Source organism: Vibrio sp. TRT 17S01 (assembly GCF_050113695.1).
Lineage (GTDB): Bacteria > Pseudomonadota > Gammaproteobacteria > Enterobacterales > Vibrionaceae > Vibrio.
In genome coordinates, this window is sequence record NZ_JBNJOG010000001.1 from 519042 (window position 1) to 719217 (window position 200176).

Sequence of the window (200176 nt, forward strand, 5' to 3'; positions counted from 1 at the left end):
GTCATCAGTAAAAGTCGCGTTTGCTCAATAAATCAACACAGGCTCATTAAAACAACTTACTTCTGACCAAGGCTTTCAATTTAATGGTATAACTATAAAGAGGAACTTCGAGGGCTTAAGCTATTATTTGTGCTTAAGTTTATGGAGAAAGACAAAGGAGTGGGTATGACCAGGTTAATCGCCATTGCTGTATTAATTGCGCTTGCTTTTGTGCTTATACGGTATCGCACCAGTGAAAAGCTACAAAAATGGGTGGTGATTACTCTATTATCTGGTTTTCTTGTGTACACCGTATCCCTAATGGTAACGGAATTAGTACGCTGATTGAAAATGTTGGGAGTGTTAGGTGAATAAGCAAACCGATATGGAAGATGATGTTGTCGTTATCGAGCAGCGTGATAAAAAAACATACCTTTATATTGCGATAGCGGGTGCTTTAGGGTTAGCACTTGGTGGTTTGATTGGTTCTTCTATCACGGCCTCTCAATGGCAAGGTACTTATCAAGGTTTAGAGTCACAGTATCAGGAGCTGCTGGAAAACAAACAAATCTTGGTGCAACAAGTAGAAGAAAAAGCGGCGAAAGTCGATAGTGAAATTGAACGAAAGTTTCAAGAAGCGATTGAAACGGCTAACGAGAAGCACCAAAACGAACTGTCTAAGCTCCAGCAACAGGTTGAAGAGCTAGAAAAAGTAAATTTATCTTTAGAAGCAAGCTTTGAAGAACAGAAAAAGCAATTAGCGAGCGCCACAACGACTAATAGTAAGCTTAACAGGCAAGCAGATATGCAAGCGACAATGTTTGAGCGTTCCCGAGAGTTGTTTCAAAAAGAGCTTAAGGTTAAACAAGAACTGGAATCATTGCAGAAAGAGCAAGAATCACTTCTACCTAAAATTAAAGCGTTGAAAAAAGAGTGTGATGTTTACCTAGAGGGAACCTCTTGGGATGCAAAATCAGATTCATGTGACAAACTTGATGAAACAAACTCTAGATTGAGCCAAGTTGAGCAGATGATTCGAGTTCATCAAATGGACTTAGAACAGATAAAGGTTCTTTCTGAACAGATTGGGTTATAGCGTTAAATATTATTCAGTATAAAAAGCCTCACGATAGTGAGGCTTTTTTAATGTGCATTGACTCTCATAAATAGGCCTATACTTATTAATTTATAAAAATATTTTATCTATAACTTATACTTGTTCTGTATGATAAATTTGTTATTATCCATTTAACGGTACGACGTGTTGTTGGGGTGTGCATGGGAAAAAAATCGAGCGGAGATAATGTTTTATCAAGTGTACGCTCTTTGCTTTATTTGGGTTTTCTAATTGCAGTCATACTGATTACCCATACTTTGATTACAGAACACGTACTTGTTCGCTGGATCTATATTTTATTCCCCATCAGTATGCTTATGGCTCTTTTTGCCAAACAGCATAAACTGAAATCTCTTTCGGCGTGCTTTTCAATGGCTATTCTCTTAGTTGGAGGCTACATAGAGCCGCTAGAGCTGGATGCAATCGAAGAGAGTTTTATCTTCCTTCCTCTGTGCTACATCATCATCTTTCCCGGATCGTTTTGGCCAATTATGTCTTGCCTTTTACTCGTGGCTAGCTATTTGTATGAACTACCTAGCGAAGATTTTGATGAATTTATTGAAGACGCTATTGAGATTGTCGCAATTACGGTGTTCGCGACCATAATGAGTTTTTTTCAGCAAAAATACTATCGTCAAGCAAAGCTTTATAGAAAATCAGCGTTTACAGATCACCTAACCCAAATCCCCAATAGAAAAGCCTTCTATTCTGATTTAGAAGAGATAGATACTGACGGCGATAATGACTATTCGGTCATCCAAATTGGTTTAAATGAGTTCAAGAATGTGAATGATAGCCTAGGGTATAGCAATGGAGATTCATTACTTATATCGTTCACCAGAAAACTGCAGAGCCTGCTTGATGGACGAGGAAAACTATACCGACTTGCGGGAGATGAATTTATCATTCTCCTAGAATCTTCTCATGACATCAGGGGTAAAACTGATCGTATCTTAGCTTCTATACGAGAGCAGTATGATGGCATGTTTGATGTTGAAAATACCTCTCATACCTTAACATTTAGTAGTGGCATTGCTGTGTTGAGTGACGCTTCAGGAAATAAAGGGCTATGGGGGAAAAATGCTGATATTGCCCTCTACAAGGCAAAAACGTTTGGATCAAATACGGTGCAATGGTATGACGATGAACTGCTCAACGAAACTATACGTCAGCATCAGATAGAAATAGAGCTGAAAGACGCGATAAATAGTAATCAGTTTGTTTTAGCGTACCAGCCCAAGGTCTGTGTGATTCAGAACAAGATCTTAGGTGCGGAAGCTTTGATTCGCTGGACTCATCCATTTTTGGGAGTGATCAGTCCGATGGAGTTTATTGCGATTGCAGAAAAAACAGCGCAGATTATTCCTATTGGTCGTTGGGTGATTAAGACGGCGTGCCAGCAGGCTCATCAGTGGCATAAAGAAGGTCACGATGTATGTATTTCTGTGAATGTTTCAACCGTTCAGTTTCTTCATGATGATATATATCAATATGTCAAAACGGTTATTTCTGAAATTCAACTACCTCCTCACTTGTTGCAGATTGAGATTACAGAGTCCACTTTAATGCAGAGGAAGACCCTAGTTGCCGAGACATGTCAGAAGTTGCGAGAACTTGGTGTTACTATAGCCATTGATGATTTTGGTGTTGCCTATTCATCACTAAACTATTTAAAGCGATTACCCATTGATGTACTAAAAATTGATAAGTCTTTTATTGATGATTGCGTTACAAAGAAAACCGATCGAATGTTAGTGAGAACGATCATTCAAATGGGGCGAAATTTAGAGAAACAAGTTGTCGCTGAAGGGGTGGAAACTCACGAGCAACTGGAAATTCTAAGGTTAGAAGGATGTAATGAATTCCAAGGATATCTGTTTTCCAAACCAGTTTCTGCCAAGGAGTTTGCTGGTTTTCTTAAGTAAGCTCAAGCAGTAACTATTAAGCTTCAGAGACTTGATTCATTTTACTTTTACTCAGTCTATAGATGGTACTGAGGTTAACAGCAATCATCGTTACTTCAAGTAGCACGCCTCCGATAGAACCTAAAACGAGGTTGTTTGCCAACCAAAAGCAAGCGCCAATAAGAAATGCAATGCGCATTTTTATTCCATCAAGCCGAAACAGAGCGTAAGTACCGATGCTTGTCCCAATAATCGCTAACATATCTGTCCATCTTGTTGCCATATAGAGCCCCATCGTTACGCCAAATACTATGAATAATCCCGCGATATACAGTGAGTTAGTTTTTATAGAACTGAACGTTCTTAGACCAGACAGAAAAGAGCTCAATGCTGCAACTGGAGCGTCTAGCAGCATATAATGCACCATATGGTTGAAGTTGAGTGTTAGCATCATAACCTTTAGTGTACGATCCGTTTTTTGATAAAACGTACAAACGCCCAAAATGAAGCTTAACAGGCCAACCAACTGTGCAAGATCTAGTGAAATCATAATAATTACTGATTTTTAAGAAGAGCAAGCATCATATATCATTTGATTTTGAAATTGAAATATCGTTTTAATTATAGGGTGAATGAACGTTTCCAAAGAGAGCTTCCTTTGAGTGATAAACAGAGTAGATTTTCAACAGCGTCCTTGACTATATCGTTACCTTCGCTCGTTCATCGAATTGGAGGGGCGTATGTGAAAGTGGCAAAAGTATTGGCCTCAGAAAGTGGTTGTGAGCTGAAACGCATCCGCCGCTCAAGAAACTGGCAAGTGACAGGAAACATTGAATCAATTCAGAAATGGATTAGTAAGATGAAAACTGAGCACTTTGATACATGCCAATTTCTAATTACTAAGGTGGATGATGGATTACGTCAAGTAAAAGTGAGTGACGAACCCACAGAAGCGCAGTTGATTACCCTGATACAAACAACACCGAATATGACACTCTTCGAATTAATGGAGCAGACAAGTTGTACGCTTGCCCAAGCGAGAAAAGCCCGATTTATTGCAGAGTGTTAGCAAAATAAAAATGGGATGAGATCTCTTAAATTGCTCAAAATAATGGATTAGCTTTGATATTGGACTTCAATATTGGGAATGAAGATTTGAGGTGTACTTTAAAGTGTTTTTCACGTTGTACTATGGTTGCAATTTGCTAAAGTGCAGTACTTAAATATTATACGAACTCAACTATAAAAATGCCTTCCTTATTTCGCACGCTAACCAAAGCCATTTTGCTGCTTCCTATTGTTACGACAATATCTTCATGCTTTCAGTTTGAAGATGAACTGACGAAGTATCCCTTTATTTCTGTCAATTATATTACTCAAGAAAATATGGGAGAGTTAAGCGGTATCGCGCTATCGAAGCGGAATCCGGGTGTAATTTGGGTAAACAATGACAACGGTAATTATCCTCAATTGTTTGCAATTAATGCACAAGGTGAACGTATTGCAACGCTGGAAATGATTAAGGTGGTTCACGACGATTGGGAAGACCTTGCAACATTCGAGCGCAACGGAAAGTCGTATATTGTGATTGCGGATGTGGGCGATAACGGTAGTCAACGTCCCTTAAGCTTTTTAAATGTGATTGAAGAACCTGACTTATCCAAGGTTGAGTTAGGAGGACGCATTGCTGTTGAACCTGCTTGGACTTCTTCTTTTACGTTTGAAGATAGACCTCGTGATTGTGAAGCGGTTGCTATCGATAGTGTAAATAACAAAATCTTATTATTAAGCAAGCGAACAGAATCTCAAGTGCTCTACGAACTGCCGTTAACGTTTGAACGTAGTTGGAGGATGGTGGCTAAACGTCTTGGTGAAATCACTCCGCTTCCCAAGCCAGAAAAGCAATCTTATCGTTTGATTGATTTGGCGAACTATACCAATAAACCGACCAGTATGGATATTTCTGAAGATGGGCTTTCTGCTGTGGTTTTAACCTATGGTGATGCGTTTATCTTTAAAAAAGATACGCTAGAACAAGACTGGTTAAGTACGCTGAATTCACAGCCTGAACGTATTCCATTACCTGTACTTAAACAAGGAGAGGCGATAGCCTTTGATGAAAAAGCTGAGCATGTATTCGTAACAAGTGAAAAGCTGCCGGCTCCCTTACTTAATGTTAATTTAAGGCAGATGAGAGAGGAATAACCCATCAACTCTTAGCCAAAATTACCAAGCCACCTTATAGAGGTGGCTTTTGCTTAACTAATGACTTGATTGAGTGCGGTTACCAAGCGTATTACTGCTTGTTTTAGCTGTTGTGGTGAGGCATTGGTGAAGTTAAGCCTAAGCGCTGATGAGGCATCGTTTTCTTGAGGATAAAAAACAGGGCTTGGTACGACTGCGACGCCATTCTCAAGCATGGTTTGAGCGAGGAAAAATGTGTCACACGGTGGTAATGACAGCCAAACAAACATCCCGCCATTGATGGGTTGCAGATAACAACCGTCTGGTAATTTTTCGCGGAGTTCTGAATACAATATCTGATAACGCGTTTTATAGAGCGTACAGATATCTTGCATATGTTGAGGGAAGCTTTCGTGAGTTAAGAGCCCTAAAAGTAACGCCTGCATTGGAATACTTGAGTGTAAATCTGCCCCTTGTTTTATTTTAATTAAAGGAGCTAAGTAGTCTTTCTTACCTGATACCGTACCAATGCGGAGCCCGGGTGAGGCAATCTTGGAAAATGAACGTAGCACAATGGAGTGTTGAGGGCAAAAATCTGAGACTAATGGCAGTGCGTCGCCCGCAAAGCGCAACTCACGGTAGGGGGCATCTTCAATCAGTGCAACATTATATTGTTGACAGAGCGAGGCAACTTGCTGACGAGTCTCAAGAGACCAGCAAACACCGGTTGGATTGTGAAAATCTGGTACCGCATAGAACACCTTTGGCGTATGTTGCTCGAAACATGCCTGTAATTGTTCGATATTTGGGCCTGCTTCTGTTTGTTCTACAGTGAGAATATCAGCCTGAACTAAACCAAACACCTGCATTGCACCAAGATAACTCGGTGCTTCCATCACAACCTTATCGCCTGGGTTTATGTAAGCTCGGGCAATAAGATCGAGTCCTTGCTGTGAGCCAGTAGTGACCATGACGTCATGATCTTGGGTTAACTGAAAGCGCAGGCGTAAGTGCTGTAGTAACGGTGCGTAACCTTGTGTTCCCCCATATTGGAAAACTTCAGGTAACTCAGAAAGCGATGCTAAAGTTGGCTTCATTAACTCAATAGGAAATGTTTGTGCATCAGGTAACCCACCAGCAAGAGAGATAACGCTTGGATCACTTGCAGCAGCAAGAATTTCTCGAATGTATGAGGATTGAATTTGTTGTAATGATTTGGCTATTTCCATGTTGTGCTCAGTTTAATTAATTGGGTAGGCGATTTTTCTGAAACTGCCTTTTTATCGCTTTATAGTACAAAGAGTTGTCAAAAATTATTTGTCCATTTATGCTTTTGAATATGTCCGTTTATGTGATTTATGTGGATGAGTCAACAACATATATCTAGAATTAATGATGTTCTTTATCGTATTCACCAAGACATCAGCCAAGAGTTGCCTGCCAGTGAGCTGGCAAGCGTTGCAGCATACTCTGAGCAACATTTCCATCGAGTGTTTAAGAAAGTAGTTGGCGAGTCTATTCACCAGTATATTCGAAGAACTCGAATGGAATATGCGGCCAATCAGCTGATGTTTGATGCACAATCACCCGTATTGGAAATAGCAAACAAATGTGGCTTTAGCTCTCTCTCGTCATTTAGTCGAGCCTTCAAAGCAACGTTTAGCATGTCGCCGGGTGAGTGGCGAAAGCATGATCTACAAGTTTCCCACAAACCGTATTTAAATGATCCTGAAGTGGCACAAGGGTACCTTCGGGTTGCGGAGCGGGAATTGCCTTCCCCAAAAATCATTGAAGTTCCGCCGCGTTTTGCCGCGTATGTCCGACATACGGGATACAATCGCTCAATTCGAAACGCGTGGCAAATCCTTAAAGCGTGGGCAAATGCAGAGGGAAGAGATTGGTCGATACAATATGGCTTGCACCACTCTAATCCCGCTTGGGTTGAGTTAGAACGCTGTCGTTATGTCGCTTGTATTGAAATTGATCACCCACTTAAAGTTAGGAGCATGGTTAACCAGCTGACTATTCCCGGTGGGCTCCATGCCGTTTTCCGCCTAACAGGAGTATATGGTGAGCTGCTGCCTCAGATCAGCCAGATATTAGAACGTTGGCTTCCTAATTCTGGCTTTAAGCAACAGCCTACACCTGCGTACGTGCGTTATATCGACAATCACTTTCTCAACGAATCTGAGCAATTTGAGCTCGACTTCTATTTGCCGATAAGCTTCTTCTAAGGTGACCTTTTTAAAAGGTTCGCCAATACTGGCGAAGCGACCAACAGCCAAATAATGCAGAGCCATATGGTAAAAGCATGTGAGAGCAGAATGAATGCAGCTGAATCCGTTGGACTGGTAATTACTGGAGGGATTGCGATTAGTGCGGCAAGCCCTAGGAACGATATCAACACACGAGGCCAGTGGATATGCAATTCTTCCTCGGTAATACTCGGTGCAAATTGGCTAAGAATCAGTGAACTGAGTATGCCAAGAACCGCAAACCATAAGTAAGTATAAAAAGGTTGAATCATTTCATAGACGCCGTACAAGCACACGAACAACATAAAAAGCCACAGTCTGCGAGATTCAATAATAGGCTCGTTGTGATGATTGTTCATATTAAATAGCAGCGTAGAAATGACTGTAGCTAAACCGCCTAATATTGAACCAGCGACGACATCTGCGGGGTAGTGTATACCAAGCCATACCATCGCAAGGCTTGCAAATATGACCACAACAAGCCAACTCATGAGTGCGGCAATTTTACTGCAACGCCCATTGTGATTTAACCAGCTTAGCAACATACCAACCATTGCCGAGGAAATCGCCAGCTTAATACTTGGGAAGCCATAGCCAACAGCGACGGCATTTTGTAATGAAGGCACCACATAAAAAGGTCTTGGCACTTCAAATAAAAGGGTGAGTAGATTGGCAGAATAGGAGCTAAGGACCAGCGCAAATGTCATGGTTGCACTGTATTTTAATGGCAGAGTGACAAAAACGATGGCGAGCGTGATAAAGACAATAACAGTGTCACTAAGCCAAACAGATATGTGCAATACAGACTTAATTAAGGCAAAGTTTTGCGCGAGAGATTGTAGCTCTGAGATCCAAGAGAGCTGAGTTTGAATGAGAGAGTTTGGCTCAACCGTTTGGTTTTGTTGTTGAGTGAAGTTTGACGTTGGCGTTTGTTTTAACCACTGAATGAGCAAATCGACGTCATCAGGGTATTGGTATGCAGAAAGTACTTTTATTGTTAGTGGGAGCAGAAAAACCTGCCGTATCTCTTTGGCGTAATGTGGTGCGTTAAATACAGGAACGACATTTCCATAATAATATTGACTGAGGTTGGGGTAGAAATATGAGTGTTGAGTCTCGGTCTGGCAGGCATAGATAACTCGGTAGTCGTTAATCGCAAGCTGGTTGCCAACATTTACCTTCAGCCCTGTTTCTTCGAACGTTTCGCGCTCAGCTGCTCTACGATAGTCTTCACCGTTTTGAATGAAGCCGCCGGGTAGGGACAGTGTATCGGAAAGATAATTTTGGACAAATAACACTTGTCCAGAATCATCTCTGATCACACACGCAGCTCCTTTTGGTTGATAGGAAGAGGCATCGGAAGTCTCTGCATGTACCGTAGAGGTTTGGATTAACGCGATGACACTGAGTAATAAAATTAGGTATTTCACAACATAATGCCCTCAGTTTGGTATTGGAAATCAATACATAAGCAAGTGTTCTCTACCAATAAAGCTTAGCAATAGACAAAAATCACACCAACTTTTTGTTCAGCTAAAACAAGTGAGCACAATAGAACACGTGATTTGTAATGATGATGGGACTTATTGAATATCAGGTGTGAATAAAAGTAATGAGTAGCTGATGGAGCGAAAAGCCCACTCATTCGTGGGCTTAGTAATAGGATATTAGTAGGTGTTAAACGCCAATCTCTCCACCGTCATCACGACGGATCACAACGGTAGCGGCTCTTGGTCGAACTGTCGTGCCGGTTGGTGTGGCTTCTGCCGCATTATCACTGTACGGCCAGTTTCCCGGATGCTGAATGTTGATAAAGAGTGATTTGTAATCGGGGCTGATGGCAAAGCCTGTTACCTCACAGCCATTTGGTCCAACGAAGAAACGGCGAAGATCAGTTTGGTTTTCAGCATTAATGACATCGGCGTTACCTTCGGTATCCACCATCGTCGAAGGAACAACAGCAAGCATTTGATCATTGGTGTAATTGGTCACTTCTGAAGCGCCGTTGTCAGTCTGAATCCACAAAATCCCCCGTTTATCAAAAGCTAGGCCATCTGGGCTGGCAAACTGATTGAGTTCTGTAAGCCCAGAACGGTTTGTTTCCTCATCCCCATTTGCGGGCGAACCAAAGACAAAAATATCCCAATCAAATTCGGTGTCGGTTTCCCCTTCATCCCAACGAATCACGTGGCCAAATTTATTTTTAAGTCGAGGGTTGGCTGGATTTTCCTCAGTACGTTTTGTGTTGTTAGTGAGTGTAAGGTATACCGTGCCGGTAAATGGATCTACCGTACACCACTCAGGGCGATCCATTGGTGTAGCACCAACAAGGTCCGCCGCACCTGCTGTGTTTAAAATGATGTCGGCGATCGAGCCAAATGAATCTGCAAGCGTGCCACCTGAGGTTGTTGCACTTTCTAGAGTAAGTGGTAGCCAGTTTCCTGAACCATCGTCATTAAATCTGGCAACATAGAGTGTGCCATTGTCCATGTATTTGTCACCAGTACTTAATCGGTTTGTTGGATTTTCATCCGTTTCGTCCCAAGTTTGTTCCGAGACAAATTTATAGAGATATTCAAAACGAGAGTCGTGACCCGAATAGAACACGACGGGTTTACCTGCTGTTAGTTTGCCGAAGGCACATCCTTCGTGTCGGAATCGACCAAGTGCAGTTCGCTTCTTAGCTCTTGAGTTAGCCGTATATGGGTCGATTTCCACAATATAGCCGTGACCATTGGCTTCGTTTCGGTAGTCATCAATGGCTGTTGCACCATTTGGTGTGACGTTAAAGCGGCTAAATTCGTCTAAACGTTCTTCACTGTGCCCTGCTAATGTTTCCCACAAGTAACGGGTTTTTTCATCATCCACCCCAATTCGTTGCTGATCTTCAGTTTGGGTTCCTGTGTTAACAAAGTAGCCCGGCCAGTTCTCTTCGCAAGTTAGATACGTACCCCATGGCGTGTAGCCGTTGCCGCAGTTGTTTAACGTACCACGAGCTTGGCTGCCATCTGGTGAAAAGCGTGTTTTAAGTGCTTCGGTATGGGCGAGTGGCCCTACAATATCCATGACTGTTGAACCAGTATATCTACGATTAAGTGGATCGGTATCGACTAGCTGCCACATCCCATCTTCTAAACGAATACGAACTACACTCACGCCGTGTGCGTTAATCTCTTTACGTACTTCGTCAACAACCGTTCTTGAACCCGCAGAGACGGTTGGGCCAGATGGGTGAAGCGCATTAATATCAATATACTCATGGTTGATGCAAAGTAGACCATCATTTGGATTGTTATCCAGTGGGAAAAAATGCATGCCATCATGATGCATACCTAGCGCCTGAGCTTGCTCTTCTGCGGTATTCGTACCATCGGCTTTCCACTCCACACCCTGAGAGGACAGCGGTGTTCCCCAAGGGACCAGTACTTGCGCAGTGTAACCAGGGGGAACGCTGACAGCATCCGTTAATGAACCTGAAATAGATTCAAAGTTTAAAACCGCACTGGATTTGTTGGTGCCAGAATCGGTACCACCATTCCCTGGTACTTCAACTTGGCAACCAGAGAGGCCAAAAGTACCAAATGCCGTCATGGCACTCATACCAAGACTGCCTTTAAGCACATTTCGTCTAGATAAGCTCGCTTCTAAAACTTCTTCAAAAGGCTTGTTATTGCTTCGGTTGTAACGTGTAGCGTCAAAGGTTTCCTTACTCATTTTTTTATCCTGCAATTGAGTTTGTTGTTGATGGCAACGTATGTTGATGGCAAAAAATGACAGAAAAACGAGAGAAAGATGACGATTGTGTTTCCGTTTATAAAATTTCGCTCGTGAAGGAGTGGAGTGTTGCTCTTTGAAAAATGTCGAGACAATGGAATACTGAGTACGCAGCAATGATTGAAATTTCAGTTTAGATACAGTCACTTTAAGGAAGAAAATGAATCATAAACAGCAAGCCTATCTTGATAAATACCTCTCATTATTACCAGAACAAGAGCGAAGTGCGGTGCCTCAAGTAATTGCGGAATATTTTTGTGCGGATGAATATAACGCGAATGAATGTGCTCGCTTGGTCAATGAGGGCATCAAACGTGCATCATGCAGTTTAAAGCAGGGCTACACCATTGAGAATGAACCCTTTCCAGAGGTTGGTCGTTTAACTGTGGTCTTGAACTGGCAGCAAGAACCAATATGCATCGTAAAGCTGGTTGAGGTCAGCATTTGTCCGTTTAACCAAGTGAGTCGAGAATTTGCTGAGGCAGAAGGGGAAGGAGATGGAACTTATGAGTGGTGGCGCGAGGCCCATATTAATTTCTTTACCCAATACGCCGCTGAAATTGGTGGGCAGTTTGATGAAACCTCAGATCTAGTGTTAGAACGTTTTGAGAAAGTTTATCCAATCGATTAAGCAATCACTAAAATCGCATTCAAGGTTCAGGAGTTAGCACTCATCCTTTAATTCACCAATTGTTACCACTCATGGAGGAGTCATGCACAAGCTTGCCGTCGTTTCAGACATTCACAGTAATATCTTTGCTTTAGAAGCGGTTATTCAACATGCATTTCAACTGGGAGTTACCGACTTCGTTAACCTTGGCGATATCCTATATGGGCCAATCGCTCCGCGTAAAACGTATGAGCGTCTGCTTGAGCTGAATGCGCTCACCATTTCTGGCAATCAAGATCGGCAGATCTATCAGTCTACACAGGAAGATATTGCGGCGAATCCGACTCTGCAATTCATTCTTGAAGACTTAGGACAAGCCCCACTTGAATGGATGAAGGATCTTCCATTTGATTGCAATATTACTGATGAGATATACGCGTGCCATGGCACACCAACAGACGATCTTGAATACTTACTGGAAGAGACACAAAAGGGCTTTCCGGTACTGAGAAGTGATGACGAAATTTTACGCCGCTTGGCGGGAAACAAAGCACCAATTATTCTTTGTGGCCACACGCATATTCCTCGCTGCGTTGAACTGTCTAGTGGGCAGCTGGTGATTAACCCGGGCAGTGTTGGGCTGCAGGCTTATACTGACGATGAACCATACTTACACTCAATGGAAAACTACTCTTCAATGGCCAGCTACGCCATATTGGAACAAACCAAACAAGGAACGTGGCATGTGGCGTTTCATCGCGTTGGTTACGATGTTTCTAGCGCTGTTGCGTGTGCGATAAATAACAATCGGAAAGATTGGGCGCACTTTTTAAAAACCGGGAGAAAGTAACTGGTATCCATAAGAACAGTTGTTATGGTAGATGTGACGGTTTGACTCGCTATATCGCCTTGTATTACGGCAAACTAATTTTGATGTGGCCGCGTTCGTGGTTGAAGTTTTATGGCTCTTTATGGGGTTGTTTGATGCCTTAAATTAAGGATTTTAGGTGGTTTTAACTTGTTGATTTTTCTTGCATTATATTTCTTGTTTGTTTGATGGCTGGAAGGTAGTCTGTGCTTGTTCATTTAAGGAGGACGATGTGAAGACCGACAAGCAGACCTATGAGAGAGAAGATTTTTCCCACCAAGATTTAGAAGGCGTATGTTTTATTCAATGTCGTTTTTATTGCTGTGATTTTAGCCGAGCAAACTTACGAGATGCCCAATTTATCAACTGTTCTTTTGTCAACTCAGGAAGCATCGAGGGATGTCATTTTCAATATACCGATTTACGTGACGCGAGTTTCAAGGGATGTCAGTTGTCGATGGCGAACTTTTCCGGAGCGAATTGCTTCGGTATCGAGTTTAGAGAGTGTGACTTAAAAGGCGCAAGCTTTCTTAAAGCCCAGTTTGTGAATCAAATCAGCCATCACGCATATTTTTGTTCTGCTTATATTACGTGTTGCAATCTGTCTTACACCAACTTTGAACGGCAGTGTATAGAAGGGTGTGAGCTATTTGAAAACCGTTGGATTGGGGCAAACCTACAAGGTGCCTCGTTTAAAAACTCAGATCTTAGCCGCAGTGTGTTTTCTTCAGATAGTTGGGGTGACTTTCACCTGCAAGGGTGCGACTTGAGTCATTCAGAGCTTGAAGGGTTGGACCCAAGGAAAATTGATTTAACCGGCGTAAAAATCTGTTCCTGGCAACAAGAGCAACTACTGGAACCTTTAGGGTTGATTGTATTGCCAGGATAAAAAGTAACCATCGAGGCGTATTAGACTATCTGATGTTGGATTTGCCTAATTATTGCTGTTAAACCAAGAGCTCGTGTCGGGGTAAGATGTTGCATCAATGCCAATTGTTCAAACCAGACATTGATGTCAAATTGTCTCGCTTCTTCAATTGTCTGATCGTTATACGCAATAACCACTAGCGCGAGTAGCCCTCTGACTATGGCTGCATCACTATTTGCTGCTAGGCTGATGGTGTTTTTGTTGACTTGAATGGATACCCACACCTCACTTTGGCATCCTTTAACCTTGTTGTCATTGATACAAAGTACTTCAGGTAATTGGCAATATCGTTCCCCTAACTCTATTAAATACAAGTAACGCTCTTCCCAGTTTTTACAGCGTTGAAAGTTTTTGACCAGTTTATCGGGCGTCATGGTTTATCCTAATAATTGCTTAATGTGTTTGAGCTTATCGACCAGTAAGTCAACGTCTTGTTGAGTGGTGTAAAGTCCGAAAGAAGCACGACACACCGCCGATGTTCCAAGAGCTCTCATTAATGGTTGAGCACAAAGATGGCCTGTTCGTATTGCAATGCCATAGCGATCAAGGAAACTGCCAACATCAAATGGATGATGGTGACCAAGGTTAAAAGAAACCATTCCGGTCCGGTGCCTTGGGTTACCATAAATGACTAATGATTCCACCTTTGAAAGGGCGTCGACGGCATAGTCAGTGATGGATTGATCATGAAATGAGATGGATTCAAACCCTATGCCGTTGAGATAATGAATGGCCGCTTCTAGGCCGAGGATGCCCGCAATATTGGGCGTTCCTGCCTCGAATCGCCAAGGCGCTTTTAGAAACGTGGTACCACCGGGCAATTGAACATCATCGATCATCGCACCGCCACCTTCCCATGGAGGCAGTGTATTTAGCCATTTGCCTCCGATATACAGAGCGCCAACCCCAGTAGGGCCGTATAGCTTATGGCCAGAAAATGCGTAGAAATCACAGCCGATCTCCTGAACATCCACTTGCTGATGGACAACGGCTTGCGCACCATCAATGAAGACAGCGATATCATGCTGGTGGGCTAACTCTGTTACGCTTTTTACGTCATTGATGCTTCCAAGAACGTTCGACACATGGGCCATAGTTAACAGTTTTGTTCGCGAGGTGAATAACGTTCGAAGCTGATCTAAGTCGAGTTCGCCATTGGTCGTCACAGGCCAAATTTTTATCTGGATGCTCAATTGGTTGGCGATGATCTGCCAAGGCACAATATTTGAGTGATGCTCCACCTCAGTGATGATGATTTCATCACCGGGTTGGCATTGGCTAAATAGAAAGCTGTGGGCAATTAAATTTATGGCCTCTGTAGTGCCCTTCGTAAAAACCAAATTCTCAGTGGCTGGGGCATTAAGAAATGCAGCAATGACAGCTCGGCTGTGTTCCATCATTGTGGTGGCATTGGCACTAAGAGCATGTACTCCGCGATGAACATTGGCATATTCATATTGGTAGAAACGTTGCATCCGCTCTATTACTTGGTTTGGTGTCTGTGCGGTTGCGGCACTATCTAAATACACCAAGGGCAAGCCGTACACTTCTTGACTTAGAGTTGGAAAATCACGTCGCCAGTTGTTTGGGCTCATCACGCCTCCAATTTTTTATTTACAAGGTTGGAGAGATATTGCCTAACACCGACGTGAGAAATTTTTTCACACACGTCGATAGCAAATGCATGCGTGATGATTTTTTCAGCCTGCGCTTTATGAATTCCTCTGGCCTGTAAGTAGAAGATTTGCTGTGGATCGATTTGTCCTGTTGTCGCACCGTGGCTGCATTTAACGTCATCAGCATAGATTTCTAACTTTGGTCGACTGTTTATCCGAGCGTGATCATTTAGCAATAAATTATGGTTGTCCATTTGCCCATCGGTTTTAAGTGCATCGGGGCTGACGTAGATCATGCCGTCAAAAACACCGCTTGCCTCATCTCTGGCAATGACTTTATGTAATTGTTGGCTACTGCAATGTGCAGCATGGTGGTGAAGGTAAGTACGGCTGTCGAACTGGTCACCATTTGAGGGTAGGGCGAGGCTGTTCATTTGTATGTGGCTACCGGGTGCTGAAAGCAATGAGCTTGTATGATGACGAATGAGTTTGCCACTCAACATAAAGACATGGCTAGACGCCGTTGCATCACGGCCTACTCGAATATCATTATGTCCAAAGTGATGTTGTTCTTCGCCTTCTTCTATGAGTTTTACATGCTCAAAGTGTGCATTAGTGCCGATGTCGTTAGTGAGACGTGACAATGTCACCCCACATGCGTTCGGATCAGAGATATGATGTTCAATTATTTGACAGGAAGAGAGCTGGCCTAACGTGAGGTGATGACGAACTGAACTTACTTCCCCGATACTGCCACTGTGGTAGTGCAGAATATGAATGGGTTTATCAAGTTGGACATTGTCAGGGATTGTGATAATTAACCCACCTTGCGCTGTCGCATTGGTTAAAGTCTGGAATATTTCAGCGCGAATGGCTTGTTCGTGAGCGAAAGCCAAATCATCAAAATGTTTCTCGACAGAATGAACATCGACTTTGGGGATCCAGTCAGACAAACGGATACTAAGCTTACCGTTCACAATGACGAGTCGATAACCATCTTGCTGCCAATGTTTGGCGCACAATGCAGCAACATGTTCATCATGGAAGTATGTTTCTTCTGGTAACGTAAGCTTAAGCGCTTTAAAAGCATCAAGAGAGGTATATTTCCAATCTTCCTCTTTATTTGTTGGAAAGCCAAAAGCCAGCGCGGCGTTCCAATGCGCTTTATGCCAGAGTGAATTTGGCACACAGGGAAGAAATTTATGCAGTTCGTTATTCACCGATAATCCAGCCATAACCTTTTTCCTCCAGTTTTTTCGCCAGCGTGTGATCACCGGATTTGACGATTTTTCCATCAGCCATGACATGGACATAATCGGGTTTGATGTAATCAAGAATCCGTTGGTAGTGAGTGACAACAATAAAAGATCGCTCTTGATTGCGTAAGGCATTAACCCCATCTGACACGGCTTTTAGTGCGTCGATATCAAGTCCGGAGTCAGTTTCATCGAGTATGCAAAGGCTGGGTTCCAATAAAGCCATCTGTAAAATGTCGTTCCGTTTCTTCTCTCCACCCGAAAACCCTTCATTGACAGAACGTTCAAGTAGATCCTTAGGCATTTTTAGCAGGCTGACTTTTTCTTCCACCAAATCTTCAAATTCAAAACGATCAAGCTCAGGTAGCTGGCGGTATTCACGGATTGCGTTGACCGCCGTTTGCAAAAAAAGCTTGTTACTGACACCGGGAATTTCAACAGGGTATTGAAATGCGAGGAAAACCCCTTCGCCAGCTCGCTCTGCGGGGTCAAGTTCAAGCAAATTTTTATGATTAAAAGTGATTTCCCCCGACGTCGTTTCGTAATCTTCTTTGCCCGCAAGAGTGGATGAAAGTGTACTCTTACCGGAGCCGTTTGGTCCCATGATGGCGTGTACTTCACCGGGACGTATGGCAAGGTCGATGCCTTTTAAAATAGCGTTGTCTTCTACTTGAACGTGTAAATTCTTAATTTCTAACATAACTGATTAACCGACACTGTGTTCGAGGCTGATAGAGAGAAGTTTTTGAGCGTCAACGGCAAATTCGAGTGGAAGTTCTGAGAAAACATCTTTACAAAATCCATTGACAATCATTGAGATAGCATCGTCTTCAGCGATCCCTCGTTGGACGCAATAAAAGAGCTGGTCTTCACCAATACGAGAGGTTGTCGCTTCATGCTCAACTTGAGCACTCGGATGACCGACTTCAACTGATGGGAAAGTGTGAGCACCACATTGAGCACCAATTAACATGGAATCGCATTGAGTGAAATTCCTCGCCCCGATGGCGGTAGGAAGTATTTTCACCAACCCACGATAACTATTTTCACTTTGCCCAGCAGAGATACCCTTAGAAATGATCGTAGATCGGGTGTTTTTACCAATATGGATCATTTTCGTCCCAGTATCGGCGCGCTGCTGTCCGTTTGTTAACGCAACGGAGAAAAACTCACCGATAGCATTGTCGCCTTTTAAAATAACGCTAGGGTATTTCCATGTGATGGCTGAACCAGTCTCCGACTGCGTCCAAGACATCTTGCTGTTGTCACCTTGGCAAAGTGCACGCTTGGTCACGAAGTTTAAAATGCCACCCTGACTGCCATTTTTCCCGGAAAACCAATTCTGAACCGTTGAATACTTTACTTCTGCATCTTTGTGTATGATGACTTCCACAACGGCGGCGTGAAGTTGGTAACTGTCACGAACAGGAGCGGAACATCCTTCGATATAACTGACATAAGACCCTTCATCTGCAATCAAAATTGTTCGTTCGAACTGGCCTGTTTTGGCCTGATTGATACGAAAATAAGTTGATAATTCTCTCGGGCAGCGTACGCCTGGTGGGATATAGACGAAGGTGCCATCAGAGGCAACCGCCGCATTAAGCGCTGCAAAAAAATTATCTTCAGGTGGGACGACTGTACCTAAATATTGCCGTACCAGATCAGGATGTTCATGGATAGCATCACTGAAGGAGCAAAAAATAATTCCATGTTGGCTTAGCTCATCACGATACGTTGTGGTGACGGAGACGGAATCAAAAATAGCATCAACGGCAACATTTTTTCCTTCACGCACGGGAACTCCTAGTTGATCAAAGGCATGTTCTACTTCTTCGGTCAGATAGTTGTTTGTCCCATCATCACTTGGCTTGTCATTACACGCCTCACAACTTGGTGCTGAATAATAGCTGTAATCTTGGTAATCGAGTTCGGGGTAGTCGGCTTTTAACCAGCGTGGCTCGGTCATCGTCAACCATTGTTGGTAAGCTTGCAGCCTAAATTCCAACATCCAATCTGGCTCGTTTCGTTTGGCTGAAATCGCTCGGATGACTGTTTCGTTAATGCCTTTTTCTAAGGTGTCAGACGCAACATCCGTATAGAAGCCTTCTTTGTATTTCTGAGAGAAAGTTTGCTCAAGTTCTGCGTACTGATTGGTATCACTCATTCATTAAACTCCGAAACTTTCGCCACACCCACACTCGTTTTTCACGTTTGGGTTGTGATAAACAAAGATTTGGTTTAAGCCATTGCGGACGTAATCGACATTGGTTCCATCGAGGAGTGGCATTGAAGACACCGGGACAAATAAGGTGCCACCACAGGACTCGAACGCAAGGTCTCCTTCTTCAGGACCTTCTCGCTGCTCTAAGACATATGTGTAACCAGTACAGCCTGAAATTTTGGTTGAGAGACGCAAGATCTGTCCATTTGATGAAAGGAATTGGATACGTTTTGCGGCAGAAATTGTCAGTGTAATACCACGCCACTTTTCACTGTTTGGGGAGTACTCACCTATAGCATTGTGTTGATTTTCCATGAGCCGAAAATCCTCATAACCATCAAGTCACGCTAATGATAATGATTATCATCTGGTATTCAACCCTATTATAATTATGGCTAATCTGAGTTTGTGACACTACATGTTGTGAAAATAGATCTTGTAAATACTAAATATGCCATGTAAGAATGATAATGATTCGCAAATGAGAATTGCGGTAATGTTTTAATAGGAGCGAAAAATGGACGTTATCATTTACTCAAAACCGGCTTGTGTTCAGTGTGTCGCCACGCAAAAAGCGATGACCGCAAAGAATATTCGCTACAAAAGCATCGATTTGACTCAAGACTCGCATGCACTAGAAAAGGTACAAGCTCTGGGTTATCGGGAAGTACCTGTAGTGGTAGTGGGTGAGCGTCATTGGTCTGGTTTTCGCCCGGATATGATCAACACGTTATGAGCCAGTTGGTTTACTTTTCCAGCCAGTCGGGTAACACGCAACGTTTTATTGAAAAACTTGAGTTACCCGCTATGCGTTTGCCGATTGAACCCAATGATCCAACCCCTGACATTACTGTGCCATTTGTGCTTATTTGCCCGACGTACGCCGATGGTTATGGGCGAGGGGCTGTGCCTAAATCGGTGATCAAACTACTGAATCTGGAAAAAAATCGAAAGTTGTTACGAGGCGTTATTGCCTCTGGCAATCGTAATTTCGGAAAATTTTACGCGTACTCAGGCGATATTATCGCCAAAAAATGTCAGGTGCCGATCTTGTATCGTTTTGAACTGGCAGGATGTGATAGTGATGTAACCCGAGTGCGCCATGGCTTAAGAAAACTTTGGTCAACCCTATGACAGAGACACACAATCAACTCGATTATCACGCACTGAATGCAATGCTAAATTTGCTCGATGCACAAGGTAACGTCCAGTTTGATGCAGACCGCCAATCGGTTCGTCAATACTTCTTACAACACATCAATCAAAATACGGTTTTCTTTCACCATTTGCGAGAAAAGCTGACTTACTTAGTAGAGGAAAACTATTACGAAGCTGACGTGTTGGAACAATACCGTTGGGAATTCAAGCAAGCTATTTGGCAAAAAGCGTATGACTTTAAATTCCGCTTCCCAACCTTTATGGGGGCTTATAAATTTTTTGCTTCGTATGCGTTAAAAACTCGGGATGGAAAACGTTATTTGGAGCGATTTGAAGATCGCGTCGTAATGACGGCTTTGCTTTTAGCAAGAGGTGACGAAGATAAAGCAATGCTGTTGATGGAGGAAATGATCTCCGGACGTTTTCAACCAGCAACGCCAACGTTTACGAATGCGGGAAAGAAAAGCCGTGGTGAACTTATTTCGTGTTTTCTATTACGTGTAGAAGACAATATGGAAAGTATTGGCCGTGCGTTGAACTCGTCACTTCAACTTTCACGACGCGGCGGTGGCGTGGCATTAATGCTGACTAACTTGCGAGAGCACGGAGCGCCAATTAAAGGAGTTGAAAACCAGTCCTCAGGAGTTATTCCTGTGATGAAGCTGTTAGAAGACAGCTTTTCTTATGCAAACCAGCTTGGGGCGAGGCAAGGGGCTGGGGCGGTATACTTGCATGCTCATCACCCCGATATACTTCGTTTTCTCGATACCAAGCGTGAAAATGCGGATGAAAAAATTCGCATTAAGACACTAAGCCTTGGCATTGTTGTCCCTGATATTACGTTTGAACTGGCTAAGCAAAATAAGGACATGTACCTATTCTCACCGTATGACGTGGAAAGAGTTTATGGTGTCCCGTTTTCAGAAATTTCTGTTACGGATCGATATGCGGAGCTGGTGGATGATGCTCGGATCCACAAAACAAAAATAAACGCTCGTCAGTTTTTTCAAACCATTGCTGAAATCCAATTTGAGTCTGGTTATCCCTACCTCATGTTTGAAGATACGGTCAATCGAATGAATCCGATAAAAGGCCGAATTTCTATGTCGAACTTGTGCTCGGAGATCTTGCAAATTAACGAGGCATCTGAGTTTAACGATGACTTAAGCTTTAAGCATCTTGGTGCCGATATTTCATGCAATCTCGGTTCATTGAATATTGCTAAAGTGATGGATGGGAAAAATGTCGCTAAGTCGGTTACGAGTGCCATCTATGCGTTAAATGCGGTATCTGAAATGAGTGCCATTGATAGTGTTCCTTCGGTGCGGCGAGGGAATGATGAAAGCCATGCGGTTGGACTTGGTCAGATGAACTTGCATGGTTTTCTTGCCCGTGAACAGATCCATTATGGCAGTGATGAGGCGCTTGATTTTACCAATGTGTATTTTGCAACCGTGCTTTATCACTGTTTGAGCGCTTCAAATCAGCTGGCCATAGAGCGAGCGCAAACCTTTATCGGATTTGAAGCATCGAAATATGCGACAGGGGAGTTTTTCCAACGCTATATCGATAATGTGATTGTTGCGAAAACGCCAAAGGTAGAAATGCTGTTAGAGCAATTTCAGTTTGATATCCCAAGCCAAACCCAATGGGCAGAATTGCAAGCGTCCGTCATGCAGTACGGATTATATAACCGAAACTTACAAGCCATTCCGCCGACGGGGTCGATCAGTTACATCAACAATGCGACGTCTTCCATTCATCCGATTACTTCAAAAATAGAGATCCGAAAAGAAGGCCAAATTGGACGCGTGTACTATCCCGCACCTTACATGACGAATGAAAACATGGCGTATTACCGTGATGCTTATGAAATTGGTCCTGAAGCGATTATCGACACCTATGCGGTGGCGACGCAACACGTGGATCAAGGGTTATCCCTGACATTGTTTTTCTCAGATACCGCCACCACTCGTGATATCAACAAGGCGCAGATTTATGCATGGAAGAAGGGTATTAAAACCATTTATTACATTCGATTACGCCAAAAAGCCTTAGAAGGTACACAAGTTGAAGGCTGTGTTTCCTGCAGCTTATAAGGAACGCATATGTTAAATACACAAGCACCTAAATTAGTACAGGCGGTCAATTGGAATCGTTTGCAAGATGACAAAGACCTTGAAATCTGGAACCGTTTGACCGTGAACTTCTGGCTGCCGGAAAAAGTACCGCTCTCCAACGACATAACCAGCTGGCAGCAATTAACCGAGCAAGAACAAGAATTAACTATCCGTGTTTTTACTGGCTTAACACTGTTAGATACGATTCAAAATACTGTTGGAGCGCCATCGTTGATGCCTGATGCGGTAACGCCACATGAAGAAGCTGTATTAACCAATATCGCCTTCATGGAAGCCGTTCATGCACGCAGTTACTCTTCGGTGTTTTCTACATTGTGTACGACGCCGCAGATCAATGATGCCTTTCGCTGGTCAGAAGAAAACGTTCATCTGCAAAAGAAAGCACAACTTATCCTGCGGGAATACCGCGTAGATGATTCGCCACTAAAGAAAAAAATCGCCAGTGTCTTTCTTGAAAGTTTTCTTTTCTATTCTGGGTTCTATTTACCTATGCACTGGTCGAGTCGCGCAAAACTGACGAATACAGCAGATTTAATTCGGCTTATTATTCGTGATGAAGCGGTGCATGGTTATTACATTGGTTATAAATTCCAACAAGGCTATAAACAGCTAAGTGAATCGGAACAAATTGAATTGAAAAATTACGCCTTTTCACTGTTGTTTGATTTGTATGCTGTTGAAAGTGAATACACGGAAACATTGTATGATCCGGTTGGATTAACGGAGGAAGTAAAGCAATTTCTGCATTACAACGCCAATAAAGCATTGATGAATCTTGGCTTTGAAGCACTGTTTCCTGATGAGGTTTGTCAAGTAAACCCTGCGATTATGTCTGCTTTATCACCCAATGCGGATGAAAATCATGACTTTTTCTCTGGCTCTGGTTCTTCTTATGTGATTGGTCAGGCGGTTGCTACCGAAGATGAAGATTGGGATTTTTAAAGTCGCGACGGAAAAAACTGCCACAATGAGAGAAAGCATATAGATTTTCTGTTCTATCACAGGGTAGTCTACAGTGTATTCAGCTTGGGTATAAATAAGGAATAATAATGACAAACGAATATATCCCACCGAAAGTGTGGACGATGGACAGTGAGAACGGCGGAGAATGGGCCAGCATTAACCGTCCGGATTCTGGTGCGCGACACGAGAAAGTATTACCTGTTGGCGAGCACCCATTACAGCTTTATTCGATGGGGACGCCAAACGGCCAGAAGATCACCATCATGCTAGAAGAACTTTTGGCGCTTGGTGTGAAAGAAGCTGAATATGATGCGCATTTAATCCGAATTGGTGAAGGGGATCAGTTTGGTTCTGGTTTCGTTGATGTAAACCCAAACTCAAAAATCCCGGCATTAGTGGATGGTTCTGGTGAAACACCGGTACGCGTATTTGAGTCTGGCTCGATTCTGGTTTATTTGGCAGAGAAGTTTGGCCATTTATTACCTCAAGAAACCCTTGCTCGGACTCAAGTTTTGAATTGGTTATTCTGGCTCCAAGGCTCTGCACCATATTTAGGGGGTGGTTTTGGCCATTTTTATGCGTACGCGCCAGAAAAATTCGAGTACCCGATTAATCGTTTTTCGATGGAAACTAAGCGTCAGCTTGATGTTTTAGATAAACAATTAGCGAAAACGAAATATATTGCTGGCGATGAGTACAGTATCGCAGATATCGCTATTTGGCCTTGGTATGGCAATTTAGTGTTAGGTCGACTCTACAATGCAGCGGAATTCCTCGATGTTGAAAGTTACGTACATTTGCAACGTTGGGCGAATGAAGTCGCAGCAAGAGAAGGGGTACAACGTGGTAGAATCGTTAACCGCAGTTGGGGTGAAGAGTGGGAACAGGTTCCTGAACGCCACAGTGCTGATGACATCACTAAAGTGATGGCACTTAAACCATAGTTATCACAGACAATGAAGCCGCCAGAAAGGCGGCTTCATTGGTTTACATCTACTGGACAGTAAGCTAATCAACTCCACCGTCATGGAAGCTCTGGGCGTATGCCTTATCTTCTTTCATAATATGTTGGCTGAGCCAATTCTTGAGAAACTGCATCAGCTCATCACCGATATCTTCTCCACGTTCAACACGTTTTTGAAACTCTAAAACTTGTGCGACCAGTTCATTGTGTTTATCAATATGCTGTTGTGTACGTGCATACTCCACTTGCTCAAACAATGTTTCTTCATATTTGAAGTGATTCGCAGTGTAATCAATCAAGCCTTGGACAACACGCTTAATGGAAGGGAGGCCGTAATTGTTACGTAATAGGTGGTAGAGTTCGTTAATGAGGTGAACGAGCGTTTGATGTTGTCGGTTTATTTCATCCAGTCCGATATCGAGCTGGTCACTCCACTCAATCAGCTTGTCTCTACGTTGTTCTTCTTGTTGTATCTGGTAGTCGTTAATGGCGAAGCGATGTAACAGGGAATCGATTTCTCCAGATAAATTACGCACTGTGATACTGGCGATTAAGGTTTCCTGCGTGGACTTTACGTTGTTCTCTGATTCTAGGGCGATCTCATGCAAGCAGTTGACCAGCGCTTTGGTTTGAACTGATTGTTGCTCAGAAGATTGAGCGATCTGTTGGCTGTAATGGTGAACCTCACTGATTTGTTGGTTTAAAGATTTAAACGTATCTTCTGCTTCTGAGGCGATACCTAAAGAGTGTTCCATGCTGGTTTTGTTTTCTTGCATGGTTTGCTGCACATCTTGAGTTTTTGTTTGTAGGTTGCTGATTTTGCTTCTTATTTCCTCAGTGGCTTCTTGTGTCCTCATGGCAAGGTTACGAACTTCATCGGCAACGACTGCAAAGCCGCGACCTTGTTCTCCGGCTCGGGCACTTTCTATTGCGGCGTTGAGTGCCAATAAATTTGTTTGTTCGGCAATACCACTGATGGTTTCCATCACTTGGCTGATCTGGTCCGTTTCTTCAACCAAGGCTTGAAAGTGTTGGTTTGACGTATCAATTTGTTGGTTAGCGTTGTCTAATGCACGTTCTAGCGATAGCATGTCTTTGGTGCCTTTATCCGCCACTTGCTTCACTTCTTTTGTTAAAGACGCTGAAGAGTCACAGAAGTTTGTCACTTGCTGCGTAATCTCTGACAGCTCATCAATAATCGTACTGGCGCGGTCAACGTCTTTTTTCTGCCCGAGGGCTCCCACCTTGGATTGTTCTGAGTCAGTTTGAACGGTATCGGCAACTTCTTGCAGTTTTTTTGTTGATTTACCCAGTGCATTAATGGTTCGGGAAATGTCTTCTCCGATACGATTAAATGTTTGGAACAAAGGCATTCCAAGCGCATTCTCTACGGGAATACGAACTGTTAAGTCACCCTCTGAGAGATCTCGGGCAGAAGCGCGTATTTGGTGGAATGTCGTACCAAGATTTGTGAGAAGCATAACCATAAAAATATGGTAGAGAACAAGGTACACGAGCCATCCCCAAGCTTGACTCAAAAAAGTGAAAACCATCAATGGTAGGGCGATAATCGTCAGCAAAGCAACAATTGATAGGCTATTGAGATTGCTTATTTTTTCGATGACTTGGCTAAACATAGCGCAACTCCTTAAGCAAATTGCTGGTTGAGTACAAAGGAACTCCGTCAGCAGCAGATGACAGATATCGATGCCGTTATATCAGAGCATCTTCGGAAACTGAAATATGAAAGCACTCTTCAATGTTGTCTTTAAGGCACTGATATACATCTGGATCTAGCATTTTTTGATCAATCATTGGTTGCATAATGGCGTTGATTTCCGAGGTGTTGAGTCTCTCTCGGTACGGACGTTGTTGTGATAACGCTTGGAAAATATCGGCAATGGCAATGATGCGAGAGGGTAGGTCGAGTTCGGCCTCCGTTTTATTGTATGGATAGCCGCTCCCATCAAGGCGTTCATGGTGACTGACGGCCCAATCACCAATTTTTGAGTCTGGAAAAACCATATTGAGTGCGATTTCGGTGTCAATAGTATGCTTTTTAATGTGAGCGTATTCTGCCATGGTCAATTTTCCAGGCTTATGAAGAATTTCGTCTGGCGTTCTGAGTTTCCCAATATCATGAACCAAGCCTGAAACGTAGAGCATCTGGGCTGTGCTTGTGGGTAGATGCATCTTGTTTGCAAGGTATTCTGACAGCTCCGCCACTTTAAGTGAGTGTTGATAAGTAAAAGGGCTTTTAGCATCTACAATTCCTGCGATAAAACGGCCAAGAGCGACCAGCTTGGTAAGAGAAAGATCGGTTTGTAACCAGTCTAAGTGCTTGAAAAGAATGGGAATATTTTCTATGTGTTCAGGTACCATTGAGTACCAAAACCCATCTTTCTTCATTAATATGGCAAGTGTTTCGACTAGATCTGGTCTGAATAATTTCCCTTTTTGTTCATTTAACATTCCTGTGATTTCATTTTTTTTCAGGATGATCAGGTCGCTATCTTGGTCGGCTAGAAAACGCGCTCTCAAGAAATCTAATCGGTCTGCAAGAAAGATAAGCGCAGCTATATCTTTTTCAAAAGGTGGGACTTCGATGGACTCTAGTTCAGCCCAAGGCGTGTGATGATAAAGAACGATGTTAGCAAAGGGAATTAATAACTCACATTCGCTAAGGGACTGATACCCAATGCGACAATGGCGTTGAACATCATTGGGGGTCATAGCGCTAACTAAGTTTTTATGCTCGGCGGATTGAGAAACACCGCAGTCATGGAGTAATCCTGCCATAAAGCAGAACTCTTGCTTCTTCTTTTCCCACCCTAATTGTTTTGCACACTCATAAGCAATGTAGGCAACTCGATGGCCATGATTGGCATCGTCTATACCCACGTAATCAAGCGCGCGAGCAACCCAAATTAATGCGTGCTTTAAATCAACTGAGAAAGACTCTTGTGTATGAATATGTGTGGCTTCCATTGCAGATACTCCCTAATCCCTAGCCTTAGTGCTTATATTTATCCCAATATAGTTTGAGGTTAGTTCAAAAGTAGTAGTGTAAGTGTGATTAAGGACAAGTTGTGGAATCTCATACGGAATAACCATAATTAAAGTAGGGTTATATGCGTAGCTCGATACAGAGCCTAGTAGCAAGGCTATGTAGGCCGGATATGCGACATGGTGAAAAGTTTTTTAATGGGTGGCTTAACCTCATAAATTGCGTGTCGTAGTATTTTGTTGGTGAATTTATTTTTGTATTTATATAACGTTAATCTGCTAGGTGAGGTGTTGAATGAAATGTCCAAAATGTAGCTCTGACTTTGAGCAATTGCAGACTCCTTTGGGTGATGTTGAGCGATGCACCGAGTGTAAGGGGCTTTGGATTGATATTTATGAAGTTGAAGCAATGAAACCTCTCGCTGACACGGTTGATATTGGCGATGAAGCTATTGGGCAGGCATTTAATGTTATCGATCGTATCGATTGCCCGGTATGCCCGAATAACCAAATGCTACGTTTGGTTGATCCGAAGCAACCTCATATCTGGTTTGAGAGCTGCCCAACATGCAAAGGGCGTTTCTATGATGCTGGTGAATATAAAGATTTGGCCACGGTTGATATGTCTGACTTCTTTAAGAAATTAGGTGCAACTGAACGCCTTTAACTTTTGTTTGTTTCCAAATCGAGGAGGGGACATGAATTTTTTGAAAAAGACTCTGATAGTCGCGTTAATGGTTTTTTCCAGTCAATCATTAGCAAATCCACACAAAGAAGCCGCCTACCAACTTATTGAGGCGATGGAACTGAATCAGTTAATGAGTGAGACTATCGACTCTATGCTGCAAGTTCAGTTGCAAAGCCAGCCTCAGTTGAAGCCATTTGAAAGTACGATGCGTGAATTTTTTAATACATACATGAGCGGCGATAGCTTAAAAGACAGCTTTGCCGAGCTGTATATGAGTGTTTATACCGAGCAAGAATTGAAAGAACTGATCGCATTTTTGAATACACCGACAGGCAAAAAATCAATCAAGATGACACCGATCTTAACCGCTAAGGGAGCCGCGATTGGGCAGCAAAGGGTGATGGAGAATGCACATATCCTTGAGCGAATGATCAAAGAAGAGGCAGAACGTCTAGAAGCGTTGAAAAACAACCAATGATGATGAGGCAAGCTTGTTTTCGGCTTAGTGTCTCTATCTCTAAAACTATTTATAAATACAAAAAGCGCCAATGAGGCGCTTTTTTCATGGTGATTATTCAGAGTGTTGCTTGTGCTTGACGCTCTCTGAATTGGATCTCTGCAATATTAAATTGCCTTACGTCTAAAGTAGCTAAATCATTACACTCTTTGCAGGAGTGATGGCTTTTTCCATCAACATAGTCATGCTTTTTTAACAGGCTTGGTTTATTACACCAATCGCAAATGCCTTCAATGGTAAACATATGTTCTCACCTTTGTTCGTTCAGGCGTTATTTTCGACACAAAGTATGACATAACTAACGTGCTTAAGTTAACTGTTTGTTACCTGTAGTGGGAGGGGGATCGATTGCGCTAACTTAATAAAAATTAAAGTCTGTGACTGATGTTATTGCTAAAGGTGTAATCTTGTAACTATTTGTTAACGTGATGCAGGATGATTTTCAGTGCGTTGTTGAGCCGTTTCATTTCTTCTTCACTTCCTTTTAAATCGGGGTGATAAATTTTTGATAACTGCTTAAAGCGTGTTTTGATCGCTTTTTCATCAGGAAGCCGATTAGCTTTAAAACCAAACATGGCACAAGCAAGGGAAAGCTTGTTGTGCTCAGGTGAGGGCTGATTAGTTGCCGGCTTGGATGACTGAAGCTTTTTAAATTGATGAAAAAGTGTTTCCAGCTGTCTTTTTTGTTGGCGAATGGTCGCTGTTTGCTCTTTTATCTTCGTTTCTAGTTGTTCTGAGTGAGAGTCAGATTGGTTAGACGCAAAGTGTAAGCGCTGTTGCAATTTGTTGTTTTTGCGCCAAAGCAGCAACGATAGAGCGAGCGTCAATAATAACGAGCATGCTAGACCAATAAGAGCCGAGCTATTTGTGAGCATAGGTGATGCAGATGAAGAAGCTTTAACATCTAGCTCAGCATACGCTTCGTCTAATTGGTCTATCTCTGCAATTTGCTTTGCCCGTCTTTGGTTGAACTTCCGCTCTAAAATTCGTGCATAAGCCGCTTCTGCTTGCTCATCATACGGTGCTGCAACTTGGTACCATAATTCTGCCATCTCAAGAGCATGAGGTGTAGTTTTACTATTTTCGTAAATGGTGGCAATTGCCACTTGGGCCTTTCGGTTCCCTTGGCCTGCTAATGTTGTTAACCAATAAAGGCCAGCGGTCTGATCGACTTCTGTTCCAAGCCCTTTAAAGTATAGATTTGCAAGTTCGAAGGTTGCGAGCTCATGACCTTGCTCAGCAGCTTGTTGGTACCAGTAAAATGCTTCTTGGTAAGAGCGCGCTGTACTTTCGCCTAAACGGTATAATTCCGCCAATTCGTATTGAGCAACTGCGTCGTTTTTTTCAGCAAGAGGGAGTAACTCATCTACAGATGAGGCAAAGGCGAAGTTAGAAAGAATGGTGAGTAAAAGAGTCAATCTTCTCAAAAGAATACCAATCCCTAGTATATGAATGACACGTCAGCAGGAAGATAGAGTTAGCCCGAAGGCTAACTCTGAATAGTATTATTTTAGCGGAAGAATTTGAATTTCTACACGACGGTTACATGCACGGCCAGATGTTGTGTCGTTTGAACAGCGTGGGTAGCGCTCGCCGTTACCACGAGCGATGGCACGACCAGCTGCAACACCTTGCTGCACTAAGTATGTGCGTACAGACTCGGCTCTGCGTTCTGATAGAACTTGGTTTGTAGTGTCGCTACCAGTGCTATCGGTATGACCTTCAATCACAAGGCTAGTGTCAGGGTATTCAACCAGAATGCGTGCGACACCGCGAAGCGTGTTGTGAATGCTTGAATCAAGTTGGTATGACGCTGTTTGGAAACCAATGCCATTTTCCATACGAAGGATAAGTTGGTTTTCACCAACACGCTCTACTTGTACGCCAGAGTTGAGTAGCTCTTGACGTAAAGCCGCTTCTTGTTGGTCGAAGTAGTAACCAACACCACCACCAACGGCAGCACCACCTGCGGCACCGATTAGAGCATGCTTACGACGCTCTTTGGCATCATCACCCGTCGCAAGGCCAACGGCCACACCAGTCAGCGCTCCAATGATCGCGCCTTTAGTCGCTGAGTTTGTTTCCGTTTCACCTGTCGTTGCGTTTTGACGTTGTGTTGCTTGACAACCCGAAAGAGCAATAGCGACAGCAAGAGCTAAAGTAATCTTTTTCACAGAATGTTCTCCATGTGTTCTCGAAATTGCGCCAAATAAACCTTTTTGAGGCATCCATGTCAAACTTAAGACCTATTTTTTGACTGAATATTTACCTAGTAGAACTAAAGTGGCTTGTTTAGCGTAGCATTTTTGGTGCTTGAGCACCGTTTATAGGACGGCTTACGGACACAGTACGGCCCTTTTTTAATCCTACTTCATAATCTTCCGTGATGTTTTTCATCGCTTCTTTTAACTGTTGTTTAAAGGTTTCACGGTCGATGTTTTGGAACTCTTTGTCGATATAGCTATCGATCTTTTTTGCGGATTCTTCATCTGGTGTGATGATGGGGAGCTTTTCTAATGCACCTTCTACCCAGCCTGATACGAATGAGTTTACTCTACGAGACACTTCGGTGCTTGATGTACCAGTTCCGGCAAAGCTGTTGCGAAATTTACCTGTTTGTTCATTCATTTCACGATAAATGATGTCAAAAGCGAATGCCGCAAAGATGGCTCTGTCAGCTTCACCAATAAATTCAACACGCTTAAGGCCTTTGTGATTGAGCAATACCGCCTCAACACCAAACTTAGTATTAATGCCACGGATAATGCGTAGCAGCAATGAACTAATACTGGTAGGTAGGAGATGAGAAGACTGCGTTTTGCCCATTTTGATGAATTCGATGTCGTCTTTATCGAGGCCATATTTCAACATCAAACGGTGGGCCATCTTAATAGCGTTAGCGGCTTCGTTTACATTTGCTGAGTTACCAAGTTCAAGACATTTAGCGATTTTCTTGAGGGCTTTTTGTTTATCCATCGACGACAGCAAGGCTCTTTAATTTTGCAAAGTCGACTATTTTAACGTGTTCTGAAATAAAGTTGAAATAAATAAGCGGGAAAAACGGCACTGAATGAACAGTACCGTCCGTTTCAAAAGGTTAGATGCCTAGCTCATCTAGGAGGTCATTGGATGCACCTTCATTGGCTGCTGCCTTTGTTTCCTTCTTAGACTGCATCTGCTGCTGGGTTTGTTCAAAGATGCTATCAGGACATTCATCCTGAGCTTCATCGAATTCTTCCAACTGAATAAATTCCGTTTTATCCATCGCAAGTTCAAGATAGAAAATGTTATTACCTTCAGTCGAGAAGGTCACTCTTCGCGCTTGTGGTCTATCAAGATTAGTATCAACCGACAAGTTCACCTGTTTGTTTAGAGACAACATCTTAGGTTGATTTTGAGTGATGTGTGTTTGCAGTTGCTTACGCACTTTATTGGTAAAATCACCGACGATTTGATTCATCAACTCACCAAGTACATCACCAACTTCATCTGAGGTATGTAAGACTGCGAGCTCTTCTTCTGGCATACCCATGTTGCGCATATAGTTGGTGTAAACCTCAAGAGCGGCTTTGGAAGTGAAGTTAATTACGACGAGACCAGAGAAGCCACCATCAAACAGAACAAAGCAACCAAAGTCAGGTTTCAAGCTGGTTTTGGTGATCTTCTGCACCATGGCAGAATAGGTAATATTTGAATCAGTGGCAGAATTCAATACGGTTGAGACAGATTGGCAAAGCTTAAGCAGTATATCTTCAGTAGTTACGACTTTATTTTTCTTCATTTTGTTATCACTCATAAAAACACACTTATTTCTCTAATTGATGATATTTAAGTGTGGGAAAGAAATGCGAGAAGTTCCATTCTGTCACTGAGATTCTGTTTTGATCACCCTTTTAAATGTTGTAAAGTGACGAAATTCAAAAAGATTATTAAATAATAGGAACCCTGAGCTGATCGGATCAGCGCAGTAGAGGGCAGGAAGCAAATGTTACCAAGACTTCATATCCATTCTGATGTCGACCCAGTAGTACAAAATTTTTTGGAAGAGCTGCGCAATGCAGGTTTTACTGGCGACATTGAAACTCAATATTCTAGCCGTTTAGCTGTTGCAACAGACAACAGTGTATACCAACAACTTCCTCAAGCGGTTGTTCATCCTAAATCGACGCAAGATGTGGCTTTAATTGGCAAATTGAGCACGGCCACGGCTTATGAGCGAGTCACGTTTTCACCGCGAGGTGGTGGTACTGGAACAAACGGACAGTCTTTGACCAAAGGTGTGGTGGTTGATCTTTCTCGTCATATGAACAAGGTACTGGAAGTTAACCCAGACGAAGGTTGGGTCCGAGTCCAAACTGGTGTGGTGAAAGATCAGCTCAATGATGCCGTAAGGCCCTATGGTTTTTTCTTCTCTCCGGATTTATCAACCAGCAACCGAGCAACGCTCGGCGGCATGATCAATACTGATGCTTCGGGGCAGGGTTCTTTGAAATATGGCAAAACGTCAGATCATGTTTTATCGCTACAAGCGGTTTTTGCGGATGGTTCGATATTAGAATCCGATATGAGTCATGGCTTACCCGAAGAAGGTGAGTACGCATTTCATGCCCTTAAAGTGACGGAACAAGTGTGCCGCGATAAGCGCGCGCAAATTACGGCTAAGTTTCCACCATTAAATCGGTTTTTAACAGGTTATGACTTAAAAAATGCCATCACCGAAGACGATGCATTTGATATCACAAGAGTGTTGTGTGGCGCCGAAGGCTCACTTGCCTTTATCACCGAAGCGAAGCTAAATCTCACCCCCATTCCTAAACTGCGTACGCTAGTCAATGTGAAATACAACAGCTTTGATGCTGCTTTACGGAATGCGCCGTTTATGGTGGCGGCCGATGCCTTATCAGTTGAAACCATCGATTCAAAAGTACTCAATCTCGCTAAGCAAGATATTGTTTGGCATACGGTGAGCGACTTATTGACGGATGTCGAAGGCAAAGAAATGCTCGGCATCAATATGGTTGAATATGCTGGGCAAGATGAAGCAGAAGTCAATCGCCAAGTGCAGGCGCTTTGCGACAAATTAGATGCGATGATGCAGGCGGGAGAGGCCGGGATTATTGGTTATCAAGTTTGTAGTGACTTAGCCTCAATTGGACGTATTTACAACATGCGTAAGAAGGCGGTTGGTCTACTTGGTGCTGCTAAAGGCCGTGCTAAGCCTGTTGCTTTTGCGGAAGATACGTGTGTACCTCCCGAAAATCTGGCGGACTTTATCGCTGAATTTCGTCAGCTGCTTGATTCGAAAGCACTTAATTATGGCATGTTTGGGCATGTGGATGCGGGTGTGCTTCACGTTAGGCCAGCGCTGGATCTGTGTGATCCCAAGCAAGAACGTTTGATGCATGACGTTTCTGATGAAGTGGTCAAGCTTGTTGCCAAATATGGTGGCCTGATGTGGGGCGAACATGGTAAAGGGTTCCGTTCTGAGTATGGACCTGAGTTCTTTGGGCAAGAGCTATTTACTGAGCTTCGACGAGTAAAAGCTGCCTTTGACCCTCACAATAAAATGAATCCGGGTAAAATTTGTACGCCGTTAAACAGTGATGCTGAACTCGTCAAAGTGTCAGATACAAAACGTGGTTACTTTGATCGACAAATAGACGTTCAGGTTAGAGACAGTTTTAAGCAGGCGATGGAATGTAATGGCAATGGTCTGTGCTTTAACTACGACACCTCATCGCCGATGTGTCCTTCTATGAAGGTAACGGCCGATCGTCGCCATTCACCAAAAGGAAGGGCTGGTATTGTTCGTGAATGGTTGCGCCAACTGACCGAACAAGGCGTCGATATTCTCGATTTAGAAAAACAGGCTCTAGATTCAACCGCTTCCATCAAAACGTTGATAGAACGAGTGAGAAATTCGCTCAACAAACGGCATGAATATGATTTTTCTCATGAAGTGTATGAAGCCATGAATGGTTGTTTAGCGTGCAAAGCGTGTGCGAGTCAATGTCCGATTAAAGTGGATGTTCCGAGCTTTCGCTCTCGATTCCTAAATATTTACTACTCAAGATACCAGCGACCAATGAAGGATTATTTGGTGGCTAACATTGAAACCATGTTGCCATTGATGGCTAAAGCACCCCAAGTGGTCAATGGCGTGCTTAAGCAGAAATGGGTTCAGCAATTGACAGCATCAACGGTTGGTTACATTGATGCGCCATTGATGTCAGTCCCTACGTTAAAGCAAAGGCTCACGGATCTTGAAGAGTTTGATTTGCAGACGTTGGCCGCGATGTCGAAAGAAGACAAGGCACAACGGGTATTGATTGTTCAGGACCCTTTTACTAGTTTCTATGATGCGAGTGTGGTCGAGGATTTTGCTAAACTGGCTATTAAGCTTGGAAAAATACCAGTTCTATTGCCATTTAAGCCAAATGGTAAGGCACAACATATTAAAGGCTTTTTGCAACGTTTCGCTAAAAATGCGCAGACCACAGCCATGTTTCTTGGGCAGGTTGCCGACCTAAGCATTCCACTTGTTGGTGTCGACCCCGCATTGGTTCTGTGTTATCGCGATGAATACCAAGAGATCCTTGGTGATAAACGCGGCGATTTTGAGGTTTTAACCGTTCATGAATGGCTAGAGCCGAAATTGGGTGAATTTGAACAAAGTACAGAACCTAAATCTGATGAATGGTATCTACTGGCTCACTGTACTGAGAAGACGAAGCTCCCCAACGCTGAGAAAGAATGGGGTGCGATTTTCTCTCACTTTGGTGCCAAATTGGTTACTGTCCCTGTTGGCTGCTGTGGTATGGCAGGAACGTTTGGCCACGAGGTAGATAAGCTAGAGATGTCAAAAGACATCTATGGCTTGAGTTGGCAACCAAGCTTGGCCAAATTGCCCAAAGAGCGCTGTTTGATCACCGGATATTCATGTCGAAGCCAAGTCAAACGTTTTGAAAACTTAATCACCAAACATCCGTTGCAAGCTTTGCTTCAGTTAGTTTAAAAATATAGCCCGGCGAATTGCCGGGCTTTTTGCAGGAGGAGGAATATGAAGGTACTAGAATTAAAAGTGCCACCAGTGGCACTTTTTGTCGTTATGTTGGTGTTGATGTATCGGCTTGCTCGGGAGTTTTATAGCATGCATGTAACAGTTCAGTATGCAGGGTGGGTTTTATTTATTGCAGTAATTTTAGCTGGGTTTGTTGGCTTGTCTGGTGTGTATGAGTTTCGAAAAGCTAGGACGACGGTTAATCCGGTGAAAATTGAAACAGCGTCTGCTGTTGTTGATTCAGGTATCTTCGCTTATACGCGAAACCCAATGTATTTAGCCTTAGTGATTTTGCTTATTGGTTTTGCCATTTGGTTGCAAAATGTCCTCTGTTTATTGGGCCCAGTATTCTTTGTTCTGTACATGAATCGCTTTCAGATTCAACCGGAGGAGCGGATGCTTGAGCGGTTATTTGGACATGATTATTTACAATATAAACATAAGGTTAGGCGGTGGGTCTGACCAGTTAATGATAAGTGTCACATAATTGAATTTCATATCATTCGGATGAATGAAATTACGTCCTATAACATTGTGTTTTATAAATTGAGTCAATATTATTTTCGGGAATAATTATTATTAACAAGGAATCCATGTATGGAAAACAAAATTCCCGTTTTGTTGGCAGCAGGCTGTTTGGGCCTGTCTTTTTCTTCTAGTGCGTCAGATGTAACCCCAAGAATTATTGGTGGTACGGAATCTCCGGCAGGCCAATGGCCGTTTGTAACAGCGTTAGTTAAAGCGAGTAAAAGTGGTGGAGAAGGCCAGTTTTGTGGTGCGAGTTATATCGGAGAGCGTTATGTAATGACAGCCACTCACTGTCTTACCAATACTTTGGCACAAGACATTGAAGTGATCATCGGTAAACAAGATTTAGCGTCTGCGACAGATGCGGATCGATATGCAATTAAACGTATTTATTTGCATGAAGATTACGATGAAAGCAGCGCATTGCAAAATGATATTGCTATTCTTGAATTAGAAAGAGATGTTGCAGGTGGAACTGCGGTTACTCTCGCGGAGTCGACGTTGAGAGACGCTCTTGCTCCAGGTCAAGCCCTGACTGTTATGGGGTGGGGAGATATGGATCCATCGCCGGCTTTCGATGGGCCTTCAAAACTACACCAAGTTGATGTTGAGTTGATCAATCAAGACGCATGTACAGGGGCGGGTGATGATTATGCCTCGATTGAAGTGAATGCATTTTGCGCCGGCCTTGAGCAAGGTGGGAAAGACTCTTGTCAAGGTGACAGTGGTGGCCCGATCATTGTGAATGATGGTGGCGTGGCCAAACAGTTGGGTATCGTTAGCTGGGGTGAAGGATGTGCTGTAGCAGGTCAGTATGGTGTGTACGCTAACGTGAGCCATTTTGCCGATTGGATTGCAGAAAAAACCAGTGGTTTCAGCTATGACCAAATAAACTGGGCAGATGTTCAGGCTCTGGGTAGTTATGAATATAGTTTTGTTTATGAAAATAACACAGGGAATAGTATTACCCTCAGTTCACCAACGGTGACAGGAGGAAGCATCGTTTCTTCTACCTGCGATCAACCAATTGCATCAGGCTCTAGCTGCTCCGTAACAATTAACTACACCATCAGTGATTATGGACAATCTCATGCTGAATTGGTGATGAATAATGACCAAGGTTGGGCTCCAATCAAATCAAGAGTTTACTTTGAAGGCCGTCAAGTCGCTTCTTCAGGACTCGCGAATGCGGTTTCCATACCTAAGGCAAATGTCTTTAGTAACGGTTTTGAGTGGCGAGTAGAAGGGAGCGAGTTGAGTTCTGCTGCGATCGGTGATCGCCAAGAATCAGCCCTAATTATTACGGGAATTCCTCAAGGTAGCTTAACTGTCGACATTTCAGTTTCAAGTGAGCCTGGGTATGATGATGCGTTCATTTTTGTAAATGGTGGTTTCATCAAGCGCATGACGGGAGTTGATAGACAAACACTTGAATTGCCTTTAAGCAATATCAGCGGCAATAAGCTTGAAGTCTTTTATGTAAAAGATGGCTCAAATGCAATGAATAGCGACAAAGTTACCATTCACTCAATGCGACACAGTAGCCAAGCAACGCCATCTGATAGCGGTGGTGGTTCGTTTGGCTTATTGACACTTTTCGGTCTAGGGCTTTTATTCCGACGTCGTCAAGCCTAATACAAACAAAATGGAAAACACCCGCTTTATGCGGGTGTTTTTATTTCTATTAACGGCGTTATTGCAAATTAACTTGGAATACATGTCACTCTCGATATGAACTGCGTCGCATTTAAAACCTTGCCCCGACCTGTATATCACTAAACTTTTGTTGTTCGATTGTTTCTCTCCATTTAGATGAATAACATTTACCAATCAGAATGTTACAAACAAAGGAATGGTTGTCATGAGAAATAATCTAGCCACGCTGATGGCGATGAGCTGTTTAACAATACCGAGTCTGGCTTTGGCGACGGATGTTGCTCCAAGAATTATTGATGGAACGCCAGCTTCATCCTATGACTGGCCGTATATGGTGGCATTAGTTGAAGCTGGCAAGAATAACTTTGATGGGCAATTTTGTGGCGGTAGCTTTATTGGTAAACGCTACATTTTGACTGCGGCACATTGTGTTGATGGCGTTGATGCACAGCAAATTGAAGTGTTGGTAAATACCGATGATCTAAATTCAGGTGGGGCTCGCGTTAGTGTAAACAGTATTTATGTTCATGGGAGCTATTCATCATATTGGTTAGATAATGATATTGCTATCGTCGAGCTATCCCGCGAGCTTGAGTCTCATGAAGCAACGCCAGTAACTTTAGCAGCTTCAAGTACTCGAAATAATACACCAGCTGATACATGGTTGACGGTTGCAGGTTGGGGAACCACAGAGCCGGAAGGGATTCATGTAAGACCAAACCAATTACAACAAGTGGATATTCAGTTAGTCGATCAACAAAAATGCTTTGAGGTTCATGGTGTTTCGAGCAGTAAAGATAGCGTTAGCTTTTGTGCCGGACTACCTCAAGAAGGGTATGATTCCTGCCGCGGTGACAGTGGTGGTCCACTTATTGTGAAAAACTCAGGGGTTCAACTGGGGATCGTGAGTTGGGGGAGTGCACGTTGCGGAGAAGCAAATAAGTATGGTGTATACACAAACTTAAGTTACTACACTGATTGGATTGAGAGAAATACTTCCAGTTTAAGTTACAAACCGAGTCAAGATCTCGGGATACTACCGCATAGTGCATTCTCACATACTTACACGTTGGCAAACTACTCTGATAACCCGATTACATTTAATCAATACAATTTTAGTGTTAGTCAAGTTAGTTCAATAACCAACAACACTTGCAGTGTCAAAGGTACGCTAAACTCTGGCGAAACTTGTAATGTGACCGTTCTGATTACTCCGGGCAACTATGGTTCGTATGAAGAAAGCTTATATGTTTCTTATGAACAAAATGGGTATAAGGACGTATACCTGACACTTGCTTTTGAAGTGGCCAATCAAGCTTCATCAACCCTAGTCAACGCAGTAAACGTACCAAACGACGGGGTTTACAGTAACGATCATGAATGGCTTCCGTACTCAAGTGGTATCCGTTCTGGCTATATTGGTGCAAACGAGACATCTATGATTCTTATTGATGGTATTCCAAGTGGTGAAATGACGTTTGATTTGAAAGTATCAACTGAGTACGTTGATTATTTCAAAGCCTATATCAACGGTAATTTAGTGGAGTCCACAAGTGGTGAGTACGAAACCCCTATTGTTGTTACTTTCCATTCTGATTCCAACCGATTGAAATTGGAATACGTAAAAGATGGCTCGATTGATCAAGGTGAAGATGGTGTCTTTCTCACAAATATAGCGTTTAATTCTTCAACGAGTTCTGAAGATTCTTCTTCACAGAGTGGTGGTGATAGTAGTGGCGGTGGTTCTCTTGGCCTAATCTACTTAATGAGTTTATTACTCTTGGCGCGACGTCGATTAAACTAACCTTGAACAAAAACCCGCTTATGCGGGTTTTTAATACTTAGAATTTTTGAATAATCTGATCGCCCAGCAATAATTATTGTTAATTAAGCTTAATGCTTTCATATAGTACTTCTTTCATTTTTCCCTAAAGAAACAATAAGCACAGTCGATAATTCAATTGAACATTTAATTTTTACTTATTAATTCATATTGAAACAAACAAATTTGAACGCAATGGAATAATGTTTGTTAATAAGAAATAATAATAAAAAATAATTAATAATAGTCAGTTGTGCATATATCATATTTAATATGGTTAAGAGGGTACCATTATGCGTAAACTTAATTGGTTAGTCTTGTATTGTTTATTCATTCCGTTTTATTCATGGTCATTGACAGTCGTGGAGCCCAGAATTATTAATGGTAAACTTTCAAAAGTTGATGATTGGCCATATATGGTGGCGATCGTGGCAAAAAACAGCAGTGCTTTATTCGGGCAGTTTTGTGCTGGAACATTATATAAACAAAAATATGTTATTACAGCGGCCCACTGTTTAACAAAAGTGACAAAAGATGACATCGAGCTCGTGGTTGGCATTCACACGCTCAGTAAGGAAGCAGATGAAGGTATCAGACTTGCGGCTAAAAAATTCCGAATCCATGAGGCTTATGAAGCCCGTTCATTACGTAATGATATCGCAATCATAGAGCTAGAACGGCAAGTGCTTTCCATTGAAGCTCCGAGCGTTGTGTTAGCTCCGGCGAATAAGTCTCAAGAAATGGTTGAGGATTCATTATTAACCGTAATCGGTTGGGGGACTCAAAGCCCAACAGGAAGTAACACTCGTAGTGATGGCTTAATGCAGGTTAACGTGAACTATAAAAGTGATTCAACATGTGCAGCAAACCCTGTTTTTGCGAATGTTGGCGCAGACAATTTCTGTGCTGGGAGGCCTGAAATTAATGGATACGACTCATGCAGAGGAGATAGTGGTGGGCCTATCGTGTATGCAGAAAAAGGGGTATACAAGCAACTCGGTATTGTCAGTTGGGGAAGCTATCAATGTGGGGATATCAATACGTATGGTGTGTACACAGACATTTCGTATTTTTCTAAATGGATTGAAGAGCACACCTCAGGAGTTATCTACCCGCAAGATATTGAGCTTGGCTATAAAAGCTTAGGAGCAGTTTCTTATACACTCGACTATCAGAATAATACCCAAGAAACGATTTACTTTGACTCGTTTAATGTTGTCGTTGAAGGGAGTGGAGACGCGAACATTCTAGAAAATGGATGTTATCAAGCATTGGTTCTTCCGCAAGAATGGTGTTCTGTGACGGTAAATAGTACGTCGTGGAGTGTTGGGGATTTAAGCTATCAAGTAAACGCGCGAGTTAATACTGGAAAAAATATCGTTACATTACCTTCAGTTGTAAGTATTAATTATAGAAATAAAGCAGACGATGAATTACTTAATTTATTACCGAATAATAGAAATATATCAATATATCTGAATGACAACCCTTGGGAAAAGATTTCAAATGGGCTACAGTCAGGTGACGTGTCAAATAATGAATTATCAGAACTGGTGATCACTGGTTTATCTAAAGGAACTTTAAGTCTAGATATTCAAATCTCATCGGAAAGGTATTTTGATAAGCTCAATGTTTCATTAAATGGGAAATTATTGGACTCCTTATCTGGTGAGATAGAAGAAAGCCGAACAATTCAGTTTCATAATGAAAATAACACCTTGAAATTTGAGTATTATAAAAATGATTCAATCAGCGACGGTCAAGACACGGTATACCTAAGGAATTTTCGTTTAAATGAATCAAGCGAAGTTCCGAGTTCTGAATCCTCTAGTGTCAACAATAGTGCCGATAGCGGGGGTGGTGCCTTTAATATTTGGTTAGTATGGCTGCTTATGTTTAGATTTTTAGTTTGCCAGCGTGTACCGGTAAAGATCGCTTAGAGCAAAAACGATAAAGCCACCAAATAAATTGGTGGCTTTATTAAAGAGAGTTTGTACTTTGACTCAAATAGTATGGTGTTTACGCAGCAGCTTCAAATTGCGCTAGAAAACCGTCTTTACGTTCATTAAAGCGGTTTACTAAATCATCGATATTCTCTTGGTTATATGGTTTCAGGCCACTTGCAACCATGCGTTTCATGCCTTTGCCAACAACTTCACCGTTTTCCTTAAACTCAAAGTTAAGGGTAACAACACCACGTTTTCCGTCCACGTTAAAAGTTGCACCGCTAAACTCGACTTCTGGATGAGTCAGATCTAGGCGTTCAAATTCAACTTCCATGCTTTCATAAATCACTAACGGACGCTGACAATTGATCATCATTTGTTGCTCTTCCATCAGTGGAACCATGATGTGTGGGAAGTTCATGCCAGAAAACTGCACATACTTTGTAACAACATGTTCGATAAAGTCAGCGTTGTGGCTTACTGCGCCCTCACGTTTCATGTGTAGGTATTCTTTACCATTGGTATCAACAACAGCGGCTTCTTTTTCACACTTATTTTCGATGTTCAATGCAATGCCATCGCCAACCATGCCAGAAAAATCGAAGCGCATTTTTTGGCTGATGCCTTCTTTGCTTAGCAATACTGCAAACAATAAATCACCAGGAACACAAAAGCGTTTGTTGTCTTCGTCGTGGATAGGGTTGAAGTCACCCGCTACTTTTTTTGCAAAATGACTTGCTTGTTGGCGAGTGAATTGAAATTGGTGCTCTTGATTCGAAAAGTAAGGTGTTAAAAACATAATGTACGCTATATAGCCAAAACTGCGATGAATTATATATGAGTTCCACCGTTTAATGGTCCATCCAGTGGAGCAATTGCAAAATTCTGACATAGGTAAGAAAAAGGGTTCCGTTGGGAACCCTTTAAACTAAAAGCTTGGCAAAATATTGGTAGGTATTAAGTGGTTGTGTACCGCTAATTTTAACAGTGTATTGGCTTGCTCAATGTCAGGAGCAAAGTAGCGATCTTTATCATAAAAAGGTACTTTTTCACGCAAGATTTGCTTTGCTTCTTCTACACGAGTAGAGGACTTATTTGGCGTTCGGAAGTCTAACCCTTGCGCCGCCGCTAAATATTCAACGGCCAATATGCCACGTGTATTTTCACCCATATCACGTAACCTTCTACCCGCAAAGGTTGCCATGGATACATGATCTTCTTGGTTTGCAGAAGTCGGGAGGCTATCGACAGACGCTGGATGAGCAAGTGTTTTATTCTCACTGGCAAGAGCTGCCGATGTCACCTGAGCAATCATAAAGCCCGAGTTAACACCGCCGTTATCAACCAAGAATGGGGGGAGTTTCGATAGAGCACTATCAATAAGTAACGCCATGCGGCGCTCAGATAAGCTACCAATTTCTGCAATCGCTAATGCCAAGTTATCCGCGGCCATTGCGACAGGTTCAGCGTGGAAATTACCTCCAGAAATGATGTCGCCATCATCTGCAAAAACTAAGGGATTGTCTGATACAGAGTTTGCTTCCACTTCAAGAATGTCCGCTGCATTTCGAATTTGTTGTAAGCAAGCGCCCATTACTTGAGGTTGGCAGCGCAGCGAGTAAGGGTCTTGTACTTTCTCGCAGCTTGTATGCGATTCTCCAATCTCACTAGTGTTGTCCAATAGATGACGGTAGGCCGCAGCAGAATCCATTTGTCCACGGTGACCACGTACACGATGAATACGAGGGTCAAAAGGTCGTCTGCTGCCTAGCGCTGCTTCAACCGTCATCGCACCACACACGGTAGCAGAAGCAAACAGATCTTCTGCAGCGAAGAGTCCTTCTAACGCAAAGGCGGTGGAGGCTTGAGTCCCGTTTAATAGCGCTAAGCCTTCTTTAGGTGCGAGTGTGATCGGTTCTAGACCGGCAATTTTGAGTGCTTCAAGACCAGGAATCACCTTACCATTGTGGCGAGCTTGACCTTCACCAAGTAAAACCGTACTCATATGGGCTAGAGGGGCTAAGTCACCAGAAGCGCCAACGGAGCCTTTTTGAGGGACGCATGGGTAAACCTGTGAATTGACGAGATCAATCAGCGCTTGAATCACTTGTAGACGAATGCCTGAAAAGCCGCGAGCTAAGCTGTTGATTTTTAGAATCATCATTAAGCGAACGGTTTCATCTGACATCAATTTACCAATACCCGCCGCGTGCGAGAGTACGATGCTTTTTTGCAGAACCTCTAAATCTTCCGGTGCGATCTTAGTATTCGCTAATAAGCCAAAGCCTGTGTTGATGCCGTAAACCGTACGTTCTTCAGCGATGACTTGTTCAACAACACGCGTGCTTTCTTCGATGGCGGGAATAGCACTTGCATCAAGTGACAAGTTCACAGGAGAACGACTAATTTGACGTAGGTGCTTTAAACCCAGTGAGCCTGGGGTTAAGGTTAAGTTCAACATTGCCATCTCCTTCATTTAAGCTTTTGCAGTTCTTGATTGAGCATCGGTAAATCAAGTTGTTGTTCAGCAGCACATTGTTTGGCAATGTCGTAACCTGCATCAGCGTGGCGCATCACACCAGTCGCTGGGTCATTGTGTAGCACGCGAGCAATACGTTGAGATGCATCATCGCTACCATCGCAGCAAATCACCATACCTGAATGTTGTGAGAATCCCATACCTACACCACCGCCATGGTGCAGAGAAACCCAAGTAGCACCGCCAGCTGTATTGAGCAGAGCATTCAATAATGGCCAATCAGACACAGCATCAGAGCCATCCAGCATGCCTTCAGTTTCTCGGTTAGGGCTAGCAACGGAGCCTGAATCAAGGTGATCACGACCGATCACAACGGGCGCTTTCAGTTCACCATTTTTGACCATCTCATTAAATGCTTGACCAAGACGTTCACGATCTTTTAAGCCAACCCAACAAATACGTGCAGGCAAACCTTGGAATTGGATACGTTCACGAGCCATGTCTAGCCAGTTGTGTAGGTGGGGGTTGTCAGGGATGAGTTCTTTTACTTTTTGGTCGGTTTTGTAAATGTCTTCAGGGTCACCAGAGAGTGCTGCCCAGCGGAATGGCCCAATACCCTCGCAAAAAAGAGGTCGAATGTAAGCTGGCACAAATCCCGGGAAATTAAATGCGTTTTCCACGCCTTCTTCTAGCGCCATTTGACGGATGTTGTTGCCGTAGTCTAGCGTTGCTGCACCGCGTTCTTGTAAGTCAAGCATGGCTTGTACTTGGATCGCCATTGAGGCTTTTGCTGCTTTGATTACCTTAGCTTCATCTTGCAATCGTACTTGGGCAGCATGTTCCATTGACCAACCAATGGGTAGATAGCCGTTTAAAGGGTCATGCGCAGAGGTTTGATCGGTCACGACATCGGGTATGATGTTACGTTCTACTAACTCAGGGAAAACATCAGCTGCATTACCTAACAAGCCAACCGAAACGGGTGTCTCTGAGGCTTTGATGATAGCAAGTGCGTCATCAAGTGTTGTGGCTTTTTTATCTACATAACCTGTACGTAGACGGTAATCGATACGGCTTTCATCACATTCCACAGCGATCATTGAAAAGCCAGCCATGGTTGCAGCAAGAGGTTGTGCTCCTCCCATACCGCCAAGTCCGCCAGTCAGGATCCATTTGCCATTTGCAACACCGTCGAAATGCTGTTTAGCCACAGCTACAAAGGTTTCATAGGTGCCTTGTACGATGCCTTGTGAGCCAATGTAAATCCAGCTTCCTGCGGTCATTTGACCATACATCATCAAACCTTGCTTATCGAGCTCATTAAAGTGCTCCCAATTTGCCCAATGAGGGACAAGGTTTGAGTTTGCAATCAAAACACGAGGAGCGTTTGCATGCGTTGGGAAGACACCAACGGGTTTTCCTGACTGAACAAGTAGCGTTTGGTCGTCTTCAAGTCTTTCTAGCACTTCGACGATCTTGTCATAGCACTCCCAGTTGCGGGCAGCACGGCCAATGCCACCGTACACCACAAGTGAATGTGGGTGTTCAGCAACATCAGGATCGAGGTTGTTCATCAGCATGCGAAGAGGTGCTTCTGTTAGCCAAGATTTCGCTCTCAATTTACTGCCATGAGGGGCACGAATCACGCGTTCGGTATCGAGACGTTTATCTTCTACTTGGCGTTCCGTCATTTTAGACTCCTTGTGTTTCACGTATCTGTTTTATTGGATTGTTATAAGGTTTTCTTTTCTGCAAAGGCGTTTGCGATGTCCCAACACAAACGAGCGGCGAGTCGTGCAGTTTGGCTGTCAACATCATAAGTTGGGTTGTATTCGGCAATATCAGCAATGACCAGCTTGTCTTTGTAGTGCAAAATGCGATCAAGAAAGGGGGCAAGTGTATCCATACTTACACCACGAGCGGCTGGAGCGCTGACTCCAGGGGCCGTGGCCGCAGGGAAGACATCAAGATCGATGGTGAGATAGAGAAAATCGCAGTTGTCGATAAAGTGTTGCAGCTGCGTGAGGTGATAAATATGGTTTAAATGCGCTAGATCCTTATCTTCCACATACCAAACATTTAGCTCATCAGCTCGGTTAAATAGCGCTTGTGTATTGCTCGCTCGGCTTACACCGAGACAGGCATAATGAAACGGCCATTCATTCTTCTGGCAGAAATCGTAAATCTGATTAAAAGGGGTTCCCGAGCTGGGTTTCACTTCTGCGTGTGTGCTTTCAAAAGCACGCAAGTCGAAGTGGGCATCAAAATTAATGATGCCAATTTTTGGAGGCTTAGCAGGGTTTAAGAATTTGAAATATCGGGCTAGCCCTTGAAAAGAAGCCCAAGCCACCTCATGACCACCACCCAATGTAATCACTGGAGTTGAGTGCAATGCCTGAGCAATCACATCGGCACAACTTGATTGGCTACTCTCAAGTAAATCATCTTCACAGACGATGTTACCCAAATCAATCAGAGTGGAATCGTTGTGCCATGCCATATTTGCCAATGCGCGCCGAATCAAATCTGGCGCTTTTTTTGCGCCAATACGGCCTTTGTTTCGGGCAACACCTGCGTCACAGGCAAAGCCAAGTATACTGACGCCATTGCGGTAAGGTTGTAGTTCTTGATAGCGAAGCTGTTTAATTACATGGTGGACGCGTTTTCCGTCATTGCCATCTTCGGGGTCGTGACGGCCTTGCCAATGAAAATCTTGATTGATATTGATGGAATTAGACATGACGTAATTCTCCCTTCACCAGCCGAGCAGAAAGCTGAGGGATACCCACCTGATAGCTAAGTTCTGCTGGGTGAGAAACGTTCCAAATGGCTAGGTCTGCATCATAACCGGGTTGGATTCTTCCTCGGGATGTTTCCAAACCGAGGGCTTGCGCTGCGTGGCATGTTACCCCCCTTAATGTTTCTTCAGGGGTAAGGCCAAATAATGTGCAGCCCATATTCATCATCATAGTCAAATCTGCAAAAGGTGAGGTGCCTGGATTGAGATCGGTCGCCAGTGCAATAGGAATGTTATGTTCCCTTAGCGCATCAATAGGAGGTAGCTGAGTTTCTTTGAGGAAGTAGAACGCACCGGGAAGTAGGGTGGCAACGGTGTTGGAATTGCTCAGTGCTTGGACACCCTTGTTATCTAAATATTCAATATGATCAACCGACAATCCGCCATATTTTGCGGTGAGTTCACTGCCGCCGAGATTAGATAGCTGCTCAGTATGACCTTTGATATTTAGGCCATAGGCTATCGCTGTTTGAAAAACTCGTTCGGTTTGGGGTAAATCGAAGCCAATCGATTCGCAAAATACATCTACGCTACAGGCGAGCTTTTCTTCTGCAACCTGCGGGATGATTTCATGACACACCAGATCAATATAGCGATCGGCTTTGCCTTGATATTCTGGTGGCAGGGCATGTGCTGCTAAGAGCGTGGTTGAAATATGAATGGCACGATGATCTTGCAATGCCTTTGCTGCTCTGAGCATCTTAATTTCATCTTTTACACTTAATCCATACCCAGATTTGACTTCAATGGTGGTGACGCCACTTCGGATAAGGCCATCTAATCTGGGCAGTGCAAGCTCAACCAATTCATCTTGCGTTGCTAATCGCGTGGCTTTAACAGTAGAAAGAATTCCACCTCCTTGACGAGCGATTTCTTGATAAGGAATGCCCTGCAGGCGCATTTCAAACTCATTTGCACGGCTTCCTGCATAAATGAGGTGTGTATGACAGTCAATGAAACCGGGAGTCACAATGCGTTGTTCACAGTCATACGAAGCCAGTGCATTTTCAGCATTACCCGTTGTGATATCAGCAATCTTTCCATCACGGACAAGAATGGTTTGAGGCGCACTTACGGCATATCCTTGCTGTCCGTCTGCCATTGTGACTAGGCGTGCGTTGGTTAATGCGAAATCGTCGGGCTTACTCATGATGGTCTCGGCTCTTAAATGTATATACAAATAATGGTATGGAGCCGTTAATTGATCAAGGTGAATGTTGCGGAAATGTGATCAATAAATAGAAGAATATGCTTTACTGTAGGAGGACTTTAGAACTTAATTTGTATCGAGTACCGGGATGATAAAGCAATGCAGAGCTCACAAGCTTATCTTCACTCCATGTACGGCGGTTAAGCAATAGACATGGTTCGTTGGCTGACAGTTTAAGCGAGGTGCGGACGTGCTCATCAGCCACAATTGCTTCCACAGTATGTTCTATGGCGCTGAGCGGACAATTTTGCGAAAGATATTGGTTTGGTGTGGTAGTTGAAAAGTCTTGCTTCATGTAGTCAGGTGCGTAAGCGGCGTTTACCCAACGTAGTTCAAGCTGAATAGGGGTCTTATCTTCGAAGTGAATAATCTCACTATAGAACACTTGGCTGCCTAACATCACACCTAGCTTTATTGCTGTTGTTTCATTCGCTTTGATCGCCATATGTTTAACAACTTGGCTGTGATATGACTTACCTCGTTGAGCTACTTCTTCTGCAATATTACGTATATCAAGCAAAGGCGATTCGGCTTTATCGTCTGGAGCACAAACAAAAGTGCCAGCGCGTGGTCTGCGCTGCAATTTTCCTTCGGCAACAAGATCTCGGATAGCTTTGTTCACCGTCATACGACTTACTTGGAACTGCTTAGTGAGTTCTAATTCGGTAGTAATACGATGACCGATAGGCCACTGACCAGATTCAATTTTGTTTGAAATATACTGCTTAATTTGCAAATAAAGCGGTGAGTTACTCATTCTATCTCTCGATTTAATTGACTATACAAATGTTTGTTAAGTTGCCGACAATTTGCAAGTTTAAATAGAGCTTTTGTGCGGTAGGGCCAAATTGAGTAGCGAAAATTGGCGTAAATGAAGCGATGGTAGTAAATCTCTTGCATTCATTATGATAGACGTGTAAATCGATATTGAACTAAAAAGGAAGTATAAGGATTCACAATGTTTGGTAAATTGAAAGCGTCTTTAGGGATAGGAGCAGCAAAGGTTGATACCATTTTGGAAAGCATGTCCGTTTATCAAGGTGACACGTTGAAGGGCCATGTGCACATTCAAGGTGGAGATGTTGAACAACAAGTCGATGCAATCAAACTTAAGTTGTGTACGGAAATGAAAGTGGAATCTGATAGTGGCAGTAGCTACCAAGACTTTTTACTCGGCCAATTGCAAGCAACTCAACCATTTGTGATTCAACCCGGTGAGAATAAGCAAGTTGCTTTTGAGTTAAAGTTAGACGATGAAACACCGATTACGGCGTTAAATGCACTTAAAAACCAATGTCATGTTTGGTTGGAAACAACCTTAGATATTGATTTCGCCATCGACCCTAAAGATCGTGATTTTGTTGAAGTGAAACCACTTCCTGTTGCTGGAAAAGTCATTGCGGCAATTGAACAGGCAGGGCTTGCTATGGTGAAAGCTGATGTCGAAAAAGGATACCTTCGTGGTGGCTCGTTTTCATCTAAATCTGGCTGCTATCAAGAAATTGAATTCCGCAATAGTGGTTTCATCAATAAAAAAGAAATCGAACTGTCATTTATTTTGGATGGCTACCAAATGCATTGCTTAGCAGAAGTCGATCGCTCATTTGGTCGTGGTGATCAATATGTGTCATTTACCCTGCCTTGTGACGCAAGTGATGCTCAGATCCAAGCTGCTGTCGCTCGTGTGCTAGCGGTGTAGACCATTAAAAACGGTACCGATATCCAAGAGAAAACGCGATATCGGTGCTGTTGTCTGCATTAAACATGTTTTCCGTTGCTGTAAGTTCTACTGCTGAGTGTTCAAACTGATAGCGGTAACCTAATGTAAATTCCGTTGCGGGTTTTGAAAACTCGTCTCGTCCTTCCGATATACCTTCATACACCATCAACTGACCAATGAGTTGGTGATCTTGCCAAAATCGATATCGATAACTTAAGCCTGTTGACAGTGTGGTTTCTTTTGTCGGAAAGCTGCCTAGAACATCCGAAGAATGACGGCAGGTAAAGCTAACAATGGCATCCAAACGATGTTGATTTCTTATATAGCCATAGTTTATTTGTAAGGCTTGTTGAAACTTGCTAGTGCTCAGAATACTTTGATCGGCATTGTTGAAATACCAAGATAAGCCAAGTGATGCGCCATGATGAGCCTTTTCAATGAGTTGGTATTGAGCGTAGAGCGTGAGCGCATTACTTAATGTTTTGCCTCGAAAATTAGCTTCGTCAATGTCGTATTCAGGAATGCTGATCACAAAGCGATTTTCATCCACATCTTTGCGGCCATTTTGATCTAAGCCAAAGGCGCCATGGAATGCGGTGGTTAATCCATCCAGATGGTTATTGCCTGCGTAGTTCCAGCGATAATTAAGTGCCAATTGCCACTTTGCGTTCAATTGCCATGTCCCTCCCAGTGCGATTTGGTTTTGGTAGTAATCCAGCTCGTACGTTTCTGTGACGGCCCAGATGCTGGCGATTGTTCCGGTAATAAACAGTTCTTTTTCATCAATAGGTAATGAGAACCCAGAGCGCAGCTGGGGGGATAAAGCATTGGTTTGAAAAGGGGATTGTGAATAAGTTTGTAACGGACCGTATTCAACTTGAGCATGGCTACTTAGAGCAAACCCAAATGTTAACGTGACAACAACTAACAGGCGTTTGTTGACCATTTTCGCCTCACTACTTTACGACGATAACTTAACTATAGTGGGCGAATGAAGATCATGGGCAATAAAAAACCAGCGTGGCTTACGCTGGTTTTATTATCATGGTTTGGTTTTCTAAGCGGCGGATAAATGCGTTGTTATGTAGGGTTGCCATGCATTTTGATACAGCTCGCGTGACTCTCGGCGCATGTTTTTAATCTGTGCCAGTTCAATCTCAGATAACGCACGTTCTTGCAGTGAAGCAGAGCGTTCAAGCTTTTGGATCCTTTCATATAGGTCATGTTCAGGGCCACTTTTTACATCAGCAATGGCCTTCAAATGAATTTGAACCTCTGCAATCAGCTGAGTTTTTGGTAGCTGAACCAATACGTTTAAATCGCGATAACCAGATGCGGCAGGCTTCTTAAAACGGTTTTTGACTTTCACAATGGTCGTTTCTCGATTGAGAACTTCGTACGCTTCCATTACTCCTGCTACATCATCAGCAACAATCGTTGCGCGCGCTAAGTCAGTAATTCTTTCTGGTTTATTATCTAACTCCAAGGCGATTTTTTCTTTAGCGCGATGAGAAGATTTTACGCCAGCAAAGTATGCATCGGTGTTGGTCAGTAGAGCCGTACTTTTACAGATGGTTTCTAACTCAAACTGAGCCTGATGTGCTTTGCTGTAGAGAACATCAAAGTCCGAGTAAGGCTGTAGAGGTGTTGAATTGATCGATTGAATGCCATAAAGGCCGCTGAGGTTGTGTTTAAATGCCTTAGAACACACTTCATTTTGATTGGTTGCCCGGTTGCCGTCACTACTTGGCGCCATGGGAATAGCGGCGAATGCAGGTGCTCGGCTCAATACTAAAAGCATTAATGCCGTAGTACGCAAGAATAAGCTCATTCACTCTCCTTAGATTTGTAGTGGCTTAAAAAAGGAAACTTAAAGGAAATCGTTGCCAACAAATCTGAGTCTCTGTTTTCTTTATGGGGTTGAAAATCGGACTTCCAATCCCTCAAAATCGAACAATTCGTAAACTATGAACCGCGTCTCAAATACATAGGATTAGAGTGGTTTTCTTTTTTAAGGTTCATCGTTAAGTCGTAACAGAGTATAAATAACGATTCTGAACCCAAGATGAATTATTTTGACAGCTTCATCTCGGCGTTGAATTGGTTTAGGCTAGACCGGGTAAAGTCATTCAAAAAATACGAGAATAAAACGATGAGAGACCCCGAATTTTGGCATAACAAGTGGGCCGCCAACCAAATTGGATTTCACCTCGACGATGTGAACCCACTGCTCATCAACTATTGGCATCATACTAAGCCACAGCGAGAAGACGCCGTCTTTGTTCCTTTATGTGGTAAATCAGAAGATCTCGTGTGGCTCGCGACAAAGCATTATGAGGTTCAAGGTGTAGAGTTAAGCCAAATCGCAGTGCGCGCGTTTTTTGCCGAGCATTTTTATACCCCGACGGTAACACCTGTAGCGAACCAACATGAGCTGTATCAGTTTGATGAATTGTCGATTTATACCGGTGATTATTTTACTGCACCAGTGCAGCCGGTCGATATCATCTATGACAGAGCTGCTTTAATTGCTTTACCGCTAGAAATGCGCCTTGAGTATGTTGAGCGACTGAAAAGGCTACTTAAACCAGGTGGACGGATTTTGCTGATAACATTAGATTATCCGCAAGAGGAGATGGCGGGACCTCCGTTTTCAGTCACGAAAACTGAGGTAGAGAATTTGTTTAGTGGTTATAAAATTACACAGCTGTTTCGTGATGATGCGGATGAAACACATCCTAAAATTGCTAAAAAAGGGTTGAGCCGATTTGCGGAAGAAGTCTTTTTAATCGAAAGTGCTTAAGCACGAAAAAACGCTTGCCATTGGCAAGCGTTTTTCATTTAGTCGCGATTTTAGTAGAGGACTTTCACTTTCCCTGCGCTATCAATAGCGTCTTCAATCGCCTGCTCCATGCTATCTCTACGAGTGATTGCGACCCCTAAGCGTCGACGTCCATCAATGTCTGGTTTGCCAAATAGACGGAGCTGAGTGTTTGGTGAGGTTAGGGCTTGTTCAAGGCCTTCGAAACGAATGTTGGAAGAGGTTCCTTGCCCAAGGATAACCGCAGAAGCTGCTGGACCAAACTGAGTGATACCCGCAATCGGCATACCCGTGAAAGCACGAACGTGAAGGGCGAATTCAGACATGTCTTGTGACATCAAAGTGACTAAGCCTGTGTCATGTGGGCGAGGTGATACTTCATTAAAAATAACTTTGTCACCTTTAACAAACAGCTCTACACCAAAAATACCGTAGCCACCTAATGCGTTTACGATTTTCTCTGCCGTGTATTCTGCGGCTTTCAATGCAACATCAGACATCACTTGAGGCTGCCAAGATTCACGATAATCCCCATCTTCTTGACGGTGGCCGATAGGTGCACAGAAATGAACGCCATCAACTGCACGGACGGTGAGCAGTGTAATTTCGTAATCAAAGTCGATAAAACCTTCAACGATCACACGACCTGCACCCGTTCGGCCGCCTTCTTGTGCGTATTCCCATGCTTTTTCAATATCTTCTGGGGCTTTAATGACGCTTTGCCCTTTGCCAGAAGAGCTCATCACGGGCTTACAAACACATGGTGTACCAACGGCTGCTACAGCGGCGACAAATTCTTCATAGCTATCTGCAAATTGATAAGGAGAGGTAGTCAATTCGAGTTCTTCGGCAGCTAAACGGCGGATACCTTCACGGTTCATTGTCAGCTTAGTGGCTTTTGCCGTTGGGACTACGTTTAAGCCAGTTTTTTCTAGCTCTACCAGCTTGTCTGTGGCGATCGCTTCAATTTCAGGAACGACATAATCAGGCTTTTCCAACTCAATAATACGTTGCAGTGCATCGCCGTCGAGCATATCCAACACGTGGCTGCGGTGCGCGACTTGCATTGCAGGTGCATCAGCGTAGCGGTCACATGCGATAACTTCTAAGCCAAGACGCTGACATTCAATGGCTACTTCTTTACCCAGCTCACCAGAGCCAAGTAACAAAACGCGAGTAGCACTTTCACGGGTAGCAGAACCAAACATGGGATACCTCAAAAAAGTAATGGAAATAAGAGAGTTGCCGGGATCATACTGATAATTTTTTGAAAAGCAAACGTTTGCGCAATTGGTGAATGCATTTTTTATTGCCAAGAAAACTTAGAGGCAAAGCACATTTTTTATACCTATTTGATAGTGAAACCTAATTCATTGATCTAACGCCATATCCCTCTTTTGAGGTAGCGAGAAGATGCCGGGTAGGTGACAGAACTGCGAATCAGTTCAATCGCCTTATGTCTGTCTCAGGAAGAGTTGTCGTATCATGCGTTTGTCTAGTAAGTATATTGTCCCAATCATCATTCCTCTCATTGTTCTGTTGATGCCATTGTCTGCATTTCCATTTGAGGGCATCACCATTATTCAACAACGAGTTATCGCCATATTCTTATTGGCAGCTTTATGTTGGGTGTTTGAACCGATCCCAATCTATGCCACGTCGGTTGTCATCATCGTTCTTGAGTTATTAATGCTCTCGAATAAGGGAATCGTACTTTTTCGTCTTGAGGAAGGGCAGCCGCATTTTGGTGAGTTGCTGAAATACAACGAAATCATGGCAACCTTTGCCAGCCCCATTATTATGCTTTTTCTAGGGGGCTTCTTTTTGGCGATGGCGGCAACAAAGTATCGTTTAGATGTCAACTTAGCACGTGTGTTACTCAAACCATTTGGTCAAGACCCCAAATTTGTCATGCTTGGCTTAATGTTGATCACCGCTATTTTCTCAATGTTCATGTCAAATACCGCAACCACAGCAATGATGTTGTCAATTCTAACTCCAGTCATCGCCGTGTTTGGGCCAAAGGACCCTGGTCGTATCGCGTTTGCGTTATGTATTCCTGTCGCGGCAAATATTGGGGGTATCGGAACTCCAATCGGCACACCACCAAATGCGATTGCTCTTAAGTATTTAGTGGGAGATGCGTATATCTCTTTTGGCGAATGGATGGCATTTGGTGTGCCTTTTGTCGTTGTGATGATGGCGTTAGCGTGGTTTTTGATCAATAGCTTGTACAAAGCTGAGCAGCAAAGGATTGAGCTGTCAATTAAAGGCAAGTTTCTCAAAACGCCAAAGGCGATAGTTGTCTATATCACATTTGGTCTAACCATATTACTGTGGCTGATGGGCTCATCGCACGGTATGAATTCATATACAGTAGCTTTGATCCCTGTTGCGGTGTTCTCTATTACAGGGATCATCAATAAAGAAGACCTCAAAAAAATCTCTTGGGATGTCCTGTGGCTAGTTTCTGGTGGTATTGCCTTAGGTCTAGCATTAGACAAAACAGGCCTAGCGAAATTGGTTGTACACAGCATTCCATTTGGTGATTTCTCTCCTTACTTGGTGTTATTTGGTGCAGCTTTCCTATGTTTGTTAATGGCTAACTTCATGTCCCATACGGCGACAGCAAACTTACTGATGCCGATCATGGCAGCATTAGGTGCATCAATGACGTCACTAACGCCATTAGGCGGCGAAGTGACGCTTATTCTAGTGGTGACCTTTGCGGCCTCACTCGGCATGTCATTACCTATCAGTACACCGCCAAATGCACTGGCCCATGCGACGGGGCATGTGCAGAGTAATCAGATGGCTCGCGTTGGTGTGGTATTGGGTGCGGTCGGTGTGTTACTGAGTTTCGTATTGGTTTGGGTATTACACTCCGTTGGACATATCGGGTAAACGATGAATGCAGAAGATTTCCAAGCACTAAAACTGCGTTATTTTAGCGATCCTAGTCGCCAGCTCACGGTGCAAGCGGGCACCACGCTGATTGAGCAAGACGGTTACAATGATAAGTTGTTTTATGTGATCTCTGGTGAACTAGAAGGATACTTTAAAGAGCTGTCGGAACCACCAACTAAAGTCTTCTCAGCAAGTAGTGGTGCTTTTATTGGCGTTCATAGCTTTTTCTCCGGAACATGGACCGCGTCTTCTACTGTGATTGCCAAAACTGACTTAGAACTAGCGTGGGTTGACCGACATACACAAGCCTACAAGCCGAAAAATTTTGGTCCTTTAACCGCACAATTTACTCCGGTAATCGTCAATGAACTTTCTCGTCGCCAGCGCCGCGCTACTCAAGAAGCTTTAGCAAAAGAGCGAGCACTTCAGAAACTTAGTATTGCTGAACAAATGACGACATTAGGGCAGCTAGCAGCGGGAATTGCTCATGAATTGAATAACGCCATTGGGGTGGTCAACAGTAAAGCTGAACGACTGGAAAGCGTTATCATGCAACTGCTTGAGGAAGTGCATCCTGAAGCGAGTGAATTTTTTGATGTGGGCTTGATGCAAGGCCAAAAAATGTCTTCATCAGAGGCTAGAAAGAGAGCCCGAATGTTAGAAAAGGAATACGGTTTTTCTCGTTCAGTTGCTAAATCATTAGCGAAAGCCTTGCCCGAAGGAGAGGTCTCTTCTCGCTGGTTGAATCAGCCGGAAGATACCATTCGATACTGGCAGATGGGACGTGATTTACATGACTTACGTTTGGCATCAAAGCACACCGTAGGCATCGTAAAATCAGTGAAACAACTGGGGCGAACGGACGTAAATCAAGATGAATCGCTTAGTATTAACGACACGCTACAAAAGGCGTTAGCTTTGCTTCAAAGTGATCTCAGGCGAGTCGCTGTTCGCTTTCGTCCTGCAGATCTTCCTGCATTTGTTGGCTCCCAAACTGAATTGGTCCAAATATGGGTCAATATTATTAAAAACGCATGTGATGCGATGTGTGAAACCCCGAATCCTGAGATAGATATTCGAACTCGGGTCAGCAAGTCAAGATTGTTGATTACCATTGCAAATAATGGGCCCGAAATCGACGAAGCCACTCGAAGAAAGATCTTCCAGCCCAACTTTACAACCAAAAAAGGAGGGTTATCGTTTGGCTTGGGTTTGGGTCTATCGATCGTGAGGCGGATTGTGTCAGGGTATGGTGGAAGCATTGTGGTGAAGAGTGATGATACACACACTATTTTCAGAATTAAGTTACCAATAGAGGAACGATATGGAGAAGCTTAATGTAATTTGTGTCGACGACCAGCGTGAAGTGCTCAGTGCAGTGCTACAAGATCTTGAGCCGTTGCTTAGTTGGTTAAATATCGAAGATTGTGAATCAGCTGATGAAGTACTGGAACTTATGGATGATCTCGATGCAGACGGTGAGCACATCGCAGTGGTTGTTTCTGATCATGTCATGCCGGGTAAAACTGGAGTCGAACTGCTGACGGAAATTAGCCAAGACACGCGTTTTCCTGCAACAAGGAAAATATTACTCACAGGGCAGGCGACGCACACTGATACGATTAATGCAATTAACCGTGCTGGTATTAATCACTATTTCGAAAAACCATGGAATGCTGACGCACTAATAGAAGCGATTAGAAACCTAGTGACAGAATATATACTGGAACAAGGGTTAGATTACGAAAACTGGCATGGAGAACTTGATCAAGAGGTATTGTTGAAGCATTTAAGATTAGGTTAAGTGTTTCATTTTCTTACCGTACCCTAAATGGCGTGCATATTTTGTGGTTATTGAAAATGTGCACGAATACCCACTGTTGTATCACAAATGAATTAATTTAGTTATTACTTAATGATACTTTTGTGAATTGTTGTACATTGTGGCGGTACCAAATGATGATATTGTTGACTTATGCATCAAGCAGCAGATTAAATTAGTAAATCTATTAATAGTAGAGTGATATTATTTGTTACACTTTACTAAACCTTAGTATTAATCGGCTATATTCATGCAATACGATCCAGAACAATCAATAAAAATCGCAATTGCCGACCTGAATGTCGGTATGTTTGTGACTGCATTAGAAGATAGTAAACGTGTCAACTTGGCCAACGCTGGTAGGGTGTCGTCAGACAAAGCAATCCAGCAACTGAAGAAAAACGGAATCAAATATGCGTGGGTTGATCAGCAATTGTCTGCGAAAGGCTTAACATTTAAGCCAATCAATGATGTTGAACCAGAAGCGGAAGTCGCTTTACCAGAAGATACGCCGACAAAAAGGGTAAAACGAAGCCGCTTTGGCCAGCAAAAAAAAGCCAAGAAAATAATTAAAGAAGCAAAGGATCTTGCTCAGAAACTTCTGAATCATACCTTTGAAGGCAAGATTGTCGAAGTTGCAGAAATAGAAGATTGGGCAGACGATTTAATTGAAGCGGCGCTGGTTGATTCAGATGCGCTGCAATGCGTTTCTGCATTAAGACAAAAAGACAGTTACCTACTCGAACATTCAGTGAATGTTTCATGCTTATTGGTGACCTTCGGTAAGCACCTTGGTATGCCCAAAGAAACCCTGAAGCAAATGGCAATTGGGGGCATCATTCATGATGTCGGCAAGGTGAAAGTGAAAGACGAGGTGCTACACAAGCCCGCAAAACTCACGCCAGATGAATTTGAGCACATGAAACTTCACCAAGTGTTTGCTAAAGATCTCATTTCTCCTATTCAAGGCTTAAGCGATGTGAGTCGGGATGTGTGTTTAATGCATCACGAGAAACTCGATGGGACTGGCTATCCGAATGGTTTAAAAGAGGAACAAATCCCTCAACACGGCAGAATGAGCTGTATTGTTGATATCTATGACGCGCTGACTGCTGATCGTTGCTATAAACTGGGAATGAGCTCTGCTGCAGCATTTAAAATCCTGTTAAGCCTAACGCCTTTCCATCTGGATCGAGAGCTTGTGTATAAATTCATAAACTGCATAGGCATGTACCCGGTTGGCTCTATCGTTGAGTTAAGCGATGGACGAGTGGGTATTGTATGGACATCGAATGAGTCTGAGCCGCTCAAGCCTGAAGTAAAGTGTTTTTACACTCGAAAATACCAGCGTTTTTGCGAAGTGGCGTATGTGGACTTAAAACACTCGAAACTGAAGATTGAGAGTGCGATTTCTCCAAGCTATCTTGAAGTGGATGCGACGCCGTTTTACGACGATTAATCCGTGATAGAAACACTTCAAATAAAAGAAAGGCGCAGTATTCAGCGCCTTTCTTCTTACTTATATAGCGAGATAGCTTACGGGAATGTCTGGATTAATCGCTTCCAGCGTAGCTTGCGTGTCTGCTAGGTGGCTGATGCTACCGTCTGCCATTTCTGCTAACGCTGCTGATTCAATATCAGTTAGCTGCTTGCCATCCAGTAACAATTGGATCATCGCGACTTGTAGTGGAGGTAAGCTTGGGTTAAAGGCGGCATTCTCAGCGTAAGCACCGGAATACACCTTCCCGTAACGTGATTTCAGTGCGACGCCACTCAAGTTATGTGTATACGGAGCATGGCTCTTATTTAATGAAGCGAGGGCAAGTGACACTAACTCATCTTGTTCTTCCGATTCTTTGCCATGATTAACGGAAGACATAAGTCCCGACTCAATACCAAGGTCGGCTGGACCAAATGATTCAGGTAAATATTCTTGTAATGTCATTTCATCACGCTGTGGTAATTGAACGACTAGCTCTTTTGCCGTGGTCAATTCGTTCATAAACTGACGGCAATGACCACATGGGCTGAAGTTGATGGTGATGTCTGAAATACCAGTTTCACCTTTCATCCATGCATGGCTGATGGCAGATTGTTCAGCATGAACGGTCTGGCCTAATTGTGCGCCAGATATTTCAACATTTGCACCAAAATAAAGGCGACCAGAGAGGCCACGCACGATTGCACCAACATAGAAATTAGAAATTGGCGCATAGGAGTAGGCGGCAGCAAAGGGGAGAAGAGCAACACGCATTTCAGCGTCGTCTAAACCAGTAAGCTCACGTAACTTAGAAAACTGTTCGGTAGACAAAGTCGCGTCAAAGTCGTCGGCTAAAACAATCGGGCCAAGGTAGTCGGCAATCGCTTTTGGTGTTTCCGCTAATGCTTGTTCGATGCGGCTATTCATAGTGAGTCCTTGTGATTACATTGGATCTCATTCTATGACATCAAGAGAACATTGCTGAGATTTTTGTCACATTAATTGCTGTAACGATATATATGATTTCATAGTTAGAGTGATGTCACACATGTTATCGATTACATGCCATTCAATCGTGATATGCATCGAACCTAAAAACGAGCTAAGCCATTTTGGTGGTGAATGACTTAGCTTGCCATCCACAGTGCTAGTGTGAAGAACGTCGGTGCCAGAATTGAAGTGATGACGCCACACACAACTAACGCGAGTGAGCTAAAAGCAGCATCTTGGCCATCTTTTTCGGCACATGTTGCAGTGCCAAGAGCGTGTGAAACCGTGCCCATGGTTAAACCTTTCGCGATAGGGTGGGTAATCCCTAGCATGTTGTATATTGGGTAGGCAAGAATAGCTCCGAACAGGCCGACAATTAACACTAAAATGGCTGCTATGGCAGGCTCTCCGCCAAGGTGGCTGGAGACTTCCATCGCGATTGGAGTCGTGACAGATTTTCCGAGTAAGCTGGCGATCAGTGACATATCTGCCTGCATATAAACGGCAATCATACTTGCAGTTAACATTGACATGATGCTGCCAACGCCACACGCTAACATGATGATTCGCCAGTTAGACTTAATCTGCGGGAGTTGTTCGTACAGCGGGTAAGCCAATGCAACAACAGCAGGTTGGAGTAGAAAGCTAATCCACTCATTATCCGCGTAGTAGCTTTCAAACGGTACTTTTAGGTACATCAAGACGGGGATAAGTATTGCAATACTGATGAGCAATGGATTCATTAACGGAGAGTTACATTTCCTACTTACCCAACGTGCAAAAAAGAACACAATGATCGTGACTGGTAACCACATTATTTGTTCCCCTTCTTCAGTAATCTATCGAGCATCAACCCTAAAACAACAAGAACAATTAAGGTGCCACCGACAGCACTGGCTAAAATCGGCAAGGCATTGGCGATAAGCATGTCAAAGTGTTCCATTAATCCAACACTGATAGGAACAAACAGCAAAATCATGTAACGGATGAACAGGGTGGCAGAAGGGCGGACCCAGTCAACAGAAACCAAACCACTAGCCATGAGCCCAAATAGGATCAGCATGCCAATAATACTGCCGGGAATCGAAATATCGAGTAAGTGCTGAATGTTAATTCCAGCCAGTAAGCAGAGTAGGATAAGACCCATTGACACTGCATACTGTAAAATTGTTTTAGCCATATCTTCTGTTGAACAAGGTATAAACGATTGAGAGTAAGTATCAGAACATTACGAAATAAGCTTCTCAACGTATTGATAAACGGATTTTAAAATAGCGATCTTCTTTTGAGCACTTTCATATTCGTGAACTAAGTTTTCCAGATTCAACATGTAATCTTCAATACGACTTTCGAAATAATCTCGGCTATGAGATGCCCAGCGTTGTTGTTCTGATTCACTGAGCGTCCATGGATAATGTCGAGCGCGGTAGCGGAATAATAGAGGTTCAATACGCTTATCATTAAACGAGATGTCTAATGCCGCTAGGTTGTTTACTTCCGTTTCGCGAATAATATCCATGGCGGCTTTATCGGCTGGAGAGAAAAAGCCATCGTAGAGCATTGTGTCTACGTCGTTACTCTTTTTATATTCGCGTTCGATGTTATACAAACCGATCAGCTTTTCTCTGATCTCTGGGTGCTGGCGAAGTAAGGCGAGGTTCTGCAGACACTTCTCACGATCAATCCCAATGATTTCTGCATTTTCAGCAGTAAGTGTTTTTGCAGGTGCAAGGATTGGGCATTTATTCAGGTGCACGAGCTTAATGGGAACGGGTAGCTCATCTGCGGCTAAATCAGCATGTTTCGTGTATAGGCGTTGTTGCAGCTGCTCAGAGTCAAGCTCAAGTAATGGGGTTGGATCTTTTGCCAAATCGACCACAATGACGGCATTTTGGTTAGTTGGGTGCCAAGCAACGGGAACCACCCAACTGGTGTAATTGCATTCACGCCCAAGCATCCCGGAGACATGCATCAGTGGTGTCATGTTTACGATATCCACTAACTCATTCAGCTTGCGTTTATGGCGCATGTTGAGGAAGTAATCGAATAGCTTTGGCTGGGCGGCTTTCAGCTTCTTCGCCATTTCTATGGTCGCGATGACATCAGCCATTGCATCGTGCGCATTCTCGTGTTCGATACCATTGGCAACAGATAAGTGTTCCAACTTAAAACTGGTATAACCTTCATCATTTTCAGGCCATTCGATGCCTTCCGGACGAAGTGCATGACACGCGCGCATTACGTCTAATAAGTCCCAACGCGAGTTTCCGTTTTGCCAGCTCCATGCATACGGATCAAGAAAATTGCGGTAGCAGGTATAACGTGTCACTTCATCATCAAAGCGAATACTGTTGTAACCAAGGCTAATGGTATTAGGTGTGGCAAGTTCAGCGTGTATCTTGGCAATAAACTCAGGCTCTGGCAGTCCGTTTTGCATCGCGGTTTGAGGTGTGATCCCGGTAATTAGTGCCGCTTCAGGGGATGGGAGGTAATCAGAAGGAAGCTGGCAATAAATAACCAAGGGTTCGCCTATGATATTAAAATCCATATCGGTGCGTACGCCAGCAAACTGACTTGGACGATCTTTCGCTGGGCTGGTTCCCCATGTCTCATAGTCGAAGAAGAAGAATGTAGGTTGTTCGTTGTTGTTCATTGTTTTGTTAGTCTTTTCGAAATTCTTCAAATCAAGCCTTGTGTATCAGTCGATTAGCCCTGTCAGTTGTGCTATCTTTTGAGTTGAATTTTATTGTTTTTGCATGTTTTACATTTGCACTTGCGTCTAAATATGTGTCTAAATTCTGTAAGTGCTGCGTCCTAATTTCTAAGGTATACAAATTGAGCATCACAGATAAGCAGCTAAAGGCTATTGCTAAGCAAGCAGAGTATAGCGGCCCAGCAGAACTGAATGACGGTGAAGGGCTAATTGCGAAGATATCGCCTAAAGCAAACATCACCTTCCAATATCGTTGCAGGTTCAATGGTAAAAACAAACGCATCCGTATCGGGAAGTATCCGATAATCAGCCTTAAGAATGCAAGGCAAATCCACAAAAGGATGCTAGAGCTAAAAGAAGAAGGCAGAAACCCAGAGATTGCGATCACCGGAGAAACCGACTTTGTAACCTTGAAAGACTGTTTGGATTATTGGTTTGAACACAAAGTCTCAACCCAAAAAGAAGGTACTCAGGTTCTTTATAGATCAGTAGCAAACAACTATTTTTACGATGCTTTTCCTGATACCGATGTAGAAAAAATCCCCGCCCGTGATTGGATGCGTTGGTTCGATGAAATAGCCAAAAAGAACCCAAAGACCGCAAACTCAGCATTTTCAAAAATGCGCGCCTGTCTTAACTTCTGCAAGTCAAAGTTTATAATAGACGGAACCCACTTTGAGAAAATTCGCCAGAAAGACGTTGGAGAGACACCGAAAGATGGAGATCGCGTTCTAACGTTGCCAGAGCTTGCTAAAATCTGGATCACAATTGAGCGCAGCAAGGCAGGTACATCTACCAAAAACCTGCACCTAATTACCTTGCTTTGGGGTAACCGGCTATCTGAGCTGCGCTTAGCTAGGCGTGAACATTTCGATATGGTTAACGACATTTGGACGGTGCCGCCAGAGCTAAGCAAAATGAGAAACACCATCCGTAGGCCCATTCCTAAACACATCAAACCCATGTTAGAAAGGCTGATGAATATTTATGAGGATTACCTGTTTCCCGGCGCATCGCTTCATAGTCCCATCACGATTTCAGCGGCAAACAGATACATTAGAAGACAAAGAGCTCTATTAACCCTGCCGCATTGGAGAACGCACGACTTTCGACGAAGCATATCAACAACATGCTCAGCTCTTGGTGTTATGCCACACGTAACAGAAAAAATGCTAGGGCATGAACTAGTTGGCGTGATGGCAATCTACAACAAGCACGATTGGCTACCAGAGCAAAAAGCCGCTTACGAAATGTTTGCTGATGCCCTGTTTGAGCAAGTTAAAAAAGAACTCGAGCACGATAAAGAAAAAGCGAGCTAACTGCTCGCCTTAAAACCACCCTCATGTTCTACCCATTCCATCACCGCTGTTCTTAACCAGCGCAGGGGAGATTTACTTATTGGCTCTGGGAAGTTTCGATTTTTGCGCCAAGCGATGATCGTAGTACGGTTCTTATTAAAAAACTCCAGCACCTCTTTGTGACACATCACCTTGTCGGATGACTCTGGATAACGTTTCTCATCATAAACAGCCTCATCAGTTGTGGGGGCGCTCTCAACTGAAAAAGAAGGTGGAGTGTAACTAAAGTTCATTGGAGACGTATTGAAATTTGAATAAGTCATTGCACAATTCTCTATTTAAAGCTCTGAAGAAAGCCGCTGGTCAGGCGGCTAGAATTAGAATTTACTAGTTAAAAGCTTGCCAGATTTCACTGACATAGCGCGCTTGAAACTTCGCATCAGCAAGTGCAGAGTGATGAACCCCATCACGTTCTAGCGTTGATTTTGGGTCGATATTAAGGATCTCTTTCCCCATCTTCACGATGGTGCGAACGTCGAGATCATTCCAGTGGATGAAGTTAGGTTTAATTCGGCATGCCTTAAACGCATTTTGAACAATAACGTTATCAAACTCCTTCCCATTGCCCCATACGCAGATATCATTTGGATCCCCAATATCAGCGAGCCATTGATTGAACTCTGTCAGAGCATCTTTCAGTGATGATTTTGGCGTGTCTTTTTGGTAAATGTAGCGAGCTTCTTCACTTTGCTGTAACCACCAAATCACCGTTGAAGCATCGATGTCGCCATAGTAAGCAGAGCTATTCAGATTGATAACTTCCTCAAAATCTGCCCCAAGCTCACCGTTGCTTGGGTTAAATGCTACGGCACCAAGTGAAGTAAGCGCAGCCTTGCTACCTTTCCCCATGCATTCAACATCAAGCATGATGTGTTTTGTATTGGGAACAGCCCACCAAACATAAGGGCCATCTTCTGTATCGTGGATTGATAGGATAAAAGAGCTACGTGATGGCGGTGTCGGTTCCCACTTGATGCAGCTTTCACCATCCTCAATCCATTCATTGATGATCTGTTCATCTGCTTCATTTTCCATTGCCACGATTTCTACGGCAATGTCGTTCTCTGCTTCGAAAGCTTCAAGCGTGGCTTTAGATACGACTTCGCCAAAATTAGGTAGGTTAGGATGAGTCCAAAAACCCATTTCATCGCGTTCTACTACTAGTTTTTCAATCTTCATTGCACAGTTTCTCGTTTAGTTTGTAATAAATAGGCCGCTGGTCAAACGGCCAAGGTGATTAAATTGTGTTTCTGCGGTTGTCTAGTTCAAGCCACGCATTTCTTCGTGTTGATTCTCGGTAGTTGGTAGAGTTAGCAATCTTGACCAAATCTACAGTCAACATAGTGCGTAGTCGAAATACGCTAATGAACCAATTGCCTTGTAGGTGATTGCTCATGCGTTACCTCGTATTAACTGATCGCGAAGGTTCGGCGGTGTTCCCTTAATGGTTAGCGTGTCTGTTTCTGGGTCATAGAAAACTCGCTCACTAAATAGCTGGCGGTCGAAAGATATCTTCAAACCGCCGCCGGCACCTTTGAACTCTACCAAACCTTTAGCAATCGCTTTATTAGCAGGGAAACTATCAGAAAGCTCATAACCGTTTTCTTCAACATAAGAAGCGAAGTCAGTACCGTTAACCGCAGGCATGTCACAAGACAAATCCACTACGGTAATCTCTTCGCCGGAATTCGCAGCGTTAAAAGCAAATTCTTTAACCGATTTACGAATGTTGTAGGCTTCGTCTGGTTCATTGCTACTACTAGAAATAAAGTCTTCAACAGCCTGCTTAAGGACCAGATTCTCAGACTTAGGGTCAAGCCCGCTTTCGATTTCAAGGAAATCAAAGAAGAAGTCACTCACGCCACGGCCAGAGCGGCCACGTAAGAAAGAGATATAACGATCAGATGAGAGACAATTGCTGTGAGCAGTAAAGTCGATACGAGCCGCGATAGTGATCTTCGAAACATCAATATAGTTAGTCGGTTGAATGTGAAGCCCTTGGTCCACCGTCATACCGTCGATAAATGGGATAATAGATACCGTCAAGTACTCAGTCGCCAGAGAGCGGTAGTAAGCGAACACGAGTAAACCAGTATCAGAAAAAGGATATTTGCATAATTCGGATAGGAGCCGGTTCGCTTGACCTTGAGCAAAGTCAGCAAACGAAGCTGATTTGGAGGAAAGAGTAAGTTCAGAGCATGTGCGAAAATCACTCTCTTCCTTAAAATAACCAAAGCCCTTATTGGTTTTTTCGCTGATGGTGCGGTGAATATCTGACACCAAATGCTCAGACTTAGCGTTAATACCACACTCAGTGGTTGGCATTTCGATGATCAGCTCATCGTTTTCGTTCTTCACAAGGTTGAACAGATTTATTGCGAATAATTCTATGCTCATTGCACGTATTTCCTTTTAAGTTAGTAAAATGAAGCCAGTGGTCAGTTGGCTACGGTTTGTTTTGATTCTTCCGTAGGAAGATCGTATTTATAGCTAAGCTCTAAAGCCTGAAAGAACTCGTCCATTGCCATAGGGCGCTTTGAATCTTTCACTTTGGCTAACAACTCAAGCTCAGCTGGGGAAGGGTGGTTAATCCGTTCCACGGTAAATCTCCAACAGTGTTAAAAGAAAAGGCCATGCGCTTGCTATTTAACGACACCTAACGCCTCTATTGGCTATTAAAAGATAGGATTTGTTAACGCACAGCCTTTTAGGTTAGTTATATGACGTGGTTACTTGTGCAACCGTTTCCGAGTCACCATAAACACCACAGATCAAAGGTAAAGCTTCGTAATGTTCGATTAGCTCGCCTTTTTTATTTCGAACAGGAACGCCACGAGTTATGTACTTGCCATTTCCCCATTCTTTTTCACAGATACAGGGCGTCCACCAATAGCGCCAGTTGCGGCTAATGACAAAATCTTTACTCTCGCCCTTCTTTAAACCTTCCCGCATTTCCTCTAGAGAGTCGGTGCCAAAGTACTTCTCTATTTGTTCAGCACTCTGTGCTGCGTAAACTTCAGATTCTTCGCCATACCAAATAGCCTTGCGCCCTTGCAAAACCACATCACAAATCATTTGCTTTGCTTTTTTATTGCTTACACGTTTAGCCATTATGTTTACCTTCAACAACTACGCACTCACTACGCGCAAACGCACCGCATTTTTCACCAGTGTCACCGATGAAGTAGTAGAGTTTCTGGCGTCCTTCACCTTCGCCAATAACCTCAAATACACGACCTTTCTTGGCTCCGTGTTTATCCGCGATCGGCAGATCCGTTGTTAGTTTTATTTTCATGCTCACACCTTGCTGTTTAGTTTTGAAAGTAGCTCGATGTAGTTACTTCTGACGCCCAATAAAAACTCTCCAACCAGCTCCTTGTCTTGGATGTCTTGTGTAGCAATCAACATTTCCCTTAACGCCATAGCTAAATCATCACGCTCTTTGCGTAGCCGCTTCAGCTCTGGTGATTTTGCGTGCTTGTTCCAAGCAGTAATCGCATCTTCGTTAGTCGCATGCTCGCCACTTTGAAGCTTGCAACAGTAGCAATAAGCCTTTCCTTGTGATGCACCTACATCGTTACTTTCGCAACGTGGACACGATTCTATTTCTTCCGACTGCTCAAGCGACTGATAGGCCAACTTACATAGCTCAAGAGCGTCACTAGCATCGATTTTTATTTGTTTAAACCCAGCATCTAATGCGCAGTTGGCAAGGTGCATCATTTCGCCGATGTCAGATTTTTCAAAACCTGTTTTTCCTTTAGCATTTCCCATCACCTGACCTCCATATCCATAATTGGGTTGCGGTTTAGCTTGTGATTAAACAAACGGCGCAGTGCGTAGCTACGAATAATTGATACAACCGTAAAGAACGCACCAATCAACAGGTTGTCTTGCAGCGAAACATAAACACCGAAATACGGAAAAATGATCAGCTGACTAAGTAAGGCAAGAACATAACCAACCACAACGTTGCAGATGCTCTCTAACAAGCTTTGTTTTTTACTTTGCATCGCGGTTTCTCCAGCAATATAGGCCGTAGAACACAAGGCAAGTGAGGGCGTATATTAAAAGTCCCATGTGTTAACTCCCGGGTGAATAAATTCTGACTCGGTTTGTTGTGTGCCAGCACTGCGCATCACCTTTAAACAAACCGCCTTCACGCAACTTCGCACAACCTTCGGGTAGAGCCTCCCCACATTTACTGCATGTACCAAGTTCGGTTTTGATTTGCTCCATTTGCTTATGAGCACGAAGAATGCAAGCCTCTATCGCTTCAACTTCGGTATAAGGTTCCGTTGGAAATGCATAGAACTTGCGTACCTCATCCAGCTTTGCCTTTACCGTTGGATGAAGGGATAACCCTCTCACCTCATGGTTTCCACTTTGCTTTTTAGCTTTGCGGCACTTCTTAGCGCGTTTAGCTGCAAGCTTTCTTTTGTGCTCTAAGTCGTCGCTCATGCCGCTTTACCCTTGGCACGCTTGTTTTTGGCCGCTTTCTTTTTGGCAGGGGAGAGAAGCTGCTTTGCTTTTGCAAGACAAAACTCGAAGCATTTGCCCCCCCCTTGCGCCACCGAATGACGCGGTGTTGCGGTAGGTTTCAACAGCGAAATCAGCCCCGCGGTTTACTTCGATTGGCTCGTAGCCGTCAGAACTCAGGATTTGAGAAACATGTTTATGAATAAACTCTTCCTGAGAGTTACGAAAAATAACAGTACTCATTGCACATTCCTTATTTAGGGGTGAGTGCTCGTAATCAGGCATACGCTTGTCAGAGAGGTCAGCTCTGTATATACTTGATTCCGAGGCGTAAAAGTCTCATTGCACAAAGAATGCCCCTGTTGGTTTGGTCACCGATGGGGGCTTTCTCTTTCTAACTAATGGGTATTTACTCGGGCGTCTATCGTGGCTTGCAGTTGTACTAACTCCCCAAATAAGCCTTGAGCCTTTTCAAAAGCGCTTGGGTCGATCTGCAGTTGTAAATCTTTGAACTCTTCAGCCCCTTCAACAATGGCGTTTGCAGCGATACGTACAGGGTCGTCTTTTTGTAGGCTACAAGTTAGGTTGTCAAACTGCCGGCTTACCGTGTTTAGCAGTTGAAGGTTATTCAACAACTGATGCGTTTCATTTACGTTTAATGTCTTCATAGATAAGTTCTCATTACACAAAGTTCTCGAAATACCGATTGGTCAGGTCGGTTGGTTGTAAGTCGTTAATTGAAACTTACAGTTACTATAACCAGTGGTTTCTAATTGTCAATAACCTGTGGTTGTAAAAATAGTAAAAAATGACGTGAGCTGAGGTTTTGAAATTAATGGCTATGTACACTGATGCCTATCTTTAATGAAGGAGAATAAGGAAGTACATGAAGATTGTCGGTTGGATCCTTGCAGCATTTGTTGCTGTAAATGCTTTTGGTTTTTTTGTTGGAGGTGAGTATAAGAATGGTTTAGTTCTATTAATTGCCACAATAATTGCCATACCGCCATTTTGGGCGTACACAGATCGTTCAAGAGAAAAACATGGAATAGGAGGCCCGTTAAATAGAAAGTATTTCATTGGGATAGTTTTTGTTATTTACGCATTAGCAATTGCATTCCAGCCTAATGAAAAAGAAATGATTCAAGAGCTTGATCAACAAGTCGTGAATAACCAAGAAGAAAAAGATTTGGGAATTGAACCGGGTGAATTTTCAACGTATGTCGATATGTTTAGGCAAGAAAATCAGTTGCCTAGGTGGATGGAGCCACCTTATGAATTTGAAATTCAAGAGGGTGATGTTAGAGATACGTTTCAATACTCACCGAGACCAGCAATTTCTGTAACTGGTGCTTTGAATAAAGGTACAGGAAAAATTCACACTATATTTTTGAGTATCCAACCAAACGGATCTGAAAAGAACATTGCGGACGGAATCTTGGTGTTTTCTGCCATTTTAAATTCCATTGATATCAAGAGTGGGAAAGAAGCGCATGGAGATCTGATTATGCGTTCATTTCAATCATTAATGGAAGGAGGAAGCTTTGAGGAGAGAATGCAGAATTACGTTGTTGGCGGTACGATTGATGATCAAGTTGGAATTTTAATTGTATTCAATCCAGCTTGATTACTCCCCCATATAACTACCAACAACAACACCGCAAATTTCAATTCCCTCACCAAAGATCGGTTGGTGATGGGGATTGAGGGCTTTTAAGTATTGCTCACCAAATTCATTAATTGCCAGCTCTTTAAACGTATGTCCTTGATCAGTTCGAGCGATCACGCGTTTGCCTGGTAATGGTTCTTTCTCTGGGTCAACATAGATAATAGTTCCTTCTGGGTAACTCTTGCCATAAGGTGCAGTCATTGAGTCACCAACTACACGCAATGCAAATGTTCTGGCTGAAGCTGAACGATTAGGACAAAGGATAGTGTCACAATCTTGGGGCATGATTTGAGATTCAGAGCTACAGAAAGCGCCTGCTTGGACCCAAGATAAAATAGGCACTTCAAATCGCAATAGTGAAGGGACTACTTGCCCATATTCCGCCGCATTCACTCTTACTTCAAGAGATTCATTTACCTCATCACCTAGCAGCTCTTCAACACTAGCATTAACGATAACAGCAAGTTCGCCTATACGTTTGGTTTCTGGTAGAGCATCGCCTACCAACCATTTTCTGATAGCGGTAATTGAGATCTTACTACTCAATCGGTCTTGTATGTACTTAGCCCTACCTCTGAAAGGTATGCCATTACGAGTGCAAGCTTCATTAAGCTTGTCTGCGAATGTTTTTTTAGCTTGCATATCGTTGTAGTTCATTTTTAAACCTTTGAAATAACCATAGGTTATTTTAAATTGCTTTCATTGTCTTATCAGTTGTGTTTTAATTAAGAAACCAATAGTTGCAATTGGAGGCAATATGAAAAACATCGTAAGAATGGTTCTTACAAAATATTTCAATGGCAGTTACACCCAAATGGCTGAACTATTTGGTGTTTCTGCTCAAGCTGTTCGGAAGTGGGAGAATCAAGCATTCTTCCCCGCAGATACAGGACGGATGGAACAAGCTCATGCTCTCACTGGAATTGAGCGAAAAAAGTTAAATCCTCGGGCCCATCAAACATCAACAGACTTTAAATATAGGTTACAAAAATACCGCAAGGCAGCGTGATTGTGAGTGTTCTGTACAAACAACCAGTAAGGAAAAACCATGATACTTAGTTTAAAAAGCGTTACGCGTAACGCTGTAGAAGGATGGCGAACTGAAGTGAGCAAAGAATACATTGCTCGTAAAGTTGCTAGCCTTTACCACCGTTTTAACCTCAAGTTTGAAGTAGACGCACAACGCAAAGAACTACTGAAAGTTCCGGGCATTGACGACAAAAACAATGCTCAAAACTTCTTTCGTTATAACGAGCGTTCCAGCATGGAAGCGAAAGCAACCATTTTAGATTTATTACCCTCAATCATTGCTGCAATGCCAGTACAACGCGCCTTAGCGATGTTAAACCAATTCCTTAACCCGCTAGGATTTTCTGTTTCTAAGATTGGCGCAAATTCCGAAACGGCGAACCGTGACCAGCTTTTGCATGACCACAGCAAAGAAACTTCTGAAGCATTTCGATCTGTTATTTCGTTAGGTGAAAACGCCAGTATTGACCAACTGCGTGATGCCTACCGCGAGGTGCAAGAAGCAGAGGCTTCTCATAAACCAATCCTTAGATACCTTGAATCGTTAATGAACCAAAAAGAAGCTGCGTAGTGACTGACCATCACATGACACGCAACAACATGGAGAACTTTGTGCAATGAGTCTTACTTTAATTATTTACCACGGCTGTAAGGTGTGGGTGGCGTGCAATGGCCACTCACGTTTTGTTGTGTCTCGCCAGCAAGCGGCAGACATTTTCGCGTCGATCAAAGCGGGGGTGGCAGTATGAAAGTCGTCCCAATGATTTTTAATACCGAAATGGTTAAAGCGTTGCTTGATGGGCGCAAAACCGTTACTCGTCGTCCTGCGAAAAATCTATCTTTCTCTGAGCGTGTGGGGTTCACAGTTGGTGATTGGGCGTACGGCATTGGTTGTAACTTGCGTGAAACAATGAACAACTGTATCAGGTCCAAATCGTCAAAATGCCCTGCGCAGATTGGTGACTTAATTTATGTGCGTGAGACATTTGCCGCACTAGGTTATGACGACTACAAAGAAGTTTCAGCAAGTAGCTTTGAAGTATCAGAATACCGATATATGGCTAGTGAGCTAGAAGCGATAGCAAATGAAAAAGACCATGAGGTGCGGGGTTATCGTTGGCGTCCGTCAATTCACATGCCGCGCCGTGCAAGTCGCTTAACTCTCAAGGTAACAGACGTTCGTATTGAGCGAGTGCAGGACATTACTGAAGAGCAAGCGAAGTGCGAGGGTGTAAAAAATACAGTTTGGTTCAGCCCTTTTGGCTCGGAAGAGTCGGGATGGGTTAGCCTTGGTGGAAAGCTAAATGCTGAGTATAGAAATGGATTTGCGACAGTGTGGGATTCAATCTACCGAAACTGGCATGAAAACCCTTATGTATGGGTTATTGAATTCGAGGTTATCCATAAAAACGTTGATGCAGTTTTGCTTGATGCTGAGAAGGAGGTTGCGGCATGAACCTCGTAGAATTGCTCGATCGCCCCATTGCGTTCCACCGTCCTTTTGTTGAATTGGGGCTTGGTATCACTGGTGCGCTTTTCCTTAGCCAAGCGCTTTATTGGAGCCGTAGAACGAATAGTTCAGGCTACTTCTATAAGACTCAGGAAGAGTGGGAAGCTGAAACAGGTATGACGCGTCGTGAGCAAGAAACCGCGCGTAAAAAACTTAAGTCTTTTGGTATTTTGGAAGAGAAAAAACAGGGTGTTCCGTGCCGTGTTTTTTACCGAATTAACGATCAAAAATTGCTTTCAATACTCAGCCAAAAAGAGAGCGAAAACCAAGAAACGCCAGTTTGCACAGAAGCGCCAAACCAGTTTGGCGGAATGCGCCAAACTAGTATGGCGGAAACCGACACGCTAGATTGCACGAATCCGCCAAGCAGTGATGGCGGAAACAGCCAAACTAAAACAGAGATTACACAGAGACTACCAGAGACTACTTCAAAAGAAGGGGGGCAAAGTCGTAAAAAATTTCTGAGTTTTGTCGGAGAGGAAAACTTTGAAAAGAATCTCAATGCGAGTGCTTGGCTCGAATGGCTGGGTTATCGAAAAACGATCCTCAAGAAACCGTACAAGTCAGAACGCAGTGAACGCGCTGCAATGACAAAGCTGATTTCCCTTTCCGGAAATAATCATGCGATGCAAGAAAAAATTGTCAGCCAATCAATCGACAACGATTGGACAGGGTTGTTTGAGTTGAAAAGTGCAACCTACGGACAGTCTCGGTCTAGTGCTGGAACGACGGCACAAGTGGGGGAGAGTTATCGTGATGGAATGGATGTCTCAGCGTATCAGTTGCCGCAAAGCAAGGGGGACTCATGAATACTTTATCAAGACTTCAAGCCCGTATTCCTGCGCACATTAAGCCTTACACGGCTGAGCAGATGGAGCAGATTCGTAAGCAGTCGGCAGATGAAATCAGTCGAGATGTGTACAACCAACATCAACGCACCAAAGTTCAACAAGCTCTTGGGCGAAGTGGAATCGGCAAAAAACACACTCGTTGCAAGTTGGATAATTACATCACGGAATGCTCCGGCCAGCGCGTCGCCTACAATCATGCACATCGCTGGTTGAGTGACTACCTTGAGAAGCCCCATTGTCGCAGTTTTGTTTATTGTGGCACTACGGGTACAGGGAAGAACCACCTTGCTTGCGCTATCGGGAATAATTTACTGGCAAGAGGGCGATCGGTCATTGTTACAACGGTTGCGGATCTGATGATGAAGATCCGCGATAAATACAACCCCGGCAGCGTTATGACCGAGGCAAAATTCATCGAAGTACTGAGCGAGATTGATTTATTGGTTCTCGATGAGGTCGGCGTTCAGCGCATGAATGACCATGAAAACATCATGCTGAGCACGATTATTGATAATCGCTGGGCCAATGATTTGCCTACAGGCGTATTAACAAATCTCGAACATGATGATCTTGTTAAGTTGTTAGGGGTAAGAGTCGTTGAGCGCCTTCTAGAAGATGGAGAGTGGGTCACTTTTGTCTGGGAAAGTTTCCGTGAGAAGAACAGAAAGGCTAGGGAGAACGTGTAATGGCAATTCTTGTACATTCAACCTCAAAAGCTGAAGAGAAAAACCGTTGGGGAGCAACGTGGGATTGCTTCGAAGATGGGACAGCACTTTACGGTAAGCCGTTTATGCTTGATGTGGCCGCAGAGCCAGCTACCGCAAAAGTGAATCGCTTTTACACTTCTATCGAGTGGCTAGAGCAACGCGCAGGTAACTATGATAGCCGCGGTGTAGGTTTCACAAATAATGATTTTAACCCGCTAGCAAAGATCGTCGGGTTCGATGCGTTAAACCTTGAATGGGAAAATGATTGGTGGTGTAACCCGCCGTTTGATCTCAAGCAGTTATTTATTCAACAAGCGTACAAACAAGCACAGCAAGGCCGAAGTGGGATGATGCTGTTGCCATACGAGCCAGCAACTGGTTGGTGGCGTGAACTGGTTGACGGAAAAGCCACAGCCGTTTATGAGCCGGATGGAAGATATAACTTTCTTGATATAGATGGAGTAACTCAAAAGCGGGGCGTTAACTTTCCATCTGCGTTTGTATTGTGGACTCCTCACCATATGCATTACACACCGAAAATTCCTTTTAAAAGAGGCGTGTCGGATGAGTTAGGTGTCAACTTTAGAAAAAGACTATTGGAGGCAGCATAAATGCGACCAGAAACGTTATTGGCAAAGTTTAACTTAAAAGGGCTTAACTACGAGCAAATGCATAATGGCGGCGGTAAGGGGCTATTTAGTGTTGAAGAGCAGCTTGCAATGGTCGGTGTTACTTGGAGTGAATCGCCTGTTGGTTTTTTGGTGTTGTTCGTGGAGATGCACAATCATCAACACTCTCGCAAAATGTTAGAGCAAGCCATTGTGGCTGAATTAAATACGTTAACCATTACTTGGCGTGGGCAAAAAAGTGAACACGCGTTGAATGCGTTAGTTCATGCTGCGATTGAAGAGGCTATTTCTCCTTTGGGTCGCGTATGTCCAACATGTAATGGGTCGGGCTTGTATACAACGGCACGTCGGCAAAAGCGCAACTGTACTCACTGCAAGGAAGGCCGTATTCCGTGGAATATGGAAACGCGCTTTGCGGTGGTTTGTTCGGGGCGCTTTGCTTGCACCTATTCAATGTTTAAGCGATATCACTCAGTGCTTGAAAAGGTCACGTATTGGCTTTCCGGTAAGCGTAATGCAGCAATGCTTGCGTTAATGGAACGGATAGAGCAAGAGGAGGAAGCGGCAGCTTAAGTGATATATGATAACGCCCATTGAAGGGCGTTTTTCTTATAAGGTTTAAGCTTAGTCAATACGTTCTTTGAGTGACTCATTTATAGCGTTGTAATATTCTTTGAAGTTCTTTTTCTGGAAATGAAATACTTTATCTGGAGAGCTTTTATATGGGATTACAAACGTAACTTTATTGCCCTTGTATCTATAAAACTGATTCAAGATATATTCGCTGCCTTCTTTGCTAACCGGGTAGGCGTTTAAATATCGATTTTTATAGCAGATACTTCTAAAAAGGATATCTCGGTTATTTACTTGAAACGTTTTGTCTAGGTAAAAATTTTCCGATTTGTCTTTGCAGTATTCACTAGATGTAACAAGTCTAAACTCTATGAAAGGGTCCGCGCTTTCGCCTGTCTGGATTTTTTGCATTCTCCCTTGAAAGCTACTGTTTTCACTTAGCACCCAATATTTTTGGTAATTTTTGGCGTCGCGATACCAGCTATTATCCTCAATTTGCGCTCCAGTAACATTGTACGAGAGTGTTATGGCTAACATGCTAACAAGTGTCAGTTTATTCATAAAAAGAAGCTCCGATCTAGTTCTTTGGTTTATATATTACTGATTTTTTATACAGGTGTAGTTAGTTGCAATCAATTTTATATTAGTGAATTAGATTACATATAGGGCATATCTAGTGGGTGAGTGTTGACAATCACCCCTAAATGGAGCAATATTTCCACGATGCAAAACCTCGCCCACTCGGCGGGGTTTTCTTTTATCTGTGATTTTATTTGTGAAGGCACCCCTTTCTTAGTTGAAAGCTGGGTGCTTTTTTGTGGGCGCTATCTATGTCAAATCCATGCGGTGAAAAACATATTCCAGTACAACAGGACTCAAACCAAACAAAGATTTTGGTCACTGTTGCTTCGGCAGTTATCGCTGCACTCTTACTTTGGATTGGTGGCACTGTGAGCAGTAATCAAGTCTCTCTTGCTATGCTTCAAGCCGATATGCTCAACCTTAGGGTAGATATCCAAGAGGCCGCAGAAAGAAGTGATGCATTCCGAAAGGAATATAACGCTGACAAGCGAGAAATAGATCAGCGCCTAAGAGCTTTGGAGAGAAAGTAATGCCTCAATTCTATTTAGGCAAACGAAGCCTTACTCGTTTACATAAGTTAAAACCCGAAATGGCAGCATGCGTCGCTCTTGCTATTACGTTTCTTGAAGAGGTTGATATCTCTGTGAGTGAAACGGTGCGCACGACTGAGCGTCAGCGTCAGCTTTACTATGGCAAGCCGAAGAAAACTTGGACTCTTAATAGTAAGCATCTAATTCAAAGTGATGGTTTTTGCCATGCAGTCGATCTGGTCCCTTTGCTTAATGGTGAATTGGCATGGGATAAGTGCCAGTTAGTTGCAGATGCCATGTTTAAAGCGGCAAAAATCATCGGTATTCGTATCCGTTGGGGTGGTGACTGGAATCAAAACGGCTCCAGCAAAGATGAACATCAAAGGGGCAGTTATGACGGGCCTCATTTTGAATACTTAGGAATCTTGTAACGGCAGCCAATTGGCTGCTTTTTTAATGGAGAATGCCAATGAAGCTAATGATTGCTTTGGTATTGGCGCTGTTCTCTGGCTTAGCCATTGCGAGTATCGGCAGTCCTGATGCATCAGCATTTGATGCGTTGATTGCTTTGCTTGGTGATGATGGAAAAGTCATTGCAGCGTATATCTGCGTAGTTGGATACGGTTGGGCGATACTTCGCCAGTTCATTAAGCCAGAACGACTGAGTTGGTTGCCCGAATGGGTTATTGATTTACTCGAACTGGCCGCAACGAACAAAGGCTATGCTCAAAACATTGATTTCAACGACCCGAAATTTCACAAACGGTTGAAACCAAAATGAGCGGTTTAATAGCAGTGTTGAAGTCTCTTCCGTTAGTAAGTCGTTTGGTTCTTAAAGCCAGCGATATGTGGGAAAGACATCAACGAGCAAAGCAACTGCAACAACAGGAGCAAAAGTACAATGCGATTAAGCAAGATGCTAAAGCTAAGCATACTGAGCGCTTCGGTGCTAGTTCTGGGCGGGTGCGCATTGACGTCGAATCCAATTCCGACGGTGATGTGTAAACCTGTACCGCCTGAGCTTGAATGGTATGAGGCTGAAGGGGGTGTTTATTATCCCGATCGCTCTGTGACTAATCTGATGCTTTATATCGAGCAGTTGAATGACTGTATTGACTATCACCAGATTAATCCCGGCTAGCCACTTCCTATACTGACTTTCTTATTTTTCTACCACCGCCAAGAGCAAAAAAGTGCGTTTATATATGGTGTCGTCGAGCACCATGAGACTTCGGTCATTGGTATTTGTGCTTACGGCGGTGACCCTTTCCGAGTTGCTTATGCTTATTCAGCCTGTTCTCTCTCGTGTTATTACTGGCGTTCTTGATGGTGTGCTGTCGCCATCTACTGAAAAAACATGGTATGCCCGATTAGACGGCATAGCACAGTATTGGCAGCTAAGTGAAACTATTGAGTTAAGCGGTGATTTTGAAGTTGAGATTAATGTCATCGGGTTTAGTACAGGGTACTTGTTTGGTGATTCCAACCCTAATTACGATCCTTTGACGACGCGTGTTGCTTCTTTCAATGGACTTCAGTATGGATGGCTTGGAAATCCAGTAAGTTCTTCTGATCCATTTAAACTACCGTCTGCTCCGGTTTGGTATAAGCGTGTCAACGGGGTTATTTCCTCAAATACTGCAACCAGTACACGAGATGGCACCGAAGTGCTTAGTTTTGACCGTGTAGCTGGCCCTTATGGTGGCACTACTTCTATCCCGATGGGCGATGGTTTGATGTGGGGGTTGAAAGTTTGGACTGGTGGTGACAGAGAAGCGGGTAACTTGATCGTTGATTTACCGCTAACCAATAAGGCGGAAGGTGCTGTTCAAAGTGCTATTCAACCAATTGGTATGACGGCCACACTTCTTAATTACACAGAAGCCGTGTGGGAGGAGCAGTAATGTTGCATCAGGTTTATGCGTATATAGAAAGTAGTCAATGGCAAGCGTATGCGTCTGAGCGGTATCCAGATGCCCTGCATGTTGGCAATTATAAGTTGGTTGTTTTTACCAATGAAGAAGAACCCTCATTTGTCGAATTGGCGAAAAAGCATGGGCTAGAAGTAAAGCGCTTGACCGTAAACAAGACGATTGAGGCGATGCTTGCGAATAAAGCAGGGGCTTACATTTGCACCAAGCTAAAGGCAAAGAGCGTGAAGAAGCACTTTGACCAATTGTTAGGTGAAGACGTTTAAAAGGTGTTGGCATGAAGCAACATGATCATGAAAAGCCATTTGTACATAAAGGTGGCAATGTTCAAATAGAAATTTCTGGTACTGGTAGTGCGCAACTTCAAGTCGCTACGGGTGCTGACAGTCAAACTTGGTTAAATTGTGGTGCGGCACTTTCTTCTGGTGTTTACGCCGATTTATTTAAACCCGGTGAATATCGTTTTCAAATTAACAACGCTACCGTTGTTACACGATAACCCCTATTTCCTATCGCGTTGGTGCCTCGCTGTCTGAGCGTGTTAGCTACGACCATGAACAGTTTAATGCTGTTACTCCTTACGTGTGAGCGCGGGCTCAGAATCAAAAAGGCACAAGCTAAGGGCGAAATCCCCTCATTAATGGCAACGTCAGCCTAAGGCGAGCAAGGGCGTGACCACTCGGAGAGTCGGGAATAACGATTTACGTTTATCAGGGGTCATTATGAATAATGAGAAGCGCCTCTGGAACCTAACGGAGCTAGAGGCTTTTGGCTATCACCGTTCAACAATCCGAAAAAAACTAAAAGCGGCGGGTATAGAGCCCGTTGCCTATAAAGGGCAAACGCCCCTTTATGACATTGTTCAAGTTATTCCTTATTTAGTTCAAGCGCCACGAAAAGAGTCTGATGCCCCCGATCTGATGGGGTTTAAAACGGCAGCTGAATTTAGAGCTTATATCCAAGCTCAAGCTGAGAAACTCAAGTTTATGAAAGACACCGAAGAAGTGGTGGATGTTGCTGATTATGAAGGTGAACTAGGCCGTTGTATCGCAGCGATTAAGAGTTTTAAGAATACTGCAATCGTTCGTGTTGAAACGGCTATCGCTAACATTACGCCTCAGCAATTAGAAGATTTGGAAAGGCTGTTTAATTTTGATTTAGAGGCAGTAGCAAATGAGTTTGAACAAGTTTGATGACTGCTTAGGCGTGAAGTTTGCTGATGCTGCGGCGATTCGCAGAAAATTGGCGCACTTGTGTCGCCCAGAAACCAAAACGCCTGTTGAAGCGGCTGATGATGGTTTGTGGATCTCTGACGGAACGGACGTTACCAAGTTTCTCTCTAGCCAAGTTCCTTATATGCGAGAGCCACTCAATACACTTGCTCGCAGAATTTATGAAGCGCTTGGGTTAATGGGGCCTGCGCGAAGCGGAAAAACAAAAGGTTTAGTGGAAGGCTGGATAAACTACACAGTGACACAAGCCCCCGGTGACATGTTGCTGATTTATTCCACTAAAAAGAAAGCAGAGAGCATGTCGAAGAAAGATTTGGCTCGATGTTTTTCTGCAACAGAAGGGATCGCTAAGTTAAGAACAGGACGAAAGTCAGACGACACCCTTACTTATAAACATTTTTTAAATGGAATGAATCTAAATTTGGATTCAGCCACTGAAACCAGCTTATCCGCTGAAACTTATCGTTACGCGGCTTGCTCGGACTATGATCGTGATGATGATGGCGTGGGGCAGGAGGGGGACAAGTTCTCTCTGATGCTAAAGCGTGTGCAAAATGCTAAGTCGTCAGGAATGGCAATGGCTGAAAGTTCTCCGGGGCGTTTGGTTCGCAATCCTGTACCTGAGGAACAACTTGGCCCACATGAGGCACAACCTTGTGGAGGCATTGCGGAAATCTACAATCAAGGGGATCGTCGTTGTTTTTATTGGTGGTGTGATGATTGTGAACACTGGTTTATGCCAGTGTTTGAAACCCTGCATTGGGATGATTCGCTCGGTAACGACATTGAAATTGCCAAAACGGCGCACGTGAAGTGTCCACGCTGTACACATGTTGTTAGCGAAGAGCAGAAACAAGAGAAAAATTTACAAGGGCAATGGTTCCGGGAAGGGGCAATTGACCAGTATGGTGAAGAAGTCACCGACGAAAGCAAGATCAGACAATCCAAGTGGGCAACGTTTTGGTTTGAGGGCGTTGTCGCTACGTATCAAAGCTGGGAGAGCCTTGTTATTCGTTATCTTGCTGCGCAGCGGCAGTTTGAAACAACGGGTGATGAAAACAAGTTGATGTCTTTTTACAACGTTGATGTGGGCCGTCCGTATATTCTTCAAACTGAAAGCAATGATATTGGCGCTCATGAACTGATGGAAAAGGCTGTAGATTACCCGCGCGCTTTTATTCCAGAGGGTGGTCGATTCTTGATTATGAGTATCGATGTACAAGGCGGCAAAAAGAACGCGCGTTTCGTTGTGCAAGCTAAGGTTTATGGCGAAGGGTTACAACGTTGGGTTATCGACCGTTTTGAAATTGTCACCAACCCAAACCGCAATAATGAGCGACTTAATCCCGCAGTATATGCGGAAGATTGGGAGTTGTTGACCGAACAAGTTATTAAAAAAACTTACCCACTTTCTGATGGTTCGGGTCGGGTTATGAAACCTGTTCTTACTGTTTGTGACTCAGGGGGAAGCTCTGGTGAAAAAGACGGAAAGAAAACCTCTGTTACCGATCAGGCATATCAGTTTTACAACAGCTTAAAACCAAAGAACCTTGCTCACTTATTTAGGGTGGTGAAAGGAGCGAGTAAAGACATTGATAAGCTGGTTAAAGAAACCTACCCAGATAAGCGCAGCAAACTGGCTCACGGTGAAGTGCCACTTTTACTGCTGCATACCAACCGGCTAAAAAATCGTGTTGCGGCCAGTTATTCCCGTTTAGAGTTTGGCTCTCGCTATTTTCATTTACCCAAGTGGGCGGATCGTGATTGGTACGAAGAGCTTACTGCCGAGTTTATTAATGATAAAGGCAATTGGGAATGTCCCGCCAACACTTCTAATGAAACGTTAGATCTCTGCTCGTATGCTGAAGCGGGGATGCACTACTTAGGTGGTGACAACATTGATTGGTCTAAACCTCCTCATTGGGCTGCAGAGTGGCAACTAAATAGTAATGTCGTTGATGCTGATGTTAAGCCCGAGTTTGAGCGTAAACCTAAGCGTCGTTACAACCATTCAAAAGGCATTTTCGGATGACAATAATACCTACAAACCGAGAGCGTTTAGCTTGGTACATCGAAGCTGAACGCAAAATTTTAATGCAGCAAGAAGTAACAACGGCTGAAGGTGAAAAGCTAACTCTCGCGAGCTTAGCTACAGTCCGGAAAGAGATTGAGCGTTTGCAAAATCTGATCGCAAACGAAAAACGCAGTGTAGTGCGGAGGGTTTACCTTGAATAGCTCTTTTAATTTTGTAGATCGCGTAGTGGCGGTGTTTAGTCCAGAAAATGGATTAAAACGGCTTTATGATCGCAGTTTACTAAACCGTTATCGAGCAGCTCTTCCTGCTGACCCTAAAACGAAGCAACGACGTAGTTTCTCCAAAGGCAATGCCAACCAAATTAATAAAGGCGCGAAAGCCATTGCAGAACGAGCGAGAGATGGAGACGAAAACAATCCGTTTGTTACTGCGATTCTCGATGAGTTATGTGCCAATGTTGTTGGACCCAACGGCATTATGGTTGAGCCTCAGCCGCTCGATCGTGATGGCAATGTGCATATTGATTTTGCACAAGAGATTTCTCGTTGGCATGAGCAGCATTCGCTCAACCAGAACATTGATGCAGAAACGTCTAGAAGTGAGACTGAATGGTTGGCGTGTCGAACATGGTTGCGAGATGGTGAGGTGTTTGGGCGTATGTATTTGGGCAAGCATGCTCAGATTGAATATCCAAGCAGCACTCCCTTTGCTATCCAACCGTTCGAACCTGACTATATTCCCCGCCATATTACGGAGGAAGAAGGTGGAATAATTGAAGGGATTAAGCGTAATCAACTAGGGCAGGCGGTTAGCTACTTAATTCAGCGCAACTCAAAGGGTTTTGAATTTGTAGAGGTGAGTGCAGGGTTTATGTGCCACCTTAAGTTTACACGCAGATTGCATCAGAACCGTGGTATTTCACTTTTACATTCGGCACTGGATCTTATTGGTCGGTTAGAAAGCTATGACCATTCAGAAATGGTTAGTGCTGAGATTGCTTCTCGCTTTGCTTACTTTGTTAAACGTGATGTAAGCACTCCTGAATCGGATTTTGAAAGGAGCGACGATATCTTTCTTGGTATGGGTAACTCATTCGAACTTGGACGAGGCGAAGATGCTGGGATTGTTGAATCAAACCGCAAGGAAGCAATGAGCTCCCCTTTTCGTAGTAGCCAACAAAGGCTCATTAGCGGAGCAGCTGGAGTAAATAACTCTTCTGCAACTCGTGATTACGATGGTGGTAGCTATGCCTCAAAGCGCCAAGAGCTGGTCGATTCATTTGGGCGTTATCGTGTTCTGCAACGTAAGTTTGTACTCAATTGGACCCGTCCTCAGTATCGACAAGCATTAACGATGGCGATTCTGAATGGTGAGTTGCGCATTCCGACCGATGTTGATCCAATTAGTGTTCTCAATGCGATTTACCAAGCACCAGTTATGCCATGGATTGACCCCGCGAAGGAAATGGTCGGTATTGAAAAAGGAACCCGTCTAGGTCTTGTTTCACTCAGCCACTCTCAGCGAGAGCGCAATATCAACCCACTAACTACACGCAAGGAAATTAAGGCAGAACGCGAACAGATGAATGCTGACGGTATTGTTAGTACCTCTGATCCTGCACACAACCTTGTAGAAAAAATTCAAACCAACGCCAAAGGTGAGGGAACCTTCAATGCCTAAACAAGCGGCTGCGCCAACTAAGAGTTGGTATACATTAAAAAATGATGCTTCTGACAAACCTGCTCAGCTTTATATTCACGGTGAAATTGGCGGGTGGGACATCTATGCCATTGATGTGGTGAAAGCGCTCCAGCAAATTGGTGACAAAGATTTGGTAATGCGAGTCCAAAGCTATGGTGGAAGTGTTTATGAAGGCTTGGCAATGTACAACGCAATTAAGGCTCACAAGGGTAAAACAATAGGCGTTGTTGATGGTCTAGCTGCATCAATTGCAACGTACATGCTTATGGCATGTGACGAAATTCATATGCCGGAAAACTCAACGTTCATGATTCACAACCCTAGCATTGGCGCATGGGGTGAAGAAGATGAGATTGAGAGCGCATTAACTCAGGTTAAAAATGCGAAAGTTACCGTTTCCAATGCCTATGTCGAGAGAAGCGGAAAGCCTATAGAGGATGTTCTCTCTGCGATGGCTCAAGAAACTTGGTTCACCGCGCAGGAAGCATTTGAATGGGGTTTGATTGACAAGGTGATTGACCCTGTCGATCTGACTAACTGTTTCAACGAAAAAGACGCTTCTGAAATAGCCAAATTTAAAAATGCGCCTGAATCTCTTTTAAATTGCATCACGCTTGGTAAGCCAGAGAGTAGCACCGAGCCTGATCTTTCAAACCAAACGGCACCTGCCGATAACTCTCAACCAGAATCGAATCCATCTGAACAGGTAAGCGACATGCCGAAACCAAATGAACTTATGAATGCCGTAAAGGCAGAGAACCAACGTCAACAAGCTATTCGTAAATTGTGCAATAAGCATGGTGTCAACGATAAGCTCATGAATGCCATGCTAGAAGACATGGAATGCACGGTTGAAATGGCTTCCTCTCGTATTCTTAACAATATGAATAACGACCGGGAGAACCTACAGAATCTCTGCAATACGCTCAACCTTAGTGAAGAGCAAACAAATCAAGTACTCAGTGACCCGAATTTCACTATGGAAAATGCATCGCAAAGCTTGATGAATATTCTTGGTCAGCAAAGTGCTGATGGTGGGACAAACGGTATTACTCCAACTCATGTCCGAGTTGGTAATGGCGACCACGTAAAAGACGAACTGCAGAACGCATTGAATGCACGTGCAGGCGTGGCAAAGCTGGAAAAAGATAACAGCTTTGGTCATGAGTCGCTGCTCAATATGGCGCGTGCATCACTGGGTGTTAACGTTGGTTCTGCAATGACTAAGAACGAACTGGTTAACCGTGCGTTTAATTCCGGTGATTTTGGCGACATTATCACGGAAGGCATCCGCACCGTAATGCGTGATGAAACCAAGGTACGAGCACCGTTATGGAAAGAGCTGGCAAACACTGAAAACCTGAGCGATTTTCGCGAAACTGAATTGGTGATGGTGAATGACTCGCCTGATCTAATGGCGATTGGTGAAGATGGTGAATACAAAGCTGCCATGCTCAAAGGTAGTGGTGAGCGTATTCAGCTCGCAACTTTTGGTCGTGCAATTCAGTTTACACGTCAGGCGATCATCAATGATGAAATTGGCCTGATTGCTAAAGTGCCGCGTAAGTTCATGCAAGCAGGTTATCGCCTATCTGATAAGTTGATGTTTAACGCAATTCTCAGCGGGAAAATGGGCGACGGTAAAGATGTTTTCTTACCACCTCCAAGTGCAGGTAAATGGGGCAACTTAAAAGAAGGTATCGCCAAAGGTGATTATCAGGCATTAATTATGGCCCTACATAAAGTCTTTGCTACAGCAACCTCTGTTCCTTTTGACGGTTCAAAAGATGGTGGTGGTGATGCACTAGACTTGCGTGGTGAATTCCTGATCGCAAACCCAGATCATGCATCCATGTTAGAAGCCGTGTTGAATACAGCCAGCAAACCAGACAGCTTTAACCCAGCATATAAGAAGTTTAACAAAGTGATTGAGACCGCTCGTGTTGCTGGTATTAACGGTGCGATTGGTTTGACTACGAAAGACTTCGATACTGTGGTGATGGGTTTCCTTGACGGTCAACAAGACCCGTGGTTGGAAACGGGTGACGGCTGGACAAGTGATGGTGCGAAGTTCCGCATTACTTATGACATTACGTCTAAGGTGCTGGATCGCCGCGGTATTGCGGCGGCGACATTCGCTTAAACTTAAATTCACTTTACTTATGACATAAAGGAGGGCTTCGGCTCTCCTTTGTTGTATCCATTCGTTTCAGAGAGACATTCTTATGCAGACTGCACCAGGTAAAAAAATTGCAGTAGTCGCACCTGCGGCTGGTTTTAAAAAAGACGTGCCGATTTTGGTCGGTGCTTTAGTGGTTATTCCAAGCTTTAATGCTACCGCTGGTCACATGGTCACTTGTACGCATGCAGGCTTTTATGATGGCCCAATTAAAGAAGGGGATGCCCCGTCGTTTGCTTGTGAGCCCGCGTACTTAGAAGGCGAAGTGTTTACCAAAACTAAACCAACGACAGCGGGAGAGGTTGCTCAACCCGTAGGTGTTTTTGTCGATGGTGGCGTTCTTTTAACGGGTGAGGTTATCACTGAACTTGTTGCTGGCGCTTAATATGAGCAGCCTTTTTGATTCTGCCCGGAGTTTGCTCCGGGCGTCTATCGCGGATTGCTTTGGTAGTACCCATATCGTGACTACGCCGGAAGGCGATCGGCGAGAGATTATTGGTTATATTCGCACAAGTGCGCAAGGCAATCATATTGTTCATCGTCTCATTTCAAGTGACGTTTTACCTGAAAGTTGTTTATTGGATTACCAAGGGAAACGATATCTGCTTGTGTATGAAGAGCCATTGAGAGATGCAGGCTCCGACAGTCAAATCGCACTTGAGTACACCATGGCGCAACAAACGTCAGGGGGTAATGATGGTTGGTCAGAATATCCTAAGTAATAAGGCCATTATTGATGGTGATTTCCTTGAGAAATACAGTGCGTTAGGTAAAGACTTTCCGAAGTTGGTTAATCGGGCGGTATCGCGAACCAGTCAATGGCTAAGGGGCATCTCGATGGCTGAGCTCGGTTATGAACTAAAAATCGATGGTAAGGCTTTAAGAAGTCGCTTTCGGTCATACAAGAACGGCAGGATGTCGAAGTTGTGGATTGGTGTTAATGAGATCGGTGTGCATCGATTAGGTAAGCCTATTCAACGAAAAGAGGGTGTCGAAGTAGGCGATAACTTTTACGAAGGTGCCTTTATTTCTCCTATGGAAAGCGATGAGTTGCTGGTTTTTCGGCGAACGGGGAAAGGTCGTTCGGTGGAGCTGGTTACGGAGAATATTTCTGAAGATACTGAGGCGATCATAAACAACTATTTGCCTGATATTAATCGTAAATTTGAGGAGTTTTTTGTCCGTGAATTCCGAGCTTTATATACGCAACCCTAGCGAGTGGGTGCTTTATGTATGTGGCAGATTGCAGGACCGGCTAAATCTTACTATTGACTCGGTTTACAAACGATCTGCTACTGAACTTACTCAAACAATCATCAGCTATCAAGCTGGAGAGCTTGAAGAGCTTACCGCATATGCGAACGACGGACGCAATCAACATGAAGTGGAACTGCGTTTTTTAGTCGAGGTGCCAACGTCAGTCGAGAATTTTGATTTGGAAGCGTTGGATGCGGCGTCACGCATTGAGCGCGAGATTAACCGAATGAACCTTGAAGGGGACCATCGAAGTGAACCCGCGGTTGTTGTTGCCAATATGCCAAGTAAGTTTTCTCATGAGCTTGGCGTGTTTGCTCGGACTGTTACGGTGAAGCAAAAGTTTTATATGGGCTCCGTTGAAGAGGAGCTGTTAGAGCTAGGTGGTACGGAGCTAACTTATGGAGATTCTACGCAGAGTTCGTGAGCTTGAGCTGGCAGTTGTTGGGTTAAAAGAAGAGTTAGCGGAAGCAAACCGCCGACTCGCAAACATTATTCGTTTAGGGACGGTGACTGCGGCAGGCGATACTACTGTGGATATCCGCACAGGGAAAAACAACCCAAAACAGATTCCATTTTTTGTTCATGCAGCCGGAAAGGTTCGTCATTATCGCCGTCCTACTGTGGGGGAACAGTGCGTTCTAATTAACCTTGGCAGTGGTGACAACCTTAGTAATGGTGTTGCTTTGATGGGATTGTGCTCTAACTCATTTGCTCCTCCTACCATTGAGGCTAATCAGGTGATGACTGATTACGGGAATGGAATGACTGAGCTTTACGACCTTGAAGCAGGATCTCTTGTTTGCACTTATCCCGGTGGGATGGAGTTAAATGCCGACCTTACCCATAACGGGAATCAGGAACATACGGGCAATACTAATCGCACTGGAGATACTGTCTCAACGGGGGATATTACCAGCACGGGCATGTTTAACCATCAGGGTGGTTTCGCTATCTCTGCGGGTGCAAGTGGAGGTCCAGCAACGTTTGCTGGTTCTATGGCCGTTACTGGCGGTGACATCAATGTGGACGGTTACAGTGTGAAGCTTCATCACCACGTTGATGATGAAGGGCGACCAACGAGTGAGGCCAAAAAATGATAAGTGTTGACCCTGATACGGGGCGAACAGTCTATGGATTGGCTGCGTTGGCCTGCCGATTTAAACGAATTCTTACTACTCAGGTTTCTAGCCGCGTTAAGCGCCGTGAATTCGGCAATAGGGCGGTGGAGCGGATCGGTAAGAACCAATCTCCTTCGGAAGCGATGGTTATCCAAAACCTGTCTATTGAAGCGCTGACAAACCCAGCGTGTGGGGCGACGGATTATGTTGTTACACAATGTCAGGCGATAGCCGGTGATACTGGTTTTTTGATTAAGGTATCGGGGGATTGGCAAGGAAAACCATTTGAAACGAGTGTTAAGTTATGAATGCATTACCTTCGGTTTTTCAAATTCCTGATTATGAAAAAACACTGGCTGACTATATTAACTATGCCGTTGAATACTGTGCAAAAGGGGATGCTCAAAAGGCGATACAACTGCGTGAAACACTGGAAAATGATGGTGAGTTGTTAGCACAAGTTACTCAAGCTTTGATACTGAAATACATCGCGGATATCCGTAAACAAAGCCATGCTTCGTTACAGATGTTCAGAAAGTATGTGTCTGAAACGGAGATGGTTGATTTGTTGGCGCTGCAGTATCGCTTAAAGCGGCAGACGCTGGAACCTGAGGATACGTCTGTTTACCCTCCCATTCCGGCTGTGATGGAATCGAATGAAGATCTACTTCGTCGCTTCGACCTAGCCCCCTACCAGTTTCATACAACCGGGACGCGTCTTGGTTATAAGTTTCATGCGCTTACGCTTGATGAGCGACCAAAAATCACGGTCGAGCAGGAAGATAACGTTGTTATTATGCGGTATGAATTTCCGACAGAGACAATCAGTAATCCTGTTAAAGATGCCGAACCTCGAATGGTTGAGCCGAACTCTGGCAAAGTGACAACGGCGATTTTAAGCCGTGAGTCTGAAAATGGTATACCTAGTGCGGCACTTTTAACGCGTGTTAAAGCCTACCTTGAGCGTGATGACATTGCACAAGAGTCGGACGAGATTTCGACAAAAGCAGCGACATTAAAAGAATATGAAGTTCATGTGGTTGTTTATACTGGTGGCGACCCGAACCATCACATTACTCAAGCCACTGCGGAACAGTCTGGATGGGATTTTGCGAAAAAAATGCATCGCTTGGAATCGACGATTGACCGAGAAGAAGTGGCACATATCTTCTATCAATTAGGCGCGAAGCGAGCAAAGGTATTAAAGCCAGTTGCAGACGTAGAATGCGCTTGGGATGAAGCGCCATATTGTACGGGGGTGACGATTGAAATCCGATCCGAATGAATTCATTAGCGTGCAGCCAGAAAGCCGAACGCTTATTGAAGAGTCTTTGGAATATGGTTGGCATCGTGTGTTTGACGATCTCCCTAATCCTTTTCCTGATTTAAAGAACCCACAGAAAACCCCGGATGAGTTTGTAGCTTTATTGGCTGGCGAGCGAGCTGTGCTTGACTGGCAACCGGGAGATACCTCTAAACAGCAGCGCGATACGACAGACAATGCTTTTGGTATCCATAGTAAAGCGGGTACCCGGGGTGGGTTGAAAAGTGCGTTAGGCGCACTTGGATTTTCTTCTGAAATTCGCCGCGGTGCCAAACCGTACTCACTTGACGTGCAAGCTGAAGTTGAAAAGGGTGCATTGACTGTAGAGTTACAGCATCGACTGTCTCAACGTGTTACCAGTTACAAAAGTGAACGTGACAGCACTTCAATGGACCTAGTTCGATCTGCTGTGGTTGGCATTCGTGTTGGCTGCTTAGCCGAGACGGGAGTGATTAGTGATAGCAAGCCATTTATTTTTGAAGATCAAGAGCGAGTCGTTTCTACGCGTATTGGCGTAATGAGCGAAGTCTATATTTACAGTGATTCGAGAGCCGCAACATGACTCAATTGACTCCACAACAACTGAATGAGTTAGATACTCAAGGTTATATTACGCTGACGGGGATCGCTGCTGAAGCTGCGGCCAAGGCGCAAAAAACCAAGGTTGATATTACACATATGAAGATTGATGGCGGGTTGTTACCTAACGATCAATCACCTGTTAACGTTAATGCTATGGTCAGTGACTATGGTGCTGATGGTCTTTTCCCTTGTTCTGTGAAAGAAGACGCCAACAATCCCGGTGAATTTATTGTTCAGATTGATATTCCAGCGGACCACCATATCAATGGGCAGGGTTATCAAATTTGGGGTCTTGCTGCGATCACTGATAAGGGTGAAATATACGCTTACCGCAGGGTGGAAGGTGACTTTAAGAGCTACAAGCCGGGAGAGGCCAAAAGCTTTATATATCGTCTGCGTTTTCAAACGTCTAATGCAGATGTTATTAGTTACACAATCGACCCGTCGGTGGTGTTAGCTACTGATAGGGATTTGAATGAAGCTATTGAGGTTCATAAGAATGAGCCCAAGCCCCACTCTCAATATGCAGAACTTTCAATACTCATTGGTGTTCCACTGCCTTATTCCATTGTTGGAGCCCATCTTGATATGGCTTTTTTGTGTGATGGTAGTGACTATGCTGTCGCTGATTACCCCAAAATATGGAAAAAAATTCAGAATGCAGCCAACTTAGTTCCTCAGGACCAAATTGATGCGAAACCAGAAGAGAATGCTTGTAATTATGGCATTAGCGCGGATGGGCTGAGGTTTACAGTTCCTAATTATACGCTAATGCCACACATTGCAGTTGCGGGGCCATTTGGTGCCGCTGGTTCGACGGTGGTGGACCAAATGCAAAAGATTGATGGTATTTTTTCCAGTGTTACGAATTCAGCAATATTTGAAAGAGATAACTTCTTTTTAAATGGTGCCTTTTATGGGAAAGCTGGAGTGGAAGGTTATAGAAAGTTGGATTCACTTAGTAACATTGGTACAGGAACATATTATCGTAGTGTAGGATTTGACTCTTCATTAGTAGCACGTACAGGTGAGCATACGGAAGTCAACTCTTCATTTCTCAACTTCTACATCATCCATGGAGAGTCTGCATGAGTGAGTCATTAATGCTGTATGTTACTTCGCATGTTACTGGGGAGTTGCTAGGTACGCGCGATGCTACGAAAGACATAAAGCAACCATCACGTTTCGTTATTCCACCATATTGCGTGCCTCAAAGTCATCCTCAGGAGCAACTGCAGGAAAATGAATACTGGGCTTATTTGAACGCGAGCAATGAACCCGTTCGCCACTATTCAGATGGTAAATGGATTAAAAAGGTTCGCTACGTAAAAGTAACGGCCTACAATAAACAAACTCGCGAACCTAAAGAGTTTGCTGATAAATCTCTAGTGACCAGTGAGTGCACGTTGCTTAAACCAAAAACGCCGTGGGATGAATGGAGTGTTGACAGCTGGGTTACTAACCTAAGCGACAAATACATTGCTGAGTACAACCAAGTTGATGATACCCGCCGTTATCAATATGACTTAATCGTGCGGCCACTAATGGATGAAGCGCAAATTAAGCGGGTGAGCGGCACGATAGAGCATCTTTCTGAAGCCGATGAGCTTGAAAAGCAAGCGATAGCTGCGAGATTGAAGATCCAAACTGAAAACCCTTGGCCAACGCCTCCGACCGAATAACAAGCCTGCTTTCTAGCAGGTTTTTTTATACCCGTTAATACAACCAGCCGACCTTTGTGTCGGCTTTTTTAATTGGAGCTGACAAATGCCAGACACCAAGAGTAAGACGGAAGACAAGAAAAAGAATTACCCGATTCTGATTCCGTTTCGTTGGGAACACCGCTGGGTGCGCCCAGAAGAAAAAACCATTCCTCTTTTACCTTCTCAGGCAACCATGCTGCTGCTTAATGGCAAAGTCGGCCAACCTGAAGCTTTGGTAAAAACAACACAAACTAGTAAAGGAGATAAGTAATTATGACAACGCTTACTCCTATTCAAGATTTTGAGCTGAATGGTGTGGAAGTTAACACCATTGAGCCGTTGCCAAGTATGGGGCCCCTGGCACTGAATGTGGTTCATTTGACCGGAACAGCCAGTAATAAAAATGCCTCGATTGCTTATGACGAGCCTGTTCGTTTGTGGAACTACAGTCATGCCATGTTGATGCTGGATAGTGTCGGCGATCGTAGTGGTACGTTGCCTAATGTTGTGCGTTATTTGCTGGAATACGTGAAGTGTATTTTGTATGTCACGGTTGTAGCAGAAGACACAACGACGCCTGCGAACACAGAAACGAATGTGATTGGTGGCGTGGACTCGGCAACAGGCGCGCTGACGGGTTTGCAGACCATTAAAGCATGTCCTGAAACGCCAACTATTGTCGCGGCGCCGGGCTTTGGTTCCAAGGCGGTTGGTCAATCTCTTTCTTTAATTGGCCGCGATATTCGTTGTCGTCCCGTTTTGGATGGACCGAATACAAACGATATGGCTGCCGCTGAGTTTGCGGCGGAATTTGGCGCCGAAGGTACAGGGGAAGACAAGCTAAGTATTATCGACCCTTGGTTCCTTAAAAAGTATGACGGCGCACAGGTGCTTATGCCTGCATCGATTGCACTGGTTGCCGCTATGGCCGCAGTGGAAGGTTATGAGAGCCCGCAAAACTTGGGTGTGCTTTGCGATGAACCGAGCCGAACTGTCTCGTACAAAATTGGTGACAAGACAACGCAGGCCAACTTTTTAAATAAACATGGTGTTGTCACTATTGCTCGAACCCGAATGGGTGGCTATTCGATTATTGGTAACCGGACCAATACAGGTCGTTTTATTGCTCACGTTGGTTTGGAAGATTTGATGGCGCGTAAGCTTGAGGAAACAAGTCAGCCATTAATGGGTAAATTGCTAACGGAAGCGTTTATGACTCAGGTGGTCGATCGCTTAAACAACTGGGGGCAAAGTCTGGTTGCTGAGGGTGTGATTCCTGTTTTCAAAGCGTTTTTACACCCAAGCAAGAATAGCCTTGAAAACTACAACTCGGGCCGTTGGTTTTTGTGTGTGAATTATGGCCGTTATTCACCAAACGAACATATGGTTTATGAAATGAGCGTTGATAACGGCTTGATTGAATCATGGTTAGAGGAGGTCGTAAATGGCTGATCGTATCCGTTTGCGCTTATCGGCGCTGCTGGAAGGCTTGCCGTTAATGAATGAGATCAACGAGTTTAATGCTCCAGAAATCTCATACAAGATGGTGGGCACAGAAGGCTCTTTTGTGGAGACCGAAGATGCTGTTCGCCTGAATAAGCTGAGCTGGTCTATGAAGGTGAATGGCGATCACCTAAAAATTGCCCAGACGCTCGGGAAGTACATGACCAAGCCGGGGCAGCTCAACCTTCTAGAACAAGGCAAGACCACAGAAGGGGTTGCTTATAAAGAAGAGCATTCTCTTTATACCATTATTAACAGTGTGAAACCTGACGCCAAGAAGATGGGTGAAAAGCCCTCGGTAACGATTGAAGGTGTTTGTAAGGCTTACACCCTACGCGATACCGGAGTGGTTGTTCACGACATTAATTCAGAAACAGGCAAATGTGTGGTGTTTGGTACTGACCTGATGGGTGAAGCTGGGATTACCTAAGCTTAGTTTTTTCAATTTTAACGCGACTTCTCAACCTGCCTCTCATTGATTTTCAGTGAGAGGCTTTTTTATTGGATGTGGATAATGAAAGACCATAGTTTACTTCGTTTTTTTAGCTGGAATTCTGAGGAAAGTAAGGCGCTAGAAAGCTTATTGGCTAGCTTGCGAAAACAGCTAAAGGAGTGCGATAACGAAACGCCAGAAGAAAAGCTGGATGAGCTGCAAAAGGCGATTGATGAAGCTCAATTGAAGTTTGATGAGCTGCGTAAAATTAAGTTTAAAGTGATTTCAGTCGCTGCGTTTAAAAGCTTGCCACATATTGAACTCACCGAGTTAACCGACACACAGGAATTTGAGCAGCGCAAACAAGTCATCCTGACTTGCACCAATGTTACCGAAGAAAAATTCAATACATTAAAGTCACCAGATTTTATTCAGCTCTACAGTGATATTTGTGAGTTTATCTTAACGCCGAGCGATCAAGTAAAGGGTCACCCGTTGGGTGGTGAGGACTTTTGCTTCGACTTACTTCATCCGTTTACCAATGAAGTTGAAGAGCACATTTCTCATATCAAATTTACCGTCCCCAATGTGATCCATTCGCAAGAGCTGGCAAAAATTGAAGATTCGCAAGAGCGCGAGGACTTTATGTTCCGCGTTGTTACCGGGCTTTCAAAGCAGGATTTTGAATACCTTTCTCTCAATGACTACCTAGCGCTAAAACCGCAGGTGGGCGCTTTTTTTCTACCGTCGGCGGGATTCTTTGGCCAAAAGACGTTGAGTCTCTGATCGATTTAATTCCGATGCACCGAAATACTTCTGAATCTGAGCTTATGCAGTGGCCTCAGGATGCTGCGGTGCGTCGTTACGAGCTGATTCTGGAAAAGTTGGGAGCGAAACGTGGCTGAGAAAATTAGCTTTATACTCGATGCGAGTGTGCGTGGCGCGAAAGACATTGTTGCAACGACTTCTGCGACGGAGCGCTTAACTCAAGCGATTGTAGAGCAGCGCACTGAAATTGCCTCGATTAATGGCAAGTTAAAGCAAGTTGAAGGGTATCAGGCTGCTATAAAGCGAATGGGTAAGCTCAAGGAGCAAACCCGATCGGCGGGTGATTCAGTTGCTAAGTTCTCTAAGCAGTTAGATGAACAAAAAGCCCACACCAATCAACTGCGTGCCGCTTATAGTGAAACGCAGTCTGATCTAAAGCGGTTGAATACGCAGCTAAATAAAACCTCTGGTGAAGGTGCTGAAAAACTTAAGTTAAAGGTTAAGGAAACTGAGCTTCGGTTAAGCGCTTTAAATAGTGAGATTCACGAAAGCAAGGTTAAAACCACTGACCTGAATGCGGCTTATAAAAAAGCAACGCAACGTGTTACCAAGCTGACTGATCAGCAAGGTAAGCAGCGAGATAAGCTGCGTGATTTGGGGGCAACTCTAAAAAGTGCAGGGCTGAACACCAAGCGACTAGGGGATGAGCAGCGGCGGTTAGAGCAGCGATCTGATAAAGCGACCGCAGCTATCCAAAGGCAAAATGCTCACTTAAAGCAGATGCAGGCTATACAGTCTCGCATTGATAACCGTAACGCAAAGTTAGGTGAGTTAGGTGGGCAAGCCACTTCTTTGGCAATGGCAGCGGCTCCCTTGGGGGCGTCTGTCTGGACTGCGGTAAAAAATGAGTCTTCTTTTGCTGATGTAAAGAAGGTTGTCGACATGTCTCCGGAAGAGGCTGCTCAGCTTCGTTCTTGGTCGCTGAAAACTCAGGCCAATAAAGATGGTGGTGGCCTCAATTCAAACTCCATTAATGCCATGCTGGCTGCAGGTGGTCAGAGTGGCATTAAGAACATCGATGAACTTAAGTCGTTTGTTCTCGATTCGGCCGCAATGGGTGTAGCGTTTGATATGGGGGCGGGTGATGCAGGGGAAACACTGGCAACCTTTAAATCCGCGCTTGGATTGGATCAATCTGGCGCGATGGGGCTGGCAGGGCTTGCGAATTACCTTTCGAACAATTCGAATGCTAAGGCTCGTGATATTGCAGGTGTGATGTCACGCCAAGGTGCAAGTGCAAAGCTTGCTGGTTTTTCAGTAAATGAATCTGCCGCTCTGTCAGCTGCGATGTTGTCTACTGGTATGGGTGAAGAACGCACGGCCACTGCACTGAAGAATATCTCTGGTCGGTTAACGCTTGGCGATGCTGCAACGAGTTCGCAAAAAAGTGCGCTGTCGGCGATTGGGTTTAGTTCGTCAGACCTCGCTGCGTCAATGCAGCAAGATGCGTCAGGGACCCTCATCGAGGTGTTGGAGGCTATCAAAGCCGCTCCATTAGAAGAGCAGAGTGCTTTACTCACTCAGATTTTTGGTGAAGAGGCAAAAGGTGCTGTTGCTTCACTCGCTGAAAATATGGGGTTGTTCCAAAAGACGCTCAAGCTCGCCAATCAAGAGCAATCTATTCATACAAAAAGTTTGCAAGATGAGTTCAATAGTCGCATTTCTACTTCAGAAAATGGGATACAGCGTTTTATCAATGGGTTAAATCGGTTAAGCGTCATTGTTGGTACTGCCGTTCTCCCCGCGTTGAATTGGGTTTTGGAGCCTTTAGGTGATGCGGTGATGTGGCTGGGTGATTTTGCTGAAGCGAATCAGGAGTTAACAGCTGTCGTTGGTATTGGTGCAGCGGCTTTTATTGGCCTGAAAGGGGCTATTTTAGCTGGCAAGGCCGCTTCTCTTATTTTTGGCAATACGCTGGATAAGTCTCGTCTGTTCCGTAAAGGATTGAATAAAGAAACACAACAAAGTGGCAGAGCCGCACAATTTGCTGAAAAGCAGTTTAGCCGGCTAAACCGTACATTGATGAATAGTGGTGGCGGTGCAGGTGGTTCGGGCGGTAGTGCGAGAGGTGGTCGTTCCCGTCGCCGTCGGGTGCGATCTCGAAATCCTTTGGCTAGGGCGTATAACTTTGCCTCTGGTGCTTTCACTGGAAGAAAAGGCGCGCTTCCACTTTCACTTGGTGCCGGAGCGCTGGCGATGACTCCTACCGTTGCGATGGCGCAGGATGCTATTGATGTGACGGGTGATGTCGCTGACACGCTCGGTAAATCTGGGCTTTCCAAAGTATTACGCCCTCTTTCTATGGCAATTTCTGCAGGCAATATTGCAAGTGCATTGGCGGATGGTGATACAAAAGGTGCGATCACTGAAGGTGGCGGTTTATTAGGTGGTTTAGGTGGGGCCAGTCTAGGGGCTGCACTTGGTACGTTGATCTTACCGGGAGTCGGGACCGTTGTCGGTGGTATCGCTGGTTCACTCTTGGGTGATATGGGCGGCGAGATGTTGGCTGGTTGGTTTAGTGATAAGGCATTAGGTGAGAATCATCGCCTTACACCGTCGTCTGAGGTTAGAGAGACGATCGCAGAGAATCAACGTAAGGAGGCGATTGCTCGGTCGATGCCACCTGTAAAAGTCGATGCTCCGATTCAAATTCATGCTGCCCCTGGTATGGATGCTCAGCAGATCGCGCTTGAAGTTAAGCGTCAACTTGAGGAATCACTTCAGATGGCAGGCTTGTCTGTAAGTGAATCTTTGTCTGTGTCTTCGATTGATGCGTAGAGAGGTATTTATGCACCACTTGGTTGTTGGTGAGTTTGTCTTTGATGTTGGCGGAGGGACGCCAATATCAAAGTTCAAGCGTGTTATTTCTGGCCGTTATTCTGAAGTGTCATTGGTTGATGGAGCAGATCTTGAAGATACGGGGTTGCCGCTTCAAACCATCGATATTAGTGCCAGTTGGTTGAAAACTAGTGCCAGTCAGTCTGTGAATGAGCTTATTGGGTTGGTTGATTCTTCGCAGCAGGTTAGTGATGGTCGCGGTTTTAATCTTGGGCGTTGGGTGATTAAACAGATTTCGGAAACTCGTTCGAATCTCATTCACGATGGGCGAGCAATGAAAACTGAGGTGAGTATTCAGTTTATGGAGGACCGTGATGCGCGTACAAGCAAAACGCGGTGAGGTTGTTGTGGATTTTTTGTTTAAAAAGACTCAACAGGATAATGATGATATTGAGCGTGCGTTTTATGCGCTCAATCCTCATGTCCGTGATGCGGTTTTTACTGAAGATTGCTTTGTGGTTATACCCGAAGTGACTAAAGGCGAACGTTCTAGACGTGTAACGAGGATCTGGGATTGAACATTTTATTAGAAGGGAAGCAGGCCGATTTGATGCATGCTTATTTAAAGTCGTGGCAATTGACGGATGGGAATGGCACCGAAGGCGATAATCTGGTGCTTGTTCTTAAATCTGACAAGGTGGATAGTCTTCCTCCTAAAGGTGAAAGTTACAAGGTGTCTTTAGGGGATGTGTATCGAGATACGTTTCAGATTAGCAGTCGCAAAGCAACGCTTTCGCCGCGCGAGGTTCGTTTGGTTCTGAGTGTTGCGCCGTTCAATATTAAGGATTCGACGGGATACCGTGAGGCGAAATCTGCGAGTTGGTCGAATACTACGCTTCATCAAGTTGTTTCCGATTGTGTGTTGGAACATGGCTATTCGGTTTTTATCCATCCTCGATTACAAAAAATTAAAATCGAGCATGTTGATCGTACGGATGAAAGTACGGGCCCGTTTTTGCGTCGCCTTGCAAATTTGTACGATGCAGTGGCTAAGCCAGTGGATGGGGTGTTTGTTGTTGCGCCAAAAGGAGAGGCTAAATCTGCAACTGGCAATGCTATTGAAACCATTACGTTGTCACGTGTATCTGATGGTGATGGGGCGTCTTTGATTCAGGTGACGATGGATCTTGATGGTCGAAATGAGTTTAACGGTGTGAAGGCTTTTTATGTTTCGACGGATGATGGCCAGCGTCATGAGGTGCAGGTGGGTTCGGCACCGTTTAAGTCTCTTGCTAAAGATTGCAATAGTGAGGCTGAGGCAAAACAGACTGCGACTGCTTCCCTTAGAAAGATGCAGCGTGAAGGGCGTGGTATTTCGATTTCTGCCCCGGCTAATCCTGCTACTTTTGCTGAGGGTATTGTGGTTTTGGATGAGTCTTTTCCTAAGCCGTTTGCAAGTACGAGTTCGATTGATTCGGTTGTGTTTTCTGGTCGGGGTCGTCAGGTAAAGACGATGGAGATTCGTGCAACAATGAATGGTGAGGAGTAGGTATGGCAATTCGGTTTAATCGAAATGTTGTTCAGCCTAGGACGGTGGAGCTAAGGCTTTCTGATAAACAAGTTGAGATTTATTTGCGTGATTATTCCCATGTTCGACAGTTGAAGGATGTGCAGCGCTCTTTGTACTTACGCTTTAATGCTAAGCGCACGGGTGGTACATGGTGGTTGATGCAATATAAGAATGGTCGGCAATATCCTCATCGTATTGGGCGTTACCCAACAACTAATTGCAAGGATGTGAAGCGGTTGGTCAGTGAGGCAACGGTTCAGATTGAGCGAGAGAATGTGGTTTCATTCCGGAAGTTTGAGACGGTTGATCAGTTGCTGGATTGGCATGTTAAACGTCAGGTAAAGCTGAAACGGTCTTCTAAGGAGCGCTTAGCTAATATCAAGAGTATGGCGGATCGACATTTGTTGTCTATTTTTCATGGGGAACCTGTGATGAGTTTGGATTCTCATACTATTGATGATGAGTTGATTCAGCCGATGTTTGAGGAGGGGTATTCGGTTAGCTATGTGAAGGCGATGTTTAACCTGTTGAAATCGGCTTATGCAACCGCAAGGGAGCTGAAGCATTTGACGATTAATCCTATTGCTGAGGTTAAGTTTAAGCAGTTTTTTCCGCAGAACTTTTCTATTACTAAAGCGCAGGTGCGTGAATGTCGTTTGTCTACTGATCGTGTGCCAGATGTGCTTGAGCGTCTTGAGCAGGCTGAACCTCATACTCGTTTGCTGGTGATGATGATGCTAGGGCATGGTTCTCGAATAGGGGAGACGCGTAAGGCTCGTTGGTCCAATATTAGTTTTACTTTGAAGCGTTGGACGATCCCTGCTAGTGATGCAAAGAGTAAGGTGGAGATGATCTATCCTTTGTCTGATTCAATGGTTGAGTTGCTGTATTCATACAAGGAGTGGCAATTAGACCTAGGATATAAAGGGGATTTTGTCTTTCCTGTTAGTTTGCGTCAGAAGTCAGCTGCCTATGGTGCGCTAGCAAATGAGTGGGTTCGTTCTGTTGCTGATGGCTGGAGTGGGCATGATTTGCGTAAGCGTGCTCGTTCTGTGTGGGCTGATCTTGGGATTGATTATTTGGTGAGTGAGGCGTTGCTTAATCACGCAAAGGGTAATCTGGATTTGGTTTATATTCATACTCATATCGATCTGAAGAAGAAAGAAGCGGTTGAAACTTATCATGATTGGCTAAAAAACTGCTGGCGAACCTGTTTCAGACCTGTCTCGATAGAATCCGAGATCATTCAAAAGGCTATTTAGATCAATTCGATAGCTTCAATTCTTTATAAATCTAAGCGGATGATAATTAGATGTCGTTTTTATACCCAAATGAGCCTGTAAATGAGGCTCTTATAACTGCTGCGCGTCAAAATCCTCATCAGGTGGCAGCTGTAAAGTTAAGTAAGACCCAGCTGAGAGTGTTGGGTTCTATTAGAGACAAAGAGAGGGTAACTTCAGAGCAGATAGCAAAAAGGTGCGGTCTGTCGAATAGTTGGGCTAGTACTCTATTGAAGCAGCTTAGTGTGCGCTTGCACCTTGACCGACAATCTGGCTCGCGGCAGAGTGGGGGTGTTGAGTATGTTTACGTGAAATCAAGGTGATAGTATGTGGGAAATAGAAGAAGAATGGCATTGGGAAGTGCGAACTGAAAGCATCCGTTTTTATTTGAGTAATGGAGAAGAACGGCTGGCTTATGATATTTCGAGAATAGCTCTAGTTGATTATTTTAATACTGATGACACTAAAGAGGATGCTGAGAAATTATTTCAGCTACATAATGACAGAATAAAAGAACTGGCCATTAAGCTTGTTCCTGAACGAAAGCCCCAAGATTCATTCATGATCAATTTAGATGTATGTAACCGATTGGAACTTTAAAACTCGAATGTCTAACGAAAAAAGCCCAAGTCTAAACAAAAGACTTGGGCCTTATTAGCAAAGGCAGGAAGAGGCTACTTCTACATATATCTCACGTCTCACATGAGCAATGCGATACATGCCCTATGCTCCTCGACTTTTCAAAATTTCGGCAGCTTCGCCTCACGCTAGGCTAACACTCGGTAGTGGCTCAATCCACGTCGAGCTGTTGGTCACACTTATAATCTATCCTTTTAACTTACTCCCTTATGCTAGGTATCAGAATATTGAGCTTCTGAGAAGTTCAGGAAGTAAAAACATATCTCTAAACATGATTCCTCCCTTAGTAAGTGAGTAATCAATATGAGTCTAGTGGCGCATGTTTGGATTGTAAAGGAATGGGTCCTTTCTGGAGCGCTTTGCTTGCAAACGAGGGCAACCCGCGCGAAATAAAAATTTTTCGGGTTCCTAAGGCACCACCACCAAGAGGGCAAAAAAACAGTTTATGCAAGCTTTGAGGGGAAAGCGTGACGCGTAACGCTAGTGTAAATTTAATTATTTACGGTCAAGCTCATTGCGTAGCTCTACGAATAGATCAATAAATATTCGTCTCAATTTCTGAGGCAACAGTCTAGTGGCACTAAAAACATCAGACTCATTCGGATTCTCATACTCCATGCGATCGAGCAATAAATCGAGCTCGGTCGTTTTGAGTCCTTTGATGATAGATTGATACTGACTCCATCGTATGTCAGTTTCTCCTCGCTCTATACGTTGGTATGTTTTTAAGGCTAGATGACAAGCCTTTGCCGCTTCATTCTGCGTTAACCCTGCGAAATCTCTACGTTTTTTGATAGCTCGCGCTAAAGAGTTTTTCGACATACAACACACTTAGCAGGCCAAAATTGACCTATTTTACTGAAAAAAGAGACTGCTTTTCGTCTCGCTATTGCCAACTGACTGTGTTGAGTTGAATATAAACGCTCAATCGAAAGTTCATTCACTTTATAGAATCATAGTGACTAATGATAATTTTAACAAAAACAGAATGACTCGATTGATTTATTTGGCTAGGTTAAACGGAGTTTTTATGAGTGGTACAAAACTAGAGTTTCAATATGACGACATTCAGATGGGATTAAATCATGTAAGTGATATGGCGTCAGACTTACATAACGATCTGATAGTTAATAACGATGAAGCTCAAGTAAGGAAGGCTGAGCAAATAGCTTATTTTTCTTGGGTATTAAAAAGGTTATTTGACTGTATGACAGACACTAAGCACTAAAGATAGAAGGCAGACTAAACGTCTGCCTTCTTTGTTTTTAAACGGTGCGATTAAACAAATGTGCGTCTTAATTGCGTCTTAATTTCTAAGCGCTTATATTTATTTGTATTAAATACAATGCGTTACAATTGTGCTTTCATAACCGAAGAAAAAGAAGGTAGGCTGGCGATCTTGCTGCATTGTTTGGTTACCGAGTATCAAAAATTTACCTAGGTATTAGACCATTGCAACATCGACATAGCAATGAACAAGCGCTGATATGTCGTTGAATGATTAAAAAAATGGCCGACTTATGTCGGCCATTTGAAAAGAGGGCATTTAAGCCTGCTTTGCCTCTAGTGCTGGATCGGTTGTTTTCTGCTTGAGCAGACGGCTGGCTACCGTACCAGCTGTCATTGCACCAGATACATTCAATGCAGTGCGAGCCATATCGATCAGTGGTTCGATAGAGATAAGCAGCGCAGCAATGGTGACGGGTAATCCCATTGCAGGTAGTACGATCAGAGCCGCAAACGTTGCACCGCCACCGACACCAGCAATACCAAACGAACTAATGGTAATAATCGCAACCAAAGACAAAATGAAGTTAATGTCCATTGGGTTAATGCCTACAGTTGGGGCTACCATGACTGCAAGCATCGCAGGGTAAATACCAGCACAGCCATTTTGACCAATTGTTGCACCAAATGAAGCAGACAAGTTGGCGATCGCTGGTGGCACATTTAACTTTGTTATCTGCGCTTCAACATTCAAAGGGATCGTCGCTGCTGAACTACGAGAAGTGAATGCGAAAGTCAGTACTGGCCAGATTTTTTGGAAGTACTCTTTTGGATTGACGCCAACAAATGACACCAATACTCCATGAATTACAAACATGATGAGAATAGCGACGTATGAAGCGACAATAAAACCAAGTAGGTTAAGGATGTCACTCGCACTTGATGTCGCGACCACTTTCGCCATCAATGCCGCGATACCGTATGGAGTGAGAGCCATGATCATTTTTACAAGGCGCATCACAATCGATTGAATCGCTTCAACAAACGTACGAATTGGTGCTTCGAGCTCTTCTTTTTCGATCATGACTTTACGTGCCGCGATGCCAGTGAGCACACCAAAAATAACCACTGCAATGATAGATGTTGAACGTGCACCAGTTAGATCGGCAAACGGGTTAGTTGGAATGAAGCTAATTAGCATTTGAGGAATACTCAAATCATTAACATGGCTTGCACGGCTCTCTAAAACTGCGATACGAGCAGTTTCACGAGCCCCCTCTGTTAAGCCTTCAGCGCTTAAACCGAATGCTTGACTCACAGTAATACCGACAAGAGCAGAAATTGCGGTAGTCACTAAGAGAACAGAAATCGTCAGGCCAGAAATTTTACCGAGAGAGCCTCCTTTTTCTAGCTTAACGACCGAAGCAATCATCGATACCAAAACAAGTGGCATGATGACCATTTTCAGTAGGCCGACGTAACCGCGACCAGCAATATTAACCCACTCAAGAGTTTCTTTAATTACAGGGCTGCCTTCACCAAAAATGAACTGTAAAACAAGACCAAAAGCACTGCCGAAGATTAAACCAGTGAGAACCAAGCGGGAAAGTGTGTGGCCTTTATTTTGTTGCCAAAACAGAATAAAGAGGATGCCAACAAACCCAGCTAAGGAAGCGATAACCGCAACTGACATATCATTTTCCTTATAATTTTGTGATGTTGCATTAATGTACTTAATGCATATGGAAGAGGTAATGTGCGCAAGATAACCCCAACTAAGAGCAGGGGAAAATAAAAGAATGGAATGAATAAGAGCGTTTAGTTATTTAGGCGGGTAATTGTGCTTTTTGATAAATTAATGTTCTGATTATTGGTATAAATTAAGCATGTTTTTCATGTCGACGCTGTTTAACGTTTCTACTTTACGTGAGCTGTGACGAAATAGGCTAAATAACATTGAGCGAGCAACATCGGTAGCTGATATCGGAATGAGCTTGGCAAGAGGGCCAATCATCACTGGAGAAAACACTTTTAATATACCTTGAACAATGGCTTCATCAGTACGAGGTTCATCTCTAAGCCCTTTTAATGGGCCTGGGCGAACAAACACTAAGTGTTCAAACTCCATTTGTCGCAGCGCTTCTTCCATTTTTCCTTTAGTACGAAGATAGTGTGAAAATGAGCGAAGAGAAGCCCCATAACTTGATACCACAGCAAGGTGGCTAACGCCGAGTACCTTCATTTCTTGCGCGACACTACAAACCAGTTCGTAATCGATGCGTTCCAACTCGGCCTTCGACCCCGCTTGCTTCATGGTTGTCCCCAAGCAAATGAAGCCAAATTTGGGCACCTTTTTATCTTCTGACCAGTCGACAATTTGCAAATCAGAGTGCTGGATTTGTTCAAGCTTTGGATGGAAGTACGGCAATGGCTTGCGGACAAGTGCATAGATATGACCAATGGGATCATCATCAAGCAATATCTTCATGAGTTCGTTTCCTACTAGACCTGAGCCACCTGCAACGATGACGGTCGCATTGTCGTCATGAATCGACATATTGCCTCCCATTTGTAAATCCACATAAGCAACATGGACTCAACATACGCTTGATTGAAGTCAATGTCTGCTATTGCGGTAAATCTGAGAGATAAAATGTAAGGTAAGTCAAAATGCCATGAAACAACAACGGCCTCATGAGAGGCCGATTTGCGCTTTGGGTTTAAGTTAAGGATAGGGGAATTTTTTTCGAGTTCTTTTTATTTTGACCAGGATTTTTCGATTTTCTCGTTTTTTGATTGGCAAACATAACGGTCTCCTTGCTTTTCTCAAACGATAGATGAGTAACAACCTGAATAATGCATTCTCTATGCCAGAGTTAACCCATAAATAAGATTAGTTTCAGATAGAAATATTGTCAAAATACACAATAGTTCGCAGGCCATTGACCCTTTATGAGAAAGCGGCAGTGTGCTATCTAGTTAAATCATTGATTTCAAGATAGACTGCCACAAATGGATGACCTCGTTGCAAAAAGGGATGCAATATGAAAATTGACTTGAGTACTTTAGCTCCAACTCAAATTTATCATTTAATGACTCAAACAGTGATTCCTCGCCCAATCGCGTGGGTTATGACGGAATCCGCGGGTTCCAACTATAATTTGGCTCCGTTTTCATACTTCACACCCATCGCCAGTAACCCACCGTTACTGATGTTTTCGGTAGGTAAGAAGCCGAAAGGAGAGGTGAAAGACACCACTAGAAATGTGCTGGAAACAGGTCGTTTAGTTGTTCATATTGCTACGGTTGATTCTGCAGAAGTGGTCACGAATACATCGGCAACGCTTGAGCATGGTGTCTCTGAGGTTGAGTTAAATAATTTAGATTTAGTCGACTTTGACGGCTTTGAACTGCCTCGCTTAAAGGAAGCGCCGATCGCATTTGGCTGCAAGTTATATGAAGTCAAAGAAATTGGTGAAACGCCGCAAAGCCTAGTGTTCGCTCAAATCGAGCAGGTATATATTGATCCATCGGTGATTGATAATGAATCTGAACGATTAAAAATCGACGCTTTAAAAGTGAATCCATTGTCACGTCTTGGTGGCGGTGAATATGCCTCGCTAAATAACACATTTTCTGTCGCTCGTCCTAAGTAACTTACATCATGTTAAATCAAATTTATTCTGAAGCCATTTGGGCTCGTATTAATCAAAAAACCAAACCACTAGGCGCATTAGGTCAGTTGGAGAAGCTGGCTCATCAGCTAGCTTTAATTCAAAGCAATACATGCGGTGACGTTGTCACTAAAATTAACATCCAAAAGCCAACCGTTATTGTTTTCGCTGGTGATCATGGTATCGCCGACGAGGGAGTGAGTATCGCGCCAAGTGCGGTTACTCAGCAAATGGTGCAAAACTTCTTGGCTGGAGGGGCCGCCATCAACTGTTTTTGTCGTAGCAACAAGGTTGATTTGAAAATAGTAGACTGTGGCATCCTGATTCCAGTGGAAAGCGAGAACCCTAACTTTGTGGTTCAACGTTTGGGGGCTCGCACGAACAACTTTGCAAAAGAAGCGGCGATGAGCCGCGAACAAGTGACATTAGGGCTTTCATACGGGAGAGAAATCGTAGAAAAAGTCACGGCAGATGGCTGCAATATTGTCATGTTTGGTGAAATGGGGATCGGAAATACCAGCAGCGCAGCAGCAATTTTGGCAGCGCTTTCACGTAATCATGTGGACAAATGCGTAGGTCGTGGTACCGGCATTAATCAAGAGCAGTTAGCAAAAAAACGGACCTTGGTGAGTCAAGGTGTTGCGAGGTGTGAAGATGCAGATGTATTAGACATCCTTGAACAAGTGGGAGGTTACGAAATTGTTCAAATGGTGGGCGCATTCTTAGCGGCCTACGAGAAGAAAGTACCGGTTATTGTCGATGGTTTCATCGTGACAGCTGCCGCGTATGCTGCCTGTTTTATTGAACCAGCATGTCGTGAGTTCATGATATTTGCTCATCAATCGGATGAATCCGGGCATCAACTCATGCTCGAAGAAATGAAAGCAGAGCCTTTGCTTAAGCTTGGATTGAGATTAGGGGAAGGCACAGGGGCCGTTTTAGCATTGCCATTAGTTCTGGCAGCAGCGGAGTTTTACTCGACCATGGCAAGCTTCGATGATGCTGGAGTTACGGTTTAATGCAAAGCAAAGTGCGTTATCAGTTGGATCTTTTCTTCCTTGCTCTGGGGTTTTTCTCACGTTTACCGATCCCTAAGCGTACCCCTTACAGCGAAGAGCGAATGAACCAAGCCGGACGATACTTCGCGTTGGTTGGTGTCATACTTGGTTTGATTTGCGCGCTATGCTATGCCGTGCTGGCAATGATATTGCCGGAAAATGCGGCCATTGTTCTGACAATGGTCATTAGCTTGCTATTAACCGGTGCCTTTCATGAAGATGGACTGACGGATATGGCAGACGGCATTGGCGGTGGGATGACGTTAGAACGCCGTTTGACCATTATGAAAGACAGTCGTATTGGTACTTACGGTGCTGCAGCGCTGGTGATGGCGCTGTTGACCAAGTTCATCTTGCTGAGTGAGCTTGCCAAAATGACAGACTTATTTGTTATCTGGATAGCGGCTTACACCTTAAGCAGAGCTGTTGCAGCGACTTTAATTTTTGATATGCCATACGTGAGTGACAGTGAAAACAGTAAAAGCAAACCACTCGCAAGCCGACAAAGCTCTCTTGAGCTGACGGTCTTGGTTATAACAGGTGTACTCGTTAGTTTATTACTGCCACTTTCTATTGCATTCGCCTTGTTATTGACTGGTGTCGTGTTCCGTTACTTACTTAAAGTATGGCTACTGCGTCGCATTGGTGGATTTACGGGTGATTGTCTGGGCGCGGCTCAACAAATCATGGAGTTGTTATGTTATGTCGTGATATTGGCGTTAGTAGCGAGGTAGTAAGATGTCTATCCGTCTAGTGTTGGGAGGCGCACGCTCAGGTAAATCCAGTTTTGCCGAATCCTTGGTGATGAAAAGTGCAACTCAAAACTCGAAAGCCCGGCACTATGTTGCAACCGCGCAGCCGATGGACGATGAAATGCGCCGTCGTATTGCTCATCATCAATTCTCTCGAGATGATCAATGGCAGGAGCATGAATGTCCGCTTGCACTACCGCCTTTACTTACCCAATTTACTGAACATGACCTAGTTTTGGTTGATTGTTTAACGTTGTGGCTCAACAACGTGATTTACCATCGCCAAGATGAGCAAGATATTGAACAAGCAGTGAAAGCGTTAACCAATGCTCTGAACGCGTGCCATGCAGATGTGGTGTTGGTGTCTAATGAAGTTGGGCTCGGTGTGATCCCCATGGGAGAAGAAACGCGTTTATTTGTCGATAATGCAGGTTGGATGAACCAAGCCATTGCAAAAATCGCTGATGATGTCACCTTCGTTGCAGCCGGATTGCCCTTGGCATTAAAAGGATCGCTATGAGCGATATTGTTAACATCTATTTGCTACGCCATGCCAAGGTCGATAGTCTGCCAGCGTTAAATGGCCGAAGTGATGTTCCCGTCGTTTTCGAGACGCAGCGTAAATTGTGTGATTTGCTTGAGCATGAGATCCGTGTGAGTAAAGTGATCACGTCTCCTTTAAGCCGGTGTGCAGAATTAGCAACTTTATATAGCAAAGCTGTTAATGCAGAGCTCGAAATTGTCCCTTGTTTTCAGGAGATGGATTTTGGTGCTTTTGATGGCAAACCGTTTGATGAACTGCAATCTGAGTGGTCGCAGCTGGAGGACTTTTGGCAAAATCCAGCTGAGAATACCTTACCAAACGCCGAATCATTACAACATTTTTATACCAGAGTGAGTACCGCTTGGATGGAAAGAGTGGGTACTTTCGAGGAAGATACATTGGTGGTGTGCCATGGTGGTACTATCCGAATGATTCTAGCTTCAATCTTACAGCTCGACTGGAAGAATCCTCAGCTGTATTCTTCATTACAAATTGGGTATCAGTCTCTTACCCATCTTCAAGTCATTCAATGTGACAAGCCATATCAGCGGGTGATTACCGTTGGTAGGCCAATCGAATAAGGACGAATCATGACTGCGCCAAGTTGGAATTTAACTGTTGCTTACAACGAACTGTGTGATGAAAAAATCGAACAAGACATAGCGTTGATCAAACAGTGCATTCAATTACTCAACCAACAAGTCAGCAATAGGCGTGCTGTTGGAGTTATTCAAAATGCGATCCTCACTAGAGAAGCAGCTGGCAAGTTGCTTTCAACCATTAATACATTTGCGAACTGTCATGCCTCCGTTGATGCAACCGCACAAGATGCAAAAGCGTTGATAGGGCGCGTTGCAAAACTCTCTTCGGAACTGAATCAGTCATTCACGCCGTTTGAAGACGTGCTATCACATGCAGAAGATGATGTGATCGAAGAAATACTTAACCATGATAGTGGTGATGTTTCGGGACAAGCTTTTCAGATCGAATGTTTACGTCAACAAGCGGAAACACAACTGACGGTTGCTGAAGAACAATTGTTATCAGCAATGCAGGTTGATGGGCGCGATGCGTGGGGACGGATGTATGACAACTTAACCGGCATATTACAAGTCAACGTAGAACAGCAAGATGGCACTGTTGAGAGCGTTGGTTTTTCACAAGCGGCGAGCGTGCTTTATGGGACTGAATTTTCCCAACAAGAGCCGACATGGCGTGGTATTCAAAAAGCCATGGCAACACATGAACAGACATTTGCTTCAGTGCTGAACGCTCTTGCGGGTTGGCGTTTAACGGAATACCAAAAACGTTCTTCAAAGAAAAAAGTTCACTTCTTAGACCCAAGTTTGCACGAAAGCCGGATAGAAGAAGCGACGCTTGATGCGATGATTCGTACGACCAAGGAAAATCGCCATGTTGGGCAGAAAGCGGGTCAACTCATGGCAAAAGTGCACGGGCTAGATGAAATGAAACCGTGGAATCACTTAGCGGGTATGCCGTCTGCTGGCAAAGAAGCGAAGGTGTACGATTTTGATGAAGCAATTGCGCTTATCAAAGCCGCTTTTGCAGAAGTAAGCCAAGACATGGCGGATTTTGTTGATGTGATGATTGAAAAAGGTTGGATTGATGCTGCTCCAACGCCAAATCGACGCTTGGGAGCCTATTGTACCAAGTTTGCCGCGACTCGTTCTCCATTAGTCTTTATGACATGGGGGGGGAGCCGTTCCGACTTGCTCACTTTAGCACACGAACTCGGTCATGCATTCCACAACTGGGTGATGCGTGATATGCCAATATGCCAAACACGCTATCCGATGACGTTGGCAGAAACTGCTTCTATTTTCGCTGAAAATGTTGTGCGTGATCACATGCTTAATCAAGCGAAGAGTAAAGAGGAAAAACTGGAGATGCTATGGGAAGAACTTTCTTCTTGTTATGCGTTGATGGTGAACATCCCGGTTCGATTCGAGTTTGAAAAGGCTTTTTATGAACAAAGAGAGCAGGGGGATTTGGATGCCTCACAACTATGTCAATTGATGAGCAACACGTGGAAAGCGTGGTATGGCGAGTCTATGTCTCAGCCCGACCCTTATTTCTGGGCGAGTAAGTTACATTTCAGTATTTCCGAAGTGAGCTTTTACAACTATCCCTATCTCTTTGGGTATCTATTTAGCATTGGCGTTTATAGCCAAAGAGCAGAGAAAGCAGAACGTTTTTACGCGGATTATGTGGATTTATTACGTGATACTGGCTCAATGATGGCTGAAGATGTGGTGAAAAAACACCTAGGAATGGATCTTTCCGGCAGTGAGTTTTGGCAGCAAAGTATTGATACCGTCAAAGCAAAAATTGATGAGTTTGAAGCATTACTAGATCAATGATAATTCAGATAAATTTGTGATATTCTTGCAAATAAAGCCGAGCTGTTGCTCGGCTTGTCTGTGTCAGTGATTTCGGCTTAGTGAAGTCGGTTTACATAATGAGATTCACTGATTCATTTTTTATAATTACGATGAAGCACACGATTTCTATCAATAAGTGAGATCGTAGCAACAAAAATTGTCTGTACAATTCATTAACATACCTGCTGTGCAATAAAGGAGTAGCGCATGACGAAGTCCCTCTTTCGCCAATCTTTTCTGTTAGACAGCCTAGATCTTCAACAAGAGATGCCAGCAGGTGAGCTCACTGTCGCAGCGGGCACCACCTTCAAACTGCATCAAAGAGGTGTGTTGGAGGTGATTCCAGCCAATCTAACCTCTGAATCGAAAAACATCATATTTTCCTGCGGTATTCACGGTGATGAAACCGCACCGATGGAGCTGGTTGATAAAATCATCGAAGATATCCAAACGGGTTTCCAATCTATTAAGCATCGTTGTTTGTTTATCATCGCTCATCCAGAGGCGACAAATGCTCACACTCGATTTATAGAGCAGAATCTGAATCGACTGTTTGATGAGAAACCTCAATCGCCTTCAAAAGAGCTTGAGATCGCTGTTAATCTGAAGTCTTTGGTCTCCCAGTTTTATGAAGGAACAGAAGAATCAACACGCTGGCATCTGGATCTTCATTGTGCGATTCGTTTGTCAAAGCACTATTCCTTTGTGGTAAGCCCTAAGTCTCGCCATCCTGTTCGTTCAAAAGCTCTGATGGAGTTTATTGAAAGTAGCCATATTGAAGCGGTTCTATTTTCTAATGCACCATCCAGTACCTTTAGCTGGTATAGCGCGGAGAACTTTGCAGCACAAGCACTGACGGTTGAGTTGGGGCGGGTTGCTCGCATTGGCGAAAATGAACTGGAGAAATTAGTCGCATGTGATTTGGCCATGCGAGATTTGATTTCTGATTCGAAAGCAGAACATTTACCACGTAAACCCGTGACCTACCGTGTGAGCCGTACCATTGTTCGTGTTCACGACGATTTTGATTTCCTTTTTGATGATGAAGTTGAAAACTTTACGGCATTTAAGCATGGTGAAGTTTTTGGCCATGATGGTGACAAACCACTGATGGCAAAAAATGAAGGCGAGGCTATTGTGTTTCCTAATCGCCGTGTGACCATTGGCCAACGCGCTGCGTTAATGGTTTGTCCGGTGAAGATTCGCTACGAGGACGATCAAGTCGTTTACGACTGATATCTCATACTATGTTATGGCTTAACCTGCATGAACATTATTTCATTTAGGTTAAGCCATTATTTTATCCGTTCATTTCTCAAGTCTGTGTTACGCTTGAGCTATTCAATTTTACCATTCTTTGGCTATGGAATTTTCTCAACTTTTGGCAAGAAAGCATCAACGTTGGATGCGTTTTGCCATGTTTATGTCTGCAACTCTCATTCTATTTTGCCTCGTTTATTTGATGGTTGGAGACGTATTTGTTTCCCTATTTTCATCCATGACTGATCTTGAACAACAGCTAATTGGACAGTTGCGTTTGCCTCGATTACTTGCAGCGATTGCGATTGGTGCGTCATTGGCGTTGTCAGGCGCCGTATTGCAAGTATTACTGGGAAACGTGTTGGCGGAGCCGGGCGTATTAGGTATTTCAGGAGGGGCTAGCGTCTTTATGGTGTTGGTACTTTTCTTTATTCCAACATTGGCGACGCCGGTCGGTTTTATGTTGGCGTCGGTCTTTGGCGCATTGTTGTTTACTTTGTTATTGGTCTCAATGGCAAAAATGATGCGTTTGAGTACCACACGCTTGCTATTAGTTGGGGTGGCGCTCGGCATTCTTACTGGCGCAGTCGTTACTTGGGCGTTTTATTTCAGTGATGAACTCAGTTTAAGGCAGTTAATGTATTGGCTGATGGGGGGAATTGGAGGAGCCAGTTGGTACCAACATTGGTTGACACTCATCATCCTGCCATTCTTTATTTGGCTTTGCCTGCAAGGACAAGTACTCGATAAGTTGATGATGGGTGAATTGCACGCTCAGCAGTTGGGTATAAATATTGATGCCATTCGTTGGAAGTTGATTCTGGCCGTTTCTGTTCTAGTCGGTGGCTCGGTCGCGATAGGTGGAGTTATTGGGTTTGTTGGTTTAGTTGTTCCTCATTTATTGCGTTTAGCTTTAGGGACAGAAAACAAATACCTTTTGCCAATGTCTGCGTTAGCTGGGGCGACCTTGGTTGTGTTTGCCGATATTGTTGCCCGTACAGCGTTAAATTCTGCGGAATTGCCGCTGGGAGTGGTAACGACTTCAATTGGTGCTCCTATTTTTATTTGGATGTTAATTAAAAATCATGATACGCGTTAATAGCCTGTCCGTTGGCTCTCGTTTGCTGCCGCTCTCCTTTGACGTGCAAGCTGGAGAAGTTCTACATGTGATTGGTCCGAATGGCAGCGGGAAAAGTACACTATTGAGTGCGCTATGTGGCTTACTCGACCACAAAGGTTCGGCGAGCATTGATGGTTGTGAAGTGGGGCAAGCGTCTTTTGAGCAACTGGCTCAAGTTCGTGCGTTTCTTAGTCAATCGGGTAGGCCAGCTTTCAATCTCGATGTTGTGCAATACCTATCGCTGTCTATTCCAGCTCATTGTGATATTGAAGAACAAAAGGTCAAGCAAGCCGTTCTAGAGTTAACCTCGTTATTGGAACTGCAAGATAAACTGCATCGTTCGATTCATTATTTATCGGGTGGTGAATGGCAACGTGTCCGCTTGGCCGCGATTTGTTTGCAAGTGTGGCCAGCGCTCAATCCATACGCCAAATTATTAGTATTGGATGAGCCAGCAGCGCCATTAGATATAGGCCAAGAAGTCTTATTGTATAAGCTTATCCATCGTATTGCGGAGATGGGATTAAGTGTGGTGATGTCAAACCATGATTTAAATCGTACTTTGAAGTATGCGGACAAAGCGCTCCTATTGGACAAAGGAGTGTTGAAAGAAGTTGGTGTATGTGAAGATGTGCTAAATGAAGCGACACTAACCGAAGTGTTTAAAACGCCCGTCAGGCGAGTATCTGTTGATGGAGCCGCAGTGCTTCTTTTTGATTAAGCCAAGCACTGCTGTGCATTGGCTTAATCTGGCCATTAATAAGCCTGTTGATACATTCAAAAATGAATAATTATTGCTTAGTAGTTAATGGAGTCGACCCACTTTATGGACTCTTTATAACAGGTCGCCGCATCACCAATGGTGAGTCCTAATTCACGCAAGCTCATCTCAGCCATGGTCCAGTTTGCTTCCTCCAATTGTTGTACCGTCTCCAGTAGTTTTCCGTAATTGTTTGTTTTGGTCACGATGGCATCTTTCATTATTCTCGGTAATGCCAGTCGATCAATAACTACGTTAATTGGCGTATCTAAGATGGAGTCTGCTAGAGAAAATAACCCGACTAAAAAAGCCGTCGCACTAGCTAATTGATTTTTGGGCTGTTTAAGCGCCATGTGTTCACAGAATTTAGCTCGGATCAGGGCTAAGTTAGATAACTCCGTTGGTTTAGACGCACTACTACGCGATAGAGCCACGCTCACGAACTTTAGAAGTTCATCTTTACCGAGGAACGAGATAGCCCCTTTAACTGAAGTAATGTTACCGCGCTTATTGAAGTAGCTTGAATTAACAAAAGAAAGCAGATTAATAATTAGAACCGCATCATTTTTAAATAGTTCCTCTATCTCATCTGTTTTGTAATTTTCTTCAGATAATATTGCAACTATATTCAGTAGGTTGGCAATTTTATTTGAAACTTTCTCTGACTTAATAACTTCAGGCTTTGCAAAGAAATATCCTTGAAATAAGTCAAACCCAAGCTCATGAAGTCGCAGGTATTCCTTTTTAGTTTCCACCTTTTCTGCGACCAATAATAAATCTGGATAGCGCTCTTTGATTGATAGGGCTATGTTGATTCGTTTGGTCGTGGCCTGCCTAATATCCACTTTTAACATAGCGATATGCGGAAGGAACTTTTGCCAGCTGTTATGAAAGCTAAAGTCATCCAATGCGACTCTATAGCCTTTCTCTTTGACATCAATAACAGTTTGCAAATTTGCTGAATTAGGCTCTACGGTTTCGACAACTTCTACAATGACATTATTTGAGTTTAAGCATTCAATGTTGGCGGTAGAGAGAGATTCATTGCAGAAGTTGATAAATGCATATTTTTCTTGCGCAATGAGGTTGAGGTAGTCTGAAGACACTACTTTGACGACACTTTCGGTTGCGACTTGCGATGAAATGTCGGGGAATGAGTTTGAATTTCCGTCTCGAAACAATAATTCATAACCGTAAACATTACTGTCTCTATCAAAAATTGGCTGTCTAGCTATGAAAATATCCATATATTAGATTCTTGAACCTTACTGTAACTAACACAAGCTTACTGAAAAAATCATTACAAATAACACCACATGTATTTTAGTTCTGAGTGGCCCTTGTTAGGCCGTATTTTTAATAAAATACGTTATTCTGTGTTAGCACGATAGCGGAATTCTGATTTATATGGAAGGAGAGTATTTGCATAGTTATACCCAAGACCATAAGCAATTCTAATACTCACGGTCTTGGATCGGGGGAGGTGCTTATTGAGCGAGTTTTGCTAAATCAGCAGGACGATAGTAAACCGACTTCAATACCTTTCCTTGGCGAATGGTTTTTGCTTCTGATACAAAATCTTCTGCACACTTCGCGATAATGTAATCGCCTTTTTGTACCGCCATTAGCTTAATACCTTGTTCTGCATAGTGAGCTTCGGTGTCCGCATACTCTTTTTCATTGCGACATACTTTACTCATGTTGCTTGAATGGACTTCATCCCAACATGGTAGGAAGTCAATGCCACGGTTTACGGCAACGTTAAGTAGCAAATCGATGAGATAGCTAATTGATTGATTATCTTCTACTTTACTGTGTCCGAGATGCACAAGACGGCCCATCAATACGTACACGCTATCGACAATAGCGTCAGCTTGTTCAGTCTTACAATCTGCTTCAGCAAGCTCTGTCAATTCTTCAATAATCAAAGAAGTATGCAGAGTATCGGCTTTTTCGTCTAAGCTTTCAGGAGAAGCGACAGGTAAATCGAAAGTACTACGAAATTCAGTAATGTCGCGGTAAAGGTGGTCGAATGTTTCTTGAGTCAGTTTTGATAAATGCATGAGCTTAGTCCGCCTTTAATTAGTATCGCGCAATACTAACAAAGCATCGTTAGTGTCGCTATGTGAGAGTGAAAAAATGTTGGATAACGATAGGGATATCGTGCAGCAATAACAGGACGGCATGAATTGAGATGCCTGAGTTCAATCACAATGTGAATCACTGGAAACAATATGCAAACAAACAACAGTGAACGGGTCATTCGTGGGTTGTACCAAATTACGAACGATTACCAAAAAGGATTTGATATCCAAGTTACTCAATTGCTCATGATGGGGTTAGAGGGATATAACTTAGATATTGCAATACTCTCGAAAATCGAAGGTAACACCTACACGATTTTAAATTGTGTCACGCCAGAAGAAGTAGACTTAAATCCCGGTGACTCATTTGACTTTAATGATACTTACTGTGAAATCACTTGCCGCTCATACGGTCCTGTTGCGATAGAACACATGGGAGAAAGTGAATACTATGCCCGCCATCCGGCTTATAAAACCTTTGGTCTTGAATCCTATATCGGCATTCCAATATTTGTAGATGACGAAGTTTTTGGAACGCTGAACTTTTCTTCTGCTAAACCTTACCCGGGAAAATTTGATCAATTTGACCTCGATATCCTTAAATTGATGGCGTCTTGGATTGAGGTAGAGTTGATCCGCCGCAATCAAGAGCGAGAGCTAAAGAAACTCAATGAGAAGCTAGAGTTTCAGGCTAATTTTGATTCACTGACCATGCTACCGAATCGCCGTAGTATATTTAGAACACTCAAGCGCGATATTGAGCATATGAGGACGTATGGCGGGAAGGGGACATTAGCCGTTGCGGATATCGACCACTTTAAGAAAGTTAATGATACTTATGGTCACCAGAAAGGTGATGAGATCTTGCAGCAGGTTGCGATGTTGCTCAATGAACAGCTAACTGAGCAAGGTGTTGCCGCTCGTTTTGGTGGTGAAGAGTTTCTGATTTGGATTCCGGGAGGAACGATTGAACAGCGGCATCACTTTACACAAGAATTATGTCAATGCGTGAACAAAATCATGCTAGACGATAAGCCTGTTACTATCTCAATTGGTGCGGTGGATTTTGATTTTGCAATGAATACCAGTGAAGATGAAAATAGAAGCTTGATCGACCAACTTATCTTAATTGCGGATGAATGCATGTACCAAGCTAAGCAACGAGGAAGAAATTGTGTGGTGTATAAGTGCTTTCAGATAGAGCCGGTAGTGACAAAGTAAAAGGCTCCTAAGAGCCTTTGTAGAGCTAAGGGTGTTAAACAAACAAATAAGGAAACAGTTTTTTACGTTCTTCAGCCGTGAGAGACTGTACGCGAGCAATGTTGGTGTCCGGAATTGCTTCAGGATTTGGGTAATGCTTGAGTACCTTCTCCATGCTCTCTTCTCGTATCAAATGAAACACTGGATAAGGTGCACGATTCGTTAGGTTTTCATCATCGTCAGGGTTTGCATCTGCAAAGCAGTAATCAGGGTGGAATGTTGCGAGTTGGAAAGTGCCTTCCCAACCTTCTTGGCGGATCAGCGCCTCAATCCAATCAATAAATAGATTGTAATCCCAAAAGTCTTGCAGCATTTCTGGCACGGCAACAAGAGTGGTTTCAAGTTCACTGACGGGGGTTGTTTCTAATTCTTGGAATTGCTCTAGGATATCTTGTAGTAAATCTTCTTCAGAAGTGGCATGGCTAACAAAGATTTTAATCTGTTTGTTGCGTTGAGGCTTTGCGGCAAAAGGACATAGGTTAAGTCCAATGACGACATCATTTAGCCATTGATTGACCTGTTGAGCGATGGTTTCTGTATGTTGTGTTGAGCGAGTGTTTGACATTGTGCTTCTGTGTTCAAATAGTTATCTGAGCAGAGAATAACAAATTACATTGCTTCAGGCTGTGTTTTTATTTGGTCGCGCTGGTGAGTTCGTTTTAGCTTGAGGATGAGCCCAAACATCAGCAAATATAACATCATGCCTCCAGCAATGACTTCAGCCCATCCGCCATGTTGCCACAGATAGATTAAGAAAAATCCACCTAAGCTTCCGCCAATATAGTAATGCACCAAATAAAGAGCGGTCGCGGTGGCTTTGCCTTGAACTGCTTTTCGGCTGACCCATCCGTAAGCCAGAGTATGGGTAAAAAAAGCGCCAAAGCTGACTAATAAGAGCCCAGCTAACATAAAAGGAAGTTGATCAATGTAAGCCAACCACATTCCCATCATGCTAATGATGCTACCAAGCAACATGCCTGAAACAGCTCCGTGGCGTAGTAACCATGAGCCGGATAGTTTAGAGCTTACGGTGCCGGCTAAATAACAAAGGAAAATGAGTGAAGCTAGCGCGATTGGTAAGGAATGGGGAGCACTTACAAGGCGAAAACCCATGACAGTATACAAGTTGACAAAGAGTGCGAAGTTAAGGCCGCCAATTAACATAGCGAACCATAGCTTTTGGTTTTGCAGATGTTTAACTAGTGCACGATTGTGGAACCGAAGCATGCCTTTTTGTGGCTTAAAGTTTTTTTGTTTCGGCAGCCATAGTTGTACGCACACGGCGCAAAGCAACGTGAGAGTAGCCATAATCAATACGGCAGCTTCCCAACTCAATAAGTCAGCCAACGTTCCACCAGCAATTCGACCACTAATCCCACCCAGTGAGTTTGCCGCTATATAACCACCAATGGCGAGGGAAAATGCTTTTTCAGATAATTCTTCTGCCATATATGCTACCGCGACCGAAGCAAAAGCCGCTAAGGCAAGGCCAAGTAATGCGCGAAATAAAACCAGCATAATTAACGAATCAGTGAGTGACATACACAAGCCAATTGCTGGCAAGGCATATAGCCCTATCAACATGACGTTTCGGCGTCCATATATTTCCGAGCAAACCGCCCAAGGGACAAGGGATACCGCCAGTGTCAATGTCGTAGCAGCAAATACCCAATTAATCTGAGTTTCAGACACGACAAAGTGCTTTGCTAGCAGCGGTAACATAGGCTGTAAAAGATAGAGATTACAAAAGACCAAAAATGAGCCCAGCGCTAAACTGAGTGTAATTTTCTTGTAGGCTTTAGAGCCGGATTCGATCATAGGAGCACCTTAAGTGAGGAACGTGATCAAATTATCAGCAAGCATGGAATATATAAAATATATTAAAAATATGATTATGATATATTTTTGATCTAGTTAAATGGACTCGAAACACCTCAACCACTTTGTCGCAGTCGCTGAGCACTGTAACTTTACCCACGCAGCAAAAGCACTGCATATTGCCCAGCCAGCGCTGAGCATATCGATTAAAAAATTTGAACAGCAATTAGGCTTTGAGTTATTCAAACGCGAAGACAGAAAAGTCACGTTAACCAATGAAGGTGAGCTGTTATACGAGCATGCCAAGCGGATCATCCAACAAATTGACGATGCAAAACTGGCGATGGACGAGCTTAAAGGGTTAGAAAAAGGAGAAGTTCGGCTCGGGGCTCCAAGTATGATGGGGTCTTACTTTTTTCCAGAAATCTTAATGGCATTTAAGTCGCGCTATCCCAACTTAAAGCTCACTTTAGTTGATGCCGGAACGCGTTCACTAAAGAAAATGTTGTTTGAGGGAGAACTGGATATTGCGGTTATCGTTGGTGATGATGTCACAGACGATTTGGAATCGGATCATTTGTTGTCTGCCGAGATGGTTGCAGTCGTGGGCAAAGAGCACGAGCTTGCTCAGCAAGATACAGTCGACTTTAAGACTTTTTTTGGTCAAGAGCTGGTGATGTTTAAACCCGGTTATTTCCACCGGGACTTTTTAGAGCAGATGGCTGTTCAAAACAACAGTGACTTGCAGCTCTCCTTTGAAAGTAATTTGCTGCCGATGATTTTAAGTATTGTGAAGCATGAATTTGCGATTACAGCTTTGCTGGATTTGGTGGCGAACAATGAACCGGATGTAGTAGGGGTGCCATTTACTACCCCTGTAGTTTTTGACCTTGCTTTAGCATGGAGAAAAGACGGTTATCTGTCGATCGCAGATCGGACGTTTATCGAATTTGTAAAACGCTATGTGTAGACCCTATTTTCCGTTGTATATCTTCTCAAAGTTATTTGGATTCCAGCCAACCATGTAACGATCACCAATCTTCAATACAGGTAGTGAGCGAGCTCCAATCGCATCTAATTCTTTGCGACCACGTTGCATTTTCGCATTTGTTAGACGGTATTTATAACCTTTAGAGTCAAGATAGCGCTGCGCATCTTTACAGTGTGGACATTTATCTTTTACGTACAGTACCAGTCTTTTCATTGGTTGATCCTCTAGCTTTTAGCCGGGGAGTGTAACGAAAAGACAGTGAATGGCAAGCGTGATTCAGGTAAACTGACGCCCTTTCAACTGACACCCGCACGCTATGCATCCTGCACTTCGATACATTCAAGGTTACCCTGAGCACATTGTTTCTCAAGTCGAGCAATTGGTAGACAGTGGTCGTCTTGAAGCTTGGTTTGAAAAACGCTACCCGCAAAATCACACCATCAAAAGTGAAAAAGCGCTGTTTGAATACGCTATTGAGATCAAAAATCGCTATATGAAGAAAACGGCGCCGCTGAGCAAAGTGGTGTACGACGGAAAAATTCATCTGATCAATAATGCGTTAGGGCTTCACACCTATGCATCCCGTGTTCATGGGAACAAAATTAAAGCCAAAAATGAAATTCGTATCGCTAATATGTTTCGCAATGCGCCTGAGCCATTGTTACGAATGCTCGTGGTGCATGAGTTAGCACATCTGAAAGAGAAAGAACACAACAAAGCCTTTTATCAGCTCTGTTGTCATATGGAGCCGGATTATCACCAACTTGAGCTCGATGCTCGTTTGTTTATGATTTATCTGGAAACGAAAGAAAAATAATGAAGAATACTAACAACAACGCCAAAACCAAGCCTGCAACGCAAAAAAAGGGTACTGCTTCTCAAGCTACAAAATTGACAATGAAGTTTACCCAAGTGAAGGGAAAAGCAGGGCTACATGCGCGCAACCCACATGTTGGCCGTTACGATTTTGATGAGTTAATCAAAGCGCTGCCTGAACTAAGTAAGCATGTGATCCGAAATCCCAAAGGGGAAAAGAGTATTAACTTTTCAGATCCTCTGGCGGTGAAATTATTGAACAAGGCGTTGTTAACCCATCACTATGACATTGAGTTTTGGGATATCCCTCAAGGATATCTATGTCCGCCGATTCCCGGACGCGCAGATTACATTCATCGTTTAGCAGAGCTTGTGAATAAAGAGTGCAAAGGGATTAAGCATAACCGACTACGAGCGCTAGATGTCGGTGTCGGTGCCAATTGCATTTATCCTATCGTGGCGACAACAGAATATGGCTGGCAATACGTTGGTAGCGACGTTGACCCTAAATCGATCAAAGCTGCAAATGCGATTGCTGCGAGTAACAAAGGACTTAATGGCAAGGTTGAGTGTCGATTGCAAAACGACAGTCGTCATTTTTTCAAAGGGATCATTCAACCCGACGAATTCTTCGATGTAACAACATGTAATCCGCCATTCCATAAGTCAATGGAAGAAGCCCAGCAAGGTACGCTGCGAAAAAATAACAACTTAAAAGCAAACAAATCAAAGCGTGGTCAGGCTCAGTCGAAAGAAAAATCGACTAGTCTTAATTTCGGTGGTCAAAATGCTGAGTTATGGTGCCCGGGTGGTGAGGCGGCTTTCATTAAGAACATGGCGTTTGAAAGTAAACAGTTTGCTGAGCAAGTATTGTGGTTCACGACGTTGATCTCAAAGAAAGAGAATGTTCGCTGGCTTCGTAAGAACTTAGAGAAATGTGGTGCTGTGGAAGCCGTTGTTGTTGAGATGAGTCAAGGTCAAAAAATCAGTCGATTTATGGCATGGACGTTCAAAACCGCCGAGCAGCGCAAACAGTGGTTAAAGGTTAAGTGCTAAGCTTTTGTTATTAGGGAATTGATAAAGGAGGGCATATGGAATTTGAGATCTATATGCCTTGCGAACCTGCTTGGATTTGTGACAGTTTTCTTTTCTTATTTGCCGGCCTGTTTATTCTGGGGCTTATTGGCTTCATCCGTATTTTGTTTCTCGAATACCGCAAAATTCAACGTGCCCAACGCGTTCGTAAGCGTCGCCAGACGCATTACACGAAACGAAAAAAATAGCCTCATTTGATGTCAAATTTGTCGTGAAGATTCAATAAATATTTAACTAGTTGAGTACACTGAATGTTCAGGCAAACAGGAGGTGAAAACAAGATGAAACTTAAATACACCATACTCTATGTAGACAGTGTTTTAAAAACGATAGAGTTTTATGAGCAAGCTTTCCAACTGAAAAGAGCAATGGTCCTTGAAGAAGGCGACTATGGTGAGCTGGATACTGGCGAAGTTACATTATCTTTTTGTTCACTTGAGCTGATGAAAAGTCTGGGGAAAGGAGCCGTACCTCCATGTGCCTCAGCACCTACTTTTGAAATTGCATTCGAAACAGAAAATGTTTCAGAAGCTCTGGAACGAGCTTTAGCTGCGGGCGCCCAACTTGTTCAACCCGTACAAGAAATGCCATGGGGGCAAACAACAGCTTATGTACATGACATTAATGGCTTTTTAGTTGAGATCTGTAGTCCAGTACCAGCTTGATAAATAGCTTGCTTAAATCGTTAAAAAGGGAGGAATCCTCCCTTATAAATCACACCGTGTTAGTACTCTTCTAAATAGTTTTTTAACACTTTTCCGTAAAAACGTCCTGTGTTGAAATAGGCAAAATATTGAGTCGGACTGAAGTTAATATCCATAGTTGAAACGTGGGGAAAGCGGTCAGTATCATTTTCATTGCTAATTAGGTAAGTGGTTCCGTTGGAGTAGGGTACGTATCCTAACTGCTGGGCTTCTTGACGGTATCGATCTAGCGCTCGCAACTTAATGTAATAAATCTGGTGCAGTATAGTACCGTCGGAGGCTTGTACGTTTGCTCTAAGTACGGGTTCTAGTTCCCAATCACGAGCTTTACGTTTTGAATCTGGTCGTTCGTCGTATGCTATCGTCATGCATTGAGAATCGTCCGAGTAAAGGCAACTATTGAGCTCTTCGATTGGTTTCTTATCTTTTCCGTGGTAGAAAACGATTTTTTTACCTTCCCCCATAAGCTGTTTGGCTAGTCGTCGTAATCCTTCCGCTTCTCCCTTACTGTCCTTTTCTGCGTCAGAGATGATGATCTTTTTAACACCGCGCTTAATAAGAGAATATGCCCCTAAATTGTCGGAATGACCGCCATCTGAAAGATACGCTGGTTGAGAATACTCGGTTGGGTTAAGAGAATAATCTCCCAATTCAATTCCTAAAATGCTTGCTAAGGTTAGCCCGATTGTACCGCCGAAGCCGGTATAAGGTGTCACATCAACAGCAGCTCCAGAAAGGGCAACATAATCAGAAATTGTGCGTAAGCAATGATTTCCATCTCCCATCAGTTGGCAATGCATTTTGTTTGCATCTGAGATAGACAAATACCCAGTCGTACCAGAACCGACCGAAAAAGGTGTTATCTCATAAATACTATTGCTGAAAGGTTCTGTTTTATATGGGTTGGTATAGAGCCTAGTAAACCTAAAATCATTAGAAGGAGCCACGGTTGTGTTGATAACCCATAGTGGAGGGGTGTTATTTTGATTCGGCTCAGAATAAAGCTGTTTCTGAAATTCTAGTAAATACAGACTTTCCGCCCGGTATTTATGCCCAGTTTGAGAGCGATAAAGTGAATCGTCTTCTCCCAAAAAGCTTTCTTTCATAAATCCTTTAGTGTTTGTGGGCGCAGGGTATAGGCCATAGGTGCGCTCTAGCCCTTCTCGATAATAGTCTCGTGCTGAGTACAAGTTATTGTCACTACCAAAAAATTCGAGAACATTACTTGTGGGGGCTTCAACTATTGTACGAAGTGCTATAGGGATGAAGTGGCCAAAATGTATATCGTTATCTTCTTGGGAGCCTAATGCGTGTTTTTTGAGAATTAATGAATTATTGGATAAATGGCGTTGGAAGCGGCGTTCCTTAGTCGCATCGTTTGTGCATTTGATATCCCCTTCATCTAAAACCTCTGGGTTTGAATAACAAAAACTGAATAAGTCATTTGGCGAGTCATTGGTATCATAAAGACTTTGATAATACAGTTTTGAGAAATACCAGTAGGCTGCGTATGAACCGCCAGATACAGAGGAGATGATATCGATATTTTCAAGATGAGATATCTGATTAAGCCCAGCTAAAACGCCAATATGAAATGACGCAGATCGTGTTCCTCCACCGGAAAGAGCGAGGCCAATGCTTTGTTGAGGGTCGTAGTACTGTAATTCACTCTGCTTAATTTGATCGAATGACTTTGGTTCTGGCTCTGATGCGTTTTCAACTCCTGCACAGCCCGAGATAAGTAATACGAAAACTGTGGCAAGGTTGAGAGAATAAGAAAGGTTCCTAGCTTTGACTAACATATAATTCCCTTATTGATTTATGTACCTAAGTTTAAGAATAGATATGGAATTATATTTAAAAGGGAGGAAGTAAAAGAATAAAGAGATCAATCACGTGGTGGTCGCTGGAAAGAAATAAGAACTCTGTTGTTTGTCACACATTCCGACCCTTTAATAAGAGTCAGAATGCATGTGGGTATTGATGATTAACTTAAAGCAGCCAACTGCTTACGATATTTTTTCTCCAAAGCTTCATTTCCTGCTTTTTGCTCCAACTCTGCGAGCAATCCGAGCGATGCTTTTTGTACGCCATAACGTTGATGGAACTGCATTAAACGAATTCGCGCTTCTTTGTAACTGCCCGCATCGATTTCCAACTTCGCTAGATAAAGAATAGAGCGAACACGGTTTGGATCGTGATCGAGAGTACGAGTAAAGTAGTTTTTGGCTTTCTCAGTTTCTCCTGCTTTGAGTGCGCAGAATGCTGCATTTTCGTAGCTAGCAGAAATGAGGTAGTAGTATGGCTGCTCGATAGCGCGATTAAAGTAGCGGTCCGCTTGTTCGTACTCCCCTTGTTTGCACAAGAACGTACCGTAGTTGTTCAGCACATTACCGTTGCTGGGGTTCTGTCTTAAGGACTTTTTGTATAGCGAGTTTGCTGATTCATCTTCGCCAACTTTTTCGTAGTAATGCGCCAAAGAGAGTTGAGCGCGATAGTAACCAGGGTAATGTTTTAAGGCTTTTTCAAGGTTTTCTCTTGCCTTCACCATATTACCTTGTTCTAGGTAACCCATACCTAAGGCGATGCGTGCTTCGGCTTTTTCTTTGGGATTGGAAACAATTTCTGGTGAATCAGTTGTTTCTACCGTCACACAACCGACTAGCGTCGATGCCAGTATTAGTGATGTCCATTTTTTCATCGTAACCCCCAAATATTCTGCTGAGGCTAGTTTATGGTGTTCAAGTAACAATGGGAGTTTTGCCGAAAGGCAATGCGAGTGAGTTATCAATATGATGTAAAAAGAAAAAATGGGGCGCTGTATTTTACTTGAAATGGATGTTTGCCCGAATGTGTATTCAAACAGACAGCGACTTGGAGAGAAGAGCACTAAGCGTAAGCCTATGGGTTAACTATGATTATTTTTACTCTATTGTAATAGTGATTCAAATTTTTAGTTATTATCACCAAATAGGTTGTAATCCATAATGTGCGTCCAGTCATTCATTATATGTGGAGGCCATGATGGCGAATGGATTTACAAAAGATGGTGGCGTTCAAGATCAAATCGATGCCACTGTTATTGATGCAATCAAACGTGCTCGTGCACATTTAAACCAAGAACATAATGACACGGAATTTTGTTTGGAATGTAGTGAGCGTATTCCAAGTGCTCGAAGAAAAATCATACCGGGCGTCGAGCTATGTATTGAGTGTCAGGAAAAAGAAGATGCTCGTGAAAAGGCTTTAACTCTTTTTAATCGTCGAGCGAGTAAAGACAGCCAACTACGTTAGCAAAGTTTCACTTCAATAAGGTACAAAATCTGATGGATTTTGTACCTTTTTTACCACTACTCATCTTGTGCCGAAAGCTAAATAGTAATGATGTTTCTATACATTCTGACTCTTTTGGCCCTCCTTAGTAGAGGCTTTTTATTTCCTTAAAAACTTGCTCGAGCTGTCGCTATGAAACAGTTTCATGAGCATGAGCAAAACTGTAAGTCGCTTCATTTTTTATCAAATTACTCAATTTACCCTCAAATCCAGTGTGATATTACTCACGCTAAACTAGTTATGAATCCTCAATAATCCGGCTCATGAAAGCGGTTTCGAAACAGTTGAAACTTGCAGTGTGAGGCTTGAGATGAGGTGTCTTGTGACAACAATTAAAGATGTATCTGAATATGCAGGTGTTTCTCAAGCGACCGTTTCTAGAGTCATCAATGGTACGTGCCGCGTGAACCATGACAAAAAGCTTAAAGTCGAAAAAGCGATTCAAGCGCTGGGTTATCGCCCGAATTCCATTGCGCAAGCTTTAGCTTCGAGCCGTACGGGCAGTATTGGCATCATCGTTCCTGAATTGGGTGGGCCATTTTATTCAGGAATTTTGCACAGTATTGAAGAACGTTTGCGCCGTATGGGCTACCACGTTGTGGTAACCGCAGGTTCAAATACCGAGCAAAGCCAGCGTGAATCGGTTGAGTTTTTATTAAGTCGTCGAGTGGATGCCATGATTTTGCATACACAAAGCCTTTCTGACGACTATTTGATTGACCTAGGTGAAAGGGGAACTCCGTTGGTTCTGGTGAACCGGTATATCCCGGAAATAGCGCACAATTGCATCGAGATCGATAACGAATTTGGTGGCCGAATGGCAACTGAATATTTGTTGCGAATGGGGCATCGTAACATAGCGTGCATTACCGGACCTCTGGACAGATCTGACGCTCGGGGGCGTCTACAAGGTTATCGCAAGGCTCTTGAAGAGGCGGAAATCTTGTATGACGAAGCGTTGGTGTCCGAGGCCGGCTTTACTGAAGAGTCAGGGAGCAGGGCAATGCATAAATTGCTGAAACGTGAAAGCGTTTTTACAGCCGTATTTGCTTGCAATGATCACATGGCATTTGGGGCTTATGAGGTTTTAAAAGCTGATGGTATATCAGTGCCAGATAGCATCTCACTAGTGGGTTTCGACGACATCCTGTTCGCGCGTTACCTTACACCTGCCTTAACCACCATTAACTTTCCTATTGAGCAAATGAGTGCGGAAGCTGTCCGGCTAGTGATTCAAATTCTCAATAAAAACCAACGAGATGTGAACTTCAAACTGTCACCTAATTTAGTGCCAAGAAGTTCTGTCAAGGAACTCCATACTCTATAAAACGATAATTAAGGACAATAACATGAAACTGAAAACTTTGACGCTTGCCATGACTACTGCTTTGGGTGTTGTTGCAACGGTGAATGCGGCTGATGATACCAAAATTCGCTTTGATGGCTTTCCTGATTTTGATAGTAGCTTGAAAGTGTTGCTACCAGACTTCGAGAAAGAAACAGGCATCAAGGTGGATTACCTAATGAACAACCATGGTGACCACCATACCAAGTTAACAACCAACTTGGCGACGGGCTCTGGTGCGGGTGATGTGATTGTTGTTGATGTGGAAAAAATAGGCCCATTTGTAGCGTCGGGTGGTCTGGTCAATCTGTCTGAAAAGTATGGGGCAGATAAATACGCAGAAAGCTTTGCTGCATATGCGTGGATGCAGGGAAAAGGCGCGGATGGTGATGTTTACGGCATGCCCGTTGATCTAGGTCCTGGCGTGATGTACTACCGTGCAGATGTTTTCGAAAAAGCAGGTATCGATGTCAATCAAGCGATCAAAGATTGGGATTCTTATATCGCCGCTGGTGAAAAGCTTAAACAGCAAAATGTTCAGTTGATTGCTTCTGCTGCGGATGTGGCACAAGCAATCATTTTTACCACCGTTCCTGAAGGTGAAGGTCTGTACTTCGATAAAGATGGCAATCCTGTTGTGACCTCTGAGCGCTTTGTTCATGCGTTTGAAGTGGCGAAAGAGATCCGCGACAAAGGTTTGGACGGTCGTATTCTTGCGTGGTCAAACGAATGGTATGAAGGTTTCCGTAACGGCACATTTGCGACTCAGCTTTCAGGTGCTTGGCTACTTGGTCACCTAAACAACTGGATTGCACCAGAAACAGCGGGTAGTTGGGGTGTTTCTAATCTTCCAAATGGCATTTACGGTAGCTGGGGCGGTTCATTTCTATCGATTCCTACCCAATCTAAGCACCAAGATGAAGCTTGGAAGCTGATCGAATACATGACAACTAAGCGCGATATCCAACTTAAGCACTTTGAAACCATTGCCGCATTCCCTGCCAACACAACCACTTACGATGACCCAATGTTCGAAGAGAAAATCGAGTTCTTAGGTGGCCAGCAAGCGCGTTTGTTGTTTGCTGAGGTGGCAAAGAACATCAAGCCAGTAGCGCCAGCTAAAGGTGATCACGTGGCACGCTCTATCATCTTAGAAAATGCGCTGATGGAAGTGTTGGACGAAGGCAAAGACATTAAGACTGCATTGAAAGAAGCAGAGCGCATGATTAAACGTCGTACTCGCAACTTATAAGCACTCAGCTATTTGGTAAGCAGGGAGGGCATTACGCCCTCCTAATAAGAGGTTGTTATTATGAATCACACTGCGAGTAAGGTTACGGCAGATCCTGAGCGTAAGCGCATTTTTTCTTATTTAGATTTGAAAGCGCTTACACCGTATGGATTCCTACTGCCGTTTTTGATCATCTTTTCAGTGTTCGGAATTTTTCCGTTACTGTTTTCTATTTTTCTTTCTTTTCATGAGTGGAACCCAGTCGAGGGGTTGGGGGCGATGGATTATGTGGGGGTCGAAAACTACCACATTGCACTGACAGACCCATGGCTGTGGCGCTCATTGAAGAACACGCTTTGGCTAGCCATTACATCGGGCGTGGCTCAGCACTTAGTTGCTTTACCTGTGGCGTACATTTTGGTGTCACTGGGAGACCGTTTTCGTCATTGGCTGACATCGGCTTACTTTCTACCGTTTATCACCTCTACGGTGGCAGCGTCGCTTATCTTCTTCAACATGTACTCGCCAAATTCGGGCATCATCAACCAAAGCTTGATGGCACTGGCAGACTGCACCTTGTTTGGTTGGGCATTCTCTTGGGTGAACGACTTCCAGCCAATCCGTTGGTTAGATGACGCGACCATGGTTAAGCCTTCCATCGCCATCATGGTGTTCTGGAAATATACCGGTTTCAACATCGTGCTTTACACCACTGGTTTGATGACGATTCCTAAAGACATCTTAGAAGCGGCACGCATGGACGGTGCAAACGCATGGCGTCGATTCTGGAGTATTTCGCTGCCAATGATTCGTCCATTCATCTTCTTTGCGGTCACCATGACCATCATCGGTAACTTGCAGTTGTTCGAAGAACCCTTCGTTCTAACGCGCGGTACGGGTGGTACGGGTCAGTCTGGCTTAACCATCTCTATGTACCTCTACAAAGTGGGTTGGGAATGGTTAGAAATGGGTACAGCGTCAGCAATTTCATGGCTGCTCTTTACCTTGATTGCAGGCTGTACAGTGGTTCAATTCTTCTTCTTCGGTAAGAAAGGTCTAGGGGAGCAATAAGATGCGTACTAACACTTTACCTGCGGCGCAGCGTTGGCGTCTTAGCGATCGCAGCATCGAGATCTTCACCAAAGTATTGATGGTGATGCTCGGCTCAATCCTGATTGTTTCTGCCATCATGACGGTATTCCCGTTTATTTGGTCGGCGTTGCTATCAACTCGTGATCGTACCGAAATCTTTGGCTCTGGGATTAGCTTTGCCATTGGCGACAGCTTAGCGGTCAACTACGCAAAACTACTGGAAATCATGCCTTTCTGGCAGGCAATGTTTAACTCCATCTACATCGCGTTCCTAGGCACTACGATTTCACTGCTGTTTTGTAGCATGGGTGGCTATGCCTTTGCGGTGTACAAGTTCAAAGGCAAAAACGTGCTGTTTGGTATGTTGGTTGGCTCGATGATGATTCCGCCAGTATTGAGCTTGATTCCTTACTTTATGATTGTGAAGTTCCTCGGCTTGCTCGATAACCATCTCGCGGTATGGCTCCCGTTCACCACCACGCCATTTGGTATTTTCTTGATGCGTCAGCACGTGGTGGCTTCTATCCCTAAAGAGCTATTAGAAGCGGCGAAGCTCGATGGTGCGGGTGAGTTCAGAACCTACTGGAGCGTGGTGCTTCCGCTGATGAAACCAGCTCTGGCAACGCTTGCTATTGTGCAGTTCGTCTTCTTCTGGAACATGTTTATGCAGCCGTTAGTGGTGCTAACAACCCCAGAAAACTATGTGATTACTCAGGCACTGCGAAGCGTGCAGGGCATTCCAAATACACCATGGGGAGCAGTAATGTTGGGGACAACCATTTCGATTCTCCCTCTTGTCGTGACTTATCTATTTGCATCCAAACAAATGATCAGCGGCCTGACGTCAGGCGCTGTTAAAGGTTAAAAGGTCTATATAACAATGAATAAATTCCAACTCCCTACAGACTCCAAACTACGTAGTCCAGAATTCTTATTTGGCGTTGCCACCTCGTCTTATCAGATTGAAGGTGGAGCGCAGCTTGGTGGACGAACGCCTTCCATTTGGGACACGTTCTGCAATCAGCCTGGAGCGGTCGATAATGCAGACAATGGCGATGTTGCGTGTGATCATTTTCATTTATGGAACCAAGATATCGAGATGATTCAAGGGTTGGGGGTGGATGCATATCGTTTGTCGATGGCATGGCCACGCATCATTCCTGAAGATGGAAAAGTGAATCAAGAAGGCTTGAAGTTTTACGAACAAATCATTGATGAGTGCCATGCTCGTGGCTTGAAAGTCTTCGTAACGCTTTACCATTGGGACCTGCCTCAATACTTAGAAGATAAAGGTGGGTGGTTAAATCGAGAAACCGCCTATAAATTTGAACAATACGCCAACGTAGTTAGTGGCTATTTTGGTGACAAAATTGACTCATATGCGACCTTAAATGAACCATTTTGTTCTTCATATTTAGGGTACCGATGGGGAATTCATGCCCCGGGTATCAAAGGGGAACGAGAAGGATTTTTAGCCGCTCATCATCTGATGCTTGCTCATGGCTTAGCTATTCCTCACATGCGCAGAAATGCACCTAATGCGATGCATGGTTGTGTATTCAACGCCACACCCGCTTACCCGGATACTGAAGCTGATTTAGAAGCCGCAGTCTACAGCGATGCGGAGGGCTATCACTGGTTTATGGATCCGGTCCTGAAAGGATCGTATCCGGAAATAGTGTTAAAACGGCAGGCCAATAATATGCCAATGATACTGGAAGGTGACCTCGATATTATTCGTACCGATTTAGATTTTATTGGCATTAACTTCTATACCCGTTGTGTGGTTCGGTTCGATGCCAATGGAGCCATAGAAGATGTTCCTCAAACGAATGCTGAGCACACATTCATTGGGTGGGAAATCTACCCACAAGCTTTGACTGACTTACTGATCCGCCTCAATGATCGTTATGACAATCTACCTCCGCTCTACATTACAGAAAATGGGGCCGCTGGCGAAGATAGCTGTATCGATGGAGAAGTAAATGATAGCCAACGTGCACAGTATTTTCAGACGCATCTTGAAGCGTTGGATAGGGCGATCAAGGCTGGTGTTAATGTGAATGGCTATTTTGCATGGAGCCTAATGGATAATTTTGAATGGGCATACGGTTATAAGCAACGCTTTGGCATCATTCATGTCGATTACCAAACTCAAACACGAACGCTAAAACAAAGTGCGATTGCATACCGGAACATGTTGCTTGAACGCAGAGAGGAGAACCAATAATGGCAAAAGTTGAGTTCAGGAATATTAAAAAATCTTATGATGATGTCGAGGTAGTAAAGCATTTTGACTTCATTGTGCAAGATGGCGAATTCGTGGTTTTTCTTGGTCCATCAGGCTGTGGAAAGTCCACAACTCTGCGTATGCTTGCCGGCTTGGAAAGCATTACGTCTGGCGAGATCTATGTGGGCGACAACCTAATGAATAAAATTGACGCTAAAGATCGTGATCTTGCGATGGTGTTTCAAAGTTATGCTCTGTACCCCCATATGACAGTTTACGAGAACATTGCTTTTGCATTGAAGTTAAAAGGTATGGCAAAAGACCAAATTGACGTTGAGGTACGTAAGGCAGCAAAAATGCTGGAGCTGGATGCGCTGTTGGAACGTAAGCCGAAAGAGCTGTCTGGTGGTCAACGTCAACGTGTGGCGATGGGACGCGCAATGGTTCGTACACCAAAAGTATTTTTATTTGATGAACCATTATCCAACCTTGATGCTAAGCTGCGTGGTGTGATGCGTGAAGAGATAAAACAACTGCACCGTGAGTTGAAAACCACCACCATCTACGTGACACATGATCAGATAGAGGCGATGACACTGGCGGATCGCATTGTGATTCTAAAAGACGGTTATGTGGCTCAGGTGGGGACACCGACGGAAGTTTTTCAGCGTCCGGCAAATAAGTTTGTCGCGCAGTTTATCGGTAACCCGTCTATGAATATGTTGGATGCGAAGCTGGTGGGTGAAGAAGGTGATTGGGAAGTGGAACTAGGTGACGTCCGTATACCTTTGCCGGAACGCTTCAAAGCTCATGCATCAAAAAATCTTGCTCTGCATTTTGGTGTTCGCCCGACGGACATTCACCTTCGTGCAGAACAAGTGGATCATGCTCGCGTGTTGCCACTGCCGGTTACAATTAAAGATAAAGAGCTGCTTGGTGCAAGCATTCTGCTTAAAACTGAAATTGCAGGTCAGCCTCTAATGGTGGAAACGCAAGCTGCAGAAGTGGATGTGACATCACTAACGTTATACCTAGATTTAGATGCAATTCATCTGTTTGATGCGTTGAGTGAAAATTCACTTGCCACTTTTTAATTGAGAGATATCAAAGCCAGTACGTACTTGCGTACTGGCGAATCATTTACGTCTCATTTCTTTGCAATGTGCATTGCTGTATTTGTTCTAGTTAAATATATTTCTGTCACTAGCTTGTCTATCGGTCATTATGAAAAAGAAAAAACGCTCTCCCTCTATTTATGATGTGGCTAAACTCGCTGGTGTTTCTCCGAGTACGGTTTCTCGCTTTCTTAATCGCACAACATTTATTTCAGAAGAGAAAACAGTGGCGATAGAGGAAGCGATCAAAGCGCTCGACTACAAGCCCAACTACCACATGAATCAGGGCACGAACACACGTTCGATGACCATTGGCGTATTGGTACAAAACCCAGAAAGTCCTCATACAAGCCGCATCTTGAATGACATGGAAAAGGTGTTGAATGAGCAAGGTTATGCGTTGGTTATTGCAACCGGACATTGGAAAAATAAGCTGGAGTCTCATGCTCTGGAGTATCTACAGAAAAGCAATGTCGATGGCGTCATCATTGTGACGGGCAGTCTAACTGAAAAGCAGATCCTAGATTACGCGATGAAAATTCCTGTAGTTGCCGTTGGTTATAATGTCATAGCTGAACAAGTCCGCTGCATCAACGTAGATAACGTGCTTGGTGGTTATATGGCAACGTTACATTTACTCCAGCAAGGGCATCTTAATATTGCTCATATTAAAGGATTATTGAACCAGCCGGATGCGGTTGCGAGATTTGTCGGCTACAAAAAAGCGTTACAAGAAGCGGGAATTAAGGTTCAACCCCAACTCATTAAGCAGGGTGATTTCAGCAGTGAGTGTGGCTATGAGTTAACAAAAAACCTGATTGATTCTAAAAAGCATTTCAGTGCAATTTTTGCAGCCAATGATCAAACGGCTTACGGTGCAATCAAAGCACTTCATGATCATGGGTATCGCGTTCCTGAAGATATTTCTGTGATTGGGTTTGATGACCTTCCTGTTTCCTGTTATTTCACCCCCGCACTGACTACAATGCGCCAGCCTGTAGAAGAAGTTGGCCGTGTTTGTGCTGAATCCATTCTTAACCTACTGAGCGGCGCGCAGCATAATGCCAAACTTCCACCTATTGAGCTTATCGTTCGACAGTCTACTAAATCCATTTATCGCTAGAGTGCTTGAAGGCTGTTAGAAATAAATTCAGCAATCCTCAAGTTGTAATGAGGATTGCTGAATTAAAAGAAGGTTTAGGAATTAGTCATCTTTAGTGAAATTTGCTTCACTGAAATGATCGAGATCGTAAGGTGTTTGCTGGTAAACACAGTAGTTGAGCCAATTCGCAAATAACAAATGACCATGACTACGCCAACTTGCATTTGGTTTGTTGTCCGGGTTGTTGTTTGGGTAGTAGTTGACCGGAATTGCCGGTTCCATCCCTTCACCTAAATCACGAATGTACTCATTGTGCAGCGTGTGGGAATCGTATTCGGGGTGACCCGTCACAAAGACATTACGCTTGTCTTTTGTTGAGGCGAGATATACGCCAGCTACGTCTGAAGTTGCAAGAATATCGAGATCTGTATGTTCTTCTAAATACTCATGAGAAAAATCAGCATAGCGCGAATGAGGTGCTAAAAACGTATCATCAAATCCACGTAAGATGGGATGGTAAGGGTGATGGATTTCATGATGGTATACGCCGGACAATTTTTCTTTACGAGTACGTTTAGGCAAGTCGTACAATAACTTTAATCCCGCCTGAGCGGCCCAACATACGTAAAGGGTTGAAGTTACATGGTCTTTGGCCCAGTTCATGATGGTTTTAAGGTGGTCCCAATAAATCACATCCTCAAACTGCACTAAACCCAATGGTGCTCCTGTAATAATGAGACCATCGAAATTACGTCCTTTTACCATTTCAAATTGGCGATAGAAGTTGTCCAAATGTTCTGTTGGTGTGTTTTTACTCGGACGGTTATCAATCCGCAGTAATTCAATATCGACTTGCAGCGGACTATTAGAAAGTAGACGTAAGAATTGCGTTTCCGTTTCAATTTTCTTCGGCATAAGATTTAAGATCAAAACCTTAAGCGGTCGAATTTCCTGTGTAGAGGCACGAGATTCGGGCATTACGAAAATATTTTCCTCTCGTAATACATCAGAAGCAGGTAATTGATCGGGGATCTTAATAGGCACAGCTTTCTCCCTAAGCTTTATGGACGTCTATACATCCGAACTTAACTCAATCAGAGTGAGATGTCGATAGCATATTTTTTCGATTTTAAGGTAATATCCGTTCTTTATTCTTAGCGACTATTTTTTATGGCGCAGACTCTAACACTTATCCGTGGTCTACCAGGCTCGGGGAAGAGCACGCTGGCACGAACGCTGGATGCACAGCATTTTGAAGCGGATATGTACTTTGTGGATGAGCAAGGTACATATCGGTTTGATGCGAACTGTTTACCGCAAGCTCATGCTTGGTGTTTAACGATGACGGAAAAGGCTCTACATCAAGGGCAGAGCGTCGTTGTTTCGAATACGTTTGTTCGGCTGTGGGAGATGGAGTCTTACATCCACTTGTCCCGACAGTTGGGTATCAAATTAAAGGTTGTGGAATGTACAGGAAGCTACCCTAACGTACATGGTGTACCTCAATGTACGATAGATAAAATGCGTAGACGCTGGCAACATTGGCCAGCGAGTTCAAATAGCAAGGGCATGACGCGTTCGCAAACGATAGAGCAAATGATTTAAGCGTCAGATCGTTTGGCGTCGTTGGTAGTGTGCTCAGTTGGGGCTTACGCCCCTAACTATCCGAATTTTATTTTACGTACATATTCGCCACGTATTCGTCCTCAGCCCAATACATACGCTCAGCAACTTTCGCTTCTGGGTTTAGGCTTACACCATCTAGGACCCGTTCTTTAAAGCGTAAGTAGCCGCCTTTATCAATTAAGTGCCCCATGTGAAGATAAACAGGCTTACCGTCCAACATTTCCTTTTCAAACTCGAACAGGTTGTCGATAACAGGATGTAGAACCTCTTCCGTTACCCAGTTTAGAAATATTTTTCCAACACGCGGGGTTTTCTTTGAAGTTCGACCACCCAGTTTGACCATATAAAGTTGTTTTGGGTCTCGATGCCAAGCTAGGGTAGGGCAAGCAAGCACACATTCGCCGCAGCCAATGCATTTACTCTCTTCTTTCACTGCTTTACCATCTTTGAGCGATAGGCAATCCACCGCGTGGTGCGCGCAAGCTTTGACGCAGGCGCCACAACCAATACAACGATTGCTTTCGAAATTAATTTTGGCAATACCCAAGATGCCAAAATCAGCCATATTGGCTTTAGCACAGTCGTTTGGGCAGCCAGCCATGACTATCTTGAGGTGGTACTTACTTGGGTAAACATGATGTTCCATGCGCTGTGCCAACCCTGTGGTATCGGTGTTGGCTTTTTGGCAGATCCGACTGCCTTGACACGCAACAATATTACGTCCACCTAAGGATTGATAGCCTGCTTGGATATCTTCTACATCAATGCCACACGTATCGACGGTAATGTCTTTGATGAAGGGAGCGAGTGCTTTGTTGACTTCAGGAATATCTTCATAACGAATACCCGGCATCGCCAGTTTTTGTCGTGTGGTGAGGTGAATAATGCCGTTACCCCATTTTTCTGCTATTGCTTGTGCTGTTCCCAATAAATAAGCAGGCATGATACCGCCGGGAATACGTACGCTAATCATACATTCGCCTCGAACCTTTGATAGGCGATAGTCACCATCGGCGCGCATCTTAATAATATCTACGTCCAGTGTCATCTTTGCTTCCTCCTAATCAATCATGGTTCTAGCATGGTCGTAACGAAAAACCGGACCATCTAAGCACACGTATTTGTCGCCAATTCTGCAATGACCACATTTACCTACGGCACAAGCCATACGGCGTTCGTAGTCGACCCATATTTGTTGCTCTTGTATGCCTTTGGTAACAAAATCTTGCACTACGAACTTGATCATAATTGGAGGGCCAACAACGATAACGCAGATGTTTTCTTTATCGGTCAAATCGAGCTTATCGATATGTTCCGTGACTAAACCACTTTCGTAAAAATAGTCACTCCCTCCGTCGTCCAACGTAACAATGACGTGGTTGGAGTAAGACCAATTCAGCAAATCATTTTTGTAGAGCACGGCATCTTCGTTTTTGAATCCGAGAATCAGTGACATTTTCTTCACGTCATTAGAATTGTTGTGAAAGTAACTGATAAGTCCTTTTACGGGAGCAACACCAGTGCCTCCTGCAACGATAATGAGGTGTTTGTTTTGATAAGCTTCCATCGGATAACCATTACCCATTGCGCCACGCATCATTACGCGATCACTGGCGTTTAATTTGAACAATTCACCTGTGACTTTTCCAACGTTACGGACCAGCAAATCGACGTAACCTAAGCCGTAATCAGAGACAGAAATAGGTGCTTCGCCCACGAGTGATAAACCTAGCTCAACAAACTGGCCGTAATGCACTGGAAAATCGCACGCAACACGATAGTTCCATTCCAGCTCGGTGTGTTTTTCTATGTGGATGATCGGGTAACTTTGTGGCAGCATTTTGTTTTCACAATCGCACATTAGAGTGCCTCCTCTACAATGGCGGTCATCTTATTAATGATGTTGCTAAATGAGATGTAGTGAGGGCATCGATCGTCACAGCGTCCACATCCAACACACATATGGTGTTCACCTTGGCGAGACTTAAAGTCGTTTACTTTGTGCAATGCGCGGTAACGTAAGCGTTCGCTGGTCTTGTGACGAAAACTATGACCACCTGCCATATCTGAAAACCCGTCAATCATGCAGCTAGCATGCTGACGGCGGCGTTCACCCACTTTGCCTTCTTGGTTATAAACCACATCAAATACGTTGAAACAGGCACAAGATGGGCAGGACGAGGTACAGCGACCACAACCAATGCAGCGCGAATTGTATTCTGACCAAGCGGGATGACAGAGTAAGATCTCGCGTATTTTTGCTGGGTTATCACAAACTGAATCTGGAGTCTTCACTTTAACATAGTTAGACGTGGCGAAGCTTACGTTGTGTTCGACGTCGCTGCCGCCAGAAAAGTACGAAGTGAGTTCTGGGTCTTTTATTGTGATAGTTGCACCTTGCTCACTAAAAAGAACCGAAGCAGCAAAATTATCGGTTTTGTTGCTACCCATAGAGACGCAAAAGCAGTTCTCGAAACTTTCGCTGCATTCAATGAGTACCAATTTGAGCTTTTGACGAAGACGTTTGTAGTAAAAGTCTTCATGACCACCATTTTTCAAAAACATGTAATCAAGGCTTTTGAGCGCGTTGATATCACAAGCACGGAGAAAGAGGAGCACAGGGCGGGCATCGATGCTCGATTCTTTTAGCTCATCGGCGTTAAACCAGAATAGGGTTTCAGTAATAGGAAATACGATTTCTTTTGGTGAAAAATGACTTTTCTCTTTCCAAACCAATTCACCATACTGCGTCAACTCTTGGTAATCCAAGTTTGCGGTATGGGCAAAGCGACCTGCGTATTCTTGATAAACTGGTGCCATTACTTTGTATCGCTGACGTAGCGTTTCGATTGCTATTTCCATTTGCTGGGTGGTTAAAAACTTAGGCATTTTCTTATCTCGTTACTTTAGAAACTAGTGAACCTTGTGCGCACAATAAAACTTGGCGGCGGGCTTAAACCATTCGAGTGATTCAGACAAAGAAACGACGTCTCCTACCACTATGATTGCTGGTAGTGCAGGGTTTTGCGTTTTACAAATTTCATAAAGTCCGGCTAGAGTGGTAATAATTGTGCTTTGGTTTTCTCGCGTTCCATTGCTGATGATAGCGCAGGGCTTATCTGGTGTGACGCCATGAGCAATGAGGTTGTCTGCAATTGATTTTGTTTTATGAATTCCCATGTAGAAAATCATGGTGTGATTGATGGCGGCTAGCGCGCTCCAGTTCGGTTCGCTACCATCATTGCAATGGTGTCCCGTTATTAAGGTTACGCCTCTGGAAATGAGTCTATGGGTGGTAGGTATTCCAGCATAAGCGCAGCACCCAAGCGCAGCCGTGATGCCTGGAACAACCTCATAGTTGATTCCGTACTGTCTCAGATAAATTGCTTCTTCACCGCCGCGACCAAATATGAAAGGGTCGCCCGCTTTTAAGCGACACACTGTCATACCAGTAAGCGCATAGTCTTTGATTCTTTCGTTAATTTCTGTTTGCGTGTTCGAGCATTTACCGTAACGTTTACCTACAAAGATTTTTCGAGTTTTGCGTGGAATGCAATCTAATATTTCTTCCGAAACCAGATGGTCATAAAGCACAACATCGACATGATTTAGCAGACGAAAAGCTTTGAGTGTTAGGAGCGATGCATCGCCTGTTCCGGCCCCAACAAGGTATACCCGACCATAAGATGGATTACATTTTTTCATTTCGGCTGGTTGCTGTTTAACCACGATAAAAGTAAGTCTATTAATGGCACCGATTAAATGAAATCAAATAAAAACAAACGTCCGTTTAGATCTAATTAACGAAGTTGACGTTAGTGCTGATGCTTGTAAGGAAGGGAAAAGGTGAAGAGTTTGCGAATAGTTATAATAAGGTTAGGCGTTTAAAGGTGCTTTGAGCTGCACTCGGCATAATATGAAAAAAGCGCCGTAATTGGCGCTTTTTTAGTATCAGCTTACTGCTTCTTCCCAAGCTGCAGCCAAGTATCAATCACTGTGTCAGGGTTGAGAGATACCGAGCTGATGCCTTGTTCCATCAGCCATTCTGCTAAATCCTCGTGATCCGATGGCCCTTGGCCGCAGATCCCTACGTATTTACCAGCTTTGGTTGCTGCATCGATGGCCATTTTGAGCATCGCTTTCACGGCGGGGTTGCGTTCATCAAAGAGGTGAGCGACATCACCTGAGTCCCTATCAAGCCCTAGTGTTAGTTGTGTCATGTCATTCGACCCAATGGAGAAACCATCAAAATACTTAAGGAACTCATCGGCTAATACGGCATTGGAAGGCAGCTCGCACATCATGATGACTTTCAAACCTTGGTCGCCACGACGTAAACCAAACTTCGCAAGCAGATCAATGACAGATGCCGCTTCACTAGGGGTGCGAACAAATGGGATCATCACTTCAACGTTTTTCAGGCCCATTTCATTTCGAACACGTTTCATCGCTTGTGTTTCCAGCTCAAAACAGTCTTCGAATACTGGTGAAATGTAGCGAGAAGCGCCGCGGAAACCCAGCATTGGGTTTTCTTCGTGAGGCTCGTAACTTTGTCCGCCAACCAAATTGCTGTATTCATTTGATTTAAAATCAGACATACGAACGATGACACGCTTAGGCCAAAAAGCTGCCGCAATAGTTGCGATGCCTTCGGTCAGTTTACTTACGTAGAAGTCGATAGGGTCTTTGTAACCACGAATGCGTTTGGCAATTTCAGCCTGAAGCTCTTCGCTTTGCTCAGCATAGTTGAGCAGCGCTTTGGGATGAATACCTATCATCTTATTGATGATAAATTCCAGTCGAGCCAAACCAACCCCTTCGTTTGGAATTTGGGCAAAATCAAAAGCACGATCTGGGTTACCCACATTCATCATGACTTTGGTTGGAAGTACAGGCAGTTCTTCAACCGATGAACGGCGGATATCGAAATCCAGTTTGCCTTGATAAACGTAACCTGTTTCACCTTCAGCGCAAGAAATCGTGACAACCGAGCCATCTTTCAAACTTGAGGTAGCATGGCCGCAGCCCACGATGGCTGGGATGCCCAGTTCACGCGCAATGATAGCGGCATGACAAGTTCGCCCGCCACGATTTGTGACAATGGCAGAAGCCTTTTTCATGACAGGTTCCCAGTCAGGGTCGGTCATGTCGGTGACAAGAACATCACCTTCTTGTACTAACGACATTTGATCTAATGAGTCAACCAGTCTGACAACGCCGCTGCCAATACGCTGACCAATGGCTCGGCCTTCAATCAGGACTTCAGCTTTGTTATTGAGCTCATAACGTTCGATGACATTTTGTTCCGACTGGGAGCAGACTGTTTCAGGGCGAGCTTGCACAATATAAAGCTTGCCGTCGATACCGTCTTTTGCCCATTCAATATCCATCGGGCGTTGGTAGTGCTTCTCGATGATCACTGCTTGTTTTGCCAGCTCTTTGATTTCGTCTTCTGTAATCGAGAACTGGTTTTGCTCATCGGCTACAGTGTCGACAATCTCCACTTGCTTACCAATTTCTTGGCGGTCTGAATAGATCATTTTGGTTAGCTTTGAGCCAAATGTCTTTTTCAAAATAGGGTTGTGGCCTGCTTCAAGAAGCGGTTTATGGACATAGAATTCATCGGGGTTAACTGCACCTTGCACCACCATTTCACCCAAACCCCACGCAGAGGTGATGAAGACGACCTGATCAAACCCGGATTCAGTATCGATGGTGAACATGACACCAGAGGCCGCTTTGTCAGAGCGTACCATACGCTGAATACCTGCTGACAAGGCGATACCACGATGATCAAAACCTTGGTGGACGCGATAAGAAATAGCGCGGTCATTAAATAGAGATGCGTATACGTGTTTGGTCGCTTCTAAGACTGCATCAATGCCTGTGACGTTGAGAAACGTCTCTTGCTGACCAGCAAAAGAGGCATCGGGTAAATCTTCCGCTGTTGCGGATGAGCGAACCGCCACAGAAAGAGCTTCATTACCTTCAATAAGTGTTTGGTAGTTGTCACGGATATCTTGCTCAAGATCCGCAGGGAAGGGGGCCTCTAAAACCCACTGACGGATGATGGCACCTGTCTTACGCAGAGCTTCCACATCATCAACGTCCAGTTCATCAAGCAATTGGTGAATGCGATTGTCTAATCCTTCGTAATCGAGGAATTGATTAAACGCATAGGAAGTGGTCGCAAAACCATTGGGAACAGAAACGCCTGCGTTAGCAAGGTTAGATACCATTTCACCAAGAGAAGCGTTTTTGCCGCCGACTTTATCGACATCTTCCATTGATAGGCTATTGAACCAGAGGGTGTTCTTTTGCATGTCTTTCTCCAGAAACATTGCAGCTGTAGGGATAAAGGCAAACGTTTACGTTAAAGATTAAAAAAATAGAGAACTATTTTTCAAACCTGTGGGGGACGCAATTGAATGCCGGGTTTTATTATCGATATTATGGTTGCCATCCTACTCAAAATAATTTTATAAATTAAATAAAAAATGCAAATGGATATTCAAAGTCGTGATGTGTTCTATGTTTCTGATGGAACAGCAATCACATGTGAGACACTTGGTCACGTTGTTCTCGGGCAGTTTCCTTTTGTGGCAAACGAGAAAACCTTTCCATTTATCGAAAGTGTAGACAAGTTGTCTGAGCTGCTGAAAGAAATTGAGGCTTCATTTCAAAAGACGGGAATAAAGCCCTTAGTGTTTTTTTCGATTGTTGTTCCAGATATTCGGGAACAACTTATGGCTGCTCCTGCTCACTTTTACGATGTGTTGGAAAGCTTAGTTCAACGCGTTCAAGACGACATCCAGATGGAGCCGAAACCTAAGCTTCAGCGTTCTCGAAGTGTAGGAAAGGACACGGATACGTATTTTGACCGTATTGCCGCCATCGAATACACCTTGGCGCATGATGATGGGGTGTCGCTAAAAGGGATTGAAGAGGCCGATATTATTTTACTAGGTGTGTCCCGCAGCGGAAAAACGCCAACAAGCTTATATATGGCAATGCAATTTGGCTTACGTGTGGTTAACTACCCGTTTATCGATGATGATTTAAGGGCGCTTAAGTTATTGCCTGAATTTGAGATTCATCGATACAAACTCTTTGGCCTGACTATTGATGCAGAGCGTTTAACGGAAATACGTGAAAACCGTTTGGCTGGAAGCGATTACGCAAGCACAGAGCAGTGTGAACATGAACTTGCTAGTGTAGAAGCGTTGTTTCGCCGAGAAGCGATTCCGTACATCAACACATCATCATTGTCGGTCGAAGAAATTTCAACACGAATACTCGAAAAAGCCGGATTAAAACGTCGATTGTTTTAATCCGGCTTTTTCATTTATCGTAAGCGGATGTAGTGGTTTTTAACCAAGTGGTCGGCGAGTCGTTCTGTGTGAACATGTTTGAATTTCAGTGGAGCAGCTAGCTCGCCAAACAAAGGAATACCTTTACCAAGGATGGTGGGAATAGTGGTAATGATCATTTCATCAATCAAATCTTCCTTAAGGAAGCTTTGAACCGTTTTTCCACCATCAATATATAGGGATTGGTAACCTTGCTGGTTCAAACGGTCGACAACGGTCTTTAATTCGCCGTTGATTAAAAAGACTTTGTCTTCATAACCTTCAGGTACTGTTTTTAGCGTATTAGTTAATAAAAACACCGGCTTGTTGTAAGGCCACGCAACACCAAAGCTTAATACCATCTGAAAGGTATTTCTTCCCATGATCAGTGCATCGACACTATTCATAAAGTCTGCAAAGCCAAAATCCGAACCATCAGGGTTTGGTACGTCATGCAGCCAGTCCATTTGATTGTTTTCGCCAGCGATATAGCCATCCAAGCTGGTTGCGATATATACGATATTTTTCATTTATTAACCTTATTATTGTGGAAACGTATACGAGCCAGAGCACGCGACAACACGCGCTAGAATATCGCTTTTTCCAAAATGACTGGAAAGTTTTTGTGGGAATTGGACTGAGTCACATAAAGCAGGAGTGAGTGAGGCAATATTCAATGATAAAAATGGTGCCCGATTATACGGGCACAGATTTGGGTCTTATTTTTCTTCGGAGCAGGCAGGGTAATAGTCTTTTAAATCATCCAAATCGGTAAGAACAGCGAAATAGACTGATTTAGTTGTGGTTGGTTTTTCGACAATGCTCGGTCCGTTAGTCTCATAGCTGCCCATGGTTGATAACGTACTTGCAGACCCAACTGCCAGCTCAAGTTTAGCAAGCTCTTGCAAGTAAGCTGGCGTTTTGTTTCTTAGTTTTGCTGCATCGATAGTCGCATTGAACTGAGCTAGCTTAGATTGGGTGTTTACAAAGGAGATACTTTCAGCTGACTTTAGTTTGGTAACCACTTTTAGATAATGTGACTTTTTAGATTTTATACGATCTTTATGGATGCATTTAAGTTGTAAGTTGTAAACATCAAAGCCAGAAACAACAGTAAAACCGTTATCAGAGGATTTACTGCTTGCTTTGATGTTGTCATTTGCGGCAGAAGCTGAGCCTGCAATCGTGTCGCTCCAGTTATAAACCGTGACATTTTTTTGGTTTAAGGCATTTCTGAATTGCGTAGAAGCATCTTTGATGGATTCATCTTTAGTCACAGAAGCCAAGCACTGACTATCCGAACATGTGGCGATGGCTAATGTTGCTCGATCTATGGCATTACTAAGACTTGATGCCAAGTTCCTAATGTCTGGAAGGGAGCTTGAGGATTTAGCCGATTCATTTGAAACACTATACGAATGTTTAATGACTTTTGAGTCGAGGACTTTATTACTTTCTTCTTCCGTAAAACATATTGAAGTCATTGGGGAGCGATTTTTATCGACATAGCAGATATCCCCGATATTGTAGGTGAGTTGCCCATCTAGACTAATTTGAGTGGTTTGTAAGGGATAAAGTCTTATTGGATCGTTAAATCCTCCATCATTTTGTGCTGTATAGGTAAGCCCATCAAATACAGTGAGTTTGTCTGAGCTGCCACAAGCTGAGAGAAATAATACACTTATTACTATAGCTACCGACGTCGTTTTCATTATGAGTTCTCCGAGTATAAAGATCTGATAAGTGTTGGCATGATGGTGGCACTTTGCCCAAATTGATGAAGAAATAGTGACCGTTGCCGCACAAAAGGTTTGGTTTATGATCTAGTGGGGGAGTGGAGAAAGATTGGTATTTATTTAATCAAATAGTTTGCACATTCCATTCTAGAATCACAAAACGCTTCCCTGAGCGAGATCTTCAAAGCAAACATATTTTGTTAATGGTTTAGCTTCCAGTGTGTTCATATATGTGGTGATTTCTTTATCACTAACTTTGTCCGACACGACATAATCGCAAATTTAACCCTAGACAAGTTATGGATACTGAGGGTAATGTCACACGTAAATTTCCCTTATTTTACTATGGTTATAAGGGTGTAACTCTAAAGAACGGTGCATGTTTGGTGTTGTTAGTAACATATAACGACAAAACAATAACTGACAACGTTTGCGCGTGTGCTGTTCCGACCAGTTTGCGAGGAAGAAATGGTTCAGATAGTTATAGATGGTAAATACAGAATCATCGAAGAAGGCCAGACGTTACTGGAAGCGGCCAAGGTCTGTGGTGTTGAAATACCGTCGTTGTGTGGACTAAATAAAACGGCCGATAAAGTGCCGTGTGATTTATGTGTTGTCGAAGTGGAAAGCGGGGGCATCCAACGTTCGTGTGAGCTGCAAGTCTACAGTGGCTTGAGTGTCATTACACAATCAGAAGCCTTGAGTGAGCGCAGGCGAAAAGCGTTGAATCGTATCATGACTGACCACTATGCTGACTGCGAAGCGCCGTGTAAAACCGCGTGTCCGGCTGGCGTTGATATTCAGTCTTATCTTTATCACATTGCTCAAAACGATCATCAGAAAGCGATAGAAGTCATTAAGCGTACCTTGCCGATGCCGCTTTCTATTGGTCGTGTTTGCCCTGCATTTTGCGAGTCTGAATGTCGGCGAGGTTTAGTGGATGACTCCATCGCCATTCGTCAGCTAAAACGTCATGCCGCTGATGCTGATCTCGCGATGCAAGAGAGTTATATCCCACCGAAAAAAGCCGATAAAGGGAAGCGAATCGCTGTTATCGGTAGCGGACCGGGTGGCTTGACGGCAGGTTATTATCTATCTAACGAAGGTTACAATGTCACGGTATTTGAGTCGATGCCAGAAGCAGGCGGTTGGCTACGCTACGGTATTCCTGAGTATCGTTTGCCGAAAAGCATTCTTGATAAAGAAATTGAACTGATGTGCCGCAATGGCATGACTGTTGAGTGTAACAAAAAGCTGGGTGTCGATTTTACACTGTCTAGTTTGAGTGAAGATTACGATGCCGTTTGTCTTGCTGTCGGCGCTTCAAAAGCGGTTGAAATGCACTATACCGGTAGTGATTTAGAAGGTTGCTATCTTGGTGTGGATTACCTAAAAGACTATGTGACCGAACATCACTATGTCACAGGTAAGAAAGTGGCCATTATTGGTGGTGGTAACACAGCAATCGACTGTGCCAGAACCGCTGTCAGAGATGGTGCAGATACGACATTGATCTATCGTCGTACGCGCGATGAGATGCCCGCTGAAGATTACGAGATTGAAGAAGCGGAACACGAAGGTGTGAAGTTCCACTTCTTGACTAATCCTGTCGAAAACATTGCAGACGAACATGGCCGAGTAAAAAAGGTGCGTTTAGAACGCATGAAGCTTGGTCCTGCGGACGCGTCTGGTCGCCGTAGCCCTCAGGCCACTGGTGAATTTTTTACTGAAGCGTTTGATACCGTCATTGCTGCAGTTTCACAAAAGCCTGATCTCAGCTTTATGAAGAATGAAGCATTAGAGATCCCACTGACTCGGTGGAATACCGCAGACGTTAACCCAGATACCATGCACAGTGGTGTCGGAAACATCTTTAGCATTGGTGATTTTCGTCGTGGTCCAGCTACCGCAGTAGAAGCTGTCGGTGATGGCCGTATTGTGGCTGGTGCCATCGACCGATTCTTTAATGGTGACATGGAAAATATTCCAGTCACACCTTTCAATGCGCGCAAAGAGAAAAAGCTAAAGCAGCTTGATCCTATCCAATTTGAAAACATTCAGAAAATCAAACGCAAAATTATGCCTGAGCTTACGCCAGAGCAAAGAGCGCAAAGCTTTGCTGAGGTTGAGCTTGGTTTTGATAATGAAGAAGCCATGGCAGAAGCGGCCCGCTGTTTAGAGTGTGGTTGCCAAGCGAATACTGCCTGTGATTTGCGTGACTATTCCACGGAATACGGCGCTGAGCAAAGTTTCAATCACGCAGTTGAAATTCAGTCCAACGAGTATTGGCAAGCGCATCGCAGTAAAGAAACACGTCAGAAGTTTGAAATTGACCGCAGCTCAGAGTTTATCGTATTTGACGCTAACCGCTGCATCAGCTGTGGGCAGTGTGTTCAGGCTTGTCGCGATCAATCGGTGCATGGCATCTTAAGCTTTATGACCGATAAAAATGGTCGCCCAGCATCTCGTCCGGAATGTCGTCCTAACTTTGGCGCCAATGGGACCTTAATGGGTGACTCCAACTGTGTTCAATGTGGTGCGTGTGTACAGGTTTGTCCAACGGGGGCAATTACCGATGCGCGCGACAGAGCGCAAGGTCGTATAGAACACTTAAAAGCCGTCGATACGATATGTACCTATTGTGGTGTGGGCTGCAAACTCACCATGTATGTGGATGATCAAGATAATCGAATTCGTTATGTGAAAGGCGCAGACTCACCAGTTAATGAAGGCATGCTGTGTGTGAAAGGGCGCTTTGGTTTTGACTTTATTGGTAGTGATGCTCGTCTCACCACGCCGCTAATTCGAAAAGATGGTTGGTTGCAACCAGCCAGTTGGGATGAGGCGATTGGTTTGATTGCAGAAAAGTTTACTGCAATTAAACAAGGTTTCGGCGGCAATGCATTAGCCGGTTTTTCATCAGCCAAAACGACAAATGAAGACAACTATGCGTTCCAGAAATTTATTCGTCGTGAACTTGGCACCAATAACGTTGACCACTGCGCACGTCTATGTCACGCATCTACCGTAACAGGATTAGAAGCGTCATTAGGTAGTGGAGCGATGACCAATGATATTCCAAGCATCAAACATTCGGATGTCATTTTTATCATTGGGTCAGATACGACTGCCGCTCATCCCATCATCGGTTCACATATTAAACAAGCAGTGCGTCATCATGGTGCGCGTTTGATCGTTGCAGACCCTAAACGGATTGATATTGCAGATCATGCCGAGCTTTATATGGCGCACAGACCCGGTACGGATGTGATGCTGCTCAACGGTGTAATGCAACAGATCATCAAAAATGGTTGGTACGACCAAGATTATATCGAAGAGCGTGTTGATGGCTTTGATACCTTGCTGCAAGAAGTGATGTCACCGAATTATTCATTGGAAAAAGTCGAGTTGGTGACTGGCGTTAAAGCCGAAGATATTTTTGCCATGGCGCGCATGATAGGTACCGCCGAGCGCACCGCCGTGTATTACTCCATGGGCATAACCCAACATACCACGGGGCATGACAACGTGCGTTCGATTGCAAATCTGCAATTGCTGTGTGGCAACATTGGTATTGAAGGTGGTGGTATTAACCCACTTCGCGGTCAATCCAATGTACAGGGCGCGTGTGATATGGGGGCATTGCCAAATAACTATCCGGGTTATCAGAAAGTGTATAACCCACTTATTCGCCAAAAGTTTGCGATGGAGTGGGATGCGCCTGACTTGCCTGCCGAATCAGGTCTAACTTTAACTGAAATCATCGATGCGGCGTGCAAGCGTGATGTTCGTGGTTTGTACGTGATGGGTGAAAACCCAGTATTGAGTGATCCTAACCAAGCTCACGTCATTGAAGGATTGGAAGCATTAGATTTCTTGGTGGTGCAAGATATCTTCCTGACTGAAACGGCGCAATATGCGGATGTTGTTTTACCATCTTGCTCGTTTGCAGAAAAATCTGGCCACTTTACTAATACAGAGCGCCGCGTTCAGCGTGTTAACCCCGCTGTAAATCCACCTGGTGAGGCGAGAGAAGATTGGCGGATCATCCAATCAATTGCGGTTGCGATGGGCAGTGACTGGCACTACAAACATGTTTCAGAAATTACCAATGAAATTGCACGAGTAACTCCACAATACGGTGGCCTACGTTGGGAAAACATTACGATTGATGGTGTGCAGTGGCCAAGTAACAAAAACAATCCTGAAGGAACGCGCATCATGCACCGAACCCAGTTTACTCGTGGGCGAGGGCAGATGGAGGCGATTCCATTCCGTTATGCCGCTGAACTTCCTGATGAGGAATACCCACTTGTTCTAACCACGGGTCGAGTATTGGAGCAATTCCACACTGGTACCATGACGCGTAAAACTCAAGGGCTGAATAACCTTGCCGGGCCAAGAGCAATGATCAGTGTCGCAGATGCAGAAGCACTCGGCATCAATAACGGTCAGATGCTACGCGTATCAACCCGACGTGGGGAAATTGAAATCGCTGCGTTTGTGACCAAGCGAATGCAGAAAGGGGTTATTTTTATTCCGTTCCATTTTGTTGAGTCACCAGTCAATAGGTTGACGACAACAGCGACGGATCCACATGCAAAAATCCCAGAATTCAAAGTCGCAGCAGTCAAAGTGGAGCCGTTAGTCTCGGAACCTGTATGATTGTTTAGCTCAACTTAGATAATATAAAAAAAGCGCCGATTTCGGCGTTTTTTTATAATTGTTCATATACATAATGTTTTATTCAAAATTTTAAATGATTCTATTATTCATAAAGATGGTTTTATAGCATGGTGATTATTTTCTATAAACGTAACAAATAAAATAGAAATGATGTTTTAATATGTACATCAAAGTGTTTTTGTATTTGTTTTTATTTTAAAAGTACCACCTTGGTATTAGTTTATAATACATTGATTTTCAAGTTATTTTGTAACTTAAAATATGAATATAATAATTTATTATAGGAGCATTATTTTTTTCTTGTTTATATTGCTTCTTAATTAATTGTGAGCAATTCTTAATTCTATTATTATCCGAAGCATAAAGTTATGGACTTTTATTATTAGAGTAGCAATGGCTTGTTACTTGTTTTTATATTGTTTGTTGTCGTTTTGTTGAGGTGTTTATGCGTGTTTATCTCACTTTTTTTTGTTTATGTACTCTTCCTTTAAATGGATATGCATCTGATGAAGAGGGTTTATATATAGGAAGTAAAGTCGGTTGGAGCTATTTTGCTCATGGTTGTGAAGCCCATGAAACTAGTTGTGACAGAGATGCAATTGGAGCAGGTGTTCTTCTGGGGTACCAATTTAATAATTGGTTATCTTTGGAGGGGGGATACGATTATTTTGGTAAAGCGAAAGCCGTATACCCTGCATTGGATAATAGTCTTATCGATGCGCCTTATGAAGCAGAGGTTCAAGGGGTAGAGCTGGGATTAAAAGCTGATTATTCAATAAGCTCTGCATGGGATCTATTTGGAAAAGTTGGCGCATTAGGTTGGAAGGCGGATAAAACAGGACAAGAAATAGGCAGCTTAGTTGAAGAGAGCGATGACGGCGTATCTTTGATGCTCGGTGCTGGAATAGAATACCAAATAAGCCAAGCATTAAGCGCACGACTTGAATATCAGTGGTTTGATAATGTTGGAGACAATGACACCGGTGGCTCAGATGTAAACTTTACCACTCTTGGCCTCACATATATATTTGGTAAAGACTCTGCTCAACCGCCTGTAATTACAGCTGTTGAAAAAAAGACAGAGACAAAAACGCCTTCAAAACCTGTCATGACTACGATCAAAGCGAAAGATGGTTCTTCTCTTTTCGAATTTGATTCTTCTGTACTAACGCCATTCGCTAAAACTCAACTAGTTCCTATATTAGAGCACCTTAACCGTTATCCAGATATTCGAGTGAAGATCACCGGACATACTGACTCTTTGGGAGCTGAAGACTACAACTTGAAGCTATCTCAGTCGCGCGCAGAAGCCGTTAAGCGTTACCTAGAATCAGAAGGTGTATCTGCTAGCCATATTGTTGCAGAAGGGGTAGGTGAACGTTTTCCAGTTTCGACCAATTCTACTGCTGAAGGACGAGCGCAAAATCGCCGTGTAGAAATACACACAATGGAATCTTTGGTTCAACAGACTGAGGAGCAATAAAGATGGTAGTGAAGTCAAAACAAGCTCGTTTTATGTTACTTGGATTATCCACTGTGTTATTTGGTTGTGGTGGTGAAAATAGTGGGTTGCCGTCTCAAAAACAAATAAATGAAGATAATTCAGGTGGGAATGAAACTTATAGTAATCCCCCATTAATTACTCGTTTAGCTAAATCTTCTGATTTAACATCAGGCAATACAATTTCTGCTATTTCAGTTTGTGAAAACTGTGACCCGTCAAAAACTGTCTATCAATGGGTAATTGATTCGAATGGCAATAGTATTTTTGGTGATTCGATCACAGTAGATGGTGTGTTAGTTAAAGATCGTGAAGTTGAAGCTGACCAGATCTCGATTCTAGACTCAGAGGTCGGGGCTAAAATTAAACTATCCGCTCAGGCGGCTTCCCCGAATGGTCAAGTCTACAGTGCTTCTGAATACAACATATATAAGCGTAGATTCTTAGTTGATGCCGTTGGAACATATGGTGGGTTTTGGGCTTTACTGAATACTGGTGACATAGTTCGACTTGGTGTCTATGACAACAATCATGGTGGCGATCAATTAGATATTGAAGATAAGTTTGTAACAATTGGTTCTGCATGGGAATGGTATAACTATGCTATTACGGAGGCTGGGAAGTTAATTTATTCGGGTCCATATATCAGTTCCCACGGTGTTACAGGAATAGATGCGGATGTCATATCCGTTGTAGGCAACAGAGGAGCAGCAGCAGCGTTAAAGTCCACAGGTGAGGTTGTTACGTTTGGTTCGGATTCATATGGAGGAATCGTCCCAGCATCTATTGAAGCTGAGTTGTATGACATAACGAAGGTTGTGGCTGGCGATTATTCTTTTACGGCACTGCGAAAAGATGGAAAAGTGTACTCATGGGGTAATACAGACGTAGGCAGTATCACTACTACCGATAACAGCAATATCAAAGATATATTTGCTAATGAAGTTGCATTTGCGGCGTTGAAAAATGATGGTTCAGTTGTTACTTGGGGCTACTCCAAACTCGATTATCCTTCAAATGGGGAAGGGACAGGCTCAGACTCTTCTAGCGTAGATTTTTTAAGTGGTGGCGGAGTGAAAACAATCATTGCTAGTCGATTTGCTTTTGCCGCTATAAAACAGGATGACAGCGTTGTAACTTGGGGTAATGCTCCTTATGGCGGTGATAGTAGCTCAGTAGATTTTAGTAGTGGTGTATCTAATATTGTCGCAATTCCTAAAGCTTTTACTGCGTTAAAGAAGAACGGAGAGGTAGTAAGTTGGGGAGCTGTACCACCTGTTCCTTCCATCGCCAATGTAAAAGAAGTCTATGCAACAAAATTATCGACAGGTTCTTCGTATGATAGTGGCGCGTTTACAGCATTAATTGATGATGGGACTGTAATTGCGTGGGGTAGTGCGCCTGACGGTGGTGATATTAATCAGCGAACTAGTACACTTGTAAACAATGACATTACTTCAGTAAAACCAGCATGGAAGTCTTTTCTAGCGCTTACCGATGAAGGAACGAAGGGCGGGTGGGGAGAATATTCTCCTTCTGTAAATACGGAGGTTGAGAATACATACACTTCCTACTTCCAATTCATGACTCAATTTAAGGACAAATCTGTGTTGGTAGAAGGTGGAAATTGGTGGCGTCCTACTGAGTTGTCAGAATTGGACCCTATCGATCTCCTATTGGAGTCTTCTTTATGATGTGTTACTTGTGCGAATTTTTAGCTAAGTATTTAACGGACGATAATTTATAGAGCCACGTTATAAGCAATTCTATTAACTCATGTTAAAATTTGTTTATAACATTTTAGTGTGATGTAGAAACAAGTATCGATTGTACGTCTCTTTAAAGGAAACTTATAAAAAAACCGCGCATTTGCGCGGTTTTTTATATTTCTTATCTCGCATCTAGTGGATAAGAGCGGTAGCTTCGCATGCCGTAAGTTCGGAGGGCGTCGCGATATATGCCCAGTAGTTCTTTGTCACTTGCGGTAGCAAGATCCGCTAATGGCTTATCGGGGTACGCGACGGTATCAAACGTGATGTCTCTTGGACCAGTTTGCCAGCTTGCGATTTCAAACAAGGTTTGCCCGCGTCTAACATGACTTGCTGAGCTGATGATCGTGGCGTGTTTGACGTTATGGCGAGCGAGGGCATAGCTACTGAATAAGGCATTGTCTACCGTGCTGGTGGCATAGTTTTCTTCAATGATGCGGTTTTTGCTTACACCGTTTTGGATCAACCAATCTGCCATCAACTTGCCTTCTGTTTTATGGTTCTTCGGAACACCGCCAGTTAATACGATCAGAGCGGTTGGGTTCGCTTTTGCCATAGCCAATGTGGTTTCGAGGCGTTTGATCAAGATTTCATGCATGCTGCCATCTGGATTTAACGCGTAACCTAAAGTGACAATCGCATCTTGGTTGGTCAGCTTTTTCTCAGCGACGGATTTTAAAGGCGCTTTTAAGATCCGGTCGATGGTATCGAAGATACGTTGAATATCTTGTGACTTACCTTTATCTAACATTCCTAGCTTTTTCAGGTGCTTCTCTGACTCACCTGTTTTTCCTTGGAAACGCTTCCACACCGAAAGATAAGCATGCAAATCGGTATCTTCAGGCGCCACAGTTAATGCTTGCTCGAAAAGTTGAACGGCTTGATCGACATTCTTATTGTAAATTTGAGCATTCGCTGCGGAGATAAGTAAATCCGTACGGTAAGGCTCAATTTCATAAGCTTCTAACAGGCGTTGAGTCACTATTTCCATATTGCTTGGCATTTTAGCGGTAAAGCCAGCATGAGAAATACGCGCAGGAGATTTAAACGCTTTCACTGCGTCAGCTAATAACTGGTCGACAACCTGACGTTTTGTCAGTAACTGGCCATATTCAACGCTGGATTGGACGGCGGAATTAGTTTGAGTATCTGCAAAAGTAGGGGCAGCAGAAAGCGCAATAATGCTGCTTAATGTAACGGCGAGGATGTGCTTGTTCATTGGATAATCCTGTCTGTTTTCAGACTTATGGTTAAAATCCATGGCAGTGTGAAATCTGGCAAATATAAATTCCGTGAATAGACACGCAAAATTATGTAATGAATTTCATTGTTGATTAAAAATGTTCAACTGGTTCAGGAAATAAGACAGCGAGTGTAATGAAATTTAGAATTTCTAGCCTGTCGCGGTCAAAGCGTAGCCGCTTTTGAGGCGTACAGTGATGCTTCCAAGCTTAATAGTCTATTGTTGGATAAAGTGGAGATGTTGAAGAAATAACTGTGTCGGTAAGGTTATTTAGCTTCGCTAAATGGAAAAATAAGCGCTGACGTGTCAATCCCGGCTTGCTGCGCAATGCGGAGATACTTTCTAAATTTGTACGCTGGTAGGGAAGTGCTTCGTGATAAAATCCAGAAATAGTCGAGATTGTAGCCACTGACCAAAGCAACAGAATAATCAGGCTCAAGATAAAACACCACGTAACTACTATAAAATGGCCCAAAAAAAGAGACCTTTAAGTGGCCAAGGTCGGGATGCTTGACGGATTTTGCTACCCCAAATGCTTCTTTCCATTGCTGTTCTTGCTCATTCCAACCACGGTTTATGACCGTGACAGTATTGTCGTCGTTTAGTGTGTAATGCGCTTGAACGTGAGATAGCCCTGTTTCAAAGTCATGATCTAAACGCGCAAGCTCATACCAAGTACCACTATAGCGTTCGAGATCAAAATCTTTTACCGGGGAGAGGTTCACAGGCACATTAATGCAAGCTGTGAGAGAAAATAACCACGTTACGAGCACAAATATTCTCATCATTATTGAACCCTCATAAAATGAAAACTTTAAGTTAATTATATACGTTAAGCGCTGCATATGAGTTGTGTTGAGGTGGGTGTGTATATAGAATGCGAATCCTTCCCATTCCTACTTCAAATGCTAATGGCTCATATTCTTGTTGTTGATGACGATCTTCTCATCTGTGAAATGCTCAGTGAAATCCTTGTAGAAGAGGGTTATCACGTAACTTGTGTTCATTGTGGTGAAAGTGCGTTAAGCCATATCGAAAAAAAACCAGTGGATTTGGTGTTACTGGATGTCATGTTACCCAAGCTCAATGGGATGCAAGTTGCGAAGCGAATTTGTCAGCGCTTTGCTACTCCAATCTTAATGTTAACCGCGCTCAACGATGAAACGTCGATGTTGGAAGGGCTGCATTCTGGTGCGGATCAATTTATTACCAAACCATTCAAGGTGCCGGAGTTGTTGGTGCGCATTAAAGCCATATTGCGCCGCGTCGGGTTAGAGAAACAGCGAAAAACCTTTGATGATTGCCAAACGCCAGATGCCGAGCATATGTCATCGCTACCGTTAACCGGCACTGAAATGGAATTGCTGCAATACATGGTTCGCCACGAAGGAATCGTGGTGTCGAAAGCGGATTTACAGAGCCAAGTACTTAAGAAAAAACTGAGTCCGTTTGACCGTAATCTCGATATGCATATTAGTAATATTCGCCGTAAGTTTGTTGAAGCTGGGTTGTCTAAATTACATATCAAAACAGTACGTGGCAAAGGTTACACCTACCAACCAAGAATTGGAGCATAGCCTGTGTCTTGGTTTCTTCCGGCTTCCATAATGACGCGTAAAGATGGTTTGCCGTTTCAGCTGTTTAGTTACTTGTCTGCGGTCATCATCAGCATTGTCTTGCTCCAAGGTGTGGTTGAAAAGGCATTAATGACCAGTATGTTAAAAGTGCCGCCTACGATGAAAGCTGAAATGCGCGAGTTGGCGGAGAAAGCGGAGATGCTGGTTGAACGCGGGGACATGGCGCAGCTCGCCAACTGGGCCAATCAGCAGCCTTATTACCTGTTCGTGCTTGATTCGAGTAATCAGCCACTCTCTAACCGGAAGATGCATCCCCACTTTGAATTTAAGCTCAGGTTTTTGCGGGAATTGGATGGGCCGTTAAATGACGAAGTCAGTCAGCCGCTGATTGGTATTCCGTTGAAACATGGCAATGTTCTGGTGATTCAATTACCACGACAGCGTCATCCAGCACACCAGTTTTTGATTTATCTGGCGATCAGCAAAGTGGTGATTGTGGTGATCATCTTGGTGCTATTTTCAGTGATCATTGCGAGAAAGCTAAAACAGCCTCTGGATCGTTTACGCGCAGCGAGTCATCAGTTAGCAAAAGGGAATTTCAACATTAATGTCGCTTCTGAGGTGAAATCAAACGTGCGCGAATTTAATCAGCTAGCACAAGATTTTGACGAGATGACTGCTGAAATTCATAACTTGGCACAAAAACAGCGACAACTGATACGTGACGTGTCACATGAACTAAGAACGCCACTCGCCAGACAGAATCTCGCGTTACATCTGCTGCGCAAACAGACGGATTCAACCCATTTTCATCTATTGGACAGAGTTGAACGAGAAGTCGATCAGATGGAAACCTTAGTGACAGAAATTCTTGAGTTCAGCCGACTTGAGAATGCGCGCTATGAAGCGCAATTTGTGATGGTGGACTTACAAGAGTCCGTCAAGCAGCAATTACCCTTATGTGCATTACCGAAAGGGGATAAACAGAGCATTACATTTCATGGCTCAGATCATGTGCCACAAATTTTTGTGGACGAGCGCTTATTACAACGTGTGCTGCAAAACTTAATCAGCAATGCGATCAAATATGCAGGTGAAGCTGCGCAAATTGATGTTTCAATCCGTCAAATAGAAAACCAAGGTCAAAAATGGCTGTTACTTGAAATCGGTGACAACGGCTCTGGTATTGATGAAGCCAGTCTTGAGAGTGTCTTCAATCCTTTTACTCGGTTGGAATCTGCGCGTGATAAGCAATCGGGAGGTTATGGACTCGGGCTTGCGATTGTGAAGGAGTCGATGAGCATTATGAATGGGGCTGTCTCGGCCGCGAACCGTCAAGAGGGTGGGTTAGTCATCACGCTACATTTTCCGATTGCGTAACAAGATCTTTCTATCTGTGTAATATTTTTACACAATTAGTATTAGGTTTCATGATTCAAACCATGCAATGGGTAACCTCTTTTCGTTAACTGTGTCGCAACTCATTGAGGTTTGTATATTTTGTGACCTTTATTCATCTTCTACCCCTTTAGGGTAGTTCTATTTTGTAATTGATTTACATCATTTCTTCATTTTCTTTCATAATTAACAATGCGCTCAGATAAAGAACCTAACCCTTAGGAAGTATTATGAGCAAGTTGAAGCTGGTCGTTATCGGTAACGGTATGGTAGGACACCGTTATATCGAAGACCTAGTTGAGAAGACAGATGCCTCTCAGTATGAGATCACTGTTTTCTGTGAAGAACCACGTGTTGCTTACGACCGTGTCCACCTTTCTTCTTACTTTTCTCACCACACAGCGGACGAGTTATCTCTAGTTAAAGAAGGCTTCTACGAAAAACATGGTGTGAACATGTTAATTGGCGAACGTGCCATTAACGTCAACCGTGAAAAACGCATTGTGCATTCTAGTACTGGTCGCGAGATCCAATACGATACGCTGATCATGGCAACGGGCTCATTCCCATTTGTTCCTCCAATTAAAGGGCGTGAAAGCAAAGACTGTTTTGTTTACCGCACGATTGAAGATCTGAAAGCCATCGAAGCATGTGCGAAGAAGAGTAAAGTCGGTGTGGTAATTGGCGGTGGTTTGCTTGGTCTTGAAGCAGCTGGTGCATTGAAAGCGCTTGGTGTTGAAACCCATGTGGTTGAGTTTGCCCCAAAACTTATGGCAGAGCAGCTTGACCAAGCGGGTGGTAATCAGCTTCGTCAAAAAATTGAAAGCATGGGCGTGAAAGTTCACACCAGCAAAAACACATTAGAAATTGCACCAGAAGGCGAAAATGCACGTAACGTGATGCGCTTTGCTGATGGGACTGAGCTGGAAACCGACTTTATTGTTTTCTCTGCTGGTATTCGTCCGCAAGACAAGCTTGCTCGCCAAATGGGGCTGGGCATTGCACCGCGTGGTGGTATCGAAATTAACGATAATTGCCAAACGACGGACAAAAATATCTACGCGATTGGTGAATGCGCGTCTTGGAATAATACGTTCTACGGTTTGGTTGCACCGGGTTACAAGATGGCGACAGTTGCCGTTGACCACTTGGTCGGTAATGAAAGCACATTTGAAGGTGCAGACATGTCTGCCAAGCTGAAGTTACTTGGCGTAAAAGTGGGTTCGATTGGTGATGCAAACGGTCGTACACCGGGCTGTAAGAGCTATGTTTACCAGAACGAAGAGCAAGAAGTTTACAAGCGTTTGATTGTCTCTGAAGACAACAAAACTCTGCTTGGCGCGGTAATGGTTGGCGATACATCGGACTACGGTGACTTGCTTCAACTGATGTTGAATGAAATTGAATTGCCAGAACATCCGGATACATTGATCCTACCTGCTCACGCTGGTGCTGAGAAACCAACACTTGGCGCCGATTCTCTTCCTGAATCAGCAGTGATCTGTTCTTGTTTTGACGTAACAAAAGGCAAGATTGCTCAAGCCGTTGCTGAAGGTCACCACACGATTGGAGATATCAAAGCGGTAACAGGCGCAGGCACAGGGTGTGGCGGTTGTATTCCTCTGGTGACATCTGTGCTTAATGCCGAACTCGCTAAAGCTGGCGTGGAAGTGAAAAACGATGTTTGTGAGCACTTTGCTTATTCTCGCCAAGAGCTGTTCCACCTAATTCGTATCGAAGAAATCAAAAGCTTTGAAGAGCTACTCGAGAAGTACGGCACAGGTTACGGCTGTGAAGTGTGTAAACCTCTAGCAGGTTCAATCTTAGCGTCTTGCTGGGGTGAGCACATTCTAAAACCTGAGCTGGTTAAGCTTCATGATACCAATGACAACTTCCTCGGAAACATGCAAAAAGACGGCACGTATTCTGTGATCCCTCGTATGGCGGGTGGTGAAGTGACGCCACAAGCACTGAAAGTGTTGGCAGAAGTTGCAGCTGAATACAAGTTATACACCAAGGTAACAGGTGCTCAGCGTATTGGTCTATTTGGTGCGCAGAAAGATGACCTACCAGAAATTTGGAAAAAACTGATCGCAGCAGGTTACGAAACAGGCCAAGCCTACGCAAAAGCACTGCGTATGGCGAAAACCTGTGTTGGGTCAACATGGTGTCGTTACGGTGTTCAAGATTCAGTTGGCTTAGGCGTGATGATCGAGAACCGCTACAAGGGCATCCGTACACCGCATAAGATGAAGTTTGGTGTGTCTGGTTGTACTCGTGAATGTGCTGAAGCGCAAGGTAAAGATCTCGGCATTATCGCAACAGATGCGGGCTGGAACATGTACGTCTGTGGTAACGGCGGCATGAAACCACGTCACGCTGATTTGCTTGCTAGCGATTTAGACCAAGAAACACTCATCAAATACATCGACCGCTTCATGATGTTCTACATCCGTACTGCAGCGCCGCTACAACGTACCTCTGTTTGGATGGAAAACCTCGAAGGTGGTGTTGATTACCTACGTGAAGTCATTGTTGAAGACAAGCTAGGCATCAACGAACAACTGGAAGCTGATGTGGCGAAGTTGGTTGAAGAGTACCGCTGCGAATGGACTGACACCATCAATGATGAATCTCAGCTCAAGCGTTTTGCGCACTTTGTTAACTCAGAAAAACGTGATGACAATGTTGTATTCGTTCAAGAGCGTGCCCAGCATCGCCCTGCGACATACACAGAAAAACATTCTGATGCGATTACAGAAAAGCATCAGGGCGACATCATTCACGTTGAGACGGTTTAAGGGAGACGCATCATGGCATTTACCAAAATATGTAACATCGAAGACATCATCCCGGGAACTGGCGTATGTGCGTTAGTTGACGGTGAGCAAGTTGCCATCTTCCGTCCTACAAAAGCAGAAGAAGTATTGGCAATCAGCAACATGGACCCGTTCTACCAGTCCAATGTGCTTTCTCGTGGCTTAATTGTTGAGCACAGTGATGAACTATGGGTTGCTAGTCCACTAAAAAAACAACGCTTTAACCTCAAAACTGGGGTTTGCATGGAAGACGAAAGTTTTAGCGTGAAAGCGTTTAAAACCAAAGTGACCAAAGGTGTGGTTGAGATCTCTGGCTAACGGTGAACATCACTTTGATTGAGATTTAATAGCTAAAAGGCTTCTTGCTCCGAACTGGATTTTTGTAGGGAGAAGAAGGGAAAGTGCAGGGAGCCTTTGTCTATTCAATTTCAATTTTTAACTTTCATTTTTGAATAAGGACGTAGATATGTCTTCTGCATTAAAACCTGCTGAATTCGTACAAACCATGATCGATGTTGGTGAGGCGAAAACAAAAACAAGTACCCGTGATTTAATTTTGCGCGGCACAATGGCAGGTATCATCCTCTCATTGGCAGTGGTAGTTGCGATCACAACGATCGTGCAAACCGGTGTTGGTGTTGTGGGTGCGTTAGTCTTCCCTGTGGGATTTGTCATTCTTAGTATCATGGGTTACGACTTAGTGACTGGCGTATTTGGCCTAGCGCCACTGGCAAAATTTGATAACCGTCCGGGCATCACTTGGGGACGTATCCTACGTTGCTGGGGTTTGGTTGGTTTAGGTAACTTGATTGGCTCGCTTATCGTTGCTTTCCTTGTTGCCGTATCTCTAACTGGTAATTTCTCACTAGAGCCAAACGCAGTAGTGAACAAATTTATTGCTGTTTCAACTGCACGTACTGTTGGTTTTGAAAACATGGGAATGGACGGATGGATCACTTGTTTCGTGCGCGGTATTTTCTGTAACCTAATGGTGTGCTTAGGTGTGATTGGTAACATGACAGCACGCACAGTACCGGGCAAAGTGGCAATGATGTGGTTCCCAATCTTCATCTTCTTTGCTTTGGTGTTCGAGCACACCGTTGTAAACATGTTCCTATTCCCACTGGGCATGATTCTAGGTGCGGATTTTGGTATCGCTACATGGTTGAACTTCAACCTTATCCCTACCATTCTAGGTAACATTGTGGGTGGTCTATTGTTTACAGCAATCCCACTGTACCTAACGCATGCGAAAACAGCACCTTCTCTTAGCAATGAAGAAGAAGTGAACGCTGAACCTGCATTAGCAAAATAATCTCATTGGCCCCTGCCATTCGGGTGGGGGCTCTTTCAATCCGAAACCTAAATCAACAATGGGTATTATCTGGTTATAAACAGTAGTCACCCGTCCAAGCAAGACGTGAGTTCTACTCTTTATATTTAGATTTTTTGATGGGCTTTGTTATGACTACCAATCACCTCTCTTCAATCCACAAAGGTTTTGTATCGCTTGTCGGAGCAGGGCCGGGCGACCCGGACTTGCTTACGGTAAAAGGTCATCGCGTTATCCAGCAAGCGGATGTGGTGGTTTATGATCGATTAGTATCAGCAGACATTTTGGCCTTAGCTAATGACAAAGCAGAACTGATTTATGTTGGAAAGAAGCTCGATTTTCACTGCGTGCCGCAAGAACAAATCAACCAGATTTTGGTTGATAAGGCACAAGAAGGAAAGCGTGTGGTTCGCCTGAAAGGAGGCGACTCATTTATTTTTGGTCGAGGCGGCGAAGAGCTCGAAGAATTGGCTAAGAATGATGTGGCTTACGAAGTCGTACCCGGCATCACTGCCGCTGCGGGAGCAACTGCTTATGCGGGGATCCCATTGACGCACCGCGATCATGCGCAGAGTGTTCAGTTTATTACTGGTCATATACAAAAAGATGGCACCGAGATTCATTGGCCCTCATTAGCGCAATCCAATAACACGCTGGTGTTTTATATGGGTTTGAAACAGAGCGGTCATATTGCACAAAAACTCATAGAAAACGGCTTATCCAGTGAGATGGACTGCGCGATCATCGAAAATGGTACCCGAACAGAGCAGCGTGTTTTACGTGGTCAGTTAGCTGAATTACCTGATATGGCAAAAAATGCGGTGAGCCCTGCATTGATTGTGGTTGGTAGTGTGACAAAACTGCATGAACAACTGGCGTGGTTCACCAAATAGAAGTCATAGAATAAAAAAAGGTCAGCCCAAAGTGCACTGACCTTTGAAGAGGGAAGAGTAATAAAGGCTTATTGAGGCGCTTTTATCGCTTCAGATTGATCGCCTGTCATCACGAAGTGCAACTCACCACCCGGTTTGAACTCTGAATGGTCGAAGAAGAAACCGTTATCCAAAGCTTTGCCATTGATGGTGACAGATTTGATGTACATGTTGTCATCGGCGTTGTTCTCTGTGGTGATGGTGAACGTGCCGCCTTTCACCGGAATCACTGCTTTGTCGAATAGTGGGCGGCCCACAGTGTAGGTAGGCTCTGCTGCGTTTACTTGGTAGAAGCCTAATGCTGACATTACATACCAAGCGGACATTGCGCCCACGTCTTCGTTACCAACTACGCCTTCTGGCGCAGCGAAATACATGTCATCAAGAATATGGTCAACGACTTGTTGCGTCTTCCATGGTTCAGCAGTCCAATTGAATAGGTAAGGGATGTGGTGCGAAGGCTCATTACCAAACGCAACTTGACCAATCAAACCAGACATATCTGCTGTTTCTGTACCTTGGCTTTCTGCGGTGAAGGTTGCTTCTAGGTTTTTCTGGAACTCGGCATCGCCACCCATGATGGTCTTTAAACCCGCGATGTCATGCGGCACAAACCAAGTCCACTGCCACGCGTTACCTTCGGTGTAGTTGCCTGTTTCATGCTCTGTACCGTATGGGTCGAATGGCGTCATGAAGGTTTCATCAATCATCACCGGGCGCATAAAGCCCGTCACACCATGCTCTGCGTATTCCGTTGGGTTGTAATCGAAATACTTTTTGTAGCCTTTTGAGCGTTCAAGGTATTGCTCTTCCGCTTGAGTATCACCGGCTGCTTTGGCGATTTGCGCGATAGCCCAATCGTAGAACGCATTTTCCAGACCGTAAGAAACAGACTCAACCGTGTAGTCTTCAAATACTGGTTCACCATCGACACGTTGAATGGCTGGCGTGAAGCCGTTTTTCTCAATGTAATCAATGTGCTTGGTTAAAGTGCGATCCAATACGCCTTGATCCCAATCGGCTTGCAGTGCAGGGTAGTTCGCGTAAGTCGAAGAGTCGATCGCTGCTTTCAGCGCCAACTCTTTCTCTTGTTGAATAAACTCTTCTGGGAACTTGGTCATCGCATCCGCAATCACCGTTACCGCTGGGTACCCAACCATGGTGCCTGTCTCGTCGCCTAAGTGTTCCCACTTCGGTAGCAAACCGCTTTCAGTGTACTTCTGCACTAGGTTCTTCGCGTATTGTACCGCGCGGGTTGGTTCCGTGATGGTTTTTAGTGGGTGCAACGCACGTTGGGTATCCCATAGAGAGTAAACCGAGAAGTTTGGCTGCTCTTCTGTCGCCTGACCGTAAGCGATGGAATATTCCCCTTCACCTTCACGAATTGAGCCTTTTCCCATGCCACGGAATCGACCATCCACGTCTTGATGTACCATAGGTGCAATCTTGGTGTGGTAAAGCGCGGTATAGAAGATCTCTTTCTGATTTTCTGTGCCCCCTTCGATATAGAAGTTGAGCGCTTTTGCCCATTTCTCGCGTGCGTTGTTGCGAGCAGTATCGAAAGAGACATTTGCTTCGGCATCGTAGTTTTTTTCTGCGCCTTGTGGGTCAACCGCAGACAACGCCACTTGCGCGTTCAACTCTTGTGAATCTTCATCTTCAAATTCGATGTAAGCAGTGACGTCTGCTTTGACACGTTTGATGGCATTGCCTTCATCATCGTAAATCAATTCAGAAACGTGCTCTGCCGTTAGGCCATCTACCGGCTTACCATTGGCAAGGATGTAGACGTCTTTGATCTTCTTATCGAAAGTCGCATAAAAGAAGATTTTTTGGTTCTTCGCCCAACCAGAGAAGTGCGCTGCGTCGCGCTCACCTGTGATGGTATGACCGTCTTCGCTCACCGTCAGTTTGTTGCGCAGAGAGGTCGAACCCCAGTCACTGTTTAGGATGGAGTTGAGGTCTATCTTCAAACGTTGTGGTTGACCTTGTGGGTAGGTGTAGCGGTGGAAGCCGACATGTTCAGATGCCGTAAGCTCAGCTTTGATACCATTCTCTGCAATCTTCACAGAGTAGTAGCCCGCTTCTGCCACTTCTGAGGTTTTGTCCATCTTGACTGAAATCGCTTCGCGGTAGTCGTCGCTGTCTTCGATGTATTTGGCTTTATCTTCGGTAAATGGCAGGAACAGAATGTCACCTAAGCCGCCCATACCCGTGCCAGAAAGGTGAGTGTGGGAGAAGCCAAATAGGGTCTTTTTATCGAAGTGGTAACCTGATGAAGAGTGCCAGCCGATCAGCTCGGTATCTGGGGAGAGTTGCACTATGCCTTCAGGTACAACAGGACCCGGGAAGGTGTGTCCGTTAAAGCCGGTACCAATTAATGGATCGACGTATTTTAGATTGGAAGTATCGACGCTTGGTGAGGTGTTATCGTCGTCATCGTTGCAGCCAGCCAAACCAATAACACTTGCAATCACAGCGGTTGCGATAGCGGTTTTCGTAAAGTTCATAATCTTGATTCCTTAGGCAGGAAGCGCGTCACTTCCCGCCACTGAGTTGATCTATCTGCTTATTCTCTAAACACGAATTACATAAAACGTTACTGAGCTTGAAGCGCTTCTTGCTTGTCGCCCGTCATGACGAAGTGGAGCTCGCCACCCGCTTTGATTTCGCCGTGTTTGAAGGTGAAGTTGGCATCCAGCGGTTTGCCGTTGATGGTTACGGACTTCACGTACTTGTTGTGTGGGCTGTTGTTGTCTGCGATGACTGTGAACTCGCCGCCTTCCACTGGAATGGTGATTTCATCAAACATAGGGCGACCGATGGTGTAGACCGGATCCGCAGGCGTCACTTGGTAGAAGCCCATTGCCGACATCAAGTACCAAGAGCTCATCTGACCCACGTCTTCGTTACCAATCAGGCCAGTTGGCTCGCTGGTGTACATCTCTGACATGATGCGGTCTAGGTACTCTTGTGCTTTCCATGGCTCATCCGTTAGCGCGTATAGGTAAGGAATGTGGTGCGATGGTTCGTTACCGTGCATGTACTGACCGATGTAACCCGTTAGGTCTGGCAGTTCTTCACCTGTGTTTGAAGAATGTGCATTAAATAGCTCGTCCAAGTCTTCACGGAAGGCTTTCTCTGGCGTGGTGTCTTTGCCTTGCGCCAAGTCGGCTTGATAGATTTCTTGTTTCAGGCGGTTGAAATCGTGCATTGGTTGGAACTTCCATTGCCACGCGTTCCCTTCGGTGTAGGCAAACTCGTCCACGTAGTAAGGGTCGAATGGTAGCAGTGGGCATTTCTCTTTCATGACACCTGAGCCTTCAGGCCACTCAACCATTTCACACTCATCCAAACGCTCTTCATCAATTGGTTGGTTGAACTCCAAAGGCGGTTTATTTGGCGATGAACTAAGCGGGTGGTTTTTCGGACGTAAGAAGCCTGTCTCTGCATCCCAATGGTTAAGCCAGTTGTCAGCACGAGTCATAAACTCTTCTTGCAGTTTTACATCGCCAGCCATACGCGCGATTTCTGCCATTGCCCAGTCGCCATAAGCAAACTCAAGCGTGTAAGACGCACTGTTCCAATAACCGTGATGAACAAAGCCGTTTTCTTCGTACACCTTCACTTGCACAACGTTTGCTGCGCCGATGTTGTTGTCTTCCGTCCAGTCTGGGAATTCAGAAGCCTCGTGGTAACGCACGGTAAACTCAGCTGCGTCTTTGGCAAGTTGTGGGTCGATGTCTAAGCCTTTTGCCATCGCGTCAGCAATGATAGAAACTGCAGGGAAGCCAATCATAGTGCCCGTGTAGTGGCTGTGCAGTTCCCATTTCGGCAAGGTGCCACCGTCTTCGTATTTACGAATCAGGTCGTTGGCAAACTCTTCGGCACGTTCTGGGTCGATGATGGTTTTCAGTGGATGCGCAGCGCGGAAAGTATCCCACATGGAGTACACAGAGTAGTTTGGTGTGTCGCCCGCGTCTTTTTGAATGCGAGTACGCATCGCTGGGTATTGACCGTCGACATCTTGGAAAATCATTGGCGCGATAGAAGCGTGGTAAAGCGCGGTGTAGAAGATCTCTTTTTGATCTTCTGTGCCGCCAGATACCATCATGCGGCTAAGCTCTTGGTGCCATGCGTCGTTGGCTTGAGCGCGTGCAGTATCAAATGACACGTCTTTCGCTTCTGCTTCTAGGTTTTTCTCCGCCCCTTCTGTGCCTGTTGGTGACAAGCCTACTTGGATTTCTAGCGGTGTTGATGATGGTGCGAATTCTAGGTAAGCGATGGTTTTCACTGCGTCGATGTTGTCGTTGTTTACATCGATTTCCGTTTCTGCGCCATCAACCAAAGCAATGGCTTTGACGATAGGTTGGTTGAAAGTGGCGTAGAAGTACACGTGCTGGTTGTTCGCCCAGCCATTCGAGCTACGTAAACCGCGAATGGTGTAAGCGTCGATAAACTCCAAATCGCCCTTCATGGTGCGGTTATTGAAGTGACCTTTGTTGAGGGTGTGGTCTAAATCGAACTTGATGTGTGGCGTAGTGCCTTCTTTGAAGGTGTAGCGGTGGAAGCCAACACGTTGCGTGGTAGTTAGCTCAGCTTTGATTTCGCCTTTGTTCAGTTCAACTGCGTAGTAGCCCGCTTCTGCGGTTTCGTTGTCTTTATCGAAGGTGTTGAAAACGGCGTTTTCTTTCTTGGTGAAAGGCAGAACTAAGATGTCACCAAGGTCGGTAATGCCTGTGCCAGAAAGGTGAGTGTGGGAAAAACCATACACTGGGATTTCAGTCAGCTTGCCGTGGTCGAAGTAACCGGCAGCAGAGCCCCAGCCTTCCATTTCGGTATCAGGAGAAAGTTGCACCAAACCGTAAGGCACAACCGCCCCAGGGAAGGTGTGACCATCTGCGCCTGTACCAATCAATGGATTGACGTATTGAGTTAGTGTGGTGTCGAGGGATGGAGTACCAGACTTGCTGTTGTCGTCATCACTGTTACAACCAGCAAGACCAAACATGGCAGCGAGAATAGCGGTAGAGATAAGGGTTCTTTTTAGTTTCATTTTTATGGTTCCACAGAAGTGAAGGTTCTACAGAAAATAAGGGGCGAGGGTGTACCCCTTTATCCCCGCCCCACTTGACGTTGCAACGATGTCGCCTAGTTACAACGCCAAGTAGTTTGGGGATGTTATTTGGATGGGTATCAGTTACTGCGCTTTCATCGCTTCAGATTTGTCTGAAGTCATAACGAAATGCAGTTCACCACCGTCTTTCAAATCGCTGTGCGCGAAGCTGAAGTTGTCACTCAATTGTTTGCCATTGATGGTCACCGACTTCACGTAGATGCTCTCTTGGCTGTTGTTTTCTGAGGTGATGGTGAATTTACCGTCCGCGACTGGAATCACGGCTTTGTCGAACAGAGGACGACCGATGGTGTAACTTGCGTCGCCCGGCGTGACTTGGTAGAAGCCCAATGCAGACATCACATACCACGCCGACATCTGACCGACGTCTTCGTTACCAATCAGACCTTCATGCGTTGGGTGGTAGAACTCGTTCATCGCTTGGTCGACAATTTCTTGTGTCTTCCAAGGTTCCGCCGTCCAGTTGTATAGGTAAGGCACGTGGTGATCAGGCTCGTTACCCATCACGAACTGCCCGATGTAGCCCGACATATCGTGTGACTGGCTCGTATCGGCGTTGGAGTCTGCATTAAACAGCGCATTCAAGTTAGCGAGGAATGCCGCTTTGCCTTGTTCGGTTACGTCTTCAGGAAGAGAGAAGTCAGTACGGTCGATGTGCTCGCCACCCATCACGTTGGCTAGACCGTTCAAGTTGTGCGGTGCAAACCATGTCCATTGCCATGTGTTGCCTTCGGTAAAGTCTTCGCCTCGGTGCTCAGCGCGGTAAGGCCAGAACACGTCACTTTCGTTGAGTGCTTTGCGGTCTTTACACGCGTTGTAGTCCATATCGTCTGGGATAGACAGCGCCATGTTCTCGTCCAAACATTCTGCTTTCAGGTTGTTTGCCCAAACCTTGCTGCCGCTGTTCATGTAAGCCGGACGCATAAAGCCCGTTGCACCCAATGCGTTGCCTTTGGTGTCTTGCAGTTTGCCGTATTGCTCTGGGTTGTAATCGAAGTAGTTCTTGAACGATTCAGAGCGCGCCATGTAGCGGTCGTACTGCTGGTCGTTGCCCGCAAGTTTAGCGATCTGAGCGATACACCAGTCGTAGTATGCGTTCTCAAGACCGTAAGACACAGACTCGTTCACGAGCTCGTCGTATTTGTCGACTTTCAAGCCTTCCACATAACCCGGTTTGTCGCCAGAGTCCGGTGCCCATTTGGTGTTGGCTGGAATAAAGCCGACGTCTTCTTGGTAGTCGCTGTGACGTGTCATGACCGTGAAGCGCTTGTCACCGTTCCAAGCGTCTTGGTAAGGCACCCAACTTTCAGTTTTATCAAGGTTGAAGTTGACTGTTTCGTCAGCGGCTTTCAGTGCCAAATCAAACTCAGCAGCGGTAAAGGCTTCTGGGTGTTTAACCATGATGTCGGCGATAACCGAAACCGCAGGATGACCGACCATTTCACCGGTGTAATCGGAGTGCAGTTCCCATTTTGGCAGCACGCCGCCCGTTTGGTATTTGTTCAATAGATCGCGTGCGTGTTCAATCGCGCGGTCTTTATCGATGATGGTTTTTAGTGGGTGTGCGGCGCGGAAAGTATCCCACATAGAGTACACTGAGTAGTTCACTAAGCCGTCTTCTGCTTGGTGCACTTTGCCATCCATGCCACGGTATTTGCCATCCACGTCTTGGTATAGGAATGGAGCAACAAACGTACGGTAGAGCGAGGTGTAGAACATGGTCTTGTCAGCTTTGTTGCCGCCTTCCAGTTCAAACTCGCCAAGGATGTTTTCCCAAGCCACGCGGTTTTGTTGTACGACGTTGTCGAAGTCCCAACCGTTGGTGTCTGCTTCTAGGTTTTTCAGTGCGCCGTCAACGCCAGTGCCAGAAATCGCTACTTTGATCACCAATGGCTCATCGCTCTTACCAAAGTTCAAATGCGTCAGGACATCGTTTGCGCGTTTTGCCAAACGTTCTGGGTCCGGTTCTGGTTCGCCCGGCATTGGTTTGTGCTCTGCGTAACCACGGTAATCTTCCAAGCCGACTTCGGTTGCGTCAGTTGGGGTGAGTTTGCTTTCAGAAGCCAGCTTGGTGTACAGGTTCTCTTCAATGATTGGATCAGAGAATTCTGCCGCGAAGAACACGGTTTGCCATTGACCCCATTCGTTTGAGGTACGCGCGCCTACGACGGTGGTATCGTTAATGCGTTTGTAGTAGATGCTGCGAGAGTGGTTGCCGTATTGTTCCAACAGTTCGTGTTGCAGGTCGATACGCACTTTGCGGTCTTCACCCGGCTTAAAGGTGTAACGCTGGAACGCCACACGGTCGGTTGCCGAAAGCTCGGCTTTTACGCCTGTTTCTACAAGGTCAACCGAGTAGTAGCCAACCTCTGCCACTTCTGAACTTTTATCCATGGTCACGGCATCGGTATTAAAGCCTGTGTATGGCAAGAAAGCGAAGTCGTTTAAGTCGCCTTTCCCTGCGCCTGAAATGTGGGTCATTGAGAAGCCAGAAAGCAGGCTGTGCACAGGATCGTATTCGACAGGCGAGCCTTTACCATTCCAACCGTTTGGATCGAAGTTATCTGGTGACGGTTGAATCATACCTTCTGGCATGACTGGAGATGGGTTGACGTTGCCAAGACCTTTAGTACCAATCAAGGTATCAACGAATTCCAAAGTAGGGGTAGAGATAACTGGAGTTTCCGGATCAGAGTCGCTGCCACAACCAGCAAGACCAAGCATGGCGGTTAACACTGCAGTAGAGAGTAGGGTTCTTTTTAGTTTCATTGTTTTTATTCCACGAGAAAAGGGGACACGAAGTCCCCTCAAAATCATTATTCGCCTAGGTTGGCTTGAATTGCTTCAGACTTGTCAGCCGTCATCACGAAGTGCAGTTCGCCGCCTGCTTTGAATTCGCTGTGCTGGAAGGTGTTGTACACATCCAGAGGCTTACCGTTGATGGTCACTTCTTTGATGTACATGTTGTCTGGACCGTTGTTCTCAGCCGTTACCGTGAAGGTGCCAGAGCCAATGTCTACCGTCGCTTTGTCGAAGATTGGACGACCGATGCTGTAGGTTGGATCGGTTGGCGAGATTTGGTAGAAGCCAAGTGCTGACATCAAGTACCACGCCGACATTTGACCCACGTCCTCGTTGCCGATGATGCCGTCTGGTGTCGGTTTGTAGAACTGGTCGTAAACTTGGTCTAGGTATTCCTGCGCCTTGTAAGACTCTTCAGTACGGTTGTACAAGTAGATGACGTGGTGCGAAGGCTCGTTACCATGAATGTACTGACCGATGTAGCCTGTCATGTCTTGGTGCGCTTCGCCGCCATTTGGATCGGCAGTAAATAGGTTGTTCAGCTTGTCGTTCAGACCTTGTGTGCCGCCCATGATTTCCGTCAGCTTGTCTAAGTCTTGCATGAACGTCCATTGCCACTGCCACGCGTTACCTTCGGTGTAGTAGTATGCATCAGACTTGTATGGGTCGAAGTCGGTTGAAGCGTATTTCAGTGCACATGCATCGCCATCTTTTAGTTCAGTCGGAACGAAGAAGCCCTTGCCGTCTGCGTTACCTGCGTCAGCATCCCAGTGTTTCAGAGAGTTGTAAGAACGGGCTTTGAACTCTTCATACGCGTCCATATCACCAGCGGCTTTCGCCATTTCTGCGATAGTCCAATCGTAGAATGAGAATTCCAACGAGTACGACACTGAGTTCCAGTTCGGGTAGCGAACACATTGTTCTTTCTCGTGGTAGTTCAACTGACCCGCCATGAGTGAGCTCAAGATATCATCATGGATTTGTGGGTACTCATCCGGTGTGTAATGTGCGGATTTGACGGATGCTTTGTAAGCCTGCTCTGCATCGATCAAGCCTTTGGTTACCGCATCGCCTAGAATTGCTGCCGATGGGTAGCCGATCATGGTGCCAGTTTCTGAGCCGTGACCTTCCCATTTCGGCAGTAAACCAAACTCGTCGTTAGATTTACGAATTAAGTCTTTCACGTAAAGCGTTGCTTGGTCTGGGTCGATGATGGTCCACATTGGGTGAACCGCGCGGAACGTATCCCACGTTGAGTAAATTGAGTAGTTTGGTGTGTCGCCTTCTTTCAGTGTGCGCACTGTGCCAAGCATATCCACGTATTGACCATCCACATCGTAGAACTCGATTGGTGCGATCATCATGTGGTACATGCCAGTGTAGAAGTTGGTTTTCTCTGCGTCAGTGCCGCCTTCAACTTTGATTTTCGCTAGCTTCTCAGCCCATGCGTATTCTGCGTCTTCTTTTACTTTTGCTAGGTCGAAACTTGGTGCTTCCGCTTCTAAGTTTTTCTGTGCGCCTTGCCAGTTAACTGGAGAGATACCGACGCGGATTTCAATTGGCTCTTTGCCTGTGCCGAAGTTTAGGTAAGCAGTCAGATCATCGCCTGAGTAAACCGCACCATCACGCATTTCGCGCGTTGGCTCTAGGTCTTGTTCGCCCAACATTGCCTTGGCGATTGGTTGGTTGAATTTCGCGTAAAAGAAGATGTCCTGACCTTGGTGATCTTGTCCTTGGAACCAGCCAGTTGAGGTTTTACGACCGCGAATGGTGTATTCGTCCACCACTTCTACTTTGTTCTTCAAAGATTTGCCGTTGTTGTTCATTAGGGTATGACCTAAATCGAACTTCACGTTACGGTCCGCGCCATCAGCAAAGGTGTATTTGTGCAAACCAACGCGTTTGGTGGCGCTCAGTTCTACTTCGATTTGACCTTGGTTTAGCTTGGTTTTGTAGTAGCCCGCGCTTGCTTCTTCATTGGCTTTGTCGAAAGAGTTCAGTTGTGTGTTCGCCATGTCTGCGTATGGCAGAACCAATATGTCGCCTAAGTCCGTTGCGCCTGTACCTGAAAGGTGAGTATGGGAGAAGCCGTACAGCGGAACGTCAGTGTTAACCACTTCGCCAGTTGCGTAGTTGGATGAATCCCAATAGCCAGAAGCAGAGTGCCAAGAGTTAAGTCCTGATTCATGATCAGTGTTAGAGCCGATGAAGGTATCTGGAGACAGTTGAACCATACCTGCCGGTACCGTCGCGCCCGGGAATGTATGACCAGAAGCTGCTGTGCCGATCATTGGGTCGACATACTTTAACACCGCGAGATCAACCACAGGCTCGCCCGGTAGTGAAGAGGAAGAGTCGTTGTTACAGCCAGCCAAGCCACCCGTCAGACCAACTAGGATAGCCAAAGAGATAAGATTACGTTTAAACATGTTCATACCGTTTTGTTGTTATTTGCTCACAAAGAGCGTTTATAAAGATTGCTTGTAGGGATGCCGGGGGATGCGTCCCCCGGCTAGGTGGTAAAAATTGGGATTAGCGAGAATCTGCTGGCATTTCGTGTTCGTGCTGGAATTGACCGATGCCTTGCTCAGGGGGAAGATCTTGTTCTAATGAACCCCAACGTTGATTTGGCTTATCGCCCATGACAAATTCCAATTCGCCGCCATACATGATTTCTTCATGGGTTAGATAGGTGCGATTAAAATCTTTACCGTTGAAGCGAGCCGATTGAATGAAGATGTTTTCTCGGCTGACGTTCTTCGCTGTGATTGTGAACTTCTGGTTGTTGCCAACATCGATAGACGCACTTTCAAACAGCGGCGTACCGATTTCATAGATGCCAGAAGAGGCGTTTACCGGGAAGAAGCCAAGCGCGCGGAACACGAACCACGCAGAGAGCGTGCCGAAGTCGTCATTACCACAGATGCCGTCAGCCGTGTTCTTGTAGCAAACGTTAGTTGCCGCGGCGATGGCAGCCTGACCTTTCCATGGTTGACCAACGTAGTTGTATAAATACGGCACGTGGATATCCGGTTCGTTACCTTGAACGTGTTGACCAACGTTACCTGTGTTGAACACTGGGAATTGGTTGTCGCCTGCGTTGCGATCTGGGTATGTTGACCAGTACTCATCCAAGCGAGCTGCGAACAAGTCACCGCGCTTAGCTTCAGGGTTTTGTTTCTTGTCGAAGCGCGTCATCAGGTCAATCAAACCATGAATGTCGTGCTGAACACTAAACGAGTATTGCCAGCCGTTAGACTCAGAGAATGACCAGTTGAACATATCTGGTCGCCAGTCTTTGCCAACAGCGCGACCTGTGACTGGATCGACCCAATCCGCATCGATGAATTCACCGTTGTAGTCGCGCGCTTTAAACCAACCTTGGTATTGCTTACCACCAAAATCGAATTGTGCTTGCCAGTTTTTAGAGCGATCAGCAAACTCGGTGTAGCGTGGATCGTCTTCACCAAAGACTTCTTTGATGGATTGTGCAATAGCCCAGTCATTCATTGAGTATTCCAGTGAGTAAGAGGCTGTCCAAGAATCTTTAAATGGTGAGTGAGCGCCATAAGAGTCGGGGGGAGTGTCATGTAATTGTGCTGGCACATAACCTTGTTCTTCGTACTCTTTAATCCATGCTACACCTTGACTGGTAGCTGAACGAGCGTCGGTGATCATGGCTTCGACTAAGCGTTCTTTGACATTTTGTTGGTCAGATTCAGTGAAACCTAACTCGATCATTCGTTTTTCTAATGAGCCTTTTGAAAGTACATCATGAATTACCGATGTAGAATGCATCCCCATCATCATGCCCGTTTCGTTGCCCTTGAATGTCCACTCAGGTAGGCGACCTTTGCGCACGTTACCTTTGTCATCCACCCATTCTTCTTCGGCATAAGACAGCATAGAAAGCACCACATCGGCTAGGCGATCTGACTCAAGAATCGAAGACAGCGGTTGAACTGCGCGATAGGTATCCCACAGTGAGAAGGTGTCGTAACGAGTAAAATCTGCTTTACCGTCTTTGTTGGCATCAGCGGTACGAACTGACTCTTTTAAGGTGTCAATCTTTTCACCCCAAGGAGTGTTGCCATCAGGGTAAGCATTGCGGCCTTGGTGAACTTGGCGGTAGCGGCCATCTAAATCTGAGTGAATGGTTTGGCCTAAGTAGGAGTGGTACATCGCGGTGTAGAAGGTTTGTTTGTAATCTTCGTCGCCAGAGACTTCGACTTTGCCTAACTCATCTTCCCATTTTTTTGTCGCGGCTTCGCGAACTTGGTCGAAGTTCATGTCAGCAACTTCTGTCATGTTAAGAGAAGCGCCGGATTTGCCATTGCGGCCAATTTCTACGTTGGATAATGCGACTTTTGCTTCAACGGTTAAGCCTTCTTTAGCTGTGTCAAACTCAACGTATGCACGTGCATACTGGTATTTGCCGCGTGTCTCGTTACCAATTTCAGTGATGCCTTCAGGCACATCCATGTAACGACCTTCATCTTTATCGTAGTAAGCGAAGCGAACGTTTTTGATTGGTTGGTCAAATTCCATTACGAAGAATTCTTTTTGACTAGGGGCCCAACCATCAGAGAAACGATGTCCTTCTAAGCGGTTATGTTTTTTATCCCATTTCAAGTAAGAATCTGAGGTGTAATCCCAGTTTATTTTAAAGCCCGTGTTGACGATGATTTCTGACTTCTCGTCACGAGGAAAGGTGTAGCGGTGCACACCAACACGGTCCGACGCGGTGAGCTCAGCTTTGATGTCGTAATCTAATAATTCGACTTTGTAGTAGCCAGCGGTGGCTTGCTCGTCACGATGTTGGAAGCGCGAGGCTTCAAGGTTTAGTGTCGCCGAACCTTCGTTAAGCATGTAATCAGAACGTGAATTAATCGGTATCACTAGAATGTCATTCAAGTCACCTGCACCTGCACCGGAAAGGTGAGTATGAGAAAAGCCAGCAATACGTGGGTCGTGGTAGTAATATCCTGAAATGTATTCCCAACCATTAGCCCCATTGTTTGGGGATAGTTGCACCATGCCGTGTGGTGTGGTCGCTCCGGGGTAGGTGTTACCGAGATTACCCGTGCCAATAAATGGGTTCACATAACGTGTTTTATCCATATCAGCAAAGTCAACAGGAACATGAACATCCATGTCGACGCCAGGGTTATCTGTATCTGTGCCGTCATAGATATTGGTGGTTTCATCATTACAGCCTGCTAGACCAACGAGAGCACTGAGAACAGCGCAAGCGAGTAGGGAAGGTTTGAATTTCATTTTTTAAGCCTTGTAAGTTGTAGGGTTATATGATTCTAAAAATCAGGGGTATTACTAAAACTAAAAAACTTGAAATAGAGCCCTTTGGGGGAAAGGGCTCTTAGGGGAGGAGCTTAAGGTTTAAGCGTCAATAAGAGTCGCTGCGTTACGCATCGCTTCTTTAGTTGAACATTCAACAACGTTCGCATTAGCAAAGCGGTGAGCATCTTTTACTTGGATATCGTGAGCGAGAATAACCAGCTTCGCGTTGGCAACGTCTAGGTCTGTGATGCGGTTCTGAATACCGTTTTGACCTTGAGTTTCGACTTTGATCTTAATGCCAGCTGCGGCACCCGCTTTCTCTAGGGCCTTCGCGGCCATGAATGTGTGCGCTACGCCAGATGGACAACACGTTACTGCGACGATGTCGTACTCGCCTTCACCAGCAACTGAAGCCGCCTGAGCTTGTACAGGTGCTGCTTCTACTAGCTCGTCTTCAGCTTCCTCTTCAGCAATAGGTTTCCAGAAGCCAACGATTAGGGCTGTAGTTAGCGAGCCAAGCGCAATACCGACTACGTACATTGGAATGTTGCTTGATACCGGTGCTGTGATTAGGCCGCCCCATGGCGCGTGCAGTAGAACGTTTGTTAGGAAACCAAACACACAACCAACGATACCACCAGCAACGATTGAAGGAAGAACGCGTACAGGGTCGTTAGCAGCAAATGGGATAGCGCCTTCAGAGATACCGATAGAGCCCATGATTGCAGCTGCTTTACCTGCTTCTTGCTCTTGCTTCGTGAATTTCTTCTTGAATAGGAAAGTTGCTAACGCCATACCCAATGGAGGCGTACAGATTGCGATACCAACACCGCCCATTAGCCATGGTTGAGTGTCAACTTGAGTTTGAGCGAATAGCGTCGCCACTTTGTTGATCGGGCCGCCCATATCGAATGCAGTCATACCACCAAGAATCGTACCCAGCACTACTTTAGAAGCGCCGGCCATCGAAGCTAGGAATTCGTTCATAGAAGCCATGAAGATCTTAATTGGCTCACCGATCCCCCACAGTACGATACCCGCGGAGATTATTGTTCCGACAAGGGGATAAATAAAGTAAGCACCTAATGCTGTCATGTTGGCAGAGAGAGGTATCTTCTTGAGCTGGAATACCACACCACCAGCGATGAAGCCTGCTACGATACAGCCGAGAAAGCCACCACCCATGTCAGCCATAATGCCAGAAGAAATCATGGCTGGTGCAAGTGCTGGTTTGTCTGCAATTGAGTATCCAATGAAACCGCCAAGGATAATCGGAAACAGCACCAGACCTTTAATACCGATATTTGAAATATCAGCTAATAAACCGTCAGCAGGAACCGCACCTTTACCTGATGCCATTACCGCAAGCGCAAGCAGTACACCCCCCGCAACGATAAATGGGAGCATATGGGAGGTTCCAAATAAAAGATGACCTTTCATCTTGCCTAATGATTTTTTGAAATTGCTACTATTATTAGTAGCTTGAGCAGTGATTGTACTCATAAATTCACGCCTTATGAATTAATTAAAATATTTAATATTTGGTTTTCGTTTCTTGTGTTATGAATATCTTCAATAAATTCTTCGCTAAATTTTCCGAATAATTCTTGAAGAACATAAATATGATGATCTGCACCGTTATCTGGTGAAGCAATCATGAAGAATACGGTCGGTTTGACTCCCTCTTCGTCGCCATACTCGATGCCTTCGCGCTTTACGCCAACAGCGATTGCAGGCTCAGTAACTGCTTTGCTTTTTGCGTGTGGGTAAGCGATGCCGTCCATTGAAGTGACGCTCATTGCTTCGCGTGATTGGATGTCGATTAAAAACGCTTCTTTGCTGCTAATTCGATTATTGTCGAATAATAGTTTGGCTAGTTCTTCAAAGACTTCTTTTTTATTATTTGCCTGAAGTTCGTTTTTAATTAAATTGGAGTTTGTTAGTTCTGTAATCATTTTTTGACTCATTAATACGATGGTGATGAGTCAAATTTAATGGTCGTTGAGATTTTCTTAAATAGTAAAAAAAATACAATAACTATACATTTGTATCACTCAAGTATAAGTGTGATAGATGTCATTAATACCAATGGATGAGAATTAAAAAAGATTGTGATTTATATTCCATTTTTATGGGGGTAATAATTAAGACCGGAAATATCCAAGCAGAGGTCGTCAATGATATCTCCATTTTTTTAATTATTGCTGAGCGGGGGAGGAAAGCACTTTTTAGAAAGGTATGTGTTGAACCAAAAAATTTACGAATGCAAAGATTGTAAATTTAATGCAAATGGTAATGGTTATCATATAGATTTGCTCGCAAGTTTTCGATGTGGCAGTCCCTGCCACTGACTAAAAGATGATTTGGAGAAGCAAATGTTTACAAAAAGCCGACTTGCATTGGTTATCGCCTCGGCCTTGATGTCTACACATTCGATTGCGGATGTAGTGAATGCTGATGAGCACATGGTGATTGAAGGAAGAGAATTTGGCTATAAAGCTGACAGTAACTCGACCGCAATGAAAATGGAGGCCACTCAGCTTGAGACTCCGGGACAAGTTTCGGTGATTGATGAACAGATAATTGAAGAGCAACGAGCAAGCACCTTAGGTGAAGTGCTTAAAAATGATTCTTCAATTACTGCTGGCTCTACGTCAACTAACCGCGAACGTTTTTCCTTACGAGGGTTCCCTTTAGATAGCGGTGACAGTTATTTGCGTGACGGTGTTCAGCATTGGTCTCATTACCGCCAACCTGTAGAACTGCTGGAGAGAGTTGAAGTTCAAAAAGGACCTGCAGGTCTGCTTTACGGTCAATCTGCACCAGGTGGCTTAGTGAATATGGTGACCAAAAAGCCGACATACGATACGCAAGTGAGTGTTAGTCAGGATATTGGTTCAAATAACTACACGCGTACAACCACAGACGTGAGTGGCGCATTAAACGAAGATAAAACGATGCGAGCGCGTTTGATTCTGTCAAAAGAAGATAAAGAATCATGGCGCACGCGTTTCGACGGAACTGATGTTGAAAGTGAACGTTTTGTTGGTGGCCTGTTTGTCGACTATGACATTAATCAGGATGTGATGCTGTCGATGTATTACGACCGTACCCAAGAAACCGCAGATCTCGACAACGGTTCAAAAGTCGACGTGACAACAGGTCAAGTTATTGAGCCTAACATCGTAAATGACCAACGTTTTGCGATGACAGACAACGACGTGAGCAATTACGGTTTTAAGGTTAAGGCAAACCTGAATGAATCGTGGGAAGTGAATACTGGGTTAAATCGTCAGTTCTATGACAGACAACGCATTGAGTCAGATAGCGAAGTAGACGAAACCAAGAGTGGTACGTATGGCTATAAAGCTTATGATCGCCACGATGAATGGACATTTGATACTGCATATGTCGACTTTACCGGTGATTTTGACGCTTTAGGTATGAACCACCGAGTGCTAGTGGGTGCCAATGCGCTTCACAATGATTACAAACAACTTAGATACACTACGTATGCATGCGAAAGTGCGACTTCGGCCGAAGCGCAAGCTCAGTGCGGAAATGGTTTTTCTAAACCTGCTGATTTAGATTATCGTAATGACGATTCGTTATACAAAAGCAGCTCGAAACACTACGGAATTTACGTTCAAGATTTATTAACCTTAAATGACCAATGGCAATTATTGGCAGGTGTTCGTTTTGCTTATGATAAGAAAGAAAAGGACACAGGCGATGAGACGTTTAATAACGTATTGCCGAAAGCTGGTGTGATTTTCCACCCAACCGACAATGGTTCTGTGTACGCGGTATATTCACAAAGCTTTGAGCCACTGGACAACATTAGCGATGAGAACGACGTTAATTACGGCGACGAGCAGAAAGCGAAACAAGGCCATTTATACGAAGTGGGTACGAAATGGGAGCTGCTGGATAATCAACTGTTACTGAGCGGTGCTGCGTTCCAAATTACGCAAGACAACATGCAAGTTACTGAGGATCTTGACAATGACATGCAACAAACCACACAGGTTGGTTCTCAAGTCCACAAAGGTATCGAATTGGCTGCAAGTGGTGCGTTGACTGAGTCACTATCTCTGAATGCAAGCACTATGATCCTTGATGCCGAGTACAAAAACGATCCTCAGCTAGAAGGCAAAACACCAAAAGATGTCGCTGAATTTTCAGCAGCGCTATGGTCAACGTACGCATTTGAAAACGGAACAGATGTGAACTTAGGCGTGTATCATGTTGGTGAACGTTATGGTGATGCTGCAAATACATTCAAGAAAGACGCGTACACACGAGTTGATCTCGGGGTATCTCACACGTTCAAATATGATGATAACTTAGACATTACAACACGCTTAAATGTTGAGAACCTATTCGATACGGACTACTTAGCCGGTGGAGATAGCGACAATGTTGTCGTTGGCGAGGGACGTAACTTTATGGCGACGCTACAAGTTAAGTACTAATTGAACTGACACATTTAGGTATTTATTGAATCAAATAGGAATATGTGTGCCATGTGAGATGTGTTATGCATAGATGATAAATACTTTAATGAGTGATCTAGGGGAGCGTAAAGCTCCCCGTTTATCGTTGGCAAATTGCTCAAAAAGCGCTAGTATGTCGACCTTGTTGATAATGAGATTTTTTATCAACTAAAAATCTTATAACACTTAAGTAATTGATTACTATTATGAATCTGATTCGAACCAGTTTAGCCTTGTTGATCACGGCTTCCATACTTCCTGCCAATGCGTCCGGCTTGGATACGGCGCAGTCTATCCAACAAAAAACCAATAATGCCTCTGCTGCTAGTCAAAAGCGTATAAGTGCCAGTGCTGATCATTCGGTCAGTATGCGAGCAGAGATAGAACAACTTCGAGAAGAAGTGAAAAATCTCGAGGTTTATCAACAGCACCTGACAAGCATGGTTGCGAACCAAGAACAAGAACAAACCAGCCTGTTGAATCAGATTGAAGAAATCAAAGTGACCCGTCAAGGCGTAGTGCCCTTGATGTATCAAATGATCGATGGTTTAAAAGAAAACATTGAGAAAGATAAGCCGATTAAACTAGAACAAAGGCAAGAGCGGGTTGAAAAGCTGGTGGCACTGATGCCGAGGGCTGATGTCAGCGATGCGGAAAAATACCGTCGCATTCTCGAAGCTTATCAAATAGAAATGGACTACGGGACCAAGCTTGGTACTTATCAAGGCAGTATTCAAATTGATGGTGAGAGTCGTGAAGCGGATATTCTATATGTTGGTCGTCTCGCCTTAGTAGCCAGAAGCCTAAATGGGACAATGTTTTGGAGTTGGCAGCAAGACCAATCGCAATGGCAGGAAATCGATAGTGCAATGAAGAGCGAGCTAGACACTGCATTTAGTATCGCTGATAAACAAATTGCACCGGGCCTTATCACTGTCCCAGTTTCCCTGAATGCCGTGGAGTTCGACTAATCATGAAACTAAAACTCATAACCTCTGCGATTTGTCTGGCGGTACTTTCTTTCAATGCATCTGCAACGGCTGAACTTGCCACAAAAACGAAGCAGGAAGCCGCTGTAGAACAAAAACACAATGCCGTACGTGAGTCCTCATTTAAAACGGTTGAGCGTGACTTAGCAAAGATAAAAGCTGAACTTAATGCGAAAAAAGCATTCTTTCAGGCCAACACAGAAAAGCTGGCTGAGCAGTTTAGTAAAAATGAAGATCAGTTAGCTCGGCTCGAAGAACAGTTACGTTTAGAGACGGGGAGCTTAGGTGAACTTTTTGGAGTGGTTCGTCAAAATGCGAAAGAGCTGCGTGACGAGATTAAATATTCAGTAACCAGTGTTGATCACAATGAGAATACACAACTGGTGGATCAAATTGTTGCTTCTGAATCACTACCATCTATGCCTCAGTTGACGGCGTTATGGAAGGTAATGGAACAACAAATTGCAGCCAGCTCTGAGGTTGCCGAAGTTCAAGTGCCTTTTGTGAATGGAGAAGGTAAAAAGCAGTCCATCAGTGCAACACGAGTAGGTAGTTTTGGACTGATTGCGGAAGACGGCTTCATTCAATGGAACGGCGCACGTGGTGAGGCGAAAGCGTACATCAAACAGCCGGATAATGCGCCAACGAGCAAAACGGTCTCTGGGTTGTTTTTAGGTGACACTGTCACTATGGTGCTTGATCCTTCGCGTGGAATCATGCTTGAGCAACTGGCACTAACCCCAAGTGTGATGGACCGTTTACAGGCGGGAGGTGTCGTAGGGAAAATTATTCTTGGGCTTCTAGCTATTGGTTTGATTATCGCAGTGGTTCGCGGAGCATCTTTAGCTACTGCTCGAAGCAAAATTAAGAACCAGCTGAAAAATCCGGCACAGCCAGGAGATAATCCTTTAGGACGCGTGCTATCCGTTTATCAAAGTGAGCAAAACCGAAGTGTCGAAGCATTAGAGCTGCGTTTACTTGAGGCTGTCGTCGATGAACAAACAGGATTAGAGCGCGGCCTTTCAATGCTTAAGCTCCTCGCTGCATTAGCGCCGATGCTAGGTCTACTGGGTACCGTGACAGGTATGATTGAGACCTTCCAAGTGATCACCCAGTTTGGTAATGGTGACCCGAAAGTGATGGCAGGTGGCATTTCAATGGCACTAGTAACCACTGTTTTAGGTCTTATTGCGGCAATGCCATTGCTACTGGCTCACAATATCTTGAGTACGCAAGCGGAAAATATTCGAAATATTCTTGAGAAACAGGGTATCGGCTTAGTGGCAGAAGAAGCTGAGCGAGAATCGGTTGCGGCTAATACCAATACGGTTGGGAATGCAGCCTAATGGATACGGTCATGTCGTGGTTACCACATTGGCTCAGTCAGGCAAACTGGGCCATTGCGTTGCAGCAATTTATGGAGCAGGGTGGCGCTGTTTTGTGGTGGCTAGCAGTGGTTGTTGCCGTGTATTGGGTATTAGTTATTGAACGGATACTTTATCTATTCCTAACGTTTCCTAAGCAACGACAGAGTTGGGTTGAACACTGGCATCAGCGGAAAGAACAACATTCATGGAATGCCAGAGCCATTCGAGAAGGTTGGCTGGCGCAAGCTCATATTGCACTAAATCAAAATTTAAACTTTATCAAAGTACTGGTCGCGATTTGCCCAATGTTGGGCTTACTTGGCACCGTGACAGGTATGATTTCGGTGTTTGACGTGATGGCAAATCAGGGAAGCAGTAACCCTAAATTAATGGCATCTGGTATTTCATTAGCAACGCTGCCCACTATGGCTGGTATGGTTGCTGCACTTGTGGGCATGTTTGTGCATGCTCGTTTAGTGAAGGCATGCCAGCTACGTGAAATCAAATTAGAAAAATCATTAAGGAGTCAGCGATGAGACTCGGAAGACGCCAACAGAAAAACGATGAGGCGCAAATCGATCTAACATCGATGCTTGATATTGTATTTATTATGCTGATCTTCTTTATCGTCACTAGTTCATTTGTTCGTGAATCTGGTGTGGAAGTGAACCGCCCTCAGGCTTCAAATGTTGTAAGCCAGAAAGATGCAGGTATTTTTGTTGCAATTACAGCCGCAAACGACATCTACATTGATAAGCGCGTTGTGGATGCAGAGCGCGTACAAGCGACCTTGGAGCACTTAGCGCTCGATAAACCTGATGCTTCTTTGGTCATTCAAGCGGATGAACACGCCTACAATGGTACCGTGGTTAAAGTTATGGATGCGGCAAAAGGCGCAGGTATTAAGAATATTGCACTTGCTGCGGAGAAACAGTAGTGAACAGGCTAATTCTTGCGCTGCCAACAGCAGCCATAATTACGCTGGGTCTATTTGTTTTTATGTCATGGATGGTGGACAACGGTCATCGACGAACGCCAGAAGCCAGTCAGCCACTCAGCTTTAACATGGTTATGGTGGAAAACGAGCAAGACGTTCAGCGCCGGAAACGAGCGTTGCCTGAACAACCTGAAATTCCAGAAGTCCCTGAACAAAAGCCAGTGGAACAAATGGAAGCTAAGGTATCGCAAGTGTCACCAACGTCATCGATTCCGACATTGGGTTTGAATACAGCGATTAGCGGCATTGCCATCAATGCACCGACCTTCGGCGATTTTGGTGTCAATCAAGAAGTGGTGCCGTTGTACCGAGTGGAACCTGCATATCCGGCGAAGGCGAAAGCACGCGGTGTCGAAGGGTTTGTTACATTAAGTTTTACTATCGATGAAACGGGCAGACCGGTGGATGTTGAAGTGGTAGACGCCAAACCGAGACGTTTCTTTGAACGAGATGCTATTCGAGCGCTGAGACGTTGGAAGTATCAACCTCAGATAGAAGAAGGTAAGGCTGTCGCTAGACAGGGGCAAACCGTAACGTTGGAGTTTAAGTTGGTAAAATGATTAAGCAAATTCTTCTCGGTGTTTCCCTGATTGCAACGGCAGGCTTAACTCAGGCCGCTGAACTAAGCCAATATACCGCCGTCAGGGTTCAAAAAGCGCATCAACAAGTTCAAAACGACAAGATCAAGCAAGCAATTTCAACGCTAGCGTCGATTGATACATCGCGTGGCTACGATAAAGCGTATATTGCACGCATGTTAGGTGTGTATTACTGGCAAGATGGACAAGTAAAGAAAGCGATACAGCAAATTCAGTACGCGGTAGATTCTGGCTTATTGGAAGATGAACAGGCGTGGGTGACCCGGAAAATGCTGGCAGACTTACTTCTATCTGATCAGAAGTATCAACAAGCATTGCCACATTACTATCGATTGGCTAAGAAAGTCCCTGAAAAGCAAAAAGCGGATGAACTTTGGCTGCGCATTGCTCAATCTCATTATCAGATTGAGCAATGGGCGAAAGTAGTGAGTGCGGTTGACAAGTATCGTTCTTATCAACGCAAAGATGAAGTTCAGCCACTATCTCTGAAGCTAGGAGCATTGCTGCAGCTAAAACGCTATAAAAATGCCATTCCAACTCTAAAGAAACTTATTGCTCTACAACCTGAAAAAGTAAATTGGTGGCGTCAACTTGTTGGCCTGCAAATGCAAACTGGTCAGAATGCTCAAGCGCTTGCAACACTTGGACTAGCAAAACACCAAGGTGTAGCGCTTAGTCAGCAAGAGTTAAGATTAATGGCTCAGTTATATGCCCAAAAGGGGATTCCCGAAAGAGCTGCGCGTCAAATTGCAGAACTTGATAAGTCAAAAACCGACTTAAAATTGATTGTTGAGCAAGCCAGTTACTGGCAGATGGCGAGAGAATGGGATAAAGCAACGGATCAATGGGCACTGGCTGCAAAACAAGACAGTAAATACCATTGGAACGTGGCACAATTGTTAGTTCAACAGGGACATTATCGCACTGCATTAACGGTGCTTAATAAGGTTAAGGGACGTAACGCTGAGGTTGCATTAGTTAAAGCCAGAGCTTTGTATAAGCTCAATCAAATTGAAGATGCATTGGCACAAGCAAAGAAATCACAAGCGATCAAACCATCAACACAAGCTAAAAGCTGGGTTAAGTATCTTAGTAATTTGCGAAAATCGGATGATAAGAATCAATCTTCTTAATCGAGCAAGTATTAAAAAAGGATGCCAATTGGCATCCTTTTTTTGCACTGCTTTTTCTTATTAGAAGTAGAAGCGAGTACCGAATACGATGTTAGTGAAGCTGTCAGATAGGCCATCTGAAGTCACGTTTACGTCGTCAGTTGCGATGTTGTAGTTAACTTCTGCACTTAGAGCAACGTTAGGGTTGATGAAGTATTTCACACCAGCAGCCATTTTAAAGTTAAGTGCAGCTGAGTCACCTTCGCCATCTTCACCTAGACCGCCATCAAAACCTTGACCGTCTTTGTAGCTAAGCGCAGCGAACTGAGCAGAAGCACCTAGGTAAGGTACCCAGTTAGTTTCGTTAGTGAAGTTGTACTCTGTGAAAGCACCTAGAACAAAACGTTTGTTGTTGTCAGACATGTTAACGCCTAGGTTACCACCCACTTCCCAGTCATCAGCAAGGAAGTAACCGTAAGAAGTATCAAGAACCAATAGGTACTCGTCAGAGTAATCTAGGTTTAGGTTACCTTGAACAGAGATTTCTTGAGTGCCTTCTGACAGTTGAACCGCTGCTTGAGCAGAACCAACAGATGCAAGCATAAGTGCGATTGCTAGAGTAGTCTTTTTCATTTTATTTTCCTTTCATGTTTTTGAGCATCAGCGAGCCCATGGCACATAAAGTAGAAGGGACAGGGTGCTGTTCTGTCAGTGAAATGTCAGCAAAATATGCTGCCAATTGCCTGTCTCAGTAGTGAAAAAGACTATAAGTGGTTAATTTGAGATTACAGAAAAACACCACAAAGCACTCTATATGCATTGTGGTGTTTATATAATTATTTTGTATGTACGGTGTAAGTTTGATGGATGTAAAGATTTGATCATGTCTTTACTCATAGGGCGGGATTGATGCTTTTCTTATCCTCACTTATTTCATTCGTTGACAACAAAACTCAGCACGCCAAACACGTGAACGCGAGTGCTTCATAGACTTCAACACCTCCTTGCCTGATAGCTGAGGGTATGATTCCAAAACCTGTGCGTCATCCAAAATTTCTGGCGAATCATAAGCTCTGACATGAGTGAAAGTAGAATTGAGGTTGCTTGATAGCATAGATTTTGAAAGGCAAATTCCTAATACGTCGCGCTGCATTGTCTTTTCCCTCTGAACGTCGTTATTTAGTAAGCGTATTGTTTTATTGTGTGCTTACCTGAAGCCATTTGTTCATACTAAAGTTGTACAATAAATATACAACAAGAATGCATGTCTAGCCGGAAAAATCCCTGTTTTTAATGTGAGCGAGATCTAAGGTTCAAGCCAGAATACGGAGCTCTATCCTTACAGTATCAATATTGGCTAAAACGTAGACTCTCACTTCAATAGCTCTCACAAATTCAAACGCAACTATTCGGTGGTTTGTTAATTAGATGTTAGCCTTATCGCATTAGTAGGGAGAGATGTATGAAATGGAGCCGTATCAGCTTTCGTAAACGGATGCTGATTATCATGACACTTTCAGGTTTGTTAGAGCTGCTTATCCTTGTTGCTGCTGGCTTTTTTTATGTCAAACACGCTCAAGAAGAAGAAATGGGGCTCAAAGCCTTAGGTGTGGCTTCATTCCTTGCCAAGTCGCCTTATGTTATCGAAATGATTGAAGCAGGAAGTGGTGAGCAATATCAGCAGCGATATCGTGATTTAACGAATTTGATTGGTGCTGCGTTTATTGTTATTGGCGATAAAAACGGAATTCGATTGGTTCATCCGGTTGATGAGCGTATTGGCAAGCCAATGAAAGGGGGAGATAACAGCCGAGCCTTAGTTCATGGTGAGTCCTATGTTTCATTAGCAAAAGGGTCTTTGGGTTATTCCGTTCGAGGTAAATCTGCGGTCTACAATCAGCAAGGTCAGATCATTGGCGTTGTATCAGTCGGCTATCTCATCGAAAGGCTACAAGATAGGGTTGAGCCGTTTCTCTACTTTTTGATCATCATGGCGTTTATTGTGGTTGCCGCAAATGCCGTCGTATCTAGTTATGCTTCTCGTCGTTTCCAAAAAGCCATCTTAGGTTTTGAGCCAGAAGAAATTGGTCGTTTATATGTCGAAATGGACGTGACATTAGAAACGTTAAAAGAAGGGATTTTGAGTATCGATGGCGACGGTAAGCTACGATCTATCAATAAAAGTGCATGCCAAATTCTAGGATTAATAAAAGAAAACTGCATTAATCGACCATTGAGTGAGGTCTTGCCCGATAGTGACTTACAGTTGGTATTACAAACCGGAAGAACCGATCACGATATTAATCTTTATCTAAATGAACAACGGTTAATTGCAAACAGAAGTCCCATTGTGGTTGATGGTAAAGTCGTGGGAGCCGTGTCCAGTTTTCGTTTGCGTGATGAACTTAATGAGCTGACGGAGCAACTTGCGCAAACCAAAGAGTATGCGGAAATGTTGCGATCACAAACTCATGAGCATCGTAACAAGCTCAATACGATCAGTGGTTTGGTACAAATGGGAGAGCTGGATGCGGTACAAAACTTGATCGGCCAAGAAACTGCGCACTATCAGAGCCTAATTGAGTTCTTACGAGAAACGATTAAAGACCCATTGATTGCGGGGATGTTATTAGGAAAAACAGAGCGAGCCCGCGAGTTAGGGTTGGAGATAGTCGTAGAAGAGGGGTCGCGTTTAGAACCGTTACCGAAAAGGATTAATGCAGAAGATATCGTGACGATTGTCGGTAATTTGATTGATAACGCTTTTGATGCTGTAAGGACTGCGATTAAGAATGATAAGGCGTTTTCAGTGACTCGCAGGAGTATTGAGGTTTCGATCAGTGATTACGGCAATGAAATTATTTTAGAAGTGCTCGATCAAGGCTGTGGTTTACCACCAGAACTAGAACCTCAAAGCTTATTGCAGCGTGGTGTATCGAGCAAAGACAAAAGTACGCGTGGAGTAGGGCTTTATTTAGTGAACAATTTGGCCCAGAGATACCATGGAGAACTTGAAATGGTAAACAATAAGGAATTTGGTACCAGGATGACGGTATATTTGCCTAAGGAAGATCTGGCATGACAACGCAAACAAAAGTAATGATCATCGAAGATGACATTGCAATTGCACAGCTACACCAGCGCTATATAGAGCAAATCGGTGGGTTTGAAATTGTGGGTATAGCGACAACAAAAGCTGAGGCAGAAATCCAGCTCGATGTACTTCAGCCCGAGCTTTTGCTTCTTGATGTTTACCTCCCTGACGGGACTGGCTTGGATATATTACAAGCGCTTCGTAGCAAAAATTATAGTGGTGATGCGATATTGATAACCGCTGCTCGGGATGTCGAAACACTACAACAAGCCATGCGCGGCGGTGTGGTTGACTATCTCTTAAAGCCGGTGATTTTCCCGCGATTAGAAGCGGCACTCAAGAAACACGCATTACAAAAGCAACAACTGACAGAAATGTCTAACCTTGACCAAAGCTTGGTCGACAAGATGCTGCAATCAAGCAATAACAGTAATCAACCACAACGTTTGCCAAAGGGCATAGACGGTGTAACGTTGGATAAGATTAGAGCGTTATTTAATGACCCCTCTCCGTTAACTGCTGATGAAGCAGGAGAAAGAATTGGTGCGAGTAGGACGACAGCACGACGTTATCTTGAATATTTAATCAGTACAGGAGAGCTGGAAGCGGATCTTCACTACGGCTCAGTGGGAAGACCTGAACGTAGTTATAAAAAGGTAAGTCGATAATTTTCTAGACGGTAAGTAGAACGCCGCCTACAGTTTAATGATAACAAGCAGAACGAGTTTCTCGGAGTTATCATGCGCTTAGTAAAGTGGATATGTATTTTTATCTTGGCTTTGTCTACTCAGGCATTGTCAGCTCAGTTAAATGAGCTGACTTTTATCACGGAAGAATACCCTCCTTACAATTATGTTGAAAATGGTCGCACTCAAGGAATTGCAGTTGATTTACTACTTGAGGCAAGTGAAGTCGCTGGAACTCCGATCGAACGTGAAGCTATTTCGGTTCAGCCTTGGGCACGAGGTTACCGTTCTACATTGGTTAAAAATAATACCGTCTTGTTTTCAACGACACGAACTGAATTGCGAGAACACTTGTTCCAATGGGCTGGCCCGCTTAGTGACACTCGAATTGTGGTGCTAGCTAAAAAATCTCTTGGCGCAAAAATCATCTCACCAGTTGATTTAGCGAAATTTCGAATCGGTGTGATCCGAGATGATGTAGGGGAACAGTTGCTACTGGAATTAGGCGTCCCACGCAATTCCATGGTGGAAAGTTCTCACGCAGAAATACTGGCTAATCAATTGTACAAAGGAAGAACTGATCTTTGGGCATATGAGGAAAATGTGGCCAAGTGGTGGTTGAGCCAAGCGGGGTATGACCTTAATCAGTTTGAAGTTGTTTATGTCTTGCAACAAGGCGAGTTGTATTACGCATTTAATGCCAATATTAGTGAAGAAATTGTGGCGTCGTTACAAAACGCGATTAATAAACTTAAACATGACATTAATGAAGATGGGACCAGCCAATATGAATCGATTGTTAAAAAATATTGGTAATAAGTGAGCGGAGGGCTATAAGGAAATGATTGGAGCTGTGGGTCAATTTATTCGTATTGTTGCGCTATGTTTGATTACCAATTCGACTCTGGCTTCAGAGCTAACATTAGTCATGCCTTCTCAGCTTGATAAAGGGCACCGCTATTATCATGAATTACTCTACGAAGCATTGTTAGCACAAGGGTTGAAGCTCCACATTGAAGTTCCCAGTGCTCACATACCGCAAAAGCGGGCATTCAAGATGCTAGAGCGGAACAAGCTTGATATTGCTTGGATGATTTCTACCAAGCAACGCGACCAAAAATACACCGTAGTGGATGTACCACTCACTGGTGGATTGATTGGGCGCCGAGTCTTATTGATACCGCCAGAGCTACAACTCGCATTTAACACGATTCATTCCCTTGAAGATTTGAGAGAGTCAGGGCTTGTCGCTGGGCTTGGCGTCAAATGGTTTGATGTCAAAGTATGGCAAGCAAGTGGGCTTGCATATTACCCTCAAGATGGAGAGTGGCGTGAGATCTATCCAAAACTAAGTGTTGATGGCGATGTAAATTACTTTCCTAGAGGCATGAATGAAATCATTGCCGAGGCAAACCTTCATAGTTATTTAGCGATTGAACAGCGACTGATCCTCGAATACAGCAAGGACTTCAAATTTTATCTAAGTGGTAATGCAGCAAAGTATAAGCCAATAATAGAAAAAGCATTAAAGGAAGCTCAAGAGTCGGGACTGATGGACAAGCTAATGCAGAAGTATTGGACCAATACGTTTGACCGTTTAAATCTTGAAGAGCGGATTGTTATTAAGCTAACGCAACCTGAATGAATTGTTGCTAGAAGTAACAATGATGGGGAGAGGAAAGCCATAATATCGCAAAAACCTCATTTGTTGCTTGATGAAAGCGCGGAAAAACGAATAATTAAGGTAATTTCAAAGAATTGAGAGTTTAGTTGCCTGAATGGAAAGTATTTTTATCGTCGTTCTTCTGCTGATCGTGTTCTTTTGGTTCATCCAAAATCGCTATTTAAAGCAAGACGAACTGAAAGACGCCAGTTACAAAAAGAAAGGCCCGTTGCTAACAATGAAAGAGAGTGCGTTTCTTAACGCACTAATTTCTGCTGTCGGTGAGCACGGTGTAGTGATGGCAAAAGTGAATATGACGACAGTTGTAACGCCATTAGAAACCAATAAAAAGAAATGGTTTATTGCAAACTCGCGTATTTCAAAGAGTTACTTTCAATTTGTTGTGTGTGACCCTCGCTCGTTAGACATTCGTGTTGCAATTGAGCTTGATGATGGTGTGGAACTAAATAAGGGCAAAGTTGAGCGTCAAAAATTACTGATGCACGTCTGTAAAACAGCCAACATTCCACTGATTGGCGCCTCCATCAAACACAGTTATCAAGTGGGAAAACTGAGACGCTTACTTGCGGCACATATTGATTTGATTGAGCCGGAAAAAGAAGTGCGTTTTTGCAAACGGTGTGGCAGTCCTATGGTCATCAAAACAGCAAGCCAAGGTGAGTTTAAAGGCAGACGTTTCTTTACCTGTAGTCGACAGCCTCATTGTACTTACACGGAAAACTATAATGTTGTGTTTGATGAAGATGAGTAGATGACTCAAACTCGAGCAATATCTTAAGAGCAAGTCACTTTGGCTTGCTCTTTTTTGTTGTAGACCATCACTTGGTTACGCCCATTTTGTTTTGCTTTATAGAGCTCTTTATCTGCGAGAGCCAATACTTCATCAAGATTTGCAAACTTATCACATTGATAAATGCCGATGCTGGCTGTTAACTGGATTGGAGTAGTTGCATCGTTGAACTGAAACTGTTGGATGGCAAAACGTATTTTTTCCGCCTTTAAATGTGCCTCATGACTGTCAGTATTGTGCAATGCAATACAAAATTCTTCACCGCCAATTCGATAGACTAAATGTTCATCAGATTGTGCGTCGATTAATGAGGCTGTCTGAATTAAAACTTTATCACCAACATCGTGGCCGTATTGATCGTTCACCGCCTTAAAAAAATCGAGATCTAGAATGAGTAAAGAAAGAGGGACTTGCTTACTTTCTCTGCGGTAGCGGTCAAAGTTGTGGCTCAAAGCGTGTCGATTATAAACTCCGGTTAACGCATCGCGTGATGCTAACTGCCCGAGAGCCGCCTCGGAGGTTTTTCGCTTTATCTCAAGTACATGAGAGGTGATCCATATGCAGAGGTAACATAGGAGAAGATTAATAAGCAGCTCAATGTTACTGAAATCAAATCGGCATACTTTGAAAATAATATTGCTAAGAAGAACAGTAAACGCAATGCCACTCGCTAACATGCCATAGCGTTTACCGAGTAACAGATAAAATAAGACAGGAAACAAGCACGACCAGATGAAAAAGCCACTTTCTAACGGACGAAGAAAAGTACCTGTGCTGACAATACCAATTAGGAAGTAGCTATAGATGTTACACCAAAGTAACGAGTAGCGTGCGTTGTAAGTACGATAGAACATCCACAATGAAAAGATACAAAATACAACCTCCAAGGTAGCCATTGAATAGGACTGATTGCTTGCAATGTTAACCAATGCAAGAACGGCAGACACAACAGCGAGTAACGCGCTGCTCCAACGCAAAACGTCTTTTCTTAGTTGTCGTGAAGGCCTGAAAACATCCAAATCCATGAGTACGCTGTGGGGTATAAAGTGGGTATTTTGTCAATCATTCAATGGTATTAGATCTTTGTATTTGTTCAATAGCAGTTATGAATGGATGTCACAATATTAGAAAAAGGTTTATATGTCTTTTTTTAAGGTTTTATTTGAAAGTGTAAATGTTAAATATCCTATAAAACATAAGGTTATTTTTGTATGTGCCATGTCTATGGCTTAATTGTTCGTTAATTTTTGTTACAAATATCTATACGAGCTATCGTGCGACTATGGAACTAAGTGAGATGAAAATAATTCATCATTCTTGCTCAAGGAAGTGAATCGCTTGCCGATAAAAATATAAGTTGAGATTGGGTAGACTAGACTCGGGCTAGAACCTACATTTTAAAGACAAACAATCTGTTATGTTTTTTGGTTTCGTATTCAATAAAGATTATTAATTAAGCCAATGCATAACATGGGTGGGTTACCAGAACGTGTGGTTCTTTTAGGGAGATTACCTAAGTATTTGTTTCTGGGCATGATCGAGTAGTTGCATCGAGAGATTGTTAAGAGTAAAACTACTTAAAGTGTGGTGATGGTACTTTGGATTTCACTCGCGAACCCGAATATAAACAATAATACTAAACTAAGACGTAACAAGTATGAGTCATTCAAGCAGCACAATATTAACCGAAAGTGGCACAAATGAACTTGAGATCATTGAATTTCATCTCGAAAAACAATTGCCGGACGGTAGCACTAAGACGTGTTACTACGGGATAAATGTCGCAAAAGTTCGTGAAGTGATTCAGGTGCCAGAAACGACAGATTACCCAAATGCTCAGCCACATATGGTCGGGGTCTTTTCTTCACGCGACATTTTAACGCCTTTGGTTGACCTTGCCGGATGGTTAGGCGTTCCTACCAGTAAAGATCTGACACGTAAATTTGTTATTGTTACTGACTTTAACCGAATGACCAATGGTTTCTTAATCGACAGCATTAGCCGAATTCACCGCATTTCATGGAATGATGTTGAGTCTCCGAGCCAATTTTTGGAAGCGGGTGAGCAGGACTGTGTAGTTGCTGTTGTTCGTAAAGATGGCAATCTCATCATGATCTTGGACTTCGAAAAGATCATCGCGGATATCAACCCTGAACTGAGTATGGAAAAATACGATGTTAAAGTTGATAAGACGGTCGACCTAAACCAACAAATGGTGACCAAACGTAATGCGAAAACAGTGATGGTGGTGGATGATTCTGCGTTCATCCGTAGCTTGATCCAAGATACTTTAGCGTCTGCGGGCTACAACATTATTTCGTGTAAAGATGGTGGCGAAGCACATGAGAAGTTGATGGAAATTGCTGAAGTTGCGAAGAAAGAAGACTTGCCAGTACATGAACTCGTAAATGCTGTTGTTACTGACGTAGAAATGCCTCGCATGGACGGCATGCACTTGGTCAAGCGCCTGCGTGAGAGTGATATGTATCGTGACACACCAATTATCATGTTCTCGTCTTTGATGAGTGATGATAACCGCGCGAAAGCCCTTGCTCTTGGTGCAAATGACACCATCACCAAACCGGAAATTGGGCGTATGGTGAATCTCATGGATAAGTTTGTATTTAAGTAACCGTAAGCCTTTAGGAAACGCAGCTTAATTAAGCTGCGTTTTTTATGTCTATTCTTCCTTTTTGTATCATTTCGTTGTCAGCCGAATGTAGAACTACCGCACTTAACGAGATCATTATTTACGCTCAAGATCGATTTTCTCGCAAATGTGACACCCTGTTTGAATCCTACAGTTTCTCTATAAACTCCTTCTACAAACTGTCGTCTGTTTCACGTAAATAGACTTCTTTGCGTAGTTTTTTGATCGAAAAAATGGCCCTTGTGTGAGTCATGGCTGGTTTTTATTTCTCCTCCCTTTGCTCTACGCCTTATCCTCTTGTTGTATAGGATGAGGAAATAAAATGCTTCATATTTATAACGTTAGCTTGTGGTGGTTTCACATCCACATGAAGGCATTTCCCCTTGAACGTGAATGAATATGGACATAAAGATGAATAGCAAGCTAACAAAACTCAGTTTAGCCATGGCTTCACTTGGACTTTTAGCTGGTTGTAACGATCAGCTACAAGTGCACGTGATGGATGGTTATATTCAAGATGCTCAGGTCTGGTTAGATACCAACAAAGACTTTTTACAAAGCGACCTCGAGCCAAAAGCCGCTACGGATAAATATGGCCGAGCGACTCTCACACTTTCAGGTTCTCAGAGCAGCGATAAAAAGCAGATAGTGGTTGCCAAAGTACAACGAGGAATTTCCATCGATAGTGATATCCCCGGCGTCACGTCGACTCGTGATTACTTGATGATGGCACCAAGCAACTACGAACATATTACACCTTTCTCGACTTACATTACCTTGCAAATGAACGAGGGGCTCAGTGCGAGAAAGGCACTTAAAAAGCTAAGAAAACAATTAAATCTGCCTAAGCTAAGCCTACGTAAAGATTACATTAAAGAAAAACAAACGGTGGTGGCACGAAGTGCAAAAGCACTTGCCCAGCTATTGCCGTCAGAGCTGAAACATGAAGACCTCAGTGAACTTCGACAAACATTGGAGCTGGGTGCCATTGCCATTGGCAACGAACTGAAACATAACCGTAGCGACATGCTCGGTAAGACTCTGATGTTTGATGAGTTAGGTAAGCCAGTGATCAGTGATGACAGCGACGGCGACGGGGTAGCAGACTTAGTTGATCGTTTCCCTAATGACGTTCAAGAATCGGCGGATGCAGATAACGATGGTGTTGGTGACCATGCAGATTTAGATGACGACAATGATGGCTTTAATGACGTCGTGGAATTTAAGCTAGGTACCGATCCATATGATGCAGCGAGTCATCCTTCCGATCTCGATGGAGATAAGATCCCAGATGCACTAGATAGTGATATAGATGGTGATGGCTGGAGTAACATCGACGAAGAGCGCTTAGGGACAGACCCATATGCAGACGATGATGTACCTGCAGATTACGATAATGATGGCACTGCAGATATTGAAGATAGTGACATTGACGGTGATGGCATTACAAATGAACAAGACCTTTTCCCAACCAACCGCTTTGAAAGCCTTGATACAAATGGCGATGGGTTAAGTGATTTTGCATCAAGTGACGATGATGGTGATGGGATTCCAGACAGCATTGACCCAAACCCAACCAGCCCGGACAACAGCTCAACTGAGCCTGCACCGTCTTACAGTGAAGCAGTAATTTATTACAAGCGTGATGATGGGAACTATACGGATTGGGGATTGCATCTATGGAACAATGCAACGTGTGACGCCATCGATGCTAATACGCTAGAAGGGGTAGATTGGGGCAATCCATTTGCATGGAGTGAGATTGACCCTGAGCATGGCGCTAAGTTCGTTGTTCCTTTGAAGTCTGAACATAGCGCTTGTATGAACTTCATCGTTCATAAAGGTAATGATAAAGCACTTGGTGGTGATGACCTAAAAGCAGAGTTTGTTAAAGGCAACACGCTGTATACCAATCATGGTAGTTCGACTCTTAAATACTCCTCAGATGAACAGATAATAGTCGCATTAACGGGAGCAGCCGCGCATTGGCTGAGCCTTAACTCAATTGCGTGGTTTGACCATAGTGAAGCCGCCAGCTATCAGGTTTGGAGTCGCCAACAAGGAAATGGTGATATTACTAAGCCACAACAGTTTGAAAAATACGATTTGTCCTTTGCTGGCCTAAATGACAATAGCGAATTCCCACACCTTAAAGGTCGTACAGAGTTCTTCCTTGATGTGGATGCGGCGACAGCCAAGTCTTTGTTAAAGACCCAACTGATTGCTGTTGCTTTAGATGCTGAAGGGGAACCTCTGGTTGTCACGCGGATACAAATTCCGGGTATTGTCGATGACCTCTATACCCAAGGTAGCAACGATGCGGATGAAGCAAAACTAGGTAGTTGGTTAGAAGCGGGACAAGCCAAGTTTGCTCTTTGGGCTCCAACGGCACAAGAGGTGGAGTTGTACCTCTATCAAGAGGATAAATCGCTATTCCCAGAATCACCGATAGCCATGACGCTGGATCCGACTACCGGCATTTGGCGTTATCAAGGTGATGCATCGCTTGAAAACGTATTCTATCGTTATCGAGTTAAAGCTTACCATCCAAAAACAGACCATGTTGAATGGATGATGACGACTGACCCGTATTCGTTATCACTCAGTACATCGAGCTTGCATTCACAACTGGTTGATCTTGATTCGCCGCAAAGCAAACCATTAGGGTGGGATTCTCACACTATCCCGGAGATTGATAATCCGGAAGACAATATTATTTACGAGCTACACATTCGCGATTTCAGTATCAGCGATGATAACGGCTCCAACCAAACCAGCGGAAAATATCTTGCGTTCCTAGAAGACGAACGTGACAGTGTGACGCAGTTGAAACAATTGAAAGAAGCGGGTTTAACCACGATTCATCTGTTACCGAGTTATGACTTAGCCTCAATTCCTGAAGATGAAGCAAAAACCGTTAACCTAACTGACACAGTTGAGAAGCTTTGTAGTGTGAATCCAGAGGCGAAGCTATGTCACGATGGAACATCTCGTGAGGCGACGATTCTTTCGCTCTTAGAGCAAACGGATCCAAATACCGGTGAGGCTCAAGCACTACTTGCAGATGTAAGACCGCTTGATGGGTTTAACTGGGGATATGACCCATTCCACTACAATGCACCGGAAGGAAGTTATGCGGTTGAGTCGGATGGTATTTCGCGTATTCGTGAATACCGACAAATGGTCCAGAAACTTCATGATATGGGCTTTAGAGTGGTTCAAGATGTGGTTTACAACCACACTTATTCGTCTGGGCTTTACGATAAATCCGTATTGGATAAAACCGTGCCGGGTTACTACCACCGCTTAAACCCTCTAACTGGTGCAGTCGAAAACTCAACATGTTGTGACAATACCGCGTCGGAAAATCGCATGTTTGAAAAGCTGGTGGCTGATAGTGTCATGATGTGGGCACAGGATTACAAAATAGATGGTTTCCGTTTTGATTTAATGGGCCATTTGATGAAATCCAGCATGCTACACATTTACGACAAAGCGAAACAAGTCGACCCTGATACATGGTTCTACGGAGAAGGTTGGAACTTTGGTGAGGTGGCTAACGGTCAGCGTGGTGAAAATGCAACTCAATGGCCAATGGCAGGGACGGGCATTGGTAGCTACAACGACCGTTTACGTGATGGTGTCCGTGGTGGCGGGCCATTCGATAGTGGTGAAGCTTTATTGAGTAACCCAGGCTTTGCCAATGCGGGCGATCGTTTTTCAGAAGAACTCAAGTCACGTATGGACTTGATCCGGTATGGCATGGCAGGCAACCTGCAAAACTACCCACTTGAAACCTACAGTGGCGCAACCGTATATGGTCGTGATTACCAGTATGGTGGTCAGGGAGCGGCTTATACGCTCGATCCGCAAGAATCGATTAACTACGTCTCTAAGCATGACAATCAGACCCTATGGGACTTCAATCAGTACAAGGCTTCGGCGGATATTAGTCCGGCAGATCGTGCACGGATGCAAATTGTTGGTATGTCGACGGTGATGCTTGGCCAAGGCGTACCATTCCTACACATGGGGGCAGAACTATTGCGTTCGAAATCGATGGAGCGAGATAGTTATGACAGTGGGGATTGGTACAACAAGGTCGATTTCAGTAAGCAAACCAATAATTGGAACATTGGCTTACCGAGAGCAGATAAGGATCAAGCGAACTGGAGTGCGATTCAGTCAATTATCAGCAATCCAAACACGATAGCAACGGCACAAGATATCGAGTGGACAGACGACGCGTTTAAAGCTCTGTTGAAAATTCGTTCAACAACACCATTGCTGAAATTACTTTCTGAAGAAGAGGTGCTTAAACGCGTCAGATTCCACAACACTGGCCCAGAAGCATTACCGGGAATGATTGTGATGTCTGTGAACGATGGGGTTTCCGCGGGAGCAGATCTTGATAAAGCTCACGATGCGATTGTGATTGCGATTAACGCCAATATAACGGCGCAGAGTATCGCTATTGAAACCGCAGAGAACTTCCAGCTTCATCCAGTGTTATTGGCGTCGGGTGATGAGATTGTCAAACAAGCTAAGTTCTCCGAAGGCCGCTTTAGTATTCCTGCTCTGACCGCCGCTGTTTTTGTTCAACCACAACAAGGTGAGCAAGGTTCCGGATTAGAGGTGGAGACTAAGCCGGTTGACGTTGCGCCATATGGATCAACTAAGCTGTACCTGCGAGGTTCAATGAATGGTTGGTCAGTTTCTGACGAATTGCAGTACCAAGGTGAGGGCATATATACCTTTGAAGGGTACCTCATGCCCGGAGTTTACGAGTTTAAACTTGCTTCAGAAGATTGGGCGACGGTTAATCTTGGCTTTGGTTCATTTACCACTGCAAATGGCTCGGTGCTGTTAGAAGATGCAGGTAACGGCAATATTAAAGTTACCGTATCAAACCAGGGTGTGTATGAGTTTGTGCTTAATGCACTCGATCAAAATGCACTGCAAGTTGGTGTCGTCGACAAAAATCTTGATTATGCATGTTATCAAGACAGTAACCCGGCGTGTGATCTGCGTATTTACCAAGTCATGATGGAGTCGTTTGTCGATGGTGATAGCAAGCATGATTATGGTGTGGGTTATGGTACATCGCATCACAAAGGCGACTTACAAGGTGTTATCGACAGTTTAGATTACATTGCAAGCTTAAACATGAATGCAATTTGGCTAACGCCTATCTTTGATTCGTGCGCAGGTGAAGGCGGAGACGACAAACTTGATGCGACTGGATATTTTGCATGTGACTACTTCAATGTTGATCCAAACTTTGGCACCAAAGAGAAGTTGAAAGAGTTGGTGGATAAAGCTCATGCGAAAGGTTTGTATGTCATCCTTGATGGCGTTTTCGGCCATACACATATTAACGGAGTGAAAACGTCACCAAGTGGTAAACAGCCAAGCTTACGTAGCGAAGCAGGTTATCCGGGGATGTATGTCAACTATCCAAGCGCAGAGAGTGAGGCCTTCTTTACCGAAGTAGCAACGTACTGGATTAAAGAGTTCGGTATCGATGGTTGGCGTTTAGACCAAGCTTACCAAGTACCGCTTGAAAACTGGCGAAATATCCGTAAGGCGGTCGAGCTTGCGGCAAAGCAGAACCAGCAGGCGGGCAAACAATGGGGAACGTTAGGGTACATGGTTGGTGAAGTATGGAATGGTGCTGATGAAATTACGCGCACAACCTACGGTAGCGACCAAGAGCCGGGTTTATCTTCGGCCTTTAACTTCCCGCTGCGTTATGGGGTTGTACAAGCGTTGGCAGTCGAGGAGTCAGGAGCAAGCAATAATGCTCGTGTGCTTGATGCGAACTGGAATAGCCGAGACAAATCGCCGTATCATGCCATGCCAAATTTGATGTTAGGTAACCATGACTTGGTCCGCTTTGGTGATTTAATCCAGCGAGGTGGGCTGGGTGATTATGTTCAACGTCACAAAGCGGCATTCAGCTTCTTAGCCGCTTACTCAGGTCCAATCACATTCTATTACGGTGAAGAGATTGGTGATGAGGTTGAAAACTTTGCTGAGAAAGTCTCTGGTGATTGTGTAAGCCAAGGCTTATGTGATGATCATGTGGCTCGCACCAGTGCTAAAGTTGAAGGTGTGACGGATGTAACGCTAACGCCAGATCAGCAATCACTCAAAACGTACCTCGCTAAGCTGATGCAAGTTCGCAGTGAACATAAGGCACTATACGCAGGGGAACGTCGAAATCTTTGGTTAGACGATCATGTCTATGCGGATCTTAAGACCTATGAAGACGAACGAGTGCTGTATGTGTTGAATACCTCAACCTCGCAGCAGCAATTATCTGGTGAACAGTTGCAACTGAACAATGCCAATGGCTTGGTTGATCTCATTACGGGTGAGCAGATCGTGTTGGAATCCAACCAAAGTGTGCTCAAGATATCGCCACTTACAGGACGTTTATTGCGGATTAACTAACCATTTATCATTAATTTGTCCAATAAAAGCCCTTTTAAAGGGCTTTTTTTTGTGTTTAACCGCGTAGGGTTGTTAACATATGGCATGTTTTTAGTAAGGTTAAAATAAGAGTTCGTTATGGAAAAGGTCGCGATATTTGCGGATGTACAAAACATTTATTACACAACCAGACAAAAGTACGCTGCAAATTTTGATTATAACGAGTTTTGGTATATCGCCACGCAAGGTCGAGAAGTGGTGAGTGCAAATGCTTATGCCATTGCGACGACCGATCCAAAACAGCGACAATTCCATCATATTCTTCGAGGGATTGGATTCGACGTAAAGCTTAAACCTTTTATTCAGCGGCAGGATGGCAGTGCGAAAGGGGATTGGGATGTCGGTATTGCGCTCGATGTTTATGAAATGGCCAAAGATGTTGATACGGTGATACTCCTTTCAGGGGATGGTGACTTCGAAATACTGGTAGAGCGTATAAAAGAGCGCTTTGGCGTAAAAGTCGAAGTTTATGGCGTGCCGGGGCTCACTGCACAAAACTTGGTAGATTCATGTGATCGCTATATAGCCATCGATGGAAATCTTCTTCTCAACCGTAGCAATCGTTAGTAAATCGCTCTGTTGAGTATAAAAAAACATCATTTAGGCGATATGTACGCCAAACAGTTCAAAAATAGAAAAATTACACTTGCACGGTATAAAAACACTGGTTATTATCCTTCGCGTTCTAAAGGAATGGGTCCGTAGCTCAGTTGGTTAGAGTACTACCTTGACATGGTAGGGGTCGGCGATTCGAGTTCGCCCGGACCCACCACTCCTTTAACGCATATCGATGCAAGAACACAAAATTTGGGTCCGTAGCTCAGTTGGTTAGAGTACTACCTTGACATGGTAGGGGTCGGCGATTCGAGTTCGCCCGGACCCACC

Annotated in this window: 193 protein-coding genes and 2 tRNA genes; 122 read left to right on the forward strand and 73 right to left on the reverse strand. The window is 44.1% G+C overall.

Annotation, left to right across the window (positions count from 1 at the left end; translation table 11 throughout):
- Positions 1–165 precede the first annotated feature (165 nt).
- The 3 genes from ACQEXS_RS02255 to ACQEXS_RS02265 all read left to right on the forward strand — a co-directional run bounded on the left by ACQEXS_RS02255 (position 166) and on the right by ACQEXS_RS02265 (position 3021).
- Entirely contained in the window at positions 166–324 is a 159-nt protein-coding gene (locus ACQEXS_RS02255) for a hypothetical protein (RefSeq protein WP_367988889.1), read from the forward strand.
- A gap of 22 nt (positions 325–346) precedes the next feature.
- Positions 347–1075 (forward strand): chromosome partitioning protein ParA, encoded by a 729-nt coding sequence (locus ACQEXS_RS02260; RefSeq protein ID WP_427012653.1) that lies wholly within the window; start codon positions 347–349, stop codon positions 1073–1075.
- 182 nt (positions 1076–1257) lie between these two features.
- A complete protein-coding gene (locus ACQEXS_RS02265) occupies positions 1258–3021 on the forward strand; it encodes a putative bifunctional diguanylate cyclase/phosphodiesterase (RefSeq protein ID WP_427012654.1) in 1764 nt (587 codons plus the stop codon).
- Between the two features lie 16 nt (positions 3022–3037).
- Here ACQEXS_RS02265 and ACQEXS_RS02270 read toward each other — a convergent pair whose 3' ends face one another.
- Positions 3038–3550 (reverse strand): YgjV family protein, encoded by a 513-nt coding sequence (locus ACQEXS_RS02270; protein WP_427012655.1) that lies wholly within the window; start codon positions 3548–3550, stop codon positions 3038–3040.
- Between the two features lie 192 nt (positions 3551–3742).
- Between ACQEXS_RS02270 and ACQEXS_RS02275 the strand changes: the two genes are divergently transcribed.
- The gene (locus tag ACQEXS_RS02275) at positions 3743–4069 is read left to right on the forward strand and encodes a ribosome recycling factor family protein (protein ID WP_427012656.1); all 327 of its coding nucleotides are present in this window, start codon (positions 3743–3745) and stop codon (positions 4067–4069) included.
- A 179-nt stretch (positions 4070–4248) separates the two neighbouring features.
- A complete protein-coding gene (locus ACQEXS_RS02280) occupies positions 4249–5205 on the forward strand; it encodes a hypothetical protein (RefSeq protein ID WP_427012657.1) in 957 nt (318 codons plus the stop codon).
- A 53-nt stretch (positions 5206–5258) separates the two neighbouring features.
- Here ACQEXS_RS02280 and ACQEXS_RS02285 read toward each other — a convergent pair whose 3' ends face one another.
- Positions 5259–6413 carry a PLP-dependent aminotransferase family protein gene (locus tag ACQEXS_RS02285; RefSeq protein WP_427012658.1) on the reverse strand — a complete coding sequence of 385 codons (1155 nt, stop codon included), beginning with the start codon at positions 6411–6413 and terminating at the stop codon, positions 5259–5261.
- A gap of 135 nt (positions 6414–6548) precedes the next feature.
- On the opposite strand from ACQEXS_RS02285, the gene ACQEXS_RS02290 reads away from it, so the two are divergent.
- Positions 6549–7418 (forward strand): AraC family transcriptional regulator, encoded by an 870-nt coding sequence (locus tag ACQEXS_RS02290; protein ID WP_427012659.1) that lies wholly within the window; start codon positions 6549–6551, stop codon positions 7416–7418.
- Here the strand turns inward: ACQEXS_RS02290 and ACQEXS_RS02295 are convergent.
- Both ACQEXS_RS02295 and ACQEXS_RS02300 read right to left on the reverse strand, forming a co-directional pair.
- Complete coding sequence (locus tag ACQEXS_RS02295) at positions 7415–8869, reverse strand: bifunctional NUDIX hydrolase/phosphatase PAP2 family protein (protein ID WP_427012660.1); 1455 nt, start codon at positions 8867–8869, stop codon at positions 7415–7417. The genes ACQEXS_RS02290 and ACQEXS_RS02295 overlap by 4 nt on opposite strands.
- A gap of 247 nt (positions 8870–9116) precedes the next feature.
- Positions 9117–11153 carry a PhoX family protein gene (locus ACQEXS_RS02300; protein ID WP_427012661.1) on the reverse strand — a complete coding sequence of 679 codons (2037 nt, stop codon included), beginning with the start codon at positions 11151–11153 and terminating at the stop codon, positions 9117–9119.
- Between the two features lie 220 nt (positions 11154–11373).
- On the opposite strand from ACQEXS_RS02300, the gene ACQEXS_RS02305 reads away from it, so the two are divergent.
- The 3 genes from ACQEXS_RS02305 to ACQEXS_RS02315 all read left to right on the forward strand — a co-directional run bounded on the left by ACQEXS_RS02305 (position 11374) and on the right by ACQEXS_RS02315 (position 13580).
- On the forward strand, positions 11374–11844 hold the full coding sequence (locus ACQEXS_RS02305) for an ASCH domain-containing protein (RefSeq protein ID WP_427012662.1): 471 nt from the start codon (positions 11374–11376) through the stop codon (positions 11842–11844).
- 82 nt (positions 11845–11926) lie between these two features.
- Positions 11927–12673: a metallophosphoesterase family protein gene (locus ACQEXS_RS02310; RefSeq protein ID WP_427012663.1), complete on the forward strand. Its 747-nt coding sequence runs from the start codon at positions 11927–11929 to the stop codon at positions 12671–12673.
- A 250-nt stretch (positions 12674–12923) separates the two neighbouring features.
- Positions 12924–13580, forward strand: a complete 657-nt coding sequence (locus ACQEXS_RS02315) for a Qnr family pentapeptide repeat protein (protein WP_367988901.1) — start codon at positions 12924–12926, stop codon at positions 13578–13580.
- Positions 13581–13600: 20 nt separating this feature from the next.
- Here the strand turns inward: ACQEXS_RS02315 and ACQEXS_RS02320 are convergent, their stop codons facing one another.
- Genes ACQEXS_RS02320 through ACQEXS_RS02345 form a run of 6 tightly spaced genes read right to left on the reverse strand, consistent with a single transcriptional unit; the run spans position 13601 to position 19030 of the window.
- Positions 13601–13993, reverse strand: a complete 393-nt coding sequence (locus ACQEXS_RS02320; protein WP_427012664.1) for a SufE family protein — start codon at positions 13991–13993, stop codon at positions 13601–13603.
- A 3-nt stretch (positions 13994–13996) separates the two neighbouring features.
- The gene (locus ACQEXS_RS02325) at positions 13997–15214 is read right to left on the reverse strand and encodes an aminotransferase class V-fold PLP-dependent enzyme (RefSeq protein WP_427012665.1); all 1218 of its coding nucleotides are present in this window, start codon (positions 15212–15214) and stop codon (positions 13997–13999) included.
- On the reverse strand, positions 15214–16470 hold the full coding sequence (gene sufD, locus ACQEXS_RS02330; protein WP_427012666.1) for a Fe-S cluster assembly protein SufD: 1257 nt from the start codon (positions 16468–16470) through the stop codon (positions 15214–15216). The genes ACQEXS_RS02325 and sufD overlap by 1 nt, the downstream gene beginning before the upstream one ends.
- A complete protein-coding gene (sufC, locus tag ACQEXS_RS02335) occupies positions 16448–17191 on the reverse strand; it encodes a Fe-S cluster assembly ATPase SufC (protein ID WP_427012667.1) in 744 nt (247 codons plus the stop codon). The genes sufD and sufC overlap by 23 nt, the downstream gene beginning before the upstream one ends.
- Positions 17192–17197: 6 nt before the next feature.
- On the reverse strand, positions 17198–18658 hold the full coding sequence (sufB, locus tag ACQEXS_RS02340) for a Fe-S cluster assembly protein SufB (protein WP_427012668.1): 1461 nt from the start codon (positions 18656–18658) through the stop codon (positions 17198–17200).
- Positions 18659–18661: 3 nt separating this feature from the next.
- On the reverse strand, positions 18662–19030 hold the full coding sequence (locus tag ACQEXS_RS02345) for an iron-sulfur cluster assembly accessory protein (RefSeq protein WP_427012669.1): 369 nt from the start codon (positions 19028–19030) through the stop codon (positions 18662–18664).
- 202 nt (positions 19031–19232) lie between these two features.
- On the opposite strand from ACQEXS_RS02345, the gene nrdH reads away from it, so the two are divergent.
- From nrdH to yghU, 5 genes are all read left to right on the forward strand, one after another.
- Positions 19233–19451, forward strand: a complete 219-nt coding sequence (gene nrdH / locus ACQEXS_RS02350) for a glutaredoxin-like protein NrdH (RefSeq protein WP_367988908.1) — start codon at positions 19233–19235, stop codon at positions 19449–19451.
- Positions 19448–19849, forward strand: coding sequence for a class Ib ribonucleoside-diphosphate reductase assembly flavoprotein NrdI (nrdI, locus tag ACQEXS_RS02355; RefSeq protein ID WP_427012670.1), 402 nt, complete (start codon positions 19448–19450; stop codon positions 19847–19849). Before nrdH ends, nrdI begins: the two co-directional genes overlap by 4 nt.
- Complete coding sequence (gene nrdE / locus ACQEXS_RS02360) at positions 19846–21972, forward strand: class 1b ribonucleoside-diphosphate reductase subunit alpha (RefSeq protein WP_427012671.1); 2127 nt, start codon at positions 19846–19848, stop codon at positions 21970–21972. Before nrdI ends, nrdE begins: the two co-directional genes overlap by 4 nt.
- Positions 21973–21981: 9 nt before the next feature.
- The gene (gene nrdF / locus ACQEXS_RS02365) at positions 21982–22956 is read left to right on the forward strand and encodes a class 1b ribonucleoside-diphosphate reductase subunit beta (RefSeq protein WP_427012672.1); all 975 of its coding nucleotides are present in this window, start codon (positions 21982–21984) and stop codon (positions 22954–22956) included.
- Between the two features lie 107 nt (positions 22957–23063).
- Positions 23064–23921 carry a glutathione-dependent disulfide-bond oxidoreductase gene (gene yghU / locus ACQEXS_RS02370; RefSeq protein ID WP_427012673.1) on the forward strand — a complete coding sequence of 286 codons (858 nt, stop codon included), beginning with the start codon at positions 23064–23066 and terminating at the stop codon, positions 23919–23921.
- Between the two features lie 64 nt (positions 23922–23985).
- Here yghU and ACQEXS_RS02375 read toward each other — a convergent pair whose 3' ends face one another.
- Both ACQEXS_RS02375 and ACQEXS_RS02380 read right to left on the reverse strand, forming a co-directional pair.
- Positions 23986–25578 (reverse strand): bacteriohemerythrin, encoded by a 1593-nt coding sequence (locus ACQEXS_RS02375; RefSeq protein ID WP_427012674.1) that lies wholly within the window; start codon positions 25576–25578, stop codon positions 23986–23988.
- 76 nt (positions 25579–25654) lie between these two features.
- On the reverse strand, positions 25655–26929 hold the full coding sequence (locus ACQEXS_RS02380; RefSeq protein WP_427012675.1) for an HD domain-containing phosphohydrolase: 1275 nt from the start codon (positions 26927–26929) through the stop codon (positions 25655–25657).
- A 313-nt stretch (positions 26930–27242) separates the two neighbouring features.
- On the opposite strand from ACQEXS_RS02380, the gene ACQEXS_RS02385 reads away from it, so the two are divergent.
- Together ACQEXS_RS02385 and ACQEXS_RS02390 are read left to right on the forward strand one after the other, a co-directional pair.
- Entirely contained in the window at positions 27243–27614 is a 372-nt protein-coding gene (locus ACQEXS_RS02385) for a zf-TFIIB domain-containing protein (RefSeq protein ID WP_367988916.1), read from the forward strand.
- Positions 27615–27645: 31 nt separating this feature from the next.
- On the forward strand, positions 27646–28113 hold the full coding sequence (locus ACQEXS_RS02390; RefSeq protein ID WP_427012676.1) for a DUF2059 domain-containing protein: 468 nt from the start codon (positions 27646–27648) through the stop codon (positions 28111–28113).
- A 97-nt stretch (positions 28114–28210) separates the two neighbouring features.
- On the opposite strand, the gene ACQEXS_RS02395 is transcribed toward ACQEXS_RS02390, so the two are convergent.
- The 5 genes from ACQEXS_RS02395 to ACQEXS_RS02415 form a co-directional block, all read right to left on the reverse strand.
- Positions 28211–28396 carry a hypothetical protein gene (locus tag ACQEXS_RS02395; protein WP_367988918.1) on the reverse strand — a complete coding sequence of 62 codons (186 nt, stop codon included), beginning with the start codon at positions 28394–28396 and terminating at the stop codon, positions 28211–28213.
- A gap of 169 nt (positions 28397–28565) precedes the next feature.
- Positions 28566–29579, reverse strand: coding sequence for a tetratricopeptide repeat protein (locus ACQEXS_RS02400; RefSeq protein ID WP_367988919.1), 1014 nt, complete (start codon positions 29577–29579; stop codon positions 28566–28568).
- A gap of 78 nt (positions 29580–29657) precedes the next feature.
- A complete protein-coding gene (locus tag ACQEXS_RS02405) occupies positions 29658–30326 on the reverse strand; it encodes an OmpA family protein (protein WP_367988920.1) in 669 nt (222 codons plus the stop codon).
- 118 nt (positions 30327–30444) lie between these two features.
- Complete coding sequence (locus ACQEXS_RS02410) at positions 30445–31128, reverse strand: DUF2786 domain-containing protein (protein WP_427012677.1); 684 nt, start codon at positions 31126–31128, stop codon at positions 30445–30447.
- 121 nt (positions 31129–31249) lie between these two features.
- Positions 31250–31933, reverse strand: a complete 684-nt coding sequence (locus ACQEXS_RS02415) for a DUF3334 family protein (protein ID WP_367989169.1) — start codon at positions 31931–31933, stop codon at positions 31250–31252.
- A 204-nt stretch (positions 31934–32137) separates the two neighbouring features.
- Between ACQEXS_RS02415 and ydiJ the strand changes: the two genes are divergently transcribed.
- The 5 genes from ydiJ to ACQEXS_RS02440 all read left to right on the forward strand — a co-directional run bounded on the left by ydiJ (position 32138) and on the right by ACQEXS_RS02440 (position 41158).
- On the forward strand, positions 32138–35167 hold the full coding sequence (gene ydiJ / locus ACQEXS_RS02420; RefSeq protein ID WP_427012678.1) for a D-2-hydroxyglutarate dehydrogenase YdiJ: 3030 nt from the start codon (positions 32138–32140) through the stop codon (positions 35165–35167).
- A 45-nt stretch (positions 35168–35212) separates the two neighbouring features.
- The gene (locus tag ACQEXS_RS02425; RefSeq protein WP_427012679.1) at positions 35213–35674 is read left to right on the forward strand and encodes a methyltransferase family protein; all 462 of its coding nucleotides are present in this window, start codon (positions 35213–35215) and stop codon (positions 35672–35674) included.
- Between the two features lie 135 nt (positions 35675–35809).
- Entirely contained in the window at positions 35810–37375 is a 1566-nt protein-coding gene (locus ACQEXS_RS02430) for a S1 family peptidase (RefSeq protein ID WP_427012680.1), read from the forward strand.
- A gap of 226 nt (positions 37376–37601) precedes the next feature.
- Positions 37602–39200: a S1 family peptidase gene (locus tag ACQEXS_RS02435; RefSeq protein WP_427012681.1), complete on the forward strand. Its 1599-nt coding sequence runs from the start codon at positions 37602–37604 to the stop codon at positions 39198–39200.
- A gap of 311 nt (positions 39201–39511) precedes the next feature.
- Entirely contained in the window at positions 39512–41158 is a 1647-nt protein-coding gene (locus ACQEXS_RS02440) for a S1 family peptidase (RefSeq protein WP_427012682.1), read from the forward strand.
- Between the two features lie 79 nt (positions 41159–41237).
- Here ACQEXS_RS02440 and ACQEXS_RS02445 read toward each other — a convergent pair whose 3' ends face one another.
- From ACQEXS_RS02445 to hutC, 6 genes are all read right to left on the reverse strand, one after another.
- On the reverse strand, positions 41238–41963 hold the full coding sequence (locus tag ACQEXS_RS02445) for a DUF3581 domain-containing protein (protein ID WP_427010154.1): 726 nt from the start codon (positions 41961–41963) through the stop codon (positions 41238–41240).
- A gap of 129 nt (positions 41964–42092) precedes the next feature.
- On the reverse strand, positions 42093–43625 hold the full coding sequence (gene hutH / locus ACQEXS_RS02450; RefSeq protein ID WP_427012683.1) for a histidine ammonia-lyase: 1533 nt from the start codon (positions 43623–43625) through the stop codon (positions 42093–42095).
- Positions 43626–43636: 11 nt separating this feature from the next.
- Complete coding sequence (hutU, locus tag ACQEXS_RS02455) at positions 43637–45334, reverse strand: urocanate hydratase (RefSeq protein ID WP_427012684.1); 1698 nt, start codon at positions 45332–45334, stop codon at positions 43637–43639.
- A 41-nt stretch (positions 45335–45375) separates the two neighbouring features.
- A complete protein-coding gene (hutG, locus tag ACQEXS_RS02460; protein WP_427012685.1) occupies positions 45376–46383 on the reverse strand; it encodes a formimidoylglutamase in 1008 nt (335 codons plus the stop codon).
- Positions 46376–47590, reverse strand: a complete 1215-nt coding sequence (hutI, locus tag ACQEXS_RS02465) for an imidazolonepropionase (RefSeq protein WP_427012686.1) — start codon at positions 47588–47590, stop codon at positions 46376–46378. Before hutI ends, hutG begins: the two co-directional genes overlap by 8 nt.
- A gap of 103 nt (positions 47591–47693) precedes the next feature.
- Positions 47694–48407: a histidine utilization repressor gene (gene hutC, locus ACQEXS_RS02470; RefSeq protein ID WP_367988932.1), complete on the reverse strand. Its 714-nt coding sequence runs from the start codon at positions 48405–48407 to the stop codon at positions 47694–47696.
- Positions 48408–48608: 201 nt separating this feature from the next.
- Here hutC and ACQEXS_RS02475 point away from each other — a divergent pair, with 201 nt between their 5' ends.
- Positions 48609–49349 carry a sporulation protein gene (locus ACQEXS_RS02475; protein WP_427012687.1) on the forward strand — a complete coding sequence of 247 codons (741 nt, stop codon included), beginning with the start codon at positions 48609–48611 and terminating at the stop codon, positions 49347–49349.
- Between the two features lie 4 nt (positions 49350–49353).
- Here ACQEXS_RS02475 and ACQEXS_RS02480 read toward each other — a convergent pair whose 3' ends face one another.
- Complete coding sequence (locus ACQEXS_RS02480) at positions 49354–50316, reverse strand: DUF3187 family protein (protein ID WP_427012688.1); 963 nt, start codon at positions 50314–50316, stop codon at positions 49354–49356.
- Between the two features lie 111 nt (positions 50317–50427).
- Positions 50428–51201: a phosphoribosylglycinamide formyltransferase gene (locus ACQEXS_RS02485; protein WP_427012689.1), complete on the reverse strand. Its 774-nt coding sequence runs from the start codon at positions 51199–51201 to the stop codon at positions 50428–50430.
- Between the two features lie 321 nt (positions 51202–51522).
- On the opposite strand from ACQEXS_RS02485, the gene ACQEXS_RS02490 reads away from it, so the two are divergent.
- On the forward strand, positions 51523–52173 hold the full coding sequence (locus ACQEXS_RS02490; protein ID WP_427012690.1) for a thiopurine S-methyltransferase: 651 nt from the start codon (positions 51523–51525) through the stop codon (positions 52171–52173).
- Between the two features lie 50 nt (positions 52174–52223).
- Here the strand turns inward: ACQEXS_RS02490 and purT are convergent, their stop codons facing one another.
- Complete coding sequence (gene purT, locus ACQEXS_RS02495; protein WP_427012691.1) at positions 52224–53399, reverse strand: formate-dependent phosphoribosylglycinamide formyltransferase; 1176 nt, start codon at positions 53397–53399, stop codon at positions 52224–52226.
- A 277-nt stretch (positions 53400–53676) separates the two neighbouring features.
- Here purT and ACQEXS_RS02500 point away from each other — a divergent pair, with 277 nt between their 5' ends.
- The 4 genes from ACQEXS_RS02500 (at position 53677) to ACQEXS_RS02515 (ending at position 58379) form a co-directional block, all read left to right on the forward strand.
- Positions 53677–55095, forward strand: a complete 1419-nt coding sequence (locus tag ACQEXS_RS02500) for an SLC13 family permease (protein WP_427012692.1) — start codon at positions 53677–53679, stop codon at positions 55093–55095.
- Between the two features lie 3 nt (positions 55096–55098).
- Complete coding sequence (locus tag ACQEXS_RS02505) at positions 55099–56436, forward strand: ATP-binding protein (protein ID WP_427012693.1); 1338 nt, start codon at positions 55099–55101, stop codon at positions 56434–56436.
- Positions 56423–56902 (forward strand): response regulator, encoded by a 480-nt coding sequence (locus ACQEXS_RS02510; RefSeq protein WP_427012694.1) that lies wholly within the window; start codon positions 56423–56425, stop codon positions 56900–56902. The genes ACQEXS_RS02505 and ACQEXS_RS02510 overlap by 14 nt, the downstream gene beginning before the upstream one ends.
- A 268-nt stretch (positions 56903–57170) precedes the next feature.
- A complete protein-coding gene (locus ACQEXS_RS02515; RefSeq protein ID WP_427012695.1) occupies positions 57171–58379 on the forward strand; it encodes an HD-GYP domain-containing protein in 1209 nt (402 codons plus the stop codon).
- Positions 58380–58439: 60 nt separating this feature from the next.
- Here the strand turns inward: ACQEXS_RS02515 and cdd are convergent, their stop codons facing one another.
- From cdd to sbcB, 4 genes are all read right to left on the reverse strand, one after another.
- Complete coding sequence (gene cdd / locus ACQEXS_RS02520) at positions 58440–59327, reverse strand: cytidine deaminase (protein ID WP_427012696.1); 888 nt, start codon at positions 59325–59327, stop codon at positions 58440–58442.
- A 200-nt stretch (positions 59328–59527) separates the two neighbouring features.
- Complete coding sequence (locus ACQEXS_RS02525; protein ID WP_367988943.1) at positions 59528–60205, reverse strand: CidB/LrgB family autolysis modulator; 678 nt, start codon at positions 60203–60205, stop codon at positions 59528–59530.
- On the reverse strand, positions 60205–60570 hold the full coding sequence (locus ACQEXS_RS02530) for a CidA/LrgA family protein (RefSeq protein ID WP_367988944.1): 366 nt from the start codon (positions 60568–60570) through the stop codon (positions 60205–60207). The genes ACQEXS_RS02525 and ACQEXS_RS02530 overlap by 1 nt, the downstream gene beginning before the upstream one ends.
- Before the next feature lie 48 nt (positions 60571–60618).
- Positions 60619–62043, reverse strand: a complete 1425-nt coding sequence (gene sbcB, locus ACQEXS_RS02535; protein WP_427012697.1) for an exodeoxyribonuclease I — start codon at positions 62041–62043, stop codon at positions 60619–60621.
- 182 nt (positions 62044–62225) lie between these two features.
- On the opposite strand from sbcB, the gene ACQEXS_RS02540 reads away from it, so the two are divergent.
- Complete coding sequence (locus ACQEXS_RS02540) at positions 62226–63422, forward strand: tyrosine-type recombinase/integrase (RefSeq protein ID WP_427012698.1); 1197 nt, start codon at positions 62226–62228, stop codon at positions 63420–63422.
- Here ACQEXS_RS02540 and ACQEXS_RS02545 read toward each other — a convergent pair.
- From ACQEXS_RS02545 to ACQEXS_RS02595, 11 genes are all read right to left on the reverse strand, one after another.
- Positions 63419–63724 (reverse strand): helix-turn-helix transcriptional regulator, encoded by a 306-nt coding sequence (locus tag ACQEXS_RS02545; RefSeq protein ID WP_427012699.1) that lies wholly within the window; start codon positions 63722–63724, stop codon positions 63419–63421. The two genes, ACQEXS_RS02540 and ACQEXS_RS02545, sit on opposite strands and share 4 nt — an antisense overlap.
- Positions 63725–63788: 64 nt before the next feature.
- Positions 63789–64640: a 3'-5' exonuclease gene (locus ACQEXS_RS02550; protein WP_427012700.1), complete on the reverse strand. Its 852-nt coding sequence runs from the start codon at positions 64638–64640 to the stop codon at positions 63789–63791.
- Positions 64641–64853: 213 nt separating this feature from the next.
- Positions 64854–65858, reverse strand: a complete 1005-nt coding sequence (locus ACQEXS_RS02555; protein WP_427012701.1) for a nucleoid-associated protein — start codon at positions 65856–65858, stop codon at positions 64854–64856.
- A gap of 41 nt (positions 65859–65899) precedes the next feature.
- Positions 65900–66061, reverse strand: a complete 162-nt coding sequence (locus ACQEXS_RS02560) for a hypothetical protein (protein WP_427012702.1) — start codon at positions 66059–66061, stop codon at positions 65900–65902.
- A gap of 112 nt (positions 66062–66173) precedes the next feature.
- On the reverse strand, positions 66174–66572 hold the full coding sequence (locus ACQEXS_RS02565) for a hypothetical protein (RefSeq protein ID WP_427012703.1): 399 nt from the start codon (positions 66570–66572) through the stop codon (positions 66174–66176).
- Positions 66565–66756: a hypothetical protein gene (locus ACQEXS_RS02570; protein WP_427012704.1), complete on the reverse strand. Its 192-nt coding sequence runs from the start codon at positions 66754–66756 to the stop codon at positions 66565–66567. Before ACQEXS_RS02570 ends, ACQEXS_RS02565 begins: the two co-directional genes overlap by 8 nt.
- Positions 66757–66758: 2 nt before the next feature.
- Complete coding sequence (locus ACQEXS_RS02575) at positions 66759–67235, reverse strand: hypothetical protein (RefSeq protein ID WP_427012705.1); 477 nt, start codon at positions 67233–67235, stop codon at positions 66759–66761.
- Positions 67235–67474 (reverse strand): DUF7220 family protein, encoded by a 240-nt coding sequence (locus ACQEXS_RS02580; protein ID WP_427012706.1) that lies wholly within the window; start codon positions 67472–67474, stop codon positions 67235–67237. The genes ACQEXS_RS02575 and ACQEXS_RS02580 overlap by 1 nt, the downstream gene beginning before the upstream one ends.
- A gap of 70 nt (positions 67475–67544) precedes the next feature.
- Complete coding sequence (locus ACQEXS_RS02585) at positions 67545–67922, reverse strand: hypothetical protein (RefSeq protein ID WP_427012707.1); 378 nt, start codon at positions 67920–67922, stop codon at positions 67545–67547.
- 6 nt (positions 67923–67928) lie between these two features.
- Positions 67929–68183 (reverse strand): hypothetical protein, encoded by a 255-nt coding sequence (locus ACQEXS_RS02590; protein ID WP_427012708.1) that lies wholly within the window; start codon positions 68181–68183, stop codon positions 67929–67931.
- Positions 68184–68338: 155 nt separating this feature from the next.
- Positions 68339–68608 carry a hypothetical protein gene (locus ACQEXS_RS02595; RefSeq protein WP_427012709.1) on the reverse strand — a complete coding sequence of 90 codons (270 nt, stop codon included), beginning with the start codon at positions 68606–68608 and terminating at the stop codon, positions 68339–68341.
- Positions 68609–68826: 218 nt separating this feature from the next.
- Between ACQEXS_RS02595 and ACQEXS_RS02600 the strand changes: the two genes are divergently transcribed.
- Positions 68827–69567, forward strand: a complete 741-nt coding sequence (locus ACQEXS_RS02600) for a hypothetical protein (RefSeq protein ID WP_427012710.1) — start codon at positions 68827–68829, stop codon at positions 69565–69567.
- Here the strand turns inward: ACQEXS_RS02600 and ACQEXS_RS02605 are convergent, their stop codons facing one another.
- Positions 69568–70266, reverse strand: coding sequence for a LexA family protein (locus ACQEXS_RS02605; protein ID WP_427012711.1), 699 nt, complete (start codon positions 70264–70266; stop codon positions 69568–69570).
- 100 nt (positions 70267–70366) lie between these two features.
- On the opposite strand from ACQEXS_RS02605, the gene ACQEXS_RS02610 reads away from it, so the two are divergent.
- The 8 genes from ACQEXS_RS02610 to ACQEXS_RS02645 are packed head-to-tail and all read left to right on the forward strand — an operon-like array spanning position 70367 to position 74908.
- On the forward strand, positions 70367–70618 hold the full coding sequence (locus ACQEXS_RS02610) for a hypothetical protein (protein WP_427012712.1): 252 nt from the start codon (positions 70367–70369) through the stop codon (positions 70616–70618).
- A gap of 39 nt (positions 70619–70657) precedes the next feature.
- On the forward strand, positions 70658–71209 hold the full coding sequence (locus tag ACQEXS_RS02615; protein ID WP_427012713.1) for a hypothetical protein: 552 nt from the start codon (positions 70658–70660) through the stop codon (positions 71207–71209).
- Between the two features lie 46 nt (positions 71210–71255).
- On the forward strand, positions 71256–71387 hold the full coding sequence (locus ACQEXS_RS02620; protein WP_427012714.1) for a hypothetical protein: 132 nt from the start codon (positions 71256–71258) through the stop codon (positions 71385–71387).
- Positions 71384–72094 (forward strand): hypothetical protein, encoded by a 711-nt coding sequence (locus ACQEXS_RS02625; RefSeq protein ID WP_427012715.1) that lies wholly within the window; start codon positions 71384–71386, stop codon positions 72092–72094. Before ACQEXS_RS02620 ends, ACQEXS_RS02625 begins: the two co-directional genes overlap by 4 nt.
- On the forward strand, positions 72091–72957 hold the full coding sequence (locus ACQEXS_RS02630) for a hypothetical protein (RefSeq protein WP_427012716.1): 867 nt from the start codon (positions 72091–72093) through the stop codon (positions 72955–72957). Before ACQEXS_RS02625 ends, ACQEXS_RS02630 begins: the two co-directional genes overlap by 4 nt.
- Positions 72954–73685 carry an ATP-binding protein gene (locus ACQEXS_RS02635; RefSeq protein WP_427012717.1) on the forward strand — a complete coding sequence of 244 codons (732 nt, stop codon included), beginning with the start codon at positions 72954–72956 and terminating at the stop codon, positions 73683–73685. The genes ACQEXS_RS02630 and ACQEXS_RS02635 overlap by 4 nt, the downstream gene beginning before the upstream one ends.
- Positions 73685–74317 carry a DNA N-6-adenine-methyltransferase gene (locus ACQEXS_RS02640; protein WP_427012718.1) on the forward strand — a complete coding sequence of 211 codons (633 nt, stop codon included), beginning with the start codon at positions 73685–73687 and terminating at the stop codon, positions 74315–74317. The genes ACQEXS_RS02635 and ACQEXS_RS02640 overlap by 1 nt, the downstream gene beginning before the upstream one ends.
- Complete coding sequence (locus ACQEXS_RS02645) at positions 74318–74908, forward strand: transposase (protein WP_427012719.1); 591 nt, start codon at positions 74318–74320, stop codon at positions 74906–74908. It abuts the gene before it with no gap.
- Positions 74909–74959: 51 nt separating this feature from the next.
- Here ACQEXS_RS02645 and ACQEXS_RS02650 read toward each other — a convergent pair whose 3' ends face one another.
- Positions 74960–75469, reverse strand: coding sequence for a hypothetical protein (locus ACQEXS_RS02650; protein WP_427012720.1), 510 nt, complete (start codon positions 75467–75469; stop codon positions 74960–74962).
- A gap of 269 nt (positions 75470–75738) precedes the next feature.
- Here ACQEXS_RS02650 and ACQEXS_RS02655 point away from each other — a divergent pair, with 269 nt between their 5' ends.
- The 33 genes from ACQEXS_RS02655 to ACQEXS_RS02815 all read left to right on the forward strand — a co-directional run bounded on the left by ACQEXS_RS02655 (position 75739) and on the right by ACQEXS_RS02815 (position 100074).
- Positions 75739–76020, forward strand: a complete 282-nt coding sequence (locus tag ACQEXS_RS02655; RefSeq protein WP_427012721.1) for a hypothetical protein — start codon at positions 75739–75741, stop codon at positions 76018–76020.
- On the forward strand, positions 76020–76451 hold the full coding sequence (locus ACQEXS_RS02660; RefSeq protein ID WP_427012722.1) for a M15 family metallopeptidase: 432 nt from the start codon (positions 76020–76022) through the stop codon (positions 76449–76451). The genes ACQEXS_RS02655 and ACQEXS_RS02660 overlap by 1 nt, the downstream gene beginning before the upstream one ends.
- Before the next feature lie 38 nt (positions 76452–76489).
- A complete protein-coding gene (locus ACQEXS_RS02665) occupies positions 76490–76801 on the forward strand; it encodes a hypothetical protein (protein ID WP_427012723.1) in 312 nt (103 codons plus the stop codon).
- The gene (locus ACQEXS_RS02670) at positions 76798–77025 is read left to right on the forward strand and encodes a hypothetical protein (RefSeq protein WP_427012724.1); all 228 of its coding nucleotides are present in this window, start codon (positions 76798–76800) and stop codon (positions 77023–77025) included. Before ACQEXS_RS02665 ends, ACQEXS_RS02670 begins: the two co-directional genes overlap by 4 nt.
- A 218-nt stretch (positions 77026–77243) precedes the next feature.
- Positions 77244–77924 carry a hypothetical protein gene (locus ACQEXS_RS02675; RefSeq protein WP_427012725.1) on the forward strand — a complete coding sequence of 227 codons (681 nt, stop codon included), beginning with the start codon at positions 77244–77246 and terminating at the stop codon, positions 77922–77924.
- A complete protein-coding gene (locus tag ACQEXS_RS02680) occupies positions 77924–78217 on the forward strand; it encodes a hypothetical protein (protein ID WP_427012726.1) in 294 nt (97 codons plus the stop codon). Before ACQEXS_RS02675 ends, ACQEXS_RS02680 begins: the two co-directional genes overlap by 1 nt.
- Before the next feature lie 11 nt (positions 78218–78228).
- Positions 78229–78450 carry a hypothetical protein gene (locus ACQEXS_RS02685; RefSeq protein ID WP_427012727.1) on the forward strand — a complete coding sequence of 74 codons (222 nt, stop codon included), beginning with the start codon at positions 78229–78231 and terminating at the stop codon, positions 78448–78450.
- Positions 78451–78673: 223 nt separating this feature from the next.
- Positions 78674–79144 carry a hypothetical protein gene (locus ACQEXS_RS02690; RefSeq protein ID WP_427012728.1) on the forward strand — a complete coding sequence of 157 codons (471 nt, stop codon included), beginning with the start codon at positions 78674–78676 and terminating at the stop codon, positions 79142–79144.
- Entirely contained in the window at positions 79125–81215 is a 2091-nt protein-coding gene (locus ACQEXS_RS02695; RefSeq protein WP_427012729.1) for a terminase gpA endonuclease subunit, read from the forward strand. The genes ACQEXS_RS02690 and ACQEXS_RS02695 overlap by 20 nt, the downstream gene beginning before the upstream one ends.
- Entirely contained in the window at positions 81212–81418 is a 207-nt protein-coding gene (locus ACQEXS_RS02700; protein WP_427012730.1) for a hypothetical protein, read from the forward strand. The genes ACQEXS_RS02695 and ACQEXS_RS02700 overlap by 4 nt, the downstream gene beginning before the upstream one ends.
- Positions 81411–82898 (forward strand): phage portal protein, encoded by a 1488-nt coding sequence (locus tag ACQEXS_RS02705; RefSeq protein ID WP_427012731.1) that lies wholly within the window; start codon positions 81411–81413, stop codon positions 82896–82898. The genes ACQEXS_RS02700 and ACQEXS_RS02705 overlap by 8 nt, the downstream gene beginning before the upstream one ends.
- Complete coding sequence (locus ACQEXS_RS02710; protein WP_427012732.1) at positions 82891–85062, forward strand: head maturation protease, ClpP-related; 2172 nt, start codon at positions 82891–82893, stop codon at positions 85060–85062. Before ACQEXS_RS02705 ends, ACQEXS_RS02710 begins: the two co-directional genes overlap by 8 nt.
- Before the next feature lie 82 nt (positions 85063–85144).
- Positions 85145–85483 carry a hypothetical protein gene (locus ACQEXS_RS02715; protein ID WP_427012733.1) on the forward strand — a complete coding sequence of 113 codons (339 nt, stop codon included), beginning with the start codon at positions 85145–85147 and terminating at the stop codon, positions 85481–85483.
- 1 nt (position 85484) lies between these two features.
- Positions 85485–85820 carry a hypothetical protein gene (locus ACQEXS_RS02720; protein WP_427012734.1) on the forward strand — a complete coding sequence of 112 codons (336 nt, stop codon included), beginning with the start codon at positions 85485–85487 and terminating at the stop codon, positions 85818–85820.
- Positions 85795–86313 (forward strand): phage tail protein, encoded by a 519-nt coding sequence (locus ACQEXS_RS02725; protein ID WP_427012735.1) that lies wholly within the window; start codon positions 85795–85797, stop codon positions 86311–86313. Before ACQEXS_RS02720 ends, ACQEXS_RS02725 begins: the two co-directional genes overlap by 26 nt.
- Before the next feature lie 28 nt (positions 86314–86341).
- Positions 86342–86779 (forward strand): hypothetical protein, encoded by a 438-nt coding sequence (locus tag ACQEXS_RS02730; protein WP_427012736.1) that lies wholly within the window; start codon positions 86342–86344, stop codon positions 86777–86779.
- Entirely contained in the window at positions 86754–87452 is a 699-nt protein-coding gene (locus ACQEXS_RS02735; RefSeq protein ID WP_427012737.1) for a phage baseplate assembly protein V, read from the forward strand. Before ACQEXS_RS02730 ends, ACQEXS_RS02735 begins: the two co-directional genes overlap by 26 nt.
- The gene (locus tag ACQEXS_RS02740) at positions 87449–87781 is read left to right on the forward strand and encodes a phage baseplate protein (RefSeq protein WP_427012738.1); all 333 of its coding nucleotides are present in this window, start codon (positions 87449–87451) and stop codon (positions 87779–87781) included. Before ACQEXS_RS02735 ends, ACQEXS_RS02740 begins: the two co-directional genes overlap by 4 nt.
- Positions 87778–88758 (forward strand): baseplate J/gp47 family protein, encoded by a 981-nt coding sequence (locus ACQEXS_RS02745; RefSeq protein ID WP_427012739.1) that lies wholly within the window; start codon positions 87778–87780, stop codon positions 88756–88758. The genes ACQEXS_RS02740 and ACQEXS_RS02745 overlap by 4 nt, the downstream gene beginning before the upstream one ends.
- Positions 88739–89359: a phage tail protein gene (locus ACQEXS_RS02750; protein ID WP_427012740.1), complete on the forward strand. Its 621-nt coding sequence runs from the start codon at positions 88739–88741 to the stop codon at positions 89357–89359. The genes ACQEXS_RS02745 and ACQEXS_RS02750 overlap by 20 nt, the downstream gene beginning before the upstream one ends.
- Positions 89356–90471 (forward strand): phage tail protein, encoded by a 1116-nt coding sequence (locus ACQEXS_RS02755; protein ID WP_427012741.1) that lies wholly within the window; start codon positions 89356–89358, stop codon positions 90469–90471. Before ACQEXS_RS02750 ends, ACQEXS_RS02755 begins: the two co-directional genes overlap by 4 nt.
- On the forward strand, positions 90468–91061 hold the full coding sequence (locus tag ACQEXS_RS02760; protein WP_427012742.1) for a hypothetical protein: 594 nt from the start codon (positions 90468–90470) through the stop codon (positions 91059–91061). The genes ACQEXS_RS02755 and ACQEXS_RS02760 overlap by 4 nt, the downstream gene beginning before the upstream one ends.
- A gap of 85 nt (positions 91062–91146) precedes the next feature.
- Positions 91147–91353, forward strand: a complete 207-nt coding sequence (locus ACQEXS_RS02765; RefSeq protein ID WP_427012743.1) for a hypothetical protein — start codon at positions 91147–91149, stop codon at positions 91351–91353.
- A 2-nt stretch (positions 91354–91355) separates the two neighbouring features.
- Positions 91356–92534 carry a phage tail protein gene (locus ACQEXS_RS02770; protein ID WP_427012744.1) on the forward strand — a complete coding sequence of 393 codons (1179 nt, stop codon included), beginning with the start codon at positions 91356–91358 and terminating at the stop codon, positions 92532–92534.
- Positions 92527–93015, forward strand: a complete 489-nt coding sequence (locus ACQEXS_RS02775) for a phage major tail tube protein (RefSeq protein WP_427012745.1) — start codon at positions 92527–92529, stop codon at positions 93013–93015. Before ACQEXS_RS02770 ends, ACQEXS_RS02775 begins: the two co-directional genes overlap by 8 nt.
- A gap of 84 nt (positions 93016–93099) precedes the next feature.
- Entirely contained in the window at positions 93100–93804 is a 705-nt protein-coding gene (locus ACQEXS_RS02780; RefSeq protein WP_427012746.1) for a phage tail assembly protein, read from the forward strand.
- A 111-nt stretch (positions 93805–93915) separates the two neighbouring features.
- Positions 93916–96624 (forward strand): phage tail tape measure protein, encoded by a 2709-nt coding sequence (locus ACQEXS_RS02785; protein ID WP_427012747.1) that lies wholly within the window; start codon positions 93916–93918, stop codon positions 96622–96624.
- Positions 96625–96634: 10 nt separating this feature from the next.
- On the forward strand, positions 96635–97024 hold the full coding sequence (locus ACQEXS_RS02790; RefSeq protein ID WP_427012748.1) for a phage tail protein: 390 nt from the start codon (positions 96635–96637) through the stop codon (positions 97022–97024).
- Positions 96999–97202 (forward strand): hypothetical protein, encoded by a 204-nt coding sequence (locus ACQEXS_RS02795; protein WP_427012749.1) that lies wholly within the window; start codon positions 96999–97001, stop codon positions 97200–97202. The genes ACQEXS_RS02790 and ACQEXS_RS02795 overlap by 26 nt, the downstream gene beginning before the upstream one ends.
- Positions 97199–98173, forward strand: a complete 975-nt coding sequence (locus ACQEXS_RS02800; RefSeq protein WP_427012750.1) for a hypothetical protein — start codon at positions 97199–97201, stop codon at positions 98171–98173. Before ACQEXS_RS02795 ends, ACQEXS_RS02800 begins: the two co-directional genes overlap by 4 nt.
- A gap of 2 nt (positions 98174–98175) precedes the next feature.
- Complete coding sequence (locus tag ACQEXS_RS02805; RefSeq protein WP_427012751.1) at positions 98176–99456, forward strand: tyrosine-type recombinase/integrase; 1281 nt, start codon at positions 98176–98178, stop codon at positions 99454–99456.
- A gap of 50 nt (positions 99457–99506) precedes the next feature.
- Positions 99507–99797 (forward strand): winged helix-turn-helix transcriptional regulator, encoded by a 291-nt coding sequence (locus ACQEXS_RS02810; RefSeq protein ID WP_427012752.1) that lies wholly within the window; start codon positions 99507–99509, stop codon positions 99795–99797.
- A 4-nt stretch (positions 99798–99801) separates the two neighbouring features.
- A complete protein-coding gene (locus ACQEXS_RS02815) occupies positions 99802–100074 on the forward strand; it encodes a DUF1488 family protein (RefSeq protein WP_427012753.1) in 273 nt (90 codons plus the stop codon).
- A gap of 534 nt (positions 100075–100608) precedes the next feature.
- Here the strand turns inward: ACQEXS_RS02815 and ACQEXS_RS02820 are convergent.
- Positions 100609–100935: a helix-turn-helix domain-containing protein gene (locus ACQEXS_RS02820; protein ID WP_427012754.1), complete on the reverse strand. Its 327-nt coding sequence runs from the start codon at positions 100933–100935 to the stop codon at positions 100609–100611.
- Positions 100936–101143: 208 nt separating this feature from the next.
- On the opposite strand from ACQEXS_RS02820, the gene ACQEXS_RS02825 reads away from it, so the two are divergent.
- Complete coding sequence (locus tag ACQEXS_RS02825; RefSeq protein ID WP_427012755.1) at positions 101144–101341, forward strand: hypothetical protein; 198 nt, start codon at positions 101144–101146, stop codon at positions 101339–101341.
- Positions 101342–101659: 318 nt separating this feature from the next.
- On the opposite strand, the gene ACQEXS_RS02830 is transcribed toward ACQEXS_RS02825, so the two are convergent.
- The gene (locus tag ACQEXS_RS02830; protein ID WP_427012756.1) at positions 101660–103033 is read right to left on the reverse strand and encodes an L-cystine transporter; all 1374 of its coding nucleotides are present in this window, start codon (positions 103031–103033) and stop codon (positions 101660–101662) included.
- A 174-nt stretch (positions 103034–103207) separates the two neighbouring features.
- Complete coding sequence (locus tag ACQEXS_RS02835; RefSeq protein WP_427012757.1) at positions 103208–103897, reverse strand: NAD(P)H-binding protein; 690 nt, start codon at positions 103895–103897, stop codon at positions 103208–103210.
- A gap of 487 nt (positions 103898–104384) precedes the next feature.
- Between ACQEXS_RS02835 and ACQEXS_RS02840 the strand changes: the two genes are divergently transcribed.
- From ACQEXS_RS02840 to btuD, 9 genes are all read left to right on the forward strand, one after another.
- A complete protein-coding gene (locus tag ACQEXS_RS02840) occupies positions 104385–104996 on the forward strand; it encodes a flavin reductase family protein (RefSeq protein WP_427012758.1) in 612 nt (203 codons plus the stop codon).
- Positions 104997–105004: 8 nt separating this feature from the next.
- Entirely contained in the window at positions 105005–106033 is a 1029-nt protein-coding gene (cobT, locus tag ACQEXS_RS02845) for a nicotinate-nucleotide--dimethylbenzimidazole phosphoribosyltransferase (protein WP_427012759.1), read from the forward strand.
- Positions 106033–106806, forward strand: a complete 774-nt coding sequence (locus ACQEXS_RS02850; protein WP_427012760.1) for an adenosylcobinamide-GDP ribazoletransferase — start codon at positions 106033–106035, stop codon at positions 106804–106806. Before cobT ends, ACQEXS_RS02850 begins: the two co-directional genes overlap by 1 nt.
- Positions 106807–106810: 4 nt before the next feature.
- Entirely contained in the window at positions 106811–107344 is a 534-nt protein-coding gene (gene cobU / locus ACQEXS_RS02855; RefSeq protein ID WP_427012761.1) for a bifunctional adenosylcobinamide kinase/adenosylcobinamide-phosphate guanylyltransferase, read from the forward strand.
- Positions 107341–107949 (forward strand): histidine phosphatase family protein, encoded by a 609-nt coding sequence (locus ACQEXS_RS02860; protein ID WP_427012762.1) that lies wholly within the window; start codon positions 107341–107343, stop codon positions 107947–107949. The genes cobU and ACQEXS_RS02860 overlap by 4 nt, the downstream gene beginning before the upstream one ends.
- A 9-nt stretch (positions 107950–107958) precedes the next feature.
- A complete protein-coding gene (locus ACQEXS_RS02865; RefSeq protein WP_427012763.1) occupies positions 107959–109749 on the forward strand; it encodes a M3 family oligoendopeptidase in 1791 nt (596 codons plus the stop codon).
- Between the two features lie 228 nt (positions 109750–109977).
- On the forward strand, positions 109978–111006 hold the full coding sequence (locus ACQEXS_RS02870; protein ID WP_367988954.1) for a succinylglutamate desuccinylase: 1029 nt from the start codon (positions 109978–109980) through the stop codon (positions 111004–111006).
- 127 nt (positions 111007–111133) lie between these two features.
- Positions 111134–112129 (forward strand): vitamin B12 ABC transporter permease BtuC, encoded by a 996-nt coding sequence (btuC, locus tag ACQEXS_RS02875; protein WP_427012764.1) that lies wholly within the window; start codon positions 111134–111136, stop codon positions 112127–112129.
- A complete protein-coding gene (gene btuD / locus ACQEXS_RS02880) occupies positions 112116–112871 on the forward strand; it encodes a vitamin B12 ABC transporter ATP-binding protein BtuD (RefSeq protein WP_427012765.1) in 756 nt (251 codons plus the stop codon). Before btuC ends, btuD begins: the two co-directional genes overlap by 14 nt.
- Positions 112872–112948: 77 nt before the next feature.
- Here the strand turns inward: btuD and ACQEXS_RS02885 are convergent, their stop codons facing one another.
- On the reverse strand, positions 112949–114157 hold the full coding sequence (locus tag ACQEXS_RS02885; RefSeq protein WP_427012766.1) for an EAL and HDOD domain-containing protein: 1209 nt from the start codon (positions 114155–114157) through the stop codon (positions 112949–112951).
- A gap of 240 nt (positions 114158–114397) precedes the next feature.
- Complete coding sequence (locus tag ACQEXS_RS02890) at positions 114398–114973, reverse strand: nucleoside triphosphate pyrophosphohydrolase family protein (RefSeq protein ID WP_427012767.1); 576 nt, start codon at positions 114971–114973, stop codon at positions 114398–114400.
- A 171-nt stretch (positions 114974–115144) separates the two neighbouring features.
- Between ACQEXS_RS02890 and ACQEXS_RS02895 the strand changes: the two genes are divergently transcribed.
- The gene (locus ACQEXS_RS02895; protein WP_427012768.1) at positions 115145–116215 is read left to right on the forward strand and encodes a sensor domain-containing diguanylate cyclase; all 1071 of its coding nucleotides are present in this window, start codon (positions 115145–115147) and stop codon (positions 116213–116215) included.
- 34 nt (positions 116216–116249) lie between these two features.
- Here the strand turns inward: ACQEXS_RS02895 and ACQEXS_RS02900 are convergent, their stop codons facing one another.
- The gene (locus ACQEXS_RS02900; RefSeq protein ID WP_427012769.1) at positions 116250–116819 is read right to left on the reverse strand and encodes a DUF1415 domain-containing protein; all 570 of its coding nucleotides are present in this window, start codon (positions 116817–116819) and stop codon (positions 116250–116252) included.
- A 44-nt stretch (positions 116820–116863) separates the two neighbouring features.
- A complete protein-coding gene (locus ACQEXS_RS02905) occupies positions 116864–118072 on the reverse strand; it encodes an MFS transporter (protein ID WP_427012770.1) in 1209 nt (402 codons plus the stop codon).
- A gap of 100 nt (positions 118073–118172) precedes the next feature.
- Between ACQEXS_RS02905 and ACQEXS_RS02910 the strand changes: the two genes are divergently transcribed.
- Positions 118173–119042, forward strand: coding sequence for a LysR family transcriptional regulator (locus ACQEXS_RS02910; protein ID WP_427012771.1), 870 nt, complete (start codon positions 118173–118175; stop codon positions 119040–119042).
- A 3-nt stretch (positions 119043–119045) separates the two neighbouring features.
- Here the strand turns inward: ACQEXS_RS02910 and ACQEXS_RS02915 are convergent, their stop codons facing one another.
- Positions 119046–119276 carry a glutaredoxin family protein gene (locus ACQEXS_RS02915; protein WP_367988963.1) on the reverse strand — a complete coding sequence of 77 codons (231 nt, stop codon included), beginning with the start codon at positions 119274–119276 and terminating at the stop codon, positions 119046–119048.
- Positions 119277–119379: 103 nt separating this feature from the next.
- Here ACQEXS_RS02915 and ACQEXS_RS02920 point away from each other — a divergent pair, with 103 nt between their 5' ends.
- The 4 genes from ACQEXS_RS02920 to ACQEXS_RS02935 all read left to right on the forward strand — a co-directional run bounded on the left by ACQEXS_RS02920 (position 119380) and on the right by ACQEXS_RS02935 (position 121639).
- Positions 119380–119880, forward strand: coding sequence for a M48 family metallopeptidase (locus tag ACQEXS_RS02920; protein ID WP_427012772.1), 501 nt, complete (start codon positions 119380–119382; stop codon positions 119878–119880).
- Positions 119880–120935 (forward strand): 23S rRNA (adenine(1618)-N(6))-methyltransferase RlmF, encoded by a 1056-nt coding sequence (gene rlmF / locus ACQEXS_RS02925; RefSeq protein WP_427012773.1) that lies wholly within the window; start codon positions 119880–119882, stop codon positions 120933–120935. Before ACQEXS_RS02920 ends, rlmF begins: the two co-directional genes overlap by 1 nt.
- 35 nt (positions 120936–120970) lie before the next feature.
- Entirely contained in the window at positions 120971–121162 is a 192-nt protein-coding gene (locus ACQEXS_RS02930) for a hypothetical protein (RefSeq protein ID WP_427010120.1), read from the forward strand.
- Between the two features lie 93 nt (positions 121163–121255).
- Entirely contained in the window at positions 121256–121639 is a 384-nt protein-coding gene (locus ACQEXS_RS02935) for a VOC family protein (RefSeq protein WP_367988966.1), read from the forward strand.
- 59 nt (positions 121640–121698) lie between these two features.
- Here the strand turns inward: ACQEXS_RS02935 and ACQEXS_RS02940 are convergent, their stop codons facing one another.
- Entirely contained in the window at positions 121699–123480 is a 1782-nt protein-coding gene (locus ACQEXS_RS02940; protein WP_427012774.1) for a patatin-like phospholipase family protein, read from the reverse strand.
- Between the two features lie 185 nt (positions 123481–123665).
- Positions 123666–124379: a type IV pilus biogenesis/stability protein PilW gene (gene pilW / locus ACQEXS_RS02945; protein WP_367988967.1), complete on the reverse strand. Its 714-nt coding sequence runs from the start codon at positions 124377–124379 to the stop codon at positions 123666–123668.
- 323 nt (positions 124380–124702) lie between these two features.
- Here pilW and ACQEXS_RS02950 point away from each other — a divergent pair, with 323 nt between their 5' ends.
- The 8 genes from ACQEXS_RS02950 to ACQEXS_RS02985 all read left to right on the forward strand — a co-directional run bounded on the left by ACQEXS_RS02950 (position 124703) and on the right by ACQEXS_RS02985 (position 133147).
- Positions 124703–124972 carry a DksA/TraR family C4-type zinc finger protein gene (locus ACQEXS_RS02950; RefSeq protein ID WP_427012775.1) on the forward strand — a complete coding sequence of 90 codons (270 nt, stop codon included), beginning with the start codon at positions 124703–124705 and terminating at the stop codon, positions 124970–124972.
- Between the two features lie 361 nt (positions 124973–125333).
- Positions 125334–126338: a LacI family DNA-binding transcriptional regulator gene (locus tag ACQEXS_RS02955; protein ID WP_427012776.1), complete on the forward strand. Its 1005-nt coding sequence runs from the start codon at positions 125334–125336 to the stop codon at positions 126336–126338.
- A gap of 22 nt (positions 126339–126360) precedes the next feature.
- Positions 126361–127608, forward strand: coding sequence for an ABC transporter substrate-binding protein (locus tag ACQEXS_RS02960; protein ID WP_427012777.1), 1248 nt, complete (start codon positions 126361–126363; stop codon positions 127606–127608).
- Positions 127609–127668: 60 nt separating this feature from the next.
- Positions 127669–128658, forward strand: coding sequence for a carbohydrate ABC transporter permease (locus tag ACQEXS_RS02965; protein ID WP_427012778.1), 990 nt, complete (start codon positions 127669–127671; stop codon positions 128656–128658).
- A gap of 1 nt (position 128659) precedes the next feature.
- Positions 128660–129544, forward strand: a complete 885-nt coding sequence (locus ACQEXS_RS02970) for a carbohydrate ABC transporter permease (protein ID WP_427012779.1) — start codon at positions 128660–128662, stop codon at positions 129542–129544.
- Positions 129545–129559: 15 nt separating this feature from the next.
- Positions 129560–130909, forward strand: a complete 1350-nt coding sequence (locus ACQEXS_RS02975) for a GH1 family beta-glucosidase (protein ID WP_427012780.1) — start codon at positions 129560–129562, stop codon at positions 130907–130909.
- Positions 130909–132003, forward strand: a complete 1095-nt coding sequence (locus ACQEXS_RS02980; RefSeq protein ID WP_427012781.1) for an ABC transporter ATP-binding protein — start codon at positions 130909–130911, stop codon at positions 132001–132003. Before ACQEXS_RS02975 ends, ACQEXS_RS02980 begins: the two co-directional genes overlap by 1 nt.
- A gap of 130 nt (positions 132004–132133) precedes the next feature.
- Entirely contained in the window at positions 132134–133147 is a 1014-nt protein-coding gene (locus ACQEXS_RS02985) for a LacI family DNA-binding transcriptional regulator (protein WP_427012782.1), read from the forward strand.
- An 81-nt stretch (positions 133148–133228) separates the two neighbouring features.
- Here the strand turns inward: ACQEXS_RS02985 and metA are convergent, their stop codons facing one another.
- On the reverse strand, positions 133229–134170 hold the full coding sequence (gene metA, locus ACQEXS_RS02990) for a homoserine O-acetyltransferase MetA (protein ID WP_367988976.1): 942 nt from the start codon (positions 134168–134170) through the stop codon (positions 133229–133231).
- Positions 134171–134296: 126 nt separating this feature from the next.
- On the opposite strand from metA, the gene ACQEXS_RS02995 reads away from it, so the two are divergent.
- Entirely contained in the window at positions 134297–134731 is a 435-nt protein-coding gene (locus ACQEXS_RS02995; RefSeq protein WP_427012783.1) for an ATP-binding protein, read from the forward strand.
- Between the two features lie 67 nt (positions 134732–134798).
- Here ACQEXS_RS02995 and asrC read toward each other — a convergent pair whose 3' ends face one another.
- The 5 genes from asrC to ppsA form a co-directional block, all read right to left on the reverse strand.
- Complete coding sequence (gene asrC, locus ACQEXS_RS03000; RefSeq protein WP_427012784.1) at positions 134799–135800, reverse strand: sulfite reductase subunit C; 1002 nt, start codon at positions 135798–135800, stop codon at positions 134799–134801.
- Between the two features lie 12 nt (positions 135801–135812).
- Positions 135813–136613, reverse strand: a complete 801-nt coding sequence (gene asrB, locus ACQEXS_RS03005; protein WP_427012785.1) for an anaerobic sulfite reductase subunit AsrB — start codon at positions 136611–136613, stop codon at positions 135813–135815.
- Positions 136613–137641: an anaerobic sulfite reductase subunit AsrA gene (gene asrA / locus ACQEXS_RS03010; protein WP_427012786.1), complete on the reverse strand. Its 1029-nt coding sequence runs from the start codon at positions 137639–137641 to the stop codon at positions 136613–136615. Before asrA ends, asrB begins: the two co-directional genes overlap by 1 nt.
- Positions 137642–137665: 24 nt before the next feature.
- Entirely contained in the window at positions 137666–138457 is a 792-nt protein-coding gene (gene cobA / locus ACQEXS_RS03015) for a uroporphyrinogen-III C-methyltransferase (RefSeq protein ID WP_427012787.1), read from the reverse strand.
- A 251-nt stretch (positions 138458–138708) separates the two neighbouring features.
- Positions 138709–141093 carry a phosphoenolpyruvate synthase gene (gene ppsA, locus ACQEXS_RS03020; RefSeq protein WP_367988982.1) on the reverse strand — a complete coding sequence of 795 codons (2385 nt, stop codon included), beginning with the start codon at positions 141091–141093 and terminating at the stop codon, positions 138709–138711.
- A gap of 156 nt (positions 141094–141249) precedes the next feature.
- Here ppsA and ppsR point away from each other — a divergent pair, with 156 nt between their 5' ends.
- The gene (ppsR, locus tag ACQEXS_RS03025; protein WP_427012788.1) at positions 141250–142083 is read left to right on the forward strand and encodes a posphoenolpyruvate synthetase regulatory kinase/phosphorylase PpsR; all 834 of its coding nucleotides are present in this window, start codon (positions 141250–141252) and stop codon (positions 142081–142083) included.
- A gap of 14 nt (positions 142084–142097) precedes the next feature.
- On the opposite strand, the gene ACQEXS_RS03030 is transcribed toward ppsR, so the two are convergent.
- Positions 142098–142631 (reverse strand): dihydrofolate reductase family protein, encoded by a 534-nt coding sequence (locus ACQEXS_RS03030; RefSeq protein WP_427012789.1) that lies wholly within the window; start codon positions 142629–142631, stop codon positions 142098–142100.
- 189 nt (positions 142632–142820) lie between these two features.
- Entirely contained in the window at positions 142821–143813 is a 993-nt protein-coding gene (locus tag ACQEXS_RS03035; RefSeq protein ID WP_427012790.1) for a hypothetical protein, read from the reverse strand.
- Positions 143814–144305: 492 nt separating this feature from the next.
- On the opposite strand from ACQEXS_RS03035, the gene fdhF reads away from it, so the two are divergent.
- The 3 genes from fdhF (at position 144306) to ACQEXS_RS03050 (ending at position 151718) form a co-directional block, all read left to right on the forward strand.
- Positions 144306–148502 carry a formate dehydrogenase subunit alpha gene (fdhF, locus tag ACQEXS_RS03040; protein WP_427012791.1) on the forward strand — a complete coding sequence of 1399 codons (4197 nt, stop codon included), beginning with the start codon at positions 144306–144308 and terminating at the stop codon, positions 148500–148502.
- 466 nt (positions 148503–148968) lie between these two features.
- The gene (locus ACQEXS_RS03045; RefSeq protein ID WP_427012792.1) at positions 148969–150006 is read left to right on the forward strand and encodes an OmpA family protein; all 1038 of its coding nucleotides are present in this window, start codon (positions 148969–148971) and stop codon (positions 150004–150006) included.
- A gap of 2 nt (positions 150007–150008) precedes the next feature.
- Positions 150009–151718 (forward strand): RCC1 domain-containing protein, encoded by a 1710-nt coding sequence (locus ACQEXS_RS03050; protein ID WP_427012793.1) that lies wholly within the window; start codon positions 150009–150011, stop codon positions 151716–151718.
- 196 nt (positions 151719–151914) lie between these two features.
- Here the strand turns inward: ACQEXS_RS03050 and ACQEXS_RS03055 are convergent, their stop codons facing one another.
- Positions 151915–153012 carry an ElyC/SanA/YdcF family protein gene (locus ACQEXS_RS03055; RefSeq protein WP_427012794.1) on the reverse strand — a complete coding sequence of 366 codons (1098 nt, stop codon included), beginning with the start codon at positions 153010–153012 and terminating at the stop codon, positions 151915–151917.
- A gap of 290 nt (positions 153013–153302) precedes the next feature.
- A complete protein-coding gene (locus tag ACQEXS_RS03060; protein WP_427012795.1) occupies positions 153303–153824 on the reverse strand; it encodes a lipocalin family protein in 522 nt (173 codons plus the stop codon).
- Positions 153825–153947: 123 nt separating this feature from the next.
- Here ACQEXS_RS03060 and ACQEXS_RS03065 point away from each other — a divergent pair, with 123 nt between their 5' ends.
- The 6 genes from ACQEXS_RS03065 (at position 153948) to cobA (ACQEXS_RS03090) (ending at position 161056) form a co-directional block, all read left to right on the forward strand.
- Positions 153948–154613 carry a response regulator transcription factor gene (locus ACQEXS_RS03065; protein WP_427012827.1) on the forward strand — a complete coding sequence of 222 codons (666 nt, stop codon included), beginning with the start codon at positions 153948–153950 and terminating at the stop codon, positions 154611–154613.
- A gap of 30 nt (positions 154614–154643) precedes the next feature.
- Complete coding sequence (locus ACQEXS_RS03070) at positions 154644–155993, forward strand: histidine kinase sensor domain-containing protein (protein ID WP_427012828.1); 1350 nt, start codon at positions 154644–154646, stop codon at positions 155991–155993.
- A 248-nt stretch (positions 155994–156241) separates the two neighbouring features.
- Positions 156242–158812, forward strand: coding sequence for a nitrite reductase large subunit NirB (gene nirB / locus ACQEXS_RS03075; protein ID WP_427012796.1), 2571 nt, complete (start codon positions 156242–156244; stop codon positions 158810–158812).
- Between the two features lie 12 nt (positions 158813–158824).
- Positions 158825–159148, forward strand: a complete 324-nt coding sequence (nirD, locus tag ACQEXS_RS03080) for a nitrite reductase small subunit NirD (RefSeq protein WP_367988994.1) — start codon at positions 158825–158827, stop codon at positions 159146–159148.
- A 148-nt stretch (positions 159149–159296) separates the two neighbouring features.
- Positions 159297–160145 carry a formate/nitrite transporter family protein gene (locus ACQEXS_RS03085; RefSeq protein ID WP_367988995.1) on the forward strand — a complete coding sequence of 283 codons (849 nt, stop codon included), beginning with the start codon at positions 159297–159299 and terminating at the stop codon, positions 160143–160145.
- Positions 160146–160294: 149 nt separating this feature from the next.
- A complete protein-coding gene (gene cobA / locus ACQEXS_RS03090) occupies positions 160295–161056 on the forward strand; it encodes a uroporphyrinogen-III C-methyltransferase (protein ID WP_367988996.1) in 762 nt (253 codons plus the stop codon).
- Between the two features lie 68 nt (positions 161057–161124).
- Here the strand turns inward: cobA (ACQEXS_RS03090) and ACQEXS_RS03095 are convergent, their stop codons facing one another.
- The 7 genes from ACQEXS_RS03095 to ACQEXS_RS03125 form a co-directional block, all read right to left on the reverse strand.
- The gene (locus ACQEXS_RS03095) at positions 161125–163605 is read right to left on the reverse strand and encodes a GH92 family glycosyl hydrolase (RefSeq protein ID WP_427012797.1); all 2481 of its coding nucleotides are present in this window, start codon (positions 163603–163605) and stop codon (positions 161125–161127) included.
- Positions 163606–163694: 89 nt separating this feature from the next.
- Positions 163695–166151, reverse strand: a complete 2457-nt coding sequence (locus ACQEXS_RS03100; RefSeq protein ID WP_427012798.1) for a GH92 family glycosyl hydrolase — start codon at positions 166149–166151, stop codon at positions 163695–163697.
- A gap of 144 nt (positions 166152–166295) precedes the next feature.
- Positions 166296–169001 carry a GH92 family glycosyl hydrolase gene (locus tag ACQEXS_RS03105; RefSeq protein ID WP_427012799.1) on the reverse strand — a complete coding sequence of 902 codons (2706 nt, stop codon included), beginning with the start codon at positions 168999–169001 and terminating at the stop codon, positions 166296–166298.
- A gap of 47 nt (positions 169002–169048) precedes the next feature.
- Positions 169049–171463 carry a GH92 family glycosyl hydrolase gene (locus tag ACQEXS_RS03110; protein WP_427012800.1) on the reverse strand — a complete coding sequence of 805 codons (2415 nt, stop codon included), beginning with the start codon at positions 171461–171463 and terminating at the stop codon, positions 169049–169051.
- A gap of 103 nt (positions 171464–171566) precedes the next feature.
- Positions 171567–174311 carry a GH92 family glycosyl hydrolase gene (locus ACQEXS_RS03115; RefSeq protein WP_427012801.1) on the reverse strand — a complete coding sequence of 915 codons (2745 nt, stop codon included), beginning with the start codon at positions 174309–174311 and terminating at the stop codon, positions 171567–171569.
- A gap of 120 nt (positions 174312–174431) precedes the next feature.
- Complete coding sequence (locus ACQEXS_RS03120) at positions 174432–175835, reverse strand: fructose-specific PTS transporter subunit EIIC (protein ID WP_367989002.1); 1404 nt, start codon at positions 175833–175835, stop codon at positions 174432–174434.
- Between the two features lie 11 nt (positions 175836–175846).
- Positions 175847–176287: a PTS sugar transporter subunit IIA gene (locus ACQEXS_RS03125; protein WP_427012802.1), complete on the reverse strand. Its 441-nt coding sequence runs from the start codon at positions 176285–176287 to the stop codon at positions 175847–175849.
- Positions 176288–176707: 420 nt separating this feature from the next.
- Between ACQEXS_RS03125 and ACQEXS_RS03130 the strand changes: the two genes are divergently transcribed.
- The 7 genes from ACQEXS_RS03130 (at position 176708) to ACQEXS_RS03160 (ending at position 183913) form a co-directional block, all read left to right on the forward strand.
- Positions 176708–178807: a TonB-dependent siderophore receptor gene (locus tag ACQEXS_RS03130; RefSeq protein WP_427012803.1), complete on the forward strand. Its 2100-nt coding sequence runs from the start codon at positions 176708–176710 to the stop codon at positions 178805–178807.
- 227 nt (positions 178808–179034) lie between these two features.
- Positions 179035–179799: a DUF3450 domain-containing protein gene (locus ACQEXS_RS03135; protein ID WP_427012804.1), complete on the forward strand. Its 765-nt coding sequence runs from the start codon at positions 179035–179037 to the stop codon at positions 179797–179799.
- Between the two features lie 2 nt (positions 179800–179801).
- Positions 179802–181163 carry a MotA/TolQ/ExbB proton channel family protein gene (locus ACQEXS_RS03140; protein WP_427012805.1) on the forward strand — a complete coding sequence of 454 codons (1362 nt, stop codon included), beginning with the start codon at positions 179802–179804 and terminating at the stop codon, positions 181161–181163.
- Positions 181163–181720, forward strand: coding sequence for a MotA/TolQ/ExbB proton channel family protein (locus tag ACQEXS_RS03145; RefSeq protein WP_367989007.1), 558 nt, complete (start codon positions 181163–181165; stop codon positions 181718–181720). The genes ACQEXS_RS03140 and ACQEXS_RS03145 overlap by 1 nt, the downstream gene beginning before the upstream one ends.
- On the forward strand, positions 181717–182121 hold the full coding sequence (locus ACQEXS_RS03150; protein ID WP_367989008.1) for an ExbD/TolR family protein: 405 nt from the start codon (positions 181717–181719) through the stop codon (positions 182119–182121). Before ACQEXS_RS03145 ends, ACQEXS_RS03150 begins: the two co-directional genes overlap by 4 nt.
- Entirely contained in the window at positions 182121–182741 is a 621-nt protein-coding gene (locus tag ACQEXS_RS03155) for an energy transducer TonB (RefSeq protein ID WP_367989009.1), read from the forward strand. Before ACQEXS_RS03150 ends, ACQEXS_RS03155 begins: the two co-directional genes overlap by 1 nt.
- Entirely contained in the window at positions 182738–183913 is a 1176-nt protein-coding gene (locus ACQEXS_RS03160) for a tetratricopeptide repeat protein (protein WP_427012806.1), read from the forward strand. The genes ACQEXS_RS03155 and ACQEXS_RS03160 overlap by 4 nt, the downstream gene beginning before the upstream one ends.
- A 60-nt stretch (positions 183914–183973) precedes the next feature.
- On the opposite strand, the gene ACQEXS_RS03165 is transcribed toward ACQEXS_RS03160, so the two are convergent.
- Together ACQEXS_RS03165 and ACQEXS_RS03170 are read right to left on the reverse strand one after the other, a co-directional pair.
- Positions 183974–184525 (reverse strand): opacity family porin, encoded by a 552-nt coding sequence (locus ACQEXS_RS03165; RefSeq protein ID WP_367989011.1) that lies wholly within the window; start codon positions 184523–184525, stop codon positions 183974–183976.
- 295 nt (positions 184526–184820) lie between these two features.
- Positions 184821–185045, reverse strand: a complete 225-nt coding sequence (locus ACQEXS_RS03170) for a hypothetical protein (RefSeq protein ID WP_367989012.1) — start codon at positions 185043–185045, stop codon at positions 184821–184823.
- A 309-nt stretch (positions 185046–185354) separates the two neighbouring features.
- Here ACQEXS_RS03170 and ACQEXS_RS03175 point away from each other — a divergent pair, with 309 nt between their 5' ends.
- The 5 genes from ACQEXS_RS03175 (at position 185355) to ACQEXS_RS03195 (ending at position 190107) form a co-directional block, all read left to right on the forward strand.
- Positions 185355–186974 (forward strand): ATP-binding protein, encoded by a 1620-nt coding sequence (locus ACQEXS_RS03175; RefSeq protein ID WP_427012807.1) that lies wholly within the window; start codon positions 185355–185357, stop codon positions 186972–186974.
- Complete coding sequence (locus ACQEXS_RS03180; RefSeq protein WP_427010087.1) at positions 186971–187654, forward strand: response regulator; 684 nt, start codon at positions 186971–186973, stop codon at positions 187652–187654. Before ACQEXS_RS03175 ends, ACQEXS_RS03180 begins: the two co-directional genes overlap by 4 nt.
- Before the next feature lie 72 nt (positions 187655–187726).
- Entirely contained in the window at positions 187727–188488 is a 762-nt protein-coding gene (locus ACQEXS_RS03185) for a substrate-binding periplasmic protein (RefSeq protein ID WP_427010086.1), read from the forward strand.
- A 25-nt stretch (positions 188489–188513) separates the two neighbouring features.
- On the forward strand, positions 188514–189317 hold the full coding sequence (locus ACQEXS_RS03190; protein ID WP_427012808.1) for a hypothetical protein: 804 nt from the start codon (positions 188514–188516) through the stop codon (positions 189315–189317).
- A 133-nt stretch (positions 189318–189450) separates the two neighbouring features.
- Positions 189451–190107, forward strand: a complete 657-nt coding sequence (locus ACQEXS_RS03195; protein WP_427010084.1) for a DUF2726 domain-containing protein — start codon at positions 189451–189453, stop codon at positions 190105–190107.
- A gap of 23 nt (positions 190108–190130) precedes the next feature.
- Here the strand turns inward: ACQEXS_RS03195 and ACQEXS_RS03200 are convergent, their stop codons facing one another.
- Positions 190131–191171, reverse strand: a complete 1041-nt coding sequence (locus tag ACQEXS_RS03200; protein WP_367989018.1) for a GGDEF domain-containing protein — start codon at positions 191169–191171, stop codon at positions 190131–190133.
- A 632-nt stretch (positions 191172–191803) separates the two neighbouring features.
- Here ACQEXS_RS03200 and ACQEXS_RS03205 point away from each other — a divergent pair.
- The 5 genes from ACQEXS_RS03205 (at position 191804) to ACQEXS_RS03225 (ending at position 200174) form a co-directional block, all read left to right on the forward strand.
- The gene (locus ACQEXS_RS03205) at positions 191804–192778 is read left to right on the forward strand and encodes a chemotaxis protein CheV (RefSeq protein WP_367989019.1); all 975 of its coding nucleotides are present in this window, start codon (positions 191804–191806) and stop codon (positions 192776–192778) included.
- Positions 192779–193207: 429 nt separating this feature from the next.
- Positions 193208–199252, forward strand: coding sequence for a pullulanase-type alpha-1,6-glucosidase (pulA, locus tag ACQEXS_RS03210; protein ID WP_427012809.1), 6045 nt, complete (start codon positions 193208–193210; stop codon positions 199250–199252).
- 117 nt (positions 199253–199369) lie between these two features.
- Positions 199370–199858 carry an NYN domain-containing protein gene (locus tag ACQEXS_RS03215; protein WP_367989021.1) on the forward strand — a complete coding sequence of 163 codons (489 nt, stop codon included), beginning with the start codon at positions 199370–199372 and terminating at the stop codon, positions 199856–199858.
- Positions 199859–199986: 128 nt separating this feature from the next.
- Positions 199987–200063: transfer RNA gene (locus tag ACQEXS_RS03220), tRNA-Val, on the forward strand.
- A 37-nt stretch (positions 200064–200100) separates the two neighbouring features.
- Positions 200101–200174: transfer RNA gene (locus ACQEXS_RS03225), tRNA-Val, on the forward strand.
- The last annotated feature ends 2 nt before the right edge of the window (positions 200175–200176 follow it).

What these genes read in the sequence shown, in the direction of transcription:
- ACQEXS_RS02255 (WP_367988889.1), top strand. Translation starts at nt 166, where the DNA reads ATGACCAGGTTAATCGCCATTGCTGTATTAATTGCGCTTGCTTTTGTG.
- ACQEXS_RS02265 (WP_427012654.1), top strand. Translation starts at nt 1,258, where the DNA reads ATGGGAAAAAAATCGAGCGGAGATAATGTTTTATCAAGTGTACGCTCT.
- ACQEXS_RS02270 (WP_427012655.1), bottom strand. Translation starts at nt 3,550, where the DNA reads ATGATTTCACTAGATCTTGCACAGTTGGTTGGCCTGTTAAGCTTCATT.
- ACQEXS_RS02280 (WP_427012657.1), top strand. Translation starts at nt 4,249, where the DNA reads ATGCCTTCCTTATTTCGCACGCTAACCAAAGCCATTTTGCTGCTTCCT.
- ACQEXS_RS02285 (WP_427012658.1), bottom strand. Translation starts at nt 6,413, where the DNA reads ATGGAAATAGCCAAATCATTACAACAAATTCAATCCTCATACATTCGA.
- ACQEXS_RS02290 (WP_427012659.1), top strand. Translation starts at nt 6,549, where the DNA reads ATGAGTCAACAACATATATCTAGAATTAATGATGTTCTTTATCGTATT.
- ACQEXS_RS02300 (WP_427012661.1), bottom strand. Translation starts at nt 11,153, where the DNA reads ATGAGTAAGGAAACCTTTGACGCTACACGTTACAACCGAAGCAATAAC.
- ACQEXS_RS02305 (WP_427012662.1), top strand. Translation starts at nt 11,374, where the DNA reads ATGAATCATAAACAGCAAGCCTATCTTGATAAATACCTCTCATTATTA.
- ACQEXS_RS02310 (WP_427012663.1), top strand. Translation starts at nt 11,927, where the DNA reads ATGCACAAGCTTGCCGTCGTTTCAGACATTCACAGTAATATCTTTGCT.
- ACQEXS_RS02320 (WP_427012664.1), bottom strand. Translation starts at nt 13,993, where the DNA reads ATGACGCCCGATAAACTGGTCAAAAACTTTCAACGCTGTAAAAACTGG.
- ACQEXS_RS02325 (WP_427012665.1), bottom strand. Translation starts at nt 15,214, where the DNA reads ATGAGCCCAAACAACTGGCGACGTGATTTTCCAACTCTAAGTCAAGAA.
- sufD (WP_427012666.1), bottom strand. Translation starts at nt 16,470, where the DNA reads ATGGCTGGATTATCGGTGAATAACGAACTGCATAAATTTCTTCCCTGT.
- sufC (WP_427012667.1), bottom strand. Translation starts at nt 17,191, where the DNA reads ATGTTAGAAATTAAGAATTTACACGTTCAAGTAGAAGACAACGCTATT.
- sufB (WP_427012668.1), bottom strand. Translation starts at nt 18,658, where the DNA reads ATGAGTGATACCAATCAGTACGCAGAACTTGAGCAAACTTTCTCTCAG.
- ACQEXS_RS02345 (WP_427012669.1), bottom strand. Translation starts at nt 19,030, where the DNA reads ATGGAAAATCAACACAATGCTATAGGTGAGTACTCCCCAAACAGTGAA.
- nrdH (WP_367988908.1), top strand. Translation starts at nt 19,233, where the DNA reads ATGGACGTTATCATTTACTCAAAACCGGCTTGTGTTCAGTGTGTCGCC.
- nrdI (WP_427012670.1), top strand. Translation starts at nt 19,448, where the DNA reads ATGAGCCAGTTGGTTTACTTTTCCAGCCAGTCGGGTAACACGCAACGT.
- nrdE (WP_427012671.1), top strand. Translation starts at nt 19,846, where the DNA reads ATGACAGAGACACACAATCAACTCGATTATCACGCACTGAATGCAATG.
- nrdF (WP_427012672.1), top strand. Translation starts at nt 21,982, where the DNA reads ATGTTAAATACACAAGCACCTAAATTAGTACAGGCGGTCAATTGGAAT.
- yghU (WP_427012673.1), top strand. Translation starts at nt 23,064, where the DNA reads ATGACAAACGAATATATCCCACCGAAAGTGTGGACGATGGACAGTGAG.
- ACQEXS_RS02375 (WP_427012674.1), bottom strand. Translation starts at nt 25,578, where the DNA reads ATGTTTAGCCAAGTCATCGAAAAAATAAGCAATCTCAATAGCCTATCA.
- ACQEXS_RS02380 (WP_427012675.1), bottom strand. Translation starts at nt 26,929, where the DNA reads ATGGAAGCCACACATATTCATACACAAGAGTCTTTCTCAGTTGATTTA.
- ACQEXS_RS02385 (WP_367988916.1), top strand. Translation starts at nt 27,243, where the DNA reads ATGAAATGTCCAAAATGTAGCTCTGACTTTGAGCAATTGCAGACTCCT.
- ACQEXS_RS02390 (WP_427012676.1), top strand. Translation starts at nt 27,646, where the DNA reads ATGAATTTTTTGAAAAAGACTCTGATAGTCGCGTTAATGGTTTTTTCC.
- ACQEXS_RS02395 (WP_367988918.1), bottom strand. Translation starts at nt 28,396, where the DNA reads ATGTTTACCATTGAAGGCATTTGCGATTGGTGTAATAAACCAAGCCTG.
- ACQEXS_RS02410 (WP_427012677.1), bottom strand. Translation starts at nt 31,128, where the DNA reads ATGGATAAACAAAAAGCCCTCAAGAAAATCGCTAAATGTCTTGAACTT.
- ACQEXS_RS02415 (WP_367989169.1), bottom strand. Translation starts at nt 31,933, where the DNA reads ATGAAGAAAAATAAAGTCGTAACTACTGAAGATATACTGCTTAAGCTT.
- ydiJ (WP_427012678.1), top strand. Translation starts at nt 32,138, where the DNA reads ATGTTACCAAGACTTCATATCCATTCTGATGTCGACCCAGTAGTACAA.
- ACQEXS_RS02425 (WP_427012679.1), top strand. Translation starts at nt 35,213, where the DNA reads ATGAAGGTACTAGAATTAAAAGTGCCACCAGTGGCACTTTTTGTCGTT.
- ACQEXS_RS02430 (WP_427012680.1), top strand. Translation starts at nt 35,810, where the DNA reads ATGGAAAACAAAATTCCCGTTTTGTTGGCAGCAGGCTGTTTGGGCCTG.
- ACQEXS_RS02435 (WP_427012681.1), top strand. Translation starts at nt 37,602, where the DNA reads ATGAGAAATAATCTAGCCACGCTGATGGCGATGAGCTGTTTAACAATA.
- ACQEXS_RS02440 (WP_427012682.1), top strand. Translation starts at nt 39,512, where the DNA reads ATGCGTAAACTTAATTGGTTAGTCTTGTATTGTTTATTCATTCCGTTT.
- ACQEXS_RS02445 (WP_427010154.1), bottom strand. Translation starts at nt 41,963, where the DNA reads ATGTTTTTAACACCTTACTTTTCGAATCAAGAGCACCAATTTCAATTC.
- hutH (WP_427012683.1), bottom strand. Translation starts at nt 43,625, where the DNA reads ATGTTGAACTTAACCTTAACCCCAGGCTCACTGGGTTTAAAGCACCTA.
- hutU (WP_427012684.1), bottom strand. Translation starts at nt 45,334, where the DNA reads ATGACGGAACGCCAAGTAGAAGATAAACGTCTCGATACCGAACGCGTG.
- hutG (WP_427012685.1), bottom strand. Translation starts at nt 46,383, where the DNA reads ATGTCTAATTCCATCAATATCAATCAAGATTTTCATTGGCAAGGCCGT.
- hutI (WP_427012686.1), bottom strand. Translation starts at nt 47,590, where the DNA reads ATGAGTAAGCCCGACGATTTCGCATTAACCAACGCACGCCTAGTCACA.
- hutC (WP_367988932.1), bottom strand. Translation starts at nt 48,407, where the DNA reads ATGAGTAACTCACCGCTTTATTTGCAAATTAAGCAGTATATTTCAAAC.
- ACQEXS_RS02475 (WP_427012687.1), top strand. Translation starts at nt 48,609, where the DNA reads ATGTTTGGTAAATTGAAAGCGTCTTTAGGGATAGGAGCAGCAAAGGTT.
- ACQEXS_RS02480 (WP_427012688.1), bottom strand. Translation starts at nt 50,316, where the DNA reads ATGGTCAACAAACGCCTGTTAGTTGTTGTCACGTTAACATTTGGGTTT.
- ACQEXS_RS02485 (WP_427012689.1), bottom strand. Translation starts at nt 51,201, where the DNA reads ATGAGCTTATTCTTGCGTACTACGGCATTAATGCTTTTAGTATTGAGC.
- ACQEXS_RS02490 (WP_427012690.1), top strand. Translation starts at nt 51,523, where the DNA reads ATGAGAGACCCCGAATTTTGGCATAACAAGTGGGCCGCCAACCAAATT.
- purT (WP_427012691.1), bottom strand. Translation starts at nt 53,399, where the DNA reads ATGTTTGGTTCTGCTACCCGTGAAAGTGCTACTCGCGTTTTGTTACTT.
- ACQEXS_RS02500 (WP_427012692.1), top strand. Translation starts at nt 53,677, where the DNA reads ATGCGTTTGTCTAGTAAGTATATTGTCCCAATCATCATTCCTCTCATT.
- ACQEXS_RS02505 (WP_427012693.1), top strand. Translation starts at nt 55,099, where the DNA reads ATGAATGCAGAAGATTTCCAAGCACTAAAACTGCGTTATTTTAGCGAT.
- ACQEXS_RS02510 (WP_427012694.1), top strand. Translation starts at nt 56,423, where the DNA reads ATGGAGAAGCTTAATGTAATTTGTGTCGACGACCAGCGTGAAGTGCTC.
- ACQEXS_RS02515 (WP_427012695.1), top strand. Translation starts at nt 57,171, where the DNA reads ATGCAATACGATCCAGAACAATCAATAAAAATCGCAATTGCCGACCTG.
- cdd (WP_427012696.1), bottom strand. Translation starts at nt 59,327, where the DNA reads ATGAATAGCCGCATCGAACAAGCATTAGCGGAAACACCAAAAGCGATT.
- ACQEXS_RS02525 (WP_367988943.1), bottom strand. Translation starts at nt 60,205, where the DNA reads ATGTGGTTACCAGTCACGATCATTGTGTTCTTTTTTGCACGTTGGGTA.
- ACQEXS_RS02530 (WP_367988944.1), bottom strand. Translation starts at nt 60,570, where the DNA reads ATGGCTAAAACAATTTTACAGTATGCAGTGTCAATGGGTCTTATCCTA.
- sbcB (WP_427012697.1), bottom strand. Translation starts at nt 62,043, where the DNA reads ATGAACAACAACGAACAACCTACATTCTTCTTCTTCGACTATGAGACA.
- ACQEXS_RS02545 (WP_427012699.1), bottom strand. Translation starts at nt 63,724, where the DNA reads ATGACTTATTCAAATTTCAATACGTCTCCAATGAACTTTAGTTACACT.
- ACQEXS_RS02550 (WP_427012700.1), bottom strand. Translation starts at nt 64,640, where the DNA reads ATGAAGATTGAAAAACTAGTAGTAGAACGCGATGAAATGGGTTTTTGG.
- ACQEXS_RS02555 (WP_427012701.1), bottom strand. Translation starts at nt 65,858, where the DNA reads ATGAGCATAGAATTATTCGCAATAAATCTGTTCAACCTTGTGAAGAAC.
- ACQEXS_RS02565 (WP_427012703.1), bottom strand. Translation starts at nt 66,572, where the DNA reads ATGGCTAAACGTGTAAGCAATAAAAAAGCAAAGCAAATGATTTGTGAT.
- ACQEXS_RS02570 (WP_427012704.1), bottom strand. Translation starts at nt 66,756, where the DNA reads ATGAAAATAAAACTAACAACGGATCTGCCGATCGCGGATAAACACGGA.
- ACQEXS_RS02575 (WP_427012705.1), bottom strand. Translation starts at nt 67,235, where the DNA reads ATGGGAAATGCTAAAGGAAAAACAGGTTTTGAAAAATCTGACATCGGC.
- ACQEXS_RS02580 (WP_427012706.1), bottom strand. Translation starts at nt 67,474, where the DNA reads ATGCAAAGTAAAAAACAAAGCTTGTTAGAGAGCATCTGCAACGTTGTG.
- ACQEXS_RS02585 (WP_427012707.1), bottom strand. Translation starts at nt 67,922, where the DNA reads ATGAGCGACGACTTAGAGCACAAAAGAAAGCTTGCAGCTAAACGCGCT.
- ACQEXS_RS02590 (WP_427012708.1), bottom strand. Translation starts at nt 68,183, where the DNA reads ATGAGTACTGTTATTTTTCGTAACTCTCAGGAAGAGTTTATTCATAAA.
- ACQEXS_RS02595 (WP_427012709.1), bottom strand. Translation starts at nt 68,608, where the DNA reads ATGAAGACATTAAACGTAAATGAAACGCATCAGTTGTTGAATAACCTT.
- ACQEXS_RS02600 (WP_427012710.1), top strand. Translation starts at nt 68,827, where the DNA reads ATGAAGATTGTCGGTTGGATCCTTGCAGCATTTGTTGCTGTAAATGCT.
- ACQEXS_RS02605 (WP_427012711.1), bottom strand. Translation starts at nt 70,266, where the DNA reads ATGAACTACAACGATATGCAAGCTAAAAAAACATTCGCAGACAAGCTT.
- ACQEXS_RS02610 (WP_427012712.1), top strand. Translation starts at nt 70,367, where the DNA reads ATGAAAAACATCGTAAGAATGGTTCTTACAAAATATTTCAATGGCAGT.
- ACQEXS_RS02615 (WP_427012713.1), top strand. Translation starts at nt 70,658, where the DNA reads ATGATACTTAGTTTAAAAAGCGTTACGCGTAACGCTGTAGAAGGATGG.
- ACQEXS_RS02620 (WP_427012714.1), top strand. Translation starts at nt 71,256, where the DNA reads ATGAGTCTTACTTTAATTATTTACCACGGCTGTAAGGTGTGGGTGGCG.
- ACQEXS_RS02625 (WP_427012715.1), top strand. Translation starts at nt 71,384, where the DNA reads ATGAAAGTCGTCCCAATGATTTTTAATACCGAAATGGTTAAAGCGTTG.
- ACQEXS_RS02630 (WP_427012716.1), top strand. Translation starts at nt 72,091, where the DNA reads ATGAACCTCGTAGAATTGCTCGATCGCCCCATTGCGTTCCACCGTCCT.
- ACQEXS_RS02635 (WP_427012717.1), top strand. Translation starts at nt 72,954, where the DNA reads ATGAATACTTTATCAAGACTTCAAGCCCGTATTCCTGCGCACATTAAG.
- ACQEXS_RS02640 (WP_427012718.1), top strand. Translation starts at nt 73,685, where the DNA reads ATGGCAATTCTTGTACATTCAACCTCAAAAGCTGAAGAGAAAAACCGT.
- ACQEXS_RS02645 (WP_427012719.1), top strand. Translation starts at nt 74,318, where the DNA reads ATGCGACCAGAAACGTTATTGGCAAAGTTTAACTTAAAAGGGCTTAAC.
- ACQEXS_RS02650 (WP_427012720.1), bottom strand. Translation starts at nt 75,469, where the DNA reads ATGAATAAACTGACACTTGTTAGCATGTTAGCCATAACACTCTCGTAC.
- ACQEXS_RS02655 (WP_427012721.1), top strand. Translation starts at nt 75,739, where the DNA reads ATGTCAAATCCATGCGGTGAAAAACATATTCCAGTACAACAGGACTCA.
- ACQEXS_RS02660 (WP_427012722.1), top strand. Translation starts at nt 76,020, where the DNA reads ATGCCTCAATTCTATTTAGGCAAACGAAGCCTTACTCGTTTACATAAG.
- ACQEXS_RS02665 (WP_427012723.1), top strand. Translation starts at nt 76,490, where the DNA reads ATGAAGCTAATGATTGCTTTGGTATTGGCGCTGTTCTCTGGCTTAGCC.
- ACQEXS_RS02670 (WP_427012724.1), top strand. Translation starts at nt 76,798, where the DNA reads ATGAGCGGTTTAATAGCAGTGTTGAAGTCTCTTCCGTTAGTAAGTCGT.
- ACQEXS_RS02675 (WP_427012725.1), top strand. Translation starts at nt 77,244, where the DNA reads ATGAGACTTCGGTCATTGGTATTTGTGCTTACGGCGGTGACCCTTTCC.
- ACQEXS_RS02680 (WP_427012726.1), top strand. Translation starts at nt 77,924, where the DNA reads ATGTTGCATCAGGTTTATGCGTATATAGAAAGTAGTCAATGGCAAGCG.
- ACQEXS_RS02685 (WP_427012727.1), top strand. Translation starts at nt 78,229, where the DNA reads ATGAAGCAACATGATCATGAAAAGCCATTTGTACATAAAGGTGGCAAT.
- ACQEXS_RS02690 (WP_427012728.1), top strand. Translation starts at nt 78,674, where the DNA reads ATGAATAATGAGAAGCGCCTCTGGAACCTAACGGAGCTAGAGGCTTTT.
- ACQEXS_RS02695 (WP_427012729.1), top strand. Translation starts at nt 79,125, where the DNA reads ATGAGTTTGAACAAGTTTGATGACTGCTTAGGCGTGAAGTTTGCTGAT.
- ACQEXS_RS02700 (WP_427012730.1), top strand. Translation starts at nt 81,212, where the DNA reads ATGACAATAATACCTACAAACCGAGAGCGTTTAGCTTGGTACATCGAA.
- ACQEXS_RS02710 (WP_427012732.1), top strand. Translation starts at nt 82,891, where the DNA reads ATGCCTAAACAAGCGGCTGCGCCAACTAAGAGTTGGTATACATTAAAA.
- ACQEXS_RS02715 (WP_427012733.1), top strand. Translation starts at nt 85,145, where the DNA reads ATGCAGACTGCACCAGGTAAAAAAATTGCAGTAGTCGCACCTGCGGCT.
- ACQEXS_RS02720 (WP_427012734.1), top strand. Translation starts at nt 85,485, where the DNA reads ATGAGCAGCCTTTTTGATTCTGCCCGGAGTTTGCTCCGGGCGTCTATC.
- ACQEXS_RS02725 (WP_427012735.1), top strand. Translation starts at nt 85,795, where the DNA reads ATGGTTGGTCAGAATATCCTAAGTAATAAGGCCATTATTGATGGTGAT.
- ACQEXS_RS02735 (WP_427012737.1), top strand. Translation starts at nt 86,754, where the DNA reads ATGGAGATTCTACGCAGAGTTCGTGAGCTTGAGCTGGCAGTTGTTGGG.
- ACQEXS_RS02740 (WP_427012738.1), top strand. Translation starts at nt 87,449, where the DNA reads ATGATAAGTGTTGACCCTGATACGGGGCGAACAGTCTATGGATTGGCT.
- ACQEXS_RS02745 (WP_427012739.1), top strand. Translation starts at nt 87,778, where the DNA reads ATGAATGCATTACCTTCGGTTTTTCAAATTCCTGATTATGAAAAAACA.
- ACQEXS_RS02755 (WP_427012741.1), top strand. Translation starts at nt 89,356, where the DNA reads ATGACTCAATTGACTCCACAACAACTGAATGAGTTAGATACTCAAGGT.
- ACQEXS_RS02760 (WP_427012742.1), top strand. Translation starts at nt 90,468, where the DNA reads ATGAGTGAGTCATTAATGCTGTATGTTACTTCGCATGTTACTGGGGAG.
- ACQEXS_RS02765 (WP_427012743.1), top strand. Translation starts at nt 91,147, where the DNA reads ATGCCAGACACCAAGAGTAAGACGGAAGACAAGAAAAAGAATTACCCG.
- ACQEXS_RS02770 (WP_427012744.1), top strand. Translation starts at nt 91,356, where the DNA reads ATGACAACGCTTACTCCTATTCAAGATTTTGAGCTGAATGGTGTGGAA.
- ACQEXS_RS02775 (WP_427012745.1), top strand. Translation starts at nt 92,527, where the DNA reads ATGGCTGATCGTATCCGTTTGCGCTTATCGGCGCTGCTGGAAGGCTTG.
- ACQEXS_RS02780 (WP_427012746.1), top strand. Translation starts at nt 93,100, where the DNA reads ATGAAAGACCATAGTTTACTTCGTTTTTTTAGCTGGAATTCTGAGGAA.
- ACQEXS_RS02790 (WP_427012748.1), top strand. Translation starts at nt 96,635, where the DNA reads ATGCACCACTTGGTTGTTGGTGAGTTTGTCTTTGATGTTGGCGGAGGG.
- ACQEXS_RS02795 (WP_427012749.1), top strand. Translation starts at nt 96,999, where the DNA reads ATGCGCGTACAAGCAAAACGCGGTGAGGTTGTTGTGGATTTTTTGTTT.
- ACQEXS_RS02805 (WP_427012751.1), top strand. Translation starts at nt 98,176, where the DNA reads ATGGCAATTCGGTTTAATCGAAATGTTGTTCAGCCTAGGACGGTGGAG.
- ACQEXS_RS02810 (WP_427012752.1), top strand. Translation starts at nt 99,507, where the DNA reads ATGTCGTTTTTATACCCAAATGAGCCTGTAAATGAGGCTCTTATAACT.
- ACQEXS_RS02815 (WP_427012753.1), top strand. Translation starts at nt 99,802, where the DNA reads ATGTGGGAAATAGAAGAAGAATGGCATTGGGAAGTGCGAACTGAAAGC.
- ACQEXS_RS02820 (WP_427012754.1), bottom strand. Translation starts at nt 100,935, where the DNA reads ATGTCGAAAAACTCTTTAGCGCGAGCTATCAAAAAACGTAGAGATTTC.
- ACQEXS_RS02825 (WP_427012755.1), top strand. Translation starts at nt 101,144, where the DNA reads ATGAGTGGTACAAAACTAGAGTTTCAATATGACGACATTCAGATGGGA.
- ACQEXS_RS02830 (WP_427012756.1), bottom strand. Translation starts at nt 103,033, where the DNA reads ATGTCAGTTGCGGTTATCGCTTCCTTAGCTGGGTTTGTTGGCATCCTC.
- ACQEXS_RS02835 (WP_427012757.1), bottom strand. Translation starts at nt 103,897, where the DNA reads ATGTCGATTCATGACGACAATGCGACCGTCATCGTTGCAGGTGGCTCA.
- ACQEXS_RS02840 (WP_427012758.1), top strand. Translation starts at nt 104,385, where the DNA reads ATGAAAATTGACTTGAGTACTTTAGCTCCAACTCAAATTTATCATTTA.
- cobT (WP_427012759.1), top strand. Translation starts at nt 105,005, where the DNA reads ATGTTAAATCAAATTTATTCTGAAGCCATTTGGGCTCGTATTAATCAA.
- ACQEXS_RS02850 (WP_427012760.1), top strand. Translation starts at nt 106,033, where the DNA reads ATGCAAAGCAAAGTGCGTTATCAGTTGGATCTTTTCTTCCTTGCTCTG.
- cobU (WP_427012761.1), top strand. Translation starts at nt 106,811, where the DNA reads ATGTCTATCCGTCTAGTGTTGGGAGGCGCACGCTCAGGTAAATCCAGT.
- ACQEXS_RS02860 (WP_427012762.1), top strand. Translation starts at nt 107,341, where the DNA reads ATGAGCGATATTGTTAACATCTATTTGCTACGCCATGCCAAGGTCGAT.
- ACQEXS_RS02865 (WP_427012763.1), top strand. Translation starts at nt 107,959, where the DNA reads ATGACTGCGCCAAGTTGGAATTTAACTGTTGCTTACAACGAACTGTGT.
- ACQEXS_RS02870 (WP_367988954.1), top strand. Translation starts at nt 109,978, where the DNA reads ATGACGAAGTCCCTCTTTCGCCAATCTTTTCTGTTAGACAGCCTAGAT.
- btuC (WP_427012764.1), top strand. Translation starts at nt 111,134, where the DNA reads ATGGAATTTTCTCAACTTTTGGCAAGAAAGCATCAACGTTGGATGCGT.
- btuD (WP_427012765.1), top strand. Translation starts at nt 112,116, where the DNA reads ATGATACGCGTTAATAGCCTGTCCGTTGGCTCTCGTTTGCTGCCGCTC.
- ACQEXS_RS02885 (WP_427012766.1), bottom strand. Translation starts at nt 114,157, where the DNA reads ATGGATATTTTCATAGCTAGACAGCCAATTTTTGATAGAGACAGTAAT.
- ACQEXS_RS02890 (WP_427012767.1), bottom strand. Translation starts at nt 114,973, where the DNA reads ATGCATTTATCAAAACTGACTCAAGAAACATTCGACCACCTTTACCGC.
- ACQEXS_RS02895 (WP_427012768.1), top strand. Translation starts at nt 115,145, where the DNA reads ATGCAAACAAACAACAGTGAACGGGTCATTCGTGGGTTGTACCAAATT.
- ACQEXS_RS02900 (WP_427012769.1), bottom strand. Translation starts at nt 116,819, where the DNA reads ATGTCAAACACTCGCTCAACACAACATACAGAAACCATCGCTCAACAG.
- ACQEXS_RS02905 (WP_427012770.1), bottom strand. Translation starts at nt 118,072, where the DNA reads ATGATCGAATCCGGCTCTAAAGCCTACAAGAAAATTACACTCAGTTTA.
- ACQEXS_RS02910 (WP_427012771.1), top strand. Translation starts at nt 118,173, where the DNA reads ATGGACTCGAAACACCTCAACCACTTTGTCGCAGTCGCTGAGCACTGT.
- ACQEXS_RS02915 (WP_367988963.1), bottom strand. Translation starts at nt 119,276, where the DNA reads ATGAAAAGACTGGTACTGTACGTAAAAGATAAATGTCCACACTGTAAA.
- ACQEXS_RS02920 (WP_427012772.1), top strand. Translation starts at nt 119,380, where the DNA reads ATGCATCCTGCACTTCGATACATTCAAGGTTACCCTGAGCACATTGTT.
- rlmF (WP_427012773.1), top strand. Translation starts at nt 119,880, where the DNA reads ATGAAGAATACTAACAACAACGCCAAAACCAAGCCTGCAACGCAAAAA.
- ACQEXS_RS02930 (WP_427010120.1), top strand. Translation starts at nt 120,971, where the DNA reads ATGGAATTTGAGATCTATATGCCTTGCGAACCTGCTTGGATTTGTGAC.
- ACQEXS_RS02935 (WP_367988966.1), top strand. Translation starts at nt 121,256, where the DNA reads ATGAAACTTAAATACACCATACTCTATGTAGACAGTGTTTTAAAAACG.
- ACQEXS_RS02940 (WP_427012774.1), bottom strand. Translation starts at nt 123,480, where the DNA reads ATGTTAGTCAAAGCTAGGAACCTTTCTTATTCTCTCAACCTTGCCACA.
- pilW (WP_367988967.1), bottom strand. Translation starts at nt 124,379, where the DNA reads ATGAAAAAATGGACATCACTAATACTGGCATCGACGCTAGTCGGTTGT.
- ACQEXS_RS02950 (WP_427012775.1), top strand. Translation starts at nt 124,703, where the DNA reads ATGGCGAATGGATTTACAAAAGATGGTGGCGTTCAAGATCAAATCGAT.
- ACQEXS_RS02960 (WP_427012777.1), top strand. Translation starts at nt 126,361, where the DNA reads ATGAAACTGAAAACTTTGACGCTTGCCATGACTACTGCTTTGGGTGTT.
- ACQEXS_RS02965 (WP_427012778.1), top strand. Translation starts at nt 127,669, where the DNA reads ATGAATCACACTGCGAGTAAGGTTACGGCAGATCCTGAGCGTAAGCGC.
- ACQEXS_RS02970 (WP_427012779.1), top strand. Translation starts at nt 128,660, where the DNA reads ATGCGTACTAACACTTTACCTGCGGCGCAGCGTTGGCGTCTTAGCGAT.
- ACQEXS_RS02975 (WP_427012780.1), top strand. Translation starts at nt 129,560, where the DNA reads ATGAATAAATTCCAACTCCCTACAGACTCCAAACTACGTAGTCCAGAA.
- ACQEXS_RS02980 (WP_427012781.1), top strand. Translation starts at nt 130,909, where the DNA reads ATGGCAAAAGTTGAGTTCAGGAATATTAAAAAATCTTATGATGATGTC.
- ACQEXS_RS02985 (WP_427012782.1), top strand. Translation starts at nt 132,134, where the DNA reads ATGAAAAAGAAAAAACGCTCTCCCTCTATTTATGATGTGGCTAAACTC.
- ACQEXS_RS02995 (WP_427012783.1), top strand. Translation starts at nt 134,297, where the DNA reads ATGGCGCAGACTCTAACACTTATCCGTGGTCTACCAGGCTCGGGGAAG.
- asrC (WP_427012784.1), bottom strand. Translation starts at nt 135,800, where the DNA reads ATGACACTGGACGTAGATATTATTAAGATGCGCGCCGATGGTGACTAT.
- asrB (WP_427012785.1), bottom strand. Translation starts at nt 136,613, where the DNA reads ATGTGCGATTGTGAAAACAAAATGCTGCCACAAAGTTACCCGATCATC.
- asrA (WP_427012786.1), bottom strand. Translation starts at nt 137,641, where the DNA reads ATGCCTAAGTTTTTAACCACCCAGCAAATGGAAATAGCAATCGAAACG.
- cobA (WP_427012787.1), bottom strand. Translation starts at nt 138,457, where the DNA reads ATGAAAAAATGTAATCCATCTTATGGTCGGGTATACCTTGTTGGGGCC.
- ppsA (WP_367988982.1), bottom strand. Translation starts at nt 141,093, where the DNA reads ATGTTTCTGGAGAAAGACATGCAAAAGAACACCCTCTGGTTCAATAGC.
- ppsR (WP_427012788.1), top strand. Translation starts at nt 141,250, where the DNA reads ATGCAAATGGATATTCAAAGTCGTGATGTGTTCTATGTTTCTGATGGA.
- ACQEXS_RS03030 (WP_427012789.1), bottom strand. Translation starts at nt 142,631, where the DNA reads ATGAAAAATATCGTATATATCGCAACCAGCTTGGATGGCTATATCGCT.
- ACQEXS_RS03035 (WP_427012790.1), bottom strand. Translation starts at nt 143,813, where the DNA reads ATGAAAACGACGTCGGTAGCTATAGTAATAAGTGTATTATTTCTCTCA.
- fdhF (WP_427012791.1), top strand. Translation starts at nt 144,306, where the DNA reads ATGGTTCAGATAGTTATAGATGGTAAATACAGAATCATCGAAGAAGGC.
- ACQEXS_RS03045 (WP_427012792.1), top strand. Translation starts at nt 148,969, where the DNA reads ATGCGTGTTTATCTCACTTTTTTTTGTTTATGTACTCTTCCTTTAAAT.
- ACQEXS_RS03050 (WP_427012793.1), top strand. Translation starts at nt 150,009, where the DNA reads ATGGTAGTGAAGTCAAAACAAGCTCGTTTTATGTTACTTGGATTATCC.
- ACQEXS_RS03055 (WP_427012794.1), bottom strand. Translation starts at nt 153,012, where the DNA reads ATGAACAAGCACATCCTCGCCGTTACATTAAGCAGCATTATTGCGCTT.
- ACQEXS_RS03060 (WP_427012795.1), bottom strand. Translation starts at nt 153,824, where the DNA reads ATGATGAGAATATTTGTGCTCGTAACGTGGTTATTTTCTCTCACAGCT.
- ACQEXS_RS03065 (WP_427012827.1), top strand. Translation starts at nt 153,948, where the DNA reads ATGGCTCATATTCTTGTTGTTGATGACGATCTTCTCATCTGTGAAATG.
- ACQEXS_RS03070 (WP_427012828.1), top strand. Translation starts at nt 154,644, where the DNA reads ATGACGCGTAAAGATGGTTTGCCGTTTCAGCTGTTTAGTTACTTGTCT.
- nirB (WP_427012796.1), top strand. Translation starts at nt 156,242, where the DNA reads ATGAGCAAGTTGAAGCTGGTCGTTATCGGTAACGGTATGGTAGGACAC.
- nirD (WP_367988994.1), top strand. Translation starts at nt 158,825, where the DNA reads ATGGCATTTACCAAAATATGTAACATCGAAGACATCATCCCGGGAACT.
- ACQEXS_RS03085 (WP_367988995.1), top strand. Translation starts at nt 159,297, where the DNA reads ATGTCTTCTGCATTAAAACCTGCTGAATTCGTACAAACCATGATCGAT.
- cobA (WP_367988996.1), top strand. Translation starts at nt 160,295, where the DNA reads ATGACTACCAATCACCTCTCTTCAATCCACAAAGGTTTTGTATCGCTT.
- ACQEXS_RS03095 (WP_427012797.1), bottom strand. Translation starts at nt 163,605, where the DNA reads ATGAACTTTACGAAAACCGCTATCGCAACCGCTGTGATTGCAAGTGTT.
- ACQEXS_RS03100 (WP_427012798.1), bottom strand. Translation starts at nt 166,151, where the DNA reads ATGAAACTAAAAAGAACCCTTATCTCTACCGCTATTCTCGCTGCCATG.
- ACQEXS_RS03105 (WP_427012799.1), bottom strand. Translation starts at nt 169,001, where the DNA reads ATGAAACTAAAAAGAACCCTACTCTCTACTGCAGTGTTAACCGCCATG.
- ACQEXS_RS03110 (WP_427012800.1), bottom strand. Translation starts at nt 171,463, where the DNA reads ATGTTTAAACGTAATCTTATCTCTTTGGCTATCCTAGTTGGTCTGACG.
- ACQEXS_RS03115 (WP_427012801.1), bottom strand. Translation starts at nt 174,311, where the DNA reads ATGAAATTCAAACCTTCCCTACTCGCTTGCGCTGTTCTCAGTGCTCTC.
- ACQEXS_RS03120 (WP_367989002.1), bottom strand. Translation starts at nt 175,835, where the DNA reads ATGAGTACAATCACTGCTCAAGCTACTAATAATAGTAGCAATTTCAAA.
- ACQEXS_RS03125 (WP_427012802.1), bottom strand. Translation starts at nt 176,287, where the DNA reads ATGATTACAGAACTAACAAACTCCAATTTAATTAAAAACGAACTTCAG.
- ACQEXS_RS03130 (WP_427012803.1), top strand. Translation starts at nt 176,708, where the DNA reads ATGTTTACAAAAAGCCGACTTGCATTGGTTATCGCCTCGGCCTTGATG.
- ACQEXS_RS03135 (WP_427012804.1), top strand. Translation starts at nt 179,035, where the DNA reads ATGAATCTGATTCGAACCAGTTTAGCCTTGTTGATCACGGCTTCCATA.
- ACQEXS_RS03140 (WP_427012805.1), top strand. Translation starts at nt 179,802, where the DNA reads ATGAAACTAAAACTCATAACCTCTGCGATTTGTCTGGCGGTACTTTCT.
- ACQEXS_RS03145 (WP_367989007.1), top strand. Translation starts at nt 181,163, where the DNA reads ATGGATACGGTCATGTCGTGGTTACCACATTGGCTCAGTCAGGCAAAC.
- ACQEXS_RS03150 (WP_367989008.1), top strand. Translation starts at nt 181,717, where the DNA reads ATGAGACTCGGAAGACGCCAACAGAAAAACGATGAGGCGCAAATCGAT.
- ACQEXS_RS03160 (WP_427012806.1), top strand. Translation starts at nt 182,738, where the DNA reads ATGATTAAGCAAATTCTTCTCGGTGTTTCCCTGATTGCAACGGCAGGC.
- ACQEXS_RS03165 (WP_367989011.1), bottom strand. Translation starts at nt 184,525, where the DNA reads ATGAAAAAGACTACTCTAGCAATCGCACTTATGCTTGCATCTGTTGGT.
- ACQEXS_RS03170 (WP_367989012.1), bottom strand. Translation starts at nt 185,045, where the DNA reads ATGCAGCGCGACGTATTAGGAATTTGCCTTTCAAAATCTATGCTATCA.
- ACQEXS_RS03175 (WP_427012807.1), top strand. Translation starts at nt 185,355, where the DNA reads ATGAAATGGAGCCGTATCAGCTTTCGTAAACGGATGCTGATTATCATG.
- ACQEXS_RS03180 (WP_427010087.1), top strand. Translation starts at nt 186,971, where the DNA reads ATGACAACGCAAACAAAAGTAATGATCATCGAAGATGACATTGCAATT.
- ACQEXS_RS03185 (WP_427010086.1), top strand. Translation starts at nt 187,727, where the DNA reads ATGCGCTTAGTAAAGTGGATATGTATTTTTATCTTGGCTTTGTCTACT.
- ACQEXS_RS03190 (WP_427012808.1), top strand. Translation starts at nt 188,514, where the DNA reads ATGATTGGAGCTGTGGGTCAATTTATTCGTATTGTTGCGCTATGTTTG.
- ACQEXS_RS03195 (WP_427010084.1), top strand. Translation starts at nt 189,451, where the DNA reads ATGGAAAGTATTTTTATCGTCGTTCTTCTGCTGATCGTGTTCTTTTGG.
- ACQEXS_RS03200 (WP_367989018.1), bottom strand. Translation starts at nt 191,171, where the DNA reads ATGGATTTGGATGTTTTCAGGCCTTCACGACAACTAAGAAAAGACGTT.
- ACQEXS_RS03205 (WP_367989019.1), top strand. Translation starts at nt 191,804, where the DNA reads ATGAGTCATTCAAGCAGCACAATATTAACCGAAAGTGGCACAAATGAA.
- pulA (WP_427012809.1), top strand. Translation starts at nt 193,208, where the DNA reads ATGAATAGCAAGCTAACAAAACTCAGTTTAGCCATGGCTTCACTTGGA.
- ACQEXS_RS03215 (WP_367989021.1), top strand. Translation starts at nt 199,370, where the DNA reads ATGGAAAAGGTCGCGATATTTGCGGATGTACAAAACATTTATTACACA.